Here is a 163,415-nt window from a genome sequence, read left to right on the forward strand (position 1 = left end):
GTCGATGCCGGCGCCGGGGTCGTCGGCGAGGGCGGGGGAGACGCCGATGCCGGTGAGGGTGAGGCCGAGCACGGAGGCGGCCAGTATCTGGGTGGTGCGGGTCATTCGCATGGGGTGATCACTCCGAATTCATGAGGGGCGGGGCCGGTGCGGTCAGCGGCAGTCGGCCGCGGGGTAGGCGGCGTCGTAGGACGTGGTGACCTGCTTGCCACCGATCGTCGCGGTCCCGGCCACGGTCACCTTGCCCGCGCCGATCTGCCCGGCCCGGGTGTTGAAGGACTGGTAGGCCTGCTTGCCCGGGGCCACGCCGGTCACGGTCTTGGAACCGTACGGGGTGGTCAGCGTCACCGTCGCCGGCGCGTCGCCGTCGTTGACGGCCGTGACCGCCAGGTACACCGAGGAGCCGATGCAACGGGAGGAGGCGGTGACGGTCAGCTTGACCTCCGGCGAGGACTGCTCCGCCTCGAAGGCCCAGGAGTCGATCTCGAAGAGGTCCGCGCCCTCGGGCCCGGCGTAGGTGAAGTACACGTCGTGCACGCCCTTGACACCGTCGAGCTTGGCGGAGAGCCTCGTCCACTCGCCGAGCGGAGCGTCGACGGGGATGGTCGCCACCACGGGCGAGTTGCGGCCGTCGAGACGGACCTCGATCCTGCCGCCCGCGGCGAGCGGCCGCACCTTCGCGGTGACGCCGGTGGCGCCGGCCGTGCCGAAGTCGACCTTGGCGAGCGACGTCCAGTCGCCGTTGTCGACGTCGTACACCGCGAGGTTCGGCGCCTGCGCGCCGAACTCCTCCGACCCGCCGTCGATCTTCTTGGTCGCGATGCCCTGCTGCCACGCGATCGTCTCGGCCTCGATGACCCGGTACGGATCGAGGTTGCGGATCTGCTCGACGCCCTTGTAGTCGCCCCTCACCTCCTTGATCGTGCCGTCGGCGTTGAAGTCGAGCTTGGCGAGGTGCGGGCTGCGGAAGCCCTGGGTGGCGCCGCCCGTGATGCGGCTGTTGAGCGTCTGGGCGTGGTAGGTGAAGTAGTACTGGCCGTTGAGCTGGAACACCGACTGGTGGTTGTTGCCACCGGCGCCGAAGTAGGTGCCGGGATTCTTGAAGATGATCCCCTTGTACGTCTCGGGGGTCCAGGGGCCCATCGGGCTGTCGGCCATGAGATAGGCGATCGCCCCGGTCGGCGGGCCGTTGGGGTCGACCGTGCCGCCGAACCCGAAGTTCGACGAGTACGAGTAGTAGTACTTGCCGTCGCGCTTGAACAGGTGGCCGGCCTCGAACACGAGCGGCGCGTCGATGACCTCCGCCGAGCCGTTCGTGCTGATCATGTCGTCGCCGAGCTTGATCACACGCGTGGACTTCGGGTGGTTGGTGTTCTCGGCGCTGCGCGTCCCGTCGTCGCCGCCACCGCCGAAGACGAGGTAGCCCTGGCCGTCGTCGTCGACGAACACGCCGGGGTCGAACAGCCAGTTGATGCCGTTGGACGCCCCCGGCGTCGCGCTCGTGATGAGCAGGTTGCCACGCTCGTCGTGCCACGGACCCACCGGTGAGTCGCCGACGATGACGCCGGAGCCGCCGCCGTTGTTGGCGAAGTAGAGGAAGAACTTCTCCTTGCCGCCGACGACCTTGCTCTCCATGGCCGGGGCCCACGAGTTGTTCGCGTAGCGGGCGACCCCGTTCGGGCCCGCGACGGGGATCTCGCCGTGGTCGACCCAGTTCATGAGGTCGTCGGACGAGATGACCGTGATCGTGTTGATGCTGGCGTAGGTGTTCGTCGAAGAGACCCCGGTGGGGCCCGGCTTGTACTCCTGCGTGTCGTTGGTCATGTAGATGTACACGCGGCCGTCGTGGACGAAGGCGTTGCCGTCTGCCCCGAACTTGTGCGAGATGAGCGGGTTGCCCTCGCCCGGGTTCTTGCCGAGCGCCTCGATGGTCGTCGAGGGGGTGAACTCCGAGACCGACACGTCGTCGACCTTGAAGTCCATGAGGTGCGTGTCCGGAGCGGACGAGGGATTCGACGTCCAGGGCGTCTCGAGGAAGAGCCGCGCGGTCGTGACGCTCTGCCCCGCCGGGATCGTGAACGTGCCCTGGATGAGCCCCCACTGCCCGCGGGCCACGGTCACCGTGCCGACGTTCGTGTACGTCGAGCCGCCGTAGTGCATGGTGGCGAAGAACTGCTTGGTCGCCGGGCTGTTGGGATTCTCGTACTTCACCCGGGCCGTGATCGCGTACGTCTTCCCGGCCTGCACCTTGCCGGACAGGTCCTGCATCGGGCCGGATCCGGTCGTCTTCCGGTTCGTGACGAGCACGGCGCTCGAACCGGCGTATGCGTCCGTCGTGGGCGACAGCGTGGCGCCGTCCGTCGAGTTCCCGTTGTTGACGAACCAGCTGCTGAGGCCGTCCTCGAACCCGCCGTTCACGATGATGTTCTGGCCTGCGGCCTGCACCGGCCCTGTCGTCGCGGCGACCGCCGTCGCCAGCAGGGCGCCGGTCACGGCCGCGGCGGCGACCCGTCGCACGACCGACTTTCTGACGCGCTTCAACACGAATATTCTCCTTGACCTCGGACTTTGCGGGGAGATGTGGGGTCAGCGGCAGTCGGCCGCGGGGTAGGCGGCGTCGTAGGACGTGGTGACCTGCTTGCCACCGATCGTCGCGGTCCCGGCCACGGTCGCCTTGCCGGCGCCGATCTGCCCGGCCCGGGTGTTGAAGGACTGGTAGGCCTGCTTGCCCGGGGCCACGCCGGTCACGGTCTTGGAGCCGTACGGGGTGGTCAGCGTCACCGTCGCCGGCACATCGGAGTCGTTGACGGCCGTGACCGCCAGGTACACCGAGGAGCCGATGCAGCGGGAGGCGGCGGTGACGGTCAGCTTGACCTCCGGCGAGGCGGCCCTGAGCGTGCCGAGCCGGGCGAGCTGGTAGCTGAGCGCCCGCTCGGGCGCGTCGATCTGGTTCTGGGTGCCGAACTGCCCGGCCCGCGCCGCCTTGGCGTCGGCGAGCGCGGCCTGCGTCGCGGACCAGGCGTCCGCGGGGTAGTCGCGCTTGTCGAGCGTCTCCGCGTACGCGACGGCCGCGTCGAGGGCGCTCGTGTCGAGCGGCTTGTTCTGCGCGGTCAGCGTGTCGCTGAGCTTGTAGTAGTCGAAGTCGACGTGGCCGCCGGTCTCCTTCGTCGCGTAGTCGAACAGGCCGACCCGGTGCCCCATGAAGTGCGAGAGGCTGCCGTCCAGCGCCTGCGGGCCGACGCGGCCGCCCAGCTGGGTCCACTTCAGCCCGTCCAGGCTGTAGTAGAACGTCGTCCACAGCTGTCCGGCCGGTGAGGCGAAGTCGAGGTCCGCCTTCACGTACACCTGGCTCGCGTCTCCGAGCGGAACCGTCGTGCCCGGCACGAAGTTCTCGATCGCCGCCTGATCGATGTCGACCGCGAACGGCTGCCCCCGGTTGACGACGCCGAGCGTGTTCTGGCCGTCGGCGCGCTTGACCGCGATGTAGGAGAACCCGCGGTTGTAGGCGGCCAGGCCGGCGACGTCGCCGTTCTTCATGGCGGAGACGTCCATCCTGGTCTCGACGGACTGCCGGGGCCCGAACGTCCGCTGCGAGAGCGTGTTCCGCGCCTCCTCGAACCAGGTCAGCTCGTCCCGGTTGGAGAGCTTGGTGTAGACGTACTTGCCGGTGACCACCTTGCCGGTCGTCAGCCGCAGCCATCCGTCGCGATCGGTGAGCGACCAGTACCGGTTGTCGGGGGCGTGGTTCCACTCCCACACCGGGGCCAGGCGCGACCCGTTGGGGGTGATCTCCTCCTTGGCGGGGTACTCGGTCGTCACCGGCTGCCCGACGACGGAGACGTCGTCGATCAGGTACTCCACGCTCGACGACGCCGGCTGCGGGTTGCCCCACGGCGTCTCCACCGCGAACTTGAAGTTGTCCACGTTCGCCGTCGTGGGAACGGTGTACTGGCCCGTCACCGTCGTCCACTGGCCCATCGGAACGTTCCCGGACGCCATCGTCTGGACGCCGGCGCCCCAGTCGGCCACCAGGTTGAACCGGATGCTGCTCGGCCCCGACGTGTACCTGACCTTCGCCGACACGGTGTAGGTCACACCGCGCTGCACCTTCCCGTTCAGGTACTGGTTCGGACCGGAACCGTTGAGCGTGCGGTTGCTCACCTTCAGCGCCGCCGAGCCCGCCGCCGGGCCGGTCGTGTCGCGGCTGATCGTCGCTCCGTACTGCGTGCCCCACGGCGAGACCGCGTCGGACTCGAACCCGGGGTTCTGCAGCAGCTCGACGCCGATGAGCGAGGGGTCGTACGCCGGCGGCTGCGGGATCGTCCAGTCCTCGTCCATGTACGCCTTGTGCGGGGCGTCGTTGGCGAAGTCGTCGGAGGCGACGATGCTCTTCTGCTGCTCCAGCCGCTCCTCCTCCGGGCTCAGCGCGATCGGCTTGGCGAACGCGCCGCCCACCGGCACGACCCCGTTGTTCCCGAAGACCGGCCAGCCGTCCTGCCACGTCGCGGGGATGAGCGCTGGGGTGCGCCCGATCGGGAAGTTGTCGCGGAAGAACATGCCGTACCAGTCGGTGCCGCCTCCGTCGCGCGAGATCGGCACGAGGCTGCCCTGCGCGAAGCCGTTGGAGTTGAGCACCCCGCGGGCCTCGTAGGTGTTCGTGCCGTCCGCCGAGGTGTAGCGCCCGAGCAGGTCCTTGGAGCGGAACATGACGACCTGGCGTCCCTGGCCGGACGGCCAGGTGATGATCACCACGTAGTAGTAGCCGTTGATGTGGAAGACCTGGGCGCCCTCGAACAGGCCGCCGATGAACGGCTTGCCGGCGTAGTCGCTCGCCGCGAAGATGCTCGGAAAGTCCTTGTCAATGCCCGACATATCGGACTTGAGGCGCACGGCACTCGTGCTGCCGGAGCCGTAGAAGATGTACGCCGTGCCGTCGTCGTCGAAGAACAGCGAGGGGTCGTGCAGTCCGCGGCCGAGGGGCGTGCGCTTCCACTTCCCGTTCTCGACGTCGTCGGTGCTGTAGAGGTAGGCGCCGCCGAGGTTGTTGGTGTTGAAGACGGCGTAGAACCTGCCGTCGTGGTAGCGGAGGGACGACGCCCACTGGCCCTGGCCGTACGAGTTCTGCCCGTTGCGCAGCGAGAACGCGTCGCCGATGTCCGCCCGGTCGAACACGTAGTTGACGATCTCCCAGTTCACCAGATCGTAGGACTTCATGATCGGTGCACCCGGGCTCAGGTGCATCGTGGTGCTGATCATGTAGTAGACGTCCCGGTGCTCCTTGTTCTCGGCGGCCGGGACGCGCTCCACGCTGATGTCCGGCACGTCGGCGTTGGTGATCGGCACGGTGTAGGTGCCGTCGCCCTTGTCGGTCGAGGTGTACGACGGCTTGGGCGACCACGCGTTGTCGGCGGCGGCCACGCCACCCGTGGACACGAGGCCGGCGCAGAGGAGCGCGCCGGCCGTCGCGATCGCGGTTCTGCGCGGTGAAGGGCGGGGGGATACGGACATGGGGGGTCTCCAGTCATGGATATGACGCGCCCGTTAATATTGTTTGCGCTAACATGTCCTGTCAAGGCTCCCCGACGTCCACTTTGTCGGTAATGTTCGCGCTCACATCATGGTCAGGCCCCCGGGTGCGCGCGGAGGGCGTCCAGAAGCCACGCGAAGTCGTCCGCGTGGGACGGCTTGGGCTCCCGGCCGTTGATCACCGCCATCAGGCGCCGGTACCGATCGGCCTCGGCGTACAGGCCGGCCTCGATCCGCTCCCGTACGGCCGCCCGGCCGGCGGCGTCCATGTCGCCGAGCAGGCGGGTGACGACCTCCGCGGCCTCCGGTGAATCGGGGCTCACGCCGTCCTCCCGGGCCTGCCCCGCGAGCCAGACGACCTTCTTGGCGAACCAGGCGAAGGCCCCCGGCTCCTGTCCGGCCCGCCCTCGGCTGTTGTGCTCCACCATGTCGCGCATGCGCCGCCGGAAGTCCGGGTCGCGTACGAGCTCGGCCAGTTCCACCCAGGCGTCCACCTGCTCGGGCGTGGGGTCGTCGGGGAGGTCGACCCGGGTGTGCCCCATCCGGTTCCTGAGCTCCGGATCGGCGTCCAGGCCACCGAAGACCTCGTCCACGAAGTCCTCGACGATGCGCCGCCGCTCCTCCGCGGACAGCCGTGCCATGTCGTTCAACAGTTTCATCTCCTCCGTGTTCATCTCTTCCGTGCCGGACCGTCGTCTCGCGACGGTGCTGAGCACCGCGCGCCGGATCCGCAGGGTGCGGATCTGCGCGTCCAGTGCGTCCACATGGACGGCGGCGACATCCGCCAGGGTGACCTTCCGCTCCAGCACCCGCCGAATGTCGCCGAGGCCGAGGCCGAGGTCCCGCAGGGTCCGGACGAGCTCCAGCCGTGCCACGGCGCCGGCGTCGTAGAGCCGGTAGCCTCCCTCGCTCCGTCCCGCCGGCGGCAGCACTCCCACGTCCGACCAGTAGCGGATCGTCCGCGCCGGCATGCCGGTGCGGCGGGAGAGCCGTCCGACGGTGAACAGCCCTTCATCGTCCATGGCGACGAGTGTCACCCTGACAGCGACTGGAAACTCAAGCCGTCCGTCTCTCGGGTTCGCCGTGAACCGGCACTAGGGTTGTGCACGGGAGGTCGGATGAGCGCAGGCTTGGTGGACGGTCCCGGCGACGAGGGCCGTCCCAGGCTCGACACGAGCGTGCCGCACGCGGCGCGCGTCTGGAACTACTTCCTCGGGGGCAAGGACCACTTCCCGGCGGACCGGGAACTCGGCGACCAGCTCATGCAGGCGTATCCCGGCATCGTGGACATCGCCCGGCAGTCGCGGAGTTTCCTCGGCCGGGCCGTGCGGTATCTCGCGGGCGAGGTGGGCGTCCGGCAGTTCCTCGACATCGGCACCGGCCTGCCGACCGCCGCCAACACCCACGAGGTCGCCCAGCGGGTGGCGCCGGAGTCGCGGATCGTGTACGTCGACAACGACCCGCTGGTGCTGGTGCACGCCCACGCCCTGCTGACCAGCACTCCGCCGGGGATGACCGCCTACATCGAGGCCGACGTGCGCGACCCCGGCACGATCCTGGAGGCGGCGGCGAAGACGCTCGACCTGGCCGAGCCGGTGGGGCTCATGCTGCTCGGGGTCATGGGTCAGGTCCTCGACGACGAGGAGGCGTACGGGCTCGTGCGCTATCTGATGGACGCCCTCCCGTCCGGCAGCCATCTCGTGTTCGAGGACGGCACGAAGGTCGTCGCGCCCGAGGCGGCGGACGAGGCCGAGCGCATCCGCGCCGAGGCGGGCGACCCCTATCGTCTGCGCACGCCCGAGCAGATCACCCGTTTCTTCGACGGTCTCACGCTGCTGGAGCCGGGGGTGGTGTCGGTGTCCCGATGGCGGCCCGGGCCCAGCCAGTTCGGCGAGGCGCCGGAGGTCGACGCGATGTGCGGGGTCGGCCGCAAGCCCTGACCCGTGGACCCCGGCCCGCCACTGCGTGACATCGGCTGCTTCGCCCTCGTCGCCCGGCATCTCAGCTTCTCCCGCGCCGCCGCCGAGATGGGCGTCTCCCAGCCCGCCGCGAGTCAGGCCGTCGGGCGGCTGGAGCGTGTGCTCGGGGTCCGCCTGTTCGAGCGGACCAGCCGCGAGGTGCGGCTGACCCCCGCCGGGAAGACGCTGCTGCCGTACGCCGAGACGCTGCTGGAGTCCGCGGCGGCCTTCTCGGCCGAGGCGCGGCGGCTGGCCGCACCGGCGGGCGCCGGCGTCCGGCTGGCCTATCCCCCGCTGGTGGGTGGTCTCGCGGCGCGGGTGGCCCTCCGGATGGCCCGCCGCGATCCCCCGGCCGAGGTGGAACTGCGTCCCGCCGGGCGCGCCGCCTCCCTCGCGGCCGTCTCCGCCGGTGAGGTGACCGCCGCGATCCTGGCGAGCCCTTTTCCCCGTGACCTGACCACGGCCGCCCGGTTCCATGTGCCCGTCAGCCACCTGGCCGTGCCCGCCGGGGACCCGCTCGCGGACCTGCCCCGGCTGCAGCCCGAACGGCTCGCCCGGCACCGGGTGCTCGTGCCCCGTGAACGCCCTCCCGGCGGCGTGTGGGCGCGGCTCGCCGCTCGTGTCGGGCCCCACCGGCAGCACGTGGTGGCCGGCGAGATCGACGACTTCGCCGCCGCGCTCGACCTGGTCGCGGCGGGCGTCGGCCTGCTCCCGACTCCCGCTCTGCTCGTCGCGTCCGTCCGCAGGGACGACGTCGCCTTCGTCCCGCTCGACGCGGGCGATCTACGGCTGACGTACGCCCTCGCATGGCGGGGCGAACGAGTGTCGGCGGGCCTGATGGCACTGGTGCAGACCGTGCAGGAGTGTCTCTGGACGCGATAGCGCACGACCCGATCGGAAAGTTTCACGCGGCCCGAATGGTCACTGAAACCAAAATCCGATGGGTGGACGGAGCACTACCAGGCATTATCCCGCATAGCACCGCCACGGCACCCCTAAGCATTACTTGAACACTTGACTACCGGCCTCCGCACCAGCAATCTAAGACCAGCGCGGTCCGCTGTCCGTTCGGCGCCGAACAGTGACATCGGGCTCGTCGCAGTCCATGGACGCATGAGCGACACCACCAGCGACGCTGCTGGGATAAAGGTGTTGACCTGCACTTTCGGGGTCTGCACCCCTACCTGCGCGCGGCTTCCCACAGCCGGGCGTCGAATCCGCCGACAATGTGAAGCTCGGAACGCCGGAATTCTGCACGGTTTATACAGTTCTGAGCCAAACTTTCGTCGGCCGGTGCTCTCATTCTTATTTTTCACCACAAAGAAGGTGGTCTCCGTGAAAATCGGTCAGATCAGCGGGCCGGTGCTCTCGCTCTTCCGGGTCGTGACCGGGCTGCTGTTCGTCTGCCACGGCGTGTCGTCGATCTTCGGGGTCCTGGGCGGCATCGACGGGAAGGGTCAGGTCCTGCCGACCGGCTCGTGGCCGGGCTGGTGGGGGGCGGCCATCCAGCTGGTCTTCGGCACGCTCGTCCTCCTCGGGCTGTTCACCCGCGTCAGCGCGGTGCTCTGCTCCGGCTCGATGGCCTACGCCTACTTCACCGTCCACGCCCCGCAGGATCTCTTCCCGCTTCTCAACGGCGGCGAGGCCGCGGCCATGTTCTGCTGGTCGTTCTTCCTCATCGCCGTCTTCGGCCCCGGCTCCTGGGCGCTGGACACGTTGATCCACCGGATGCGGCGCCGCGATGTCGAGGCGTACGCGCCCGCGGCGGCGTAGGCGCGACCGCCTCGCGGCCGGGCGCTACGCGCGTCCGGCCGCGAGGTAGGCGGGCCAGCTGCCCAGCCCGGTGATGTCCCTGGCCGACCCCACCGCGTACGACTCGCACAGGAAGCCCTGGACCCGGCGGCCGTCGGAGAGCTCCACCGTGCCGAGGCCCAGCGGACTGGGGACGGTCACGAGCAGCTCCCCCAGTGCGGCCGGTGTGATCTCGTGCAACTCGACCTCGACGGAGGAGCCGCCCTCCTCCCTGACCAGGCCGGGCCTGTCGCCGAGGTCGTAGAGCCGGTAGCAGGGGGCCGTCCGGGCGACGGCGGCGAACCTCGCGCCGAGCGCCACCAGGTGCGGGTGCAGCGGCTGGCCCACCCGGTGGGCCCCGACCACCGCCAGCGGGACGGTCCGGGCCGCCGGCGCCCGGGGCGCCGGGTCCGCCTCGTCCTTCTCGTCCTTCGCGGCCTTCTCACCCAGGAAGCCCGCGCCCAGGGCGGCCAGGAAGTCGTCGGACCCCGCCGGAGCCAGGAAGGTCACGCCGTGTGGCCGGCCCGCCAGGGTGAGCCCGGCGGGCACGGCGACCGCGGCGAGGTCCAGCAGGTTCGCGAACGTGGTGTAGTGGCCGAGGATCGTGTTGCGGCCGATGGGGTCCTCGGCCATCTCCGCCAGCGTGAACGTCGTGGGCACGGTCGGCACGGCCAGCGCGTCGATCCGGGTCCACACGGGCGCCGTGACGGACCGCAGCTCCCGCAGGCGGTGCAGCCCCCCGAACACCTCGGCCCCGCTGATCGCGCCGCCGCTCTCCAGCACCCGCCGGGTCACCGGGTGCAGGTCACGCGCGTGCCGGGCGGTGAAGTCGCCCACGCCCGCGAGCCGCTCGGCCACCCACGGCCCCTCGTAGAGCAGTCTCCCCGCCGCGAGGAACGGCGTCAGGTCGACCGGCACGATCTCGTGACCCAGGCCCGCCAGCCGCTCGGTCACCGCGGTGAACGCCTCCGCCGCGGCGCCGTCCCCGAAGAACTCCGGCGTACGCGGGACGCCGATCCGGGCGGACGCGCCGCCGCCGGGCTTCCGGGGTGTCGGCGTGCGCGACCACGGGTCGCCGGGGTGCGGCCCGGCGATCACCCGCAGGACCGCCGTCGCGTCCGCGACCGTGCGCGCGAACACGCTGGGGCAGTCGAGCGACCTGCAGGCGGGCACGACGCCGAGGGTGGGCACCAGGCCGCGGGACGGCTTGAGCCCCACCGTCCCGGTGAGCGCGGCCGGCACCCGGCCCGACCCCGCCGTGTCGGTGCCGATCGCGAACGGCACGAGCCCCGCCGCGACCGCCACGGCCGACCCGGACGACGAGCCGCCCGAGATGAGCCCCGGCACCAGCGGCGACTCGCACGCGCCGTAGGGCGTGCGAGTCCCGGACAGGCCGGTGGCGAACTGGTCGAGGTTCGTCTTGCCGACGAGCAGCGCCCCCGCCGCCACCAGGCGGTCCACCAGCGGGGCGCTACGCGCGGGCCGGTAGGCGAAGGCCGGGCAGGCCGCCGTCGTCGGCAACCCGGCCACGTCGACGTTGTCCTTGACCGCGAACGGCACGCCGTACAGCGGGAGCGCGGGGTCGAGCCCGTCCAGGTCGCGCAGCACGTCGGCCTCCCGGCGGAGGCTGATCCAGACGCCGTCGTCCCCGCGTTCGCGGATCCTCCGGTACGTGCCCGCGACGACCTCGGCCGGAGTCACGGAGCCTCGGCAGGCGAGACGAGGAGCGCGGCGAGGAGCGCCGCGGACGGGGCGACCGCGCCGAAGACTCCGCCCTGCATGGTGACCATCTTCAGGGCCGCCTCGTAGTTGCCCTTGTCGGTCGCGCCCGTGCAGTCGGAGAGGAGCAGGCACTCGTATCCCCGGTCGTTGGCCTCGCGCATGGTCGTGTGCACGCAGACGTCGGTGGTGATCCCGGTCAGCACGAGATGGGTGATCCCGCGCGTCCGCAGCAGCAGGTCGAGGTCGGTGGCGTAGAACGCGCCCTTCCCCGGCTTGTCCACCACGAGTTCACCCCCGACGGGCGCGACCTCGGGGACGATCTCCCAGCCGGGCTCGCCGCGCACGAGGATCCGCCCGCAGGGCCCCGCCGTGCCGATCCCCGCGCCGATCCGCCGTGACCGCCACAGCTTGTTGGGCGGGCAGTCGGCGAGATCGGGCCGGTGTCCCTCACGGGTGTGCACGACCAGGAGGCCGCGTTCGCGGCAGGCGGCGAGCACCCGCGCCGTGGGCTCCAGGCCGGCCCGGGTGAGCGACAGGTCGTAGCCCATCATGTCCACGTAGCCGCCCGGCCCGCAGAAGTCGACCTGCCAGTCGACGCAGATCAGGGCGGTGGTGGCGGGATCGAGCCCACCGTCGTACGGCCAGGCGTACGGCTCCGCCTCGACAACCGGAAAAATCATGACAGCTCCCTGATGAGGGCGGCGCTCGATCCGACCGCGCCGAAGATCCCGCCGGACATTTCGATCATGGAGAGGGCGGCCCCGGCCAGCATGGGGTCGGCGGCGGCGCAGGCGTCCGCCACCAGCAGGCACTCGTACCCCCGGTCGTTGGCCGACCGCATCGTCGAGTGGACGCCGAGTTCCAGGCAGCAGCCGGTGAGCGCCAGCAGGTCGCGCCCGGCGGCCCTGAGCAGGTCGTCGAGGCCGCTGCCGTGGAACCCGTCCCACCCCGCCGCCGCGACGTCGCAGTCCGGAGCAGCACCCGTAGCCTTACTCGGAGCCCTATTCGGTGGTGCCACCGGAGGCCCGGCGGGGCGCAGCGGCGGACGGACCCCGACCCGGACCACCAGGCCGCCCGCACCGCGCACCGTTTCCTCCAGGCCGGCTGTCCCCCCAGCCATCCCCCCTCTGGCACTGCGATCCGGGCAGGCCACGGCGAGCAGGGCGAGCCGGGACGGGTCCAGACGCCCGTGCCAGGGCCAGGGATACGGAGTGGTGGTCATGACTGAGGACCTCACGACTTCGGCAGGCTTCCGACGACGCCATCGACGAAGTAGTCGATCTTCTCGATGGTCTCGTAGTCGGGCACGGTGCCCTCCGGGACGCGGACCTTGCCCTCCTGGTCGCGCACCGGCCCGGCGAAGGGCGAGGAGTTCCTGAGCCTCTCCTTCGCGGCGTCGACCAGCTTCTTCGTCTCCTCGTCCACGCCCGGCCCGTACGGCGACTGCACGAAGGGGTTGTCGCCGGTCTTGTAGCCGACCCGGAAGTTCGCGTTGTACTTCGAGCCGGTGAACGTGCCGGCCAGGGCCGTGCGGACGATGTCGGAGTAGAGCGGTCCCCAGTTCCACTGTGACCCGGTCAGCCAGCCCTTCGGGGCGATGCCGGAGGCGTCGGCGTGGTAGCCGACGGTCATCGCGCCGGCCGCCTCCGTCGCCTTGATGACGGTCGCGGTGCAGTCCTGGTGCTGGCTGATCACGTCGACGCCCTGCTTGAGGAGGTTCGCCGCCGCCTCGGCCTGCTTCGCCGGGTCGCACCAGCTCGACGTGCTCACCGCGTACGTCTTCACGGTGGGGTTCACCGACCGGGCGCCGAGTTCGAAGGCGTCGATGTTGTCGATGGTCTGGCTGATCGGGAACGCGTAGACGTATCCGAGTTTGCCGGTCTTCGTCGCCTTGCCCGCCGCGATGCCCGCGAGGTACACGGGCTCGTACACGGTGCCGAAGAACGTGCCCGCGTTCGGCGGGGTGGTCCCGGTGATGAGGTTGCCCTGCTGGACGACCACGACGTCGGGGTGCTCGGCGGCGACCTTGAGCGCGGCGTCCAGGTGTCCGTACGACGTGGCGAAGATGATCCGGGCGCCCTTGGCGATCATGCTGTTCATGACGCGGGCGGCGTTGTCGTCCTCGGGCACGTTCTCCGCGGTGATCACCTTCAGTTGCGGGAACACCTTGGCCACCTCCTGGCTGCCCTGGTAGGCGGCCTGGTTGTAGCCGTAGTCGTCCTTCGGGCCGACGAAGACGAACCCGACGGCGGGTGAGTCCTTGCCGGGCGCGGCGCCGCCCGGGGCGGCGGGCGCGGCGGTCCCTGCGGTGTTGGCGGAGCAGGCGGTCGTGAGGGTGGAGAGGACGGCGAGGGCGGTGAGGGCCGCCCCGGCGATGATCGTGCGCATGGGGTCTCCCGGCTAGCGAGCGAAGACGCGGCGGAGTTCCTCGGGGGCGGCGCGCAGCGTGCGCCTGCCGAGGATCGCGAGGATGACGAGGGTGATGACGAAGGGCAGGGCGTCGAGGGCGAACTGGTTGAGCGCCTGCCCGCGGGCCTGCAGCGCCGGCGCCACGGCGAGCGCGGCGCCGAACAGGTACGACCCGGCCATCACCCACAGGGGACGCCAGGCGGCGAAGATGACGAGCGCGACCGCGATGAAGCCCCGGCCCGCCGTCATGCCTTCGAACCAGGCATGGGCGTACGCCGTGGAGAGCTGGGCCCCGCCGAGCCCGGCCAGCCCCGCGCCGGCCACCACGGCGGCGGCGCGGACCAGGGCGGGCGAGTGCCCGTGCGCGTGCAGCACGTCGGCGCGCTCCCCGGCCGTGCGCACCAGCAGGCCGGTCCTGGTGCGGCCGAGGAGGAACCACAGCAGGGGCGCGACGGCGAACGACAGGTAGGTCACCGGGTCGTGCCGGAACAGGATCTCCCCCACGATCGGGAGATCGCCGAGCACCGGCACCGGCACCGGGTCGAACCCGGGGGCGGGGCTGCCGACGTACGCCGCGCCGAACAGCGAGGTCAGGCCGAGCCCGAGGAACATGAGCGTGAGGCCGGTGGCGAACTGGTCCGCGCCCCGCCACAGGACGGCGGCGGCGTGCACCAGTCCGAGCAGCGCGCCCGCGAGCGCTCCGGCCAGCAGGCCGAGCCAGGGGCTCCCGGTCTCCGCCGCGACGGCGTAGCCGCCGAACGCGCCGACCAGCATGCAGCCCTCGGTGCCGAGGTTGACCACCCCGGCCCGCTCGGCCAGCGTCTCGCCGAGCGCGGCGAACATGATCGCGGTCCCGCCCCTGACCCCTCCGGCGAGCACGTCAACGACGAGCATGGCGACTCCATCCGAGTACGGCGAGCAGGACGAGGCCCATCAGGACGTTTACGGTCGCGGCCGGCAGCCCGCTGTCGAGCTGGAGGCTGTCGCCGGCCACCGTGACCGCGGCGAGCAGCAGCGCCGCCCCCACGGCCGGCAGCGGCCGGTGCCGGGCGAGCCAGGCGGCGAGGAACGCGATGTAGCCGATGTTCGTGGTGAGCCCCGGCCTGAGTTTGAACTCGACCCCGGCCAGGTGGACGGCTCCGGCCAGCCCCGCGAACGCCCCGCCGAGCAGCATCGCCGCGAGGATCAGCCGCGCCACCGGCAGCCCGGCGCGGCGGGCCGCCTCGGGGTTGCCGCCGACGACCGACAGGTGGAAGCCGAACGACGTGCCGCGCAGCACCAGCCACACGGCGACGGCGACGAGCAGGGCGACGACGATCCCCATGTGGACGGCGGTGCCGCTGACCAGCGGCATCCGCTGGACGATCTCCAGCGGGCGGGTGGCCGGCTGCCCGGAGCCGTGCGGGTCCTTCCACGGCTCGTAGATGAGGTAGAGCATGACGTCGAGCGCCACGTAGTTGAGCAGCAGCGTGGTGACGGCCTCGTTGACCCCCACCACCAGCCGCATCGCCGCCGCCACACCCGCCCACAGGGCGCCGCCGGCCGCCCCGGCGAGCAGCATGAGCGGCAGCGCGGCCGGCCCGGGGACGGACAGGCCCACGCCCGCGCCCGCGACGGCCCCGATGAGGATCTGCCCCTCGCCGCCGACGTTGGTGAGTCCGGCCCGGGCGGGCAGCACGACCGCCATCGCGCCGAGGACCAGCGGGGTCGCCTTGATGACGATCTGCTCCAGGCTCGGCCCGGTGAACGCCTGCGCGACCATGCCGGTCAGCGCCGCGACCGGGTCGACCCCCTTGGCCAGCAGGAGGACGGCGAACAGCGCCACCGCCCCGGCGAGCGCCCCGATCCACCGCGCCGCCGTCCTCAGCGCCGTCCTGACCGGGGAGACGGTCCGGTCGGCTACCGCGGGCCGCGTGAGCGTGGCCGTCATGCCGCACCACCGATCGCACCGCCGAGCATGAGGCGTCCGATCTCCTGCCGGTCGGCGCCGCGCGCCGCCACGACGCCCGCCAGGCGGCCGTCGTGCAGGACGGCGATGCGGTCGCTGATCGCGATGAGCTCGTCGAGGTCCTCGGAGACGACGAGCACGCCCGCGCCCGCCGCCGCCCGCTCCAGGAGCAGTTCCTGCGTACGCCGGGTGGTCGCGATGTCGAGGCCCCGGCTGGGGTAGGCCGCGACGACCAGCGCGGCGTCGTCACGGGCGAGGGCCCGGGTGAGCATGACCCGCTGGACGTTGCCGCCGGACAGCTCGGCCACCCTGCGGCGGGCCGCGGCCATCCCGAGCCCGGCGCGGCCTTCCAGGTCGCGGGAGATCTCGGCCACCCGCCGCCAGTCGACGTTCAGCCGCCGCCGCGGCCTGCGCGGCAGGCCGAGTGCGACGTGCTCGACCACCGTGAGCCCGGGGACGACGGCGTCGGCCAGCGGGTCCTCCGGCACCTCGGCGACCCGCCCGGACGGGCCGGCGAGCGCCTCGCCCGCGACCGCGACCACACCCGTCGCGACCGGGCGCAGGCCGCAGGCGACCTCGCACAGCTCCCGCTGGCCGCTGCCCGCCACGCCCGCGACCCCGACGACCTCGCCGGGGAACACGTCGAGCGTGACGTCGCGCAGCCGGAGCACCCCGTTGTCGCCGTACGCGCTCACCCCCGTGAGGGAGAGCGCGGCCGTACGGCCGGGCGGCGGCGCGGGGCGGTCGGCGGGCAGCGGCGGCACCGCCCGGCCCACCATCGCCTCCACGAGCTCGGCGTCGTCGTACGCGGCCGGGTCCGCCCCGCCGGTGATCACCCGGCCGCCGCGCAGCACGGTGACCCGGTCGGCGACGGCCCTGACCTCACCCAGCTTGTGGGTGACGATGACGACGCCGTACCCGAGGCCGCGCAGCCGCCGGACGACCTGGAAGAGGGCGGAGACCTCCTGGGGAGCCAGCACGCTGGTCGGCTCGTCCAGGATGATCACCCGGCTGCCGGTGAGGAGGACCTTCAGGATCTCGGCGCGCTGGCGCTCGCCGATCGACAGGTGGGCGACCTTCGCGTGCGGGTCCACGGCGAGGCCGTACTCCTCTGCGGCGGCCGCGATGCGCCGCGCGAGCGCGGCGGGCCTGAGCCTGCCGGGCATCGCGAGCGCGACGTTCTCCGTCACGGTCAGCGCGGGGACCAGCCGCAGGTCCTGGAAGACCATGCCGATCCCGAGGGACCGGGCGGCGGCCGGGCTGCCTACCCGCACGGGCGTGCCGTCCACCACCAGGTCGCCCGCGTCGGGCCGGTGCACGCCGTAGATGAGCTTGAGAAGGGTGCTCTTGCCCGCGCCGTTCTCCCCGACGAGGGCGTGCACCTCGCCGGGCCGTACGTCGAAGTCGACCCCGTCGTTGGCGACGACGTCGCCGAACGCCCGGGTCAGGCCGCGAGCCGCGAGCAGGGGATGGTCAGTGGGAGCCTCGGTCAACGTCATGGCGCCTGCCTCGGTTGAGGGCCATCTGGGTGATCGCGCGAGCGGCCCTGCGCTCGACGACGTCCATCGACTCCCCGACGTGCCGGCGCATCGCGGTCAGGGCGTCCTCGAGACGCCCGGCGAGGACCTCCTCGACGATCTCCAGGTGCTGCAGGATCGTGAGGGTGATGCGGTCGGCGGTCAGGAAGTCGTACATGCGCACCGCTCTGATCCGCGCGTTGACGGACGCGAGGGTGCTCGTGAGCGCCGCGTTCCCCGAGGCGCGGCTCATCGTGACGTGGAAGTCCTCGTCCATCACCACGAACTGCGGGTCGGGCTCCGGCTGGTCGTCCCGCAGCGCGCGCCACTGGTCGCGCAGGGGTTCCAGCACCGCCGGGTCGTGCCCGCGTACGGCCGGCTCCAGCGCGCGGCTGATCCCGCGCAGTTCCAGAGTCACCCGCAGTTCGTAGAGGTCTCTGAGGTCGTGCAGGTCGGGCTGGGCGACGTAGTAACCGCCGTCCTGGCCCCGCTCCACCAGGCCGTCGGCGAGAAGGCGGACCAGCGCCTCGCGTACCGGGGTCCTGGAGACCTCCAGCAGCGCGGCGATCCGCTCCTCCACCAGCCGGGACCGGATCGCGAACTCGCCGAGCATCAGCCGCCGGCGCAACTCGCCGTAGACCTGCTCCCGCCGGAGTTTCGTCCGCGCGCCCGGGCCCGTGTCCGGTGTTGTATACAGCCCTGCATCCACGACTCGGACGCTAGGTACGCGGCGTTTCTCGAAATGTCCGGCACGGTTAATTCGTGGTCGCCATGCCCTCACAGCGGCCGGGCCCGTGCTGAAAGTTTCACTCCCCCGGCTCGCTGTGACGCCCCTGACCTGTACGGACGGCCCTGCGTCCAGGGCCGCGCTTGGAGCGCGCCAGGTCCCGTACGCACGATCCGGGCGGGATCCCTTTCCGGTCGTCCCGCCCGTACGTCATCCCTGGGGGGATTTCCATGCGACTACCGCGACGGCTGCTGAGCGCGAGCACTGCGGCGGCACTGGCCGTGACAGTGTCGACCGGCGCCGTGTTGTCCGGCACCTCCGGCGGGGCTCCCGCCTCCGCCGCCACGTTCGCCTACGGCGAGGCGCTGCAGAAGTCGTTCCTGTTCTACGAGGCGCAGGAGTCGGGCCATCTGCCGTCCACGAACCGGGTGACCTGGCGGGCCGACTCGACCGTGAACGACGGGAAGTCCGCCGGAGTCGACCTGTCGGGCGGCTTCTACGACGCCGGCGACCACGTGAAGTTCGGCTTCCCGATGGCCTCCATGACCACCACCCTGGCCTGGGGCGGCGTCGACTACCGGTCGGCCTACGAGAGGTCGGGCCAGCTGCCGTACCTGCTGAACACGCTGCGGCAGTCGGGCGACTACTTCATCAACGCCCATCCCGAGCCGAACGTCCTCTACGTCCAGGTCGGCGACGGCGGTGAGGACCACTCCTACTGGGGCGCGCCCGAGACCGTCGAGGCCAAGGGCCACAAGCGGCCGGTCTACAAGATCACCGCGTCGTGCCCCGGCACCGACGTGGCGGCCGAGACCGCCGCCGCGATGGCCGCGTCGTCGATCGTCTTCCGGCCGACCGACCCGTCGTACGCCGACACGCTGCTGACGCACGCCAGGCAGCTGTTCACGTTCGCCGACACGACCAAGGGGACGAACGGCCGCGACACGGCGTACGTGAACTGCGTCAGCGCCGCGCAGGGCTTCTACAACTCCACCGGCGAGGGCGGCCAGGTCGAGGGCGCCACGAAGATGTACTGGGACGAGCTGGCCTGGGCGTCCGTCTGGCTCTACCGGGCCACGGGCACCGCGAGCTACCTCGACCGGGCCCGCGAGTTCTATCCCAAGATGGGCACCCAGGAAGACCCCGGGAGCAACGGCGTCCAGGTCCCCGTCTTCAACTTCGGCTTCGGCTGGAACGACAAGCAGTACGCCGTCTACGAGCAGATGGCCGAGCTGACCGGCGAGCAGAAGTACAAGGACGACGTCCAGCGCTACCTCGACTACTGGACCGTGGGCTACAAGGGCAAGAAGGGCACGATCACCCCCGGCGGCCTGGCGTACATCTTCTACTGGGCCTCGCTGCGCATGGCGGCCAACACCGCGTTCGTCGCCCTGAGGTACGCGGACTATCTCGGCTCGTCCAGCTCGCTCCGCGCCCGCTACCACGACTTCGGCAAGCGCCAGATCGACTACGCGCTCGGCGACAACCCGCGCCACTCCAGCTACATGATCGGGTTCGGGACCAACCCGCCGCGCAACCCACACCACCGCGGCGCGCACGGCTCCTGGACCAACGCCGGTCCCGACGGCGAACCCACCGTGAGCAGGCACATCCTGTACGGCGCGCTGGTCGGCGGCCCGGACGGCGCCGACGCCTACACCGACAGCCGGGGCGACTACGTCAAGAACGAGGTCGCGCTCGACTTCAACTCCGGCATCACCAGCTCGCTCGCCGTCCTCTACGGCGCGTACGGCGGGTCGCCCCTCGCGACGCTGCCGCGCGAGACGCCCGACGGCCCGGAGTTCTCCCTGGAGCCGACGATCACCCACACCACCCGGGAGACGGCGGCCAAGACCTTCGTCATCAACAAGTCGGCCTGGCCCGCGACCGTGCTCGACCGGGCGAAGTTCCGCTACTACTTCACGCTCGACGGCTCGACGACGGCGAGCCAGGTCACCGTAAGCACGTCCTACACCCAGTGCAAGCAGCCCACCGGGCCGCACCTGCTGGAAGGCCGGACGTACTACGCCGAGGTCGACTGCACCGGCACGCTCATCTTCCCGGGCGGCCAGTCGGAGTTCCGCCGCGAGGTGCAGCTCAGGATCGGCGTGGCCGACGGCGCGACCTGGGACCCGTCCAACGACTGGTCGGCGAAGGGCGCCGACCGCATGACGCTGTACGGCAACGACGGCAGGCTGCTCTGGGGCACCCCGCCGGGAACCGGACCCTCCCCGTCGGTATCCCCGTCGGCCTCGCCCTCGGCGTCTCCCTCTGCGTCCCCGTCGGCATCACCGTCCGCATCCCCGTCGGCGTCTCCCTCTGCATCTCCCTCTGCATCTCCCTCTGTGTCGCCTTCTGCGTCCCCCTCTGCCTCGCCCTCTGCGTCGCCTTCGTCCGGGGGCACGTGCAAGGTCGCGTACGCGACCAACGACTGGGGAGGCGGGTTCACCGCGACCGTCACGATCACCAACGCCGGTGCCGCGACGATCAACGGCTGGACCCTGAAGTTCGCCTTCCCGGGCAACCAGAAGATCTCCCCGCCCGGCTGGTCGGCCACCTGGACGCAGACCGGGACCGCCGTCACCGCGGTGAACCTCGACTGGAACAAGACCATCGGTGCCGGCCAGTCCGTCCAGATCGGCTTCCAGGGCACCTACACCGGCGCCAACGCCAAACCCACCGCCTTCACCCTCAACGGCACCACCTGTTCCTGAGACGAGGCATCGATGAGACCCCTGTCGCTGGGCCGGCCGGCCACTGCGCTGGCCACTGTGCTGGTCACCGCGCTGGCCGCCGTGCTGGCCGCCCCGCTCGTCCCCGGGCCGACGCGGGCCCAGGCCGCGGCGTCGTACAACTACACCGAGGCCCTGCAGAAGTCGATCTACTTCTACGAGGCGCAGCAGTCGGGTAGGAAGCCCGCCTGGAGCCGGGTGGAGTGGCGCGGCGACCGCACGCTGAACGACGGCAAGCCGGCCGGGGTGGACCTGTCCGGCGGCTGGTACGACGCGGGCGACCACGTCAAGTTCGGCTTCCCGATGGCGTTCACCACCACGATGCTGGCCTGGGGGCTGGTCGAGAACCGGTCCGGCTACGGGACCCAGCTCACGCCGATGCTGAACAACCTCAAATGGGCCACCGACTACCTGATCGCCGCCCACCCCGAGCCGGAGACGTTGTACGTCCAGGTGGGCGACGGCAGCGTGGACCACGCGTACTGGGGTCCGCCCGAGGTGATCGACATCAAGGGCATGTCGCGGCCGGTCTACAAGATCACCCCGTCGTGCAAGGGCACCGACGTCGTCGCCGAGACGGCCGCGGCCATGGCGGCCTCCTCGATGGCCTTCCGCCAGAGCGACCCGTCGTACGCCGACACGCTGCTGACGCACGCCAGGCAGCTGTTCACGTTCGCCGACACGACCAAGGGGACGAACGGCCAGGACACCGCGTACACGAGCTGCGTGCCGGGCATCTCCGGCTACTACAACTCGACCTGGGAGGGCGGCTCCGACCACCCCGGCGCGACCAAGATGTACTGGGACGAGCTGGCCTGGGCGGCCGTGTGGCTCTACCGGGCCACGGGCACGGGGAGCTACCTGGACAAGGCCCGCGAGTTCTACCCGAAGATGGGCAGCGAGCCCGACGCGGGCCAGGGCGCGGGCGGGACCACGGTGCCCGCCTACACCTTCGGCCTGGGGTGGAACGACAAGGAATACGGCGTCTACGCGCTGATGGCCACGCTGACCGGCGAGCAGAAGTACATCGACGACGTCCAGCGCTACCTCGACTACTGGACCGTGGGCTACAAGGGCAAGAAGGGCACGATCACCCCCGGCGGCCTGGCGTACGTCTTCAACTGGGCCTCCCTGCGCATGGCGCTGAACACCGCGTGGGTCGCCCTCGTCTACGCCGACCACCTCGGCACCGGCGACCCGCTCTACTCCCGCTACCACGACTTCGCCAAGCGGCAGGTCGACTACGCACTCGGCGACAATCCCCGCCACTCCAGCTACATGGTCGGCTTCGGGACCAACCCGCCGACGCACGTCCACCATCGGGCGGCCAGCGGCCAGTACCTCGGATACATGAGCGACACCACCGGCCCGAACCTGCACGTCCTGTACGGCGCGCTCGCCGGAGGACCGGACGCCGCCGACGCCTACACCGACAGCCGTACGGACTATGTCCGCAACGAGGTGGCGATCGACTACAACTCCGGCATCACCAACGTGCTCGCGCGGTTCGCCAAGGAGTACGGCGGCACGCCCCTGGCGGACTTCCCCGCGCCGGAGAGGAAGTACGACGAGATCACCGCGGGTGTCGACAACGTCTACACCGGTGTGGACGGCACTTCGCTGGCCGTCACCATCACCAACACGTCGAACTGGCCTCCGCGCGTCCTCCAGTCGGGGAAGGCGCGTTACTACTTCACGCTCGACGGCTCCACCTCGGCCTCGCAGGTGAAGGTGACCGGCGGCGACAGCAGCGGCTGCGCCGTGACCGGGCCCGTCCTCGCCCGGGACCGCACCTACTACGCGGAGGTGGACTGCACCGGCAAGCCGATCTACCCCGGCGACGCCCAGCTCTACCGGCGCAGCGCCCAGCTGCGCATCTCCGTGCCGAACGGCGCGACCTGGGACCCGGCCAACGACTGGTCGGCCTCGGCCGCCTCCCACGTGCCGGTGTACGACGGGAACACGCTGGTGTGGGGCACCCCGCCGGAGGGCACGGTGAGCCCGTCGCCGTCCCCCAGCCCCTCACCCTCCCCCAGTCCGTCGCCGTCCCCCAGCCCCTCGCCGTCCGTCTCGCCGTCTCCGGTGGACACCACGCCGCCGAGCGCGCCCACCGGACTGCGGGTCTGCGGCGCGGACTTCACCAACGCGGTGCCGATGTGCTGGACGGCCTCGACCGACGACACCGGGGTCACGGGCTACGACGTGTACATGAGGCAGGGCACCGGCTTCAGCAAGATCGGTTCATCGACCACTCTCCTCTACGTCGCGGAGAGGCTGGTCGCCGGCACGAGCTACACCTTCTACGTCGTGGCGCGGGACGCCGCGGGCAACTCCAGCCAGCCCTCGGCCACGCTCACCGCGACCGCGCAGCACGGCCTGTCCAGCCCCTCGCCGTCGCCCAGCCCGTCGCCGTCCCCCTCACCGTCGCCGGGTGGCGGATGCCGGGTGACGTACGGCACGAGCGACTGGGGCGGCGGGTTCACCGCGACCGTCACGATCGCCAACACCGGCACGACCGCGGTCGACGGCTGGACGCTGAGGTTCGCCTTCCCCGGCACCCAGAAGATCAGCCCGCCCGGCTGGTCGGCCACCTGGACCCAGAACGGCGCGAACGTGACGGCCGTCAACCTCGACTGGAACAAGACCATCGCCCCCGGACAGTCCGTCCAGGCCGGCTTCAACGGCACCTACAGCGGTTCCAACCCCAAACCCACCGCCTTCACTCTCAACGGCACCACCTGCTCGTGACTTCGACCCGTGGCCCGGCCGTCCCGCCTGACGTGCCGGGCCGCCCGAACTAGAGGTGAACAGTTGCCCGTCAAAGGTCTGCACACCGCCGCTGTTCTCATTAGCGCCGGACTCATGGGCGCCGGACTCGTGGGCGCCGCCGGTCTCCCGGCCTCCGCGGCGGCCGGAGACACCACCCCGCCCAGCGCTCCGGGAGCCCTGTGGCACTGTCCGTTGCCCGCGGCTCCCGGATCGGGCCTCGGCATCGGCGTGTCGCTGTGCTGGGGCGCCGCGACCGACGACGTCGGCGTCACCGCCTACGACGTCCAGGTCAAGCAGGACGGCGTCTTCACCGCCATCCGGACCACGACCGGCCCGGGGTCCATCGTCAGCGGCCTCACCCTGGGACAGTCGTACACGTTCCGGGTCGTCGCGAAAGACGCGGCGGGGAACGCGGGCCCGCCGTCCAACGAACTGACGGCCAGCGCCGGCTACCTCAGCGGCATGCCTCCCTCCAGTCCCCCGCCCAGCCCCAGCCCGATCGACCGGACCCCGCCCACCCGTCCCGAGGGCCCGGAGCCGTACGCCGCGTACGTCAACGGCGCGGCCGGCCTGACCTGGACGAAGTCCACGGACGACGTCGCGGTCACCGGCTACACCGTGTATGCCTGGATCGACGGTGCCTTCACCCCCGTGACCGCCCAGCTCTCCTCGTCCGGCGACAGGGTCGTCGGGGTCGTGTACAACCTCACTCCCGGGCGCGACTACCTGTTCTACGTCGTCGCCAAGGACGCCGCAGGCAATCTCAGCGCGCCCTCCGACCTGGTCCGCCAGCGGGCCATGGTCGAGCCGCCCGTCGCCAGTCCGAGCCCGGGGACGGACACCACACCTCCCGGCACGCCGACCGGAATGGCGACCGTGACCGGGATGGACATCCCCGGCGGCATCTTCCTCGCCTGGTACACCGTCAGCGACGACAGTGGCATCCCGCCCCGCTACGACCTGTTCCGGCGGACCGACCACGGCTACGCGTACGAGGGCGAGAACGGCACTCCCCGCGACATCGTCACCGGGCTCGAAGGTGGCAAGCCGTACACCTTCCAGGTCGTGGCCCGCGACACGGCCGGGAACCTGAGCAACCCCTCGGCGCCGTACACGGCCATCGCGCAGCCTGGGGGAACGTCCTCGCCCAGCCCGTCGGTGTCCCCCAGCCAGTCGGCGTCGTCCGGTTCCGGATGCAGGGTGACATACGCCGCCACCACCTGGGACGGCGGGTTCACCACCACCGTCACGATCACCAACACCGGCACCGCCATCGTCGACGGGTGGAAGCTGGCCTTCTCCTTCCCGCTCGCCTCCCAGCGGCTTACCAACGGTTGGTCGGCCGTCTGGACCCAGACCGGCACCGCCGTCACGGCCGAGAACTACGCGTGGAACAAGACGCTCAAGCCGGGCCAGTCGCTGTACCTCGGCTTCAACGGCACCTACACCGGCGAGAACCCCAAACCGGCCGCCTTCACCCTCAACGGCACCACCTGTTCCTGACCCTCCCTTCCCGGCCCGGCGCACCCGGATGCGCCGGGCCGCGGTGCGGCCAGCCTGACCTGGACGAAGTCCACGGACGACGCCGGAGTCTCCGGCTACGACGCGTATGCCTGGATCGACGGCGGCGCGTAACGAGTGCGCTCCTGAGGCCGGTGGTGCATGCGATGATGCCGGGATGACCGATGCGCTGCCCGGCCTGGAGCCCGAACCGAGCCGGGGGTCCCCGCCTGCCACCCCACGCCGACGCGTCGCCGGATACGAGATCGAGGACGAGTTGCGGGCGGCCGGGGCGGTCCATGTCGCCGGGGTGGACGAAGTAGGCCGCGGCGCCTGGGCCGGGCCGGTCGTGGTCTGCGCGGCCGTCACCGCTTTCGGCCCGCCGCCCGAGTTGCCGAGTCGCGGGGAGCGCACGGTCCGCCTGACCGACTCCAAGCTGCTCGGCCCGGCGCAGCGGGAGGCGTTCGCGGAGGTCCTGCCGGGCTGGCTCACCTGTCACGCGTACGGCGAGTCAAGTGCGGAGGAGATCGACGAGGTCGGGATGACGGAGGCGCTGCGCCGGGCCGTGTGCCGGGCCCTGGAGGTCCTGCCGCTGCGGCCCGACGTAGTGCTCCTCGACGGCGCGCACGACTTCCTCGGACGCCCGTGGCGGGTGCGGTGCGAGGTGAAAGCCGATCAGCGCTCGGTCTCCGTGGCCGCCGCGTCGGTGCTGGCCAAGGTCCACCGCGACCGGCTGATGGCCGAGATCGGCGAGGAGCATCCGGCCTATTGCTTCGCCGCGAACGCGGGCTATCCGTCGCCGGTCCACCAACGCGCTCTCGCCGAAAGCGGCCCGACCCCGCACCACCGGCTGTCGTGGTCCTACCTCGACGACCTGCCGCGCTGGAGGCACCTGCGCAAGCACCGTGACCCCCTCGCCGGCTCCGGTCAGACGACCCTTCTCTGACCCCCCTCATGTCCTCACCCGCCGAGTGGTGCGGGGGTTGCGGTAGGTGAAGGCCCAGCGGTCGGCTCCGATCTTGCGGCGGGTGTAGCGGGTGGGGTGGCGGTAGCGGTCGCGGTTGTGGAACTGGCACGCCGGTCCCAGCAGCTTGAGGTCGGTCAGCCCGCCGCTGCACCAGTCCTCGGCGTGGTCGATCTGGCACATCGTGGCCGGCAGCGGGCAGCCGTCCACCCAGCAGGTCGCATACCGCGCGAAGACCGCCCGCCGCTGCGCCGGGGTGGCCAACCTCACCTTGCGGCCCATGTCCAGCACCTGCCCACCGGCGTCCATCACGATCCGCACCAAAGTGCTGGTACGGGCCAACCGGTGCACACTGGAGACGGGCAGCAGATGCCCGGTCGCCAGGATCAACCCCGGCAACCCCCGCAACCACACCCCCGGCGGCGGACTGTTCACCCCCACCCCCTCCCAGGCATCACCTTCCCGCCGGACGCTGCCTCCCAGCCACGCCCGGCCTCCCGGCCAGGTCTCGCGCCCCACCCGAGCATCTCCCCCCGGCCGGGCGCTGCCTCCCAGCCGGGCGCTGCCTTCCGCCCACGGCGGGGCATCGGCCCCCGCCTCCGGCGCGCCGTTGCAAGCCGCCCTCGGCATCCCACGCTGCGCCTCGCCGGTTCCGGAGGCATGCCGGTAACCCTCCGCCGGGCAGTCACGGGCCGGGCAATCACTCCACTGCTCGTCGAGGTCGGCGGCGGAGCGCTCGCTGTCGGCGTCCATTGCGTCGGCGTCGGTGGCGTCGTCGCAGGTCGCGCAGGCGTCGATGTCGAAGTCCTCAGCAGTCCAGGCGTCAGGCCCGGGGCCAGGGTCATCGTTCTGGGCTGGGTCTGAGAGGTCTGGGTCTGAGGGGCCGGTGCCCGAAGGGGCGGGATCAGGGTCGGGACCAGGGCCTGGGTCGGTGTCTACCGAGTCGGTGGTGGGGTGTCCAGCTGAGGGGTCGGTGCCTGCGGGACCGTCGGTAGTGGGGTCATCTGGGGGACCGGCAGTAGGGTCGTCTGAGGGGCCGGCTGTGGGATCGCCTGAGGGGGTGGTGCCTGCGGGGTTGTCGGCTCCGGGTTTGTCGGCTGGGGGGTCGGCGGGGAGGGATTCGGCGGTGACCAGCACCAGAAGCTCGGCCGCGATCTTGTTCTCCAGGAACGCGATGACCGCATCCGCGTTCCGCACACTCAGCGTCCGGTCATCGCCCTCGGCCTTCGGCTTTGCATAGACATCCAGCAGGTGCTGCAACCGCGCCGCGGCCTCGACCGGGAGGTAGAACTCTCCCTCCAGCCCGCCGTTCCGGCGCCGCCGCACCCGAAAGAACCGGCGGTCGAAGTCGGCCTGCTCATCGCTTTCGTGGCCGTCGGGGTCCAGCACCGCCCGCAGATACCGCCCCGCCTTGGCCACCTCCGCCGCACCCGCCGAACCCGCCAACTCCAGCAAAATCCCCTCAGCCGTCGTCGCCTGCTCATCGGTCAACCCGGAGGTGGCGGTGCAGATCGCCTCCACAATGCCTTCGGCCAGGCTGCCCTCGGCGAACCGCTCACGCACCCGCGACAGACGACCCAACTCCATGCCCATCGTCACCAACCGACCAGCCCCGGGGACCGTCATCCCGCCAACGGATCGCAGCCACAACCTGGTGGAGGCATGCCCATGGTTCCTCGCCTCCCCAGCCCGATGAACCCGCCCTACCCGGGCAGCCAACGCCGAAGTGATCCGGTCCCGGGCCGCCAGCAACTCCTCGGCCTCAGCCAGACACACCTCCGCCGACTCAGGCACCGCCACCAGCGCCACCACCCGCGCCGCCTCACCAACAGCCGCCACCGCCACCCACGACGACGACCCACCAGCACCAGAAGCATCCCGATCCGGGCCCACATCGCTTCGGCCGGCGCCCTCGGCACCGCCAGACGCACCACCGGCATCACCACCAGAAGCACCAGCGGAAACGCCGCCGGAAGCGCCGCTGCAGGTACCCGGGTATCCCCAGCGCCATCCCGGAGAAGCCGCGTCATGAGAAGCACAACCAGGAGAATCACCGTCAGGAAAAGCACCGTCGGCGGCACCGCCATCGGTGCGCCCTGCATCCGTGCGCGCGGCATCAGTGCGCGCGGCATCGGCACCGGCAGGGGCGCCGCTGTCGGCATCTCCTGCGTGAGGGGCAGCGGCGGCGGAACCGACTCCAGGGCCGGGGATGTCGGCATGGTGGTCAGGAGCGCCATCAGAGGCGGGGCCATTCGCGGTTTCGTCATCGATGGAGTCGTCAGTGCTGGAGTCGTCAACGGCAGCGGTACCGGCATGAGTCGCAAATGCTCGAATGAAGGGAAAAGTTGCCGGGGTGCCGAATCGGCTCGCATGCTCTGGCGCATCAGGAGCGACGATCGGCACGTACTCACGGGCAAGTGCGCCCTCGGACGACCAAAGGGGCGAGCCGGCGATGAGCTGATCCCACCAGTCGCCATCACCATTATCGTTCGAGTGAGGGAGGGGCACAGGATCGCTATCGAACAGATCCATCACACCTCCCCATCCAATTCGAATGCCTGTATTAATTCTTCCACACCAACCCGACGCAGGCACGCCCGCGCAAGCCATTTGTTGGAGTTACAGGTGCGCTCTCTTTTTGGGGCGATAACCGATATTTCCCTCGTGCGCATCGCAACGTGAGAGACGGAAACGGCCGGGGCGTGCGACCCATTCGATCAGAACGGATCTGGCCCCGGCCGCCCTTATATGCCGTTCAGGGACGTTCGCGGAGATCGTCCACCCAGCCGGCCTCCTCCAGGCTGACCCGGAGGTTCGGCGCGGATTCGCCGTCGCCGACCACCTCGTACTGCAGGAGCCTGGCCGAGTCGGGATCGATGATGATCCGGTACTCGATCGATCCGCCGTCGTCGCCGGGGCCCTTCGCCGCCAGGGCCGCCCCCGTACGCCCCAGCGCGTCGGCGCGATCGCCGAGGGCGGTCAGCCCTCGCTCACCGGCCAGCACCCGGAACAGCGCCGCGCGGGTGCCCGGCGTGATCGGGGCGTTCAGCAGGTCGACGGCCGTCTGCCACAGGTACACGGAGAAGTCCTCCTCGTTCGCGCCGCCGCCGGGGCGTGCCCGGTACAGGTCGTGCAGCCGCCGCTCCAGCACCTTCTCGTCCGTCGGCAGCCGGTCGACGTTGCGGATGGTGATGCCGGGGTTGTCGATCGAGAGGACCCGGTCGAGCCGGTCCTCGTAACTCCTCTCGCCGCCCTTGACGAGCCGGGGCGCACCTGACGCGCGCCACTTCCGCTCGTCCTCGGGCGACCCGAACGTCAGCCTGCCGTCCGACCTGCTGACGTTGCGGTTGGCGTCCCCCTTCCGGCGGGCCCGCCAGGTCTCGTCCGTGCTCGCGGAGAAGACGACGTAAGGCAGCGGCGCGGGGTTCTTCTTGAGCTCGGTCACCTTGTCCTCGAACCACCGGTCGGCGGCCTGCCGGGAGCCCGACGCCGCCCTCTTGTCCCGCTCGGCGACGAGGGCCTTCAGCCTCGTGGCGTACGCGTCGTCGTCGACGACGTGGCGGCTGAAGGTGCGGTCGCGTGTGTACCAGTAGTGCCCGGTGCCGGCCTCGGCTCTGGACGCGCTCTCGGCGGCGGCCAGCAGCACGGTACGCGCGTCAAGGACCTCGGTGGTGGGTGCGCCGGTGGTAGGTGCGTCAGTACCGGGCGCGGCGGCGACGTCGTGCGAGTTCCCCCCGGGCGGCCCGACGGCGCCGGGGACGGCCGGGCCCGAATCGGGGGTCACCCCGGGCACGACGATCACGGCGGCGGCCAGCCCCGCCGCCAGCACACCCCCCAGGAACCACGGGCGGCGTCCGAGCGAAGGGACGCGCCGCGGCGGCGCGGCCGGGGTCCGGAAGGCCCGGGCGAGATCGTCCGTACGGCGGCGGCGATGGGCCACCTCGGTCAGCTCGTCCAGCCGCTCAGGCTTGAGCTGGGCGAACATGCGCTCGGTCATGTGCTCCTCCTGGGGAGTGTTACGAGATTGCCCGGTGTCCATCACGCCTCCTCCGCGAACCGCTGTCCGTGTTCGACCGCTCGCGGGCGCTTGGCACTCCCGGCCGGTTCGGCGCGCAGCGCCCGGCTCAACCGTTTGCGGGCACGGTGCAACCGCACGTTGTAGGTGCGGGTGGAGCAGCCCATCACGGTGGCGGCCTGCTCGGGCGGCAGGCCGTGCCAGCTCGCCAGCGCCATCGCCTCCACGTCCTGCTCCGGCAGGGTCGCGAGCGCGGCCAGCGCGGTCGTCCGGTCCACGACGTGGTCGGCCACGTCCCAGGCCACGGCGTCGCGTTCGGTGCTCAGCGCGGCGATGCGGTCGACCAGCGCCTGCCGCCGTCCGCGTGAGTCACGCTGCTTGGCCAGCAGGTTGCGGGCCACGCCCAGCAACCACGGCAGCACGGGCTCGGGCAGCTCGCCCAGGCGCCTCCAGGCGACCAGGAACGTCTCGCTGCACACGTCCTCGGCGACGCCGTGCTCGGCCCGCAGCAACGCGTAGCCCAGCACGGCCCGGTAGTGCCGGTCGTAGAGGGCGGTGAATCGTTCTTCGGGATCGTCCACACCCAGTAGTCCCTCCGGAGACCCCAGGATTACCGATGAGCCGGAAAACCGAATCCCGAGGGGCGCTCGGCAGCGCGAGACGCCCGGCACGCCGACACCCCGCCGGGGCTGTGCTCTCGCCCGGCGGGGAACCGATGGAGGAGGTGGCGGTTCACCCGGCTTGAGGCGGGCCGACGCAGGTCACCGCGTCATGGCTGCGCGAACGGCAGGCGCAGAGCCGGCCACTGCCGGCCGAGCAGGTCCTGCAGCCCGGTCAGCGCCGGTCGCCACAGCGCCGCCGGGAAGAAGCCCGGGGAAAGGGCGACGGTCACCAGAGCCGGCCGTACGGGAAAGGCGGCGCGGATGTGGTCCGCCATGTGCGCGAGCCGTGTCCGGAGCTCGGCCTCCCCGATCAGCGGCTCCGGGTTGCGGTCGTCCAGGGCGTTGCAGAGGCAGTCGAGGTCGATGTCGAGCCAGGCGGGCTCGGTGACGGTCCGGGTGGGCGGGGTGCGCAGCGACGGGCGCTGCACCTGCCAGACGGTGTGGATGATCCCGGCGTCGGCGAACGGCCTGATGAAGCTGCCGATGCCGAACCGACCTGCGATCACCCACGCGGCGACGGCGGCGGGGTCGCCCAAGGGCGGCAACCGCCCGGGCGGGGGCGGCGCGAAGTCGTCGTGCGCGTCCATGTGCACGAGATGAGCCGGCCTGGGATCGTGGCGCGCCGCCCGGGCGAAGGCCACGGCCGCCCAGGAGTGGCTCGCGGCGACCATGCACGCGGGCCGGTCCGGTGCGGGCGGGCGCCAGGCGCTGACGAGCGGCAGCCGCCTCACCGGACAGCCCAGAAGCTCCCGGCTCACCGCGGAGAGATCCGGGTCTCGGGCGGCGCCGGGCGGGAGCGCCGGCAGCAGATGCGCGGTGGCTCTGCTGTCCCAGGCACTCTCCAGGAGGGGCACCCGGTCTTCGTGGACGGTCGCCAGCGCACGCACCGCGGCGTCGGCCGGAGTGCTGCCCAGGACGTCGATCAGGGCTCTTCTCATGGCCGTCCCGACCTGCGAGCGGCGATCGCCTGATCGAGAGCGGCCATGCCCTGCGGAGGGAGCAGGTGGGCGACGGGTTCGAAGCGCGCCCGTTCCCAGTGCAGGCCGTCCTCGTCGATCGGCACTCTGGGAAGCTGCTCGACGGTGTCGGCCAGGTCGATGAGCAGGAGAGCGCGCCGTTCGTCCTCGGTCGCGGGCACCACGCCGCCATCGCGGTGGTCGTTCAGGTCCGCGCCGAGCGCGGCGTGTGGCAGCGACGCGCGTGCGCAGACGGAGAACAGCCAGACGAGCCGCTCGGCCTCGGCCCCGACCTCGGCGCATAACCGCTCGCGATCGGGCGGGTCGCCGTGCGCGCCCGTCGAGAAGTACTCCGTCCCGTAGACGCTGTGCAGGTGACCGGCGACGCAGACGGGTTCCGGCGCCCCCCACCGCCGCAGCAGGTCGTGGACGCCTTTCAGGTGCTGTGCCAGGGTGCCCCCGGAGTGCGCGATCCGGTCGGCGCCCGCGTGCAGGCGGTCCCGGTGGCGCTGCCAGAAGGAGAAGACGACCGAGTGGCGGACGCCCGCGCGTACCGGTGTGACCGCGTGGAAGGAGTCGTCGGAGGCGGCGAAGACCAGCCCGGTGTTGGGCAGCGGGCGCAGCACCCGGTCGACCGCCTCGATGCTCGGCTCGCTGAAGAGCACCAGATGGCCACCGTGGTCGTCCCGATATCCGGTGCCGAGGTGGACCACCAGGCGGTGGGTCTCGTCGTCGGCGTCGGGCGCGTCGTTGTGGAGCCCGATGCCCTGGCCCGGTATGAGCCGGTGGGCGACGACCTGCACACGCTCGGCCAGTTCCACCATCAGCAGGTCGGCCGCCCACGTGCGCAGCCGGTCGATCAGTTCCGGGCCGAGCAGGCCGCCCATGGGAGCATGCCGCAGCAGGTCGCATTCGTACTGCTCGAAGAACCGGCCGCGATGCAGATTCCACCCCTCGATGCCGGACAGTTCTTCGGTGAGGGCCCCCGCGAGATCGTCGGCGAAGACCTGGGAGACGGTGGCGTGGAGGAAGGGGTCGGTCCGCACCTCGGTGCCGGCCAGCAGCAGCCCGGTCATCTGATCACCTCCAGCAACGGCACCCGGCTGTGGTCCTCGAACTCCAACTGGAGGTCGGGGCCGACGCGGCTCCAGATATGGCCGAGGATCACCTTGTAGTCCTCGCAGTAGACGCTGGGGTTGTCGTACCGCCGCTCGGGCGACCAGCGCGAGGCGACGTGACCGCCTCCGCAGGCGTAGCGGTAGACGCACCGCCGGCACACGTCGGCCAGGTTGGTCGAGGCGTGGCGGATCTCCTGCCAGGTGGGGTCCTCGTTGATGGCGACCAGCGGGTCGTCGATCACGTTCAGCGTGCTCCTGGTGATCGCCTGGCGCGAGGTGCGCAGCACGTCCAGGGCCTCCAGGCTGCCGTCGGTCAACATCGTCATCGTCGTGATCTGGCCGTACCCGATGGACTCGGACCTGCTGGGCATTCCGAGCAGGCCCTTGACCAGGCTGGACAGGAAGCGCACGGTGACCCCACGGTCGGCGTACTCGTCGTACCAGACGTCGAACAGGCCGCAGTAGAACGGCGCGATCGAGGCGGGGGTGTCCTCATGGGTGGCGTCGGGGACCAGGATGTCCACGTCGGCCTTGAGGTCGTCGAGGAAGTACCGCAGGACGGCCACCGGGTCGGCGGCCGGATCGCAGACCGCCAGGGCGCCTGGAGAGACGCCATGCCGGCGCATCACCTCGAAGGCGCGCAGCACCGCCTTGTGCGTGCCGAACCCGCGGAAGTCCCTGCGCCGCAGGTCGTGCACCTGCGGCGGGCCGTCGATGCTGATCGTGACGTGGATCTCGTTGGCGCACAGGATCCGCGCCCATTCGTCGTCGAGCAGCAGGCCGTTGGTGGTCATGCTGAGCTTGAGCTTGGTTCCCGTGTCGTATTCCAATTCCCGCAACGCCTCGAACAACGCCCGGGAACGCCGCTTTCCGAGGAGCAGCGGCTCACCTCCGTGAAAAAGGATCGAGAAACGCCGGAGATCGTGCTCGGCGATGTGCTCGGCCAGCCGGCGCAGTAACGCCCGCTCCGCTTCCTCAGTGAGGAGCGGCGGTCGTTCGTACACCGACGAGTCGCGGAACCAGTAGCAGTAATCGCAATTGATGTTGCACCGGCTGGCCAGCTTGAGCAGCAAGTAATCCGGGATGATCCGGCCGTCGGCCGTCTCCGCAGGCATCGCGCTCAGGGTTGCACGGGCGGCAGGACGATTTCCTCGCCGGGCAGCGAGGTGGGGATGTCGCGGTTGTAGTAGCGGTCGTAGCCGGGGGACGTGCGGTCGAACCCGCGGGTGAACTCCGCCGTCAGCCCACCGCCCTCGCGGCCGATGTCCCGCAGAATGGTGTCGATCGCCGTACGCGTGGAGTGGATGGAGATTTCCATCCCGAACCGCTCCTGCAGCTCCCGGAGATTGTCCATGGAAAGAGTGCGGAGCTCCTCACCGGAGAGTTCGATGCTGACTTTGTCGTCTTCCCCAGCCATGCCGTGCCCTCTCTTCCGTCGATTCTTATTTCATCAGAACCGACGGCCGCACACATGTCAAGGCGGAATTCGCCGCGATATTCAGATCTTTCCCCGGTCACGGTGTCGATACAATGACCATTTGTCTATTCCGCCGCACATATGGCTTTTATTCTTCCGGAATGCCGATCGCCTGCCTCACCCGGTCGCCGGGGATCAGGCCCATGCCGTCGGGCACGGCGGCGGGGTCGGAGCCCACGTGGACCGGCTTGTTGTCCCGGTCGACGAAGACGACGCGCGGCCTGAGCGCCTTGACCTCCTCCTCGGCGACCAGCGCGTACGCGATGATGATCACGAGGTCGCCGACCGAGATGAGCCGGGCGGCGGCGCCGTTGATGCCGATCGTCCCGGAGCCCGCCGGGCCCTCGATGACGTACGTCGACAGGCGGTTGCCGTTGTCGATGTCGACGATGTCGACCTTCTCGCCCTCGACGAGGTTCGCCTCGGCCATGAGGTCCGCGCTGATCGTCACCGAGCCGACGTAGTGCAGATCGGCCTGCGTGACGGTGGCGCGGTGGATCTTCGACTTCATCAGCGTGCGGAACATGGTCTCCCACCGGGGTTCGAAAGCGGCCTCCTCACGAGCGCCCTCGATGGTACGTCACGCCGCGAAGCCGCCTTTCATCCCCTGTACTCGGCGGCCGCGTACTCGACGGACGCGTCGAGCAGCCACTCCGCCGCGTACGCCGCGAAGGAGGAGCGGACGAGCACGTGAAAGCCGTCCTCCACGGCGACCAGGACGACCCCGGTCCTGGCCAGCGGGGTCTGCGCGCACCGGCCGGGGCCGAACACCCGGGGGTGCAGGTCGAGCGCGCAGCCGTGCGCCAGCACGTCCCGCGCCCGCTCCCCGGCGACCACCAGGGTCGTGCGCTGCGCCGACACGTCCACGACCGAGACGTGCTCGCCGGCCGCCGCGTCCCGGATCCGCGCGGTCAGTTCCCGCGCGGCGCCGTCGGGGCCGACGACCAGCCACTCGTCCGGCCCGAGCCACAGCACGCTCAGGCCGCCTCCCTCCGTCACCGTGCCCGGCTCCACCGGCAGCGGCACGCCTAGAGCCGCCCCGATCCGCTCCGCCGCCGGGCTCCCGGGGTCGGCCCGCACGTTCAGGTGCGTGAGGAAGGGGATCTCCGCCAGGCGGATCGCGCCGCCCGCGCTCGCCGCCGCGAACCTGGCGGCGTACGCCGCCGCCGGGCTCCTGCGCCCGATCGCGGATTCAGCCACAGACCCAGCCACAGACTCAGCCGTCACGGCGGGCTCCTTCCGGGTCGTACAGGACGTGGGAGGTCACGGTCACGGGCACCAGGTCGTCCCCGACCGGCGCGTACAACCGCTCGCCGACGCGCCCGCGCCCGCCGCTGACCAGCGCGAGCGCGAACGTCCGGCCGAGCGCGGCGCTGCGGTAGCTGGAGGTGACGAAGCCGAGCGCCCGCACCGGCGGCGCGGGCAGAGCCGGGGACGACACGAGGTGCGCGCCCTCGGGCAGCAGCACGCCGGGGTCCTCCGGCAGCAGGCCCACCAGGTGCCTGCGGTCGGGCCGGGACGTGTCCGCCCGCGCGTACGACCGCCTGCCGACGAAGTCGGCCTTCTTCTTCGAGACGATCCACTCCATGCCGAGGTCCTGCGGGGTGACCGTGCCGTCGGTGTCCTGGCCGACGATGGGGTATCCCTTCTCCGCCCGCAGCACGTGCATGGTCTCGGTGCCGTACGGCGTGACCTCGCCGGACGCCATGACCGCCTCCCACAGGGCGAGCCCGTACCAGGACGAGACGTTGATCTCGTAGGCCAGTTCGCCGGAGAAGCTGATCCGGCAGACCCGCGCCTCGATCCCGGCGACCTCGGCGTCCCGCCAGGTCATGAAGGGGAAGTCGGCGTTGCCGACGGCGAGGCCGGGGGCGAGGGCCGCGAGCACCTCGCGGGAGCGCGGCCCGGCGAGCGCGACCGTCGCCCACTGCTCGGTGACCGAGGTGCAGCGGACCCGCAGGTCCGGCCACTCGGTCTGCAGCCACTCCTCCATCCAGTCGAGCACCGCCGCCGCGTTGCCGGTGGTCGTGGTGACGAGGTAGCGGTCGTCCGCCAGGCGGATGGCGGTGCCGTCGTCGAAGACCATGCCGTCGGGGCGGCACATGACGCCGTAGCGGATGGAGCCGACCTTGAGGGTGCTCATCATGTTCGTGTAGAGCCGGTCCAGGAACACCCCCGCGTCGGGGCCGACCACGTCGATCTTGCCGAGTGTGGAGGCGTCCATCGCGCCCACGCCCTCCCGTACGGCGGCGCACTCGCGCAGCACCGCGGCGCCCATGTCCTCACCGGGCCGGGGGTAGTACCAGGGCCGCTTCCACTGCCCGACGTTCTCGAACAGCGCGCCGCGCGCCACGTGCCACTCGTGCACGGCGGTGACGCGCACCGGGTCGTGCAGGGGCCCTCGGTCGCGGCCCGCCAGCGCGGCGAACGAGACCGGCGTGTACGGCGCGCGGAACGTCGTGGTCCCGAGCCCGGCGACGTCGACGCCGAGGGCGTGCGCTACGACGCCGCTGGTCAGCAGGCCGGAGGTCTTGCCCTGGTCGTGGGCCGTGCCCGAGGTTGTGTAGCGCTTGACGTGCTCGACCGAGGTGAGGCCCGCGCCGGTCGCGCGCAGCACCTCCGCCACCGTCACGTCACGCTGCAGGTCCACGAAGTGGGTGCCGTAGTCGCCCGACTCCACCAGCCACAGATGCTCGGCGGGCGCGGCGGCGGGCTCCTCCTCCACCACCGGCACGGCAACCCCAGGCGCACCGAACCCGAGGGCGGCCAGCGCGCGGCGGCCCGCCTCGGCGCCGTCCGCCAGGCAGTCGCGCAGCGTCGTCACGCCGGCGGCGAACCCGGCGGCCTCGGCCGCCTGACGGGTCTCGCCGGGGACGAACGCGCCCAGCCCCTCGTCGTACCGCAGGGTGCCCCCGGCCTGGCTGAACAGGTGTGCCACCGGCGTCCAGCCGCCGGACACGAGCAGCAGGTCGGCGGCGACCTCCCTGGTCCCGTGGCCGGAGCGGGGGGCGATCTCGGCCCCGGTGACCTCGCCCTCGCCCTGCGCCGCCGTCACCACGTGCCCGGTGAGGACCTCGATGCCGCGTTCCGCGCACCGGTCCGCCCACACCCGGTCCGCCCCCATACCGCCCGGTTCCCGCCGTACGTCGGCCACGGCGGCGATCTCGATCCCGGCGTCGGCGAGGTCGAGCGCCGCCGCGTAGGCCGTGTCGTTGGTGGTGAACACGACCGCACGGCGGCCGGGCAGCACGCCGTACTGGTTGACGTAGGTGCGGGCGGCGCCGGCCAGCATGACGCCGGGCAGGTCGTTCCCGGCGAAGGCGACGAACCGCTCGTGCCCGCCGGTGGCCAGCACCACACGCTTCGCGCGGATCCGCCAGACGCGTTCGCGCGCCATGCCGGGCGGGGCCGCCGCGCCGAGGTGGTTGGTCCGCCGCTCGACCGCGACGACGTAGTTGTCGTCGTAGTGGCCGATGACGGTGGTGCGGCGCAGCACGCGCGTCTCCGGCAGGGCGGCCAGCGCGGCGATCTCGGCGGACGCCCACGCGCGGCCCGGCCGGCCGTCCACCGTCTCGGTCGTGCCGAGCAGGCCGCCGCCCGGCTCGGGCCGCTCGTCGGCGAGAACGACCCGCGCACCGGCCCGCGCGGCCACACTCGCGGCGGTGATGCCGGCCGGTCCCGCGCCCACCACGAGCACGTCGCAGTGCGCGTGGACGGCGTCGTACCGCGCCGGGTCGGGCCGGTCGGCCAGCCTTCCCCGCCCCGGGAGCCTGGTGGCGACCAGGCCGTCGTACAACTCGACGGTCGTGGCCGTGAGCATCGGCTCGGGGAACGGCTCCTCGATCTGGACGACCGCGTTGGGCTCCTCGCAGCCCGCGGCGTAGACGCCGCGCGGGCGGCCGAGCCTGACGCTGCTCGCGACCGTGCGCACGCCGTTGGCCAGCAGCGCCGAAGCCAGCGTGTCGCCCGCCAGGCCTTCGAGGTCGCGGCCGTCGAACCGGAAGCGCAGGACCCGCCCGGTCACACCCTCGCGGCGGTACGGCCGGCCGCTCATGTGATCACCGGCCGCGGCTCGCCGGCCCGGTAGACGGCGTGGATCTCGTTGGTGGCGGTGTCCCGTACGGCGTTGAACCAGCGACGGCACCCGGCCGCGTGGCTCCACCGCTCCGCGAACAGGCCCTTGGGGTTGTCACGGAAGAACAGGTAGCGGGCCCACTCCTCGTCGGAGAGGGCGGCCGGGTCCTCCGGATGGGCGACGTGCGCCTGCCCTCCGTAGTGGAACTCGGCCTCGTCCCGCGGCCCGCACCACGGGCAGGCGATCAGCAGCATCAGCACTCCGAAAGTCAGTGGGCGACGGCGGCGGCGCCGTGCTCGTCGACGAGCCTGCCGGTGGTGAACCGGTCGAGCGAGAAGGGGGCGTTGAGCGGGTGCGGCTCGCCGGTCGCCACGGTGTGCGCGTAGCACCAGCCGACACCAGGCGTGGCCTTGAACCCGCCGGTGCCCCATCCGCAGTTCACGTAGAGGTCCTCGACCGGGGTGAGCCCGACGACGGGTGAGGCGTCGGGGGTGACGTCCACGACGCCGCCCCAGGTGCGCAGCACGTGCGCGCGGGCGAAGACCGGGAACAGCTCCAGCGCGGCCGCCATCTGCCGCTCGATGATGTGGAACGCCCCGCGCTGCCGGTAGGAGTTGGCCGTGTCGATTCCGGCGCCCATGACCAGTTCGCCCTTGTGCGCCTGGCTGACGTACACGTGGACGGCGTTCGACATGACCACGGTGGGGTGCACCGGTTCGAGCAGTTCCGACACCAGCGCCTGCAACGGGTGGCTCTGCAGCGGCAGCGGCACGCCCGCGAACCCGGCGACCACCGAGGAGTGTCCGGCGGCGGCCAGCGCGACCTTCTTCGCGGCGATCGGGCCGCGGGTGGTCCGCACCCCGGTCACCCGGCCGTCGCGCACGTCGAGGCCGGTCACCTCGCAGTGCTCGACCAGGTCGACCCCGAGGTCCGCCGCCGCCCTGGCGAAGCCCCAGGCGACGTAGTCGTGCTTGGCGATCCCGGCCCTCGGCTGGAAGGTGGCGCCGAGCACCGGGTAGCGCACGTCCGGAGAGATCTCGACGATCGGGCAGATTTCCTTGACCTGCTCCGGCGTCAGCCACTCGGCGTCGACGCCGTTGAGCCGGTTGGCGTTGACCCGGCGCACGCTCTCGCGGACGTCCTGAAGGCTGTGCGCGAGGTTGAGCACGCCGCGCTGGCTGAACAGCAGCGGATAACCGAGGTCCTCCTCCAGGCCCTCCCACAGCTTCAGCGCGTGCTCGTAGATGCCCGCGCTCTCGTCCCACAGGTAGTTCGACCGGATGATGGTGGTGTTGCGGGCCATGTTGCCGCCCGCGAGCCAGCCGCGCTCCAGCACCGCGACGTCGGTGATCCCGTGGTTCTTGGCCAGGTAGTACGCCGTGGCGAGGCCGTGGCCGCCGCCGCCGACGATCACCACGTCGTACGACCGCTTGGGCTCGGCGGAGCGCCACAGCCGGTCGGGGTGGTCAGGCAGGGAATCGGGCAGGGGGTTCATCGGGCCTCCCCGGTCCCGCGCAGTCGTTCCATCGCGGGGTCGAACAGGGGCTCCTCGGCGACCACGGCGGTCACCCGGCGGTCGAAGTAGCCGATCTCCAGCGTCCGGCCGGGCGTGGCCAGCGCGGCGGGCAGCCAGGCGTAGGCGATGCCCTTGCCGATCGTGTAACCGAAGGCCGCGCTGGTGACGTAGCCGACGCCCGTGTCGCCGTCGTACACCGGCTCCCTGCCCATGACCACCTGGGCGGGGTCGTCGATGGTCAGGCAGGTGAGGCGGCGGCGCACGTTCTCCCTGCGCCGCTCCAGCGCCGCGCGGCCGACGAAGTCGCCCTTGTCCATCCTGACGGCGAATCCGAGCCCGGCCTCGTACGGGTCGTGCTCGAAGGTCATGTCGGTGCCGAAGGACCGGTAGCCCTTCTCCAGCCGGAGGCTCGCGAACGCGCCGCGCCCGCCGGCGATGATCCCGTGCTCCCGTCCGGCCTCCCACAGCGTGTCCCACAGCTTCGCGCCGAGGTCGGCCGTCGTGTAGAGCTCCCAGCCCAGCTCGCCGATGTACGACAGCCGCAGCGCGGTGACCGGCACGGCGCCGACGTACGCCTTCTTGGCCCTGAAGTAGCGGAAGCCCTGGTTGGAGAAGTCGGCGCCGGTCAGCGGCTGCACGAGGTCGCGGGCGCGCGGCCCCCAGACGCCGAGGCAGCAGGTGCCGGCGGTGATGTCGCGGACCACGACCGACCCGTCCTCCGGCAGGTGGCGGTGGAGCCAGTCCAGGTCGAGGTTGCCGTTCGCGCCGACCTGGAACGTGTCGCGGCCCAGCCGGGCGACGGTGACGTCGCTGCGGATGCCGCCGTCCACGTCGAGCAGCAGGCAGTAGGTCACCGAGCCGACGGACTTGTCCATCTGGCCGGTCGTCAGCCGCTGGAGGAAGGCGAGGGCGCCGGGGCCGGCGACCTCCAGGCGTTTCAGCGCGGTCATGTCGTACAACGCGACGGTCTCGCGGGACGCCCGGGCCTCCGCGCCGACGATCGGCGACCAGTAGCGGGCGGCCCAGTCGCCGGGCGCCGGGATGTCCCCGCCCTCCAGCAGGCGGGCGTTGGCGCCGTACCACTGCGGCCGTTCCCAGCCGGACGCCTCGAGGAAGTACGCGTCCAGCTCGCGCTGCCGGGCGTGGAAGGGGCTGAGGCGCAGCGGCCGCGGCTCCTCCATCGGCTGGAGCGGGTGGATGATGTCGTAGACCTCGACGAAGTTCCGGCAGCCGCGCGCCAGCACGTAGTCGGGCGCGAGCTGGTGCGGCTCGAACCGGTTGACGTCGCACTCGTGCAGGTCGAACGACGAGCAGTGGCCGTCGACCAGCCACTCGGCCATCGCCCTGGCGACCCCGGCGGAGTGGGTCACCCACACCGCCTCGGCGACCCAGAAGCCCTTCACGTCGGGCGACTCGCCCATAAGGGGCAGGTGATCTTGAGTGAAAGAGAAGATCCCGTTGATGCCCTCGTCGATCTCCGCCGCGCGGGTGCCGGGCAGCAGCCGCCGGGTCTCGGTCCAGGCGTCCTCGAAGTCCTCGGGAGTGAAGGCGAGCACCGACGGCATCACCTCGGCCTCGTCCACCGGCAGCAGGTCCTCGGGCCGGACCGGCATCGGCCGGTGGCCGTAGTAGCCGACGCCGACGCCGCCGGAGCGCTGTCGGTAGTAGAGGTCGGCGTCCTGGTGCCGCAGGATCGGCAGCGTCGCCTCCTCGGTGTGCCCTTCCAGCCCGGGCACCGGCCCGGTCCAGGCGAGCTGGTGCGCGAGGGGGGTGAGCGGCAGCGGCATGCCCGCCATCGCGGCGACCTTCGGCCCCCAGATGCCGGCGCAGCACACCACGACGTCCGCGGCGATCTCGCCCTGGCCGGTCACGACCGCGGCCACCCGGCCGTCCTCGGTGCGGATGTCCAGCACCTCGCGCCGCTCCAGCACCCGTACGCCGCGCGACCTGGCCCGGCGCAGCTGCGCCTCGACCGCGCGTACGGCCTTGGCGATCCCGTCGGTGGGGATGTGGAGACCGCCGAGCACGACGCCGGGGTCGAGCAGGGGAAAGAGCTCCGCGCTTTCGGCGGGGGTGAGCAGGCGCGATTCGACACCCCAGGAGGTGGCCCAGCCGTGCCGCCGGTGCAGCTCGGCGAGCCGCTCGGGGGTGGTGGCCACCTCCAGGCCGCCGACCTGGAGGAAGCAGGGCTCGCCGTCGAGGTCGAGCGAGCTGAGCTTCTCGACGGTGTAGCGCGCCATCCGGGTCATGGTCTTCGACCCGTTGATCTGGAAGACCAGGCCGGGCGCGTGCGAGGAGGAGCCGCCGGTCGCGGGCACCGGGCCCTGGTCGACCACCGTGACGTCCGTCCAGCCGCGGGCCGACAGTTCGTCGGCGAGCGCCGCGCCGACGACGCCGGCCCCGATGACGACGACGCGCGGGCCCGTCGTGGTCACGTGTTCCATGTTCACGCTCCTCGGCCGGCGTCGCGCGGCCTGAACCAGTGCTGGGGACGGGGATCGGTGTTCTGCCACACGTGCTTGATCTCGCGGTACTCGTCCAGGCCCGTGGGGCCGAGCTCGCGGCCCACCCCGGACTGCTTGAAGCCGCCCCACTCCGCCTGCGGCACGTACGGGTGGTAGTCGTTGATCCACACCGTCCCGTGCCGCAGCCGGGCGGCCACCCGCTGCGCCTTGCCCGCGTCCCGCGTCCAGACGGCGCCCGCGAGGCCGTAGTCGGTGTCGTTGCCCAGGGCGACCGCCTCGTCCTCGCCGGAGAAGCGCTCCACGGTGAGGACCGGCCCGAACGACTCCTCCCTGACCACGCGCATCTCCCGGTGGCATCCGTCGAGCACGGTGGGGCGGTAGTAGAACCCGCCGGCCAGCTCCGGCTCGTCCGGCCGCCGCCCGCCGCAGCGGAGCTTCGCACCCTCGGCGAGACCGGCCTCGACGTACGCCTCCACCTTGGCCAGGTGCGCGGCGGAGATCAGCGGACCGGTCTCCGCCTCGGGGTCGAACGGCCCGCCCAGCCGGATGTCCTCGGCCCGGCGGGCGACCTCGGCCACGAAGGCGTCGTGGATCGGGTCCTCCACCAGCAGGCGGGCGCCGGCCGAGCAGACCTGGCCCGAGTGCAGAAAGACCGCGGTCAGCGCGAAGTCGACCGCGGTCTCGAAGTCGGCGTCGGCGAAGACGATGTTGGGGTTCTTGCCGCCGAGTTCCAGCGCGACCCGTTTCACGGTCGCCGCCGCCGAGGCCATCACCCGCCGCCCGGTCGCGAGGCCGCCGGTGAACGACACCATGTCGACGTCCGGGTGCTCGGCGAGCGGCGCTCCGGCCTCCGGGCCCGCGCCGAGCACGAGGTTGGCCACGCCCGGGGGCAGGCCCGCCTCCTCCAGCAGCCGCATCAGCAGGACGGCCGTACTGGGGGTGAGCTCGCTCGGCTTCAGCACGAAGGTGTCGCCCGCGGCGAGCGCGGGCGCGACCTTCCAGGAGGTCTGCAGCAGGGGGTAGTTCCAGGGGGTGATGAGCCCGCACACGCCGAGCGGCTCGTGGACCACCCGGCTGACCGCGTCGGCCCTGCCGGTGTCGATCACCCGGCCCGCGTCGGTGCCGGCGATGCCGCCGAAGTAGCGGAAGCACCGGACGACGTCGTCCACGTCGTACTCGCTCTCGGCGAGCCGCTTGCCCGTGTCCAGCGACTCGGCCCGCGCGATCGACGCCCTGTCGCGCTCGATCAGATCGGCCGTCCGCAGGAGCAGCCGTCCCCGTTCACCCGCGGGCGTACGCGGCCAGGGGCCCGCGTCGAACGCGTGCCGCGCCGCCGCGATCGCGGCCTCGGTGTCGGCGCGGCCGGCCTCCGCGACGGTCGCGACGACCGAGCCGTCGGCGGGGCATCGGATCGTACGGCGTCCGCCTGCGACGGCGTCGGTCCAGGCGCCACCGATGAAGAGGTCCGCCACGGGCAGCGCCTTCCGATCACAGTCGTTGCGTAATACGCACCTGTTTGCTTATCGAGGAACAGAATCGATCCCAGACACGGGCTCCGTCAAGGCGTGATCCCTGGCGTGTGACGGTAGAAGCCGGCCTCGGCGGGCGGGAGGGGGGTGTTGCCGAGGATCAGGTCGGCCGCCTTCTCGGCGACCATCATCACCGGGGCGTAGATGTTGCCGTTCGTGACGTACGGCATGACCGAGGCGTCCACCACCCGCAGGCCCTCCAGGCCGTGCACGCGCATGCTGTCGGGGTCCACCACCGACATCTCGTCCACGCCCATCCTGGCGGTGCAGGACGGGTGGAGGGCCGTCTCGCCGTCCCTGGCGACCCAGTCGAGGATCTGCTCGTCCGTCGCGACCGACGGCCCGGGGGAGATCTCGCCGGCGCTGAACTCCTGGAGGGCCGGCTGGCCCAGGATCGCGCGGGTGACCCTGATGGCCTCGACCCACTCCCGCCGGTCCTGCTCGGTGGACAGGTAGTTGAACCGCAGGGCGGGCTTCACCCCCGGGTCGGCGCTCTTGATCTTCACGCTGCCGCGGGCGTCGGAGTACATCGGCCCGACGTGCACCTGGTAGCCGTGCCCGCCGGCCGGGGAGCTGCCGTCGTAGCGCACCGCGATGGGCAGGAAGTGGAACATCAGGTTCGGGTAGGCCACGTCCTCGTTGCTCCGCACGAAGCCGCCCGCCTCGAAGTGGTTGGTCGCGCCCGGCCCGGAGCGCAGGAACAGCCACTGCGCACCGATCCACGGCCGGTGCCGCCACTTGAGGTACGGCTGCATGGACACCGGCCGCTTACAGGCGTGCTGGACGTAGACCTCCAGGTGGTCCTGGAGGTTCTCCCCCACGCCGGGCAGGTCGTGGACCACCTCCACGCCGAGGGCCCGCAGTTCGGCGGCGTTGCCCACGCCCGAGAGCTGGAGCAGTTGCGGGGTGTTGATCGCGCCGCCGCACAGCACGACCTCGCCCGCCCGGATGACCTGCCCGTCGCACTCGACCCCGACCGCCCGTCTCCCCTCGAACACGATCCTCGTGACGTACGCCCTGGTCCTGATCTCCAGGTTCGGCCGCTTCCGCACCGGGTGGAGGTAGGCGCGGGCGGCCGACAGGCGGCGGCCGCGCCGGATGTTGCGGTCGAAGCGGGCGAAGCCCTCCTGGCGGTAGCCGTTCACGTCGTCCGTGAGCGGGTAGCCCGCCTGCTGCACGGCCTCGAAGAAGGCCGGGAACAGCGGGCTCGCCGCCGGGCCCCGCTCCAGCACGAGCGGCCCGTCGTGCCCGCGCCGGGGATCGTCCGGGTCCGCCGCCAGGCAGTTCTCCATCCGCCTGAAGTACGGCAGGCAGTGCGCGTAGTCCCAGTTCTTCATCCCGGGATCGGCGCCCCAGCGCTCGTAGTCCATCGGGTTGCCCCGCTGGAAGATCATCCCGTTGATGCTGCTCGACCCGCCGAGCACCTTCCCCCTGGCGTGGTAGATCCGGCGGCCGTGCATGAACGGCTCGGGCTCCGACTCGTACTTCCAGTCGTAGAAGCGGCTGCCGATCGGGAAGGTCAGCGCGGCCGGCATGTGGATGAACACGTCCCACAGGTAGTCGGGACGGCCCGCCTCCAGGACCAGCACCCGGGTGGACGGGTCGGCCGACAGCCGGTTCGCCAGCGCGCTGCCCGCGGAACCGCCACCGACGATGACGAAGTCGTACTGCTGAGCGGTCAATCTGCCCTCGTCTCACTCGCGTCCGTACGGGGACCGCCTAAAAGGGGAGGTTTAGTGCAAATCGTATCGTCATGATCGCTGGCCGTTCCGGGTGAAGCGCTACAGTCTCGGCTGTGAGCAACGACGCTTCCGCCGCCAGGTCCGAGGCCTCCGGTGGCGGCGTGCAGTCCGTGGACCGGGCGGTCAGCATCATGGAGATCCTCGCCAGGCGCGGGGAGGCCGGGGTCACCGAACTCGCGGCCGAGATCGAGGTGCACAAGTCGACCGCGTTCCGGCTGCTGGGCGCGCTGGAGGCACGCGGGCTGGTCGAGCAGGCCGAGGACCGCGGCAAGTACCGCCTCGGCTTCGGCCTCGTCCGCCTCGCCGGGAGCGTCTCCATGCGGATGGACGTGACGCAGCGGAGCAGGCCCGTCTGCCGGCGGCTCGCCGAGGAGATCGGCGAGACGGTGAACATCGCCGTCCTGAGGTCGCACTACGCGGTCAACCTCGACCAGGTGCGCGGCCCCGCCGCCGTCACCGCGCACAACTGGGTGGGCCAGCTCACGCCCCTGCACGCGACGTCGAGCGGGAAGGTCCTGCTGGCCCATCTCGACCGGCGGCACCGCGAGGACCTGCTGCGCGCGGCCGGCCTGGAGCGATACACGCCCGGCACGGTGACCTCCGTGGAGGCCCTCGAACGCGAACTGGCCTGGGTGCGCGAGCACGGCTACGCCCTTTCGCTGGAGGAGCTGGAGGTGGGCCTGAACGCGATCGCCGCCCCGGTGCGCTCCTTCCGGGGCGAGGTCGTGGCGGCGGTCAGCGCGTCCGGGCCCGCCTACCGCTTCAGCGAGGAGCGCATGCGTGAGACGGCCCCCGTCCTGCTGCGGGGCGCCGAGGAGATCAGCCACCGCCTCGGCGGATAGCCGTCTCCCCCGCCGGGCCTCCCGCCGTGTCTTCCGCCGCACGGCGCAGCCGTACGACGACGCTCTTGGAGGTGGGCGTGTTCGACGTCTCCGCCACCGAGTCCAGGGGCACCAGCACGTTCGTCTCCGGGAAGTACGCCGCGCAGCAGCCCCGCGCCGTCGGATAGGCGACCGCGCGGAACCCCTCGGCCACCCGCTCGCCGTCCGCCCACTCGCTGATGATGTCCAGCATGTCGCCGTCCGCTAGCCCGCGCTCGGCGAGGTCGTCGGCGTGGACGAAGACCACCCGCCGCCCGTTCCTGATGCCGCGGTAGCGGTCGTCCAGGCCGTAGATCGTGGTGTTGTACTGGTCGTGGCTGCGGATCGTCTGCAGCAGGAGGCGGCCCGGCGGCACCCGCAGCACCTCCAGGGCGTTCACCGTGAAGTTCGCCTTTCCCGTGGCCGTGGGGAAGCGGCGCTCGTCGCGCGGCGCGTTCGGCAACGCGAAGCCGCCCGGCCCGCGCACCCTCGCGTTGAAGTCGTCGAACCCGGGCACGACCCGCTCGATGCGCTCCCTGATCGCGTCGTAGCCGGCCTCGAACTCGGCCCACGGCACGTGCGGGTCGTCGCCGAACAGCTCGCGGGCCAGCCGGCACACGATCGCCACCTCCGACAGCAGCACGTCCGACGCGGGGCGGAGCCGGCCGCGCGAGGCGTGCACCATGCCCATCGAGTCCTCGACCGTGACGAACTGCTCGCCACCGGCCTGGACGTCCCGCTCGGTACGGCCGAGCGTGGGCAGGATCAGCGCCTGCTCGCCGCACACGGCGTGCGACCGGTTCAGCTTGGTCGACACCTGCACGGTGAGCCGGCAGCGGCGCAGGGCCGCTTCGGTCGCGGCGGTGTCCGGCGTCGCCGAGACGAAGTTGCCGCCCATGGCGAAGAACACCCGGGCGTCCCCGTCCCGCATGGCCCGGATGGCCTCCACGGTGTCGTGGCCGTGCTCGCGCGGCGGCGGGAAGCCGAACTCCGCCTCCAACGCGTCGAGGAACTCCGGCTTGGGCTTCTCGTAGATGCCCATCGTCCGGTCGCCCTGCACGTTGGAGTGCCCGCGTACGGGACACACGCCCGCGCCGGGACGCCCGACGTTGCCGCGCAGCAGCAGGAAGTTGACGACCTCCCTGATCGTCGGGACCGATTTGCGGTGCTGGGTGAGGCCCATCGCCCAGCAGACCACGACCGAGCGGGCGGCGAGCACGTCGCGGGCCGTCTCCTCGATCTCGGCGCGGGTCAGCCCGGTCGCCTCGATCACCTCGGCCCAGTCCGGACCGCCACCGTCGCGCCCGCGCAGGTGCTTCTCCCAGTCCTCGAAGCCGTGCGTGTGCGCCTCGACGAACTCGCGGTCCACCACCGTGCCGGGCGCGGCGTCCTCGGCCTCCAGCAGGAGCAGCGACAGCGCCTGGAACAGCGCCAGATCGCCCCCGAGGCGGATCTGCAGGAACCGGTCGGACAACGCCGTCCCGGTCCCGGCGAGGCCGGAGGCCTTCTGCGGGTTCCTGAACCGCAGCAGCCCGGCCTCCGGCAGCGGGTTGACCGACACGATCCGCGCGCCGGCCCGCTTCGCCCGTTCCAGCGCGGTGAGCATGCGCGGATGGTTGGTGCCGGGGTTCTGCCCCACCACGAAGATCAGGTCGGCCCGGTGCAGGTCGTCGAGCAGCACCGTGCCCTTGCCGATGCCGAGCGTCTCGGTCAGCGCCGAGCCGCTCGACTCGTGGCACATGTTGGAGCAGTCGGGCAGGTTGTTGGTGCCGAACCGGCGGACGAGGAGCTGGTAGGCGAAGGCGGCCTCGTTGGACGTGCGGCCGGAGGTGTAGAAGACCGCCTGATCGGGGTGGTCGAGCGCGCGCAGCTCGCGCGCGACGACGCCGAAGGCGTCCTGCCACGAGATGGGTTCGTAACGGTCCGAACCGGCCGGCTTGTACATCGGCTCGGTGAGCCGGCCCTGCTGGCCCAGCCAGTAGTCGCTGCGCCGGGCCAGCTCGTCCACCGGATGCTCGGCGAAGAAGTCCCGGGTGACCCGGCGGACCGTCGCCTCCTCGGCCACCGCCTTGGCGCCGTTCTCGCAGAACTCGGCGGGGCTGCGGTGTCCGTCGCCCTCCGGCCAGGCGCACCCCGGGCAGTCGAAGCCGGTCTTCTGGTTGACCCGGAGCAGAGTCAGCAGCGTCCGCCCCGCGCCCATCTGGCGGTATGCCGTGCCCAGCGCGTGGCCGACCGCCGGGACCCCGCCCGCCCATGTCTTGGGCGAGCCGATCTCCAGCCGCTCGTCTCCGACGTCCTCCCGAGGCGCCTTACGCGTCACCCTGCATCTCCTCCGACCTCACTCAGCCTGCCGCGTACCCAATCATGGAACAGGCCGATGTGGTGCTCGCTCGGCACCAGCACCCCGCCCCGGGCGTACGTGCGGGAGCTCATCGACGGCTGCGTGCGCTCGCAGGCCTCGAAGTCCTGCTCGTTGACCCGGTGGAACAGCTCCACCGAGCGGCTGACGTCCTTGCCTGCCGCCACGACCTCCGGCAGGTACAGCCAGTCGCACTCCACGACCGTCCGGTCCGCCGCGAGCGGGAACATCCGGTGCACGATCACGTGGTCGGGCACCATGTTGACGAAGACCTGCGGCTTGATGGTGATCGCGTAGTAGCGCCGGTCCTGGTCCTCCCGGATGCCCGGGATCCGGTCGAGCCCCTCGGAGCCGTCGACCGTGAACCCCCGGATCTCCTCGCCGAACGACGCGCCGTGGCCCACGTAGTACTGCGCCGCGTAGCCGCCGGCGAACTCCGGCAGCACCTCGGTCAGCTCCGGGTGGATGGTCGCGCAGTGGTAGCACTCCATGAAGTTCTCGACGATGAGCTTCCAGTTCGCCGCGACGTCGTACCGGATCCTGCGGCCGAGCGCCAGGTTGGCGACGTCGTAGTTGTCGAGGGAGGCCACGTCGCCGAGCCGGGTGCGCACCTCGCCGAGCACGTCCTCCTCGAACGAGGGCGGCTCGTCGGCCAGGCAGACCCACACGTAGCCCAGCCACTCCCGCACCGCCACGTTCACCAGGCCGTACTCGACCCGGTCGAGGTCGGGCATCTTGGTGAGGTTGGGGGCCGCGATCAGCCTGCCGTCGAAGTCGTACGTCCACGCGTGGTACGGGCACTGGAAGGCCCGCCTGGCCTCGCCGGACTCCTCCGTGCGCAGCCGCGCGCCGCGGTGACGGCAGACGTTGTAGAAGGCGCGGATCGAGCCGTCCCGCGCCCGGGTGACCAGGATGCTCTCGGCGCCGACCTGCACGGTCCGGAACGCCCCGGGCTTCGGCAGGTCCGAGGCCCGTACGGCGCAGAACCACATCGCCTCGAAGACGCGCTCGCACTCCCGCGCGAAGACTTCCGGGTCGGTGTAGGACGCGCCCGGCAGCGTGGCGATCAGACTGGGCGGCAGACTGGGCGGCAGGCTCACGGCTGCGGCTCCCGCGACGGGATCACGTAGATCGTGTCGTCCTCCACGACCACCGTGTGCGTCCGCACCGGCAGCTTGGCGGGAGGACTGTCCACCTTGCCCGTCCGCAGGTCGAAGCGCGAGGCGTGCAGGGGGCACTCGACCTCGCACCCCTCCAGCCAGCCGTCCGCCAGTGAGGCGTCCTGATGCGTGCAGGTGTCGTCGACGGCGTAGATCTCCCCGTCCTCCGTGTGGAAGACCGCGATCGGCGGCTCGGCGTCCAGGCGGAACGCCTCTCCCCGCGGCAGGGACCGGAGGGGACACACAGGAATCATCGGCGTCCTTGGTTGTAGGTCGGCACAGTTGTGTAAGCCGAAACTCCTAGCGCTATGCGCAACACACTGAGGTCACCCGCGTCCGGTGTCAATAGGGGGGCCAATAGGTGGAAAGCGGACGTCGGCCATGTCGGGTGAGCCGAGAGGCCCGGCACCCGCGATGATTGTCCTTCGCGTTCTTCACCGTTCTCAGAGAGGAGACGACGTGCGGCGCCAGGACGAGGCCGAAGATCTGGTCCAGTTGCTCACGCCGGAAGGCGAACGTGTCGTGCACCCCGGGTACGACCTGGACCTGTCGAAGAGCCAGTACCGAGGGCTGTACCGCGACATGACGCTGGTACGGCGGCTGGACCGGGAGGCCTTCGCCCTCCAGCGCCTGGGTGAGCTGGGCATGTGGATCCCCTGCCTGGGGCAGGAGGCCGCGCAGATCGGCTCGGGCCGCGCGCTTGAGCCGGACGACCACGTGTTCCCCTCCTACCGGGAGCACGGCGTCGCCTGGTGCCGGGACATCCCTCCGCTCACGCTCATGGGGATGCTGCGCGGCACGACAAACGGCGGCTGGGACCCCCGCCACACCGGCTTCCACCTCTACACGATCGTCCTCGGCGCGCAGACCCTGCACGCCGTGGGTTACGCGATGGGGATGCGCAGGGACGGCGACTCCTCGGCCGTCGTGGCGTACTTCGGGGACGGCGCCGCGAGCGAGGGGGACGTGAGCGAGGCGTTCAACTTCGCCGCCGTCTACGACGCGCCGGTCGTCTTCTTCTGCCAGAACAACCAGTGGGCCATCTCCCACCCCGTGGACCGGCAGAGCCGGACGCCGATCCACCGCCGGGCGCAGGGCTACGGCTTCCCCGGCGTGCGCGTGGACGGCAACGACGTGCTGGCCTGCCTCGCCGTGACGAGGGCCGCCCTGGAGCACGTACGCCGGGGCGACGGGCCGTTCCTCATCGAGGCCCACACCTACCGGATGGGCCCGCACACCACCTCCGACGACCCGGGGCGGTACCGCCCGGCCGAGGAGGTGGAGGAGTGGCGGAAGAAGGACCCGATCGCGCGGATGCGGGCGTTCCTCCTGCGTGAGGGCCTGGCCGACGACGCGTTCTTCCGGGAGGTCGACGAGGAGGGCGACCGGCTCGCCATGGAACTGCGCGAGGGCGTCATCGCCATGCCGGATCCGCCGGTGGACGCCTTGTTCGACCACGTCTACACCGGCCGCCACGCGCAGCTGGAGGAGGAACGCGCCTGGTACACCGCCTATCTCGACCGGTTCGAGGAGCCGCGCGCCTGACCGCAGCCGGAACCACAGCCCGGCCGCGCGCGGTGTCGCGGTGACGGACGAGGCGAACCCGGGGCTCCAGCTGGGCGTCCAACAGCGACCCCACAACCGGCAACCGACCATGGAGCTCCCCAGTGGCCCTCGGCATCACCCCACGCTCCGTCCGGCGTACCGCGGCGACGGCCGCGCTGCTCGCCGCCTCGGTCTCCCCACTCCTGCCCGCCACCGTCGCCACCGCCACCGTCGCCGCCGCCTCCACCGCTTCCACGGCCGGCACCGCCGTCACCGCGCGTTACGTCGCCCTCGGCGACTCGTACGCGTCCGGGGCGGGGCTGCCGGACCCCACGGACCCGCAGTGCGCGCGCTCCGGCCTCAACTATCCGTCGGTGCTCGCCCGGTCGTACGGCTCCCGCACCTTCCGGGACGCCACCTGCGGCGGCGCGACCACCCGCGACCTGTGGCACCGGCAGGGCGCCAAGGCCCCGCAGTTACGCGCCCTGTCGAGGAACACGACCCTGGTCACGGTGACCATCGGCGGCAACGACATCGGCTTCTCCGGCATCATCGGCACCTGTGTCTCCGCCGCGCGGTCCGACCCCGCCGGCAGCCCGTGCCGGGCGGAGTACGCGAAGAGCGGACACGACGAACTCGCCCGCCGCATCAGGGCCCTGTCGCCCCGGATCGCCGCGATGCTGGCCGACGTCAGGCGGCGCAGCCCCCGGGCGACGGTCATGCTGGTCGGCTACCCCGCCCTGCTTCCCGAGAGCGGGGCCGCGTGCCCCTCGGTCGTCCCCTTCGCCAGGGGCGACTTCCCCTACCTGCGGGACACGGTGAAACGGCTCAACGGGATGCTCCGGCAGCAGGCCCGGCGGGGCGGCGCGGTCTACGTCGACACGTACACGCCGACGATCGGGCACGACATGTGCGCGGGCGACGCGCGTTTCGTCGAACCGCTCGTCGTGGCCGCCGGGGTCGCGCCCGCGCACCCCAACCAGCAGGGACAGCGTGTCATGGCGTCCCTCGTCGCGGAGCGGATCGACCGGCTCCGCCGCTGACGGCGCCCGCGGGTCAGGCCGCCGGCACCGGCCGCCACATGCCGATCCGTACGGACACGCCGGGCGACGCGTGGACGATCGGGTCGTGCCCCGGGTCGGGCAGGCCGGCCGCCCGCAGCAGCCCCTGCTCCAGCCCGGCCGTCCGGGCGTGGTGCAGGGGCCAGCGCGGGTGCTCGACCTCGGCGGTGGCCAGCCGCCCGGCGACGACCGTGAAGAGCCGGTACCGCTCGACCAGGAAGTCGGCGAGCCCGCTCCGCCCGGCCTCCGTCACCGGCGCGCCGAGGTCGACGTCCGCGTCGCACCGCACGCCCGCGTGGCCTGGCCAGAGGCGCCGGCAGCGGTAGCTGCGCCGCGCCCCCGCGCCGCTCACGGACATGCGGGACCAGTAGTACGGCAGCCCGTAACCGGCCCGGGCGCCCAGCACGGCCGGGAGCCTCCCGGCGTCCAGCGACAGGAACCACAGGCCGCCGCGCCCCCGCGCGTCCCGCGCGTACGTCCGCACGTTGGTCTCGGGGAACCGCGACAGCCACGGCAGCGGCGGCAGGCCGGGCGCCCGCACGTCCCGCATGAGGAACGGCGTGATCCCGACGTACGCGGACCCCTCGAAGGTGTCCACGGTGAGCCCGTCCGGCAGGAACCCCTGCACGACCTCGGGCGGATACCGCCAGTGGATGAAGGTGATGTCGGCCCAGCGGTGGTGCATCACCGGCTGCTCGACCCGTCCCGACGGCATGAAGACCATGCCCCGGCATCTACCCAGGACGCCACAGGCCGGTCGTGATGATCTCGTCCGCCATCCACGGAACTTTCGTCACAAGGTAACGAAAGCTCAGCAGTTTTGCCAAAACTATCTTCACAATTCCCCAAAAGGGGCTTACCTTCGGGGCGAATCACCGCTACGCGGCCGGTTTGTGAAGCGAACGCGTGCCCACGACCGTGCAGCCGGCCCGCACCGCACCAAGGAAAGGGAGGTCCGCCATGCCCCCCAGGTGGCCGACCGATCGCGCCAGAAAACGGATCGCGCAGACCTGCGCCCTACTCCTGGCCTTCACGGGCCTGACCGTGCTCGCCCCGGCCGCGCCAGCGCAGGCGGCGCCCGTCGACGCCGCCGACTACCAGCGCGTGGAGCTGGCCAGGGGCGTCGCCGAGATGGGCGAGCCGATGACGATGACCGTGCTGCCCGACCTGTCGGTGCTGCACACCGCTCGCGAGGGCGTGCTGCGGCGCACCGACGCGCGCGGCGACACCACCGTGGTCGGCACGCTGAACGTCTACTCCCACGACGAAGAAGGGCTTCAGGGAGTCGCCGCCGACCCGGGCTTCGCGACGAACCGGTTCATCTACCTCTACTACGCTCCCCGTCTCGACACCCCCGACGGAGACGCCCCGGCCACCGCGTCCGACTTCTCGGCCTGGAAGGGCGTGAACCGGCTGTCGAGGTTCACCGTCAAGCCCGACTGGACGCTGGACAAGGCCAGCGAGGTCAAGATCCTCGATGTGCCGGCCGACCGCGGCATCTGCTGCCATGTGGGCGGCGACATGGACTTCGACGCCGCCGGCAACCTCTACCTGTCGACCGGCGACGACAGCAACCCCTTCGACTCGTCGGGCTACGCCCCGATCGACGAGCGGCCCGACCGCAACCCGGCGTACGACGCCCAGCGCAGCGCGGGCAACACCGACGACCTGCGCGGCAAGATCCTTCGCATCAAGGTCAAGCCGGACGGGACCTACGACATTCCCGAGGGCAACCTGTTCCCTGCGGGCACCCCGAACGCCCGGCCCGAGATCTACGCGATGGGCTTCCGCAACCCGTTCCGGCTGAGCGTCGACAAGGCCACCGGCGTCGTCTACGTCGGCGACTACGGCCCCGACGCTGGCAGCACCGACCCCAACCGCGGGCCGAGCGGCCAGGTCGAGTTCAACCGGGTCGCCCGCCCCGGCAACTACGGCTGGCCCTACTGCACGGGCACCAACACGCCGGTCGAGACCTACAACGCGTTCACCTTCCCCTCCGGACCCTCCGGGGCGAAGTACGACTGTGCCGGCGGCCCGGTCAACGCCTCTCCACGCAACACCGGCCGGCGCACGCTGCCGCCCGCCCAGCCCGCGTGGATCAGGTACGGCGGCGACGCCGGCTCCCCGCCCGAGTTCGGCGGCGGCTCCGAGTCCCCCATGGGCGGGCCGGTCTACCACTACGACGCCGCGCTCAACTCCGCGGTCAAGTTCCCGCAGGACCTGGACGGCCACCTGTTCGCCGGCGAGTTCGGCCGCAGGTGGATCAAGGCGATCGACGTGCAGGCCGACGGGACGCGCGGCGACATCACCGACTTCCCGTGGACCGGCACGCAGGTGATGGACCTGGCGTTCGGCCCGGACGGCGCGCTGTACGTGCTCGACTACGGCACCGGCTACTTCAACGGCGACGCCAACTCGGCGTTGTATCGCTTCGAGTACGTCAAGGGCCGTGACCGTTCCCCGGTCGCGGTGGCCAAGGCCGACAAGACCTCGGGCAGGACGCCGCTCACAGTCACATTCTCCTCGGCCGGCTCCGCCGACCCCGAGGGCGCGACGCTCACGTACTCCTGGGACTTCGGCGACGGCACCACCTCCACCGAGGCGAATCCGGTCAAGACGTACGACAAGGACGGCACGTACACCGCGACGCTCACGGTGCGCGACCCCGCGGGCAACAGCGGCAGCGCCAGCGTGGTCGTCACGGCGGGCAACACCGCGCCGACCGTGACCATCGAGACTCCCACGGCGGGCAGCCTGTTCCAGTGGGGCGACTCGGTCCCCTTCACGATCAAGGTCACCGACCCTGAGGACGGCGACGTCGACTGCACGAAGGTCAAGATGACCTACGTGCTGGGCCACGACAGCCACGGCCACCAGATCAGCTCGAAGAACGGCTGCTCCGGCGAGCTGACCATCCCGGTCGACGGCGAGCACGACGACGCGGCGAACATCTTCGCGGTGTTCGACGCCGAGTACACCGACAAGGGCGGGCTGACCACCCACACCCAGCACATCCTGCAGCCGCGGCACCGCCAGGCCGAGCACTACGGGGCGTCCTCCGGCGTCAACCCGATCAGCAAGTCGCAGGCGCACGGCGGCAAGACCGTAGGCGACGTCAACAACGGCGACTGGATCTCCTTCAAGCCCTACGAGCTGAGCAAGGCCAAGGGAATCGCCGCCCGCGTCTCGTCCGGCGGGAAGGGCGGCACCATCGAGGTCCGCACGGGATCGCCGACCGGCACCCTGCTGGGCAAGGTGAGCGTGCCCGTCACCGGAGGCTGGGAGACGTTCACCGACGTCTCCGCGCCGCTGTCGAACGCCCCGGCGGGGACGACCGAGCTCTTCCTGCTCTTCAAGGGCAACGACGGCGCGCTGTTCGACGTGGACGACTTCACGCTGACGGCCGAGCCGCCCGCGGGCGGAAGCCCGGGACCGATCGTCAACGCCGGCGGCCTGTGCCTCGACGTTGCGAACGCCGACCCGGCCAACGGCACCAACGTGCAGCTCTACCAGTGCAACGGCACCGGAGCCCAGGTCTGGAGCGTCGACGGCTCCACGCTCCGATCGCTCGGCAAGTGCCTCGACGTGTCCAACGGCGGCACCGCCGACGGCACGCGGGTGCAGATCTGGGACTGCGTCGCCAATGTCGGCGCGCAGGTCTGGACCATCGGGACGGACGGCACGATCAAGAACCCGCAGTCCGGCAAGTGCCTCGACGGCTCGAACACCGGACAGATGGTCATCAAGACCTGTGACGGCGGCAACGCGCAGAAGTGGACGACCTCGACGACCTCGGGCGACGGCGCCGAGGGCGAGGTCCTGGTCTTCTCGCGTACGGCCGGCTTCCGGCACGACTCGATCCCGGCCGGCATCCAGGCCATCAAGGACCTGGGCTTCAAGGTCACCGCGACCGAGGACCCGGCCGTCTTCACCGCCCAGAACCTGGCCAAGTACAAGGCCGTGGTGTTCCTCAGCACGACGGGCGACGTGCTGAACGACGCCCAGCAGGCGGCCTTCGAGTCGTACGTCAAGGCGGGCGGCGGCTACGTGGGCATCCACGCGGCGGCCGACACCGAGTATGACTGGCCGTTCTACGGCGGCCTGGTCGGGGCGTGGTTCGCCTCGCACCCCGCCGTCCAGCAGGCGACCGTGAAGGTGGAGGACCGGGCCCACCCGGCGACCGCCCACCTCGGGCCGACGTGGACCCGCACCGACGAGTGGTACGACTACCGCTCCAACGCCCGCACCACCGCCCACGTGCTGGCCTCGCTCGACGAGAAGTCGTACTCGGGCGGCAAGATGGGCGAGGACCACCCGATCGCCTGGTGCAAGGAGTATCAGGGCGGCCGGTCGTTCTACACGGGCGGCGGGCACACGGCGTCCTCGTTCTCCGAGCCGGAGTTCCGGCAGCACCTGCTCGGCGGCATCAGGTACGCCATGGGCGACCTCAAGGCCGACTGCCGTCCCGAGACCGGCTACACGACGCTCTACGACGGCGACACCACCGGCTGGCAGCAGGCCGGGCCCGGCGGATTCACGAACGCCGACGGCACCCTGACCTCGCACGGCGGCCTGGGGCTGTTCTGGTACAAGGCGAAGGAGTTCCACTCCTACTCGCTCAAGCTCGACTGGAAGATGCGCGGCGACGACAACGCGGGCGTCTTCGTGGGCTTCCCCGCCTCGGACGACCCGTGGTCGGCGGTCGACAACGGCTACGAGATCCAGATCGACGCCACGGACGCCCCGGAGAAGACGACCGGGTCGGTCTACGGCTTCCAGTCGGCGGACCTCAAGGCCAGGGACGCCGCGCTCAACCCGCCGGGGCAGTGGAACACCTACGAACTCCGGGTGGAGGGTGAGCGCCTGCAGATCTTCCTCAACGGCGTGAAGATCAACGACTTCGTCAACACCGACCCGAAGCGGTCCCTCCAGCAGGGCTACGTGGGCATCCAGAACCACGGCGACGGCGACGAGGTGGCGTTCCGGAACATCCGCGTCAAGGAGCTCGACCCGGCGGAGGGCGACGTCACCGTCCAGGCCGAGAGCTGGACCGAGGCGAACGGCGTCGACACCTACCCCCACGCCCCCGCGCACGGCGGCACCGTGCTCGGGTACGTCAACCCCGGCGACTGGGCGGCGTACGACGGCGTGGACCTCACCGGCGTCACCCGGTTCACCGCCCGGGTGGCCTCGCCCACCCCGAGCGGCGGCTTCGAGATCCGGACCGACTCTCCGACCGGCCCGGTGCTCGGCAGCGTCACCGTGCCGAACACCGGTGGCTGGGAGTCGTACGCGGACGTCTCCACGGAGCTCACGAACGTGCCCTCCGGGAGCGTGAAGCTCTACCTGGTGTTCACCGGGGCCGACTTCGACGTGGACGACTTCACCCTCGTCCGCGGCAAGGACGACTCTCCGAAGGTCGAGCTGACCGTCACCGCCTCCTCCCGCTGCATCGGCGCCTCGGCGTACCTGGCGGTCACGGCCGTCAACAACGGTGATGTGCCGGCGACCGTGGAGCTGACCACTCCGTACGGTTCCAAGACCGTGGCCGGCGTGGCCCCGGGCAAGCAGGCCTACCAGTCCTTCAACACCCGGGCCGCCCAGATCGACGCCGGCACGGTGACCGTCAAGGGCACCGCGACGATCGGCGGCGAGCAGGTCGCCACGTCCTACGACGCGGCCTACACCGCGGCCGGCTGCCGCTGAGCACAACCCGGGGCCGGCCGGCCGACCAGCCGGCCGGCCCCGGCCTCGTACGACCCGGTGGTTTACCCGCTGCTTTCCAAGGGAGTCAAGATCATTCCATCGCATACTAAATTCAAGTATTGACCTAAGTTTCGAAGGCGATCATTCTCTGGTCAGAGCTCTCCCCGTTCACCCCCCGAAGAGAGATCGCCATCATGCGAAAGCGTTCGACGATCCATCGCACGCGCCGCGCTCTGACGGCCGTGCTCAGCGCGCTGGTCCTGGTCGTGGCCTGCGTCGTCGCAGCGACGGCCGGGTCCGGGCCGGCGCACGCCGCGCCCGTCCTGCTGTCGCAGGGCAAGGCCGCGACGGCCTCGTCCACGGAGAACGCCGGCACACCGGCGTCGGCCGCCGTCGACGGGAACACCGGCACCCGGTGGTCCAGCGCGTTCGGCGACCCGCAGTGGCTCCAGGTGGACCTCGGGACCACCGCGACGCTGAGCCAGGTCACCCTGAACTGGGAGGCCGCCTACGCCAGGTCGTTCAAGATCCAGGTGTCGGCCGACGGTTCGGCCTGGACCGACGTCTACTCCACCACGAGCGGTGCGGGCGGCACACAGACCCTCGCCGTGACCGGCTCGGGGCGGTACGTCCGCCTCTACGGCACCGCCCGCGCCACCGCGTACGGCTACTCTCTGTGGGAGTTCCAGGTCTACGGCACCACGTCGAGCAGCGGGTGCGGCACGGCCGACGCGGCCCAGGGCAGGCCCGCGACCGCCTCGTCCACCGAGAACGCGTCCACCCCGGCGTCGGCCGCCGTCGACGGGAACACCGGCACCCGGTGGTCCAGCGCGTTCGGCGACCCGCAGTGGCTCCAGGTGGACCTCGGGTCGGCCAGGACGATCTGCAAGGTCGTCCTGACGTGGGAGGCGGCCTACGCCACGGCCTTCAGGATCCAGGTGTCCGACAACGCCACCACCTGGACCGACGTCTACAGCACGACCACCGGCACCGGCGGCACGCAGACTCTCGACGTCACCGGCTCGGGCCGCTACGTCCGCCTCTACGGCACCGCCCGCGCCACCGCGTACGGCTACTCGCTGTGGAGCTTCACCGTGAACACCACGGGCGGCTCGACCGACCCGACGACACCGCCGCCCGACGCCTTCTGGGGCGACACCGCGAGCATCCCGGCGGCCAGGAACGTCGTCATGGTCAAGATTCTCAACCGGACCAACGGCCAGTACCCCGACTCGCAGGTCTACTGGAGCTACAACGGCCAGGTCCACTCCATCGCCGAGCAGCCCTACTTCGACATGCCGGCCAACACGGCGGGCCGGATGTACTTCTACCTCGGCTCCCCCAACAGCCAGTACTACGACTTCATCGAGTTCACCGTCGGGCCGTCGGTGTTCAACGGCAACACGACCCGGGTGGACGCGTTCGGCCTGAAGCTCGCGATGCGCCTGCACGCCCGCGACGGCTACGACGTGGCGGTCGGCGAGGACTACGCCACCTTCGCGGAGTCCCGCGCGGCGACCTTCCAGCGGTTCATCGACGAGGTGCCCGCCGAGTTCAAGCAACTGGCCCAGGTGCAGGCGCCGTACCGCATCCCGGCCCCGGGCAGCGCGTCGATCTTCCAGCCCGGCGGGGCGTACGCGAACTACTTCACCGGCTATGCCGCCCAGCAGGGCGTGACGGCGACGACCTCGCAGGTCACCGGGTGCGCCGGACCGCTCGCCGAGGCCCCGAAGATGTGCGCGGCGCTGAACCGGCACGTCGCCGGGCTGTCCGACGCCCAGCAGTCGGACGCGGCGAACTACTACAAGGCCGCCCCGGCGAACTACTACGCGAAGTTCTGGCACGACCACGCCATCGGCAAGCTCGCCTACGGCTTCCCCTACGACGACTACGCGGGCCGGTCCTCGTTCATCTCGCACGGCGACCCGCAGTGGCTGCTGGTCGCGGTCGGCTGGTAGCGCAGGGAGGAGACGCCATGAAGCACACCATTCCGCTCCGGCGCGGGCTCCCTCTCGTCCTGGCGGTGGCGCTGGCGCTGCTCGCGAGCGTCGTCGCCGGGCCCGCCCACGCCGCGCCCGTCCTGCTGTCGCAGGGCAGGACCGCGACGGCCTCGTCCACGGAGAACGCCGGCACACCGGCGTCGGCCGCCGTCGACGGGAACACCGGCACCCGCTGGTCCAGCGCGTTCGGCGACCCGCAGTGGCTCCAGGTGGACCTCGGCACAACGGCGACGCTGAGCCAGGTCACCCTCAACTGGGAGGCCGCCTACGCCACCTCGTTCAAGATCCAGGTGTCGGCCGACGCCGCCACCTGGACCGACGTCTACTCCACGACCACCGGCGCCGGCGGCGTACAGAACCTCAACGTGACCGGCTCCGGCCGGTACGTCCGGGTCTACGGCACCGCCCGCGCCACCGGCTACGGCTACTCACTGTGGGAGTTCCAGGTCTACGGCACCACCGGTACGTCCTCGGGCTGCACCGGCCCCAACAGCGCGCTGAACCGGCCCGCGACCGCTTCGTCCACCGAGAACGCCGGGACGCCCGCGTCCGCGGCCGTGGACGGCGACCCCGGCACCCGCTGGTCGAGCGCCGCCGCCGACCCGCAGTGGCTCCAGGTGGACCTCGGCTCGGCCAGGACGATCTGCAAGGTCGTCCTGACGTGGGAGGCGGCCTACGCCACGGCCTTCAAGGTCCAGGTGTCCGACAACGCCACCACCTGGACCGACGTCTACAGCACGACCACCGGCACCGGCGGCACGCAGACCCTCGACGTCACCGGCTCGGGCCGCTACGTCCGCCTCTACGGCACCGCCCGCGCCACCGGCTACGGCTACTCCCTGTGGGAGTTCGGCGTCCACACCAGCGGCGGCACCACCGACCCGCCGCCGAGCGGGACGCCGATCTCGGCGTACAAGCAGGTGACGGCCTCGTCCTGGGAGGGCGGCAACGCTCCGGCGGCGGCGCTCGACGGGCGGACGACGACCCGCTGGTCGAGCCAGTACTCCGACGACCAGTGGCTGCGGGTCGACCTCGGCGGCGCCGGGCACGTCACCGGTGTCACGCTCAACTGGGAGTCGGCGTACGCCACGGCTTACCGGATCGAGGTGTCCGCCAACGGCACCTCGTGGACGCCGATCCACACCACGACCAGCGGCAGGGGCGGCGTCGAGAACCTGAACGTCACCGGCGACGGCCGCTACGTCCGCTTCGTCGGCACGGCCCGCGCGACGGGCTACGGATACTCGCTGTGGGAGTTCCAGGTCTTCGGCACCGTGGACACGGCGGCCACGACCGCTCCCCTGCTGTCCCCGCCCACCAAGGCCCCGGCGACCACCGGCCAGTTCGCGCTGTCCGCCCCCGCCGACAAGGCCATGATCACCGATACCCGGCGGCCCGCGCTCTCCTGGGCGGCCGTCTCCGGCGCGGTGCGCTACGAGGTCTGGCTGAACGTCAGCCGCACCGACTACGACTTCACCGCCTCGGGCAACCTGATCGACCTCTACACCAAGGTCGCCGAGCCGACCGGCACGAGCTACACGCCCACCTGGGACATCCCCGACCGGTGGACGTACAGGTGGTACGTCGTCGCGGTGAGCGGGTCGGGCGCGAGGACGACGTCGAACATCCGCGCCTTCAGCCTCTACCTGCCCGACATCGAGCAGGTCGCCGACGGCGTCCCGATCGTCAACGGCGCCCGCGACCTCAACAAGAACGGCACGATCGAGCCGTACGAGAACTGGCGGCTGCCCGTCGAAACCCGCGTCAACGACCTTCTCGGCAGGATGACCCCCGAGGAGAAGGCGTACCAGATGTTCTACAACGCCCAGACCTACCCGCTCTCGGGCTGGCACTTCGGCCCGGCGTTGCCGAACGACCTGCACGCCGTCCTGCTGGGCGCGTCCGGGACCCGGCTCGGCATCCCGCCGGTCTCGGCGGGCGACACCATCGCCGGATACCAGACCACCTATCCCCTGCAGAGCGCGCTCGCGGCGGGCAAGGACTACGCGCTCGACTACAAGCTCGGCGACACGCAGCGCCGCGAGGAGCTGGAGGTCGGGGCGCGTGGCGTGCTCGGCCCGCTCGCCGAGGTCGGCACCAAGGTCCTCTACCCCCGCATCCAGGAGGGCAACGGCGAGAACGCCGACGTCGCGGCCGCCCAGGTCCGCGCGCTGGTGGCCGGGCTCCAGGGCGGCCCCGAGCTCAACCCCGCGTCCGTGCTGGCGACCGTCAAGCACTGGCCGGGCGAGGGCGCGGGCGGCGAGGCCGGGATCACCTACGACGCGGTGACGATCAAGTACCACATGATCCCGTTCAGGGCCGCGATGGAGGCCGGCGCGGTCAACATCATGCCGGGCTACGCCGGGAGCTCCTACCTCGACCCGGGCGGCTCGGGCGCGGGCGACAGCAAGCCGATCCTCGACTACCTGCGGGGCAACCTCGGCTACACCGGCCTCATCACCACCGACTGGCTGCCATCCTCGGTCTGGGTGAAGGCCGCGAACGCCGGCTCCGACGTGATGGGCGGGGCCGACCCCGGAGCCACCGGGTTCACGATGGCGACCTTCCTGGCAGGTGTCCCGATCGCGCGGATCAACGACGCGGTGACCCGGATCCTGCGCCTGAAGTTCACGCTCGGCGTGTTCGAGCACCCGTACGGCGACCCGGTGAACGGTCCCTACCGCTTCCACCAGCCGTCGTACGTCGCGCTCGCCAACCAGGCCGCCCGGGAGTCCATCACGCTGCTCAAGAACAACGGCGTGCTGCCGGTGAAGCTCAAGGCGGGCGACAACGTCGTGGTCGCCGGTCCGCGGGCCACCGACGGATCGGCCTGCTGCATCTGGACGAGCTTCTTCCACCAGGAGTACGGCTCGCAGACGTTGCTGGACGCGGTCAAGGCGCGGGCGGCCACCGCGGGCGTCAACGTCTACCAGGACACCGGGCCTTCGCCCAAGCTCGCGATCGTGGCGGTCGGCGAGCCGACCTACACGCACGCCACCGCCTGGGTGAAGGAGCAACCCCAGTTGCCCGCCGACCAGCTGGCCGTCATCCAGAACTTCAAGAACCAGGGCGTTCCGGTGGTCGTCGTGCTGACCCTCCCCCGGCCCATCGTCATCAGCGAGTGGAACGGCCTGGCCGACGCCATCGTGGTGACGTACCGGGGCGGTGAGGAGGTCGGCCCGGCCACGGCGAGCCTCCTGTTCGGCGACTACACACCGCGCGGACGCCTGCCGTGGCAGCTCCCACGCGGCCTCGACCAGATCCTCAAGCCGGGCGGCGGCGACGTGCTCGCCGACGCCGTCGAGGACTGGAACCTCCCCTACGACCTGGGCGCGACCGCCGCCCAGCGGTCGGAGATCCGGGCCCGCATCGACGCGGGCCAGACCGTCCCCACCACCTACGGCAACCCCCTCTATCCGTACGGCGCCGGTTTGCAGGGCTGGTCGTGACGCCCGCGTCAGACTGACGTGGGCAGCGGCCCGCCGTGCCAGGTCACGGCGTCGCCCATGGCGGCGAGGAGATCCACCTCGCCGCCTTCGGCCTCGGCGTAGGCACGGTGCAGGTTGAGCACCAGGCGCTCGGCGTCCGCCCATCCGGCGAACTCGCCCAGGTCCGCCGCCTGCGCGGCGGCCAGCGGGGTGAGCCCGTTCTCACGTCCCGTCCGGGCGACGTCGAGGACGAACCGGTAGTACCGCTCGTGCGCGGCCAGGACCTCCGGCAGCTCGGAGGCGGTGGCGAGCGGCCCGTGTCCCGGCACGACGTGCTCGGGCTCGAAGGCCGCCAGCCAGTCCAGCGACCGCAACGCGCCCTCAAGCGAGCCCATCAGCACCAGCGGCGTGAGCCCGTTGAACAGCAGGTCCCCGGCGAACAGCACCCGTTCTCCGGGAAGCCACGCCACCACGTCCCCGGGGGTGTGGGCGGCGTGGCCGGGGTGCCGCAACTCGACGCGGCGCGCCCCGAGATGGACGGTCAGCTCGGAGGTGAACACCACCGACGGCGGGCGGCGCGTCACGTGTCCCCAGTCGGGCACCGGCGTCCAGGCCGGCGGGCAGCCGTCGATGATCGGATCGGCCAGCAACGCCTCTCGCATCGCCGCGTGCCCGAAGACGACCGTGTCGTCCGGGAGCAGGCTGTTTCCGTAGCAGTGGTCCCCGTGCTGGTGGGTGTTCACCGCCATCCGGACCGGGGCGTCGCCGGTCGCCTCGGCGACCGCGCCGAGGAACCGCCGGGTGCGCGCCTCGGTCGCGCAGGTGTCGACGATCAGCACGCCGCCGTCGCCTGCCACGGCTCCGGCGTTGTTCACCCACCAGGTGCCGTCCGGCTGCACCCAGGCGAAGATCCCCGGCCCCACCTCGTGCAGCCCCGCCCCGTCGGCCCGCTCCACCACACTCACGCTTCCTCTCACCGGCGTCCTACCCACGGGACCCTACCGACGTAGGAACTCGCGGTGGGCGCGCCCAGACCCGGTCACGCCGGGCCGAGCCGGGTCAGCTCCGGCCGTACAGGGCCGGCAGGTCGACGAGGTGGACGTCGGACGACGTGGCCGCCTCGGCATGCGCCTTGTCGTTGAATCCACTGCCGCTGAAGCAGAGCAGACGGGTGTCCGTGGTGTCGTAGCGGCCCGTCCGGGCGATCAGGTCGCGAAGGTGCCGGAGCCGTTCGATGTGGGCGGCTCCCATCGTGTCGTTCCACTTGGCTTCGCCGATGGCCAGCAGCGGCGCCTTGCCGCCGTCGGCGATGCCGACCACGGCCACGTCGACCTCGTGGCCGGTCCTGGCCTTGGGGTCGTGGACCACCCCGTGGCCGACGCGGGCGGGCAGGCCGCCGAAGAGGTCGGGATCGGCGTGGTGCAGCGACCAGTCGCGGCAGATCTGCTCGAAGTGGGGGCCGAGGACGTTGCTGACGAAGCGGCGGCGGCTGGCCTGCCAGACCCGCCCGGCGCTGCCGGGCCGCTCCAGCTGGTCCCAGACCGGGCGCATGATGGCATGGTAGAAGCGGATCAACGGCTCGGAGATGCGGTAGGTGGCGCGGTTGTCCCGGAACGCGTCCGCGTCGCGGTGCAGCAGGCCGGCGTTCTCCAGCACGTTGATCGGATGCGCGATGTCCGTCGCCCTGCGCTCCAGATAGCCGGCCACTCCCCCGCGCGTCGCGTTGCCGTCGGCGACGGCCGCCAGGACGGACAGGTACAGGGCGCTGTCGCGCAGGTCGGGCTCCTCGGCGAGGAGGTAGCGGGCCTCCCGGAAGAGAGGCGTCTCTGGGTTGAGCACCGTGCGGATCACCCAGTCGTCGAAGTCCTCCGGTCCCGACGGCGTGTCACCGCGCGCGAACTCGCGACGATAGGCGGGGGTGCCGCCGACGACCGCGTTGACCTTCAGAGCCAGCGCGGGATCGGAGATCTCCCAGAACTCGGCGGCGAGGCGGTGGTCCAGTGGGCGGACGAGCATCTCCAGCCCCGCCCGCCCGCGCAGCGGGGCGTTGCCGGACAGCAACCGGCCCATGAAGGAAAGGGCCGAACCACACAGCAGCAACCGGGTGCGTGACCGGGTCCGCTGGCCCCGCATGGGCCGGAACGCCTCCTGGAGAAGGGACGGCAGTTCCGGGTTGGCCCGCGCGAGGTAGGGGAACTCGTCGATGACGACGGGGATCGGCCGCTCGGCGCCGAGGGCGAGCAGCGCGTCCAAAGCCTCCGACCAGTCGGCGAAGTGATAGGGGACGGCGGGCCGGACGTGGGCGGTGAGCGCGGCGCTCAACCAGCGCAGGGACTCGGCGTTCGCCGCCTCGGTCGCGGCGAAGTAGAAGCCGCCCGCGGCACGGCAGGCGGCGTCCAGCAGGAAGGTCTTGCCCTGGCGGCGCCGCCCGGAGACCACGCCTAGGGTGGCGCCGGGCTGCTCGTCGGTGATGAACCGCCGCAGCGCCGACCACTCGTAGTCACGGTCGAACATCTCGGCCGGCTTGTCCACATCCACCCCCGCGCTTATAGGACTACAGTTTATATAACTGTAGTCCTATAAGCATGCGGGTCTTCGTCAGTAGGGTAGGACGCGGCCGGAGGGGGTGCGCAGATCCAGGTCGGCGGGCCTGGGGCGGCGTCGCTTGGCCGTGATCCTGGTCGTGGTCCTGGTTGTGGTCGTGGTCGTGACGGCTTTCGGGCGTCTCATGGGCTGCCTCTCAGCACCGTGAGCACCGCGCCCGCGGATGGGCCCGGGGAAGCGCCCGGGGATGCGGCCGGCGGGCGGGAGCACCGGGTGCGGGTGCCGTCGCGTGAGCCGTCCCAGAAGACCCAGCCGCACCGCCGGTCGGGGCAGCGTTTCAGGCGCGGCCACTCCCCGCCGGCGGTGGTGGCGAGCCAGGCCCGGGCGATGGCGGCGAGCGGGTCGTCGGAGCGGAGCGCGAGGCCGTCCAGGACGGCGTGCGCCGCGGCCATCGACCGGCGGTCCGGCTGCTCGCCGTCGGCGAGCAGCCGGGCCCGCAGGCCCTGCCGCAGGGTGCGGGCGCGGGCCAGGTCGTGCGGCGTGACGTGGGCGGGCAGCCCCTGCGCGGCCAGCCAGGCGCGCATGCCCTCCACGCTCTCCAGGAGGTCGGCGCCGCGTTCGACGTCGATCGTGTTCGCGAACGACTCCAGGAGCCTGGTCTCCTCAAGCGGTTCCCGGTAGCTCATCTCGGGCTCTCAGGAGGTCCGGGACCTGCCGATGAGCAGGGCGGCGAGCAGCGCCGCCACGGCGAAGCCCGCACCTGTCAGGAAGGTCGCCTGCATGCCCTGGCTGAACACGTACCCGTCGAGGGCGGCCTTGGACAGACCGGCCGGCGGGTGCTCGGTGGCGCGGGTGCTCGCCGCGGTGGCGATGACCACGATCACGGCGAGGGCGAGGGAGGACCCGACGTTCTGGACCATGCTCACCACGCTGGAGGCCGCGCCGGCGTCCTCGCTCTCCACGCCCGAGGTGGCGCGGCTGAACGCGGGGATGATCGCCATGGCGACCCCGGCCCCGACGAGCACCAGCGAGGGCAGCACACCGGTCCAGTAGCCGTCGCCGATGTCCATCCGCAGCAGCCAGGCGTTGGAGATCAGCAGCAGCACCGCGCCGATCAGCACGACCATCCGTCCGCCGATCCTGGGTTCGAGGCGGACGGCGAGGCTCGCCGCGCCGGTCATGCCGACGGAGACGGCCAGGAAGGCGAACGCGGTGGTCAGGGTGTCGTAGCCGAGGACGATCTGGAAGTACTGGCTCAGGTAGAAGAACAGGCCGATCTGCGCGCCCGGCGTGATCATGAGCACCAGATAGGCCCCGACGCGGCTCCGGTCGGTGAACAGCCCAAGGTCGAGCAGCGGCTGCCTGGCCCGGCGGCTGATCAGCACGAACAGCGCGAGGAGCACCAGGCCGGCCACGACGGAGCCGATGACCCAGCCGTTGAGCCAGTCACCACCCTGCGAGGTGGTGAGCCCGTAGACGATCGCGACGACGCCCAGGGTGGCGCTCAGCGCACCCGCGAAGTCGAACCGCCCGGGGCGGCGCGGGGTCTCCTCGATCACCATCGGGCCCAGCACCAGGAGGACGAGGCCGAAGACCGCGCTGGGCAGCAGCACCACGCGCCAGGAACTGATCGTGCCGAGCAGCCCCACCAGCATCAGTCCGACGGCGGCGCCCGCGCCGCCCGCGATCGTGTACGCGCTGATGGCCCGGCGGCGCAGCGGGCCCTCCTCGAACATGCTGACGATCAGGGCCAGCACGCACGGTGTGGCCAGCGCCGCGCCCACGCCCTGGGCCCCCCGGGCGGCGATGACCAACCAGGCGTCCGGAGCGATCGCGCGCACCAGGCAGCCCGCGGTGTAGAAGGCCACGCCGGCGACGAACACCCGGCGCTTGCCGAGGATGTCGCCGGCCCTGCCGCCGAGCAGCAGCAGGCCTCCGTACGGGAGGAGGTAGGCGTTCACGACCCAGGAGAGCTGGGTCTGGGACATCTCGAGTGCCTGGCCGATACCGGCCAGCGAGATGCTGATCACCATCTCGTCGACCATGATGAGCGCCCAGAAGGCCACCACGACGGACAGGGCGATCAGGCTCTTGCCCCTGATTCCGTCGGGGACGGTCCGGGTTGACGGATGAGTGAGCATGGAGATCCTCCGGCTCCGGATTCGCGCCGCGGGCGCGTGGTGTGCTTTGTGCTAGGAGGGCAGGCCGATGGACAGGCCGTGCCGGAAGACGTTGCGCGGGTCGTACTGCCTCTTGATCCGCTGCAGTCTTGGGTAGTTGTCGCGGTAGTAGAGCGCGTGCCAGGGAGTGCCGGAGGTGTTCCACGCCGGGTCGGCCAGGTCCCTGTCGGGGTAGTTGATGAACGCCCCGCCGTTGACGGCGTTCGGCACGGGCACCCCGCCGGTGTCCTGGTAGAGCTCCCGGTAGAGGTTCCGGATCCAGGCCATGTTGGCCTCGTCCTCGTACGAGCTGCTCCAGCCGCCCGCGGTGAAGTAGACCCGCAGGACGGAGTCGCGGTGGACGGCGGCGGTCGCGCCGGACGCCACGCTGTTGATCCGCCCGCCGAAGCCGGTGATGTTCACCAGGGCGTTGGGGTTGTAGTAGGAGTCGTCGCTGAGATGCCGGTAGAGCGTCGCGATCTGCGCGGGGGTGTAGCTGCGGCGCAGGTCGGCGGTCTTGTTCTTCTGGCGGCCCGCGGGGTCGCTGACCCAGTTGCGGGGGTCGAGCCAGGGGGTGGTCTCCTGGACGTCGACCATCGGTTCGACGCCGACCCCGGAGGTGACGGCGGCGAAGTGGGCGTCCAGCAGGGCCTGGCCGCCCGACACCGACTCGTCCACGCCCGCCAGCAGCATCAGCGTCCCGGCCGAACGGTGGTTGGTGGTGAGCGTGCCCCACAGGTTGACCGCCGGGCTGCCCGGTGCGCTGTTGTTCTGGTACCAGGTGCAGTAGTTGCCGACCAGGGTGGTGAAGGCCTGCTCGGTCATCGCGTCCCACGACCACATCAGCAGGCGGGCCCGCTGGTTGCCGATCCGGGGCAGGAGCCTGGTGGGGTCGGTGGACGTCACGCCCGGCGTCCTGAACCAGTAGCGGGTGACGATGCCGAAGTTGCCCGCGCCGCCGCCGGTGTGCGCCCAGAACAGGTCGCGGTTGGGGTCGGACGGGCTGTCCGTGGCGACGATGACGCGGGGCCTGCCCGAGGCGTCGACGGTGACGACCTCGACCGCGTTCAGGTGGTCGACGCTGAGGCCGTGCTTGCGGGAGAAGAAGCCGTAGCCGCCGCCGGGGATGTGCCCTCCGATGCCGACGGTCGCGCAACCGGTGAAGGGGATCATCACGCCCCAGCCCTTGAAGAGGGTCTCGGCCACCTCGCCGACGAGGGCGCCGGGCTCCACTGCGAAGGCCCCGCGACGCGCGTCGTGGTAGACCGCCGTCATCTGGGACAGGTCGACGACCGCCTTGATGTCGGAGGTGGTGGTGAAGTCCTCCATGCAGTGGCCGCCGGAGCGGGCGACCAGCCGCTTGCCCGCCGCCACGGCCGCGCCGACCGCGTCCACGACCTGCTCCGCCGAGCCCACCACCGTCACCTGGTCGGGGGCGCCGGTGAAGCGCATGTTGTGCCCGCTGCGCATGCTGTCGAAGCGGGGATCGCCGGGCTTGACGACGAAGGGGCCGAACTCGGGCACGCACCGGGTGCCGGTGGTTCCCGCGGACGCCGGTGTGCTGCCCAGGGCGACCCCCGAGGCCAGGCCGGCCCCGGCCGCCGCCGCGCCGGCCAGGAATCCCCGGCGGTTGTATACGGTCACGCTTTCCACTCCTCAATCAGCGAATTACCCGACCTCGGCGGGCGCCTTCTCCGACGCCCGCCAGATCGAGTGGTTTCGTTTTTTCCAGACCGTACTACTTCGAGCCGGTTTCAGCTCTTGAACGGCTTGCCCACCGGGAACTGCCTGCCGCCGAGGAAGCTGTTCAGTGTGCTGGCGAACAGGTACATGCCGATCAGCGGCATCGAGAAAATCGCGATGATGCCGAAGGGGAGGATCCACGGGTCACCCGCGGCACCGGGCCGCGCCACGCTGACGGCGATGAACAGCGTCAGCAGCGAGAAGTCGATGACGAGGAACAGCAGCCCGAAGATCTTCGGAAGCCGGAGCGTGGTGAGGGTCACCACGGTCATGAGCCCGAGCCAGACCAGGATGAAGTTGGCCTGGGCGCCGCGCTGCGCGGGCTCGGGGAGCTGACCGAACCAGCTGTTGACGAGGCCGAACACGAGCATCGAGAAGCTCAGCCAAAAAGCACCGAACAGGCCGAACATGGTCGCCTGCCAGCCGTCGCCGCGGCGGGCCGCCCAGACCGTGGCGCCGATGAGGAGCACGCCGCAGAGGGACATGATCGGCAGCGGGGCGGCGAGCGTGCTGGGGATGGTGACCTGGTTGAAACCGGTCAGGAACAGGGCCAGCGCGAACGCCGCGGTGGCGAAGGCGGGGTACCCGAGGAGACCCGGGTCGGCGGTCGCCGGCTGCTTTCCGGCGCTGGCCCGCTCCGTCGAGTGGTTGAGGTCGGGGAGTACGGGGATTTCGGTGGCGGTCATAGGACTCTCCGGTCGCCGGGATTCTGGCGTCGTGAACGTATTCGCGGTGGATATCCAGTGCCGTATCAATCCGCTCTCGCCCGCCGGGCCCGCCTCTCAGACCGCTCTCAACCTGCTCTTTTCGCATTGTCCACGACCAGGCCGCGGTTTATGCAAGTCGTAGCTTTACTGGTCGAGATGAGGGACCGTATGCGTACGCTACTGATCGACAACCATGATTCGTACACCTACAACCTCTTTCAACTGATGGCCCGGGTGTACGGCACGGAGCCGACGGTGGTGACGAACGACGACGCCGCGTGGCCCGGTCTGGACATCGAGGAGTTCGACGCGATCGTCGTCTCCCCCGGCCCCGGCCATCCGGGCCGGGACCGCGACCTCGGCGCGGTCCGGCAGGTGGTGGCGCGCACCAGGGTCCCGCTTCTCGGGGTCTGCCTGGGTCACCAGGCGATCGCGTTGCTCTCGGGAGCCGACGTGGTGCCCGCGCCCCGGCCCCGGCACGGTCACCTGACCCGTGTGCGGCACACCGGCGAGGACCTCTTCCAGGGACTGCCCCAGGACTTCCAGGCGGTGCGCTACCACTCGCTGTGCGTGCCGGAGGAGGGACTGCCCGCCACCCTCACGCCGACGGCGTGGGCGGAGGACGGCGTGCTCATGGGGCTGCGGCACCGGGAGCGGCCGCTGTGGGGGGTGCAGTTCCACCCCGAGTCGATCGCGACCGAGCACGGCGCGCAACTGGTCGAGAACTTCGGCCGTCTCGCGGCGAAGGCGCTGGCGGAACAGGGCAGGTCACTGCGCCCGGCGCGGGCGCCGCGACGGGCGTCCGCCCAGCCGGCGCCCCTCGCGCCCCAGGCGCCGCCCGCCGCCGTGCGCCCGTGGCGGCTGCTGCACCGCGTGGTGCCGTACGAGGTGGACACGGCGGCGGCGTTCACGGACCTGTTCGGCGGCCTGGAGCACGCGTTCTGGCTGGACAGCAGCCGGGTGGAGCCCGGCCTGTCGCGGTTCTCCTTCCTCGGCGCGCCGGAGGGCCGCGACGGCGAGATCCTGAGCTACTCCGTCGGCGAGGGGCTCACGATCCGGAGCGGGCCGGCCCCGGAGACCGTCACCTGGCCGGATTCGATCTTCGATGCCCTCCGGACCCGGCTCGCCGAGCCGATCCTCGACGTCCCCGACGTGCCCTTCGACCTCACCAGCGGATACGTGGGCTACTTCGGCTACGAGCTGAGGGCCGAGCTGGGCTCGCCGTGCCGGCACCGCGCCACCACGCCCGACGCGGTGTGGCTGTCCGCCACCCGCCTGGTGGTGGTCGACCACGAGCAGCGGACCACCCATCTCATCGCGCTGACCCGGTCGCCGGACGACCCCGCCGCGTCGTCGTGGCTGGCCCGCGCCGAACGGCGGCTCGCCCGGTGGCGGCCGCCACCGGGAGCGGACGCGCCCGCCGCAGACGGCCACGACCCCGAGCCCGGCCTGCTCCGCGCCCGGGACGGCTACCTGGACGACGTCGAGGCGTGCCGGGGCAAGCTGCGCGAGGGCGAGAGCTACGAGATCTGCCTGACCACGCAGACCCGGCTGCCCGTGACCGGCGACCCGCTGGAGCTGTACCTCGCGCAGCGCGCGTCCAACCCCGCGCCGTACGCGGCCTTCCTGCGGCTGGGCGGCTTCGCCGTCCTCTGCTCGTCCCCCGAGCGGTTCCTGCGGATCCGGCCGGACCGGACCGTGGAGACGAAACCGATCAAGGGCACCGCGGCCCGGGGTCGCGGGCGCCGGGAGGACCTGCGGCTGCGGGCCCGGCTGACGACCGATCCCAAGGTCAGGGCCGAGAACCTGATGATCGTGGACCTGCTGCGCAACGACCTCGGGCGGGTCTGCGAGGTCGGCTCCGTCCACGTGCCCAGCTACATGGCGGTCGAGACGTACGCGACCGTCCACCAGCTCGTGTCCACGATCCAGGGCACACTCCGCCCGGACGTCGACGCCATCGGCTGCGTCACGGCGTGCTTCCCCGGCGGGTCGATGACCGGCGCGCCCAAGCTGCGCACGATGGAGATCCTCGACGAGATGGAGCAGACGGCGCGCGGCGTCTACTCCGGCGCCATCGGCTTCCTCGGCCACAACGGCACGGCCGACCTCAACATCGTCATCCGCACCGCGGTGGCCACCGCCGAGGGCCTGACGGTGGGGGCGGGCGGCGCGATCGTGCTCGACTCCGATCCCGCCGAGGAGTTCGAGGAGATGCTGCTGAAGGCGCGGGCGCCCCTCCGCGTGGCCGGGCCCCCGCTGTCGGCGTCGGAACCAGGGCTGCGCTGGGCGGAGGCGGCACGATGACCAGGACCGGCAAGGACTACCTCGACGCGCTGCGCGACGGCAGGACGATCTGGCTGGACGGCGAGCGGGTGGACGACCTGACCACCCATCCCGCCTTCCGGCGTTCGGTCCGCTCGATCGCCGACCTCTACGACCTGACGGCGGAGCACCCCGAGACGCTGACGGCGTCGGTGCCCGGCGTCGACGGGCCGGTGTCGCGCGCCTACCAGATCCCGCGTACGAAGGACGAGCTCAAGGCCAAGGGCCGGGCGTTCAAGCTGTGGTCGGAGGCGACGTTCGGGTTCCTCGGCCGCTCCCCCGACTACATGGCCTCGGCGGTCGCCGGGATGGCGACCGTGCCGGGCGTGCTGGCCCGCGACGGGTTCGACGGCTCGGCCAACCTGGTCGCGCACTGGCGGCGGATGGCCGAGGGCGACCTCTACCAGGCGCACACGCTGGTCAACCCGCAGATCGACCGCACGAAGGCGCCGTCGGAGCAGATGGAGGACGACCTGTGCCTGCGGGTCGTCGCCGAGCGCGACGACGGGATCGTCGTGCGCGGCGCCAAGATGATCGGCACCGCGGCGGCCCTCGCCGACGAGATCCTGGTCGGCGTCACCCAGCGGATGCCGCCCAGCGAGGCCGACTACGCGGTGAGCTTCTCGGTGCCGGTCGCGGCGCCCGGCATCTCCTTCGTCAGCCGGACCTCCTACGAGGCCCGCGCCACCAGCGTCTTCGACTACCCGCTCGCCAGCCGGCTGGACGAGAACGACGCGCTCGTGGTCTACGACGACGTGTTCGTGCCGTGGGAGCGGGTGTTCGCCTACCGCGACCCGGAGGCCTGCCACGCGCAGTTCTGGAAGACCCCGGCGTTCGTCAGCTTCGTCCACCACGGCGCCACCCGGTTCTGGACCAAGCTGGAGTTCCTCACCGGCATCGCCATCCTCGTCGCCAAGGCCAACAACGTCTACGACATGCCGCCGGTGCGGATGCAGATCGGCAAGCTGCTGTCGTGGGTGAACACCGCCAAGGCGCTGGTCGTCGCCGCCGAGGAGCTGTGCGAGCCGGTGCCCGGCGCCGACGCGGTCATGCCGCACCGTGAGACGGCGTACGCCCAGCTCGCCGTGGGGCCGGACCTCTACCCCAAGGTGATCAACGAGATCAAGTTGCTGGCGGGCGGCGGGCTGATCCAGCTGCCGTCCTCCTACCGCGACCTGCTGCGCCCGGAGGTCGCCGCGCTCCTCGGCAAGTACGTGAAGTCCCCCGGGTACGACGCCGAGGCGCGGATCAAGCTGTTCAAGCTGGCCTGGGACGCCGTGGGCAGCGAGTTCGCCGGGCGGCACGACCAGTACGAGCGCTTCTACCACGGGGCGCCGCACGTGTACCTGCCCGCCCTCGTGCGCGAGGGCGACCCCGGCCGGTACGCCGCGCTGGCCGACCGGTGCCTCGACGGCTACGAACTGGAGGACGGGTGAGCACCGCCCGGCCGCCGATGACCGCCGTCTCCCTCCTGCGCGCCTACGTGGGGTCGCAGCCGGCGGCCGTCGCGGTGATGGCCGGTCTGCTGGTCTTCTCCATCGGCCTGGAGATCGCGGAGCCGCGCATCGCCGCGCACTTCATCGAGTCGGTCCAGCTCGGCCGGGCCGAGAGCGTGCTCGTCGGGATCGCCGGGGTGTTCCTGGCCGTGGCCGTGACGCGGCAGGCCGCCCGCATCGTGTCGGCGTACGCCAGTGAGCGGGTCTCGTGGACCGCCACCAACGCCGCCCGCGAGGACCTGACCGCGCACGTGCTGTCGCTGGACCTGACCTTCCACGAGTCCCGCCCGCCCGGCGAGCTGATCGAGCGCATCGACGGCGACGTCAACCAGGTCGCGGAGTTCTTCTCCAGCCTGATCGTGCACATCGCCGGCAACGTCCTGCTGGTGCTGGGCATCCTGATCGCCCTGGCCACCCTGGACTGGCGGGTCGGGCTCACCTTCACCGCGGTCACGATCCTCAGCTATCTGGCGCTGTCGAGGATCGCCGGGATCGCCGGGCTCAAATGGGAGGACGACCGGGAGCAGAGCGCCCGGTTCTTCGGCTACGTCGGCGAGGCGACCCTCGCCACCGAGGACCTGCGCTCGTCCGGCGCCACCGGCTACGCCATGGCGCGCTTCCACCGGCACCTGCGCGCCTGGCTGCCGGTGAAGGTCAGGGCCGAGGGCTGGGGCAGCGCCATCTGGGTCGTGCTCTCGATCGCGTTCACCGCCGGCACGGCGATCGCCTTCGGGTACGGTGGCGTCTTCTACCGCGACGGCGTGGTGTCCCTGGCCGGCGTCTACCTGATCGTCGCGTACGCGGCGATGCTGAACACCCCCATGGAGGTGCTGCGCCACCAGGTGCAGACGCTCCAGCAGGCGATGGCCGCGACGCGGCGCATCGCCGAGCTGTTCGCCCACCGGTCCTCCCTCGCCGACGGGACCGCGGCCATCCCCTCCGGCCCGCTGTCCGTCCGGTTCGACCACGTCAGCTTCGGCTACGGCCGGGACGACTCCGGGGACGAGTCCGGGGACGGCTCCGGGGACGGCTCCGGGGACGGCATGGTCATGCGCGAGGTGTCGTTCGACGTCCCGGCGGGGACCACGCTCGGGCTCGTCGGGCGGACCGGCGCGGGCAAGACCACCATCGCCTCCCTGCTGTTCCGCCTGTACGACGCGAGCCGGGGACGGGTGCTGGTCGGCGGGGTCGACGTCCGCGAGGCCTCCCTGGCGTCGCTGCGGTCGCGGATCGGTTTCGTGCCGCAGGACGTGCAGATCTTCGACGCCACCCTGCGGGAGAACCTGACCTTCTTCGACGAGCGGGCCGACGACCGGCGGCTGCTGGAGATCCTCGACGTGCTGGAGCTGCGGCCCTGGCTGGAGGGGCTGCCCGACGGGCTGTCCTCGCGGATCTCCCCCGGCACCCTGTCGGCCGGCCAGGCGCAGCTCATCGCGCTGGCCCGGGTGTTCCTGACCGATCCGGGGCTGGTCGTGCTCGACGAGCCGTCCAGCAGGCTCGACCCGGTCACCGAGGCCCAGGTGGAACGCGCGCTCGACCGGATGCTCGCCGGGCGCACCGCGATCGTGATCGCCCATCGGCTCGACACGATCCGCCGTACGGACCAGGTGATCGTGCTGGACACCGGCGCGATCGCCGAGCGGGGCGCCACCGCCGGCCTGCTGGCCGACCCGGGCTCCCGGCTGGCGCGGCTCTACCAGGTCGGGAAGGTGCTCACATGAACGGACCGGCCGAGCCGTCCCCGCTGGGGTTCCTCTGGCGGCTGATCACCTACAGCCCCTGGCGCTACCTGCTGGCCGCCTCCGCGTGGGCCATCTTCCACCTGTGGCCGCTGCTGCCCGGCGTGCTGGGCAAGCTGCTGTTCGACGTCCTGGAGGGCCGGGCGCCCGCCGGGATCACCGTGTGGACGGTGGTGGCGATCGCGGTGGGCGCGGGCCTGGCCCGGTGCGTCGCGATCGTCGGCGCGACCGTGGCCTGGGCGGGCTGGTACCTGCGCGCCCGGGGGCTGATCCAGCGCAACCTGCTCGCCCTGGTGTTCCGCAAGCCGGGCGCGCAGCCGCTGCCGGCCGCCGCGGGCGAGAACATCTCCACCCTGCGGGACGACAGCGACGCCATCGCGATGATGGGCGGCTGGGGCTTCGACATGATGTCCGGGCTCATCTTCGCGGGCGGCGGGCTGGCGATCCTGCTCAGCGTCGACGTCCAGGTGACCCTCGTCGTCATGGCGCCGCTCGCGGTCGTCCTGGTCCTCGCGCAGCTGGCGCGCGCCCGGGCGTACCGCATCCGGGTGCGCAGCAGGGCGGCCACCGCCCAGGTCACCGGGACCATCCAGGAGATCGTGGCCGCGGTCCGCGCGATCAAGGCGGCGGGCCGGGAACGCGAGGTCGTCGCCCGGCTGCGCCGCGACAACGAGGCGCGCAAGACCGCGATGATCCGCGACAAGGTGCAGAGCCTCGCCATCGACTCCGTCTTCAACAGCACCGCGAGCATCGGCTCCGGCCTGATCCTGCTGCTGGCGGCGGGCCGGATGCGCTCCGGCGAGTTCACCACCGGCGACTTCGTGCTGTTCTCCACCTATCTGATGCAGGTGGCCGACTACACGTCCTTCATGGGCTACCTCGTGCGCACCTACCAGCAGGCCCGGGTCTCGTTCGTACGGGCGGCCGCCATGCTGCCCGGCACGCCCTCGCGGACGCTGGTCGAGCACCACCCGCTGCACCTGCGCGAGGACGCGTCCCTCACCACGGCGCCGCCGGAACCGGAGCCGCTGCGCGAGCTGGAGGTGCGGTCGCTGACGCACGTCTTCCCCGGATCCGGGCGGGGCGTGCGCGAGGCGTCCTTCACGATCCGGCCGGGGACCGTCACCGTCGTGACCGGCGCGGTGGGGTCGGGCAAGACGACGCTGCTGCGCACCGTGCTCGGCCTCTACGCGCCGCAGGACGGCGAGATCCACTGGAACGGCGAGCGGGTCGACGCCCCGGACGACTTCATGGTGCCGCCGCGCGTCGCCTACACCCCGCAGAACCCCTCCCTGCTGTCCGGCACGATCAGGGAGAACGTGCTGCTCGGCCTGCCGGACGACGGCCGGGTCGAACGGGCGGCGGCCCTCGCGGTGCTCGGCCCGGACCTGGAGCGGCTCGGCGGCGGGCTCGACACGGAGATCGGCGTACGCGGCGTACGCCTCTCCGGCGGGCAGGCGCAGCGCACGGCTGCCGCCCGGATGTTCGCCCGCGACAGCGCGCTGCTGGTCATGGACGACCTGTCCAGCGCCCTCGACGTGGAGACCGAGCAGGAGCTGTGGCGGCGCATCTTCGCCACGTCGGCGACCTGCCTCGCCGTCTCCCACCGGCCCGCCCTGCTGGAGCGGGCCGACCAGGTGCTGCTGCTGAAGGACGGCCGGGTCGTCGCCGCGGGCCCGCTGGCCGAGCTGCTGCGGACGTCCCCGGACATGCGGACGCACTACCGCCCCGCCCCGCCAACGAGGAGTCGACAGTGTCACGTGTGATCATCGTCGGCGCCGGCCCCTCCGGGCTGGCGCTGGCCGGCGAGCTGGCGGCGGGCGGTGTCGACTGCCTCGTGGTGGAGAAGCGGTCGAGCCGCGCCGCCCTGTCCCGGGCCTTCACCGTGGAACCCCGCACGATGGAGTTGCTCGACATGCGCGGCCGGGTCGCCGGGCTGCTGGCCGACGGCCGCCCCTGCCCGCACCCCCCGGTGGGCGACCGGAACGGCTACCTCGACTACGGCCTGCTCGACACGCCGTTCCCGTACAGCCTGGTCGTGCCGCAGCACCGCACCGAGGCCGCGCTGCAGGCCGCCGCCGAGCAGGCCGGCGCGGTGGTCCGCACCGGCGCCGAGGTGGTCGGCCTGCGTCAGGACGCGGAGTCCGCCGAGGTCGACGTACGCGGCCCGGACGGCGTGGTGACGACCGAGCGCGCCGACTACGTCGTCGGCTGCGACGGCGTGAACAGCAGCGTGCGCGAGGCGATCGGCGTCGACTTCGAGGGCTGGAACTACGACGTGTCGGTCATGATGGGCGACATGCGGCTGCGCAACCCGCCGTCGCCGCCCGCCTACGCCCGCATCACCCGCCGGGGCATGGTGGCGCTGTTCCCCTTCAGGGACGACACCTACCGGGTCATCGTGTTCGACCACGAGAAGATGCACGTCCCGGCCTCGCTGCCGGTGACCCCGGCGGACCTGCGGGAGAGCTGCGCGGGCATCCTCGGCATCGACGTCGAGCCGTACGACCCGATCTGGCTGTCGCGGTTCCGCAGCTCGCAGCGCCACGCCCGGCGCTACCGCGTCGGCCGGGTGCTGCTGGCCGGGGACGCCGCCCACACGCACATCCCCTCCGGCGGCCAGGGCCTGCAGACGGGCATCCAGGACGCGTTCAACCTCGGCTGGAAGCTCCGCGCGGAGCTCGACGGCTGGGCCCCGCCGGGCCTCCTGGACAGCTACGAGGACGAGCGCTACCCGATCGCCGCGGCGACCCTGCGCAAGACCGACCTCTCCTTCCGCTTCGAGACCTCGAACGGCGTGGCCGCACGGCTGGTCCGCGGGATCGTCACGAAGCTCGTACGCATCCGCGCGATCCAGCGGGTGAACCTGGAGCACCTGTCCGGGCTCACGCTGCGCTACCCGCCGGGCGACGGCGGGCCCTGGGCCGGGCGGCGGGTCCCCGACCGGCCGCTGACCGACGGCTCGCGGCTGTTCGAGCGGTTCCGGGACGGCCGGTTCGTGCTGGCCGGCCCTCCGGGCGTCGCCGTCGAGCTGGACGGCTGGGCCGACCGGGTCGTCACCGCGACCCTCGCGGAGCCGATCGGCCGGGGATGCCCGCCCGTGGTTCTCGTCCGGCCCGACGGTCACGTGGCGTGGGGCGGGCGGGCCGACTCCGGCGAACTCGCGGGGGTGCTCCGCCGCTGGTGCGGCGAGCCGCGCCGCGCGGCGAGCGGCTCCGGCCAGAACGAGACCGCCGGTATCACGCGGAGAGAAACGTGAGAGCCGCTTTTCCGACAATGAATTGCACATAAAAAGCGTCGGAAAACTGCCGGAGGCGGGCCATGCGAAATTATTCAGCCGAATCGTATGGCGATGCCATCGCCTCCGTGTTCGACGTCGTGAACGACGACCCGGCGGAAGTGGCCGCCATCGTGGAGTTCCTGCGTAGTCGTGCGGGGACCGGCCCGGTGCTGGAAGCGGGCATCGGGACGGGAAGGATCGGCATCCCGCTGGCGGGGACCGGCGTCGAGGTGTTCGGCGTGGAAGTCAGCCGGGAAATGGCCAACCAGCTTCGCACGAAGCCGGGCGCGGAAAAGGTGACCGTCGAAGTCGGCGACATGAATGAAATCGACTTCGGGCGGAAGTTCTCGCTCGTCGTCCTCGCGCAGGGCACCTTCGGCGCGCTGCTGTCGGAACCGGCGCAGCGCGCGTACCTGCGGCGTGTCCCGGAGATCCTCACCGAGGACGGCCGGCTCGTCGTGGAGACGATGGAGGTGGACGACTCCCGCTTCACCCACGACCAGTACGTCGCCACGTCACTGCTCGACGTCGACCACGTGGTGCTCAGCGCGGCGCTCCGCGACCCCGGGCACCAGGTGCTGAGCATCCAGAACGTGCTGCTCACCGCGCACGGCATCCAGCTCTACCCCGTGAAGTTCCGGTACTACACCGCCGGGCAGCTCGACGAGATGGCGGGTGACGCGGGACTGCGGCTGCTCGAACGCTACTCCGACTGGACCGAAGCCGACTACGCGCCGGGCTGCCTCCGGCACGTCTCGGTCTACGGCACCCAGGACTGAACGACCCGTCACCGTCTGGAAGGCGACTCGCCGATGAACATCTCACCCCCCAGGACGCCGCGGCGCTACACCGTCGTGGTCGCGGCGCTCGGCGCCGCGGTATCCCTCACCAGCGGTTGCGCCCTGAACCTCGCCAACGCCAAGTGGTACACCACCACCTACTCGGGCGAGGCGCAGACCGTGGGCCACGGCACCGCGCGGCCGTACGTCATCATCGACCAGGACGGCAACCCCACGGAGGTCGGGGTGCGCCTGTCGGCGACGGCGCTGGACGGGCTGCCCACCGAGGACACCGTCCCGCCGACGGAGACCATCCTGGAGTTCCCCAAGCAGGCGAAGGCCACCGTCTTCAACCACGTGATGCTCAACTGGTACAGCCACGGACGGAAGCCGGCCGAGATCTTCGGCGAGCCGCACTTCGCCTTCCACTTCTACACGCCCGACCACCACTCGGTCATGGACATCGACCCCAAGCTCCACCCCGACCGTGCCGGGAAGGTGCCGGAGAAGAAGTACATCGCGCCCGACTACATCTCCGAGCCGGGCAACCCGGTGGAGATGACCAAGCCCCAGATGGGACTGCACTGGATCGACACGACGCGGCACTTCGGGCCGGTCGGCAGCGCCGAGGAGTTCCGCGAGGTCTTCGTCTACGGCTCCCACGACGGCAGGCTCATCTTCCAGGAGCCGCTCGCGACCAGGAAGTGGCTGCTGACCAAGCCCACCTTCAAGTCGGACATCCGGCAGCCGCAGGAGTACCAGCGCAGCGGCTACTACCCGACCTTCTACGGCATCAAGTACGACGCCGCCACCAACGACTACGTGATCTCGCTGGGCGGCATGCGGATGCGTAAGGCGACGTAGGTCGTGTCCGGCACCCTCGGCCCGTCGCGCGAGGCCCAAGGCCCCCGGGCCCGCGCGGCGGGCGCCGCCGTCCCCGGCCTGCCGGACGCCGTGCCCGGTCTGTCAGATGACGACGTGGCGCAACTGGTCCGCATCCGCCACTTCGAGCGGACCCTGCTGCGGATGTTCGAGGCCGGCGCGCTGAGCGGGACCACGCACACGTGCATCGGGCAGGAGTACGTGCCGGTGGCGCTGGCCCCGCTGCTCGACGGCGACTTCGTGGTCAGCAACCACCGCGGCCACGGCCACTACCTGGCCCACGTCGGCGACGCCGCCGGGCTGCTCGCCGAGATCATGGGCCGGGAGGGCGGGGTCTGCGCCGGCGTCGGCGGCAGCCAGCACCTCTACCGGCCCGGCTTCCTGTCCACCGGCGTGCAGGGCGAGGGCCTGGCGCTCGCGACGGGCGTCGCGCTGCGGCACCGGCGCACCGGCACCGGCCGGATCGCCGCCGTCTACGTCGGCGACGGCACCTGGGGCGAGGGCGCGGTGTACGAGGCGCTCAACATGGCGGCGCTGTGGCGGCTGCCGGTGCTGGTCGTCGTGGAGGACAACGGGATCGCCCAGTCCACCCCCACCGGCGCGCACCTCTCCGGGACCATCGCCGGCCGGGCGCGCGCCTTCGGCGTCGAGTACGCCGAGATCGCCACCCATGACATCCCGGCCGTCCGCGCCGCAGCCGGACCGGTGATCGCGCGGGTCCGCGACGGCGGCGGGCCGGCGGTCGTACGGTTCCTGACCCGGCGGCTCGGCCCGCACAGCAAGGGCGACGACACCCGCCCCGCCGAGGAGGTCGCGGCCCTGTGGGAGGGCGACTGGCAGGCGGGGCTGGAGGCGCGCCTCGGTCCCCGCTTCCGGGAGATCGACGAGCGGGTCCGCGCCGAGGTGGACCGGATCGCCGCCGAGGTGGCGGCACGCCCGCCGTCGCGGTGGGCCGACGTGGCCGAGGCGGGAGCCGTACAGTGAACGAACTGATCACCCTGGTCGCGGGCGTCCTCGACGTGCCCGCCGAGACGGTCGACGAGAACACCGGCACGGCCACGGCCGCCGAGTGGAGCAGCCTGCGCCACGTGCAGATCATCGGCACCGTCGAACGGGCGTACGGCGTGCGGCTGAGCCCGCGCGAGGCCCGCGCGTGCCGCTCCGTGGGGGCGCTGCGGGACACCCTGCGGACGCGCGGAGTCGCGGTATGACACCGCTCGCGCCCCGGCTCGCCGAGAGCCTGAACGGCGCGCTGCACCGGCTGTTCGCCGAACGCCCCGGCCTGCACCTCCTCGGCGAGGACGTCGCCGATCCCTACGGCGGCGCCTTCAAGGTCACCAAGGGGCTGTCGGACCGGCATCCCGGCCGCGTGCTGTCCACCCCGATCAGCGAGAACGGCCTCGCGGGCGTCGCGGCCGGTCTCGCCCTCGCCGGTGACGAGGTCGTGGCCGAGGTCATGTTCGGCGACTTCGCCGCGCTCGTCTTCGACCCGGTGCTCAACCTGATCTCGAAGTCGGTGACGATGTACGGCCGGCGGCTGCCCATGCCGGTCGTGCTCCGCTGCCCGGTCGGCGGCCGTCGCGGCTACGGGCCCACCCACAGCCAGAGCGTGCAGAAGCACTTCATCGGCATGCCGAACCTGGCGTTGTACGAGCTCAGCCCGTTCCACGACCCGTACGGGCTGCTCGCGCACGCCCTGGACCACGGGCCCGCGCTGCTCTTCGAGGACAAGGTGCTCTACACCCGGCGGGCGTACCCCGACGGGGTCGTGGACGAGCACTTCCGCCACTCGCTCGTCGGGGACGCGTCCGGCTGGGCGCACGTGACCCCCGTGGACGGCACGGCCCCCGACGTCGTGCTGATCTGCCCGGGCGGCGTCGCCCACCGGGCGCTCGCCGCCGCCCACCTCCTGCGGGACCAGGGCGTCACCGCGCACCTTCTGGTCCCCGGGCGCCTGTACCCGGTGGACATCGAGCCCGTCCTGCCGGTCCTGGAACGGCCCGCGCTGGTGGCCGTCGCCGAGGAGAGCACGGCGGGCGGCACCTGGGGCTCCGACATCGCGGCGCTGGTGTACGAGCGGCTGTGGCCGCGCCTGCGCGCCCCGGTGCTGCGGCTGTCGTCCGCCGACTCGATCATCCCGGCCGCTCGCCACCTGGAGGACCGGGTGCTGCTGGGCGAGCGGCACATCGCCGAGGCCGTCGCGGAGCGCCTCGGCACGATCGCGACGGGCGCCGCGGTCGTCGCCGGGTCCGTCGTGACGCCGGTCGCCGAGTCCGTTGTCGAGCCCGTCGATGCCGCCCCACCGCTCGCCGTACCTTTCGTCGTGCCGAAGCTGAACAACAACGACACGCACTACCTGGTGACCTGCTGGCTCGCCGAGGACGGGGCCAGGGTCGAGGCGGGCGCTCCCCTGGTCGAACTGGAGACATCCAAGGCGGTCGAGGAGATCGAGGCCCCGGCGGCCGGATATCTGCGGATCTCGGCCGAGGCCGGCACCGAGGTGGAGGTCGGCGCCATCATCGCGGAACTGCACGAACTCGCGCCCCCGGCGCATGCGGCGGCGAGGAGCGGAGCGGGCGGCGAGGCGGCCACGACCGCCGGTCGTGGTGCGGGATCGGCGGCGCCCGCGCAGGCCGCTCCGGCCGCCGAGGCTTCCCGGCCCGCTCAGTCGTCCCCGGCCGCCCAGTCGTCCCCGGCCGACCGGCGGACCTACGTGCTCGACCGGGTGCAGCGGGGCACCGCCGCCGTCGTGACCCGGGCCCACAAGGAGGTGCCGGCGGCCTTCACCGCCGTCGAGGTGGGGGTCGACGCCCTCCTCGCCAGACTGCGCCTGCTGTCGGAGGAGTCCGGCGCCGAGGTCGGCGTACCCGAGGCCGTGGTGAAGGCGGTCGCCGCCGCCCACGACCGCTTCGGCCACCTCTTCGGCAGCCTCGTGGACGACCGGACGGTCGCCGTCTCCGAGGCGCCCCACGTCGCGGTGACGATCGACGCGGGACGCGGCCTCTACACGCCCGTGATCCGGGACTGCGCGAGCCGATCGATCACCGATATCGCCGACGACCTGATGGATTTCCGGATGAAAGCGTGGCGGGGAGGCGATTTCACCACATCCGAGCTCGATGGCGGTACGATCACCATCTCGATCAACACTGAGGCTGATGTGGTGTTCGTACAACCGATCGTCATGTGGCCGCAGTTGTGCATGCTCTCCGTCGGCGGGCTACGTCGGCAGCTCGCGCTCCACGACGGAGTCCTCGCGACAACCACGGTCGTCGTCCTCGGCCTCGCCTATGACCACCGGGTCGTGAACGGCGCCGAAGCGGTGGCCTTCCTGCGAGCGGTCGCGGACAACCTCCGCGAGCCGGACCGGCTCGACCAGCTGGTCGCCTGACGGCGTGATGGAGGACTGATGACGTTCGGGCTGATCGCCTTCGCCGCGGAAGTGGGCGAGCCAGTGCCCGTCAAGGATGTGGTCGCGGATTACACCGAGGACGTCGCGCGGGTGCTCGCGTACGGCTACGACTACGTGCACCGCGCGGCTCCCGGGATGGGGCTGACCGATCTCGCCGTCGAAGCGGGCGGGCAGGCCCTCGCCGCGGCGGGCGTCGCCGCCCGCGACGTCGACCTGCTGGTGTTAGCGATAACAGACATCGCGGAGTACCTGTACTGGGACGCGGCGGCCGCGGTCGCCCACCGGCTCGGCCTCTCCTGGGCGGAGGCCGTACTGGTGGACCAGGGCTGCGCGGGCGGCGTCACCGCCTTCGACACCCTGGCCGGCCGGTTCGCCACCCACCTGTCCTACGACACCGCCCTGGTCATCGGCGCCAACCGCACCACCGAGGCGTACTGGAACCGCCTGGACACCCACTCACTGCTGTTCTCCGACGGCGCGGCGGCGGCCGTGGCCAGCCGCAACGCCGCGTCACTGCGCTGGCGCACGTCGTACGCCGAGACTGACGGACGCTACGCCGACTTCTTCCGCCTCGACGACGGCGGCGGGGCGAAGCCCTTCGGGCCCGGCACGCCGCCTCCCAAGGTCCGGGACGCCTGGCAGATCATGGAGCACTTCCAGTACGACTCCGACCGCATGGCCGCCTTCGCGGACGAGATCAACGACCGTACGGCCCGTGCCGTCCACCGCGCCTGCAAGCAGGCCGGCATCACGGAGGACGACCTCGCGTGGCTCCTCCTGCTCAACGACAATCCTCGTGTCATCGCCGCCCAGGCCGATCTGATCGGTGTGCCGACGTCCCGTACGAACATCCGCGGCGCCCGGCAGCACGGGCATTTCGGTGCCGCCGACCACCTGTTCGAGCTGGGCAACCTGCACGCCTCAGGGGAGCTGGGCCTGGGTGACTACGTGGCGCTGGCCACGAACGGCCGCGGAATGCACTGGGCGTGCACGATCCTGTGGTCCTGACCCACGCCTTGGCCTGAATCGGGCCTGACCGGGCCTGATCGCCCGCTCCCCCGACTCTCCCGGCTCCCCAGGCGCGCGTCTCCGGCGTCCGGCCCCACGCTCGCCCGGGTCACCTGGTCCTCATCGCCGTGTCAGTCGCTCGGGACGCCGCTCGCCGCCCCGGCACGGCCGAGTGTCCGGCGCAGCCTGGGGATGGCCGCCGGCCGCACCGGCCCGCTCGCGCGCTCGGGCAGAAACTCCGCCAATCCGGCGATGGTGGGATGCTCGAAGACCACCCGCAGCGGGAGCGACGCTCCGGTGAGCGCGTTGAGGCGGCTGACCAGCCGCGTGGCCAGCAGGGAATGCCCGCCCAGGCTGAAGAAGTCGTCGTGGATGTTCGTGACCGGCCGGCCCAACAGGCCGGTGAACAACTCGGCCACCAGATGCTGCGCCTCGGTGCCGGGAGGCTCGGCCTCGCCGGTGCCGGACACCGATGTCGGCTCGGGCAGCGCCTTTCGGTCGATCTTCCCGTTGGGGGTGCGCGGCAGCGCGTCCATCACCACGATGCGGGCAGGGACCAGATGCTGCGGCAGACAGCCCCGCAGATACCGAAGGAGGATCTGCTCGTCGTCCTCCCCACGCTCCTCCGGCACGACGGGGTCGTCCTGGGAGGGGGTTCTGGTGGCGATGTGGGCGATCAGGTGGTCGCCGTGGACGGTGACGACCGCCTCGGACACGGCCGGGTGCTGGAGCAGGGCGTGTTCCACCTCGCCCGGCTCGATCCGGAACCCCCGCAGCTTCACCTGGTGGTCCACCCGGCCGTGGTAGTCCAGGAAGAACTCCACCCCGCCGTCCGCGGTGGTGCTGGGGCGCCAGCGGGCCAGGTCCCCCGTCCGATACAGCCGGCCACCCCCGCTCTCACCCTCAGGGAGGGGGAGGTAGCGTTCGGCCGTCAGGGCGGGCCGCTGGTGGTAGCCCCGCGTCACGCCCTGGCCCGACAGGTACACCTCGCCGATCGCGCCGAGCGGCACCGGACGCAACTCGCCGTCCAGCAAATGCACGCGTGACCCGGGCAGCGCGCGGCCCAGCGGCGTGCGCTCAGCACCGGGGTCGGTCACCGCGTGCGTGGAGTACGTGGTGTCCTCGGTCGGGCCGTACAGGTTGTTGACCACCCCGACCGCCGGATCCCGGTACAACCCGCGCACCAGCTCCACCGGCAACGGCTCCCCGGCCAGGTTGATCGTCGCCGCCTGTGGCGGGATCGCGCCGGCCGCCAGCAACTCCGCCGCCGCCGACGGCACCGTGTTCACCAGCGTCACATGCCCGAACCCGGCCCGATCCTCGATCAGATCCAGCGCGTTACCCGCCGCCAAGGTGACGGTGGCCCCCACCGACAACGGCGCGAAGATCTCAAACACCGACAAGTCGAAACACACACTCGTCGACGCCAGCGTCTCCGCCAGCACCCCCACCCCGAACGCCTGCCCCGCCCAGGCGAGCATCGCCACCGTCTGCCGATGCTCGATCACCACACCCTTCGGCCGCCCCGTCGACCCCGACGTATAAATCACATACGCCGCATCCCCCGCACCGACGGAGACACCCAACCGGCCCGCACCACCGGCACGACCGGAATCGGGGCCCGTCCGAAGACCCTCCACCGCGCTCTCCCACGGGTCCTCGCCGGCCGAACCCAGCACCGCGCGAACGTCGACGACCTGTACCCCGGCCGCACCGGCCGTGCCCGCTGTGGGGTTGTGGTCGGGTGTGGTCACCAGCACGGCCGCCTCGCTGTCGGCAAGGAGGTAGGCCACCCGCTCCGGCGGATACCCCGGATCGATCGGCACATAAGCCGCACCGGTCTTCAACACCGCCAGCAACGCCACGATCAGATCACTGGTCCGCGGCAGGCACACCCCCACCAACACCCCAGCCCCCGCACCCAACCCCACCAGATGACGAGCCAACCACTCAGCCCGCTCATCCAACTCCCGATACCGCACCACCCCGTCAACCGCACGCACCGCCACCGCATCCGGACACCGATCCACCACCGCCTCGACCAACCCATGCACACACCCACCAGCCGGCACACCAGCCGGACCGGTCAGCGGACCACCGTCACCCAACGCACCGAGGACGGTCTTCTCCCCCGCCGTACGGACATCGAGATCCATCACCCGCGCGCCGCGATCGGCGGCCAGCGCCTCCACCACCACCGCCAACCGCTCCGCCAGCAAACCCGCCGACCGCGCATCGAACAGATCCGTGTTGTAGGTCAGGAACCCACCCAACCCCTCCACCGACTGCTCCAGATGCACCGACAACTCGAACTGGCTGGCTCGGGGACGCACCGGCACCGGGTCGACCGCGAGCCCGGGGAGCTCGTACTGCGGTGGCGTGCCGTTGATCGACAGCATGACCTGGAAGAGAGGACTGCGGCTGAGGTCGCGTTCCCGTACGCACTCGTTGATCAGCCGATCGAAGCCGACGTGCTGGTGCTGCTGGGTGGCGAGCGCGGCGTCGTGCGTGGCGCGCAGCACGTCACGGAGTGTCGTCTCCGGCGCCGGGCGCATGCGCAGGGGCAGCGTCGTGACGAGCATGCCGATGACATCCGTGAACTCGGGCCGGGTACGCCCTGAGGCGGCGAACCCGATCGTGACGTCGTCCTGGCCGCTGAGCTTGGCCAGGAGCACACCCAGCGCCGTCGCCACGACGGAGAACGTACTCGCCCCGGTCGCCCGGGTCACGGCGGCCACGGTCGCGGCCGACAGGGACAGCGGAACGGCGTCCCCACGGTGTGTCTGGTACGGCGGGCGTGGCTTGTCCGTGGGCAGGTCGAGCGTCTGCGCGCCGGCGAGGTGCTCGCGCCAGAAATCCATGTCCTCGTCGGTGACAGGCCGCTCCCACAGCTCGACGTCCGCGAACTGCACAGACGCGGGTGAAGGGGCCTCGTTTCCCGCCGGACCTTCGGCCAGCCTGGCGTAGTGGCCGGTGATCTCACGGAGCAGCAGGTCGAGCGACCAGCCGTCGCAGATGAGGTGGTGGAGGCTCAGGAGCAGCACGTGTTCCTCGTCCGACACCCTCACCAGGACCGTACGCATCAGCGGCCCGGCGGCGAGGTCGAGCGGCCGGGACGCCTCCTCGTCGAGCACCGCGGCCCAGTCGGACGCGGTCACTTCCTCCAGGTCGGCGACCGGTTCCGCGGACACCACCTGTACGAGCTCCTCGTTCTCCTCACGAAGGGTGGTGCGCAGGCTTTCGTGGCGCCGGGCGGTGTGGGCGAGGGCGGTGCGCAACACATCCCGGTCGAGCGGCCCGCGTACGGTCGCCGCGCCGGTGATGTGGTACGCCAGATTCGTGTCCGGGTGCAGATGACACAAGAACCACAACCGCTGCTGATTCGCCGTCGCCGGATGCACATGCTCACCAACCGGATGACGACCCACCGGAATCGCGACCACCTCACCGGCACCCACACCCGGCAACCGCTCAGCCAGACCGGCCACCGTCGGATGATCGAACACCAGCCGAAGCGGCACCACCACACCCAGCGCCTCCGACAACCGATGCACCAACCGCGTGGCCAGCAACGAATGCCCACCCAGACTGAAGAAATCGTCATGGATGTTCGTCACCGGCCGGCCCAGCAGACCGGCGAACAACTCAGCCACCAGACGCTGCGCCTCGGTGCCAGGAGCCTCGGCCTCACTGTTGCTGGACACCGATGTCGGCTCGGGCAGCGCCCTTCGGTCGATCTTCCCGTTCGGCGTACGCGGCAGCGCCTCCATCACCACGATGCGGGCAGGCACCAGATGCTGCGGCAGACACCCCCGCAGATACCGCAGAAGAATCTGCTCGCAATCCGCATCGCACAGGGCAAGGTCACCGTGATCCGCCGCAACGGCAGGACGACCACCGTGCATGTCATGGGTGCCCGCGTGGTCACTGTGCTCGTCGTGGGCTCGCTCGTCGCCCTGCGCATGGTTGCCGTGGTCGCGGGTGGGAGTGTTCTTGCTGGCGATGTGGGCGATCAGGTGGTCGCCGTGGACGGTGACCACGGCCTCGGACACGGCCGGGTGCTGGAGCAGGGCGTGTTCCACCTCGCCCGGCTCGATCCGGAACCCCCGCAGCTTCACCTGGTGGTCCACCCGGCCGTGGTAGTCCAGGAAGAACTCCACCCCGCCGTCCGCGGTGGTGCTGGGGCGCCAGCGGGCCAGGTCCCCCGTCCGGTACAACCGCCCACCCTCACCGTGGGCGTCGTTGTCGGGGAGGGGGAGGTAGCGTTCGGCGGTCAGGGCGGGCCGCTGGTGGTAGCCCCGCGTCACGCCCTGGCCCGACAGGTACACCTCGCCGATCGCGCCGAGTGGCACCGGACGCAGCTCGCTGTCCAGCAGGTGTACGCGTGACCCGGGCAGGGCGCGGCCCAGCGGGGTGCGCTCAGCACCGGGGTCGGTCACCGCGTGGGTGGAGTACGTGGTGTCCTCGGTCGGGCCGTACAGGTTGTTGACCACCCGCACCGCCGGATCCCGGTACAACCCGCGCACGAGCTCCACCGGCAACGGCTCCCCGGCCAGGTTGATCGTCGCCGCCTGTGGCGGGATCGCGCCGGCCGCCAGCAACTCCGCCGCCGCCGACGGCACTGTGTTCACCAGCGTCACATGCCCGAACCCGGCCCGATCCTCGATCAGATCCAGCGCGTTACCCGCCGCCAAGGTGACGGTGGCCCCCACCGACAACGGCGCGAAGATCTCAAACACCGACAAGTCGAAACACACACTCGTCGACGCCAGCGTCTCCGCCAGCACCCCCACCCCGAACGCCTGCCCCGCCCAGGCGAGCATCGCCACCGTCTGCCGATGCTCGATCACCACACCCTTCGGCCGCCCCGTCGACCCCGACGTATAGATCACATACGCCGCATCCCCCGCACCGACGGAGACACCCAACCGGCCAGGACGGCCGGAATCGGAGCTCCCCCCGACCGGGCCGAGCACCGCGCGAACGTCGACGACCTGCACCCCGGCCGAGCCCGCGGTACCGGCCAGGGGGTTGTGGTCGGGTGTGGTCACCAGCACGGCCGCGTCGCTGTCGGCGAGGAGGTAGGCCACCCGCTCCGGCGGATACCCCGGATCGATCGGCACATAGGCCGCACCGGTCTTCAACACCGCCAGCAACGCCACGATCAGATCACTGGTCCGCGGCAGGCACACCCCCACCAACACCCCAGCCCCCGCACCCAACCCCACCAGATGACGAGCCAACCACTCAGCCCGCTCATCCAACTCCCGATACCGCACCACCCCGTCGACCGCCCGCACCGCCACCGCATCCGGACACCGATCCACCACCGCCTCGACCAACCCATGCACACACCCACCAGCCGGCACACCAGCCGGACCGGTCAGCGGACCACCGTCACCCAACGCACCGAGGACGGTCTTCTCCCCCGCCGTACGGACATCGAGATCCACCACCCGCGCGCCGGGATCGGCGGCCAGCGCCTCCACCACCACCGCCAACCGCTCCGCCAGCAAACCCGCCGACCGCGCATCGAACAGATCCGTGTTGTAGGTCAGGAACCCACCCAACCCCTCCACCGACTGCTCCAAATGCACCGACAACTCGAACTGCGTACCGGCGGGCGCCATGTCGACTCGGGTGAAGCGGAGGCCGGGCAGTTCCAGCGTCCGCTGGGGTGCGCTGTCCAGCGCGAGCATGACCTGGAAGAACGGGCTGCGGCTGAAGTCGCGTTCCGGCCGCACGTGCTGGACGATCCGCTCGAACGGGGTGTCGCTGTGAAGCTGGACCTCCAGAAGGTTCGCGTGCGTCGCGCTCAGCGCCTCCGCGAGCGTCATGCCGGGCCGGGTCACGGAGCGCAGGGGAAGGGAGTTCGCCAGGAAGCCGATCATCTCGGCGGTGCCGGGGTGCGTACGGCCGGAGGACGGGATGCCGATGGTGACGTCGTCCTGACCGGCGAGTTTGGCGAGCAGCAGCGTCAACGCCGTGGTGATCACCGTGAAGGTCGTCGTACCGCTCTCCCGTGCGAGGCGCTCGACGGTCCGCGCGGGCAGGGAGAGCGGAACGGCGTCCCCACGGTGCGTCTCGTACGGCGGGCGTGGCTTGTCCGTGGGCAGGTCGAGCGTCTGCGCGCCGGCGAGGTATTCACGCCAGAACCCGAGTTCGGAGTCATCGGCCGGTGTGTCGAGCTTCCACTGGGCGTAGTCGCCGTACTGAAGAGGGGCGCCCTGCGCGCGCGGTTCACCCGTACGGGCCGCCTGATAATGATCGGCGATCTCGCGGAACAGCACGGTGAGGGACCAGCCGTCCGCGATGACATGGTGGAGCGACAGCAGCAGCACGTGTTCGTCGTCCGAGACACGCACCACCCGCGCGCGGAACAGCGGGCCCTGTTCGAGGTCGACCGTCGAGGTCCGCCACTGCTCCAGGGTTTCCGCCAGGTCGGGCACGGCGGTGAGCGGCGGCTCCCAATCCCACTCCTCGTGAACGACCTGTACGAGTTCCCCCTCCGCCATCCGGAGGGTGGTGCGCAGGCTTTCGTGGCGCCGGGCGGTCTGGGCGAGGGCGGTGCGCAGCACGTCCCGGTCGAGCGGCCCGCGCACGGTCGCCGCACCCGTGATGTGGTACGCCAGATTCGTATCCGGGTGCAGATGACACAAGAACCACAACCGCTGCTGATTCGCCGTCGCTGGATGCACATGCTCACCAGCCGGATGACGACCCACCGGGATCGCGACCACCTCACCGGCACCCACACCCGGCAACCGCTCGGCCAGGCCGGCGACCGTCGGGTGATCGAACACCAGCCGAAGCGGCACCACCACACCCAGCGCCTCCGACAACCGATGCACCAACCGCGTGGCCAGCAACGAATGCCCACCCAGACTGAAGAAATCGTCATGGATGTTCGTCACCGGCCGGCCCAGCAGACCGGCGAACAACCCGGCCACCAGACGCTGCGCCTCGGTGCCGGGAGCCTCGGCCTCACTGTTGCTGGACACCGATGTCGGCTCGGGCAGCGCCTTACGGTCGATCTTCCCGTTCGGCGTACGCGGCAGCGCCTCCATCACCACGATGCGGGCAGGCACCAGATGCTGCTGCAGACACCCCCGCAGATACCGCAGCAGAATCTGCTCGCAATCCGCATCGCACAGGGCGAGATCACCGTGATCCGCCGCAACGGCAGGACGACCACCATGCACATCGTGCGCGCCGGCGTCGTCGTGGTGAACATGGCTGAGGGCTCTGGTGGCGATGTGGGCGATCAGGTGGTCGCCGTGGACGGTGACGACCGCCTCGGACACGGCCGGATGCTGGAGCAGGGCATGTTCCACCTCGCCCGGCTCGATCCGGAACCCCCGCAGCTTCACCTGGTGATCCACCCGGCCGTGGTAGTCCAGGAAGAACTCCACCCCGCCGTCCACGCTGGTGCGCGGGCGCCATCGGGCCAGATCCCCCGTCCGATACAACCGCCCACCCTCACCTTGAGCGTCGTCATCGGGGAGGGCATCGCCATCGTCGTCCCCGCGGCTGCCGGGGAGGGGCAGGTAGCGTTCGGCCGTCAGGGCGGGCCGCTGGTGGTACCCCCGCGTCACGCCCTGGCCCGACAGATACACCTCGCCGATCGCGCCCAGCGGTACCGGACGCAGCTCGCTGTCCAGCAGGTGTACGCGGGACCCGGGCAGGGCGCGGCCCAGCGGGGTCCGCTCAGCACCGGGATCGGTCACCGCGTGGGTGGAGTACGTGGTGTCCTCGGTCGGCCCGTACAGGTTGTTGACCACCCCGACCGCCGGATCCCGGTACAACCCGCGCACCAGCTCCACCGGCAACGGCTCCCCGGCCAGGTTGATCGTCGCCGCCCGTGGCGGGATCGCCCCGGCCGCCAGCAACTCCGCCGCCGCCGACGGCACCGTGTTCACCAGCGTCACATGCCCGAACCCGGCCCGATCCTCGATCAGATCCAGCGCGTTACCCGCCGCCAGCGTGACGGTGGCACCCACCGACAACGGCGCGAAGATCTCAAACACCGACAAGTCGAAACACACACTCGTCGACGCCAGCGTCTCCGCCAGCACCCCCACCCCGAACACACTGCCCGCCCAGGTCAGCATCGCCACCGTCTGCCGATGCTCGATCACCACACCCTTCGGCCGCCCCGTCGACCCCGACGTGTAAATCACATACGCCGCATCCGAAGGCTGCACTTCCACGCTCAACCGGCCATGGAACCCGTCCCCGGCCGTGCCGAGCACGGCACCGACGTCGACGACCTGCACCCCGGCCGCACCGGCCGAGCCCGCGGAACCGGCCAGAGGGTTGTGGTCGGGTGTGGTCACCAGCACGGCCGCCTCGCTGTCAGCCAGCAGATAGGCCACCCGCTCCGGCGGATACCCCGGATCGATCGGCACATAGGCCGCACCGGTCTTCAACACCGCCAGCAACGCCACGATCAGATCACTGGTCCGCGGCAGGCACACCCCCACCAACACCCCAGCCCCCGCACCCAACCCCACCAGATGACGAGCCAACCACTCAGCCCGCTCATCCAACTCCCGATACCGCACCACCCCGTCAACCGCCCGCACCGCCACCGCATCCGGACACCGATCCACCACCGCCTCGACCAACCCATGCACACACCCACCAGCCGGCACAGCAGCCGGACCGGTCAGCAAGCCACCGTCACCCAACGCACCGAGGACCGACTTCTCGGCCTCGTCCAGCACGTCGAGTTCCGCGAGGGGCCCGTCCAGGCCTTCGGTGAGCACGCGCAGCGCCACGCCGAAGCGGCCGGCGAGGAGCCGGGCGGTCTCCGCGTCGAACAGGTCGGCGTCGTAGCCGAGGAACCCGGTGACGCGGTCGCCCGTCAGCCACAGGTACACCTCGACGTCGTACTGGATCGCGGCGGGCGCCATCGTCAGCGGCCGTACGGGCCGTCCGTCCAGGTGGAACTCGGGCAGGCCGTCCTGGAGGACGCACATCACCCGGAACAGCCGGTCTCCGCCGGTCCCCGCCGCCGCGGCGACCGTCTCCAGGGGGACGTGCGCGTGCGCGTACGCGCCGAGGCAGGTGTCGCGTACGGCGGTCAGGAGATCGCGGCCGGTCGCGGCGGCGGCGCTGTCGGTGCGCAGCGCGAGCATGTTGACCAGCGGGGCGATGGCTCCCGGTGCGCGGTGCCGCTCGACGGTCGCGATCGGCGCCCCGATCGTCACGTCGGGCTCCCCGGTCGTCCTCGCCAGCGTCAGGTGCAGGGCGGCGAGCAGCATCATGAACGGGGTGACCCGCTCGCGCTCGGCGACCTCCAGGGCGTGCCGTACGGCGGCCGCGTCCAGCGACACCGGGACCGCGGCCGAGCGGAAGCGCGGCCTGACGGGTCGCGGCAGGTCGGCCGGGAGGTCGAGCGGAGGAGCGTCGCACAGCCGCTCACGCCAGTAGGCGAGGTCCGCCTCGGTGACCGGCGTGCCCCCGGTGGGCGGGGAGGCCGCGCCGGGCAGGGCTCCACCGGAGTAGAGGGTGGTCAGTTCGGCGAGGAAGACGCCCAGCGACCAGCCGTCGCAGATGAGATGGTGGGCCACGACCTGCAGGAGCGTCTCATCGGGGCCGAGCGACCAGACGGCGACCCGCCACAGCGGGCCGGTGGCCGGGTCCATGGGCCGGGTGGCGAAGTCCTCGGCGCGGGCCAGCGCCGCCTCGCGCCGATCGCCTTCCGGCAGGTGTGCGAGGTCGGCGTACTCGGGCTCCGGCACGGCGTACGGCCCGGTGACGGATTCGACGGCCGGATCGGCGGCAGGCCCGACGGCGGGCTCGACAGGGGCGACGACGCACCTCGGCGGCTCCTCGCGCGGGAACCGGGCACGCAGCAGCGGGTGGCGCTCGGCCATCCGGGCGAGCGCCGACCGCAGGCGGCCGCGGTCCACCGGCCCGGCCACGGACGCCACGAACGACAGGATGTTCACCGCGGTGCCCGGGTGAAGCTGCTCGAAGAGCAGCAGCCCCGTCTGCGCGGGGCTGACGGCCGGATCCCCGGCGTCGGCGGCAGCGGCGGACGGGGCCGCGGACACCCGGTCCCGCCAGCGCCTGACCAGGTCCCGGCCCGCGTGTTCGCTCACCGCGACTCACCGGCCTCGGCGGTCAGCGCAGCGATGCGGGCCGCGACCTGGGCGCCGGAGACGCCCCGCTCGCTCCAGTCGGCCATGAGCCGGGCCGTGACCGCGCGGGGCGACTGGGCCGCCAGCACGACCTCGATCGGCACGGGCAGCGCGAGCGCGTCCTCCAGGATCGCCGCGATCTCGGCGACGCGGACGGAGTCACCGCCGATGCTGCTCAGGTTCTGCGTCGGCGCGCACTCGCTCACCTCGCACACCGCCGCGAACACGCCGGCGAGGAACCGCTCCACGGGCACCGCGCGGTCGCCGATCACCTCTCCCCTGAGCTCACCGGCCGCATAGCGGGTGCGTGCCAGCGAGCGCTGGACCTTGCCGCTGGTCGTACGGGGGATGGCGCCGGGCGGGCAGACCACGACGATGTCCACCCGGGCGCCGGTGGCGGCCAGCACCCTGGTCTTGAGGTCAGCGGCGATCTCGGCCCGGTCGACGTCCGCGCCGGCCCTGGCGAGCTCGACGGCCAGCACGATCTCCTCGCCCCCGGCGCGCTCCACCATGAACGCCGCCGCCGTCGGCCGCAACGCAGGATGCCCGTCGACCGCCGCTGACTCCAGGTCGTGGGCGTGGAAGTTCACGCCGCTCTGGATGAGCACGTCCTTGGACCGGCCGGTGACGAACAGGTGCCCGTCGCGCAGGTAGCCCAGGTCGCCGGTGCGCAGGTAGCGCTCGCCGTCGAGTTCGCCGAACGAACGGTCGTCGGAGTCGTTCCAGTAGCCGCGGCAGACGCTCGGCCCCCGGACCCAGATCTCGCCGTTCTCCCCGTCCGCCGCCGGGGTGCCGTCGTCCACGACCACCACGGAGTGCCCGTCGACGGCCGGGCCGCAGTCCACCCGTCCGTCCTCGGCGACGCCGTCCTCGGGCGAGAAGTGCCGCCCGGTGACGATCAGGGTGGCCTCCGCCAGGCCGTAGCAGGGCAGGAACGCCTCCGGCCGGAACCCGTTGCCGGCGAAGCGCTCGGCGAAGGCCCGGAGCGTGCCCGGGCGGATCGGCTCCGCGCCGTTGAACGCCAGCCGCCACTGGCTGAGGTCCAGCCCGGACAGGTCCGCGCCCCGGGCGCGGCGCACGCACAGGTCGTAGGCGAAATTCGGCCCGCCGGTGTGCGTGACACCCATTTCCGAGATCTGCCGCAACCAGTCGAGCGGTTGCCGGAGGAAATGCACGGGCGACATCAGCCGGACCGGAAATCCGCCGTACCCGGGCGTCAGAATGCAACCGATCAGACCCATGTCGTGGTACGGCGGAAGCCATGAGATAACCCGGATGTCCCGATCGACGCGAAATACGTCGCTGATCGCCCGGATATTCGCGATGAGATTGGAGTGGTCGAGGACGACGCCCTTCGGCTGCCCGGTGCTGCCGGAGGTGTACTGCACCAGCGCCACGTCGTGCCGCCGCGGCAGGACCTTCGGCTCCACCGGCTCGCCGGCCTCGGAGATCACCGGCGGCAGCGGCACGTCGCCCACGGGGATGAGCGCCAGGATCGCCGGGTCGGCCAGCAGCGACGTCGCGCCGGAGTCGGCGAGGATCCGGGCGAAGCGCTGCGCGATCCGGTCGGCGGCGCCCATCAGCGGCGGGTACGTCGGCACCGCGGGCACCCCGGCCAGGAAGCAGGCCCAGACGGCGGCCACGAGGTCCAGGCCGGGCGGGTACAGCAGCAGCGCCGGCCCCTCCTTGGGCAGCTGCCCCGCCAGGCCGCAGGCCCGCCGCCACAGCTCGCCGTACGTGATCGAGTCGATGCGGCCGTTCTCGTGCAGGTACTCGTACGCCACCTGGCCGGGCTGCGCCGCGACGTGGTCGGCCAGGACGTGGGCGAGCGTGCGATCGGCCGGAGTTGGCATCGCTGGGGCTCCTTCGCGTGGTGACTACGGCGGGCGAAGCCCGGCGCGGCATTACCGACGAGGCGGCGATCAGAATGTAAGAAGGCCCGCTCTCGCCCGGTTCTCAGGCGTCTACCGGCGTTCTCTCAGTTTCCGAACGAATTCTTGACGGACCCCACGGCAAAGCTGTGCGATGAATTCGCGAATTACCCGCGGCGGGTTCCGATATTCCCACGGAGGTGTGCATGGCCCGCATGAGATCATGCTGGTTGGCCTCGTTCGCCGATGTGCCGGATCCGGCGTGCGAGCTCGTGTGCTTTCCGTACGCCGGCGGCAGCGGGTCGGTGTTCCGGGGGTGGCAGCGCCACACCCGGAGCCTGCGCGTCACCGCCGCGTGCCTGCCGGGCCGGGAGGTGCGCCTCAGCGAACCGGCGATCCCGGACATCGACCGGCTGACCGACGCCCTGCTCACCGCGGTCACCCCGCTGACCGATCGGCGCTACGCGTTCTTCGGCCACAGCATGGGCGCGCTGGTGGCCTTCGAGCTGACCCGGCGGATCCGCGACGCCGGCCTGCCGCTGCCCGCCGGGCTGTTCGTCGCGGGCCTGGAGGCGCCCCACCTGGTGCGGTTCGACCCAGCGCACGACCTGCCGCGCGACGAGCTCGTGGCGTGGCTCTACCAGGGCCAGGGCCTCGACGCCGAGGTGCTGGCCTACCCGGAGCTGATCGACCTGATGCTGCCGACGATCCGTGCCGACCTGGCGGTGGTCGAGAACTACCGCTTCCAGCCTCTCGCGCCGCTGCCGGTGCCGGTCCACGTCCTGCACGGCCGCGACGACGAAGTGGACATCGCCGCGAGCGGTGCGTGGGCGGAGCTGACATCCGAGGAGTGCCGCGTGACGACGTTCGACGGTGGCCACTTCTTCGTCCGGGAGCACGAGGGCCGGATCGTCCGCCTCATCGAGGCGGCCCTGACCACGACGACGCCTGCCAGGGAAACCGGTGACATCGGGGGAATCGAACGATGACCAGCTCGTCCTACGTCGGCGCGGTCGGCAGCGGCCCCGAACGCGACTACGGCAACATGATCATCCTGCCCGCCGCGCCGTCCCAGCGGCAGCTGTGGTTCCTGTGCCAGTGGGACCCCGCCGCCAACGCCGCGTACAACGTCACCAGCGCGGTGCGGCTCACCGGGCGGCTCGACCCGGTGCTGCTCCAGCGCGCGCTGAACCAGGTGGTCGCCCGGCACGAGAGCCTCCGCGCCGGGGTCGGGGTGGTCGACGGCGACCCCCGGCAGGTCGTCGCGGTCGAGACGCTGGTGGCGCTGCCCACGGTCGACTGCTCGCACCTGTCTCCCGAGGCCGCCGAGGAGTACGTGCAGCGCGCGGCCGAGGAGCAGGCGAGCCTGCCGTTCGTCCTGGACGAGCCGCCGCTGCTGCGGGTGCTCCTGGTGCGGGAGGCCGCCGACCGGCACACCCTGATCGTGGTCATCCACCACATCTGCTGCGACGGCTGGTCGATCGAGGTCTTCTACCGCGACCTGGCCGAGAGCTACCGCCGCCTGCTCGGCGGCGAGGGCCCGGCTCCCGAGCTGCCCATCCAGTACGCCGACTACGTCGCCTGGCGGGAGGAGTCCCTCGCCGGCGAGCCGCTGCGCGACCTGGTTGCGCACTGGTGCGGAACGCTGTCGGGCGTCCAGCCGCTTCCCCTGCCCGTCGACCACTCCCGCCAGGCGCAGCGGCGCATGGCCGCGGGCCGGCTGGAGGAGACGCTGCCCGCCGACGAGGCGGCGGCGCTCGACGCCCTCGGCAGAGGCTGGGAGGCGACCCCGTTCATGCTCCTGCTCGCCGCGTTCAAGGTGACCCTCGCCCGCGTCACCGGGCAGCCGGACGTCGCGGTCGGCACCCCGGTGGCCGGGCGGCACCACCCCGACGCCGAGGACGTCATCGGCTTCTTCGCCAACCCGCTCGTGCTGCGCACCCGCCTGCCGGAGGGCGCCGGGTTCGCCGACGCCGTGCGGGCCGTACGGAACACCTGCCTGGAGGCCTTCTCCCACCAGGAGATGCCGTTCGACCGGCTGGTGGAGGAGCTGCGCCTGCCGCGGGTGGTGGACCGCAACCCGCTGTTCGACGTGATGTTCTCCATGCAGAACACGCCCGGCGTCCTCGCGCGGCTGCCCGAGCTGACCATGGTCCCGGTCGACCTCGCCGTGACGTCGGCCAAGTTCGACCTGTGGCTGACGGTCCTGCCGGACGGCGACGGACTGCGGCTGCGGCTCGACTACGACCGCGACCTGTACGACCCGGGCACGGCGCGGCTGCTGCTGGACGTCTACCGCGCCGTGCTGGCCGAGATCCGCCGCGACCCCGGCGTGCGCTGGGGCGCGCTGCCGCGCGCGGACGCCGGGGAGCGCGCGCTCGCCGACCGCCGGTCGCGCGAGGAGGCCCCCGCGCCGCCTGACGGCACCATCCTCGACGTGCTCGCCGGCCGCTCCTCCAGCCAGAGTCACGCGGTCCGCGCCGCCGGCGCCGAGATGAGCCACGCCGACCTGCGTACGGCCGCCGCCGGACTGGCGGCACGGCTCCGGGCCGAGGGCGTCGGGCCGGGCGTCGTCGTCGCGACGCCGCCGCTGCCGTCGGCGGCGCTCCTCGTCGCGGCGCTGGCCGTCTTCGAGACGGGCGCGGTCCTCACGTACGGCTCGCGCCACCCGCGCGCCGGGGCGTTCGTCACGTTCACGGCGGACGACTGGCTGGTGACCACCGGCCCTCGCTTCGACCCGGTGCCCTCCGGCTCGGCACGGGCCGGATCGCCCGCCTGGCAGGTGGACGACGGCGATCGCGACGGCCACACGGTCGTGTTCTCCCACCGCGCGCTGGCCGCCGCGGCGACGGCGGTGGCCGCGAGGCTGGGGCTCGGCCCGGACGACGAGGTCGTCCTCGGGCACGACGGAGGGCCGGTGGACCTGGCCGCCCTGCTCGCGCCGCTGAGCGCCGGAGCCCGCCTGGTCCTCACGGACACACCCACCGGCGGGACCGTGGTGGTCGCCGCGCCGCAGGTCTGGCGCCGGCTGCTGACCGAGGGGTACGCGCCGTCGCCGGACGCCCGGCTGGTCTGCGTCGGCCCCTTCGTCGCCGACGACCTGGCCGAGGCGCTCGGACGCACCGGGAACACCGTCTTCCTGGGCAGGCGGACGCCGCTGTCGGCGGCCCCGGTGAGCCTGTCCCGCCTGGGAGAGGGGTCCGGCCCGCCGCTCGCCGGGACCATCCGGCGGCTGCTCGACGAGACGGGCGAGCCGGTGCCCCCGGGCGTCGTCGGCGAGCTGTGGCTGTCGGGTCCCGCCGTCGTGGGCCCGGACACGGCGGGTTCGGGCGCGGTGGCGACCGGCGAGCGCTATCGGTGCACCCCCTCCGGTGAGCTGCGCTTCGCGGGCTACGCCGACGGCCGCCTGACCCTGGGCGACCACGTCGTGCGGCCGGACCGGATCGAACGGCGGCTGACCGAGGTCGAGGGGGTGCGCGAGGCCGCCGTCGTGCCCGGGGAGACCGGAGCCGGGCCGCGGCTCGTCGGCTGGCTGGTGCCCGCCGACCCGCAGGCGGCCGCCTCGCCCCGGTCGCGCGAGGCCCTGGTGGCCACGGTGCGGGAGGCCCTGGCGAACGCGCGCGACCGGGTCCGTACGGGATCGGAGGAGCCCGGGACGCCCGCCGCTTTCGGCGTGCTGCGCGAGCTGCCCCGGCTGCCGGACGGCGGGGTCGACCGGGCGGCGCTCACCGCGATGTGCGGGGAGGCGCTGCGGGAGGGCATCGACGAGACCCCGCCGCGCAACCGCCTGGAGCGCGCGATCATCTCCATCTTCCGGGACGTGCTGCCGGTGCCGGAGTTCGGCGTCCACGCCGACTTCTTCGCCCTGGGCGGGCACTCCGTGCTCGCCGCCAAGGTCATCGGCCGCGTACGGGACCAGCTCGGCGTGCTCGTCCCGGTGCGCGACTTCTTCCGCAGGGCGACCGTGGCCGGTCTCGCGGAGGCCGTCGCGGCGGTGGAGGAGGAGCGTGCCCGCGCGGCCGCCGACGCCTCGTCCGCCGCGTACGGCGGGCTCGCCGAACTGTCCGACGCCGAGATCGACCAGTTGCTCCGCCGGCTCGGATGACCCGGGCCGCCACCGAACGACCACTCAACCCAAGGAGTCCCTCATGGGCATCGATGACCCCGAGACCGTCTTCCAGGTCGTCCTCAACGACGAGGAGCAGTACTCCATCTGGTTCGCCGACCGGCCCGTACCGCCCGGCTGGTCCGGCGTCGGCGTCACGGGCCGCAAGCAGGAGTGCCTGGACCACATCGAGAAGGTCTGGGTCGACATGCGCCCCCGGTCGCTGCGCGAGCACGCCGCCTGACCCCCCGATTCACATCCACCGACAGGAGTGCGACACATGAGCCAGCGGCCGGAATTGGAGTCGATGACCCCGGAGGAGAAGCGTGCGCTGCTCGCCAAGCTCCTGGACGGATCGGTCGAGACGACACCCAGCACCCTTCTCCTCGAGCAGCGCCGCCTGTGGCTGCTGCACCAACTGGACTCCGCCAAACCCTGGCAGGTCAGCGCCGCGGTGCGGCTGTCCGGCCCGATCGACCCGGCGGCGATGCAGCAGGCGCTCGTCGCCGTCGTGCAGCGGCACGAGGTGCTGCGGGCCACGTTCCGCGAGGTCAACGGCCAGGCCATCGCCACCACCGCGGCGGCGGTGACGCTGCGGCTGCCCGTCCAGGACATCGACCCCGGCGACCTCGACGGTGAGCTCGCCCGGGTGGCGGCGGCCGAGACCGGGACCCGTTTCGACCTCGGCAGGGGGCCGCTGGTCCGCGCGTCGCTGCTGCGCGCCGCCCCGGACGACCACGTCTTCCTGCTCACCGCGCACCAGATGGTCGCCGACCGGCGCTCGGTCAGGCTGATCGTCGACGAGGTGCTGTCGCGCTACGCGGCCCTGTCCGGCGGCGCCGAGGCCGCGCCCGCCGGCACGCCCGCCGACTTCCGTTCCCTCGTGGACGCCCAGCGCGCCTGGAGCGAGAGCGACGACGCGGGCGAGGCCGTCGACTACTGGCGCGGCGGGCTGGCCGCCCTCAGCCCGCTGGAGCTGCCGACCGACCGCCCGCGCCCGCCGCTGAAGACCATCCACGGCGACGCGGTCACGGTCCCGGTGCCCGCCTCCCTGGCCGCCGCGCTGACCGCCTGGCGCGAGGACCCGGGGCCGACGCTGCTGGCCGCGTACGCCGCCGTGCTCTCGCGCTACTCGCAGCAGCACGACCTGGCGATCGGCGTCCCGGCGGCGGGATCGTGGACCGCCACCGGAAGCGCCGCGCAGGACAGCACGGTCGGCCCGCTGGAGAACATCGTGCCGCTGCGGGTCGAGCTGCGGGCCGGCGACGGCCTCGGCGCGCTGACCGGGCGCGTCACCGCCGCCCGCGCGCAGGCTCTGGCGCACGCGCGGCTCCCGTTCGACCGGATCGTGGACGCGGCGCAGCCCCAGCGCGACCTGAGCCGCACGCCGCTGTTCCAGACCACCTTCGCCTTCGAGGAGGACACCGACGACCGCGTCCTGCCCGGCGCGGTGGCGCGGCCCCTCGACCTGCCGGTGACCTGGACCCCGCACGACATCGACCTGTTCGCGGTGCGGCGGAGCGACGGCCTGCACCTGCGCGCGCAGTACAACACCGACCTGTTCGACCGGGGCACGGTCGAGCGGTTCCTCGGCCACGTCCTGGTGGTGCTGACCGAGGGGCTGGCCCGCCCCGACCACCCGCTGGCCGACATCCCGCTGCTCACCCCGGAGGAGCACGAGCGGATCGTGGCCGGGTGGAACGACACGCGGACCGAGCGCGACCGGTCGCTCACCCTGCACGCGCTCGTCGAGCGGGCGGCCCAGGCGCACCCGGAGCGTACGGCGGTCTCCGGCGGCGGCGTCGAGATCAGCTACGCCTCCCTCGACGGCCGCGCGGACGCGCTGGCCGCCGAACTCGTCGCCCGGGGCGCCGGACCCGAGTCGCGGGTGGGCGTCGTCGTCGACCGGTCGCCGCACAGCGTGGTGGCCCTGCTCGGCGTGCTCAAGGCCGGGGCGGCGTACGTGCCGCTCGACCCGTCCTACCCGGCCGACCGGCTGACGTTCATCGCCGACGACGCCGGGATCGGCCTGCTCGTCGGCCGCGCGGAGGCCCTGGCCGCCCTGCCCGTGACGCTGGCCGGGCGGACCCGGGTCAGCGTCTCCATCACCGACCCCGAGCACACGGGGGACCGGGCGGTCGTCCCGGCGGGTCCCGCGAACCTGGCCTACATCATCTACACCTCCGGATCGACCGGCCGGCCCAAGGGCGTCGCGGTCGAGCACCGGCAGATCGTGCACGCCACCGAGGCGCGTACGGCCTGCGAGGGGCCGGGCCTGCCCGAGCGCTACCTGGTGCTGGCGCCGCTCACCTTCGACGCGGCCGGCGGCGGCCTGTACTGGACGCTCAGCCGCGGCGGCACGGTCGTGCTGCCGACCGAGACGGAGGTGCTCGACCCCCGCCTGCTGGGCCGGCTCATCCGGAACCGCCAGGTCACCCACGTCGACGGCGTGCCGTCGCAGTACGCCCTGCTGCTGGAGACCGACCCGGAGCCGCGCCCGTCGGTCCGCGCGACCGTCGTCGCGGGCGAGGCGCTGCCGCCGAGCCTGGTCGCCGAGCACTACCGCCACTCGCCGGACGCCGTGCTGTTCAACGAGTACGGCCCGACGGAGGCCACGGTGTGGGCCTCGGTGCACCCGGTGTCGCCGGCGGACGCCGACGCGCCCCGCGTGCCGATCGGCCGCCCGATCCCGGGCGCGCGGATCCACCTGCTGGACCGGCGGCTCAACCCGGTGCCCCCGGGCGTGCCGGGCGAGCTGTACATCGGCGGCGAGGGCACGGCCCGCGGCTACGTGAACCGCTCCGCGATGACCGCGGACCGCTTCCTGCCCGACCCGTTCACCCCGGGGGCCCGGCTCTACCGGACCGGCGACCTGGCCCGCTACCGGCCCGACGGCACCATCGAGTTCCTCGGCCGGGCCGACACCCAGGTCAAGATCCGCGGGTTCCGGGTCGAGCCGGCCGAGGTCGAGAACGTGGTGCTGCGCCACCCCCTCGTCTCCGAGGCCGTGGTCACCGTACGCGAGGACCAGCCCGGCATGCCGCGCCTGGTCGCGTACGTGGTCCCGGTGTCCGGCCGCATCCTGACCCAGGAGACGCTGGTCAACCACGTGCTCGGGCAGGTGCCCGACTACATGGTGCCGAGCGCCTTCGTCACGCTGGAGCGCATGCCGCTGACCCGGCACGGCAAGATCGACCTCGCCGCGCTGCCCACGCCGCAGGAGGTGGCCGCCGGCGACTTCGTCGAGCCGCGCACCACGCTGGAGGCGGAGATCGCCGAGACCTTCGCCTCGGTGCTCGGCCTGCCGCGGCTCAGCGTCACGGCCGACTTCTTCTCCCTCGGCGGCAACTCGCTGCTGGTGGCCCGGCTCGCCGCGCAGCTGTCCCGGCAGCACACGATCGAACTGCCGATCGACGACATCTTCCGGGTGCCGACCGTCGAGGGCATCGCCCGGGTCGTCGAGCTTCAGCAGCGCGAGCGCAGCGCGCAGGACAACGCCGCCCTCTACCTGCAGCAGCTCGCCGACCTGCAGGCCGACGTCACGCTCGACCCCGCCGTACGGCCCGACGGCCTGCCGCACGCCCGGTGGTTCGAGCCGGAGCACGTGCTGGTCACCGGCGCCACCGGCTACCTCGGCGCCTTCGTCGCGGTCGAGCTGATCGAGCGCACCGACGCGATCGTGCACTGCCTGGTGCGCGGCCAGAGCCGGGACGAGGCGTGGGACCGCCTGGAGGAGGTCCTGCGCAAGTACCGGGCGTGGGACGAGTCGTACCGGTCCAGGCTGCGGGTGGTCACCGGCGACCTCGCGAAGCCGGCCCTCGGCCTGTCGAAGGAGGCGTACGACGAGCTGGCCGGGTCGCTGGACGCGATCTACCACAGCGGCGCGATCGTCAACTTCACCTACCCCTACGAGGCGATGAAGGCCGCGAACGTCCTCGGCACCGAGGAACTGCTGCGGCTGGCGACGACCACCCGGCTCAAGGCGTTCCACCTGATCTCCAGCGTGGACGTCTTCATGGGCACAGGCGCGGAGCGCCCCTTCACCGAGCAGGACCTCACCGACCGGCCCACCAAGATCCCCACCGGCTACCCCCGTACGAAGTGGGTGTCCGAGCGGATCGTGACCCTCGCCCGCGACCGCGGCGTCCCGGTCACCGTGCAGCGCCCGTGGATGATCACCGGTCACACCCAGACCGGCGCCTCCCACGAGACCGACTACCTGTACGTCTACCTCAAGGGCTTCCTGGACCTCGGCGTGCTGCCGCTCTACAACGACGTGATCAACGCGGTGCCCGTCGACTACACGGCCAAGGCGATCGTCTACACCTCCCTGCGGGAGGAGAACCTCGGCCGGAACTTCAACATCACCAACCGGGAACCGACCACGATGCAGCAGTGCTACGAGTGGCTGCGGTCGTTCGGCTACGCCCTCAACGTCGTCGAGGAGGAGGAGGCCAGGCGGCAGGCCCTCGCGGTCGACGAGGACCACATCCTCTACCCGCTGACCCCGATCCTGCGCGTGGCGTCCATGCGGCACGCCGCCCTCGACCCCGACCTGCAGCAGCGGGTCGACCCTATGGACGAGTGCCGGGTGCTGACCGCGGCCCTGGACGGGTCCGGCATCGAGTGCCCGCCGGTCAACGAGGAGTGGGCCCACTCCTGCTTCCGCTTCCTCGTGGAGAACGGCTACCTCCCGGCCCCCGAAGAGGTTGCCGCGCGGGCCGCGGCGTAGCGGGCGTGAGGCGAGAAAGGACCACCATGGAGGACGTCTCAACGATGCCGCGGCCGGACGGCGAGGCCGCAACGGGAAGCACCGGGACGGGAAGCATCCGTTACATCGACCTCGACCCGGCCGACGCGGCCCAGATCGACACCTACACCCGCACCCTCGCCGCCCGCCACGGTTCGAGCACCGCCCCGGCGCTGCTCGACGGCGCCGCGACGTACGCCCATCGCCTGCCGGAGCGCCTGGTCGGCGAACTGCTCTCCCTCCGCCTGTTCGAGAGCAGCCCGGCGCTGGTCGTCCGGGGACTGCCGGTCTCCGACGACGAGATCGGCCCCACCCCGCTCGACTGGCGGGAGCAGGCGAGGCCCTCGACCGTGCCCGCGCGCACGGCCCACGAGGTCTACCTGGTGCTGGTCGCGAGCCTGCTCGGCGACGTCTTCGGCTGGTCGTCCCTGCAGAACGGCAAGCTCGTGCACGACGTGGTGCCGATGCCGACCGAGGAGCGCGAGCAGAGCGGGCACGGCACCGTGCAGCTGGAGTGGCACACGGAGGACGGCTTCCACCCCCTCCGTTGCGACTACCTGCTCCTGCTCGGGTTGCGCAACCACGACGCGGTGCCGACCACCGTGGCCGGCGTCGACGAGGTGCGGATCGACCCCGCACACCGCGCGGTGCTCGCCCAGCCGCGCTTCCTCATCCGCCCCGACAACGAGCACCTCAACCGGCTGCGGGCGCGGGCCGAGGAGGCGGCGGGGATGGGCATGGCGATGCACAGCATCCAGCGGATGCAGGACGAGCCCGAGCCGAGCGCGGTCCTGTTCGGCCACCCCGACGCGCCGTACCTGCGCATCGACCCGGTGTTCATGTCCGCGCTGCCGGGCGACGGGGAGGCCGAGGAGGCGCTGGCCGCCCTGGTCGGGTCGCTGGAGGCCAACCTGTGCGGGGTCGCGCTCGGCCCCGGCGACCTGCTCATCGTCGACAACTACCGGGCCGTGCACGGCAGGAGCGCGTTCCGCGCCAGGTTCGACGGCACCGACCGGTGGCTGAAGAAGGTGCTGGTCACCCGGGACCTGCGCAAGTCCCGGGCACACCGGTCCGCGCCGCACGAACGCGTGCTGCTGTGAACCGGCTGCCCGGCCGTACGGCCTTCCCGGGAGATCCGCACCCCGACGGCGGGGTCCGCCACGGCGGCGAGCTGCCGGCGTGGCTCCGCTGCGGCAGCGTGCCGTCCGGCACGACCGACACGGTGTTCCGGCCGTGGCCCGCCCCCGGCGGCGCGACCCCGGAACACCCGCAGCCGGAAGCCGCGGCACCGGAAACCGCACGGCCGGGCAGCGCGGGCACAGCAGGCGCGACGCCGGAGAGCACCCTGCCGGACGGCTTGGTGTCTGAAGGCGTGGTGTCTGAAGGCACGGTGTCTGAAGGCAGGGTGTTTGAAGGCAGGGTGTCTGAAGGCGCGGCGCCGGAGGCCGTCCTGGCGGCGGCCGCGGCGATCCTGCTCGCCCGCCACACGGGCGAGCCCGAGGTGCGCCTGGCCGTCGTCACCCCCCGCCCGGTCGCGCTGACCGTGCTCGTGGACGAGCGCGAACGGGCCGCCGACCTGGTCGGCCGGGTGGCGGAGGACCTCCGCGCCGCGCCGCCCCTCCCGGCCGGCGTGGTCGCCCGCGTCGCCGTCGCGGGAGGAGGCCGGGAGGCGGCGGAGCCCGGCGCCGTCGCGTCCGTGCCGCACGAACTGGTCGTGCGGTGGTCGGACGGCGGGCTGTGCCTCGACCACGACACCGGCCTGTTCGACCCCGAGGTGGTCGCCGCCCTGGCCGACCGGCTGCTCGCGGTCCTCGGGGAGATCGCCGAGGACCGCCCGGTACGCGACGTCGCCGCGCTCACCACCGCCGAGCGCGCGGCGATCGCCACCTGGTCCGGCGGCGAGCCGCAGCCGGTGGAGGACGTCTGCCTGCACACGCTGATCGAGCGCCGGGCCGCGGCCGAGCCCGCGCGTACGGCGCTCGTCTGCGGCGACGTCACGCTGACCTACGGCGAGTTGAACGCCCGGGCCAACCGGCTCGGGCGGCGCCTGCGCGCGGCCGGCGCCGGCCCCGGCGACCTCGTCGCGGTCTTCGCCGGCCGCGCCGCCGAGTCGGTCGTCGCGATGCTCGCCGTGCTCAAGTCCGGCGCGGCCTACGTGCCGATCGAGCCGTCCCAGCCCGCCGACCGCATCCGCCGCATCCTCGCCGACTCCGGCGTGCGGCTCGCGGTGGGCCGGCCGACCGGCGATGGCGCAGCCGCCTCCCCCGGCGAGTCCCTTGAGGATTCCCCGGGCGAGTCCCCCGGCGGCTCCCCTGCCGAAGCCCCCCTCGGCTTCCCGGCCGGGTTCCCGGGCGTACGCCTGCTGGACCCGGACGGGCCGGGCGCGGGCACCGGCCCCGATCGGGGAGACGACCTGGATGTGCCGGTGCGGACGGCCGACCTGGCCTACGTCATCTACACGTCCGGGTCCACCGGCGTGCCGAAGGGCGTGGCGGTCAGCCACCGGGCGATCGTGGTGTCCACGCACGCCCGCGGCGTGGGCGGCCCGCCGCCCGAGTGCGACCTGGTCACCATGCCGCTGTGCTTCGACGGCGCCGCGGGCGGCCTCTACTGGACGCTCACCGGCGGCGGGACGGCGGTGCTGCCGACCGAGACCGAGGCGCGTGACCCGCTGGCCCTGCGCGCCCTGCTGCGGCGGGTGCCGATCACCCACATCCACTCCGTCCCGTCGCACTACGGGCTCGTCCTGGAGGCGGCCGGGGAGGAGTGCCTGAGCCGGCTGCGGCTGGTCTCGGTGGGCGGCGAGCCGATGCCGCCCCGGCTGGTCGCGCGCCATCTGCTCACCTGCCCGGACGCCGTGCTGCTCAACGACTATGGGCCGACCGAGTGCGCGGTGTGGGCCACCGCCCACCACTGCGGCATCGCCGACGCCGCGGACGGGCGGATCCCGATCGGCGGGCCGCTGCCCAACTACCGGGTCGAGGTCCTGGACGCCGGGCTCCGGCCGGCGCCCCCGGGGGTGATCGGCGAGATCTGCGTCTCGGGCCCGGCCCTGGCGCGGGGGTACCACCGGCGTCCCGGCCTCACCGCGGCGCGGTTCCTGCCCGACCCCAGGGGCGGCGGGCGGATCTACCGCACCGGCGACCGCGGGTTCTGGTCACCCGGCGGTGAGCTGCACATCGCCGGCCGCACCGACAGCCAGGTGAAGATCAGGGGCTTCCGGGTGGAACTCGGGGAGATCGAGGCGGCCGTGGCGGGGCATCCGTCCGTCACCGGCTGCTTCGTCACCCTGCGGACGCCACCCGGCGGGGCGGAGCAGGTGATCGCCTTCGTCGCCGCGAGCGGCGCCCCGCCCACCGAGGACGAACTCCGCGCGGTCGCGGCGGCCACGCTCCCCGCGTACATGCGGCCCGACCGGTACGTCGTCCTCGCCGAACTGCCGCGCAACCGGAACGGGAAGATCGACGTGGCCGCGCTGCGCGCCGGTGAGCCGGTGGAGTCCCGATGACGACGGTCGTGGTCGGCGGCGCGGGCGAGGTGGGCGGGCTGCTCGCCCGCCTGCGGCTCCCGGACGGCCCGGTGGTGTGCGCGGACGTGCGGGCGGCGGAGATCCCCGGCACGGCGGTCATCGTCGCGGACGCGTGCCGCCCGTCGGCGGACCTGCTCGGCGTGCTGCGGCGGGCCGACACGGTGGTCTTCGCGCTGCCCGAGCACGTCGCCGTCCCGGCCGTCGCCGCCTGCGCGCCGGCCGTACGGCCGGGGGCGCTGCTGGTCGAGACCCTGTCGGTCAAGGAGGCCGTCACGCCCGCTCTCGCCCGTGCGGCGGCCTCCCGGGGTGCGGAGGCGTGCGGGCTCAACCCGATGTTCGCGCCCGCGCTGGGCTGGCAGGACAACGCCGTGGCCGCCGTACGCGTGGCGGACGGCCCGCGCACCGCCGCGCTGCTCGGCTCGATCACCGCCGCCGGAGCCCGCGTCGTCGAGCTGACCGCCGGGGAGCACGACCGCGTCACGGCGGTCCTCCAGGCGGCCACGCACGCCGCCGTGCTGGCCTTCGGGCAGGCGGTCGTCGCGGGCGGCGCGGACGCCGAGGCGCTGCTCGCCCTGGCCCCGCCCCCGCACCTGACCATGCTCGCCGTCCTGGCCCGGATCACCGGCGGCAACCCCGAGGTCTACTGGGACATCCAGGTGGCCAACCCGCACGCCGCCGCGGCGAGGGCGGCGCTGCGCGAGGCCGTCGCCACGATCGACACGCTCGCCTCCACGGGCGACCGCGACGGATTCGACACGCTGCTGCACGGTGTCGAGAAACATCTCGGCGACCGGGCGCCGCTACTCCGGGGATTTTGCGCCCGGCTTTTCACCATGCGGCTTTCCGCCCGTTCCTGAGATTTTGGGAGGCGTTTCCCGTGAATTCGATCGCGAGCGACAGGACGGTCCGGGACGCCACCCGCCGGCTGCTCCGGCAACTCGGCCTGACCACCGTTTTCGGAAATCCCGGAACCACCGAGGTCGCTTTTCTCACCGACTGGCCGGACGATTTCCGCTACGTGCTCGGGCTGCACGAATCGGTGGTCGTCGCCATGGCCGACGGTTACGCCCAGGCCACCAGGCGGCCGGTGCTGGTGAACCTGCACAGCGCGGGCGGCCTCGGCCACGGCCTCGGGCAGGTGTTCAACGCCGCGCGCGGCCACGCCCCGCTGATCGTGATGGCCGGCCAGCAGAGCAGGACGCTGCTGCGCGGCGACCCCTTCCTCGGCGCCACCGACGCCACCGCCTTCCCCCGGCCGTACGTCAAGTGGAGTTGCGAGCCCGCCCGGGCGCAGGACGTGCCCGCGGCGATCGCCCGCGCCTACCACGTGGCGTCCCAGGCCCCGCGGGGCCCGGTCTTCATCTCCGTTCCGGCGGACGACTGGGACGCGGAGGCGGGCGCGCCGGTCGCCGCGCGTCCGGCGATCCCCGGCTTCGGCCCCGACCCCGCCGCCCTCGCGGCGCTGGCCCGGGCCCTGCACGGCAGCGCGCGGCCGGGCATCGTGGCCGGGCCCGGCGTGGACGCGGACGGCGCGGTCGCGGACCTCGTCGCCCTCGCGGAACGCGTCGGGGCGGGCGTCTGGGCCGCGCCGGTCTCGCCCCGGTGCTCCTTCCCCGAGGACCATCCCCTCTTCCTGGGCTTCCTCGACGCGGAGAAGCGCGCCACCGCCGCGGCGCTGGCCCGGCACGACCTGGTCGTGGTGATCGGCGCCCCGGCCTTCACCTACCACGTCTACCGTGGCGAGGCCGAGGTCCCGCTGCCCCCGCTCTTCGTGGTCAGCGACGACGAACAGGTGCTGGCCAGGGCGGACACGGGGCCCGGCATCAGGGCGACGCCGCTGCTCGCCCTCCGGGCGCTGGACGAGGCTCTCGGCAGCGCCGCGAACGGTGCGCCGGTCCGCCGGGCGCGCGTCACCGGCAGGGCGGCCCCGCCCGTCCTCGCCCGGCCGGCGGGACCGGCGGAAGGGATGATCACCGCGGCGGAGGTCTACGCCACGCTCGCCGAACTGCTGCCCCCCGACGCGATCGTGGTGGAGGAGACGCCCAGCCACCGCAGCGTGCTGCACGACCACCTGCCGATCACCGCGACCGACACGGGGTTCCTCACCACCGCGAGCGGCGCGCTCGGCTACGGGCTCCCGGCCGCGGTCGGCGCCGCACTGGCCAGGCCGGGCCGCAGGGTGGTCGCGGTGCTCGGCGACGGGTCGGCCATGTTCGGCATCCAGGCCCTGTGGACCGCGGCGCGCGAGCGGACGCCGGTTACCTTCGTGATCCTGGACAACACGCGGTACGCGGCGGTGCGGCTGCTCGGCGAGGCGTCCGGCGGCACGGGCATCCCCGGTGTCGACCTGGGCGGGCTCGACTTCGTCGCACTGGCCCAGGGAATGGGCTGCGCGGCCCGGTACGTGTCCGAGCCCGCCGAGGTGAAGAGCGCCCTCGCCGCCGCGCTCGCCGACGACCGGCCGCATCTGCTGCACGTGCGCACCGACCCCGCGCCGCCGCGCATGTACTGAGCTCAGGAACGTCGTCCGGGGCCGAAGGGACGGTCGCCGCGCAGGGTGATCCGGTGCATCACCCGGTGGGCGTCGCCGTAGTCCCGGTTGGCGTAGTGGGCCGTGCTCCGGTTGTCCCACATGGCGACGTCGCCGAGCCTCCAGCGGTGCCGGACGATGTGCTCGGGCTTGGTGAGGTGGGCGTAGAGCAGATCCAGGATGGCCCGGCTCTCCGCCTCGGACACGCCGACGATGTGGGAGGTGAAACCGGGGTTGACGAAGATGCCCCTGCGGCCGGTCTCGGGGTGGACGCGGACCACCGGGTGCTCCACCGGGTCGAGGCGGGTGACGACCTCGCCGTCCCAGACACTGCCCCTGCCGGACCGGCGCTGGGCGAGGTAGTAGCCGAACTCGCGGTTGCCGTCGTGCACCGCGGTGAGCTGGTCGGCCAGCTCCCGCACCGGGGCGGACAGCGAGTCGTAGGCGAGCTGGCTGTCGGCCCAGCTGGTGTCGCCTCCCGTGGGCGGGAGGACCACCGCGCGCAGGATCGAGCCGAGCGGCGGGCGGGGCATGAACGTGACGTCGGTGTGCCAGACGTCGGCGAAGCCGTTGTCGGCGCTGTCGAGTGCGTAGATCTCGGGATGCGCCTCGTCGACTCCCCCGACGACCGGGTGGGAGGCGGTCAGCTCGCCGAGACGGCGGCCGAGCGCCACCTGCCCGTCCTCGTCCAGGCTCTGGCCGCCGAAGAACAGCACCTTGCGTTCCACGAGGGCGGCGCGCACCGCGGCCAGCTCCTCGTCGGTGGCGTGTGCCAGGTCCAGCCCCTCGACCTCCGACCCGAAGTGGGGGCCGAGCGGTCGCAGGTCCAGCTTGACGGCGGTCGATGTGGTCATCTCGTTCTCCTCGGGTGGCGGCTGTGCTTCAGGCGGCGGCGGCGCGTACGGCGTGGCCGACCTCGGCGCGGAGCGCGGCGTATTCGGGCAGGGCGCGCAGTTCGTCGGGTTCGATCCCGGTGCGCGGAAGGCCGACCTCCAGGTCGAGCGCGATCCGGCCCGGCCGGCGGGTGAGCACGACGACCCGGCTGCCGAGGAACACGGCCTCCTCGACGCTGTGGGTGACGAACACCGACGTGCGGCCGGTCTGCGCGCTCACCCGGCGCAGGTCCTCCTGGAGGCGCTCGCGGGTGAGCGCGTCGAGGGCGGCGAACGGCTCGTCGAGCAGCAGCAGCGGGTCGTCGCCGGCGAGCGCCCTGGCGATCGCAACCCGCTGCTGCTGCCCTCCCGAGATCTGCCAGATCCGGCGGTCCGCCACGTCGTGCAGGCCCACCCGTTCCAGCAGTTCCGGCACGCGGCGGGCGCGCTCCGCACGCGGCACCCCGGCGTACCGCAGGGCCAGTTCGACGTTGCCGCCCACGGTCTTCCACGGGAACAGCCGGGGCTGCTGGAAGACGATCCCGGCGCCTCTGCCGGGGACGGGTTCGGCGCCCCCGGTGAGCACGGTGCCGGAGGTGGGCTTCTCGAAGCCCGCGACGAGGCGCAGCAGCGTGCTCTTGCCGCATCCGGAGGCGCCGACGAGCACGAGGAAGGTCCCGGACGGGACGGTGAGGGAGATCGGTCCCAGGGCGGCGACGGGACCTCCCGAGCCGTCGTAGACGTGCCCGACCTCGTGCAGGCGGACGGCGGCGGCGTCCTCGTCCGCCACAGTGGGGGCGGCAGTGGAGGCGGCGGCCGGGTCAGGGCGCGAGGACACCGGGAAGCCCTTCGGTGTAGACGGCCTTCTCGACCGTGGCGAGGTCGGGCACCGAGTCGATCTTCTGCTGGTCCTTGAGGAACTGCGCCGCGCTCACCAGGTTCTTGGCCAGGCCGCCGACCTGGCCGGGCGTGCCGAGCCACTCCGGCGAGGACAGGTCGGCCGGCTTGAGGAACACGCCCTGGCTGAGCTGCGCCTTGGCGTCGTCCTTGCCGAGGTTGAGCTCCGCGCCCACCGCCTGGGCGGCGGTGTCGGGGTCGTTCGCGATGAGGTCGAGCGCCCTGGCCTCGGCCTTGCGCCAGGCGTCGACGGCTTCGGGGTGCGCCTTGACGAACGCCGTCGACACCACGCCGAGGTCGAGGGTCGGCTTGCCCGCCGTCGCCAGCTCGCGGCTGGTGACGAGCGTCTTACCGGTCTTCTTGATCTCGTCCAGCGTCGGCAGCCACACGTAGGCGGCGTCGATGTCCCCGCGCGTCCAGGACGCCACGATGTCCTGCGGCTCCAGGTCGACGAGGTTCACCGCCGACTCCGGCACCCCCGCCTTATCGAGGGCGGCGAGCAGACTGTAGTGAGCCGTCGAGGCGAACGGCGTGGCCACCTTCTTGCCGCGCAGGTCCGCCACCGAGGAGACGCCGCTGCCGTCGCGGGCGACCAGGGCCTCGTTGTCGCCCGCCACGTCGAGCACGAACGCCACCTGATAGGGGATGTTCAGCGGCTGGGACAGCCCGCGGGCGACCGGGCTCGACCCGATGGCCGCGATGTCCACGCTCTTGGCCACGAAGGCGGTGTTGATGCTGGCGCCCGAGTCGAACTTGGTCCACTTGATCGTGTAGCCGGGCAGCGCCTGCTCCAGCCACCCCTTGTTCTTCACGATGAGGTCCCCGCTGGGAAACGCCTGGTAGGCGATGCGGATGGTGCGCTCCGTCGTACCGCCGCCGCCACCTCCGCCGGACGCGGTGCCGTTGCCGCACGCGGTCAGGACGGCGGCCGTCACTGCGGCCGTCGCGGCGGCCAGGACGATGGTGGACAGGCGCGCGGGGCGTGGTCGTGGCATGGCGAAAGGTTCCTTCTTGCAGGTTGGGGGGCTTCATGGGAGTTCGGGTGGACGCGGTGGTCAGGTCCGGCCGCGCCAGGGGATGAGCCGGGTCTCGGCGGCGCGCAGCAGGCCGTCGATCAGCAGTCCGGACAGGCCGATGGCGAGCAGCCCGAGCACCACGACGTCGGTCTGCAGGTAACGCTGGGCGTCGCGGACCATCCCCCCGATGCCGGGCACGCCGTTGACCGTCTCCGCCGCGACGACCGAGGAGTACGCGACCCCGACGGCCAGCCGGACACCGGTGAAGATCTCGGGTAGCGCGCTGGGCAGCACCACGTCCCTGATCACGTTCCACCGCGAGGCGCCCAGCGCCCTGGCCGCCTCGACCAGGCCGGTCGGGGCGCCGTGGACGGCCGCGGCGGTGGCCACGGCGACCGGCGGGAGCGCGGCGATGGCGAGCAGCCACAGCTTGGGCGTCTCGTCGATGCCGAACCAGATGATCAGCAGGCTGAAGTAGGCCAGCGGAGGCAGCGCCCGTACGAAGGTCACGACCGGCTCGGCCACGAGACGGATCCACGGCACGGCGCCCAGGACGACGCCGATGACGAGCCCCGCCGCCACGCCGAGCGCCGAGCCGACGAGGATGCGGCGGAGGCTGATGCCCAGGTGCTCGGCGAGCAGGTGACCGCTGTAGCCGCGGACGCCGTCGTGGGTGGTGGACAGCAGGACGAGCTGGTCCCACACCGCCCGGGGCGCGGGCACGAACGACGGGTTGCCCGCGGCGGCGGCCGCGAGCTGCCAGAGCACGAGCAGCGCCAGGAGCGAAAGGACCCGCACGCCGATCCGGCGGGTCCCGCGACCCCGCCGGAACGGCGGCGCGGTGGCGGCCGCCCCGTCAGCGGGCCCTCCCGCCACGGGAGGCCCGCCCGCGGGAGCGGGAGAAAGCGATGTTGAGGTGGAAGACGTCACGGTGGTCGCTCCGAAGGTCGGGGCACGTCGGGCCGCTCGGGGCCGGCCCCGATGCCAGAGACACAGGTATTTCCTACCAAATATGCATGTTTTTGGCAATCGGGAGGGCCCGGGGACCATCTCTGGGCAGGTCACACCACCCCCGGTGGCCTAGGGTGCCGGGGTGCGGCGGAGGCGGCGGGGGTCGACGGCCGCTGTCACCAGTGCCACCAGAGAGGCGAGCTCGATGCCCATGGCGAGTACGCGCAGCATGGAATCGAATTCAATCGGCGCAAGTCGCACCGCTGAGCCGAGCGCGGGCATGGCGGAACGGCCGTACGCGACCGTGACGATGGCCACCACCGTAAAGAAGACGACGCGCTCACCTATGACCACGACCAGGCCCGCGACAGAGGCGCCCACGATACCCCAGAGCACGGAGGAGTCCCTGGCGCGAGCCGTGGCGATCACTGACGTCAGCGCCATCGCCGCCATGTCGAACGCCTCCTCGCCGTAGAAACGGACGAAGGAAACGGCCAGATCGCGGGCCGTCAGAAAGCTCACGAAATAGCCGGCGGACGCGAGCAGGAGCGCGAAGCACGCGACGACAAGACCACTCCTGATCGCGGTTCCTCCCTCCCCCGGCAGCTGAGAGGCGCTCCGCCAGCCGGGCGGCAACGGATCGAGCGTGAGCCATGACGGGGCGGGCCGCGACGGGAGACGACGCGCGAGGACGGTTCCGACGAGCGGATACACCGCGATGGTCAGCAAAGTGAGAATCCTGAGAGCCTCCGGTGCGGTGATGAGGACGACCACGGCCTCGATGAAGAACACCGATGTCTGCGGAAGCCCCGGGAACAGAAGCGCCTGTGCCTGCCCCGCGATCAACGCCAGCGGCAGAGCGTAGACGAACCCGATGCCCAGTAGGACCGCCGCGACGGCCAGGGTCGTCACGACGACGAGGGCGGGGCGGCGCGCGGCGGCGGCCACCGGCATCCAGGCCCGAGCCACCACCGCCATCCAGCGGACGAACAGCCAGCCCCCGAGGAACAACAGCACGCACCAGGGGAGGATGGCGCCGATCGACGATCGCCCGAGCAGATCCTCGGACGCGGGCCAGGTCGGAGAGACTGTCCCGCCCACCGCGAGACCGAGGCCGAGCCCCAGGCCCACCCGGTTGACGCGCGTCGGATCACCCAGCACGTACGCGGCGATCTCCATGCGCCAGATCCCGAGCCCGACTCCGGTCGCGAGCAGAACGGCGAAGACCCAGAAGGCCGTTTTCCCCTCGAACACCGTCTCGCCGATGTCCTGAACGAGGCTGATGGCCAGTCCCATGGTCAGCGACTCACCGAAACCCATCCTCAGCAGCGCGGATGTGTCGGCCAGAGCCAGAAGCCGGTCGCGGGTCGCGGGATGCGACCCCAGCGAGTGACGTAGCCGTCCGATCCGGACGCCCGCGTGCGGAGCGAACAGTCGGGCCAGGTCGTCGGGGCCGCCGCTCCACTGCGCCGCGCGAGCGTCCGCGTGCAGCTCGCGGCTGCGCAGCACGGCGTTGCCGGCCAGCAGCAGATAGACCGCCAGCACGACCAGTTGCCCGGCCAACGTCGCGGCGAAGCCGTATGAGGGGCGGAGCCGGGCCTCGGCCGGCAATCTCAGAAAAGAGAACAGGTCGGGAGCGAGGATCAGGACCAGGAAGACCCGCCACGCCGCGATCGTGATGAATCCAAGGTCCACGTCACGATTGCGGAGATGGGCGAGTTCGTGCAGGACGACCGCCCGGAAGACCGGTCTGTCGGAGACGAACGTGGCCAGCAGTCCGCCGCTGAGCAGGATGTGCCGCCGCCCCGGTCGTCCGAAGGCGAGGCCGGAGATCCGCGGGTCGAGGTAGTCGACCACGAACGTGACACGGGTGCCGACTCCGGCGACGCGCCGCAACTCGGCGAGGTATCCGGGGAGTTCCGGCATCTCGGCGACGGGCAGCGGGCGGAGGCGCCGGCGCCGCAGCCGCCAGAGCGGTGTCGCCCACCACATGGCCAGCACGACCAGCCAGTACACCGCGAGCACCCGAAGGCCCGGTGCCGGATTCGCCGCCGCCCCTTCCGGGCAGCTCCCGTGCAACCGGTACGTGTCCGCGTCGAACAGGTTCACCGGTGTGCCGGCTCGCCGGGTGGCCTCGTTCACCAGGTTCCGGAAGCAGGTCACGCCCGCGTAGTCGCCCGTCGGCCTCTCGCCCATCCCCGGAACCGTCGACGGGCCGTACGTCAATGTGATCAATGAGATCGCGACGACGAGCAGGGCGAATCGCGAGGTGGTGGCGGAAGGGACGGCGAACGGACTGGGCCGGGCGTCCTCCGTCGCCGCCGCGGACTCCGCGGCCGGCCTCACGGGTCGCTGGTCGGCCCGGCCAACGCTGAGACGATGCCGTCGGCTATCCGTGCCGCCTGCTCGTCGGACGCGCGCAGTTCCAGCGCCCGCCGGTATGCCAGCTCGCGGAGCGCCGCGAGCTGCTCCTGATCGAGGCTCGGCAACGGCTCGGCGGACTGCCGCGACCTGCGTGCGAACCTGCGCCTGAGCACGCGACCGACCCGCGATGCCGACGAGCTCACCAGTCGTTCGGCATGGCGCGTGGTGATCTCCTTCAGCACGTCGACGGTCACGGTGAGCGCGATGGTGCTGACGACGGTGACCGCGGTCTCCAGACCGAAGCCGAGTGGTTCGCTCCGCCTGAACGCCCGCCCGGCCCGCCCGGGCGCCGCGAAGAAGGCATCCGATGTGACCTCGAACAACGGCAGTTCGCCAGGAGCGGCGTGGGCGACCGCATGACGCGCCAGCACCGTCGCCAACTGTCGATCGCTCTCGCGGACCACGGCACCTCCTGGACCCGCCTGAGTCGTCAGGCCATCGTCGAGCGCGATTCCGGTATCCCCCGTAATTCTATGTCGACCGGCGCATCTCGGCCGAGGTCTTCAATCGCCTTTCCGGACCACCACAAGTGCGCCATCCGGACGGCCGTGGCCACACGGACGGCGCGTACCGCATGCCATTCTCCCCTGCGCCGCCCGCGCCGGGCGAAGCCGTCCGCATCGCCATTTCTATTGCCGAGAGAAATATCAGCTCGAATCAATACCACGGCGAGAGAAAAGGCGTGCCATTTCAATACCACGGCGAGAGAACAAACGCCTAGCGTGGTCTCCGCCTGACGCCCGAATAAGGGAAATGGTGCGGCAGAAGGAGAGAAATGAAGGCCGATCTGGCGATGTTCGGCGGCAAGCCCGCGGTCCGGCCGGAATACCGCAGACTGGAATGGCCGGTGGTGACGCAGGCCGATCGGGACGCCGTACTACGCGTGCTCGACCACGGAAAATTCACCGTGGGCGCGAAGGAAGAGCCCGAGATCAGCGGGCTGGAAAGCGAATGGGCCGCATTCTGCGACACCCGTCACGCGGTGTCGGTCAACAGCGGCACGGTGGCGCTGGAGCTGGCGCTGACCGCGCTCGGCATCGGCCCCGGCGACGAGGTGATCGTGCCGGCCCTGAGCTATGTCGCGACCGCGATGGCTCCCCTCTATCAGCTCGCCGTCCCCGTGTTCGTCGACATCGATCCCCTGTCGTTCAACATCGACGTCACGCAGATCGAGGCGAAGATCACCAACCGTACGCGCGCGATCATCCCGGTGCATCTCGGCGGCCTGCCGGCCGACATGGACGAGATCCTGGCGCTGGCGCGCAAGTACGACCTCTACGTCATCGAGGACGCGGTCCAGGCCCAGGGAGGCAAGTACCGCGGCCGCACGGCGGGCTCGATCGGTGACGTCGGCTGCTTCAGCCTCAACGTGGAGAAGAGCATCCCGACCTGCGGGGAGGGCGGGCTGATCGTCACCGACGACGAGCGGGTCGCCGAGCGCTGCCGCAGCCTGCGCATCCTGGGCGAGGACCTGAGCACGGAGGAGCGCCTCTACGTCTCCGCCACGCGGGGGTCGAACCTCAAGCTCAGCGCGGTCCTCGCCGCCTTCACCCGGGCCCAGCTCGACCGCTTCTGGGACTACCAGGTGCGGCGTGAGCAGAACATCCCGGTGTTCCTGAACCGGCTCGCCGAGCTGCCCGGCATCGTCCTGCCCTCCGTGCCGGACGACCGCACCCACATGTGGCACATGCTGCGCTTCCGCTTCGACCCGGAGGCCGCGGGGCTGGACGGCATCACGCCCGGCCAGTTCCGGCAGGCGCTGCGCCGCGCGCTGCTGGCCGAGGGCGTGCCGCTGACGCATTACCAGATCATCCCGTTGCCCGGTCAGCCGGTGTTCCAGGAGCAGGACGCGTACGGCCGGGGCTACCCCTGGTCGCTGCCGGGGGTCAACCCCCAGCGTTACGACCTGGCCGACTACCCGGTGACCTGCGCGGTCATCGAGGACTCCCTGTGCCTGCGGCGCATGCACCTCAACCCGGACGCCGGGCCGGCGCTGGAGGAGTACGCCGACGCCTTCCAGCGGGTCTGGGAGAACCTCGACGTGATCGGCCGCTTCGCGCGGTCCGCGCCGTACGCCCCGCCGTGGGCGGCGGTGAAGGGCGTCGGTCACGCGCACGCCGGAGCGGCCGCATGACCGTCGAGACCGTCGCGCGGAGCCCCGAGGGCGCCGTCGACCCGGCCGCGTTGTCCCGCACCGCCCTGGCGGTGCGGGAGCACGTGCTGGCCATCGGCGCCGGGGCCGTCGGCACCCACATAGGGGGGTCGCTGTCGGCCGCGGACATCCTCGTCGCGCTGTACTTCGAGGTCCTGCGGGTACGCCCGCAGGAGCCCCGCTGGTCCGGGCGCGACTACTTCGTGCTGAGCAAGGGGCACGCCAGCGCCGCGCTGTACTCCACGCTCGCCGAGCGCGGCTTCTTCCCGCGCTCGGAGCTGGCGACCTACGGCCACCCCGACGGCAGGCTCATGGCCCACCCCACCCCCGCGGTCCCGGGGGTGGAGTTCGCCACCGGGTCGCTCGGCCACGGCCTGTCCCTCGCCGTCGGCCTGGCGCTCGCGGCCAAGCGGGCCGGGCGCGCCAACCGCGTGTTCGTCCTGCTCGGCGATGGCGAACTGCAGGAGGGCACGGTGTGGGAGGCCGCGATGTCGGCGGCGCACTACCGGCTGGACAACCTCACCGCGGTGATCGACCGGAACCGGCTGCAGATCAACGGCTCGACGGAGGACCGGATGCGGCTGGAGCCCCTGGCCGACCGGTGGCGCGCGTTCGGCTGGCAGGTGTCGCACGCCGACGGGCACGACTTCGCCGAACTGGTGCCGGCCCTGCGCACCCCGCCCGCGCCGGGAGGCCCGGCCGTGCTCATCGCCGACACCGTGAAGGGCCGGGGGGTGCGTCACCTGGAGCACCGCAAGCAGAGTCACTTCGCCAAGCTCGGCCCCGACGCGTACGAGCGGGCCCTGGCCGCGCTGCGAGCCGCGGCATGACCACCACGCGCGAGCGCGGCGCCCCGGCCCGGGCGCCGGCGCCCGACTCCGACCGCGCCGCCTACCGGGCCACGCTGCTGGAGCTGGCCCGGGCGGACGGCCGTGTCTGGTGCCTGGACTCCGACATGGGCGGGCTGGAGCGGCAGTTCGAGGCCGAACTGCCGGGCCAGTACGTCGACCTGGGCATCGCCGAGGCCAACCTGATCACCGTGGCGGCGGCCGTGGCGAGCACCGGCGTCCTGCCGTTCGTCAACACGATGGCGGCCTTCGCCTCGGCGCGGGCCCTGGAACAAGTCAAGATCGACGTCGCCTACCACGCGCTTCCGGTGCGGATCGTCGGCACCCACTCCGGGCTGTCCGCCGCCCACCTCGGCCCCACGCACCACGCCCAGCAGGACCTCGCGATCATGCGGGGCCTGCCGAACATGACCGTGATGACGCCCGCGGACCCCGCGGAAACCGTCCGCATGGTCCGGGCCTCCGCCTACCTGCCGGGACCGGTCTACATCAGGCTCGGCCGCAACCCGACCCCTCCGGTCTACACCGACGACGCCGACTTCACCGTTGGCCGGGCGGAACGGCTGCGCGCGGGCGGCGACGTGACGATCGTGGCCGCGGGGGCCCTCCCCGTACGGTTCGCGCTCGACGCGGCGCGCAGGCTCGCCGCGGCGGGGGTCGAGGCGTGCGTGCTGAACATGCACACGATCAAGCCGCTGGACGTCGCCGCCCTGGTGGAGGCGGCGGAGACGACCGCGGGCGTCGTAACCGTCGAGGACCACTCCGTGCTCGGCGGGCTCGGCGGCGCGGTCGCCGAGGCCCTGGCCGAACACCGGCCGGCGCGGGTGGTGCGCGTGGGCGTCGGCGACGCGTTCTGCTCCCGGCCCGGCAGTCACGAGGAACAGCTCGCGCAGTGCGGCGTGTCGCGGGACCACGTGGTCCGCGCGGCCGAGTCCGTCCTGCGTGGTCGTCCGGATGTTCGCATCAGCACCGAACAAGGAGAGTCTCCATGACCGTCGCAGTGAGCACCTGTCCCGACTGCACCGAGGCCGTACCCACGTCCTCGGACCTGCGGGTGACCTCGATCGTCGTATGCCCGGCCTGCCAGGCGGAGCTCGAGGTCATCGCCCTCGACCCCGCCGAGTTCGCGCTCGCGCCGGAGATCGAGGAAGACTTCGGGGAGTAGAACGTGACAATCAGCGCTGGTCAGGACGGTCCGCTCGCCGTCCTGACCACCCGCACGCGCCTCGAGGAACGCTTGATCTTCGAGGCCCTCGAACGGCGCGGCGTGCCGTACGAGCAGATCGACGAACGCCGGGTGATCGGCGACCTCGGCGCGCCCGTGGCGGGCCGCTACCGGGGCGTGCTCAACCGGAGCATGTCCCACACGCGCAGCCTGTACGCGGCGCGCCTGTTCGAGGCCGGCAACCTGCCGGTCTTCAACCCGAGCGCCGTGATCGAGACGTGCGGCGACAAGATCCTCACCTCGCTGGCGCTGGCCGGCGCCGGGATACCGACACCGGTGACGGTCGTCGCGCTGACTCCCGACGCCGCCCTGGAGGCCATCGAACGCGTCGGTTACCCGGCCGTGGTCAAACCGGCCGTCGGCTCGTGGGGCCGGCTGCTGGCCAAGGTCAACGACCGTGACGCGGCCGAGGCGCTGATCGAGCACAAGCAGTCGCTGCGCTCGCCGGTGCACTCGGTCTTCTACGTGCAGGAGTACATCGACAAGCCGGGCCGCGACCTCAGGGTGATCGTGCTCGGCGACGAGGTGGTGGCCGCGGTCTACCGCCGCTCCGGCCACTGGATCACCAACACCGCCCGCGGCGCGTCCACGGAGCGGTGCCCTCTCACCGACGACCTGGTGAAGCTCTCGCTGCGGGCGGCCCAGGCGGTCGGCGGCGGCATGCTCGCGGTGGACCTGATCGAGCGCGCGACCGGGGAACTGCTGGTCACCGAGGTGAACCACACCATGGAGTTCCACGGGCTCATCCAGGCGACCGAGGTGGATCTGGCCGACCTCGTCGTCGGCCACGTCCTCGGAGCGCTGGCGCCATGAGGGCCGCCGTCGTCGGCGGCAGCGGCTACATCGGCGGGGAGATCGTCCGGCTGCTGCTGCGTCATCCGCACATCGAACTGGCACAGGTCACCTCGGAACGGCAGGCCGGGCGTCCCCTGCGGGTCTCCCACCCGAACCTGCGCGGCCAGACCGACCTGTGCTTCACCCGCGAGGAGGACCTGTCGCCCTGCGACGTCGTCTTCCTCGCGACCCCGCACGGCACGTCGATGCGCTCCGTCGAACGCTGGTCGGGGCTCGCGCCGACGGTCGTGGACCTCAGCGCGGACTTCCGGATCCACGACCCGGAGAGGCGGGCGCGCTTCTACCCCGGGCCGCCGCCCGACCCCGCCTGGCTGGCCCGCTTCCAGCCCGGCATCCCCGAGCTCAACCGGGACGGGCTGCGCGGCGCCACCCACATCGCGGTGGCCGGCTGCATGGCCAACGCGGCGATCCTCGCGCTGCACCCGCTGGCGGCCGAGGGGCTGATCGGCGGCCCCGTGGTCGTCGACGCCCGTACGGGATCCAGCGGCGGCGGGCGGACGCCCGACGAGGGCAGCCACCATCCCGAGCGCAGCGGCGCGATGCGGATGGCCAAACCCCACGGGCACCGCCACACCGCGGAGATCGAGCAGGCGTGCGGGATCACGGCGCACATGTCGGTGACCGCCGTCGAGGCGGTGCGCGGGGTGCAGGTCGCCTGCCACGTCACCCCCTCCCGTACGGTCACCGAACGGGAACTGTGGGCCGTCTACCGCAAGGCGTACGGCGAGGAGCCGTTCGTCCGTGTGATCAGGGAACGCTCGGCGCTGCACCGCATGCCGGAACCGAAGATCCTGGCCGGCAGCAACTTCTGCGACATCGGGCTGGCCCTCGCCCCCGGCGGCGACCACCTGGTGGTCGTGGCCGCACTGGACAACCTGGTGAAGGGAGGTGCCGGAAATGCCGTCCAGTGCCTCAACATCGCCGCTGACTGGGAGGAGACCGCGGGACTCGACTTCGTCGGACTCCACCCGATCTGAACGGTATGTGATCAAGGTCGGCGGGTCGCTCGGCGCGGACATGTCCCGGGCGTGCGCCGACATCCGCGCGCTGGTGGACCGCGGCGACAGTGTGGTCGTGGTCCACGGCGGCGGCGCCGAGGCCGACCGGCTCGCGGACGAGCTCGGCCGCCCGAGGCGGTACCTGACCGCGCCCGGCGGGCGCCGCAGCCGGTACACCGACGCGGCGGCGCTCGACGTGCTCGTCCTCGGCATGCTCGGCCGCCTGAAGCCCCCGCTGGTGACCGAGCTGCTCCGGCTCGGCGTCCGCGCGGTGGGCCTGTCGGGAGCCGACGGCGGGATGGTCACCGCCCGGCGGACACCTCCGGCGAACGTCGTCGTGGACGGCGTCCGGCGGGTGGTCCGCGACGACCTGTCGGGGCGGATCTCGGCGGTGGACGCCCACCTGCCGCGGACCCTGCTCGCGGCGGGGTACGTGCCGGTGATCTCGCCGCCCGCGTACGACCCGGAGTCCGACGCCGGGTCCGGTGGGTCCGGGCTGCTCAACGTGGACGCCGACCGGTTCGCCGCGCATCTCGCGGTCGCGCTGGAGGCCGACTGGCTCATCATCCTGTCCAACGTGCCGGGGCTCCTGCGGGACGCCGGCGACCCCGCCAGCCTGGTGGCCGAGATCCCGTGCGAGGACCTCGCCGAGTACCTCGACCTGGCCGGCGGGCGCATGAAGGTCAAACTGCGGACCGCGGGCGAGGCGTGCCTGGCGGGCGTGCCGCATGTCGTCCTCGGCGACGGACGCGGTCCCTCGCCGGTGCTCGCCGCACGGGCCGGAGCAGGAACCACCCTCGTCAAAGGAGCGCGATGACCAGCAGCGTGAGCGGCGGTACGACGAGCAGGGCCGAGACCCTGCTGCGCCGCATGGTGGAGGTGCCGTCGACGACGGGTGAGGAGGCCGAACTGGCCGCCCTGCTCGCGCGCGAACTGCCCGAGTGGGGATTCCGCAGTCACATCGACGAGGTGGGCAACGTGATCGGCAGGCGGGGCGACCCCGACGCGCCTATGATCATGTTGATGGGTCACATGGACACCGTGCCCGGCGACATCCCGGTCCGGCAGGAGGGCTCCCTCCTGTACGGGCGGGGCACCGTGGACGCCAAGGGGCCGCTCGCCACGATGATCGCGGCCGCCGCCGCGGCGGACCTGCGCGGCATGCAGGTGGTGGTGGCCGGGGTCGTCGAGGAGGAGACCTTCGGCAAGGGCGCGCAGCACCTCGCCGAGACCTTCCGGCCGGACGTGGCCGTCGTCGGCGAGCCCAACGGCTGGGCCGGCGTCGGCATCGGCTACAAGGGCCGCGTCATGATGCGCTACGACGTCAGCCGGCCGGCGGTGCACACGGCCAGCCCGGAGGAGAAGGCCACCGAGGCCGCGGCCCTCTTCTGGGACCGGGTCCGGTCCTACTGCGACTCCTACTGCGAGGTGGTGGGGGCGGGCGACCGGGCCTTCGACCGTCCGATCCCCACGCTGAACGACATCACCGGCACGATCGAGCAGGCGCTGATGACCGTGTCCGTACGCACTCCGCCGGGGTTCGACCTGGCGGCCTTCGAGCGCTTCGTCACCGACGCCGCGAGGGACGGGACGCTGTACGTCGACGACCGGACGCCGCCGGTGCGGGTGGACCCCGCGGGGCCCGCCGTACGGGCGCTGTGCGCCGGCATCCGGCGCCGGGGGGAGCGGCCGAAGCTCAAGCTGAAGACCGGGACCGCCGACCTGAACATCGTGGAGCCCCGCTGGCAGGTGCCCATGGCGGTCTACGGTCCCGGTGACTCCAGCCTCGACCACACCGATCGGGAGCACATCGACATGATCGAGTACGGCAGGGCCGTGGAGGTCCTGCGTGAGGCGCTCGGGATCCTCGCCCAGGCGGAGTGGCGTTGACGGCGGAGGTTCCCGGCGAGATCGTGGCCCGCCTCCGGGAGGCCTGCCTGCGCCTGCCCGAGGCGTACGAGGAGCAGGCGTGGGTGGGCACGCGGTGGCGGGTGGGCAGGAAGACCTTCGCCCACGTGCTCGTGGTCCAGGACGGCCGGCCTCCCGCGTACGCGCGGGCGGCCGGCACGTCCGGGCCGGCGGTCGTGCTGACGTTCCGGTCGTCCGGGGAGGAACTGGCCGCCCTGGGCGGCCTCGGCCATCCGTTCTTCCGGCCGCCCTGGTTCCGCGACATCGTCGGCATGGTCGTCGAGGAGGACGTGGACTGGTCCGAGGTGGCGGAGCTGCTCGCCGAGAGCTACCGCCACCTGGCGCCCAGGAGGCTGGCCGGACAACTGGACCCGCCGCCGGAGCGCTGAACCTCCCCGGCCCCGGCGGCTCGGCCGCCCTGGGGGCCGGGGTCGTCGTCGCCCGTACCGTCGTCGCCGGCCGTGGCATCGTCACACGCTCGTGGCGACGAGCGGCTCGCGGAGTTCGGCGAGGTTGGGCCGCTCCTGGGCGAGCCACACGTCGGCGTACTGGGCGATGTCGCGGATGATGGTCCGGCCGATGCGCAGCACGGAGGCCGGCGCGGGACGCGACAGCCCGTTGCGGGGTGAGCGGAGGGCCACCCGCGCGTGCTCCTCCAGCCACAGGAACACGTCGAGGAGCCGGTCACGGGCCTTGGCGCGGGTCGTCGCGTCGAGCTCCGCGGTCGCGAGCGCACGGGCCCGGATCCGCACCAGCGAATGGAACTCGTAGCGGGAACCGCCCAGGCCGTCCTCGCTCACCACGTCGAGCATCTGGTGGTCGACCAGGACGTCGAGCAGCCGCTGCGCCTCGTCCTCCGACAGGTCGGCGACCGCGGCCGCCGCCCAGGCCGACACGTGCGACAGGTTCATGACGCTCAGCAGCAGCCACAGCGTGCGGGCCACGTCGGGCAGCCGCTCCGCCGAGGCGACGAGCCGCGCGCCGGTGTCCAGGGAACCGTAGGTCAGCTCGGTGATCCTGCGGTCCTCGTCCGACAGGCGGTCGACGAACCGGTCGAGCCGGTAGGCCGGGCGAGCGTTGAGGCGGGCGCCGGCGGCGCGGATCGCCAGCGGCAGGTGCCCGCAACGCTCCACGACCAGCCGGGCGCTCTCCGGCTCCTGGGCGACGCGCTCCGCCCCCACGAGCTGGGCGAGCAGTTGCACGCCCTCGGCGGTGGTGAGCCCTTCGACGCGGCGCATCGCGACACCGGGCGCCTGGATCATGCTGGGCTGGCTCGTGCACAGCACCACGCTCCCCCGGTCACCGGGCAGCAGCGGCTCGATCTGCTCGTAGTCCGCCACGTCGTCCAGCAGGATGAGCAGGCGGCGGCCGGCGCTGACGCTGCGGAACAGCGTCGCGCGGCCGGACAGGTCCGGCGGGACGCTCCGCTGCGGCACCCCCAGCGCGTGCAGGAACTCGGCGAGCACGTCGGCCGGCTGCCGGGGTTCGGTGCTGCCGCGCAGGTTGGCGTGGATCTGCCCGTCCGGGTAGTGGTCGCGCACCTTGTGTGCCGCGTGGACGGCCAGCGCCGTCTTGCCCACGCCGCCGCGGCCCACCAGGGCGATGACCCGCGGCCGGTCGGCCCGGTCGTGGTTGAGCTCCCGGCACAGCCAGTCGACCTGGTCGAGCCTGCCGGTGAAGTCGCCGACGCCGGCGGGCAGCTGCGCGGGGATCTTCGCCGCGTGCCGGGCACGCTGCGGGAACGGCGAGGGGACGGGGTGCCCGGAGATGATCCGGCGGTGCAGGTCCTGCAGGCGCGCGCAGGGATCGAGGCCGAGGTTGTTGACCAGCGCGGTCCGGCCGGCGCGGTACACCGCCAGCGCGTCTGCGCGCCGGTCGGACAGGTACAGCGCCGTCATGAGCTTGGCGCGCAGATGCTCGCGCAGCGGGTGCTCCTCCACGAGCAGCCTGAGCTCGCCCACCAGTTCGCGGTGCCTGCCCATGGCGAGTTCGAGGTCGAGGCACTCCTCCAGCACCGACAGCCTTCGCTCGGCCCAGTAGGTGGCGACCGCCTCGATCACCGCGCTGTCGAGTTCCGCGAGCGGCTGGCCGCGGAACAGCGACAGGGCCGCGCGGTACTCCTCCGCCGCACCGCCGAGATCACCGTCTTCCACCCTGCTCCGACCACGGGCCACGGCCCGCTCGAACAGCCACGCGTCCAGGCCCGACTCGCCCAGGCGCAGCCGGTATCCCCCCTGGGTGGTCTCGATGATGTTCGCGGGCGCGCCGGCCGCTTCGAAGACCGAACGCAGCCGCCACACACAGGTTTGAATCTGCTTGTCCGCCGTGATCGGCGAAGCGTCCCCCCAGACCGCGTCGATGATTCTCCCCACCGACACGATCTTGTTTGCCTCGGTCGCCAGAAGCGCGAGAACGGTCAGCTGCCTGTTCTTGGCGAGCTTGACGACCGTATTTCCCACACTCACTTGAAAAGGGCCCAGTATTCGAAAGAATACTTCGCCCTCATCTGTCTCGGTATTACACTCGGGTCCCATCGGCTACGCCTCCAGCTCCGCCTGCCCGGGTATGTTCAGAGGTGTGGGGTCCGATCGACGTTCCCATGATTCCCGCCTCCAGCCGGCAGGCCTCGTCGATGAGGAGAACGGCCACCTGGACCAGAAGGTCCGGTGACACGCCCAGCTCCCGCGCCCGGCCGGCGTAGGCTTCACGAACTGCGGTGACGCGGTCCGGCTGCATCATGGAAATTCCCTCGGCCAACTTCACGTGAGCCACCTGAGCACACAGCCCGAGACGTTCGGCGATAATTTCCGCCAATTTCCGGTCGAGGCCGTCTATTTGCGCTCTGAGTACGTTGAGTTTCGCCACGGGAAACGTCCCTTCGAACCAACGGATGCGCCGACGGCGCAACAGGATGAGGCGCGCACTCGGCAAAGTTAGGTGTTGGATCTCTTAGGGCGGTATCACGGTGTTCCCCCCTTAGTCCTGGTGTGCGGCAACTTCCCGGTATGTGGAGGATCGTCCGGGAGGCCTGGGGGGTCGTCAACGGATATCCTCAAAATCCGTCATGTCTGTGGTAAGGCAGATTTCTCAAGATTATCGCCATTTCAGCCAACTTTGGGGCCCACCGCACACAGTGACCAGGGACTGTCTCCGCCAGGCCCTCCGCCGACCGGCCGGCACCGGACCACGGGCCACGCCGCCGCGCCGCTCCCACCGCCGCGGGCCGTACGGAACACACCGGGGTGACCATGCCACACGCGCACACCCGCCCGGTGTCGGCCCGTGGTGGCCCGGCCACACCCCGGACGAGTGACCGGAGCGAGAAGATCTCGGGCCTGGAGGCGCGAAAAGGGCGCGGGGTGACGGCGTCACCACCGCGGACGGCCACATGAGGGCGAGCGCATCTAGGCGCGCGCCGCGCCCGCGGCCGATGGTGGAGGCGACACGTCCGCCCGCCATTCGCCCGGGGTGACCCACCATGCGCGACACGCGCAGCGCAGATCCGGACCGCATCCTGCCCGACGAGATCCTGCCCGCCGAGCTCTGCGCGGCGCTCTTCGCGCCTCTTCGCCGCCGCGACCAGCGCAGCAGGGGAATGGACTACCTGTACGGACTCCTCACCGCGACCGGACGAAAGTCGATCAGGAACATCGCCGGCGTGATCGGCGGCCCGGCCACCGAGCAGAGCCTGCACCACTTCGTCTGCGACTCGACCTGGGACTGGATGCCGGTGCGGCAGGCGCTGGCCGAATACGTGATCGGTGTCGCCCCGCCACAGGCCTGGGTCGTGCGGCCGGTGCTCATCCCCAAGGCGGGCGAGCACTCGGTGGGCGTGGACCGGCGCTTCTTCCCCGGTCTCGGCCAGGTGGGCACGGCCCAGCTGGCCATGGGCGTGTGGCTGGCGTCCGAGCAGCTGTGCAGCCCGGTGAACTGGAGACTGCACCTGCCGGAGGCGTGGCTGGACGACAAGCGGCGGCGCAGCCGGGCCGCCATTCCCGAGGGCGCCGCCGCCGACACGCCGTCCGGCTGCGCGGTGAACGCCTTCCTGGACCTGTCGGCGTGGGACCTGCCCATGCGGCCGGTCGTGCTCGACGCGCGGGAGCTCGACGTCCACGTTCTCGCGCGGGGGCTCGGCGACGCCGGCGTCCCGCTGCTCGCCAGGATCGACGGCGATCAGCAGCTCTGCCTTCCCGGCCGGGCGCGTGCCCTCTCCGCCCGGCAGATCATGTCGGCGGCGCGGCACACCCGGCGCCGCGTCGAGATGCCGGACACCGACCCCGGGCGGCACACCCGCCTGGTGGCCACGGCCTCCGTCGTGGCGCCGCACCGCCACGACGGAGGCACCGCCCCCCATGTGCCGAATCCGGGGGCCTCGAATGCCGGGGCCCTGAATTCGGGGGCCTTACCGGCCGGGGCCGTACAGTCGGGGGTTGTACGGCCCCGCGCCGCGCGGGCGGGAGGAGTTCCGGTGCGCAGGGCCGGCGGGACCGCCGACACGGGCGGCCACGACCGCGAGCTGCTCCTCCTGGGGATCTCCGGAATCGGCGAGGCACGGCCGGGCGAGCTGTGGCTCACCAACCTGAACACACCGGATCTCACCACGCTGGTCAGGCTGACCCGGCTGCTTCGGCTCGTCGACGAGGACTTCGCCGACGTATCCGACGACGTGGGAATGAGGGACTTCACCGGCCGGTCGTTCTCCGGATGGCACCGCCACACCACGCTGGCCTCGGCCGCCTGCGCCGTCTCGATCCTCACCGAGCGGGACAGGACCGCGGCGCGCGGCTCACCCGCCTTCCCTCCCGGTGCCGGGTGTGATGGAACCACCGAGCAGGTGGCGTAGGCGCACGAGCCGGAGCGCCAGCTGGATGTCCAGGGAACGCTCGGTGTCCTGCCAGCCGGGGCCGAGCAGCTCGCCGATGCGTTCCAGACGACGGGACACGGTGTTGGGGTGGACGTGCAGCTTCTCGGCGGCGTACGTGGGACTGCTCCCCGACTCGAAGTACGCCCCGAGAGTCTGGACCAGTTCGGTCGACCGCTGCCGGTCGTACTCCAGCACGGGCCCGATCGCCGCGGCGATGAATCCGTCGATGTCAGGGCTGTCGGCCAGCAGGACGCCCAGGAAGCCGAGATCGCCGACCGAGGCCGCGGAGCCGCCGGCCCCGAGGGTCGTCATGGCCTCCAGACAGCGCAGCGCCTCGGCGAACCCGGACCGGACCGACGCGGGGTCGGAGACCGGACCCGCCGCCGCGACCGTCACCGGAGTGTCCAGCAGAGGGGACAGCTTGGCGGACACGGCCCGCGCGGCCTCCCCCGGGTCCGACCCCATGAGCAGCAGCACGTTGCACCCGTTCTTGACCGTGTGCAGGCCGCCCATGCTGTGGGCGTACGACGCGGCCCACACCGCGGCCTTCCCCCTGGCGGCGCCGTCCGTACGGCTCAGCACGACGACGTGGTCGGTGTCGAGGTCCATGCCGAGCCACCGGGCCCGCTTGCGCAGCCGCTGGGCCGGACGCGGGGGGTTGGCGAGGAGGTCGTCGAGCAGTTCGCCACGGTCGCCCGCCTCGAGCATGCCCGGTTTGCGGTCCAGCAGCACGAGCACCGCGGCGACCTGCGCGACGATGCCGAGCAGCCGCCGCGCCCATTCGTCCAGCGGCTCCGTGGGGAACACCAGGAGGGTGCCGAGGTGTCCGTCGCCGGCGAGGACGGGCGCCGCCCACATGCCCTCCAGGTGGAACGGCTCCCGCGCGGCGTGCGCGTTCATCCGGGCCAGCAGGACGAGGTCCTCGCGTTCCGGCAGCCGTCCCGCCGTGGCCAGGACCGCGCCGTCCGCGGCCCGCAACTGGACCGAGGCCCGCAGGCGGTGCCCGGCCTCCTCGGCCAGCGTCTGGAAGTTCCCTCCGGAGAGGGCCATGTCCATGAGCCCCTGGTGCACCTCGGCGAGGTCCGCCAGGCTGCCGAGCTGGCTCTCCGCCTCCTCCACCCGGATGCGCAGCGACTCCGCCCGGCCGGTGGCCACCTCCAGCCACCGGGCTTTCTCGATCATGGCGCTGGCGAGGCTCGCCAGCGAGCTCAGCAGTGAGATCTCGTCCACCTTGAAGTGGCGGACGTTCCGGTCGCCGACGTACAGGATGCCGAACGGCGCCTTCTCGTACACCAGCGGCGCGGCCATGATCGCGTGCAGCCCCTCCGCCCGCACGACCTCGTCGGTCCGCTCGCTGTGCACGAAACGCTGGTCCACCAGGTAGTCGGGGGTCCAGAACGGCAGGCTGTCGGTGAGCACCTTGCGCCCGACGCCCCCGGTGTTCGGCAGCCGCAGTCCGACGCTGAGCATCGAGGTGTGGCCGTCCGCCGCGCGGATGCACACCTCCTTCAGGTCGTCGTCCGGCATGCCGATGTAGGCCATGTCCACGCGCAGCAGCAGCCGCGCCCGCCTCGTCGTCACGTTGAGCAGGACGTCGAGATCCGGCGGCTTGGCGAGCTCCCTGGCCGTGTCGACGAGCGTCGCGAAGGTCCCCTCACGCTGCTGGTGCCGTTCGAGCTGGGCGTGCACCGCGAGGCTCAGGCGCTTGGCCCGCTCCAGTTCCTCGAGCCCTTCCCCGGTCACCCCGTTTCTCCGTGCCACGGCCACGACCATCTCGAACTCGTCCGGCGACCCCTCCCGCGCCAGGAGTTCGAGAAAGGACAGCGTGTCAGCCATACATCGCCTCGCAATCGGGAAACTGGCGGGGCTCGCGACCGTCCGTGCGGGGGTGGCGGAGGAGCCCGTGTGGCGGACACGGGGACGAAACGGCGAGTATAACCCGTTGACTCGTCGTCACAGCAGGGCCCTTTCCTGGGGGTGATGGAGGCCGGGCACGAGGGTGCAGGCTGGTCACTCGATAGGCGAAATGTCCGTCCTTACGGTCCTACATGTCAACTAGATGTCAAGTTGACACGGACCTTAACCACGCGTCGGATCGACTGGCGGATGGCGCTTCCATCGCCGCCGCCAGGTCCGGTTGAGGTGATCATAACCGCCGCCGGCCGCCTCGTGACCCCGGCGAACACCCCTGCCTGCCTCCTGTTCGGCGCCGCCGCCTCGCCCGTCTCCCGGGTTCCCGTCATCGGGCGACGCGGTGACTCCGTCACCATCCGAGACCGGAAAGTGTGTTGTGCCACAACCTTTCCCGGCCTCCCCTCACCGGGTGAAAGTTAGCATAAGCCGTATTGCCGACAAGGAGGGAGAGAAACAACGTGACCCTGGAGGCAAAGAGTTACTTACGTTCACTAGAACGAAGTCGGCGCTCGCGAACACGAACCGACCGTCCGAGCGTGTTCAGCATGTACGACCGGGAATGGGACCTCCTGCCTGAGGTTTTCGCTCCGATCTATTCTCCTTCGACTCAGATCGCGATGGGATTCCTGGGACTCGTGGAAGACCCGGACGTTCCCCGCTGGGGCTCCCTTCTCGAAATGGGATCGGGCACCGGACTGATCTCCGTGTCGGCCGCGCTGGCGGGGTGCGCGCACGTGGTGGCGCTCGACATCAACCCGGAGGCGGCACGCAACACGGCGATGAACGCCACGCGCCACGGCGTGGCCGACCGGGTGGACGCCCGATGCAGCGACCTGTTCACGTCACTCGGGGAAGGCGAGCGCTTCGACCTCGTTTTCTGGAGTTCGAATTACGTGCTGGCGCCACCCGGATTCGAATACGCCAACATGCACGATCGGGCGTACGTCGACGCGGGTTACCAAGCGCACCGCCGCTTTCTCGAGGAAGTGCCGAACTGGCTCACCCCGGACGGCGTCGCGCTCATTCATTTCAGCACCCGCGGCGATCTGGTGGCCCTCCTGCGGGGCGCCGGGGACGGCGACCGCAGCCTGCGCCTGCTGGCCGACCGGACGGTGCGGGAAGGAGAACTCGACATAGAGCACATGCTGCTCGAAGTGACGGTGAGCGCGCCGCGGCGGCGGGATCTCGCCTTCGCCGGCTCGAACGGCACCGCGCACGCGTGATCGGCTGAAGTCCGTCCAGGATTCCCCCAAAACCTCTCCCTCACTCCTCGCGGTTCTCCCCACGCCACGCGCCTTGTTCGCGAATCTGGGCAGGACACCGCATCGACCCTCCCGGCCCACGCGACCCACCGCGTGTTCGGCACCTCAATTCACGTGCGGCGCGGACAACCGCCCTGACGCCTCACCCGGTTCATCGTCGCCCGCGGACCGCCACGCCGTTTCCCCGACCCGGCATTTCTCCCTGCGACCCGAGAAGCGCCGCACTGCCGCGGTGCCCCTTTCCTGACGCTCCGCCCGTAGATTCCCCGATCCGCGCGGGGCTCCGTCCGGGTTACCGGCATCCCGGCACGTCACGAGAGGTCCGCCCCCGATCCGTACGGCGCTGTTCGCGCGGCGCCGTACGGCGGGGACGGGCGGCAGGGATGGGCGGCGGGTCAGCGTTCGGCGCGTGCCGCGACGCCGATGTCGGTGTTGTCGGTGAACACCCCGTCGACGCCCGCCGCGAAGAACCTCTTCAGCTCGCCGAACAGGTCGCCGTAGTCGCCGTCCCGGTCCGACGACCGGAAGTTCTTCGGCAGGGTGTCGTTCTCGGCGCGGAACGTGTACGCGTGCACCACGAGGCCCGCGCGGTGGGCGTCCCGGACCAGGTTCGTGGCCTGGCCCAGCGTGCCGTCCGGGTTCCGTCCGATGACCATGTCCTTGTCCGGGCCGATGCCGGCGGCGTAGGTGGCGATCTCCCGCAGTCCGGCCGGAGTGACCAGGTCGGCGTAGGTGCGCGGATCACCGGACTCGGCGAAGTCGGGCGGTGCGCCGTCCTTGTAGAGCAACTGGATCAACGGCACCCGCAGCCGCTTGTGGAGTTCCTTGAGATTTCCCACCTCGAAGGACTGCACGATCACCTTGGCCCGCGGCGTGTTCAGCCCGTTGGCCTCCAGCGCGCGGACGAGCTTGGGTTCGATGGGCATGCCGAGCTTGCGGTAGTAGGTGGGGTTCTTCGTCTCCGGATACATGCCCACGTCCCGGCCGAGCTCCCGCGAGAGCCGCCGGGTCAGGTCGATGATCTCCTGGAACGTCGGGATCTGGTAGCGGCCGTCGTAGATGGTGGTGTGCTGGCGGATCGACGGCTCGTCCTCCCTGCAGCGCAGGGTCTTCAGCTCGGCCAGCGTGAAGTCCTCGGCGAACCAGCCGGTCATCTCCCAGCCGTCGAGGCTCCTGGTCTTCATGCGCCCGGCGAACTCGGGGTGGTTCGCGACGTCCGTCGTCGAGCCGATCTCGGGCGAGTGCGAGGCCACCAGGACGCCGTCCTTGGTCAGCACCAGGTCCGGCTCGATGTAGTCCGCCCCCATGCGCACCGCCAGTTCGTACCCCGCGAGGGTGTGTTCGGGCCGGTACGCCGAGGCGCCGCGATGCGCGATGATCACCGGCCCGGACGTCTGGCCGCCCAGGACACCGCTGCGCTGCGCGGTGGCGTCCGCGGCGGGCAGCACGGCGACCGTCGCCAGCACGCCCATCGCCACGGCCGCGCCGGCGCGCGCCGCCCTCCCCCGCCGTGACCGCAGGCGGACGGGCGCCGAGTTCGCCGGTTCTGAGGGAGCGGGTGGCGCAGGAAGCCTCCGCGGGTTCGATGTCATGACGCGATCTCCTCGACTGGACGCTTCCGGGTGGCACGTCCGGCCCACGCGCGGCAGGCGGCGGGCGGACCGGCGATGCAATTGCACCAGCGCCCAGGCTCGACGTGCTCTCGTGACGTTCTCGTCCCGCACTGCACCGCACAGCCCCGCCGCGCCCTGCGCTGGTGCATGCACTGTGCTGCCTTGCGCTCCGCTGCTGGCCCTGGTCTGCCCTGCCTTGTGCCGCGCCGGATTGCCCGGCTGGCTCGCGAGCGGATGACGGCCTGATCGCGGGCGGATCGCGGGCGGGGTCTCGCGCCGGGGCCTGTGACCTGCGCGGAGGGCGTCTCCCGCCGGGCGGCGAGAGCTGGATGATAGGCAGGCCCGTTACGGTCGGAGGGTGATCATTCGACGGGATGACCCGAGGACGACACCCCTGCCGGACATCGCCCCGTCGGTCGACGGCGACACCTTCCGCGAGGCGATGGCGCAGATGGCGGCACCGCTGACGGTGCTCACGTGCTACGCGCCGGACGGCCGGATGTGCGGCCTGACCGTGAACGCCGTGTGCTCGGTCTCCCTGTCTCCGCCCATGCTGCTCGTCTGCCTGAACCGGGCCAACCTGAGCCATGACGCCGTCGTCGGCGCGCGGGAGCTGTGCCTGCACGTGCTCGAACCCGGCCAGCAGGATCTGGCCCTGCGGTTCGCCTCACCCGTCGACAGGTTCCGCGGCCTGGACGTCCACCCCGGCATGGCGCCGGAGCTGACCGACGTACGGCTGCGCGTGAGCTGTGAACCGGCCGGCGCGCTGGACGGCGGCGACCACACGATCCTGCTGGCCCGGGTCGTCCGCGTGGTCAGCCCGGACAGGCGCGACGGCGGCGGGCTCGTCTGGCACCGCCGGGGCGCCGCCCGCGTCTCGCCCCTGCGCCGCCTCAACGACAGCATCGGAGAAGGGTTCGGCGAAGGGCTCGGCGCCACCGCCTGACGCTCCGCCTGACCGTTCCCCCGTGCGTCCCCCAAGCGTCTCCCAGTCGTCCTTCTGACGCCCGCCTCTCAAGCCGTCCCGGAAGGCGCCCTCAAAGGCGCCTCAGACGCTGCCTGTGGCGCCGCCTCTTGCGCTTGCCTCTGGCGTCCGCTCCGCACGCCGCCCCGGGAGGCGGCTCTGACGCTGCCTCGCCTGGTGGTCAGGTCGTGATGTCCTTGCGGCTGAACCGGTAGGCGGCGAGCACGCCGAAGACCAGCGCGTACACCAGTGAGACCAGCAGGCCGTCGGCCATGCCGGTCACGTCGGCGTCGGTGGCGAAGAGACCGATCCACGCCCAGGCGTGATGGGTGGGCAGCAGGTCGCGGAAGGACCCCAGTGCGGTGATCTGGTCCAGGATCTGGGAGAGCACCGACGCCAGCGCGGCGCCGCCGACCGCTCCGAGCGGGGCGTCGATGGTCACCGACAGCCAGAGCGCGAGGGCCCCCACCCAGGCGAGCTGCACCACGGTGTAGCCCACCGCGACCGCCAGCATGACCACGCTGCGACCGAAGGGGACCGCGTCTCCGGCCGGGCTGGTCGCGTCGCCCGGGCCGTACCAGATCACGCCGGCGATCAGCGCCACCACGGGCAGCAGGCCGAGCGCGAGGAGGGAGAGCAGCGCTGCCGTCACGGCCTTCTGGCGCAGCAGCCGGAGCCGGGGCACGGGGATCGCCAGCAGGTATTTCAGGCTCGACCACGACGCCTCGCTCGCGACCGCGTCCCCGAAGAACAACGCGACCACGACCGGCAGCAGCAGCGAACCCGCCAGGTAGAGGGTGAAGACGACGAAGTTCGGGCCGCTCGTGACCGCGAGGTCGGCGTAGGTCACCGCGCTGCGCGCCGGGTCCTGCCCGCCGATCTCGAAGGCCGCGACCAGCACGAGCGGCAGCAGCGCGATCAGTGCGAAGACGAGCTGGGTGCGTCTGCGGCGCCACTGCCTGCGCAGCTCGACCAGGACGCGGAGGGTTCCCCGCGGCCGGTATCCCGCCGCCGCGCCGGTCCTGGCGTCCGCACCGCCCCCGACGTCCGCACCGGCCTCGCTGTCCGCGCCGGCCGAAGCACCGGCCGAAGCACCGGTGGAGACGCTGAAGGCGGCACCGAGGTCCCCGCCCGCGCTCCGGCCGGTGGTGTGGCCAGTGGTGTGGCCGATGCCCGGGCCCGGGCCGAGGTTCTGGCCCGCGCTCCGGCCCGTGTCGCGGTCGGAGTTCCGGCCGACGTCGCGGCCGGTGCGAGGGGCCGTGTTCTGGCCGGTCGTCGCCGCGTCTCCGTCGTACGGCGGCGCGTCGCGGACCGGGCCGCCCGCGTCCTGCGTGGTCACATCCTGGCGGGTGGTCGTCGCCTCACGTTCCGGAGCGGTCACCGGGTCACACTCCTCACGATTCCTCCTGGACGAGCCGCAGGAAGGCTTCCTCCAGCCGTTGCCGGGGCGCCACCCGGTCGACGGCCACGCCCGCGAGAACCAGACGCTGCACGGTCTCCCCTCGGGCGACGCCGTCGAGGTTGGCGTACACGGTGCCCTCCTCGACGCGTACGTCGGACACGCCGGGCACCGCGCGGAGCAGACCGGCGGCGACGTCGGGACGGTCCACGGCGAAGCCGGTCTCTCCCGAACCCGCCGTGATGGCGCCCACGGCGTCGTCGGCGATCACGCGGCCCCGGTGGATGACCACCACCCGGTTCGCGGTCTGCTCGACCTCCGCCAGCAGATGCGAGGAGACGACCACCGTACGGCCGGTCGCGGCGTACCGCCGGAGCACCCCGCGCAGGTGGTGGATCTGCGGAGGGTCGAGACCGTTGGTGGGCTCGTCGAGCACCAGCAGGTCCGGCAGCCCCAGCATGGCCTGCGCGATGGCCAGCCGCTGCCGCATGCCCTGGCTGTAGGTGCGCACCCTGCGCTCCACGGCGTCGCCCAGGCCGGCGATTTCCAGCGCCTCGTCCAGCCGGGCCTCGGCGGCCGGCCGACCGGTGGCCGCCCAGTAGAGGCGCAGGTTCTCGGCCCCCGACAGGTGCGGGAGGAAGCCGGCGCCCTCCACGAAGGCCCCGATCCGCGACAGCACCGGAGCGCCGGACGTGACCCGGTGCCCGAAGACCCGCACGGTGCCCGCCGTGGGCTTCACCAGCCCGAGCAGCATGCGCAGGGTCGTGGTCTTGCCCGCGCCGTTCGGCCCGAGCAGGCCGAGGACCTGGCCGCGCCCGACGCGGAAGGACAGTCCGTCCACCGCCTTCACCCCGCCGGGGTAGCTCTTCGTCAGCCCCTCGACGACCAGCGGGGTGCCGGCCAGCGCGGGATCGAAGTCGGGCTGCCGACGGCGCACGCCCGCGAGTACGCTCAGCAGCAGTCCCACACCGAGGACGGCGGCGATGCCGAGGAGTTTGCCGACCGGCCAGGCCGTCTCCATTGCCGTGCCCGGCACGACGGGCGCCCGCAGCGCGCCGATCACCGCCACCCGGTAGACCGCCGGGGCGGACGACGGGCGGTACGTCTGGTCCGTGGTCGCCACGGTCAGCTCCAGCTCGTGCCCGCTCACCGCGGAGTGGACGATGCCGGGCAGGCTCACGTTCACCTCGACGGGGGATCCGTCGGCGGGCAGCGACGGCAGCCGGACGGCCGCGACCCCGTTGCCGGGCAGTGTCCTGGTCCCGTCGGGGCCCTTGTCGTACAGCTTGACGAACAGCGCGCCGTCCCCCGGCGCGCCGACGGCGGAGACCCGCAGCCGTACGGTGGGCACGCCGGCCACCAGCAGCGGCGCCTTCAGCGCGGCGGTGGAGAACTTCGCCGACTGCCCGGGCAGGTCCATGCCGACCATCGAGGCGAGCCACGGCGTGCGCGACAGGTAGCCGTTCAGGCCGGGGATGCCGCTCACGGCGGCCGGCTGGCCTCCCGGCGGGTTGACGATCGTCTGCTCGCCGCCGATGAGCTGGGCGGACCAGCTTCCGGTCGCGCCGGAGAGCAGGCCGGGGTAGGCGCGGGCCCGCACGGTGCGCACCGCCGCCGATCCGTCCGGCCGGATCGAGCCCTGCACCTGGTATTCGAAGGGGCCGAAGGGATCGGTCCCCCGGCCGAGCAGCCGCAGGCGCAGCCAGTCCGCGATGCGCGCCCGGAGCGCGGCGTCGGGACGGTCGCCGTCGTGGCCGCCCGCGTACCACACCATCTGCACCGAGGTGCCCGCGCGGGCGATCTGGCGGGCGGTGGCGTCGGCGTGGTCGAGCCCGAAGAGCGTGTCCTGCTCACCCTGCACCAGCAGGGTCGGCGCGGTGATGCGGCCCACCACCGACGTGGGCGAGAGCCGGTGCAGCAGCCGCTCCAGCGCCGGGGTCGGCGTGCCCGTGGTGGCCAGTTCGGTGTAGGCGCGGCAGATCTCCGGCGTGAACCGGCCGCACTGGGGGGAGTCGCCGAACTGCCCGCCCTCGCCGCCCGGATCGCTGCCGAAGCCCATCGAGTACAGCCAGCCGGCCCACGAGCTCTTGAACACGCCGCCGGCGGCGAAGGCCGTCGCGGACGGCGTGGCCGCCACCGGGGCGCCGGCCGAGTTCGGCAGCAGCGCCTGCATCAGGTCGTTGTAGGTGATCACCGGGACGAGCGCGTCGATCCGGCGGTCGAGCCCGGCCAGCAGCAGGGACAGCGCTCCGCCGTACGACGCCCCGGAGACCGCCACCTTGGGGTCGCCGGGACCGTCCTTGAGCACGTCGGCCCTGCGGGCCAGCCGGTCGAGCAGCCGCCGCGCGTCGGCGACCTCCAGATCGGGGTCGTTCAGGCCGATCCGTCCGCCGCTGCGGCCGAAACCGCGCGCCGTGTAGGTCTGCACGACGAACCCGGCCTCGGCCAGTTCGTACGCCTCGGCGTCCACGCTGTGCTTGTCGCCGCCGAACCCGTGGGCCAGCAGGACCGCGGGCGCGGGGGTGCGCGTCGGCAGGTAGAGGCTGGTGTCCAGGCTCACCTGCCCGGACGCGCCGGGCCCGGCGGGAACCTCGACGAAGGCGCTCTCCACGCGCACTTCGGCGGGCCGCTGGGTGTGCAGGGTCAGGGCGGTCACGCCGAGCGCGGCGACGACGAGCGCGGCGACCCGGAATCGCGCCCGCTGCGGTTTCAGCCACCCGAGAAGTGCCACGGCTGCGACGCTAGACATACGGGTTATCACCTGGGTCTTAGGTCGTGCCCGACGGGTCGTGGACGGGGTATGCCAGATGTCCCCTGGTCGATGTCGCCACGGGTCATCCGAACAGCAGGCCCCAGTAGGCCGCCCAGGGCAGCAGCACCGCGCCGCCGCCGAGGAGCAGGCCCAGCCGTACGCGCTCCGCCCGGGTGATGTGCCGCCGGGCGCGCCACCATGCGGCCGCGACGAAGGCCATCGCGGCGACGGCGAGCAGGACGACCCCCCGGAGCGCCAGGTAGGGCACCACCACCCCGCCGACGGCGCCCGTACTCTGGGTGAGCAGGAGGGCGACGACGTAGCAGACGAGGCCGAGGGGGGCGAGCAGCCCGCAGACCGCCAGGAGACGGGCGGTCCGGCGCATGCCCGGATCCCGCTCCGGCCCCTGCTGCGCCCCCTCAGGCCCCCATGCCGCCACGGCCCGGCGCCGCCGCCTCCGCCCGACGAGCCCGGCGCCCAGGTAGGCGGAGAACAGCACCGCCATCAGCAGCAGCGCGCCGCCCTGCGCCCAGGCGGACTCGTACCAGGTGTGCGGCTCGACGGGCAGGCTGGTCCGTTCCTGCGAGGGCGGCGCGTCGGACCGCCCGGCCGCCTTCGGGCTCTTCAGCCACGCCGTCACCAGGTCGTAGAACTCGGGGACGATCCAGGTCGTGCCGCGGGCGAGCGGATGGGTGGCCGAGGAGACGACCCGCATCGTGTAGTCGTGGTTGCCGCCCTGCTCCAACGCGTTCCGGACGACCGCCATCGACTCGGCGGGCGGGACGGTGTGGTCGTCCGCCCCCCACACGGCGAACACCGGCTGACGCACCCGGGTCAGCGCGGGCGCGGGATCGAAGGCGGCCTCGGGAAACTGCCCGAGACCCTCGGCCAGCCGGACGCCGTTGAGCGCGAGCGGGCCGGACACGCCGTCGTGCCGCAGCAGGTTGTCGAGGTGCCAGGCCGTCTGCCGGGCCGGCTGCACGCCGCTGGCCGCCAGCAGCACCACGAAACCGACCTCCGGCGAGCGCGCGGCCACCAGCGGCGCCACCCAGCCTCCCTCGCTGATGCCCCACAGCCCCACCCGATCCGGGTCGACGTCCGGGCGGGCGCGCAGCAGCCGCACCGCGGCCAGCGCGTCGTCGGCGAGCTGGGAATAGGACCGCTGCGTCGCCGAATATCCGGCCGTCCGCTTTTCGTAGACGAACGTCACGACGCCCGCCTCGACGAAGGGCGCGACCATCTTGTGCAGTTCCTCGCGCGGCAGCCAGCCGGACACGGAGACGAGCACCAGGCCGGGACGCCGGTGGCCTGTCCCGGGAGGAGCGAAAACGGTGCCGTTCAATCGCGTTCCGTCGCTGGTGAACGTCACCTCCTCGGCTCCGGCCGGTCCCGGCGCGAGCGTGAGCGCGGCCGTCATCAGCAATACGCCGACAAGGCCCAGCAGTTTCCGGGCAGCAAACATGGATTCTCCCGTCCATTGTTTGTCGATTCGCCCTGCGGAAGAATTGACGGCCCGGCTGTGCCGGGTCTCCGATTCTCCGTACGCCCGCGCATAACCGGCAATTCACTGAGACCCGGATGATAGGACGTCCTCGTACCGTCGCCCCATGAATGTCGACGAGTGAGACATTGGGGTTCGCTACATGAAGGACTACTCCAAGCAGGTGCTCACCGGCGAGGGTGACACCGATTACGCGAGGTATATGCGGACCGATACCTTGCTGTCCTTGCAACGCGGCCCGGACGAGGTCGTGCACCGGGACGAGCTGCTCTTCCAGGTCGTGCACCAGACCACCGAACTGTGGCTGAAGCTCACCTGCGCCGACCTCGACGAGGCCGCCGAGCGCATCGGCGCGGAGGAGCTGGAGAGCGCCACGGGCCTGCTCGGCCGGGCGTCGCTGGGCATCGAGCTGGTGACCGGCCAGCTGGAGATGATGCGGCACCTGTCGCCGTGGGACTTCCAGCTGATCCGCACGGTGCTGGGGCACGGCTCGGGCGCGGACTCACCCGGCTGGCGGGCCATCCGGGGGTGCGGGCGCCGGCTCGAAGCGGCGTTCGCCGCCATGGTCCGGCGGCGCGGGCTCGACCTCGCCGAGCTGTACCGGAGCGGGCTCCACAGCCCCGAACACCGGCTGGCCGAGGCGCTCATCGAGTGGGACGAGCGCATCTCCCTGTGGCGCGTGCGGCACTACAAGATGGCGACGCGGGTGATCGGGCATCAGGTCGTGGGCACCCAGGGGACCCCCGTGGACGTCCTGGCCAGCCTGATCAACTACAAGTTCTTCCCGGAGCTGTGGCAGCTGCGCGACGAGCTCACCCGCACCGGCCCCATGGCAGAGACCGCGTTATGAGCGGCACGAGCAGCGCCGCGGCGGCGTTCCGGCGGCGCTTCCCGATGCTGGAACGCACCGTGCACCTGTCGAGTTGCAGCCTGGGCGCCCGCTCCACCGACCTCGACCACGCGCTGGGCCGGATGGCGGCGGACATGACCCTGGGGGCGGGCGCGTGGGAGCGGTTCTCGCGGCAGGTCGACCGGGCGCGCGCCCGGTTCGCCCGGCTCATCGGCGCCGACGCCGAGCGCGTGGCCGTGGTGCCCAACGCCTCCGTCGGGGCCTACCAGGTGGCCTCCACACTGGGCCGGCGGCGGGGACGGCACCGGATCGTGAGCAGCACAGCGGAATTCCCGTCGATCTCCCACGTGTGGCTCGCGCAGTGCCGCGACGGCACGGAGGTCGTCCACGCTCCCTGTGCCGGGAAACCCGTGGACGAGACCGCCGACGGGTACGGTGACGGGTACGGCGACGACGGTGCCGGCGACTGGGCCGGCGACTGTGTGGCCGACTACGCCGCGCTGATCGACGAGCGCACCCGGCTCGTGTCGGTACCGCTGGTGACCTACGCCGAGGGCCGCGTCATGCCGGTCGCCGAGATCGCGGCGATCGCGCACGCCGCCGGTGCCCCGGTGTTCGTGGACGCCTACCAGGCCGTGGGGGTCCGGCCCGTACGGGTGGACGAACTCGGCTGCGACTTCCTGGTGGCCGGCACCATGAAGTACCTGCTCGGCCTGCCCGGCCTGGCCTTCCTCTACGTACGCGCGCCGGGGTCACTCGGTCTCGATCCCGTGCTGACCGGGTGGTTCGGGCGCGTCGATCCCTTCGCCTTCGACGTAGGCCTGCTGGACTTCCCCGCCGCGGCCACCCGGTTCGAGACCGGGACGCCCGCGGTGCCGGCGGCCTACGCGGCCAACGCGGGGTTCGACCTCGTCGAGCCGCTCGACCTCGCCGAGGTGCGCGACCACGTGCTGGCCCTGACCGACCTGGCCGCAGGAAGCCTGCGCGAGCGGGGTGAACAGGTCGTGCTGCCGCCCCGGCGGACCCGCGGCGCGCACCTGTGCCTCTTCGACCCCGAGCCCGAGTCGCTGGCCCGGTTCCTCGCCGAACACGGCGTCAGCGTAAGCCCACGCGGCCGGTACGTCCGGATCTCGTGTCATTTCTACAACGACGCCGGCGACGTCGCGGCTCTGTGCGCGGCCGTCTCGGCGTACCGAAGCAAGCATGGATCGTGCGGTGGTGTCCGTGTCCACAGCTGAGCTGAGCTCCTGGCTGCGCAATCCCGACCTGATGAAGTTCCCCTACGCCGCGGTGGTACGCGAGTATCACCACGTCGGCAAGCACTTCGTGCCCCCGGAACTGCTCCGGATGCTGGCGGAGGCGCGGACGCTGCTGCCGTCCCTGCACGGGCCGTGGCCGCACGTCCACACGCTCGCCAGTTTCCTCGACACCGCCCTGGACAAACCCGACCAGCGCTACGACTACCCCACGTATCTGGCGCTGTCGCTGCTCCAGCTCCCCGGGCCGGACGACCCCCTGGAGCAGGCCCTCTTCGCGCGGCCGCGGTGCGACCGGCTGATCGCCCAGCTCGTGGCCGACGCGCTGGCCTTCGAGCTGGCCGCCCAGGACGGCCGTACGACGCTGCTGCCCCGCATGCGGCCGGACGCGGCCGTGGTCGGCAAGCGCTACCGGCACGGGCTGCGGGTGCTGCGGCCGGTGCTGGGCCGGATGGCGCTCGACTCGGGGCTGACCGAAGTGGGCCCCGCCGACCAGGCCCGCCAGGCGTGCGCGGCGGTCCGCGGCGACATGTCCTTCGCCGAGCGGCGGGCCATGAAGCTGAGCATCCTGCCCGTCGACACCATCCACGACGAGTACCTCTTCCTGCGCGTGCTCCAGGCGTTCGAGACCACCTTCGCGCTGCTGTCCACGCACCTGCGCGGCGCGATCGCGGCGCTGCGGCAGGGCGAGGTGGACCGGGCGGTGTACTTCCTCGACGGCTCCCGGACCGCGCTGGAGGAGTCGGGACCGCTGTTCTCGATGCTCGCCACCATGCAGGTCGAGGCGTTCCGCACCTTCCGCCAGTTCACCGAGGGCGCCAGCGCGATCCAGTCGCGCAACTACAAGCTGGTCGAGTCGCTGTGCAGCATGCCCGACCCGGGCCGGATCGACTCGCAGGCGTACTTCTCGGTGCCGGACGTGCGCATGCGGGTGCTGGCCGGTCAGGAGACCCTCGACGAGGCCTGCGCCGCGCTGCTCGGCACCGGCGTGCCCGAGCCGGACCGCGTACGGCTGGGCGCGGCGATGGAGTCCTTCGCGCGGACCCTCGCCCGCTGGCGCCAGACCCACTACCGGCTGGCCGTACGCATGCTGGGCGAGGCCTCCGGCACCGGATACACGCAGGGCACGCCCTACCTGGCGGCCGTCCGCGATCTGCCGGTGTTCCGCACCCTGCAGAACGGCGTGCCCGGCGGCGGCCTGCACCCGAACGGTGTGCACGCCAACGGCAACGGCAACGGGCTGCACGACAACGGCCTGCACGGCAACGGCGAGAACGGCCTGCACGCGGACGGCGAGGCCGTCCTGGAGGCCGACAAGGAGACGAGGAGGGCGCCGTGAGCGGAATCGAGGCACCGGTCGGCATCGTCGGCGCCGGGCCGGTGGGACTGGTCGCGGCGCTGCGGCTGGCCGACCACGGAGTGCCGTGCGTGCTGCTGGAGGCGAACCCGCACCTGGTCAAGCAGGGGTCCAAGGCGTGCCTGATCCAGGGCGACGTGCTGGAGGTGCTGGACAAGTTCGGCTGCGCGGACCCGATCGCCGAGGAAGGCGTGACCTGGGACGTCGCCCGGACCTATGTGCGCAACCGGGAGATCAGGGCGGCTCGGTATCCCCGCGGCCCCGGCTTCGGGCCGTTCGTCAACATCTCGCAGCACCGCATCGAGCAGATCCTGGTGCGGGCGGCGGAGACCGAGCCCCTCTGCGAGCTGCGGTGGGACCACGAGGTGACCGACGTGCGCCAGGACGAGGACGGGGTCACCGTCCGCGTGCGCACCGGCACGGGTGAGCGGGAGCTCGCCTTCTCCTACCTCGTCGCCTGCGACGGCGTGCGCAGCCGGCTCCGAGAGCTGATGGGCGTCCGGTGGACCGGCTACACCCACCGCGACCGGTTCCTGATCACCGACATCAAGGCCAAGCTGCCGCTGGCGCAGGAGCGCCACTTCCACTACGACCCGCACTTCAACCCCGGCCGGCAGCTCGTCATGCACCCGCAGCCGCACGACATCTGGCGCATCGACTGGCAGTTGCCGCCGGACGCCGACATCGACGCCGAGCGCGCCGACGGCCGGTTCGACCAGCGGGTCAGGGCGGTCATCGGCGACATTCCGTACGAGGTGGACTGGGTCAGCACCTACCGCTTCCACCAGCGGGTGGTCGAGCGGCTCCGGGTGGGCCGGGTGCTGTTCGCCGGCGACGCGGCGCACGCGCTGCCGCCGTACGGCTCGCGCGGCATGAACAGCGGCATCCAGGACGCCGACAACCTCGCCTGGAAGCTCGCGCTCGTCCTGTCCGGCCGCGGCGGCGAGGAACTGCTGGACAGCTACCACACCGAGCGGTACGCCGCCGCGCTGGAGAACCTGCGCGTGACCGAGGCGACCATCCGCTTCATGGTGCCGCCCAACCTGGTCAGGCGCTGGACCCGCGCGGCGCTGCTGCGCCTGTCGCGCATCCTCGGCCTCGCCCGCCGCCACGTCAACAGCGGCAAGATGGCCGAGCCCTACACCTACACCGACTCCCCCATCGTCGAGCGCGGACACCCGCTGCTGGGAGCGTTCGCGCCCGACGGCGAGGTCACCGTGGACGGCGTGCCGACCCGGCTGCGCCGGCTTCTCGGCGCGGGATTCACCGGCCTGGTCTTCGCACCCGGCGTGGCCGAGGCGCTCCCGGTCGTCGAGGCCGCGCGGGCGCGGCCGTGGGACCTCCCCGCCCGCCTCGTGATCGTGGTCCCCCCGGACGCCCCGGCGGCCGCGGCGCCCGCCGGGACCACCCTCGCCCGGGCCACCGGGCCGGCGCTGCCGGAGACGTACGGCGGGCTGGACCAGCCGGTGTGGTGGCTGGCCCGGCCCGACGGCCACTTGTCCGCCACCGGCGGGTCCGGCGAGCGGTTCGCGGCCGCACTGCGCGCCTCGGCGTCCGCCGGGGAGCTTTCGCTCGCGAAGGGCTGACCGCCCCCTCCTCTCACCTGTCCTCCCACCCGTCCTCCCGACCAGGTCCGATTCCTCCCCGCCGGAGGCGGGGTTCTTCCCCGGAGGTAACCGATGAGCCCTACCTACAGCCGACGCGCCGTACTCGCGGGGACGGGCGCGGCCGCCGCGGCCGCCGCGCTCTCCGGGTGCGAGGTCGCCCGTACGGCGGACGCGCCGCCGAGCGGCACCTCCCTCGGCCGGACCGGCGACGTGCCCGTCGGCGGCGGGCACGTGCTCTCCGACCTCGACGTCGTGGTGACGCAGCCGGAGGCCGGCACATTCAAGGCGTTCTCCGCGCTGTGCACCCACCGGGGCTGCCGGGTGGACGAGGTGTCGGACGGCGAGATCGTCTGCCCGTGCCACGTCAGCAGGTTCGCCATCACCGACGGATCGGTCACCTTCGGCCCGGCGGACCAGCCGCTGCCCGCCTTCAAGCTGAAGGTGTCCGGCGACGAGATCGTGGTGGCCTGACATGGGGCTGCTCACCGAGCTCGTCCACGCGATGCGCCGCGGCGTCGTCGAGGTCGTCGACCTGACCGCTCCTCTCTCCGAGCAGACGCCGATCATCAAGCTGCCGCCGGAGCGGGGCCAGCCGTGGCCGTTCTCCCGCGAGGTCATCAGCGACTACGACGCCGCCGGGCCCACCGTCTACTGGAACAACATCCGCCTGTCGGAGCACACCGGCACGCACTTCGACGCGCCCGTGCACTGGTTGTCGGGCAAGGGCACCCACGACGTGTCGGAGGTGCCGCCCGGGCGTCTCGTGGGGCCGGCCGTCGTGCTCGACTTCACCGCGGAGGCGGCGGGCGATCCCGACTTCCTGCTGCGCCGCGAGCACGTCGAGCGCTGGCAGGAGAGCCACGGCGAGCTTCCGGAGGGCGGCTGGCTGCTCTACCGCACCGGCTGGGACGCCCGCCGCGAGGACCCCGCGCGGTTCCTCAACGAGGGGCACACGCCCGGCGTCGCACCGGAGTGCGCGCGCTGGCTGGCCGAGCAGACCCCGGTCATCGGCATCGGCGTGGAGACCGTGGGCACCGACGCCGGCCTCGCGGGAGAGTTCGCGGACCGTCCGTACCCCTGTCACTGGTACTTCCACGGCGCGGGGAAGTACGGCCTGACGCAGTTGCGCAACCTCTCCCTGCTGCCGCCCACCGGCGCCGTGCTGATGGTGGGGCCGCTGCCCATCGTGGGCGGCTCGGGCAGCCCCACCAGGGCGCTCGCCCTGGTGGAGCATCAGGGACCGGCCTGACGGCGCTCCCGCAATGGACCGGGCGAGGGGGCCGGACGGGGATTCAGCCGATCCGCACCAGGCCGACGCCGGTGAGGAACGGCGCCCGGTACGGCCCCAGGTCCTGCTCCGGGTCGGTGGTGTCCTCGCCGGTCAGCACGTCCAGGCGCAGCGGGGTGTCGAAGGTGATTTCGCCGGCTCCCGCGTCGTCGGCGATGGCGTACGAGATCAGCAGCGACGGCTCGGTGAGCGTGTCCAGGCGGAGCACCCGGGTGGCCTCGTCGGGGTCGTCCATCGTGCCGAACAACCGCGCCGGGATCGGGGTGAAGCCCAGCCGGCTCTTGAAGCGGAACAGCCCCGGCTTGGCGATGTGGCCGTAGAGCGCGGGGTCGGTGCCCAGGGACACGCTCCGGTACCCCAGCTCGCGGGCCTTCGCGAACACCCGCATGTACATGGCGCGGACGATGCGGTGCTGCCGGCTGTCCTGGGTCGTCGTCACGAACCGGATCACCACGGTCGAGGCGTCGGCGCGCTTGCGGCACATGCAGCACCCCACGAGCGTGTCGTCCTCGAACGCCTGGACGGCGAAGTAGTCCTCGCGCATGCCGAGGATCTCCTCGCGCTCCATGCTCGCGTACGGCACGCCGTGCCGCATGCCGCCGATGTGCGGCTCGTACAGCTTGAGGAAGTCGTCGAAGACGAGGTCGTCCACCGGGTCGGCCACGTCCATCCGGACGTCGCGCCCGGCCGCGTAGCGCAACCCGAGACGCACGTTGCGCCGCTCCTGCACCGACAGCCGGCTCAGGAACTCCTCCTCCGACGCGGCGACCGGGGCCATCCACGTGATCCACGAGGGGTGGACGGCGAAACCCGCGGCGCGCAGCCGCGGCCACGACTCCGGGGGCGGGTCCACGACCCGGACCAGGTCCAGCTCGCCCCGGTGGCGCTCCCAGTCACCGTTCTCGGCTTCGCCGACGTCGACCAGCCCAATCGTCAGGCCGTTCACCGTCTCGATCTTCACTGTCTCCTCCTGGGCCGGTCGTGACCGTCCCGCCGGGCCGCGCCGCCCGGCGGGACGGGACGACGGTTCACGCCGCGGACGGGATCCGCCGGGTCGCGGGGACCTCCAGCCGGCGCTCGGCCGTCCCCCTGCGGGTCCGCAGGATGACGGTCGGGGCCGCGCCGTCGGGCACGACCTGGATGGTGCGCTCCTCCGTCCAGCCGGTGAAGCGGAACTCGCCCTCGCCCACGTGGACGAGACCGAAGGTGGGCTCACCGTCCAGCGTCAGGACCAGGCGGTTACCGTCGTCGTCGCTGTTCACGGTCGCCGCGAGCTTCGGCTGGGGCAGCAGGAACTGGCCCTCCGCCTCCTCCCAGTCGGCGAAGGACGCGGGGATCTCGAACGCGCAGTGGTAGCGCTCGGGGTCGTCCAGCGGCGCCGTGGGACGGGCGTAGAGCACCTCGTCGGCGGACAGCGTCTCGAGGAAGTCCGGGGGGAACAGGCTCAGCGTCTCCGGTGTGATCAGCGTGTCGACGATCATGTGGATGCGCTTGTCCTGGCCGGTGTTGAGCACCTGGTGCCACCGGCCGAAGTCGCCGAACCAGAACGTGCCCGGCTGCCACCGGTGCTCCACCCCTTCGATGATCAGGGCGGCCCCGGGGTTGGTCGTGATCGGCACGTGCAGCCGCAGGTTCCCCCACGGGAAGCCGACCTTGGTGTCGAAGTGGACCTCGCCGATCGCGCCCGGCCCGAGCGCGAGCAACCGCACGCAGCGCAGGGGGGCCGGAACCGAGGCCAGGATCTCGGCGAAGTAGGGGGCCTGGGCGAGCCAGGGCGTGTCGGCGAACTCGTCCAGGCCCGCGCCGCCGGGGTCGGTGCGCTCGGGACGGCCCGTCGGGCTGCGGAGCGGCAGCGCGCGCCAGTCGTAGGGCGCCCGCTCGGCCAGCCCGGCGGAGGTGAAGGTCTGCTGCAACGACCACTGGTGGTCGTCCAGGCGGTCCAGATCCTCGAGAAGCCGCGCGACGTCGAAGGTGGGCAGCAACCGGGCGGCCGCGGGATGACCGCAGACGATGGGTTCCAAGACCTGCTGGTGCGTGACACTCATGAGCTCGATCTCTCCGCATTCTGCTCGACAAGTCCGACGATCACTGTCACCCGAGCCGATATCAGGATGGTCTCTGCGAGGTCTCCTGCGCCGCCACCGCCGCCTCCGTGCTCTCGGGGGCCGGGGTGGTTCCGGTGGTCTCGGCGGTTCCGGCGGTCGCCGTGGGTTCGGCCGCCCGCGGGCCGCGGAACCGCCCGGACACCGCCGCCAGCCCCACCAGCGCGACCACGCAGAGCACGCCGAGCAGCAGGAAGGAGGTGGCACCGGTCCAGCCGAACAGGGCGACACCGATGATCGGGCCGATCACGTTGCCGGAGTCGCCGATGAAACCGAACAGCCCGAACGCCTTCCCCTGACGGCTCATCGCCGAGCGAAGCTCGATGAGGCCCCGCCGTGCGGTCAGGTAGAGCACCGCGGCACCGGCCATGCACAGGACGAAGGACGCCGCGACCGGCACCACCTCCGCGCTCAGGGTCAGGCCCGCCAGGCCGAGTGCCATGAGCGTCATGCCGGCGCGGATCAGGGTCATCAGCCGCAGCCGCTCGGTGTAACGGCCGAGCGCCCAGGTGAACAGGGCGAAGGTGGCCAGGCCGACGGAGAAGACCACCGAGATCGTGCCGCGTACCGAGCCGTCCCGCCCGGCGCTCAGATAGAGCGGCAGCATCGGCTCGAAGGCCGAGTAGATCACGTTGGCGAACAGGTCCAGCGCGCCCAGCGCGAGCACCCACAACCACCAGGGGCCCGCCGAGCCCGCGCCCGCGCCGTCCGCCGCCGGCGCGTCGTCCGCCTCGGCCTCCTCGGGCCCTTCCTCGCCGGACCGGGGAATCGCCTGGAACAGCCCGAAGGCGGTCACCGCCGTGACCGCGGCACCCGCGAAGAACAACGCCTCCAGTCCCAGCGGCGCGGCCACCCCGGTGACCAGCGGGCCGATCAGGAAGCCCGCCATCGCGGCGGTGCCGAAGTTGCCGATCAACCGGCTGCTCGACAGGCCGTACCGGCGGCACAGCAGGCCCATTCCCGCGTAGAGAGCGGGCGTCACGAGCCCCTCCCCCAGCCCCCAGCAGACGCGGCCCGCCAGCAGCGTCTGCGGGTCGCGGGCCACCGCCGTGATCACGATGCCGGCGGCTGCGATCAGCTGGGCGACGAACGCGACGTGCCCCGGCCGCCAGCGGTCCACCCACAGCCCGCCCAGCGGCTGGGACAGCGTCTTGGCCGCGGCGAACAGGGCGAAGGTCAGCGCGATCACCGTCGGGTCGGCTCCCGCGCGGTGCTGGAGCTCGGGCACGAACGGGATGAGCACGGTGTAGGAGGCGTTGACGCTCATGACCGCGATCAGCAGCAGCGCGGCACGCCTCCGGGCAGGCGTCATCAATGCGCCTCGATGTAGTCGAACAGCACCCAGTGCATGTGTGCGATGTCCACGCTGAGGTCGGGCTGCGGCCGCGGCGTGTAGACCAGGGCGTACAGGTTGGTCCCGGTCAGGCCGTGCCGCTCCTTGAAGCGGTAGTTGTCCCGGCCCCACTCGATGCGGCGCATGCCGTTCTCGTAGGCCCACCGGGTGCCGCCGTACATCAGCGCGATGTAGGTGCTGTATTCGTTCAGCGTCGCGTATTCGACCCCGCCGCACATGTACGTGACCTCGTCGCCGCGGCGGAACGCGAAGAACGCGCCGACGAGCCGATCGTCGAGCTTCGCGGTGAGCAGCATCGCCCCGGGCACGCGCAGCATGGAGTGCAGCGCCTCCTGGTCGAACAGCGCGGGCCAGTCGTTCTTGTCGCTCGTGTCGACGGTCAGCGGGAAGGCCGCAGGGACCAGGTCGTGCGCCGCGTCGCCCTCGACCATCTCGACGCGCAGCCCGCGCTCGGTTGCCCGGCGCAGCCGCCGCGCGACGTCCCGCCGGATCTTGTTCGGCAGGCGCTCGTGCACGTGGGCCTCGTAGTCGCGCGACATCTCGCAGGAGTACGTGCGCTCCAGCAGCACCCGGCCCGTCGGGGGGCCTCCACGGTGGCCACCCAGTCGGCCACGCCCGCCTTGGTGAGGTTGGGCACGACCAGCGTCTCCGCCTCGCCGTCGGCGATCCACTCCATCGCGGTGTCGTACGCGCCGCGGATCAGATCGGCGGGCACCGGGCCGCGCTTGCTGTACATCGAGTACGTCGACCCGGCGAAGATGATCGGGTTGCCGAACCTGCCCACCAGGTCGACCTGCACCTCGTACCCGTGCCAGAAGGGCGACCGGGTGGTGAGGTAGAGCGGCAGCACGGACGACCCGTCCGCGCCCTCGGGCCGGGTGTGGACGTAGGCGTGGCGCACGCGGTGCTCGATGGGGTTGTTCTCCCACTCGCGCAGCCACCCCTGGGAGTCGTAGAGGCAGCTCGCGATCACCTGGTCCGGCACGTGGTCGGACAGCGACCATCCGGAGGCGACATCGGTGAGCGTCGTCATACCGGTTCTTCCTCCTCAGCCCGGCCGTGTTTCGCCTTCGACGGCGACGTCTTCTTCCACGGCGACGCCCGCGAGTCGGAGCGCCGCCACACGCTAACGAGGGGGGCTCTCACCCCGGTCTCCCCGCCGCCGTCCGAGGCGGACGGACGGTCAGCGATATCCCGTCGTGTCGGCCGGCAGGCCGCGGTCCTGCACCTCGACCAGGTAGCGCCACGCGTCCGGCTGGCTGCCGTCGACGTCGGTGAAGTCGTAGACCTTCGCGAGCTGCCCGCTGGACAGCGACTGGCCGTTCCAGCGCGCCACCTCGGGGTCGCCGGCCAGCGCCGCGACGGCGCGCCCCACGTACGCGGGGGTCTCGGAGATGGCGAAGTGCGGGGAGAACTTCGTGGCGTCACGCCAGTTCTCCTCGCTGACGCCGAACTGCTCCAGCATGAACTCCGAGCGCAGCCATCCGGGGGTGAGCAGCACGGCCGTGCAGCCGAACGACTTCAGCTCGTGCGCCAGCGCGAAGGCGATGCGGCTGACCGCGCCCTTGGCCACGTCGTAGAAGAAGGAGACCCGGTAGTTGGCGGCGTTGTACTCGTCGGTGCCGTCGGTCACCTCCACCACCAGGCCGCCCGGGTTCTTGATCAGCAGAGGCAGCGCGAAGTGGCTGGTGATCGCGTGGGTGTCCACGGCCAGGCGGAGCTGGTGGAGCCCGTACTCCAGGTCCGACTCCCAGACCGGCTTGTCCCACTCCATCTTGGTCGCGCCCCAGATGTCGTTGACCAGGACGTGCAGGGCGCCCTGCTCCTTCTCGATGCGGGCGACCAGCGCCCGCACCTCGTCGGGCACGAGGTGGTCCACCCGCACCGGGATGCCGTGGCCACCGGCCGCGTCCACCAGGGCCGCGGTCTCCTCGATGGTCTCCGGCCGGTCCATCTCCGAGCGCCCGGATCCGCTCGACCGCCCGGTGCAGTAGACGGTCGCGCCCGCGGCGCCCAGTTCGACCGCTATGCCTCTGCCCGCTCCTCGGGTCGCTCCGGCGACCAGCGCGACCTTGCCCGTCAAGGATCCAGTCATGGAGCAAACCGTACGACGAGGTCGGCCCTGGCAAGGGGGAATGACCCCTAGTCTGTCAGGTCAGGTGCGGATGCCCGCCGCACGCCCTCTCACCTGCGACTCCGGCCGATCTCGGGACGCTCTCGGCGATTGGTCACCCCCGCGCGCACCTGTCAGCCTCGGCCTCATGGACGGCGTGATGGAGCAGCCGGCGGAGGACGCGCGGATCCGTTCGGCGAGCGGCGTGCCGTTGCCGGAGGTCGCGGTCCCCGGTACGGCGCAGCGGGACCCCAGCGACCCCGCCGGCGGACCGGACGACCGGCTCGGCCTGCCCGGCGGGTTCCCGTACACCCGGGGCATCCGTCCGGGGATGTACCGCGAACGTCCCTGGACCATCCGGCAGCTCGCCGGGTTCGGCACCGCCCAGGAGACCAACGCCCGCTACCGGATGCTGCTCGACGGCGGGGCCACCGGGATCAACGGCGTCTTCGACTATCCCAGCCTGCGGGCCTTCGACTCCGACGACCCCAGGGCCGGGGCCGACGTCGGCCGCGGCGGCGTCGCCGTGGACCTGCGCGGCGACTTCGACACGCTCTTCGACGGCATCCCGCTGGACGAGGTGAGCGTCTCCCTGGTCTCCTCCCAGCCCATCGGGGCGGTGCCCCACCTCGCCATGTACGTGCGGTCGGCCGAGCGGCGCGGCTTCGCGCCCGCCCGCCTCGCGGGCACCAGCCAGAACGACTTCCTGATGGAGACGGCGATCACCATCGCGCCCGAGGCGCTGCCGCCCGCCGGGTCCTTCCGGCTGGCGTGCGACCTGGCCGAGTTCGCGCTGCGTACGATGCCGCGCTGGAACCCCGTCAGCGTGAGCGGCTACAACTACCGCGAGGCAGGCGCGGACGCGGTCCTGGAGATGGCCCTGTGCCTGGCCCACGGGCAGGCCGTCGTACGGGCGCTGCTCGACCGCGGTTTCGCCGCCGAGCCGGTCCTGGCCCGGGTCACCTTCTTCCTCAGCGCCCACAGCGACTTCTTCGAGGAGGTCGCGAAGTATCGCGCGCTGCGCCGCATGTGGGCGCACTGGGTGCGCGACGAACTCGGCGTCCGCGACCCGCGGGCGCAGCTGCTGCGCTACCACGTGCAGACGTCGGGGGTCACCAACAGCGCCCGCCACGCGCACGTCAACATCGCGAGGAGCGCCCTGCAGGGCCTCGCCGCGGTGTGCGGCGGCACCCAGTCACTGCACGTCAACGGGTACGACGAGGCGGTGTGCATCCCGAGCGAGCACGCCGCGCTGACCGCGCTGCGCACGCAGTACGTGCTGCTGCACGAGACCGGGGTGGCGAAGGTCGCCGACCCGCTCGGCGGCAGCTACCTCGTGGAGTACCTCACCGACGAGCTTGAGGAGCGCGCGCGGCGCGTCCTGGAGCGCATCGGGGAGCTCGGCGGCATCGTGGCCGCGACCGAGCGGGGATGGGTGCACGCGGAGCTCGCACGGACCGCCTTCGCCGACCAGAAGGCGATAGAAAACGGCGAGCGGCTGGTCGTCGGCGTCAACACGCAACTTGACGGCGACGCCGAGGAGCTGGACCGCTTCGAGCTGCCGGAAGGCAGCCTCGAACGGCAGGTGGCCGCCCTGGAGCGGGCGCGGTCCCGCCGCGACCGGGAGGCGGCCGGCGTCGCCCTGAAGCTGGTCGCCCGCGCCTGCCGGGACGGCGAGAACGTCATGCCGGCGGTCCTCGACGCGGTCGACGCGGATGTCACGTTGGGCGAGCTCGGCCGGGTGTTCCGCGACGAGCTGGGACGATGGGAGTTCCCGTTGTGGCAGGAGTGCTGAGCGGCCGCAAGGGCGTCGTGGCGAAGCTGGGGATGGACGCCCACTGGCGGGGCGCCATCGTGGTGTGCAACGGGCTGCGGGAGGCCGGGATGGACGTGGTCTATCTCGGGCACACCACCCCCGCGGACCTCGTGGCCGCCGTCCGCCGGGAGCGGCCCGACCTGGTGGGCCTGTCCTCTCTGACGGGCAACCATCTGCAGGAGTGCCGTCGCCTGATGAGCGCCCTGGACGCCGAAGGGCTGGGGGATCTCCGGGTCGTCGTCGGCGGCACGATCCCGGCCGAGGACCGGGACACGCTGCTGGCCCTGGGTGTGGACGGCATCTTCGGCACCGGCAGCCGCCTCGACGTCATCGTCGACGACGTCGCCGCCCTGCTCGATCACTGAGCTCGACCACCTCGACCGCTGAGCTCGACCACGAAGCCCTGCCACCGAGCGCTGCCACCGAGCGCTGCCACTGGACTCTGCCATCGGGCTCTGCAACCGAGCCGGTGGCGCTCCCCGGCGCCCCGGGGGCCTCGCGGGTCGCGTACGCCGGGCGCCGGGCACCGGGGGGTGGCGGCCGCGCGAGGCCTTGGGGCTGCGCTCACACGCTTCAGGTCGCGCTTCAGGCGTTGAGGGACTCCGTCGTCGCGAAGCGCTCGGCGTAGCAGGCTCCCGGCGACCGGTCCAGGTGAATGCCGAAGATGTCGCGGTAGGCCGCCACGACCGCCTGCTCGTCCTCCAGCGTCACCTCCGTCGTACGGCCGCCCGACGTCGTGATCAGCCGGTTGCCGTGCAGCGTCACCCGGCCGTCGGGGGTGCTGAGCGAGCAGAGGTCCATCGCGTTCCAGAACGACTCGGGCGACACCTGGTGCCAGTCCCAGGACGGCACGAAGTCGCGCAGCCGCCGGGGGTGCGCCTCGACCCGGTAGCGCGGGCTGCCGTCGCAGTACACGTCGAGGTCGCCGTGGCCGGCCTCGACCACCCGGAACTCGCCGCCGGGGTCGCGCTGCGGCTCGTCGGTGTCCATGCGCAGCGGGAACACGTTGAACTGGCCGAACCCCACGTCCACCAGCCAGGGGCCGTCCAGGTCGACCCGCAGGACGAGGTGGTCGAGCGGGAAGACTGGCGTGCCGTCCTCCTCGAACACCGCCGCCGCCAGCAGCGTGACCTCGTACCCGATCTCGCGCAGCAGCGCGGCGAAGGCGCCGTTGAGCTCGTAGCATCCGCCGCCGCGGCGCAGCCGTACGAGCTTGTCGAGGAACACGTCCTCGTCCAGCGTGACCGGCGTGCCGAGACGGGTGTAGATGTTCTCCCACGGCACGTGGTAGAGGTGCCGCTGGTGCAGCTCACGCAACGTGTCGAGGTCGGCCGCGCGCGGCGCCGGCGCGCCGATGCGGTCGAGATAGGCTCGCATCATCCGCTGGTCCATGCGTTCGATCGTGCCATCGCGCGCGCGCCGGAGGCGGCCCGCGAGAGCGGTCCGAGACCACGCGGAGGCGGACCTGAGGCCGCGGCGGCGGTGAGACCACCCTGATAGCGCGCTCGGCTACGGTGCGAGCAGCCCTGTTGGCCCCTGTGGTCCTTGGCAGGAGGACGCCAATGCGCACCTTGTCCTGTTCCGGCCCGGACCTGGCCGGGCGGATCGCCCGGCGCCACTTCGTCGGGCAGGACAGGGTCGCCGTCGCCGCGGACGCCGACGAACTGATCCGCCTGCTCGCCGCCTCGCGCCGCGCCGATCCCCGGCCCGTCGTGATCAACGCGCAGACGCGGCGCGGGCACGCCGACAGCCTGCGCGCCGCCGGGGTGCCGTTCGTGGAACTGCCCCTGCGCGACTACCGGATCTGCGCCGAGGAGCTGTGCGCGCGGATGGCACGCGGCGCCGGCATGGTCATCGTGGCCAACCCGCACGATCCCACGGGCGGAGTGCTCGGCGCGGATGCCGTACGGTCGCTCTGCGCCGCGGCCCGGCGGTACGGCACGCTCGTCGTGTTCGACGAGTCGAGCGCGGAGTTCGCGCTGGGCCCGGATTTCACCTCCGCCCGGTGGGGCGCGCGGTACGGGACCGACGTCTGCGTGCTGCGGACCTACGGGTCGCCGGGGTTCGGCTATCTGATCGGGGCGCCCGCGGTGGTGGGGCACCTGGCCGCGCCGCGTCCGCCCGCCGCCCCGCCCTCCCATGACATGGTCCTGCTGGAACGCCTCCGCGCCGCCAACCGGTCCGCCCGGGAGTCGCTGTGCCGGGGGCTGGCGGAACTGGGCGTCGAGTTCCTCCCCTCCTCCGCCGACTTCGTGCTCGTCCGGCTGCCCGGGGTGGCGTCACGGGTCGCGGACGAGCTGCGGGCGGGCGGCCACGCCTGGGCCGCAGACATGACTCCCATCGGGCTGCGCGACCACCTGCGCGTGCCGGTCGGGCGGGAGGACGACGTGGCCGCGCTCCTCTCCCGGCTCCGGTCGATCCTGGCCGCCTTCCCGGCCTCCGGCTGACCACGCGCTCCTCCTCCCGGCCGGCGGACGCTGAAAGTTTCTCCGAACGGCGGCCACAGCGTCCCGCCCGCGGAACCTTTGACTCCTGCCGGAGATTTCGTCATTCCACCTGTCAACGACCCTCTACTAGGCAAGATCGCTCTTCGGCGGTATGGAGGGCACGCCACCGGTTCGTTGACCGACATCTGCGGTTCACCTATCGTTCCGAGCGAGTTCTCGAAACGTTTCCCTCATCTAACGAAAACTTTCGACGCCCTTGCGGTGCCCGCCACGGCGCGGGCGGCGCGGGGGCGGCCCGGCAGCGACTCAGGAGGAACGAACGTGGTGTCGCAGCTCGTCCTGTTCGCGATCGACCTCTGCGCGGTGGTGGTGCTCGTCTTCGGGCTCTACTTCCCGCGCCACCGCCGCCGCGATCTGGTCGTCTCCTACCTCGGGGTCAATATCGGGGTCCTCGCGGTGGCGAGCGCGCTGAGCGCCAGCGACACCGGCGCCGGGCTCGGACTGGGCCTGGCGTTGTTCGGGGTGCTGTCCATCATCCGGCTGCGCTCGACGGAGCTCGACCAGCACGAGGTCGCGTACTACTTCTCGGCCCTCGCCCTGGGCATCCTCGGCGCGCTGAGCACCACCTCGGCGTGGCTCAGCGGCGGTCTGATGGCGCTCATCCTCGTGGTGATGTTCCTCGGCGACCATCGGCGGCTGTTCCGGCACTACCGCCACCAGATCCTCGTGCTGGACTCGGCGATCACCGACCACGGCATGCTCGTCGCGCACCTGGAGCGGCTGCTCGACGCCCGGGTGCACACCGTCAACGTCCAGCGACTCGACCTGGTCAACGAGACGACGGTGGTCGACGTCCGGTACGCGCTGACCGGACCCGCCCTGACCGCCGAACCCGGCGCGGCCGCGCATGCCGGAGCGCGCGGATGACCCCCGCGGCCATCGGGCCGGCTCTGGCCCGGCTGGCCCCCGTAGGGCTCGCCGACCTGGTCGAGCGCGCCGCCCTGCAGACCCGGGTGGACCGCAAGTACCTCGTCACCGAGGACGCGCTGCCGCTTCTGCTGGAGCGGCTCACGCCGTACGCGCGGGTGCTGGACATCGACGGAGAGCGCGCCTTCCGGTACAGGTCGGTGTACTTCGACACCCCTGAGCTGACCAGCTACCACCGAACGGCGTACCGCAGGCGGCGGCGCTTCAAGGTGCGCACCCGCACCTATCTCGACTCCGCGGAGTGCTGGCTGGAGGTCAAGATCAGCGGCGCGCGGGGCAGCGTCACCAAGCACCGCCTGCCGTACCACCCGGGAGACTGCGACACCGTACGCCCGGGGCGCGGCTTCGTGGACGAGACGCTCGCGCGCGAGTCGGCCGGCCCCGTCGCCGGGATCTCCCTCGACCCGGTCCTGATCACGGAGTATCGGCGCGTCACCCTGCTGCTGCCGGACACCGCGAGCCGGATCACCATCGACACCGGGCTCGCCTGGCGGGCCGCGGGCTCCGCGCTGCGCCTGCCCGGCCTCGTCGTGGTCGAGACCAAGAGCACCTCGGCCGCCACGCCGGTCGACCGCCTGTTGTGGCGGGCGGGGACGAGACCCGCCCGCATCTCGAAGTACGCCACCGGCCTGGCCGCTCTCCGCCCGGACCTGCCCAGCATGCCGTGGCGGCGGACCCTGCGCCGCCACTTCCGGGACTCCGCACCGGCGGCGGACCCGGCGCCCGTCCTCTCCCACCGACCAGAACAGGAGGCATCGTGCGTGTGACCCTCCCCGGCACCGGTGCCGCCGCGACCCGCCGCGCCACCAGGGTCTCGGCCGCCGCCGTGCTTCTCGCGGGACTTCTCCTCCCGTACGCGCCGACCGCGCCGGCGCAGGCGGCGCCCGCGCCGCGGAGCGCGAACAGCGCCGCGACCGTCGCGGCTTCCGCGACGTCCGCAGCTTCCGCAGCTTCCGCGGCTTCCGCGGCGGACGACCTGACCGGCGACATCGCCTTCTCCGTGCCGAGCGGCACCTTCCAGGGACAGGTGTCGGTGTCGCTGAGCACCGTCATCGCGGGCGCCGAGATCCGCTACACCACCGACGGAAAGCCGCCCACCGCGGCGTCGGCGCTCTACCAGGGCACGCCGCTGCGGTTCACCCGTACGACCGAGTTGCGGGCACAGGCCTTCACCGGCGGCGCGGCGTCCGGTAAGCCCGGGACGGCCGTGTACGCCGCCCGCGACACCACGACGGCCCACGACCTGCCGGTGGTCCTGATCGACTCCTACGGCGCGGGCAAGCCCGGCCGGGAGTATCTCGACACCGCCACCATGATCTTCGACCCGTCCGGTGGCGGGACGACGTCATTGGCAGCGACCCCGGCCGTCGCCACCCGCGCCGGAGTCCATCTGCGGGGCCAGTCCTCGGCCTCGTACGAGAAGGCGCCGTACCGCGTGGAGTTCTGGGACAACGACAACGACGACGCCGACTACCCGGTGCTGGGGATGCCCGCCGACTCCGACTGGGTGCTGCGCGGGCCGTACCCCGACAAGTCGCTGATCCGGGAGGCCCTCGTCTTCGACCTCGGCAAGGAGATGGGGTTGCAGGCTCCGCGCTACCGGTTCGTGGAGCTGTACCTCAACACCGACAGCGGCCCGGTGCGCTCCGACGACTACATGGGCGTCTACATGCTCGTTGAGACGATCAAGAACACCAAGAACCGGCTCGACCTCAAGAAGCTGGACGAGGACGACACGACCCTGCCGAAGATCCAGGGCGGATACATCTGGAAGTTCGAGTGGATGGCCGCCGAGGAGCCGACGTTGCCGTGCGGCGGGTCGTCGGCCACCTGCTGGAGCTACCTTGAAGTGGTCGATCCGTCGCCGCTGCAGCCGCAGCAGAAGGAATGGCTGCGCACCTACATCCAGGATTTCCACAACGTGCTGCACTCGCAGAACTTCGCCGACCCGAACACCGGCTACCGGGCGTACATCGACGTGAACTCCTTCATCGACCAGCTCATCGTCTACGAGCTGAGCCGGAACATGGACGCGAACTACCGCAGCGCCTACTTCTACAAGGACCGGGACACCAAGATCTTCGCCGGCCCGCTGTGGGACTACGACCTCACGTTCGGCGTGGGCGGGTTCTTCCAGAACGACCAGACCTCGGGCTGGCAGTACCAGCAGACCCGGCAGCCGGTCGCCAACGACTGGTTCACCCAGCTTCTGCGGGACCCGGTCTTCGTCGACCAGGTCAAAGCGCGCTGGCAGACGCTGCGCCGCGGCCTGCTCTCCGACTCCGCGCTGCAGAGCCGGATCGACGTGCTCTCACGGCCGCTGACCAACGCCGCGCAGCGCAACTTCCAGCGCTGGCCGAACCTCACGACACGGACCATCGGCTTCTTCATCACCCCGACCGCGTCCACCTGGCAGGGCCAGGTGCAGTACATGCGGGACTGGATGCTGCGCCGCGCGGCCTGGCTCGACACGACGGCCGCGTGGGGTGGCCCGACCACGTCGCCGAGCCCCTCCCCCAGCGCGTCACCCAGCTCCTCGCCCAGTGCGTCACCCAGCCCTTCGCCCAGCCCCTCTCCCAGCCCGAGCCCTTCGCCGTCGGGCGGTGCTCCCGGCGCGTGTTCGGCGACGATTCGGGTGGTCAGTTCGTGGCCCGGAGGCTTCCAGGGCGAGGTCACGGTGCGCGCCGGCAACTCGGCCGTCAACGGCTGGACCGTCAACTGGTCCTGGCCCGGATCGCAGGCCGTCACCCAGGTGTGGGGCGGCACACGCTCGGGCTCCGGATCGACCGTGACGGTGCGCAACGAGTCGTGGAACGGCTCGCTCGCCGCTACCGCGAGCACGACGTTCGGCTTCCTCGCCAACGGCTCGGCGGAGACCCCGACGGCCACCTGCACCAGCCCGTGACCCCACCGTCCACCTGATCCCGTGGCGTGTCAAAGGCGCCGCGGGATCACGTGACGGCCCGCCGTACGGTCACCGGCGCGCGGCCACCCGGAACCAGACCGATGCGCCGGTGTCGTCCTGCCACGCGCCCCACGCGGTGGCGAGCCCGTCCACCAGCCACAGACCGCGCCCGCCGACCGACTCGGCGTCCGGCGCCCGCATCACCGGCGCATCCACGGCCGATCCGCCGTCGCGCACCTCGACGCGTACGCCTCCGGCGTCGCAGGTCATCCGCACCGTCACACGACCACCTCCCCTTGCCCGGCTGGTGGAGGAGATTCACCGCATTCATCCGGAATCGGCCCAGCAGTCGCCGGGAAAATCAGCGCGCTGCTTTTATCCGGCTTTCCCGAATGGACGACCCGCGCCTAGACTGCCTTTCCGTCATCGGGTCGGCGAGTGGTTCATCAGGCCGAAACAGCGCAGGCCATGACACCCTCTGGCCTGTCGTGAATTGCCTGGCCGGATTGCTGGGCGCATTTATGATCGCCGAGCTTCCGGACGGGTAACCGGACGCCGTTCACGTGGACTCTTCCACAGCAGGGCAAGTCACCACAGAACATGACACCGTGAGCACGATCTGGAAGCGCCGGAGTGGGACAGAGACGTGGCGCGGCGGCTTTGAGCCGCCGCGC

116 protein-coding genes and 2 pseudogenes are annotated in these 163,415 nt (G+C 71.9%); 58 read left to right on the forward strand and 60 right to left on the reverse strand.

Going from position 1 to position 163,415, the window contains the following annotated elements; all coding sequences use genetic code 11:
- Nucleotides 1-153: 153 nt before the first annotated feature.
- The 3 genes from HHX37_RS32810 to HHX37_RS32820 form a co-directional block, all read right to left on the reverse strand.
- A complete protein-coding gene (locus tag HHX37_RS32810; RefSeq protein WP_182887884.1) occupies nt 154-2,544 on the reverse strand; it encodes a family 43 glycosylhydrolase in 2,391 nt (796 codons plus the stop codon).
- Nucleotides 2,545-2,586: 42 nt separating this feature from the next.
- The gene (locus HHX37_RS32815; RefSeq protein ID WP_182887885.1) at nt 2,587-5,508 is read right to left on the reverse strand and encodes a family 43 glycosylhydrolase; all 2,922 of its coding nucleotides are present in this window, start codon (nt 5,506-5,508) and stop codon (nt 2,587-2,589) included.
- Between the two features lie 113 nt (nt 5,509-5,621).
- Nucleotides 5,622-6,548, reverse strand: coding sequence for a MerR family transcriptional regulator (locus HHX37_RS32820; protein WP_182882640.1), 927 nt, complete (start codon nt 6,546-6,548; stop codon nt 5,622-5,624).
- Nucleotides 6,549-6,644: 96 nt separating this feature from the next.
- On the opposite strand from HHX37_RS32820, the gene HHX37_RS32825 reads away from it, so the two are divergent.
- The 3 genes from HHX37_RS32825 to HHX37_RS32835 all read left to right on the forward strand — a co-directional run bounded on the left by HHX37_RS32825 (nt 6,645) and on the right by HHX37_RS32835 (nt 9,257).
- Complete coding sequence (locus tag HHX37_RS32825; protein WP_182877444.1) at nt 6,645-7,466, forward strand: SAM-dependent methyltransferase; 822 nt, start codon at nt 6,645-6,647, stop codon at nt 7,464-7,466.
- A gap of 3 nt (nt 7,467-7,469) precedes the next feature.
- The gene (locus HHX37_RS32830; RefSeq protein ID WP_182882638.1) at nt 7,470-8,366 is read left to right on the forward strand and encodes a LysR family transcriptional regulator; all 897 of its coding nucleotides are present in this window, start codon (nt 7,470-7,472) and stop codon (nt 8,364-8,366) included.
- Nucleotides 8,367-8,819: 453 nt separating this feature from the next.
- Nucleotides 8,820-9,257 carry a DoxX family protein gene (locus tag HHX37_RS32835; RefSeq protein WP_244302245.1) on the forward strand — a complete coding sequence of 146 codons (438 nt, stop codon included), beginning with the start codon at nt 8,820-8,822 and terminating at the stop codon, nt 9,255-9,257.
- 24 nt (nt 9,258-9,281) lie between these two features.
- Here HHX37_RS32835 and atzF read toward each other — a convergent pair whose 3' ends face one another.
- The 8 genes from atzF to HHX37_RS32875 are packed head-to-tail and all read right to left on the reverse strand — an operon-like array spanning nt 9,282 to nt 17,580.
- Nucleotides 9,282-10,976: an allophanate hydrolase gene (gene atzF / locus HHX37_RS32840; RefSeq protein ID WP_182887886.1), complete on the reverse strand. Its 1,695-nt coding sequence runs from the start codon at nt 10,974-10,976 to the stop codon at nt 9,282-9,284.
- Complete coding sequence (locus tag HHX37_RS37360; protein WP_259406923.1) at nt 10,973-11,677, reverse strand: cysteine hydrolase family protein; 705 nt, start codon at nt 11,675-11,677, stop codon at nt 10,973-10,975. Before HHX37_RS37360 ends, atzF begins: the two co-directional genes overlap by 4 nt.
- Nucleotides 11,674-12,219, reverse strand: coding sequence for a cysteine hydrolase family protein (locus HHX37_RS32850; protein WP_182887887.1), 546 nt, complete (start codon nt 12,217-12,219; stop codon nt 11,674-11,676). The genes HHX37_RS37360 and HHX37_RS32850 overlap by 4 nt, the downstream gene beginning before the upstream one ends.
- Nucleotides 12,220-12,230: 11 nt before the next feature.
- Nucleotides 12,231-13,385, reverse strand: a complete 1,155-nt coding sequence (locus HHX37_RS32855) for a BMP family ABC transporter substrate-binding protein (protein ID WP_182887888.1) — start codon at nt 13,383-13,385, stop codon at nt 12,231-12,233.
- Between the two features lie 12 nt (nt 13,386-13,397).
- Nucleotides 13,398-14,300, reverse strand: a complete 903-nt coding sequence (locus HHX37_RS32860) for an ABC transporter permease (protein WP_182887889.1) — start codon at nt 14,298-14,300, stop codon at nt 13,398-13,400.
- A complete protein-coding gene (locus HHX37_RS32865) occupies nt 14,287-15,336 on the reverse strand; it encodes an ABC transporter permease (protein ID WP_182882632.1) in 1,050 nt (349 codons plus the stop codon). Before HHX37_RS32865 ends, HHX37_RS32860 begins: the two co-directional genes overlap by 14 nt.
- On the reverse strand, nt 15,333-16,853 hold the full coding sequence (locus HHX37_RS32870; RefSeq protein ID WP_182887890.1) for an ABC transporter ATP-binding protein: 1,521 nt from the start codon (nt 16,851-16,853) through the stop codon (nt 15,333-15,335). The genes HHX37_RS32865 and HHX37_RS32870 overlap by 4 nt, the downstream gene beginning before the upstream one ends.
- Nucleotides 16,828-17,580 carry a GntR family transcriptional regulator gene (locus HHX37_RS32875; protein ID WP_182887891.1) on the reverse strand — a complete coding sequence of 251 codons (753 nt, stop codon included), beginning with the start codon at nt 17,578-17,580 and terminating at the stop codon, nt 16,828-16,830. Before HHX37_RS32875 ends, HHX37_RS32870 begins: the two co-directional genes overlap by 26 nt.
- Before the next feature lie 248 nt (nt 17,581-17,828).
- Here HHX37_RS32875 and HHX37_RS32880 point away from each other — a divergent pair.
- Nucleotides 17,829-19,619: pseudogene (locus HHX37_RS32880) on the forward strand (glycoside hydrolase family 9 protein); the annotation flags it as partial.
- Nucleotides 19,620-19,621: 2 nt separating this feature from the next.
- On the opposite strand, the gene HHX37_RS38320 reads toward HHX37_RS32880, so the two are convergent.
- Complete coding sequence (locus tag HHX37_RS38320; protein WP_396777472.1) at nt 19,622-20,065, reverse strand: hypothetical protein; 444 nt, start codon at nt 20,063-20,065, stop codon at nt 19,622-19,624.
- Between HHX37_RS38320 and HHX37_RS38325 the strand changes: the two are divergent.
- The 4 genes and pseudogenes from HHX37_RS38325 to HHX37_RS32895 form a co-directional block, all read left to right on the forward strand.
- Nucleotides 20,016-20,312, forward strand: a pseudogene (locus HHX37_RS38325) (cellulose binding domain-containing protein); the annotation flags it as partial. The gene HHX37_RS38320 and the pseudogene HHX37_RS38325 sit on opposite strands and share 50 nt — an antisense overlap.
- Before the next feature lie 12 nt (nt 20,313-20,324).
- On the forward strand, nt 20,325-23,078 hold the full coding sequence (locus tag HHX37_RS32885; protein WP_182887893.1) for a glycoside hydrolase family 9 protein: 2,754 nt from the start codon (nt 20,325-20,327) through the stop codon (nt 23,076-23,078).
- A gap of 114 nt (nt 23,079-23,192) precedes the next feature.
- The gene (locus HHX37_RS32890; protein WP_182887894.1) at nt 23,193-24,602 is read left to right on the forward strand and encodes a cellulose binding domain-containing protein; all 1,410 of its coding nucleotides are present in this window, start codon (nt 23,193-23,195) and stop codon (nt 24,600-24,602) included.
- A 175-nt stretch (nt 24,603-24,777) separates the two neighbouring features.
- Nucleotides 24,778-25,545 (forward strand): ribonuclease HII, encoded by a 768-nt coding sequence (locus HHX37_RS32895; RefSeq protein ID WP_182887895.1) that lies wholly within the window; start codon nt 24,778-24,780, stop codon nt 25,543-25,545.
- A 6-nt stretch (nt 25,546-25,551) separates the two neighbouring features.
- Here HHX37_RS32895 and HHX37_RS32900 read toward each other — a convergent pair whose 3' ends face one another.
- Nucleotides 25,552-27,456, reverse strand: a complete 1,905-nt coding sequence (locus HHX37_RS32900) for an HNH endonuclease signature motif containing protein (protein ID WP_310740654.1) — start codon at nt 27,454-27,456, stop codon at nt 25,552-25,554.
- A 135-nt stretch (nt 27,457-27,591) separates the two neighbouring features.
- On the opposite strand from HHX37_RS32900, the gene HHX37_RS32905 reads away from it, so the two are divergent.
- Complete coding sequence (locus HHX37_RS32905; protein ID WP_182887897.1) at nt 27,592-28,245, forward strand: hypothetical protein; 654 nt, start codon at nt 27,592-27,594, stop codon at nt 28,243-28,245.
- A gap of 73 nt (nt 28,246-28,318) precedes the next feature.
- Here the strand turns inward: HHX37_RS32905 and HHX37_RS32910 are convergent, their stop codons facing one another.
- The 14 genes from HHX37_RS32910 to betA form a co-directional block, all read right to left on the reverse strand.
- A complete protein-coding gene (locus tag HHX37_RS32910) occupies nt 28,319-29,560 on the reverse strand; it encodes a hypothetical protein (RefSeq protein ID WP_182887898.1) in 1,242 nt (413 codons plus the stop codon).
- A 41-nt stretch (nt 29,561-29,601) separates the two neighbouring features.
- The gene (locus HHX37_RS32915) at nt 29,602-30,159 is read right to left on the reverse strand and encodes an RNA polymerase sigma factor (RefSeq protein WP_182887899.1); all 558 of its coding nucleotides are present in this window, start codon (nt 30,157-30,159) and stop codon (nt 29,602-29,604) included.
- Between the two features lie 188 nt (nt 30,160-30,347).
- Nucleotides 30,348-31,178 carry a hypothetical protein gene (locus HHX37_RS32920; RefSeq protein ID WP_182882622.1) on the reverse strand — a complete coding sequence of 277 codons (831 nt, stop codon included), beginning with the start codon at nt 31,176-31,178 and terminating at the stop codon, nt 30,348-30,350.
- Complete coding sequence (locus HHX37_RS32925) at nt 31,175-32,272, reverse strand: 2OG-Fe(II) oxygenase (RefSeq protein ID WP_182887900.1); 1,098 nt, start codon at nt 32,270-32,272, stop codon at nt 31,175-31,177. Before HHX37_RS32925 ends, HHX37_RS32920 begins: the two co-directional genes overlap by 4 nt.
- Nucleotides 32,269-33,429: a radical SAM protein gene (locus HHX37_RS32930; protein ID WP_182882620.1), complete on the reverse strand. Its 1,161-nt coding sequence runs from the start codon at nt 33,427-33,429 to the stop codon at nt 32,269-32,271. The genes HHX37_RS32925 and HHX37_RS32930 overlap by 4 nt, the downstream gene beginning before the upstream one ends.
- A 5-nt stretch (nt 33,430-33,434) precedes the next feature.
- Nucleotides 33,435-33,731, reverse strand: a complete 297-nt coding sequence (locus tag HHX37_RS32935; RefSeq protein WP_182882619.1) for a hypothetical protein — start codon at nt 33,729-33,731, stop codon at nt 33,435-33,437.
- 148 nt (nt 33,732-33,879) lie between these two features.
- Nucleotides 33,880-34,317 (reverse strand): aspartate 1-decarboxylase, encoded by a 438-nt coding sequence (panD, locus tag HHX37_RS32940; RefSeq protein ID WP_182887901.1) that lies wholly within the window; start codon nt 34,315-34,317, stop codon nt 33,880-33,882.
- Nucleotides 34,318-34,391: 74 nt separating this feature from the next.
- Nucleotides 34,392-34,991 carry a sarcosine oxidase subunit gamma gene (locus HHX37_RS32945; protein ID WP_182887902.1) on the reverse strand — a complete coding sequence of 200 codons (600 nt, stop codon included), beginning with the start codon at nt 34,989-34,991 and terminating at the stop codon, nt 34,392-34,394.
- Between the two features lie 16 nt (nt 34,992-35,007).
- Nucleotides 35,008-37,845 (reverse strand): 2Fe-2S iron-sulfur cluster-binding protein, encoded by a 2,838-nt coding sequence (locus tag HHX37_RS32950; RefSeq protein WP_220503342.1) that lies wholly within the window; start codon nt 37,843-37,845, stop codon nt 35,008-35,010.
- Nucleotides 37,842-38,120 carry a sarcosine oxidase subunit delta gene (locus HHX37_RS35975; protein WP_208759153.1) on the reverse strand — a complete coding sequence of 93 codons (279 nt, stop codon included), beginning with the start codon at nt 38,118-38,120 and terminating at the stop codon, nt 37,842-37,844. Before HHX37_RS35975 ends, HHX37_RS32950 begins: the two co-directional genes overlap by 4 nt.
- A 14-nt stretch (nt 38,121-38,134) precedes the next feature.
- Nucleotides 38,135-39,361 carry a sarcosine oxidase subunit beta family protein gene (locus tag HHX37_RS32955; RefSeq protein ID WP_182887903.1) on the reverse strand — a complete coding sequence of 409 codons (1,227 nt, stop codon included), beginning with the start codon at nt 39,359-39,361 and terminating at the stop codon, nt 38,135-38,137.
- Nucleotides 39,358-41,826 carry a GcvT family protein gene (locus HHX37_RS32960; protein WP_182887904.1) on the reverse strand — a complete coding sequence of 823 codons (2,469 nt, stop codon included), beginning with the start codon at nt 41,824-41,826 and terminating at the stop codon, nt 39,358-39,360. Before HHX37_RS32960 ends, HHX37_RS32955 begins: the two co-directional genes overlap by 4 nt.
- A gap of 2 nt (nt 41,827-41,828) precedes the next feature.
- Entirely contained in the window at nt 41,829-43,319 is a 1,491-nt protein-coding gene (locus HHX37_RS32965) for an aldehyde dehydrogenase family protein (RefSeq protein ID WP_182882615.1), read from the reverse strand.
- 86 nt (nt 43,320-43,405) lie between these two features.
- Complete coding sequence (gene betA, locus HHX37_RS32970) at nt 43,406-45,058, reverse strand: choline dehydrogenase (protein ID WP_182882614.1); 1,653 nt, start codon at nt 45,056-45,058, stop codon at nt 43,406-43,408.
- 113 nt (nt 45,059-45,171) lie between these two features.
- On the opposite strand from betA, the gene HHX37_RS32975 reads away from it, so the two are divergent.
- Nucleotides 45,172-45,960 (forward strand): IclR family transcriptional regulator, encoded by a 789-nt coding sequence (locus HHX37_RS32975; protein ID WP_310740647.1) that lies wholly within the window; start codon nt 45,172-45,174, stop codon nt 45,958-45,960.
- Here the strand turns inward: HHX37_RS32975 and HHX37_RS32980 are convergent.
- The 3 genes from HHX37_RS32980 to HHX37_RS32990 are packed head-to-tail and all read right to left on the reverse strand — an operon-like array spanning nt 45,938 to nt 49,751.
- On the reverse strand, nt 45,938-48,298 hold the full coding sequence (locus tag HHX37_RS32980; protein ID WP_182887905.1) for an FdhF/YdeP family oxidoreductase: 2,361 nt from the start codon (nt 48,296-48,298) through the stop codon (nt 45,938-45,940). The two genes, HHX37_RS32975 and HHX37_RS32980, sit on opposite strands and share 23 nt — an antisense overlap.
- Nucleotides 48,295-49,437, reverse strand: coding sequence for an aromatic ring-hydroxylating dioxygenase subunit alpha (locus tag HHX37_RS32985; RefSeq protein ID WP_310738270.1), 1,143 nt, complete (start codon nt 49,435-49,437; stop codon nt 48,295-48,297). The genes HHX37_RS32980 and HHX37_RS32985 overlap by 4 nt, the downstream gene beginning before the upstream one ends.
- The gene (locus HHX37_RS32990) at nt 49,434-49,751 is read right to left on the reverse strand and encodes a bifunctional 3-phenylpropionate/cinnamic acid dioxygenase ferredoxin subunit (RefSeq protein ID WP_111699825.1); all 318 of its coding nucleotides are present in this window, start codon (nt 49,749-49,751) and stop codon (nt 49,434-49,436) included. Before HHX37_RS32990 ends, HHX37_RS32985 begins: the two co-directional genes overlap by 4 nt.
- Nucleotides 49,752-49,911: 160 nt before the next feature.
- Here HHX37_RS32990 and pdhA point away from each other — a divergent pair, with 160 nt between their 5' ends.
- Together pdhA and HHX37_RS33000 are read left to right on the forward strand one after the other, a co-directional pair.
- Nucleotides 49,912-51,042, forward strand: a complete 1,131-nt coding sequence (gene pdhA, locus HHX37_RS32995) for a pyruvate dehydrogenase (acetyl-transferring) E1 component subunit alpha (protein WP_182877464.1) — start codon at nt 49,912-49,914, stop codon at nt 51,040-51,042.
- A 122-nt stretch (nt 51,043-51,164) separates the two neighbouring features.
- Nucleotides 51,165-52,085: an SGNH/GDSL hydrolase family protein gene (locus HHX37_RS33000; protein WP_182887906.1), complete on the forward strand. Its 921-nt coding sequence runs from the start codon at nt 51,165-51,167 to the stop codon at nt 52,083-52,085.
- A gap of 13 nt (nt 52,086-52,098) precedes the next feature.
- Here the strand turns inward: HHX37_RS33000 and HHX37_RS33005 are convergent, their stop codons facing one another.
- Nucleotides 52,099-52,827, reverse strand: coding sequence for a YqjF family protein (locus HHX37_RS33005; RefSeq protein WP_182887907.1), 729 nt, complete (start codon nt 52,825-52,827; stop codon nt 52,099-52,101).
- 236 nt (nt 52,828-53,063) lie between these two features.
- Here HHX37_RS33005 and HHX37_RS38010 point away from each other — a divergent pair, with 236 nt between their 5' ends.
- The 3 genes from HHX37_RS38010 (at nt 53,064) to HHX37_RS37375 (ending at nt 63,258) form a co-directional block, all read left to right on the forward strand.
- Nucleotides 53,064-57,809 carry a ThuA domain-containing protein gene (locus tag HHX37_RS38010; RefSeq protein WP_182887908.1) on the forward strand — a complete coding sequence of 1,582 codons (4,746 nt, stop codon included), beginning with the start codon at nt 53,064-53,066 and terminating at the stop codon, nt 57,807-57,809.
- 194 nt (nt 57,810-58,003) lie between these two features.
- Nucleotides 58,004-59,767: a discoidin domain-containing protein gene (locus tag HHX37_RS33015; protein WP_182887909.1), complete on the forward strand. Its 1,764-nt coding sequence runs from the start codon at nt 58,004-58,006 to the stop codon at nt 59,765-59,767.
- 17 nt (nt 59,768-59,784) lie between these two features.
- Nucleotides 59,785-63,258, forward strand: a complete 3,474-nt coding sequence (locus HHX37_RS37375; RefSeq protein ID WP_182887910.1) for a discoidin domain-containing protein — start codon at nt 59,785-59,787, stop codon at nt 63,256-63,258.
- 8 nt (nt 63,259-63,266) lie between these two features.
- On the opposite strand, the gene HHX37_RS33025 is transcribed toward HHX37_RS37375, so the two are convergent.
- The 6 genes from HHX37_RS33025 to HHX37_RS33050 all read right to left on the reverse strand — a co-directional run bounded on the left by HHX37_RS33025 (nt 63,267) and on the right by HHX37_RS33050 (nt 70,369).
- A complete protein-coding gene (locus HHX37_RS33025; RefSeq protein WP_310740649.1) occupies nt 63,267-64,202 on the reverse strand; it encodes an MBL fold metallo-hydrolase in 936 nt (311 codons plus the stop codon).
- 94 nt (nt 64,203-64,296) lie between these two features.
- The gene (locus HHX37_RS33030; RefSeq protein ID WP_310740650.1) at nt 64,297-65,775 is read right to left on the reverse strand and encodes an ATP-binding protein; all 1,479 of its coding nucleotides are present in this window, start codon (nt 65,773-65,775) and stop codon (nt 64,297-64,299) included.
- Nucleotides 65,776-65,963: 188 nt separating this feature from the next.
- Nucleotides 65,964-66,467, reverse strand: coding sequence for a CGNR zinc finger domain-containing protein (locus HHX37_RS33035; RefSeq protein ID WP_182887911.1), 504 nt, complete (start codon nt 66,465-66,467; stop codon nt 65,964-65,966).
- 9 nt (nt 66,468-66,476) lie between these two features.
- Complete coding sequence (locus HHX37_RS33040) at nt 66,477-67,922, reverse strand: MFS transporter (RefSeq protein ID WP_182887912.1); 1,446 nt, start codon at nt 67,920-67,922, stop codon at nt 66,477-66,479.
- 51 nt (nt 67,923-67,973) lie between these two features.
- On the reverse strand, nt 67,974-69,584 hold the full coding sequence (locus HHX37_RS33045) for an FAD-binding oxidoreductase (protein ID WP_182882603.1): 1,611 nt from the start codon (nt 69,582-69,584) through the stop codon (nt 67,974-67,976).
- Nucleotides 69,585-69,694: 110 nt separating this feature from the next.
- Entirely contained in the window at nt 69,695-70,369 is a 675-nt protein-coding gene (locus HHX37_RS33050) for a GPR1/FUN34/YaaH family transporter (RefSeq protein WP_182882602.1), read from the reverse strand.
- A gap of 189 nt (nt 70,370-70,558) precedes the next feature.
- Here HHX37_RS33050 and pabB point away from each other — a divergent pair, with 189 nt between their 5' ends.
- The 11 genes from pabB to HHX37_RS33105 all read left to right on the forward strand — a co-directional run bounded on the left by pabB (nt 70,559) and on the right by HHX37_RS33105 (nt 85,311).
- A complete protein-coding gene (pabB, locus tag HHX37_RS33055; RefSeq protein WP_182887913.1) occupies nt 70,559-72,697 on the forward strand; it encodes an aminodeoxychorismate synthase component I in 2,139 nt (712 codons plus the stop codon).
- Complete coding sequence (locus HHX37_RS33060) at nt 72,694-74,151, forward strand: 4-hydroxyphenylacetate 3-hydroxylase family protein (RefSeq protein ID WP_117408629.1); 1,458 nt, start codon at nt 72,694-72,696, stop codon at nt 74,149-74,151. The genes pabB and HHX37_RS33060 overlap by 4 nt, the downstream gene beginning before the upstream one ends.
- Nucleotides 74,148-75,932, forward strand: coding sequence for an ABC transporter ATP-binding protein (locus tag HHX37_RS33065; protein WP_182887914.1), 1,785 nt, complete (start codon nt 74,148-74,150; stop codon nt 75,930-75,932). Before HHX37_RS33060 ends, HHX37_RS33065 begins: the two co-directional genes overlap by 4 nt.
- Nucleotides 75,929-77,716, forward strand: a complete 1,788-nt coding sequence (locus HHX37_RS33070) for an ABC transporter ATP-binding protein (protein ID WP_138462281.1) — start codon at nt 75,929-75,931, stop codon at nt 77,714-77,716. Before HHX37_RS33065 ends, HHX37_RS33070 begins: the two co-directional genes overlap by 4 nt.
- Nucleotides 77,704-79,209 (forward strand): FAD-dependent monooxygenase, encoded by a 1,506-nt coding sequence (locus tag HHX37_RS33075; RefSeq protein ID WP_182887915.1) that lies wholly within the window; start codon nt 77,704-77,706, stop codon nt 79,207-79,209. The genes HHX37_RS33070 and HHX37_RS33075 overlap by 13 nt, the downstream gene beginning before the upstream one ends.
- Before the next feature lie 107 nt (nt 79,210-79,316).
- Nucleotides 79,317-80,009: a class I SAM-dependent methyltransferase gene (locus HHX37_RS33080; RefSeq protein WP_167521585.1), complete on the forward strand. Its 693-nt coding sequence runs from the start codon at nt 79,317-79,319 to the stop codon at nt 80,007-80,009.
- A 33-nt stretch (nt 80,010-80,042) separates the two neighbouring features.
- The gene (locus HHX37_RS33085) at nt 80,043-80,873 is read left to right on the forward strand and encodes a DUF5602 domain-containing protein (RefSeq protein ID WP_182882598.1); all 831 of its coding nucleotides are present in this window, start codon (nt 80,043-80,045) and stop codon (nt 80,871-80,873) included.
- A 3-nt stretch (nt 80,874-80,876) separates the two neighbouring features.
- Nucleotides 80,877-81,875 carry a thiamine pyrophosphate-dependent dehydrogenase E1 component subunit alpha gene (locus tag HHX37_RS33090; RefSeq protein WP_182887916.1) on the forward strand — a complete coding sequence of 333 codons (999 nt, stop codon included), beginning with the start codon at nt 80,877-80,879 and terminating at the stop codon, nt 81,873-81,875.
- Nucleotides 81,872-82,102, forward strand: coding sequence for an acyl carrier protein (locus HHX37_RS33095; protein WP_117408636.1), 231 nt, complete (start codon nt 81,872-81,874; stop codon nt 82,100-82,102). Before HHX37_RS33090 ends, HHX37_RS33095 begins: the two co-directional genes overlap by 4 nt.
- Nucleotides 82,099-84,282: a 2-oxo acid dehydrogenase subunit E2 gene (locus HHX37_RS33100; protein WP_182887917.1), complete on the forward strand. Its 2,184-nt coding sequence runs from the start codon at nt 82,099-82,101 to the stop codon at nt 84,280-84,282. The genes HHX37_RS33095 and HHX37_RS33100 overlap by 4 nt, the downstream gene beginning before the upstream one ends.
- An 18-nt stretch (nt 84,283-84,300) precedes the next feature.
- Nucleotides 84,301-85,311, forward strand: a complete 1,011-nt coding sequence (locus HHX37_RS33105) for a 3-oxoacyl-[acyl-carrier-protein] synthase III C-terminal domain-containing protein (RefSeq protein WP_138462285.1) — start codon at nt 84,301-84,303, stop codon at nt 85,309-85,311.
- 131 nt (nt 85,312-85,442) lie between these two features.
- Here the strand turns inward: HHX37_RS33105 and HHX37_RS33110 are convergent, their stop codons facing one another.
- Together HHX37_RS33110 and HHX37_RS33115 are read right to left on the reverse strand one after the other, a co-directional pair.
- Nucleotides 85,443-95,420, reverse strand: a complete 9,978-nt coding sequence (locus HHX37_RS33110; protein WP_182887918.1) for a non-ribosomal peptide synthetase — start codon at nt 95,418-95,420, stop codon at nt 85,443-85,445.
- Complete coding sequence (locus tag HHX37_RS33115; protein WP_182887919.1) at nt 95,417-97,312, reverse strand: AMP-binding protein; 1,896 nt, start codon at nt 97,310-97,312, stop codon at nt 95,417-95,419. The genes HHX37_RS33110 and HHX37_RS33115 overlap by 4 nt, the downstream gene beginning before the upstream one ends.
- A 224-nt stretch (nt 97,313-97,536) precedes the next feature.
- Between HHX37_RS33115 and HHX37_RS33120 the strand changes: the two genes are divergently transcribed.
- The 8 genes from HHX37_RS33120 (at nt 97,537) to mdlC (ending at nt 112,226) form a co-directional block, all read left to right on the forward strand.
- Nucleotides 97,537-98,319 carry a thioesterase II family protein gene (locus HHX37_RS33120; protein ID WP_220499853.1) on the forward strand — a complete coding sequence of 261 codons (783 nt, stop codon included), beginning with the start codon at nt 97,537-97,539 and terminating at the stop codon, nt 98,317-98,319.
- Nucleotides 98,316-101,435: a condensation domain-containing protein gene (locus HHX37_RS33125; protein WP_182887920.1), complete on the forward strand. Its 3,120-nt coding sequence runs from the start codon at nt 98,316-98,318 to the stop codon at nt 101,433-101,435. Before HHX37_RS33120 ends, HHX37_RS33125 begins: the two co-directional genes overlap by 4 nt.
- 43 nt (nt 101,436-101,478) lie before the next feature.
- A complete protein-coding gene (locus tag HHX37_RS33130; protein WP_182877320.1) occupies nt 101,479-101,679 on the forward strand; it encodes an MbtH family protein in 201 nt (66 codons plus the stop codon).
- Between the two features lie 36 nt (nt 101,680-101,715).
- Nucleotides 101,716-106,167, forward strand: a complete 4,452-nt coding sequence (locus HHX37_RS33135; protein ID WP_182887921.1) for a non-ribosomal peptide synthetase — start codon at nt 101,716-101,718, stop codon at nt 106,165-106,167.
- Between the two features lie 26 nt (nt 106,168-106,193).
- Nucleotides 106,194-107,285: a guanitoxin biosynthesis L-enduracididine beta-hydroxylase GntD gene (gene gntD, locus HHX37_RS33140; RefSeq protein WP_220499854.1), complete on the forward strand. Its 1,092-nt coding sequence runs from the start codon at nt 106,194-106,196 to the stop codon at nt 107,283-107,285.
- Between the two features lie 320 nt (nt 107,286-107,605).
- The gene (locus HHX37_RS33145) at nt 107,606-109,693 is read left to right on the forward strand and encodes an amino acid adenylation domain-containing protein (RefSeq protein ID WP_182887922.1); all 2,088 of its coding nucleotides are present in this window, start codon (nt 107,606-107,608) and stop codon (nt 109,691-109,693) included.
- Nucleotides 109,690-110,571: a prephenate dehydrogenase dimerization domain-containing protein gene (locus HHX37_RS33150; RefSeq protein WP_182887923.1), complete on the forward strand. Its 882-nt coding sequence runs from the start codon at nt 109,690-109,692 to the stop codon at nt 110,569-110,571. Before HHX37_RS33145 ends, HHX37_RS33150 begins: the two co-directional genes overlap by 4 nt.
- 20 nt (nt 110,572-110,591) lie before the next feature.
- A complete protein-coding gene (gene mdlC / locus HHX37_RS33155) occupies nt 110,592-112,226 on the forward strand; it encodes a benzoylformate decarboxylase (protein ID WP_220503343.1) in 1,635 nt (544 codons plus the stop codon).
- Nucleotides 112,227-112,228: 2 nt separating this feature from the next.
- On the opposite strand, the gene HHX37_RS33160 is transcribed toward mdlC, so the two are convergent.
- From HHX37_RS33160 to HHX37_RS33185, 6 genes are all read right to left on the reverse strand, one after another.
- A complete protein-coding gene (locus tag HHX37_RS33160; RefSeq protein ID WP_182887924.1) occupies nt 112,229-113,098 on the reverse strand; it encodes a TauD/TfdA dioxygenase family protein in 870 nt (289 codons plus the stop codon).
- 28 nt (nt 113,099-113,126) lie between these two features.
- A complete protein-coding gene (locus HHX37_RS33165; protein ID WP_182887925.1) occupies nt 113,127-113,954 on the reverse strand; it encodes an ABC transporter ATP-binding protein in 828 nt (275 codons plus the stop codon).
- Nucleotides 113,938-115,008, reverse strand: coding sequence for an ABC transporter substrate-binding protein (locus HHX37_RS33170; protein WP_182887926.1), 1,071 nt, complete (start codon nt 115,006-115,008; stop codon nt 113,938-113,940). Before HHX37_RS33170 ends, HHX37_RS33165 begins: the two co-directional genes overlap by 17 nt.
- A gap of 60 nt (nt 115,009-115,068) precedes the next feature.
- Complete coding sequence (locus HHX37_RS33175; RefSeq protein ID WP_310740651.1) at nt 115,069-115,827, reverse strand: ABC transporter permease; 759 nt, start codon at nt 115,825-115,827, stop codon at nt 115,069-115,071.
- 282 nt (nt 115,828-116,109) lie between these two features.
- Nucleotides 116,110-118,326 (reverse strand): M48 family metalloprotease, encoded by a 2,217-nt coding sequence (locus HHX37_RS33180; RefSeq protein ID WP_182887928.1) that lies wholly within the window; start codon nt 118,324-118,326, stop codon nt 116,110-116,112.
- Nucleotides 118,323-118,808 (reverse strand): hypothetical protein, encoded by a 486-nt coding sequence (locus HHX37_RS33185; protein ID WP_182883636.1) that lies wholly within the window; start codon nt 118,806-118,808, stop codon nt 118,323-118,325. The genes HHX37_RS33180 and HHX37_RS33185 overlap by 4 nt, the downstream gene beginning before the upstream one ends.
- Nucleotides 118,809-119,179: 371 nt before the next feature.
- Here HHX37_RS33185 and HHX37_RS33190 point away from each other — a divergent pair, with 371 nt between their 5' ends.
- Genes HHX37_RS33190 through HHX37_RS33230 form a run of 9 tightly spaced genes read left to right on the forward strand, consistent with a single transcriptional unit; the run spans nt 119,180 to nt 126,779 of the window.
- The gene (locus tag HHX37_RS33190) at nt 119,180-120,538 is read left to right on the forward strand and encodes a DegT/DnrJ/EryC1/StrS family aminotransferase (RefSeq protein ID WP_182887929.1); all 1,359 of its coding nucleotides are present in this window, start codon (nt 119,180-119,182) and stop codon (nt 120,536-120,538) included.
- Entirely contained in the window at nt 120,535-121,386 is an 852-nt protein-coding gene (locus tag HHX37_RS33195; protein WP_182883638.1) for a transketolase, read from the forward strand. Before HHX37_RS33190 ends, HHX37_RS33195 begins: the two co-directional genes overlap by 4 nt.
- Nucleotides 121,383-122,396 (forward strand): transketolase family protein, encoded by a 1,014-nt coding sequence (locus HHX37_RS33200; protein ID WP_182887930.1) that lies wholly within the window; start codon nt 121,383-121,385, stop codon nt 122,394-122,396. Before HHX37_RS33195 ends, HHX37_RS33200 begins: the two co-directional genes overlap by 4 nt.
- On the forward strand, nt 122,393-122,569 hold the full coding sequence (locus HHX37_RS33205; RefSeq protein WP_111701490.1) for a lysine biosynthesis protein LysW: 177 nt from the start codon (nt 122,393-122,395) through the stop codon (nt 122,567-122,569). The genes HHX37_RS33200 and HHX37_RS33205 overlap by 4 nt, the downstream gene beginning before the upstream one ends.
- A gap of 3 nt (nt 122,570-122,572) precedes the next feature.
- Entirely contained in the window at nt 122,573-123,442 is an 870-nt protein-coding gene (lysX, locus tag HHX37_RS33210; RefSeq protein WP_111701491.1) for a lysine biosynthesis protein LysX, read from the forward strand.
- Nucleotides 123,439-124,461, forward strand: coding sequence for an N-acetyl-gamma-glutamyl-phosphate reductase (gene argC, locus HHX37_RS33215; RefSeq protein WP_111701492.1), 1,023 nt, complete (start codon nt 123,439-123,441; stop codon nt 124,459-124,461). Before lysX ends, argC begins: the two co-directional genes overlap by 4 nt.
- A 7-nt stretch (nt 124,462-124,468) precedes the next feature.
- Entirely contained in the window at nt 124,469-125,299 is an 831-nt protein-coding gene (locus tag HHX37_RS33220; RefSeq protein ID WP_182877308.1) for a [LysW]-aminoadipate kinase, read from the forward strand.
- Nucleotides 125,296-126,372 (forward strand): [LysW]-lysine hydrolase, encoded by a 1,077-nt coding sequence (locus tag HHX37_RS33225; RefSeq protein ID WP_182877307.1) that lies wholly within the window; start codon nt 125,296-125,298, stop codon nt 126,370-126,372. Before HHX37_RS33220 ends, HHX37_RS33225 begins: the two co-directional genes overlap by 4 nt.
- Nucleotides 126,369-126,779 (forward strand): MmcQ/YjbR family DNA-binding protein, encoded by a 411-nt coding sequence (locus HHX37_RS33230; RefSeq protein ID WP_220499856.1) that lies wholly within the window; start codon nt 126,369-126,371, stop codon nt 126,777-126,779. Before HHX37_RS33225 ends, HHX37_RS33230 begins: the two co-directional genes overlap by 4 nt.
- An 81-nt stretch (nt 126,780-126,860) precedes the next feature.
- Here HHX37_RS33230 and HHX37_RS33235 read toward each other — a convergent pair whose 3' ends face one another.
- Nucleotides 126,861-128,855 (reverse strand): AfsR/SARP family transcriptional regulator, encoded by a 1,995-nt coding sequence (locus tag HHX37_RS33235; protein ID WP_182883641.1) that lies wholly within the window; start codon nt 128,853-128,855, stop codon nt 126,861-126,863.
- A gap of 52 nt (nt 128,856-128,907) precedes the next feature.
- Nucleotides 128,908-129,255 carry a chorismate mutase gene (locus tag HHX37_RS33240; RefSeq protein WP_182883642.1) on the reverse strand — a complete coding sequence of 116 codons (348 nt, stop codon included), beginning with the start codon at nt 129,253-129,255 and terminating at the stop codon, nt 128,908-128,910.
- A gap of 613 nt (nt 129,256-129,868) precedes the next feature.
- Here HHX37_RS33240 and HHX37_RS33245 point away from each other — a divergent pair.
- On the forward strand, nt 129,869-131,233 hold the full coding sequence (locus HHX37_RS33245) for a transposase (RefSeq protein WP_182887931.1): 1,365 nt from the start codon (nt 129,869-129,871) through the stop codon (nt 131,231-131,233).
- Here HHX37_RS33245 and HHX37_RS33250 read toward each other — a convergent pair.
- Nucleotides 131,177-133,090: a helix-turn-helix domain-containing protein gene (locus HHX37_RS33250; RefSeq protein WP_182883644.1), complete on the reverse strand. Its 1,914-nt coding sequence runs from the start codon at nt 133,088-133,090 to the stop codon at nt 131,177-131,179. The genes HHX37_RS33245 and HHX37_RS33250 overlap by 57 nt on opposite strands.
- Nucleotides 133,091-133,713: 623 nt before the next feature.
- On the opposite strand from HHX37_RS33250, the gene HHX37_RS33255 reads away from it, so the two are divergent.
- A complete protein-coding gene (locus HHX37_RS33255; protein WP_182887945.1) occupies nt 133,714-134,391 on the forward strand; it encodes a methyltransferase domain-containing protein in 678 nt (225 codons plus the stop codon).
- A gap of 434 nt (nt 134,392-134,825) precedes the next feature.
- On the opposite strand, the gene HHX37_RS33260 is transcribed toward HHX37_RS33255, so the two are convergent.
- On the reverse strand, nt 134,826-136,022 hold the full coding sequence (locus tag HHX37_RS33260) for a glycerophosphodiester phosphodiesterase (protein ID WP_259406925.1): 1,197 nt from the start codon (nt 136,020-136,022) through the stop codon (nt 134,826-134,828).
- Nucleotides 136,023-136,401: 379 nt separating this feature from the next.
- On the opposite strand from HHX37_RS33260, the gene HHX37_RS33265 reads away from it, so the two are divergent.
- Nucleotides 136,402-136,989 carry a flavin reductase family protein gene (locus HHX37_RS33265; protein ID WP_182883645.1) on the forward strand — a complete coding sequence of 196 codons (588 nt, stop codon included), beginning with the start codon at nt 136,402-136,404 and terminating at the stop codon, nt 136,987-136,989.
- Between the two features lie 199 nt (nt 136,990-137,188).
- On the opposite strand, the gene HHX37_RS33270 is transcribed toward HHX37_RS33265, so the two are convergent.
- From HHX37_RS33270 to HHX37_RS33280, 3 genes are all read right to left on the reverse strand, one after another.
- Nucleotides 137,189-138,388, reverse strand: a complete 1,200-nt coding sequence (locus HHX37_RS33270; protein WP_310740652.1) for an ABC transporter permease — start codon at nt 138,386-138,388, stop codon at nt 137,189-137,191.
- A 13-nt stretch (nt 138,389-138,401) separates the two neighbouring features.
- Nucleotides 138,402-141,137, reverse strand: coding sequence for an alpha/beta fold hydrolase (locus HHX37_RS33275; RefSeq protein WP_220503346.1), 2,736 nt, complete (start codon nt 141,135-141,137; stop codon nt 138,402-138,404).
- Between the two features lie 103 nt (nt 141,138-141,240).
- Nucleotides 141,241-142,620, reverse strand: a complete 1,380-nt coding sequence (locus HHX37_RS33280) for an alpha/beta hydrolase family protein (RefSeq protein WP_182887933.1) — start codon at nt 142,618-142,620, stop codon at nt 141,241-141,243.
- 181 nt (nt 142,621-142,801) lie between these two features.
- Here HHX37_RS33280 and HHX37_RS33285 point away from each other — a divergent pair, with 181 nt between their 5' ends.
- The 6 genes from HHX37_RS33285 (at nt 142,802) to HHX37_RS33310 (ending at nt 148,978) form a co-directional block, all read left to right on the forward strand.
- Nucleotides 142,802-143,509: a tryptophan 2,3-dioxygenase family protein gene (locus tag HHX37_RS33285; protein WP_111701504.1), complete on the forward strand. Its 708-nt coding sequence runs from the start codon at nt 142,802-142,804 to the stop codon at nt 143,507-143,509.
- The gene (locus HHX37_RS33290) at nt 143,506-144,747 is read left to right on the forward strand and encodes an aminotransferase class V-fold PLP-dependent enzyme (RefSeq protein WP_220503347.1); all 1,242 of its coding nucleotides are present in this window, start codon (nt 143,506-143,508) and stop codon (nt 144,745-144,747) included. The genes HHX37_RS33285 and HHX37_RS33290 overlap by 4 nt, the downstream gene beginning before the upstream one ends.
- The gene (locus HHX37_RS38015; RefSeq protein WP_208799647.1) at nt 144,734-146,104 is read left to right on the forward strand and encodes a hypothetical protein; all 1,371 of its coding nucleotides are present in this window, start codon (nt 144,734-144,736) and stop codon (nt 146,102-146,104) included. The genes HHX37_RS33290 and HHX37_RS38015 overlap by 14 nt, the downstream gene beginning before the upstream one ends.
- Entirely contained in the window at nt 146,101-147,708 is a 1,608-nt protein-coding gene (locus tag HHX37_RS33300; RefSeq protein WP_220499861.1) for an FAD-dependent monooxygenase, read from the forward strand. Before HHX37_RS38015 ends, HHX37_RS33300 begins: the two co-directional genes overlap by 4 nt.
- Nucleotides 147,709-147,801: 93 nt before the next feature.
- Nucleotides 147,802-148,200: a Rieske (2Fe-2S) protein gene (locus tag HHX37_RS33305; protein ID WP_111701505.1), complete on the forward strand. Its 399-nt coding sequence runs from the start codon at nt 147,802-147,804 to the stop codon at nt 148,198-148,200.
- Nucleotide 148,201: 1 nt separating this feature from the next.
- Nucleotides 148,202-148,978, forward strand: coding sequence for a cyclase family protein (locus HHX37_RS33310; protein WP_111701506.1), 777 nt, complete (start codon nt 148,202-148,204; stop codon nt 148,976-148,978).
- Nucleotides 148,979-149,021: 43 nt separating this feature from the next.
- Here HHX37_RS33310 and HHX37_RS38020 read toward each other — a convergent pair whose 3' ends face one another.
- From HHX37_RS38020 to HHX37_RS33335, 6 genes are all read right to left on the reverse strand, one after another.
- The gene (locus tag HHX37_RS38020) at nt 149,022-149,978 is read right to left on the reverse strand and encodes a GNAT family N-acetyltransferase (RefSeq protein WP_182877295.1); all 957 of its coding nucleotides are present in this window, start codon (nt 149,976-149,978) and stop codon (nt 149,022-149,024) included.
- A gap of 67 nt (nt 149,979-150,045) precedes the next feature.
- Complete coding sequence (locus HHX37_RS33320) at nt 150,046-151,062, reverse strand: aspartyl/asparaginyl beta-hydroxylase domain-containing protein (RefSeq protein WP_182883650.1); 1,017 nt, start codon at nt 151,060-151,062, stop codon at nt 150,046-150,048.
- Between the two features lie 61 nt (nt 151,063-151,123).
- Nucleotides 151,124-152,431: an MFS transporter gene (locus HHX37_RS33325; RefSeq protein ID WP_111701509.1), complete on the reverse strand. Its 1,308-nt coding sequence runs from the start codon at nt 152,429-152,431 to the stop codon at nt 151,124-151,126.
- Nucleotides 152,431-152,964: a GNAT family N-acetyltransferase gene (locus HHX37_RS36020; RefSeq protein WP_310740655.1), complete on the reverse strand. Its 534-nt coding sequence runs from the start codon at nt 152,962-152,964 to the stop codon at nt 152,431-152,433. Before HHX37_RS36020 ends, HHX37_RS33325 begins: the two co-directional genes overlap by 1 nt.
- Nucleotides 152,853-153,506: a hypothetical protein gene (locus HHX37_RS37385; protein WP_259406926.1), complete on the reverse strand. Its 654-nt coding sequence runs from the start codon at nt 153,504-153,506 to the stop codon at nt 152,853-152,855. The genes HHX37_RS36020 and HHX37_RS37385 overlap by 112 nt, the downstream gene beginning before the upstream one ends.
- Nucleotides 153,507-153,656: 150 nt before the next feature.
- Nucleotides 153,657-154,568 carry an SDR family oxidoreductase gene (locus HHX37_RS33335; protein ID WP_138462681.1) on the reverse strand — a complete coding sequence of 304 codons (912 nt, stop codon included), beginning with the start codon at nt 154,566-154,568 and terminating at the stop codon, nt 153,657-153,659.
- 166 nt (nt 154,569-154,734) lie between these two features.
- Between HHX37_RS33335 and HHX37_RS33340 the strand changes: the two genes are divergently transcribed.
- Both HHX37_RS33340 and HHX37_RS33345 read left to right on the forward strand, forming a co-directional pair.
- Entirely contained in the window at nt 154,735-156,381 is a 1,647-nt protein-coding gene (locus HHX37_RS33340) for an acyl-CoA mutase large subunit family protein (protein ID WP_182887934.1), read from the forward strand.
- Nucleotides 156,366-156,767 carry a cobalamin B12-binding domain-containing protein gene (locus tag HHX37_RS33345; RefSeq protein WP_182877290.1) on the forward strand — a complete coding sequence of 134 codons (402 nt, stop codon included), beginning with the start codon at nt 156,366-156,368 and terminating at the stop codon, nt 156,765-156,767. The genes HHX37_RS33340 and HHX37_RS33345 overlap by 16 nt, the downstream gene beginning before the upstream one ends.
- 220 nt (nt 156,768-156,987) lie before the next feature.
- Here the strand turns inward: HHX37_RS33345 and HHX37_RS33350 are convergent, their stop codons facing one another.
- The gene (locus HHX37_RS33350) at nt 156,988-157,794 is read right to left on the reverse strand and encodes an arylamine N-acetyltransferase family protein (protein ID WP_182877289.1); all 807 of its coding nucleotides are present in this window, start codon (nt 157,792-157,794) and stop codon (nt 156,988-156,990) included.
- A gap of 170 nt (nt 157,795-157,964) precedes the next feature.
- On the opposite strand from HHX37_RS33350, the gene HHX37_RS33355 reads away from it, so the two are divergent.
- From HHX37_RS33355 to HHX37_RS33370, 4 genes are all read left to right on the forward strand, one after another.
- Nucleotides 157,965-158,849 (forward strand): aminotransferase class I/II-fold pyridoxal phosphate-dependent enzyme, encoded by an 885-nt coding sequence (locus HHX37_RS33355; RefSeq protein ID WP_182887935.1) that lies wholly within the window; start codon nt 157,965-157,967, stop codon nt 158,847-158,849.
- A gap of 321 nt (nt 158,850-159,170) precedes the next feature.
- Nucleotides 159,171-159,776: a DUF4956 domain-containing protein gene (locus tag HHX37_RS33360; protein ID WP_310740653.1), complete on the forward strand. Its 606-nt coding sequence runs from the start codon at nt 159,171-159,173 to the stop codon at nt 159,774-159,776.
- A complete protein-coding gene (locus tag HHX37_RS33365) occupies nt 159,773-160,603 on the forward strand; it encodes a polyphosphate polymerase domain-containing protein (protein WP_182887936.1) in 831 nt (276 codons plus the stop codon). The genes HHX37_RS33360 and HHX37_RS33365 overlap by 4 nt, the downstream gene beginning before the upstream one ends.
- The gene (locus tag HHX37_RS33370) at nt 160,594-162,741 is read left to right on the forward strand and encodes a CotH kinase family protein (RefSeq protein WP_182887937.1); all 2,148 of its coding nucleotides are present in this window, start codon (nt 160,594-160,596) and stop codon (nt 162,739-162,741) included. Before HHX37_RS33365 ends, HHX37_RS33370 begins: the two co-directional genes overlap by 10 nt.
- 69 nt (nt 162,742-162,810) lie before the next feature.
- On the opposite strand, the gene HHX37_RS33375 is transcribed toward HHX37_RS33370, so the two are convergent.
- The gene (locus HHX37_RS33375) at nt 162,811-163,023 is read right to left on the reverse strand and encodes an ATP-binding protein (protein WP_182887938.1); all 213 of its coding nucleotides are present in this window, start codon (nt 163,021-163,023) and stop codon (nt 162,811-162,813) included.
- Between the last annotated feature and the right edge of the window lie 392 nt (nt 163,024-163,415).

Source organism: Microbispora sp. H10885, assembly GCF_014161415.1.
Taxonomy (GTDB): Bacteria; Actinomycetota; Actinomycetes; order Streptosporangiales; family Streptosporangiaceae; genus Microbispora; species Microbispora triticiradicis.

Excerpts from the sequence above, each read along its gene's own strand:
- HHX37_RS32910 (WP_182887898.1), bottom strand. The coding sequence starts at position 29,560 with ATGACCGAGCGCATGTTCGCCCAGCTCAAGCCTGAGCGGCTGGACGAG.
- HHX37_RS33115 (WP_182887919.1), bottom strand. The coding sequence starts at position 97,312 with ATGCCAACTCCGGCCGATCGCACGCTCGCCCACGTCCTGGCCGACCAC.
- argC (WP_111701492.1), top strand. The coding sequence starts at position 123,439 with ATGAGGGCCGCCGTCGTCGGCGGCAGCGGCTACATCGGCGGGGAGATC.
- HHX37_RS32895 (WP_182887895.1), top strand. The coding sequence starts at position 24,778 with ATGACCGATGCGCTGCCCGGCCTGGAGCCCGAACCGAGCCGGGGGTCC.
- HHX37_RS33350 (WP_182877289.1), bottom strand. The coding sequence starts at position 157,794 with ATGGACCAGCGGATGATGCGAGCCTATCTCGACCGCATCGGCGCGCCG.
- HHX37_RS32815 (WP_182887885.1), bottom strand. The coding sequence starts at position 5,508 with ATGTCCGTATCCCCCCGCCCTTCACCGCGCAGAACCGCGATCGCGACG.
- HHX37_RS32955 (WP_182887903.1), bottom strand. The coding sequence starts at position 39,361 with ATGAACCCCCTGCCCGATTCCCTGCCTGACCACCCCGACCGGCTGTGG.
- HHX37_RS32930 (WP_182882620.1), bottom strand. The coding sequence starts at position 33,429 with ATGCCTGCGGAGACGGCCGACGGCCGGATCATCCCGGATTACTTGCTG.
- HHX37_RS33320 (WP_182883650.1), bottom strand. The coding sequence starts at position 151,062 with ATGAGTGTCACGCACCAGCAGGTCTTGGAACCCATCGTCTGCGGTCAT.
- HHX37_RS32820 (WP_182882640.1), bottom strand. The coding sequence starts at position 6,548 with ATGGACGATGAAGGGCTGTTCACCGTCGGACGGCTCTCCCGCCGCACC.
- HHX37_RS33035 (WP_182887911.1), bottom strand. The coding sequence starts at position 66,467 with ATGAGCTACCGGGAACCGCTTGAGGAGACCAGGCTCCTGGAGTCGTTC.
- HHX37_RS33085 (WP_182882598.1), top strand. The coding sequence starts at position 80,043 with ATGAACATCTCACCCCCCAGGACGCCGCGGCGCTACACCGTCGTGGTC.
- HHX37_RS37360 (WP_259406923.1), bottom strand. The coding sequence starts at position 11,677 with ATGATTTTTCCGGTTGTCGAGGCGGAGCCGTACGCCTGGCCGTACGAC.
- HHX37_RS33100 (WP_182887917.1), top strand. The coding sequence starts at position 82,099 with ATGACACCGCTCGCGCCCCGGCTCGCCGAGAGCCTGAACGGCGCGCTG.
- HHX37_RS33105 (WP_138462285.1), top strand. The coding sequence starts at position 84,301 with ATGACGTTCGGGCTGATCGCCTTCGCCGCGGAAGTGGGCGAGCCAGTG.
- pabB (WP_182887913.1), top strand. The coding sequence starts at position 70,559 with ATGCGTACGCTACTGATCGACAACCATGATTCGTACACCTACAACCTC.
- HHX37_RS33310 (WP_111701506.1), top strand. The coding sequence starts at position 148,202 with ATGGGGCTGCTCACCGAGCTCGTCCACGCGATGCGCCGCGGCGTCGTC.
- HHX37_RS32935 (WP_182882619.1), bottom strand. The coding sequence starts at position 33,731 with ATGGCTGGGGAAGACGACAAAGTCAGCATCGAACTCTCCGGTGAGGAG.
- panD (WP_182887901.1), bottom strand. The coding sequence starts at position 34,317 with ATGTTCCGCACGCTGATGAAGTCGAAGATCCACCGCGCCACCGTCACG.
- HHX37_RS33205 (WP_111701490.1), top strand. The coding sequence starts at position 122,393 with ATGACCGTCGCAGTGAGCACCTGTCCCGACTGCACCGAGGCCGTACCC.
- HHX37_RS38010 (WP_182887908.1), top strand. The coding sequence starts at position 53,064 with ATGCCCCCCAGGTGGCCGACCGATCGCGCCAGAAAACGGATCGCGCAG.
- HHX37_RS33125 (WP_182887920.1), top strand. The coding sequence starts at position 98,316 with ATGACCAGCTCGTCCTACGTCGGCGCGGTCGGCAGCGGCCCCGAACGC.
- HHX37_RS33340 (WP_182887934.1), top strand. The coding sequence starts at position 154,735 with ATGGACGGCGTGATGGAGCAGCCGGCGGAGGACGCGCGGATCCGTTCG.
- HHX37_RS32925 (WP_182887900.1), bottom strand. The coding sequence starts at position 32,272 with ATGACCGGGCTGCTGCTGGCCGGCACCGAGGTGCGGACCGACCCCTTC.
- HHX37_RS35975 (WP_208759153.1), bottom strand. The coding sequence starts at position 38,120 with ATGCTGCTGATCGCCTGCCCGTGGTGCGGGCCGCGGGACGAGGCCGAG.
- HHX37_RS33285 (WP_111701504.1), top strand. The coding sequence starts at position 142,802 with ATGAAGGACTACTCCAAGCAGGTGCTCACCGGCGAGGGTGACACCGAT.
- HHX37_RS33335 (WP_138462681.1), bottom strand. The coding sequence starts at position 154,568 with ATGACTGGATCCTTGACGGGCAAGGTCGCGCTGGTCGCCGGAGCGACC.
- HHX37_RS32920 (WP_182882622.1), bottom strand. The coding sequence starts at position 31,178 with ATGAGAAGAGCCCTGATCGACGTCCTGGGCAGCACTCCGGCCGACGCC.
- HHX37_RS33200 (WP_182887930.1), top strand. The coding sequence starts at position 121,383 with ATGACCACCACGCGCGAGCGCGGCGCCCCGGCCCGGGCGCCGGCGCCC.
- HHX37_RS33120 (WP_220499853.1), top strand. The coding sequence starts at position 97,537 with ATGGCCCGCATGAGATCATGCTGGTTGGCCTCGTTCGCCGATGTGCCG.
- HHX37_RS33150 (WP_182887923.1), top strand. The coding sequence starts at position 109,690 with ATGACGACGGTCGTGGTCGGCGGCGCGGGCGAGGTGGGCGGGCTGCTC.
- HHX37_RS32890 (WP_182887894.1), top strand. The coding sequence starts at position 23,193 with ATGGGCGCCGGACTCGTGGGCGCCGCCGGTCTCCCGGCCTCCGCGGCG.
- HHX37_RS33170 (WP_182887926.1), bottom strand. The coding sequence starts at position 115,008 with ATGCCACGACCACGCCCCGCGCGCCTGTCCACCATCGTCCTGGCCGCC.
- HHX37_RS33250 (WP_182883644.1), bottom strand. The coding sequence starts at position 133,090 with ATGGCTGACACGCTGTCCTTTCTCGAACTCCTGGCGCGGGAGGGGTCG.
- HHX37_RS33245 (WP_182887931.1), top strand. The coding sequence starts at position 129,869 with ATGCGCGACACGCGCAGCGCAGATCCGGACCGCATCCTGCCCGACGAG.
- HHX37_RS33040 (WP_182887912.1), bottom strand. The coding sequence starts at position 67,922 with ATGCTCACTCATCCGTCAACCCGGACCGTCCCCGACGGAATCAGGGGC.
- HHX37_RS32950 (WP_220503342.1), bottom strand. The coding sequence starts at position 37,845 with ATGAGCGGCCGGCCGTACCGCCGCGAGGGTGTGACCGGGCGGGTCCTG.
- HHX37_RS33005 (WP_182887907.1), bottom strand. The coding sequence starts at position 52,827 with ATGGTCTTCATGCCGTCGGGACGGGTCGAGCAGCCGGTGATGCACCAC.
- HHX37_RS32865 (WP_182882632.1), bottom strand. The coding sequence starts at position 15,336 with ATGACGGCCACGCTCACGCGGCCCGCGGTAGCCGACCGGACCGTCTCC.
- HHX37_RS33190 (WP_182887929.1), top strand. The coding sequence starts at position 119,180 with ATGAAGGCCGATCTGGCGATGTTCGGCGGCAAGCCCGCGGTCCGGCCG.
- HHX37_RS33305 (WP_111701505.1), top strand. The coding sequence starts at position 147,802 with ATGAGCCCTACCTACAGCCGACGCGCCGTACTCGCGGGGACGGGCGCG.
- HHX37_RS33130 (WP_182877320.1), top strand. The coding sequence starts at position 101,479 with ATGGGCATCGATGACCCCGAGACCGTCTTCCAGGTCGTCCTCAACGAC.
- HHX37_RS33160 (WP_182887924.1), bottom strand. The coding sequence starts at position 113,098 with ATGACCACATCGACCGCCGTCAAGCTGGACCTGCGACCGCTCGGCCCC.
- HHX37_RS32860 (WP_182887889.1), bottom strand. The coding sequence starts at position 14,300 with ATGCTCGTCGTTGACGTGCTCGCCGGAGGGGTCAGGGGCGGGACCGCG.
- HHX37_RS33260 (WP_259406925.1), bottom strand. The coding sequence starts at position 136,022 with ATGACATCGAACCCGCGGAGGCTTCCTGCGCCACCCGCTCCCTCAGAA.
- pdhA (WP_182877464.1), top strand. The coding sequence starts at position 49,912 with ATGATTGTCCTTCGCGTTCTTCACCGTTCTCAGAGAGGAGACGACGTG.
- HHX37_RS32870 (WP_182887890.1), bottom strand. The coding sequence starts at position 16,853 with ATGACGTTGACCGAGGCTCCCACTGACCATCCCCTGCTCGCGGCTCGC.
- HHX37_RS33255 (WP_182887945.1), top strand. The coding sequence starts at position 133,714 with ATGTACGACCGGGAATGGGACCTCCTGCCTGAGGTTTTCGCTCCGATC.
- HHX37_RS33365 (WP_182887936.1), top strand. The coding sequence starts at position 159,773 with ATGACCCCCGCGGCCATCGGGCCGGCTCTGGCCCGGCTGGCCCCCGTA.
- HHX37_RS32855 (WP_182887888.1), bottom strand. The coding sequence starts at position 13,385 with ATGCGCACGATCATCGCCGGGGCGGCCCTCACCGCCCTCGCCGTCCTC.
- HHX37_RS32960 (WP_182887904.1), bottom strand. The coding sequence starts at position 41,826 with ATGGAACACGTGACCACGACGGGCCCGCGCGTCGTCGTCATCGGGGCC.
- HHX37_RS33015 (WP_182887909.1), top strand. The coding sequence starts at position 58,004 with ATGCGAAAGCGTTCGACGATCCATCGCACGCGCCGCGCTCTGACGGCC.
- HHX37_RS32850 (WP_182887887.1), bottom strand. The coding sequence starts at position 12,219 with ATGACCACCACTCCGTATCCCTGGCCCTGGCACGGGCGTCTGGACCCG.
- HHX37_RS33050 (WP_182882602.1), bottom strand. The coding sequence starts at position 70,369 with ATGACCGCCACCGAAATCCCCGTACTCCCCGACCTCAACCACTCGACG.
- HHX37_RS32825 (WP_182877444.1), top strand. The coding sequence starts at position 6,645 with ATGAGCGCAGGCTTGGTGGACGGTCCCGGCGACGAGGGCCGTCCCAGG.
- HHX37_RS37375 (WP_182887910.1), top strand. The coding sequence starts at position 59,785 with ATGAAGCACACCATTCCGCTCCGGCGCGGGCTCCCTCTCGTCCTGGCG.
- HHX37_RS33225 (WP_182877307.1), top strand. The coding sequence starts at position 125,296 with ATGACCAGCAGCGTGAGCGGCGGTACGACGAGCAGGGCCGAGACCCTG.
- HHX37_RS33070 (WP_138462281.1), top strand. The coding sequence starts at position 75,929 with ATGAACGGACCGGCCGAGCCGTCCCCGCTGGGGTTCCTCTGGCGGCTG.
- HHX37_RS33060 (WP_117408629.1), top strand. The coding sequence starts at position 72,694 with ATGACCAGGACCGGCAAGGACTACCTCGACGCGCTGCGCGACGGCAGG.
- HHX37_RS32885 (WP_182887893.1), top strand. The coding sequence starts at position 20,325 with ATGAGACCCCTGTCGCTGGGCCGGCCGGCCACTGCGCTGGCCACTGTG.
- gntD (WP_220499854.1), top strand. The coding sequence starts at position 106,194 with ATGGAGGACGTCTCAACGATGCCGCGGCCGGACGGCGAGGCCGCAACG.
- HHX37_RS32905 (WP_182887897.1), top strand. The coding sequence starts at position 27,592 with ATGAGAAGCACAACCAGGAGAATCACCGTCAGGAAAAGCACCGTCGGC.
- HHX37_RS33280 (WP_182887933.1), bottom strand. The coding sequence starts at position 142,620 with ATGTTTGCTGCCCGGAAACTGCTGGGCCTTGTCGGCGTATTGCTGATG.
- HHX37_RS33290 (WP_220503347.1), top strand. The coding sequence starts at position 143,506 with ATGAGCGGCACGAGCAGCGCCGCGGCGGCGTTCCGGCGGCGCTTCCCG.
- HHX37_RS33355 (WP_182887935.1), top strand. The coding sequence starts at position 157,965 with ATGCGCACCTTGTCCTGTTCCGGCCCGGACCTGGCCGGGCGGATCGCC.
- HHX37_RS37385 (WP_259406926.1), bottom strand. The coding sequence starts at position 153,506 with ATGACGACGCTCACCGATGTCGCCTCCGGATGGTCGCTGTCCGACCAC.
- HHX37_RS33135 (WP_182887921.1), top strand. The coding sequence starts at position 101,716 with ATGAGCCAGCGGCCGGAATTGGAGTCGATGACCCCGGAGGAGAAGCGT.
- HHX37_RS32990 (WP_111699825.1), bottom strand. The coding sequence starts at position 49,751 with ATGATTCCTGTGTGTCCCCTCCGGTCCCTGCCGCGGGGAGAGGCGTTC.
- HHX37_RS33195 (WP_182883638.1), top strand. The coding sequence starts at position 120,535 with ATGACCGTCGAGACCGTCGCGCGGAGCCCCGAGGGCGCCGTCGACCCG.
- HHX37_RS33325 (WP_111701509.1), bottom strand. The coding sequence starts at position 152,431 with ATGACGCCTGCCCGGAGGCGTGCCGCGCTGCTGCTGATCGCGGTCATG.